The organism is Marinobacter sp. 1-4A, assembly GCF_016597725.1.
Classification (GTDB): Bacteria; Pseudomonadota; Gammaproteobacteria; order Pseudomonadales; family Oleiphilaceae; genus Marinobacter.
In genome coordinates this window covers 346,029-576,714 of the sequence record NZ_VCGY01000001.1, presented here as the reverse complement: position 1 = coordinate 576,714, position 230,686 = coordinate 346,029, and the positions used below count along the sequence as shown (strand labels likewise).

Below are 230,686 nucleotides of genomic sequence, written 5' to 3'. Positions count from 1 at the left end.
AACAGAACTGATCCATATAGGCGCGGGGTTGTCCGGCAACGGTAATGCGGCGCTTAAACACCGGTTGGGTGTGGTCGTGTCGGATGGCAGCAGTGGGCGTGATCGGCGTTAGCAGTACATCCACCGCCTCAAAGAGGGTTTCTATTTCTGCACGCATCTTTTCCCGCATTTCGCTCATGGCCATCCACTGGTAGGCGGGTTGGTTTGCTCCGCGGCCATACTCGCCAATGAAGGGTGTCATAGGGCCGAAGAAGGTTAGCCACTTTTCCAGCCGGGCAATCCATTTTAGTTGGCGGCGCTGGGCAGGCTTTAGGGAGGTGCTCAGAAGGCTACCCAAAAAATTGAAGTAGGCAGGCAATGTGTGTTCAAGGCTCAAAAGGGGATGCGTGGCATCGGCTACAAGAGCGCCATGATTCGCTAGCTGCTCGCCCAGTTCGCGGTAGCCGTCTGTCAGTTCCTTTTCCACCGGACACAGGGGGTCTTCCAGCCATAGCCCAACCCGTGTTTGTTTGAGGGTTTCCAGTCGTGAGGGGGCCATTTCTAGTTGCCAGCACCGGCTATCAACGGGTTTGGGGCCGGCAATGACTTTGAATAACAACGCCAGATCTTTTGCATTCCGGGTTAGAGGGCCACCTTCAGCCAAGTCTGGTTGTGATTGTGTGCCCGGTGGTCCGGGAATATGCCCGCGAAAAGACACAAGCGTTCGCGATGGTTTATGCCCGAAGACTCCGCAGAAATGTGCGGGAATACGAATTGAGCCCGCTAGGTCACTGCCCACCTCTAACGGCGTCATACCTGCCGCCAACGCTGCAGCCGCGCCTCCGGACGAGCCACCGGGGGTGTGGGCCAGATTATAGGGGTTGTTGGTTACGCCAAATAACTTGTTGTAGCTTTGCAGGTCTGTGGCGTACACAGGTACGTTGGTCTTGCCCAGAATAATCGCACCGGCATCTTCTAGGCGCTGCACCACGTCTGCATGGCGCTCAGGCTTATGGTTTCTCAGTGCACTGGCGCCAGCGGTGCATGTCATTCCTGCTACTTCCCAGGTGTCCTTTAACGTGATGGGCAGGCCGTGCAAAGGGCCCACTGCTTCGCCAGAGGTGCGTTTCTGATCCGCCTGCCGCGCCTGTTCCAACACGCGAACTTCGTCAAGAGTAACAACGGCATTCACTGCCGGGTTATGTTCGCGGATTCGTGCGAGTAGATCGGTTACCAGCTTTTCGCTGCTCAGGGTTCCAGCTTCAAGCTGGGCTAGTAGATTGTGGGCTGGCTGATAATGCAGAGGATCCATGTCACATCTCTTGTGGCTATCGTTTTTGTTGTAATGGGCGGGCTAGGGTAGTTGCTCCCGCCAGCGCTTGACGCGGACTTGGCCTTTAATGGCGTCAATAATCTCAATAATGAGCGCGATCAAAGCTTCGTTCCTTGCTTCGTGATTCCGTTCATCCGGCCCGCTTATAAACGCGTTTACTATGTCTTCAATAAACGCATGATTTGCAGAGGAGGCCAGATCTTCCAATATCTGTTGGATAACGTTGGCTACGATATCGCCCACCGCATCCTCTAGGGTTTCCTGAATGGTCGAACCCACCACGGGCAGGTATTTCAATCTCGACAATTCCACATTCTGCTTCAGTGCATGGTCTACACGGTCCTCAAGGTAGGTTCTCAGAGCGCCGCGATTGGGTACATAGCCTTCCTTCGCCGCTTGAGCAACCCGCTGGGATATCCAGCCGGATAACATCTCTCGACGCGGGTACAGAATATCGTTCTGTATTTTCTCGAAAAGCGGCGAACCCAGCGTTATCTCGTGCTGCACACCGCTCAACACCTTGGCCACAATGCGGTCTGATAACTCCTCCATAAAGGCTTCGTAGTAGAAGTTTATGAAGCGGTATATTCCGGTGTCGGTAACGTCAATGATTTTGTATTGGTGCAGGCGGTACACAATGGAAATAACCCGCAATATCCGAAGGAACCGCAAGCTTCCTACAGGTATACAGCCCACCAGATCATACCAGTGGATAAAGGGGTAAAAGTACCAGCGGTCGTATACTTTGGCCTTGATTGCATAGCCCCAACGCATAAAAAATTCAGCCAAAAAGACAGCAACGAACATGGCATCGTAAAAAATGAAGTTCTCATGGATTGGGTGATAGGCCGCCTGAAGCGCCGGAAACTGCTCCTTCATTACGTTCTGTATGGCAACGAAGTTGTAAACTGAATCCCAGATAATGAACGCGAGGTTGATGATGATCAGGCCCAGCATCAGGAAGTCGATAATCAGCCAGATAAGCTGGTGGCTGGATTTCAAATTCTCGCGGTTAATTTTCAGCATTCGCTGGTATCCATCCTCTGTGGTGTAATAGCCTGCGCAGGTCGTCCGACAGATTAGCGCATTTGAACCGGGCCGACGACTTGTCTGGCCGCAGATTAACTTGACCGGCCGCCGTTAAACTCTCACGCTTGAGCGATAATCACTTCTATTGCGACCAACACTGAAACAGCCGGATGCTATCACTTGATCACATTTTGAAATCGGGACGGATTCGGCTTCTGGGCCTGCTGCTTCTGCTGTGGTCTTCTACCGGCTTGGCGCAACAGGTTGAGGTTCATGTCAACGGCGACTACCCACGCCTGAAGGAAAACGCCGAAGCTTTTATTGGTGAGGTAGAAGGTCGCAGTGCCAGCAATCTTAGGCGCTACGCATCGACCGCTGTTAGCCAAGCTGGCAAGGGGCTGCGAGCGTTAGGCTACTACAGCCCAACTATAGATTGGGAGGTAGAAGACGGTGATTCAGAAGAAACGGCCCGCCTAATTTTGGATATAACCCCTGGTGATCCGGTGCGTGTGAAATCCCGCACGGTTGAAATTCGGGGGGCTGCTGCAACGGATTCGCACTTCACCGATAACCTGCCCGATCATCCCGCCGAAGGGGATATACTGAATCACGGCGATTACACCAGCCTTCGAAACGTACTACAAACTCGTGCTCGGCGCAGAGGCTATTTTGACGGTCGTCTTGTTACCCGCACCCTTAAAGTTGATCCGGAAGCTCTGGAGGCACACATTACTCTGGTTTTCGAGAGTGGTGATCGGTACCGGCTTGGCGCCGTAACCTTTGAAGAGGGGCATTGGTTCGAAAGCCGCCTTCTGCATGAATTTGTGACTTTTGAGCCGGGCATTCCCTATCACGCGGATGAAGTCGCAAAGCTCAACAGCGACCTGCTTGGCAGTGGGTATTTCTCGGGCGTGGATATTGATGCCGGGCCTTCGAATGCCGAGAACGGAGTTATTCCCGTGCAAGTAGGTTTGACCCGCCGGGATCCCCGTTCCATTTCGACAGGTCTTGGTTTTTCCACGGATGTGGGACCACGCTTTCGTGGCACTTGGCGGGAGCATTGGATTAACCAGATGGGCCACAAGCGGGGCGCAGAAACGGAACTCTCGGGGCCAAGGCAAAACCTGAGCACTTGGTATGAATTGCCGTTGGACCCTCCCATGACGGACTTAATCCGATTCACAGCGGGCTATCAGCGTGAGGATATAGAGAATGTTGAGTCTGACCTGCTAACGTTCGGGCAACAATGGCAGCACCAGCTCGACAACGAGTGGCTACAGGTGTTGTCTTTGCGCTGGGAGGGGGAGCGGTTTAACATCGGAGACGATGAAAAAGGCACAAGTACGCTTTTACTACCCGGGATAGGTTATTCCAAATTGCACGCCGACTCGCCGCTGGATCCCTCTCGTGGCTACCGCTTGCAGTTTAATGTTACCGGCTCTCACAGGGCGGCGCTTTCCAGCGTGGATATCCTGCATATAAATGCCGTTGCCAAAGGTTTGTTTACACTCGCGGGTAAGCATCGCTTTTTATCACGGGTTCAGATAGGCGGCGTCGGAACCAATCGGTTCGAGGATGTACCGCCGTCCTTGCGCTTCTTCGCCGGTGGTGACCAGAGTGTGCGTGGCTACGGGTATCAGACTCTCTCGCCTGAAAACGACAACGGGGTTGCGGTGGGCGGCCGTTACACAGTGGTCGGCAGCGCAGAATACCAGTACCAGTTTGCTGAAAAGTGGCGGGCGGCTCTCTTCGTTGACCATGGCAATGCCATTAACGATTTGTTTGACCCTCTGGCCACAGGTGCGGGTGCCGGCATTCGCTGGATTAGCCCGCTAGGTCCGTTGCGTCTGGACATCGCCAAGGGCTTAAATCCTGAATTTGGTGGCGAGTGGCGGGTTCACTTCTCCATGGGGCCAGAGTTGTGACGGAAGCAGATAAAAGTAATAACGATATAGATACCCCACAGCAGCCTAAACGCAAACCTATGGGGCGCGTTCGATTTTGGTTGCTGTTGCTTCTCGGTTTGCTTGTTCTTTTACCGATTGCTCTTGTCTCTGCGGTTTTGCTTGCCCTACGGTCAGAAACGGGCACCGCCTGGGTGATTGAGCAGGTGCCGGGGCTTGAGGCGGTAAACGATCATGGTTCGCTGTTTGGAACCTGGCAGGCAGATCGTATTAGGTGGCAAGGCTATGGGATAAGTGTAGCGATTGAAGCTCCGCTTATAGACTGGTCGCCCTCCTGCCTTTTTGATCTACAGCTCTGCCTTGAAACCCTACATTTGAAACAACTTGCCGTGAACATTCAGCCCTCGGAAGAAGAGGCGAGCGGTGGGGATATCAGCCTGCCGGGGTTTGAGTTACCGCTTGGATTGAGAATCAGCGATGTAAGGCTTGGCACGTTTACGTTTAATGGCAGCAAAGTGTGGGACAAGCTCGAGCTTGATGCAGACGGCTCCGGGGCCGATTGGCAGTTGGAGCGAGTCTATTATCAACTTGATGACTATACCCTAACCGCCTCTGGCCGCGTTGAGACGCGAAGAGACTGGCCAATTAACCTTGAAGTCAGTGCTTCTTTGCCGCCCCCCTATGGCAGTGACTGGGCTATTGATTTGGCGCTTTCCGGCAGTGTGCGAGACCTAACGCTTGCCGGCGAGAGCCGGGGTTATCTCAATGCCGCTCTGGAAGGCAAGGTGGAGCCTTTGGCCGCGAGTTTACCTGTGCGCATACGGGTTACGTCAAAATCTTTCCGTGCTGTGGAAACGCTGCCGGATACGCTGGTACTGAAAAACTGGTTTGCTGAGGCTGAAGGCAGCCTGCAGCGTGGGTTCAAAACCAAAGGTCGGGCTATCTTGCCGGGTACCGAAGGGCCGATCGAGCTCGCCTTAGAGGGTTTGGTTACAACCGCCGAGGCCCGGGGCATACGGTTGGAGCTCTCTGCAGAGGGCGAAGAAGACAAGAATCAGGCGGGCGGCTCAACCCGAAATGTCGTCGTAACCGGCACTACCCAATGGCAGGGCGGTCTGAGCGCGGAAGCGAACATACAGTTGAATCAATTTCCGTGGTATTCGTTAATTGCTGGTTTGGATGAACCGCCGGTTACCTTGCGTAGCCTGAATGGTGATGCCTCTTGGCGCGATGGGCGCTACCAAGCCAACCTGACCGCTGGCGTTGACTCCCCTCAGGGCAGTTCAGAATTGGCAGCATCGATTAACGGTGATGCCTCTCAGGCGCAGCTAACGAAGCTTTCAGCGGTAACCGATGCAGGCTCACTGACGGGGGATGGCGCTGTTAATTTCTCTGGGCCTTTGAGTTGGCAAGCCGCACTGGAGCTGGAGAACTTTAACCCGGGCTATTGGGTACCGGTTCTGGAGGCCAGCCTCAGCGGTGGCGTTACAACAAAAGGACAGCTCACCGATGGGCCGGTTCCCGCTATGGAGGCACGCTGGGACCTGAAGGGCCAGTGGCGCTCCAGCCCGACCACCATCGCTGGCCAGCTGGATACCGCAACCGGTGATTGGGTAGTTCCGGAATTAGAGTTGGTTATTGGTGACAACCGCGTTGAAGGCAGCGGCCAATGGGGCAAACAATTAAAAGCGGATCTCGACCTGAAGCTACCGGAGCCGGAAAAGATTTTACCGGGCCTTGGCGGGCAAGCTGACCTTCAACTTAGGCTCACGGGTACTCCCGAAGACCCACGTGGTGATCTCACTGCCCATACGACCGAGCTGCGCTGGCAGGATCTGTTGGTCGTTGAAACTCTGAATCTTGATGCTCAGCTGGAGTCCGGGTTCCGCCTCAACACTGAGGTGAACGGCAAAGGCATCACGGCAGCCGGACAGACTGTTGAATCGCTCACCGTTAAGGCTCAGGGTACTCAGGGTGATCACTCGGTGGCTATTGATGCCCAGCATCAAGACGCAAGGCTGCAGTTGGATTTCAAGGGGGCTGCGGGTGATGCCTGGGCGAGTTGGCGAGGTGAGCTTACACGAGGCGTTGTGGATGTGCCCGGCCAGGAGCAGAGTTGGGAGCTGGCATCACCTGCTGGGCTTGTTTATGGCGCAGACGGTGAACTCAGTTTTGCTGCCCACTGTTGGCGCTGGCAGCAAAGCTCAATCTGCGCTGATGATCAAACGCTGCTGCCAGTGCCGAGAATTGTTTACCGCATCGACAATTTTCCCACCACGGCTCTGGCACCGATACTGCCAGAGAACTTGCGCTGGCATTCCAGCATAAACGGCGAAATCGACTTCAGCTCTTCCGATGCGGGGCCGGATGGCCGCATAGCGCTTGATGCTGGCGAAGGACGTTTTGAGTTATTGCTGGATGGTGAATGGGAAACTTTGGGTTACGAGACGCTAACCACGGAACTGGATCTGAGGCCAGATCAGGCGGACCTCGCTGTGCGTTTGTCTGGGCCTGTACTTGGCGAGCTTTCGGTAGACATGAGTCTGGATCCGATGGCCGAAGATCGACCGGTTGAAGGCAAATTTAAGCTGGAAGGCTTGGATATTGCTCTGGCTGGCTTGTTTACCGGCCTTGAAGAAGTCGCTGGCGAAGTCAATGGCGAGGGCACCATTTCCGGGCCGCTAATGAAACCTGCGGTGAGAGGCGAGGTGGCTCTTACCAATGGGCGGGTGGTCGATCCGCGCTTACCTTTGCCCATGGAGGAAGTAACGGTCAGTGTTGAGCTTGACGGCTACTCCGCTGATATTCGCGGCCGCATCCGAAGCAATGCCCGCAGTGAAGCTGTTATTCGAGGTGAGGTTGATTGGCAAGGCGCTCCAGGCGGTGAGGTTCGCATTACCGGCGAACGGCTGCCTTTCAGTATCGAACCCTACGCACATTTGGAAGTGGCTCCAGACCTTACCATCGCATTCCGTGAAGGCGCGTTGAGTGTGGAAGGCAGGATTGAGGTACCCCGGGGTGATATTGAAATTGAAGGCTTGCCTGCGCAGGCGGTGTCGGTATCTGAGGATGAAGTGATTGTTGGTGTGGAGCAGCAGGAGCCACTTATACAGTCTCTGGAAATGGACGTTACCGTTGTAGTGGGCGAAGACCGGGTGAGCTTTGTGGCATTTGGTGTGACGGGCGATCTGGAGGGAACCTTGCGCATCCATAACGACATGGACACCAGAGGCACCCTGCAGTTGGTCAATGGCCAATACGAAGCTTACGGTCAGGAGCTGGAATTGCGGCGCGCGCGGTTGCTATTTGTTGGCAATCTGGTGCAGCCGTATTTGGATATCGAAGCCATCCGGCAGGTAGATACAGTGGTCGCGGGAATTCGCCTAAGCGGACCGGTTCAATCGCCTACAACCGAAGTGTTTTCCAGCCCGGACATGCCGCAGTCTGATGCCTTGTCTTATGTCATCCTTGGTCGCGCTCCCCGGGGCCAGAGTGATGATGGCCAGATGAGTCGCGCTGCTATTTCACTGGGCTTAACTCAGGTGAATAAGGTAACTGGCCAGATAGGAGAGGGCTTTGGTATTCGCCAGTTGACTCTAGAGGCCGAAGGTAGTGGCGATCAAACATCGGTGGTGGCCAGTGGCTACCTCACCGACGAGCTTAGTATTCGCTACGGGGTGGGAATTTTCGAGCCTATCAGCACGGTGGCACTGCGTTATGATTTGGGACGTTATTTCTATCTGGAAGCGGCCAGTGGCTTGGCCGCTTCTCTGGATATCTTCTACACGCGGGATTTTTAAATTAGTCGAGCTCGAACGTTGCGTTCACAGAGGCGTTGATTTCCCGCTCCCCCACGCTGGATATTGTATCTGAGCCGCCTCTGGCTTCAGCCGCCATCATCATCGGCACGGGGCGGTGGCCACCGTTAATGTTAAGCGACACAACATCGCCACAGCTCTGATCCACTTGTTTGGCTACAAACTCGCAACGGGATTTCGCATTGGCAATGGCCAGTGCCAAGGCTTCCTGTTCCATTCGTGTTTCCTCGGAATGGAAAAACTGATGGGGGCCGAGATTGTAATTCAGACCGAGCGATTGAGCTTGTTGCAGCAAAGGGTTGAGCAGTGAAAGATCCGAAATGCTGAAGCTAATGGTCTGTGAGGCAACGGCTCTTTTTTGCGGTTCTTTTCCTCTGGGTTCAGAGGGCAGGGTGCGGCTGTATAAGTTAACAGAGGCGTCGGAATATTCCTGAAGCTTGTGCCGGTACTCACTGATACCCTCGCGCCATTGATCCATCAGAGATGCAACTTGCTCGGTGGCTTTGCTGGGCTGTTCATGTTCTGCGCTGGCGGTAAATGTTAGGCGTGCGCTGTCGGGCTCATAGCGAACGGTGCCTTCGCCGGTCAAAGACACTTCGCCAGCCAACGCCAGACCTGGCACAAGAAGCGGTAATGCATAAAGGATATGGGTTTTCAGATGATTCTTTGCCATGCGATATTCCTCCCCTAAGCGGGTAAACGGTTAGGCCCTGCCGGGTAAAAACTCCAACCGGGCCAATTTGAATGAGAGGGCAGCCTCTAGAAACTGGCCGAAGATACGTCGATGCCCGCTATGGTAAAGCAGGTATTCGGGGTGCCATTGAAGCCCCATCAGCCACTGCCCACGGGTACTTTCAATGGCTTGAACAAACAGGTCGTTGTCCACCGCCGTTACTTTCAGGTTTTTACCTAGATTTTTGATTGTCTGGCTGTGTATCCGATTGGCACCGATTACCGGTGCTCCCATAAGTTTGCCAAGACGGCTTGTAGCGACCAGACGTACAGTCTGCATGGGTAACAACAAAGGGCGGTGTCGGGTATTAACCCGTAAAGGGGTCACGTTTTGGCACAGAGACCCTCCATGGAATATGTTGATGAACTGCGCGCCCCTACAAATGCCCAACACGGGAATACCTATAGCCTCTGCTTGTTTGAGCAGTAATTGATCAGTGGCGTCTCGTGCGCGGTCATAACGTGCGCTGACCTGCGGCTCCTGCCCATATAATTCCGGATGCACATGGGTGCCCCCGGAAAGCACTAAACCATCCAGCAATGATACATCCACACGCGCTCCGGGGCGGATGTAATAGGTGTGCGCACCTTTGAGCCGAAGTGCCAGCGCTATCAAGCGTTGCGCCACACGTTTTCGGGAAGGGCCACTAATGCCTATCGTTAGGCCGGGCAGACTGTCCTCGGGATTGCGTAGTTCAGACATAACCTTTGCTTTCGAGCCAGTTTTCCGAGGTTTCCTGCCAGCTATGGGTTAGATTGTGCAGGCTAATCTTCCGGCTTTCTCTGAATAAAGCGCGCAACTCCGAGAGATCCTCTGCATGGTTTGCGAGTTGCTCCACCACTACCCAGTCGTTCCAAACACTGGAAAAGTGCCATTTAGGATTATCAATGTCGCAATCCGGGAGCCGATAATGCAGCGTTGGCCTGCTTTTGATTCGCGGGTCTTCCACATATTGGTCGAGCAAGGGTTTGTCCAGATGGGCAAACAGCGGAAGAAGGTCCAAAGCGCGATTGCGAGTGGGGTTGTATTCAAGGTAATCAACCATCATCTGGCGTTGATCTGGTTCATAGCCATCCGCAACCAGCAAATCTGTATAACGGCTGCTCCAAGGCTCAATATAAGGTGTTAATTTTCTGCTGATATCCAGTTGATGGCGAGCCTTGAGCCAGTCGTACAGAACGGCAAATGCTTGGTAATAACGAATGAGCGTTGCGGGTTTTAGATCGGGTAATTCCGGATTAAGCTGTAAGCCGAACGCGAAATAAATCGCCTCCCTACTACCCAGCGCACCCGCTTTACGTAGCTCCTCAACCAGCGTTTCAATCTGATTCAGATCTGAAAACTTCACCGGCGGGCTGACAATCTCCAATGGCACAATCATCTCGGCGGCTGCGTCTATAACTTCCATCGCTTGCCCGCCAAGCTCTCGGATGGACTCGGGCAAACGTTCGTCCGCCAAATCAAGGTCTTTAATAGGGTCTGAATCAAGCTCGATAATAAAATCGCCTAAAGGCGTCTGAAGCTTGCTTACATAGCGGGACTCCGGTTTGGCCTCGCCTCCCAGCAACTTCCCAACCAGCTCAACGAGCTGCAGGTACCCCAGCCCGGATAACTCGATTTCCACCCCCACTCTGCGCTCGTTGCCGTCGGCGGTGTTCATTATGTCTGGCATTTTCAATGCGATAGCTTGGCTCATAAGACTCACTAATGCTGAATGTAAGATTTTTTTACTCTATCACACTACGTAAGTGCCAATAGTTAACGGCCCGCAAGAAAATAAGGCGCCTGTCTTTACACTGGATAAAACACTGTATATAGTCAAAACACTGTATAAACGAACAGGATGGCTCGTTTTACTGTATACGCCATCAGATATCAGTCCCGGCATGCACAAGCCCTGCATGCAGAAAGCGGAGCAGCGAAACAATGAAGCTGACAGCAAGACAAACTCAGGTACTGGACATTATTCGTCGATCGGTCGATGAAACCGGTTACCCACCTACACGTGCGGAAATCGCCACAGAAATGGGGTTCCGCTCGGCGAATGCAGCGGAAGAGCATTTGCGGGCATTGGCTCGGAAAGGCGCTATCGAAATGGTTCCGGGGGCCAGCCGGGGTATTCGTCTGCCAGATGTTGCTGAAGACCCCGGGTTGCCGGTGATTGGCCAAGTAGCTGCAGGCAGCCCGATTTTGGCTCAGGAGCATGTTGAAGACCACTGCACGTTGAAGCCCGAGTTTTTCTCCCCCTCCGCCGATTACCTGCTTCGTGTTAGAGGTATGAGCATGAAGGATATCGGTATTCTGGATGGCGACCTTCTCGCCGTGCACAGCACTCAAGATGTCCACAACGGCCAAGTAGTTGTGGCAAGAGTAGGGGATGAAGTCACAGTGAAACGGTTTAAAAAAGAAGGCTCGATGGTTTATCTGATTGCTGAGAACGAAGAGTTCGCGCCTATTGAAATCGACCTTAAAGAGCAGGAATTGTTTATAGAAGGGCTGGGTGTGGGTGTTATCCGACGGTCTGATCTGCACTGATCAGACCGGGATACCGACAAACACATTGAAAAACGGGTGACTTATGGAACAACTTAGCTTCAATCAGAACATGGCGTGGCAGCAAAGTGTTTTGCCCAGCCCGGTGCCGGAACATACAGCTCGAAAGCAGAGAACGGTCATTCGAGCTCGGCATACTTCTAATGTGGCAGACTCACAGCCGGCTGGCCCGGCTGGCAATGTTACGGAAATCATCTTGCCGGAAGGTCAGGTGGAAAATTTCCAGCTACTCTTGCCGATGTTGACCCAGCTCAATCAGGAGAAGCGTTGGCTGGCGTGGATCGATCCGCCCCAGGCACTCGTGAGCAAGTGGCAGAAAATGCACGGAATTGTGACTGGTGAACTTTTGGTTTTGCGCTCCACTGCGGAATACCCGGCGCGCCAGCTTGCAGAAATTGCCCTCAGTGCTGGAACCTGCCACGCAGTCGTCATGTGGACAGGTAAGCTGGGCAAAGCTGCGTTCTCCTCCTTGCAAAAAGCGGCTGCCGAAGGCAACAGCCACGGCGTAGTGCTCAGGCAGCGTTAAATGGCACTTTAGTGAAGTGTGTAAGCGGGCTGAGCGTCTGAAACGTCCAGCTCGTCATCTTCCCAGTCTATGTCGTGAGACACATTTCCAACCGCTTCAATGCCAGCAGCAATCATCGCCTTGGCAACAGCCATATCCCGGTTTTCCATCATTTCACGGGCTTCTGTTGAAAACGAAATGCGTACTAGAGGCGCGCTATCATCGTCAATGCGTCGCAGGGCGTAATCGCCGTTGTTCAATTGTACAATCTCGAAAAACGATGGTGACATTTCAATAACCTTTTAAGTTGAGAACCGAAAGCTGTGTACGTGAGGAATTACCACTCTCCGTGCTGTTCTTCCAAGTTGTCGGCAAACTGTTTCATGGCTTGCAGGGTTTCTCTGAGGGACTGGGCAGAGCGTTCAGGCCCTGCTTCTGCAGATACGGCAATAATATTCTCCGCGCTGACCGTCTTGCGCATGGCTGGCGGGTTGTTCTGCGCGGCCTCAAGTTGGTCAAGATGATTCCACCAGCTTCCGCTATTCTGCTCAAGCGCTAAAAGCATCTGTATTTCTGCGGTTTGGTCGCCAATCAAGTTTGCGAGCTCTGCTACAGAGGAAGGCGTCTCCGACCGCTTTTGATACAGTCTGGCAACCATTACGAGTAGCAACCGCCTTGCCCTTAGCAGTAACTCGATACAGCCTTGAGTTGCAGCCTCTTGCTGCAGCTTTTGTACCGGCGACGGGCTTGCATTAATGGGTGCCGGTGCGGGAGTATCTAGCAGTGTGCTGGCCAGAAACAGTTTTTGTGAAACCAGCGAATACCATTGAGAAGCCATCAAACGTCACCTTAAAGCAATCCGCTATCTTAACATTTTGGTTCGAAGATTTCTTTACCCCTTCAGTCTTGTCATTAGGTGACAATAAAACACAAACATTTTCTTGAAACGGGCGTTTGAATTTGGCAAAAAGTACATACTGATTATGGTTTCTTTGATTGTCTGGAGGATGTGAGGAATGCGGAGCCACTTTATCGCATGTATTGCACTGCTTTCGTTCGGATTTTCCGGGCAGGTTTTGTCAGCAGTGTCGGTTGCTGAGGCGCAGCGTCTAAAGCAGGACCTGACGCCGGTTGGTGCGGAGCGTGGAGCAAATGCTTCCGGCAGCATTCCCGAGTGGACAGGCGGGTTATCCGAGGCGCCTGCGAACTGGCGTAAAGGGCAGGTTGAAGTGAACCCCTTCCCGGATGACGAGCCACTGTTCGTGATCACTGCGGACAATATGCATCTCTATAAAGACAAACTGTCTGACGGCTCGCGCAAAATGTTGAGCCAATACGGTCCGAACTTCTTTATGCCGGTATACCAAACTCGACGCACAGCTGCGTTTCCGGAGCGTGTATATGAGAAGTTTTACGAAAACGCTCTAAGCGCGGAGGTATTGGATAACGGTAATGGTGTGCGCAAAACCATTACGACCAGTCCCTTCCCAATTCCGAAGAGTGGTCTTGAAGTCATTTGGAATCACATTTTGCGATACCGTGGTGAAGAGGTATCTTTTCGTAGCGGATCAGCGACACCTCAAGTAGACGGCTCTTACAACCCGGTTGTCACCCAGTACGATTATTACTTCGCCTACGGCAAACAAGGCGCTGAGCTTGAGGAAATCGATAACAAGATTTTCTATCTTAAAACCGATACGATTTCGCCATCTTCTATAGCTGGAACTATTACACTTGTGCACGAAACCTTGGATCAAGTGCGCTCACCGCGACTGGCGTGGCGCTATGATTCGGGCTCACGGCGTCTGAGGCGTTCACCGAATCTTGCCTATGAAACGGATCTGCCCAATTCTTCATCGCTGCGCTCGGTTGACCAGAAAGATATGTATAACGGCGCGCCGAACCAGTACGACTGGGAGTTAAAGGGCAAGCGTGAGCTTTACGTCCCTTATAACGCCTACATGCTGCACGATCAGTCGGTAAAGCCGAATGATGTTATCCGCGCAGGCCATATCAACCAGAAGCTGGCACGTTATGAGCTGCATAGGGTTTGGGTGGTTGAAGCAACCCGCCGTACTGGCATCAAGCACATCTACGACCGCCGGGTTTTTTATGTTGATGAAGACAGTTGGCAGATCCTGATGTCCGAAGAGTATGATGAGGCAGGCAATTTGTGGCGGGTATCAGAAGCCCACAACATCAGCTATTACAGCGTGCCAGCATTTTGGACTACCATGGAAATGACTTACGACCTTAAAGCGAAGCGCTATTACATAGATGGCTTGGACGATAACTACCCAGCCTATGATTTTGAGCCGGGCTACCGAGGCAATGAATTTTCGGCGTCCTCTGCGAGGCGCGCCGCCCGCCGCTGATACCGGTGTAATGGATGAGGTTGCCAGTGGTTGCTGGCAACCTATTAGGGTCGTCCGATTCTCAACACTTTCTGCAAGGACACTGCTTTATGGCCGACCCTCAAAACCCTTCCTCTTCTGAACTCCAAACCCATCTCGATAGTCTCGATGAGCTTATGGCAGAGCTAGGTGACGCCCTCCGCGATCAGGACTGGGATGCTTTGGTTCGCCTCAATGAGCAGATAAAGCCCCGAGTAGAACCCTTGATGACCTCGCTGGAAACTGGGCAGATTGATCCGGAGTTGGTGCGCACGCGGTTGGAAGAGTTGCGCCAGTTTATGGACGCAGCCGGTGAAGGCGCTACTCGCGCTAAGGCTGAAGCGGAACGGGCCTTAAAAGGGGTAAATCGCAATCGCAGTGCCGCCAAGGCATATCAGAACGTATCAACAACTCGACCAAAATAGCGTCATAAAATTGACTCTTTTGTGTTTACAGTCTTAAATACCGCTCACACACCCTAAAGAGATTCCTGTGAATGTCTAAAAACAACAAGGTGCTGGTGCTGAGTGAGGATGAATCTAGGCGCCGGGACATGGCGACCATTCTGGAGTTCATCGGCGAAGAGCAGGTCTTTGCTGGTAAGGAAGCTCTAGCGCTGCTCGAATCTGGCGATGAGGAAAGCCTCTCGGACATTTCCGTTGCTATCGTGAACGGTGAAGACTCGGGAGTCGCTGCCACTATCGAAACGGTTTGTAGAGCCGTCGAGGGCGTGCCCTTTCTATTGGTTGGTGACCCCGCGCTCAAAGGCCTGCCGGAGCAGTGTTCAGCCCGTATTATTGCCCGTATGGAATGGCCGCTCAACTATACCAAGTTTGTTGATTCCCTTTACCGTGCTCAGATATTTACCGATCAGTTCCGTCGCTCTAAAGAGCGTGGTCAGCAACGTGGCTTGCAGTTGTTCCGCAGTTTGGTGGGCACCAGTCGTAAAGTACAGCAGGTGCGGCAACTTATGGAACAAGTGGCCGATAAAGATGTAAGTGTGCTGGTTACCGGCCCATCCGGCACAGGTAAAGAAGTTGTTGCCAGAAACCTCCACTACCACTCTTCAAGACGTGAAAAGCCTTTTGTGCCGGTAAACTGTGGCGCGATTCCCGCAGAGTTGCTGGAGAGTGAGCTTTTTGGCCATGAGAAAGGTGCCTTTACCGGCGCGATAACGGCCAGGGTAGGGCGCTTTGAAATGGCTGAGGGCGGCACGCTGTTTCTGGATGAAATCGGCGATATGCCCCTCAACATGCAAGTAAAAATCCTGCGGGTATTGCAGGAGCGCACGTTCGAGCGGGTAGGCAGTAACCGGACAATTTCTGCAGATGTTCGTGTTATTGCTGCAACCCACAAAGACCTCGAGGAAATGATCGAAACCGGCGAATTCCGGGAGGATTTGTATTACCGGCTGAACGTCTTCCCCATTGAGGTTCCCTCGTTGCGGGACCGGGTAGAAGACATTCCGTTGCTGATTAATGAATTGATTTCCCGCATGGAAAAGGAAAAGCGGGGATCCTTACGAATGAATTCAGCAGCGATTATGAGCCTATGCAGGCATGACTGGCCGGGTAATGTGCGTGAGCTTGCGAACTTGGTGGAGAGGCTGGCGATTATGCACCCTTACGGCGTAATCGGCGTGCAGGAGTTGCCGAAGAAGTTTCGTTATGTAGACGATCTTGACGAGAACCGCCCGGTTGAGGATTCCGGGATGCCCTCTGGAATTCCGGGGTTGGTTGGGCTGGACGCGCCCGCTTTGCTGCCAGTTAACGGTATTGATTTGAAAGATTATTTGTCTGGCCTTGAACGACAATTGATTCAGCAGGCGCTGGACGAGGCTGGCGGGGTAGTGGCTCGGGCTGCGGAGAAGCTGCGGATTCGGCGGACGACTCTGGTTGAGAAGGTTCGGAAGTACGGGCTTCGGGAGGAAGAATCCGAGGGGTCCTGAGCGTTTGCGCGATGGCGTATTAAGCGCCTCTTTCTTGTGACAATAAGACGTCAAAGGTTTATAGCCTTTGGCGTTTTCTCGATTTTGGACGACGTAAAACCGTCGCCTACCTTTCTTTGTTTTTCTTAGTCATTGATTATAAATAACAATTCCTAGTTGGCACGGAGCTGGCTTAGTGACTTGCAAACGAATCATCCTAAGGGTGTAGCCCGCTGTTTTGGGTTAATCGGGAGTCAGGTTATGAGTCAGGCACAGTTTGTCATTCAGTCGGTGGAGCATGAGGCACAGGCCAATGCGGCAGCGGATGCTAACGATAAGGTTAGAGCGTTGTTTCCACAGCAGGATGATGAGGCGGTGGATTCTGCGTTGGAAATGTTCAACCAGATGTCGCGGCAGATTACCGATTCTTATCGCACGCTTGAGTCGCGGGTTAATCAGCTCTCTGGCGAATTGAGCCAGGAGTCTTTGCAGCGCCAACAAGAACTGGAAGAGAAAGAGCAACTGGCTGACCGGCTCTCTACTCTGCTAAAAGCGTTGCCCGCAGGCGTGGTTGTTCTGGATAGCCAAGGTGTGGTTACCCAGAGCAACCCGGCGGCCATCGCCTTGTTGGGAGAGCCGTTGGAAGGTGAGCGCTGGGTAGACGTAATTCGTCGTTGCTTCTCGCCGCGCCGGGATGATGGTCATGAGGTATCCCTGAAAGACGGCCGCCGAGTGAGTATTGAGATCCGGACCATGGAAAACCAGCCGGGGCAGCTGATTTTATTGACCGATCTAACGGAAACCCGTCACCTGCAGTCGCAGCTTGCACATGCTCAGCGGCTATCGGCCATGGGCAAGATGGTGGCCTCGCTTGCCCATCAGATCCGCACGCCTTTGTCTGCAGCCATCCTTTATGGCGGGCATTTAACGCAAGAAGACCTTGATGAGGAGATGCGCCAGCGTTGCGCCTCCCGATTGATGTCTCGCCTTACGCATCTGGAACAGCAAGTGCGGGACATGTTGATTTTTGCGCGGGGTGAAACTCGCCTGGCGGAAGAGTTGTCGGCAGATACCTTGGTTGTGGCTATTGAATCAGCGCTAGAAGGGATCAAACCAACCGCTGGCTCACATGTAATGTTAAAGAACGAGGTGTCAGCGGATTGCCGGTTGATGTGTAACCGGGATGCGTTGGTGGGAGCTTGTACCAATTTGGTGAATAACAGTCTTGAAGCCGGGGCTACGGCCGTGGCAATCCAAGCGACAGCGCAAGCGGGTGAGCTGTTTATTCGGGTAATGGATAACGGCCCGGGCTTCGCGAACGCGGAGGCAGGTCGGCTGTCAGAAGCTTTCTACACAACGAAATCCCACGGAACCGGGCTTGGGCTAGCGGTTGTGCAAGCTGTTGTGAAGGCCCATCAGGGACAGTTTTCTATTGAATCGCCAGAGCAGGGGGGCGCGGTTGCAACACTGCGTCTGCCGCTTATGCATAATAAAGTTTGATCGGAGGCAACCATGGCCAAGGCCCAGATTCTAATTGTTGAAGATGACCGTGACCTGCGCGAAGCGCTGGTAACCACCTTGGAGCTGGCTAAGTTTCGCGTAAGCGAAGCATCAAACGCTCACGAAGCTTTGGTGCGGCTGGCTGAGTCGCCGGTTGATATGGTTGTCAGTGATGTAAATATGCCCGGGCTTTCCGGTCATGAGCTGCTGGGAGAAGTGCAGCGCTTGTACCCCGGTTTGCCGATGATGCTCATTACAGCCTATGGGCAAATCAGCCACGCTGTTTCTGCCATGCAGTCCGGAGCTGTGGACTATCTTGTAAAGCCGTTTGAACCGAAAGTGTTGGTTGATGCGGTGACCAAAGTGGTGGGCGGTGGCCGCCAGAAATCCGACGATGAGCCTGTGGCTGAAGATCCGGCGAGCAAGCGGATCTTCCAGTTGGCAGCAAAAGTAGCTGGCAGTGATTCTACGGTGATGATTTCTGGTGAAAGCGGTACCGGTAAAGAGGTGCTGGCGCGGTATATCCACCAGCAATCTCCACGGGCGGATCAGCCATTTGTTGCCATAAACTGCGCGGCCATTCCGGAGAATATGCTTGAGGCCATTCTGTTCGGCCACGAAAAAGGTGCCTTTACCGGTGCGGTAGCATCCGCACCCGGTAAGTTTGAGCAGGCCAATGGTGGAACCATACTGCTAGACGAAATTTCGGAAATGGACCCAGGACTTCAATCCAAGCTACTCCGGGTTCTGCAAGAGCGGGAAGTGGAGCGAGTGGGTGGACGTAAAACCATCACATTGGATGTGCGTGTGATTGCCACCACCAACCGTGATCTGGCGGATTTCGTGCAGGAAGGGCGGTTCCGGGAGGATTTGTATTACCGGTTAAGTGTGTTCCCCATGCATTGGCAGCCCCTAAGGGAGCGTCCGCTGGATATTCTGCCCATGGCGAATTCGTTGCTTAAAAAACACTGCCGCAAGATGAAATTGACCGGCATAAGCTTTGCGGCCGATGCCCGCAACGCGCTTGTTCAGCACAGTTGGCCCGGTAACGTGCGGGAACTGGATAATGCTATCCAGCGTTCTCTGGTTTTGCATCAAGGTAATGTGATCCATGCGGCCGACCTGTGCCTCGATATCGGCACCAGCGGACGCTTCGACGGCCATGGCGCAGTGGCTACAAAAGCTATTGTGGAGCCAGTTGCCGCAAACGTGGAAGAACCCTTTACGGCCTATCAGGAGCAGTCTGGTATTGCAGATACGGCACCAGTTGAAGCCGGGTCGTTGGGAGATGATCTACGCCAGCAAGAGTTCCGTATTATTATCCAGACGTTGAAAAACGAACGCGGGCGTCGCAACCGGGCTGCAGAGCAGTTAGGTATAAGCCCGCGGACTTTGAGGTATAAGCTGGCACAGATGCGGGATGCCGGTATCGATTTGGATGCCGAGTTGGCATTGGCATAAGCCGTATTTGCAGTAGTCCTTCGTTAACATTCCCCTTATTAGGCACTCTTACGAGTGCCTTTTTTTGAGCAGTTCTTAGCCTTTCCTGCAGCCTGATCAATTTCGCACCAGTTGCCCGTAGAGCCCTTTCCATGGTGTTGTACGGAGCCTGTCCTAGCTCTGTTAACAATCTTATCCACAGCTATTGTGGGTAACTTCATCAATAGCTGTGTTTCACCATCCTTATCCAACGCTTGCCTTACAGGTTTACTCTGTCAAAACTCTGTCATTGCCACAGTTCAGTTGCCAGAATTAGTTTCTAACTAGTTGTAATTTAACGATAAAAACATTATGGCCTAACCATTGCTTAGTCTTAATGCATACAGTCATACCAGCAAGCCTGCCCTCTGCGGGGTGGTGTCAGGAGAAAGTTATGGTTCAGCGTGCCGACATCAACAGTGTTCTGTCCGATATTCGCTCACTGCGTTCGCAAATGAATCAAAACCAGCGTGTCGAGCAAGATCAATCGGTGCGTGGTCGTATTGACGGACCACGTCAAGTTGACCGGACCCAAGAAACAACCAGCTTTGGCGACATGCTGGGCAAAGCCGTAAACACGGTGAACGAGGTTCAGCAGAATGCCAGTGAGCTACGAACGGCCTACGATATGGGTGATCCCAACGTGGACATTACACGCGTAATGATTGCTGCCCAGAAGTCTTCAGTCTCGTTCGAAGCCTTGACACAGGTGCGTAACCGGGTGGTCAGGGCGTACGAAGACATCATGAATATGCCGATCTGATAACGGAGTCCAGACATGGCCAGCGTTCCTGCAGAAGCCAATACAAGCATGCCAACCACTCAAGGTGGCGACAGCTCCGAGAGCAAAAGCGATCTTTTTCTCGGGTTTAATCGCCTGAACCTGCTACGCCAAGTTGGCCTGATGGTCGGCCTTGCCGCGAGTGTCGCTTTGGGCGTTGCGGTTGTCCTTTGGGCGCAGGAGCCGAATTATCAGCCTGTTGTGGGGGATTTGTCCGCGTACAACCCGCAGGATGTAACCACAATTCTTGACAGCAATGGCATTGATTACAAGATGGATACGCGCACCGGTGCTCTGCTGGTGCCTTCCGATCAGGTTTACAACGCCCGACTTAAGCTGGCTGCAGAGGGTGTAACAGACCAAAAAACCATGGGTTACGAACTGCTGGACAAGGAACGGGGGCTCGGCACCTCTCAGTTCATGGAAACCGTTAGCTATCGTCGGGGCCTTGAGGGCGAACTGGCGCGTACGATTAGCAGCATGCGCGGCGTTCGCGGCGCTCGAGTTCACTTGGCCATTCCGGAGCGTTCCGTTTTCGTACGGGATGCCCGTGACCCCACCGCCTCGGTTTTTCTCGAAGTTTTTGCGGGTCGCCGCCCTGAGCAAGAACAAATTGCCGCCATTGTGAATTTGGTCGCTGGCAGCATCCCCATGATGAACAAAGACCATGTCACCGTTGTTGACCAAAACGGTAACCTGCTGACCGGCAAAGAAAGTCAGGGTGATGGCGAGCGCATGCAGGACCAGTATGAGTATACCTCTCGCTTGGAGGAGCGCCTCACCCGTCGCGTTGCCTCTCTGATTGCGCCCATTGTTGGTGAGGGCCGGTACCGCGCAGAAGTGTCTGCCGATTTGGATTTTTCCTCAGTGGAGCAGGCAGAAGAGCTGTTCAATCCTGAACAACAGGCAGTTCGCAGTGAGCGTGATCTAACAGAACAGCGTGTTGCAGGCTTTAATGGCGGAGTTCCCGGAGCCTTATCGAATCAACCTCCTGCCAATGCCACAGTGCCAGAACAAGTCGGTGCAAACGCGCAAGCGGATGGTGCCGAGGGCGCAACGCCAGCGCCACCGGTGAACGTGCGTAAAGAGTCCACCCGTAACTATGAAATGGATCGCACGGTTAGCTATACCCGTCAAGAGTTAGGGCGTGTACGGCGGGTGACGGTTGCACTTGCCGTTGACGATATGAAAGTTGTGAATCCCGATACCGGCGAAGTGACTTACGAGCCTTGGCCTGAGCAGGAACTGCAACGCCTGAGCATGCTCGTGAGGGATGCCGTAGGTTATTCCGCTTCACGGGGCGACAGCGTAACCGTGATGAATACCGCCTTTGCACCGGAGGAAGCCTATGAGTTTGAAACTCCGGGTTTCTGGGAGCAACCTTGGTTTTGGGATTTAATGAAACAGGTTCTGGCTGGGTTGGTGATTCTGGTTCTGGTGCTGGGTTTGCTGAGACCGACACTCAAAAGCTTGTCGGGCGGCGGTCGGCGAGATCGGGACGATGAAGCAGGTCCGAATGGTTACGGGGATTATGATGACGCTGGCAGTGACGATGCGTTGCGCCAAGCGATGACCGCTCAGGACGATCTACTTTTGCCCGGAGCCACAGACAGCTATGATAGACAGTTGAATGCTCTTAAAGGCCTGATTGCCGAAGACCCGGCGAGGGTTTCTCAGGTATTGCGCCAGTGGGTGAATGTTGATGACTGATCAATCTGGACCGTCAGGTAGCGATGCGCCGCAAGCACCGCAACGGAAAATTCCGCGAGTAGAGCAGGCAGCTATTCTGCTGATGTCTTTGGGTGAAGCAGACGCTGCCGAGGTGCTCAAGCACATGGGCCCAAAAGAGGTTCAGCGGGTGGGTGTTGCCATGGCCCAAATGAGAGACGTAAGCAAAGGCGACGTAAGCTACGTATTGAACCAGTTTGTGGACGCTGTGGGTGGCCAAACCGGCTTGGGCGTTGGCAATGATGATTATATTCGCGCCATGCTGACTCAAGCACTGGGCGACGATAAAGCAGCAAGCTTGATTGACCGCATTCTCATTGGTGGCAATACCACAGGCCTAGACACGCTTAAGTGGATGGAGCCTAGAGCCGTTGGCGACATTATCCGCTACGAGCACCCGCAAATTCAGGCCATTGTTATCTCCTATCTGGACCCCGATCAGGCTGCGGAAATTCTCGCCACACTGGATGATAAGGTGCGTCTGGATGTAATGATGCGGGTCGCTTCATTGGAAAGTATTCAGCCTCAGGCCCTGCAAGAGCTTAACGATATTCTGGAGAAACAGTTCTCTGGCGGTTCGGCGGCTCAAACTAGCCGAATCGGTGGCATAAAACGCGCTGCGGATATTATGAACTTTATGGATCGCAGCATTGAGGGCAATCTGCTCGACTCCATTAAAGATATGGACCCGGATCTTGCCACCACCATCGAAGACCTCATGTTTGTATTCGATAACCTCAAAGATATTGATGACCGTGGTATTCAGGCCTTGCTGCGTGAGGTGTCGTCGGAAGTTCTGGTTGTTGCTCTGAAGGGAGCTGATGACGCCGTGCAGGAGAAGATCTTCAAGAACATGTCCAAGCGAGCGGCGGAATTGCTGCAGGACGATTTGGAAGCCAAAGGCCCAGTGCGGGTGAGCGAAGTGGAATCTGCTCAGAAAGACATTATTACCATTGCCCGTCGCATGGCTGAGGCAGGTGAAATTACCCTCGGCGGTGCCGGTGAAGAAATGATGTGATGAAAGACTCCACCAAAGATCTCAGCCGCATTCCCAAAGAGGAACTGACCGCCTACGAGCGTTGGGAGCTTCCCCTACTGGATGCCCGTGGCAATGAGGTTGCACGTGAGGAAGAGCGCGATGTCAAACCTTTGACAGCCGCGGATATCGACGAAATTCGGCAGGCTGCCCACGAAGATGGCTTCAACGAGGGCAAAGATCAGGGGATAAAGGAAGGCCATGCGGAAGGCTACGAACAAGGCCATAAAGAAGGCTTGGAAGCTGGCCTCGCAGAGGGTAAAGAGCGCGGGCACAGTGAAGGATACGACGAGACCCGCACCGAAGTCAGTGCCAGCCTTGAGCGCTTGGAGCAGTTGTTAGGCGAGCTTCTGGCGCCGATTAGCCGCCATCAGGACGAGCTTGAAACCTCTCTGTTAAACCTTACGATGGTACTCGCCCGTGCCGTTGTATACCGCGAGCTCACTATTGACTCTTCCCAGATACGGCAGGTTGTGCGCCGAGCGGTGGAGGCCTTGCCCTCTACCGCAGAGAATACACGCATATATGTTCATCCCGATGACTACAGCTCGGTTCTTGAAGTGGCAGAGCGTTTCGAGGCAGCGGCCTCGGTTGTGGAAGACGACAAGGTGCTGCCCGGTGGCTGTCGGGTTGAAACTCGCAACAGCCTTGTAGATTTCACCGTTGAAAAGCGCTTCCAGCGCGCAGTTCAAAGTATGCTGGAACAACAGACAAACGATAGCGAAAGCAGCGAGCCGGAAGAGTTGGGCGCCCTAATGGACGACCTGACAGATTTTCAAAGGGACGTGCTGAGCTCACCGGAGCCCTCGGCACCTGAAGACTCTGTTGAAGAGGTGCCCAGCGACCACAGTCCCTCTGAAGCCAGGCCTCCTGAAGACCCTCCAGCCGAAGGAAAGCCCGATGACATCCTCCCTGGCTGACCGTCTCGATCGATATCAAACTTATCTTCGTGCCGACCCCGAGCCTGAGCTTTCAGGTCGTTTAACCAGAATGGTTGGGCTAACGCTGGAATGCGTTGGCTGCCCTATGGTGGTGGGCGACCGCTGCGTAATTAAAGGCGAGGGAGCAGGAACCGTAGAAGCCGAAGTGGTGGGGTTTGAGGACGATAAGGTCTATCTCATGCCCCTAACGGCTATCGAAGGCTTGAAGCCGGGTGCAAGAGTGGTTCCACTTTCCGCTGCCAGTCGCGTTCCCGTCGGGCCGCTAATGCTTGGTCGTGTGGTTGATGGCAGCGGTGAGCCTCTTGATGGTAAAGGGCCACTTCAAGCTGAGGCCCGGGTTCCCCTTACCGGCGAAATCATCAACCCGCTTAACAGGGCACCCGTGCGGCAGTCCATGGATGTGGGTATCCGCGCGATCAACGCTTTGCTAACCGTCGGTCAGGGCCAGCGTTTGGGCCTGTTTGCGGGCAGCGGCGTGGGTAAAAGTATGCTGCTGGGCATGATGACCCGGTTTACCGATGCCGATATTACTGTTGTGGGCCTGATTGGTGAGCGAGGCCGGGAAGTTAAAGAGTTTATTGAAGATATTCTGGGTGAGGAAGGTCTAGCGAGATCGGTGGTCGTGGCCTCACCGGCCGATGACTCGCCCTTGATGCGATTGCGAGCGGCCATGCTGACGACGCGGATTGCAGAATATTATCGCGACAAAGGCAAACGCGTGCTTTTGTTGATGGATTCGCTCACCCGATACGCCCAAGCCCAGCGCGAAATTGCGCTAGCCGTTGGTGAGCCCCCAGCGACCAAAGGTTACCCGCCCTCTGTCTTCGCCAAGCTGCCCCAATTGGTTGAGCGCACGGGCAATGGACTACCCGGGGGCGGCTCCATTACCGCGTTCTATACCGTGCTCACAGAGGGTGACGATCAGCAGGATCCCATCGCCGATGCCGCCAGAGCGATACTCGATGGCCACATTGTGCTGTCCCGGCGCCTGGCAGAAGAAGGGCACTACCCGGCCATCGACGTTGAAGCGTCCATCAGTCGGGTTATGCCGCAGGTAACACAAACCGAGCATTTTGCCCGGTCCCAGAGATTCAAGCAAGTTTACTCGCGTTATCAGCAAGCACGGGATTTGATTAGCGTTGGGGCTTACGTTAAGGGCTCCGATCCGGAAACCGACTTCGCTATTGCCCACATAAGCAACATGCGTCAGTTCTTGCAACAGGGATTGAACGAGCGAGCATCACTGAGTGATAGCATTGAGGGGCTGTTGGCGGTGGTGCCAGAGAGGCGCTCACCGGATCGCCGTAAATCCGCCGTTCCTGATCCTGCGGCTGCCAACGCCAACCGGAGTGGTAATTGATGTTACGTTCCCAACGCTTGGTAGTTGTGCTTGCTTTGGAAGAGCGAAAAGAGAAAGAAGCTCTGGAGAAGATGAGCAAAGCCCGGGAACTGGTGGAGCAACACAGCGAACAGGTTGCAAACCTCAATCGTTACCAGCAGGAATACCGGGATCAGATCCGCAACAGCCAGCAGGGCGTGGTACAGGTAAGTCGATTACAGGCTTGGCAGGCATTCATTGCCCAGCTGGATCAAGTTATTTTGCAGCAACAGAAGCAGCTTGATCAGGCCGAGGCGGTTTTTGAGGCTCGTCGGCAAGAGTGGCAGCAAGCTTGGGAGCGACGTCGAGGTATGGAAAAGTACATTGAAACCTGCCGTCAACAAGAGCTCAGAGAGCAGGATTCGCAAGAGCAAAAACTCGCCGACGAAGCTGCTGGCCGTGCCTTTGCGCGACGCCGTCGCTAAAGGATGAGCTGAATCAACTCTCACTCCATGCAATCTGGCTGCACTGGGCTATGATTATACAATCATAGGCCGCCAGAAACGCGGCGCTCGGATGTTTCAGAGAATATCACCGGAGGTTTTGCGGATGCCGATCCAGACCCGCCGCAGTCACGACGGTCAGTGCCTAATTATTGAAATAGAAGGGCGCTTTGACTTCAGCACCCATCAGGCTTTTCGAGACGCCTACGAACACAGCGGTGCAAATGTGAGCAACTACATTGTCGATTTATCGGAAGCGACCTATCTTGATAGCTCTGCGCTGGGCATGCTGCTTTTGCTCAGGGATCATGCTGGTGGCGACAATGCCAAAATTGCTATCGAAAACTGCAACAACGATGTCCGCAAGATTCTAACCATTTCCAATTTTGAGCAATTGTTCACCATTCGGTGATTGCCCGGGCCACTGGAACACCTCATGGATGAGTCTGCTGCCGAAAATGTCCCCCTCAACATTCTTATTGCAGACGACAGCGACAGTGACCGCCTCATATTAAAAGCCTTGCTGAAGCGCCTTGGCCATCAGGTGTTGGATGCCGCTAATGGCCATGAAGCAGTGCTGCACTTTCAACAGGGCGCCCCGGATATTGTTTTGCTGGACGCTCTCATGCCCGCAATGGACGGCATGGAGGCAGCCCGGCAAATCAAACGGCTTGCCGGTGAGCGTTTTGTGCCGGTGATCTTTGTGACCTCCCTGTCTGAACCCGAAGATTTAGCGGGATGTCTTGAAGCGGGAGGGGACGGCTTTCTAAGCAAACCCTACAACCGGTTGATGATCAAGGCCAAGATCAATGCCTTTAACCGAATGCGACTCATGCACCAAGCTCTGTCAGACCAACGGGACCTGACGCACGAGCGGAACAGGCAACTGCTGGAAGAGCAGCATGTTGCCCGGCGGGTGTTCGACAATGTCGCCCACACCGGGTGTTTGGACGCCGCCAATATTCGCTATCACGCTTCTCCTTTATCCATATTCAGTGGCGATGTGCTTTTTGCTTCCCCCCGACCTGCGGGCGGAATGCTTATCTTTACCGGAGATTTTACCGGCCATGGATTGCCCGCTGCGATCGGCGCTATGCCTATTGCCGAGAGCTTTTATGGTATGGCCAGCAAGGGTTTTGATGGCTCCGATATACTCAGAGAAATTAACCAGAAACTTGTGCGCATACTGCCAAAAGACATGTTCTGTTGCGGTGTTATGGTGGAGGTGGATTTTGCGCACAACCAGTTAAACATCTGGAATGGCGGGCTACCTGATATATGGCTGATACGCTCGACCATGGAGCAGTATGCTTTGCCTTCCCGGCACTTGCCGCTCGGAATTTTGAGCGCTAATCAGTTCAACGCTGAAATGGAAGCTGTTAGGTCTCGGCCCGGTGATCGCTTGTTGTTGATGACTGACGGTGTTCTGGAGTGTGCCAACCGCGAAGGCCAGCTCTTTGGTGAGCAAGGTGTTCGCCATGCTATTGAAAGCACAAGCGCCGACAGCCATCCCTTTGATGTCTTAATGGGTGCAATCAAACAGTTTACCGGTCAGCAAAAGTTTGGTGACGACCTTACACTTTGCTGTGTAGAAATGGTGGAAGAGGCTGGCCAAACAACGTTAACAGAGGAGGTCGGGCTTTCTACTCTCGCCGGGCCTTCGCAGTGGCATTGTGACTATGAAATCCGCGAGAACACGCTAGGGGAATTCAATCCTCTGCCTCTCTTGCTGCATATATGCATGGAAGTGCCGGGGCTGCGGCGCAAAAGCGGGGAAGTCTATACCCTACTGTCAGAGCTTTACAACAATGCGCTGGAGCATGGTGTGCTTCGACTGCCTTCAGATTGGAAATACACCCCGGAAGGTTTTGAGCGCTATTATTCCGAACGTTCCGAGCGGCTGAACAGAGTGAGCGGTCACTATATCCGGTTCAGTTTCCAGCACGATCTAATGCCTTCCGGCGGGCGCCTTCGCGTTGTTTGTGAAGATAGCGGTCAGGGATTCGATTTTCACAGCCATCCGGTTTTACAATCCACGGATATGGCCCAGAGCGGGCCCCGCTATGGTGGCCGGGGCTTGGCTTTGTTAATGCGACTGGCAGAATCTATACGGTTTCATGGGAAAGGGAACCGGGTAGAAGTTATTTACGATTGGTTTATTTAATCACCACGTTTTTATTGGAAACAAGGGAGTCGGTCATGGCTGATTTACCACACCTTGATGAAGAGGCTTTAGCAGAGCTTCAAGATGTAATGGAAGATGAGTTTGCAACCTTGATTCGCACTTATCTCAATGATTCGAAAGAGCGAATTACTAGCCTAAAATCTGCCATGAAGCACCGGGATGCGGATGCGTTCGCGAAGACGGCTCACAGCTTCAAAGGTAGCAGCATCAATATCGGAGCGCCGCACCTTGGGGAGCTATGCCGACAGATCGAGAAAGTAGGTCTGGAAGAGCGCTTAAGTGATGCACCGCCGTTGTTAAGCGCTATAGATGCAGAGTTCCAGCAGGTTACAGCTGCCCTGGAAACTTTGATGGCGGGAAGCGCTGAATAGGCATTAGAGGCAACGATGGGTTCTGGGATGTCTTGCTGGCATCGCTTTTGCTTCAGTTAGGAAAAGCGCCTGATGATCCACACAAAAATGGCTGAATCAGGCACCTACGGATTAAAAGCGGCAAGAGGTTGCCATGACTCAAATGGTTCTCCCCCAGACCCCCGCGCCGGGGATACAGAAAGATGCTGGCGCGCAGAAAGCCAGCTCGGATCGCGACAGTGGCGCCGGTGAAAGCCGATATGAATCCGTATCTCGTGCTGAACAAAGGCGCCTCGATCGCCAACAGTCCGGGCGGAGCGATGCGCCCGATAATGCTCGCAACAATAACGCAAAATCCTCTGGAAACGGCGAGGGCGCCCAGAAGGTAAGCAAGACCGATTCGAAAAAGGCAGTCGGCGAAAGCAAAGTAGCTGATAAAGAGAATTCGGAAGCGGTGCCAAACACATCGCCGGATATGGAAACGAACGCAGCAGCGCTGACATTTGCCGAACTACAAGCACTGCTACTTCCGGGTGGTGGGCTACCAGATAATGCTGCGGCGAGTGGACCGGCCTCTATAAAGGGGAGTGAGCTGTTTGCTGGTTTGGCAGGGGGGAAGTCAGGGCAGGCTGTGTCTGGCAGCAGCGGTAGTCTGGTGACTGCGCTGCAATTAACCGAAGCATTGATTCCTGCGGGCGGAGACAAAGCCAGTGCCATGGACCCGGCCAGCCTACTAACCGGCAATCGGTTTGAGTCTGCGATGGAACTGGTTGCCCAACAAAACGCCAATAACGCCACTGGCAAGTTGGCGGCAGAAGCACAGGCACCCCTGCGGAGTTATGCAACATCGGTTGATGTGCCCGTAAACCACGCAGAGTGGGGGGATAAACTGATGGGTAAGCTGAGTTGGCTCACAGCCAAAAACCTGTCGGTTGCCGAGATTCACTTAACACCGCCAGATATGGGGCCCATGGAGGTTCGTGTTCGGGTGCAAAATGACCAGGCGAATATTACCGTGCATTCGGCGAATCCCGTGGTAAGAGAACAGTTGGAACTGCACTCGCACAGGCTGCGCGACATGCTGGGTGAGCAGGGGCTTGATCTGGCACAATTCGACGTTTCGGATAATTCCCGAAACCAGTCCGGACAGCAGGATTCAGATGAAGGAGACGACTCATCTGCCGGCTCTGGTTCAGTGCTTTCAGCTGCGGAAGGCACCAGTGAAGACATGCAAACTGATAATCTGGACCTAAGCTGGAAAGGCGCCGTTGATATTTTTGCTTGAAAGCCCACCCCTTATACTCAGCGTGAGGCGTCAAACCACTTTGCCCATCTCTCCTTGCAAGGCTAAACTGCGGTTCTGAGTGGAGGGTTGGGGCTTATGGCCCGCCCTTTGCAGACCTTGTATAAAAGTCATCGAAACGAACGTTCATTGACGGATTTTTGGCGAAAAACACTATGGCAGAAAACAGCGCAGCTGCGGTACCACCGGCCAAAAAAGGCAAACTAAAACTCATCATACTGCTGGTTGTGGTGGTGATTCTTGCGATTGCCTTGTCGGTTGCAGGAACCTTGTGGTTCCTCGGCGGTGGCTTACCCGGTATGGGCGACGACACGAAAGCTGAAGCCAGTGTTGCAGAGGAAACCTTCAGCCCCAGTGTTTATCTTGCCATCGAGAAAGCACTCGTAACGACAGTGCAGGGCGAGGGGCGCCAACGCTACGCTCAGGCTTATGTGGCTCTGGAGGCAGACGACCCGCAGGCACTGACGGCAGCACAGCTGCACTTACCGCTGATTCGTAGCCAGCTTGTTATGGTGCTTGGCAACAGCAGTTTTACAGAGCTGCAAACGCCAGAAGGCAGGCAGAATTTGGCGGCGAATATGCTGGTTACGGTGAATGAGGTACTGAAGCAAGAAGGGGAGCCTGCTGTCAGCAAGGTACTGTTCAGGAACTTTGTCGTTCAATAGATGTTTCGTTTAGGAGCGCGACGGCCAGAGCGTTACAGAGCAGGCCAAGCCAGACCAAAAAAAGCATTTTAGGCTAGTGCAAACAGAGCAACAGAGCCCGCACGCGGGTAAGGCTTTTCAGCGGCAGGACATGGTATGCAGGATTTACTGTCACAGGATGAAATTGATGCGCTCCTTCATGGCGTAGATGATGGTGACATTGATACCCATGAAGAAACCGACGAGGTTGGCGTAAAGTCATACGATCTTGCCAGCCAAGACCGTATTGTACGGGGCCGGATGCCCACGCTGGAAATGATCAACGAACGCTTCGCCCGTTATACCCGAATCAGCTTGTTCAACCTCTTGCGCCGCAACGCAGACGTTTCTACCGGCGGCGTTCAAATCATGAAGTTTGGTGAATACATACACACACTTTATGTGCCAACCAGTTTGAACCTCTGCAAAGTGCGCCCCTTGCGGGGCACATCCTTGTTTGTTCTGGATGCCAAGTTGGTGTTCAAGTTGGTTGATAACTTTTTTGGCGGTGAGGGTCGGCACGCAAAAATCGAAGGCCGGGAGTTTACCCCCACGGAAAACCGCATTGTGCAGATGGTGCTCAATCAGGTTTTCACGGACATGCAGGAAGCCTGGCAGGCAGTTATCAAAATAAACTTTGAATACCTCAATTCCGAGGTGAACCCCGCCATGGCCAATATCGTGAGCCCGAGCGAAGTGGTGGTGGTCAGCACTTTCCACATTGAACTCGATGGCGGTGGTGGCGAGCTGCACTTTGCTTTGCCCTATTCCATGATTGAGCCCATCCGTGATGTATTGGACGCTGGCGTTCAAAGCGACGTTGACGATATCGATGAGCGCTGGGTTGGTGCCCTACAGGAAGACATTAAAGAAGTTGAGGTACCGGTAAATACGACGGTGTGTAGGCGTAGAATTTCATTGCGGGAAATCGCCAAGTTAAAAGCTGGCGATATTATTCCGGTGGAAGTGCCTGACTATTTGACGGTAACCGCCAATGGCATTCCTATTTATAAAGCAACCATGGGAACCCGAGACGGAAAACTGGCGCTGAGAATTCATGAGCGGGCAACACGCCCCAAGGTAAAAAAACAACTGAAGGTAGAACGCAATGGCTGACGACAAGAAAGACGGTCAGGAGCTGAGCGAGGACGAAAAGCTGGCAGCCGAATGGGAAGCGGCCATGGAAGAGTCCGGCGATGAAGGCTCTGAAAAGTCGCTGGATGATGAATGGTCTCAGGCTATGGAAGAGGCCGGTGAAACCGGTGACAGTGCGGATGAGAGCGAAGATAGTGGAGTGCGTGCTGCACCCATGGAAGAGTTTGACGAAGGCACCATGGCGGCTCATGGTAGCGGGACACCACCCGATCTGGATGTGATTCTGGACATTCCTGTTAGCATCTCCATGGAGGTCGGGAATACCCAAATACCCATCCGTAACCTGCTGCAATTGAACCAAGGCTCGGTCATTGAGCTGGACCGGCTTGCCGGCGAGCCATTGGATGTGTTGGTGAACGGCACACTCATAGCCCACGGCGAAGTTGTTATGGTTAACGAGAAGTTCGGTATCCGCCTGACCGACGTGATCAGCCCGGGCGAACGCATCAAGCGGCTGCAAAAATAATATGTGGATAAAAACGGCAGTTGTGCCGCTGTTCCTGTTGGCCGCACCTGCCACTGCAGAAGAAACTGCCAAGGCCGCACAGAGTGCACCGGCAAAAATGGCAGGCAACGCGCCGGATACCTTGGGCACACTGCTTAGCCTCGGCGTTGGTTTGCTGGCGGTTATTGCGATTATCTACGGCTGCGCCTGGATTATTCGGCGAATGAACGGCATGACCGGAATGAACAATAATGCCATCAAGGTAGTCTCCGTGATGGCCATTGGAGCCCGAGAACGTATTGCCTTGATTGAAGTGGGCGGTCAGCAAATTCTGTTGGGCATTACCCCCTCGGCCATACGTACGCTGCAAGTCTTTGAAGAGCCGGTGGTTAAAGCAGGTAACCCGAACTCCGGAGATTTTGCCAAACGCTTGCAAGGCATAATCGGTAAATCCTGGACGGCTCCGAATAAGGAATGATTAGCCCTATGATGGTGGCCACACTCAAACGACTCGCTCCGCCTTTTATCGTGCTCGCAGGCTTATTCTGGGCGCCGCTCGCGTTTGCAGACTTGCCCGGTATTCCGGCGTTTACAGTTCAGCCCGGTGAGGGCGAGGGTGTTGAGGAATACACGGTAACCCTGCAGATTTTGGCGTTGATGACCGCGCTGACCTTTCTGCCCGCTATGTTGATGATGATGACCTCCTTCACTCGCATCATCGTGGTATTTGCCATTCTGCGTCAGGCGCTGGGCTTGCAGGCCACGCCTTCAAACCAGATACTGCTTGGCTTGGCTTTGTTTCTCAGTATTTTCATCATGAAGCCGGTGCTGGAAGAAGCCAACCGCGTTGGTTTACAGCCGTATCTACAAGAAGAAGTCACGTCTTTGGAAGCTGTTGAGCTTGCCAGCGCCCCCTTCAAGGAATTTATGTTGGGGCAGACACGTGAAGACGATCTTGCCCTGTTCATGCGGATTGCAGACGTTGAGTACGATACTGCTCAGGATGTCTCTTTCTGGATATTGATGCCCGCCTTCGTAACCAGCGAGCTTAAAACCGCGTTTCAAATAGGGTTTATTCTGTTTATTCCGTTTTTGGTTCTCGACATGGTTGTTGCCAGTGTATTGATGGCGATGGGTATGATGATGCTGTCGCCTATTATTATCTCGTTGCCGTTTAAGATTATGCTGTTTGTGCTGGTAGATGGCTGGGCCTTAATCATGGGTACACTCGCTGCCAGTTATGGGATATAGGAGGAATATATGACTCCGGAAACCGTTATCGACATAGTGCGCGAAGCGCTGTGGATGATCGTGCTTTTTGCCTCCGTCATTATCGGGCCGGGGTTGGTGATTGGTTTGGTGGTGAGTACATTCCAAGCGGCCACCCAAATTAACGAGCAAACCTTGAGCTTTCTTCCAAGGCTACTGGTAACGCTTATCGTGATCATAGCTTTGGGGCCCTGGCTGCTGACCAAGTTGTTGGATCACGCACACCGGCTGATATCCAGCATTCCTTACCTGATTGGCTGAGCCATGACTCCCATGGAACTCAGCGCTGACTTGCTCGGCCAGTGGGTAGGGCAGCACCTTTGGCCGCTCTTCCGCTTGGCCAGCTTTTTGATGGTTATCCCCATTTTTGGTACCCAGCTGGTTCCCGCCAGAGTGCGGTTGGGGCTTGCGCTGTTAATGACTATTTTGATCGTGCCGATGATTCCGGAAGTGCCGCGGGTTGAAGCTCTCAGTGCGGATGCGGTCGTAATTACTCTTCAGCAAATCCTGATCGGCGTAGGTATGGGGTTTGCTTTAACTGCGCTCTGGCAACTGTTCGTAGTTGCTGGCCAAATGATTGCCATGCAGATGGGCTTGGGCTTCGCCTCGATGGTTGACCCCGCCAATGGCGTTAACGTGCCGGTATTAGCGCAGATCTACACTATTACTATTACTTTGCTGTTCCTCGCCATGAATGGGCACCTTGTGGCGTTCGAAGTCTTCATTGAGAGTTTCCGAACCATGCCTATAGGAATGGAAGGCCTTGGTCAGGTGGGTGTGTGGGAACTTGCTCACAGAATAAGTTGGATGTTCGCTTCTGCCATGCTGTTGGCATTGCCAGCGGTAACGGCGGTATTGATCGTAAGCATTTCCTTTGGCGTGATGACTCGCGCCGCACCCCAGATGAACATCTTTGCCCTTGGTTTTCCGATTGGCCTGATTTTTGGATTGTTTGCTATTTGGGTGCTGCACGCCAACTTTCTGCCGCACTTTCAAGAATACACCCAGCAAACGTTTGAATTTATGCGGGGCCTTCAAGGGCAACCCTAACGAAAAGGCCAAGAGCTAAAACATGGCTGAAGAAAACGACAACAGTCAGGAAAAAACCGAAGAGGCCACCCCCCGAAGGCTAGAAAAAGCCAAGGAGGATGGCCAGACTGCGCGCTCAAAAGAGCTGGCTACTATGGCTGTTTTGATTGCTGGCGCTGGCGGTTTGTTAATCTTCGGAACGCATCTGGGTGCCACGCTAGAAGCTATCATGCGCGACGCTTTCACGCTGGAGCGCTCTGCCATATTCGACACTCGGCACATGAGTGTGCAGTTGATAGCCTCCGCAAAAGCTGCCGCTTGGGCGCTTTCTCCCATTCTCCTGCTCCTACTCATCGCCGCGATTGCAGGCTCTATTGGCATTGGTGGTTTGCTATTCAGCGGTAAAGCCATAGCCCCCAAGCTAAACCGCATGGACCCTATCAAAGGCTTGGGTCGGATGTTCTCTGCGCGCTCTTTGATCGAGTTGGTTAAAGCCATTGCAAAAGTGGGTTTGGTGATGGCTCTGGCGGTTCTCATATTGGACGTTCGCACGGAAGATCTACTCTCCATCGCCAACGAGCCCGCCGTGCCAGCCATGGAGCACGTGCTATGGACCTTGGGCTGGAGCTTTTTCTTGCTTTCCTGTGCCACCATCATCATTGCCATTATCGATGTGCCGTTCCAGATTTTTGATCATCAGAAAAAGCTGAGAATGACCAAGCAGGAAGTCAAAGACGAATACAAGGATTCGGAAGGCAAGCCTGAGGTTAAGGGTAAAATCCGCCAGCTCCAACGCGAAATGGCCCAGCGCCGTATGATGCAGGATGTGCCAACGGCGGATGTGGTGATCACCAACCCGACTCACTATGCTGTGGCGTTAAAATACGATCCGGATTCTATGGGCGCGCCAATGGTTGTGGCAAAGGGCAATGACCAGACGGCTTTCAAAATCATGGAGATTGCCCGCGAGCACAAGGTCGAGATTCTGCGCACGCCGCCGTTAACCCGCGCGGTGTATCACAACAGCGACATAGGCGACGAAATCCCCGATGGCCTGTACATGGCCATCGCTCAGGTTCTGGCTTATGTGTTCCAGCTCCGGCAATTCCGTAAGGGACGTGGGCCTAAGCCTGGTATGCCTGACCTTCCGATTCCTTCTGATTTGCGGCGTGATATCTGAGTTGGGCTTCCAGCATTATAGTTTTGTGGCAGAGCAGCAGTGGTGGGGCTGTTCAGGACACGCTACTAGCCCATCCCTGGGCGCTTGACGGTGGCCGTCCTTGGCCACCGACAGTCCTGAACAGCCCCACCACTGCTGCTTCTTAAACATCGCGATATCGCTGGCAAGAAAACACATTAATATGATTTCGATTGTATTATTTCGATCGAGCTACGTTGAGGTATCCGAAAAGTTGGATAGCCTGCGGGTGAGTGCCCCTCCCAAAAATGTCGTAGGCCAAGGATGGCCGGAGACAAGCGCACATGGATGTGCTCGTAGCGGTTTTTGGGAGGGGCACTCACCCGTAGGCACACATTTAAGTCGGCAGGCTTAGTAAAAGAGGGGCAGTGCAAAGAAGAGATCACCACCAGTGCCAGAAGGCACCAGTGGCGCAATAACTAACGTTGAGATCAGTTCTCTTTGTGCTCGTAAATAGCCTTACCCCAGGCTTCGCGGCTACCCGGAAGAATCAGGTTCAGGATGATGGCCGCCACCGCACATAAGGCGATACCTTCAAGGTGGCCCAGCACCATGCCGCCGATGCCGAATACCAGTGTGACACCCACGATAACCAGATTCCGCGATTGGGAAAGATCAACCTGATGACGGATTAGCGTGCTCATACCCACCACCGCAATGGAGCCAAACAGCAGGCACAGAATGCCGCCCATCACCGGCACCGGAATCGTTTGCAGAACCGCACCAAACTTGCCTACAAACGCCAAAACGATGGCAGTGCAGGCCGCCCACCACATAACCTTCGGGTTAAAATTGCGGGTCAGCATCACCGCGCCGGTCACTTCGGAGTAAGTGGTGTTCGGTGGCCCGCCCAACAGAGCCGCGGCACTAGTGGCCAAGCCGTCGCCTAGCAGTGTGCGGTGCAAACCGGGCTTTTCGAGGTAGTTTTTTCGGGTCACATTGCCAATCGCCAGAATATCGCCAATGTGTTCAATGGCCGGGGCAATGGCAACCGGGATCATGAACAGAATGGCGCCCCAGCTGAACGCAGGTGCTACAAAGTTAGGAACCGCAAGCCAAGGTGCCTGCTGGATAGGTGTTGTATCAACTACGCCTGCAAACGCAGAAAGCACATACCCAACAATCACGCCAAACATGATAGGGATCAGCCGGAAGATGCCCTTGGACCATACCGATGCAACAATCGTCACAGCAAGCGAGATCATAGCAATCCAAAGAGCGGTAACCTGTGGGATCAGCTGAACGGCGCCATCGCCTGTGCGGCCAGAAGCCATGTGCACAGCAACCGGGGCCAACCCAAGACCGATCACCATAATGACCGGGCCAATGACCACGGGGGGCAGCAGGCGAGTTACAAAGCCGGTGCCACGGAGTTTTATCGCACCGCTGAGAAGAACATAAAGAATGCCCGCCGCCATCAGACCGCCTAGAGTTTCCTCAAGACCGAATTTGCCCTTGGAAGCAATTACCGGTGCGATAAATGCGAAAGACGAGGCGAGAAAGATCGGGATCTGGCCGCCGGTCACAATATGGAAAATAAGTGTGCCAAGGCCTGCGGTGAAGAGAGCAACGTTCGGATCAAGGCCGGTGATCAAGGGCATCAGCACCAAGGCGCCGAAGGCTACAAGTAGCATTTGGGAGCCGGCGATAGCCTGCTTCCAGATCGAATCTGTAGTGTGATCTTGCATGATCAGTTGTCCTTTTGCTTGGTGCCGAAGATTTTGTCACCGGCATCGCCAAGCCCGGGCAGGATGTAGCCCTTCTCGTTCAGGCCGTCGTCCACAGACGCAGTGTAAATGGAAACGTCCGGGTGCTTGTCCAGAACATTTTTAATACCTTCCGGTGCAGCAACCAGGACCAACGCGCGAATCTCGGTACTTCCGGCTTTCTTAAGCACATCGATAGTGGAAATCATTGAGCCGCCGGTCGCAACCATAGGGTCAACAATCAGAGCCATACGCTGATCCAGCTCACCCACCAGCTTTTCCAAATAGGTATTGGCTTCCAGCGTTTCTTCGTTTCGAATCTGGCCCACCACACTTACCCGTGCCACCGGGATTAGGCTAAGAACGCCATCCAGCATGCCGAGCCCGGCCCGTAAAATAGGGACGATAGTGATTTTCTTGCCTTGGATTTGCTCCACGCTGACCGGCCCTGCCCATCCCTCAATGGTTTTTTCCTGCAGGCTGAAATCCTTGGTGGCTTCATAGGTCAGCAAAGCACCGACTTCCTGTGCCAGCTCACGAAAATTTTTAGTGCTGATCTCGGCGCGACGCATCAAGCCGAGTTTGTGTCTGATCAGGGGGTGTCTTACCTCGTGGACTGGCATGGGCTCACCTGTTTTATGGGTCTGGGTTTGAGGGGCAATGTCGCGATTAAGTGGCGCAAGGATACCGCATCTTACAAGGTGAGTCAGGCACCTAAAGCCACCTGCCAAGTGAAAATTTGAACGCGCTGGTATGGATCTTGCGGTAACAGGGTTAAAGATACTTTGGCGTCAGAATCTCGACCCTGAAAACGCCTTCAGAAACAGTAAATCGGAGATGCTTAGGGCATGGACAGAGCTTTAGTCCTCAATAACGTCAAATCCCTGACGCAGGGCAACCTCGGCGTACCCATCATGCTGATGGGGCTGTTGGGTATGATGATTCTGCCCATGCCAGCGTTTTTGCTAGACGTTTTCTTCACCTTCAACATCACGCTTTCGATTGTCATTCTGCTGGTGTGCGTATACGCACTGCGGCCGATGGAGTTTGCGTCCTTCCCAACGGTATTGCTGGTGGCAACCCTGTTGCGCTTGGCGCTTAACGTGGCATCTACGCGAATTGTTTTGTTGGAAGGGCACGAAGGCGGTGATGCCGCAGGTAAAGTTATTGAGTCCTTTGGCGCGGTGTTGATCGGCGGTAACTATGCGGTTGGTCTGGTGGTGTTTGCCATTTTAATGATCATCAACTTTTTGGTGGTAACAAAAGGTGCGGGCCGGGTTTCGGAAGTAAGCGCACGTTTTACATTGGATGCCATGCCAGGCAAACAAATGGCAATCGATGCGGACCTGAACGCGGGGTTGGTTAATCAGGATGAGGCCAAGCACCGGCGGGAGGAGATTGCTCAGGAAGCGGATTTCTACGGCTCCATGGACGGTGCTTCAAAATTTGTGAAGGGCGATGCGGTTGCGGGCTTATTGATTCTGGCCATCAATATCATTGGTGGTGTTGCCATCGGTATGCTTCAGCATGGACTTGATTTTGGGTTGGCCATGGAGCGTTACGCGCTACTCACCATCGGTGATGGTTTGGTTGCACAGATTCCGTCGCTGCTGCTTTCCACCTCCGCTGCCATCATGGTTACCCGGGTTACCTCCAGTCAGGATATGGGTGGGCAGATTCTTCAGCAAATGTTCAGCGCGCCCAAAGCTCTGGGTATTGCCGCAGGCATTCTGATTCTGCTTGGGTTGATTCCGGGGATGCCCCATGTGGCTTTCCTCGGGCTGGGTGGGCTTGCGGCGGGAGCTGCCTGGTACATCTGGAACAAAGATCGGCAAACGGTTGAAGAGGGTAGCTCGTTTCCGGGCCGAGGTGGTGCGGGTGTTGTTTCGGGGAGTGGTGGGCGTGATATCCCCTTGAGCGGCGATGTAGGAGGTGATCAGGGCCGCCAGCTTCCCGCGCCGGGAGAAACCCGCGAGTTGGGTTGGGATGATGTGGCAACGGTGGATATTGTCGGACTGGAAGTGGGTTATCGCCTGATACCGCTGGTAGATAGGACCCAGGGCGGCCAGCTACTCAGCCGTATAAAAGGTGTTCGCAAGAAGCTGTCGCAGGATATGGGCTTCCTCATGCCTTCTGTGCATATTCGAGACAATCTGGACCTCATGCCCAATGTGTATCGCATCACTTTGATGGGTGTCACGTTAGCAGAGGCGGAAATCCACCCAGACCGTGAGCTGGCCATAGATCCCGGGCAAGTATTCGGAAAAGTAGAAGGTATAGAAGGCAAAGACCCGGCCTTCGGTTTGGATGCCAGCTGGATTGAGCCTGAAAAGAAAGATCAGGCTCAGACGCTGGGCTATACCGTGGTGGACGCAAGCACCGTTGTGGCTACGCACTTGAATCAGGTGTTGCAAAAACACGCTCACGAACTGCTTGGGCATGAAGAAGTTCAGAAATGGCTGGATCAGTTGGAGAAAGCGTCGCCCAAGTTGGCAGAAGAGTTGGTGCCAACCACTGTGTCTATCAGCCTCTTGCTAAAGGTACTGCAGAATCTGCTCAAAGAAGAAGTGCCTATCCGCGATATGCGCTCCATTGCTGAATCCATAGTGAACGTGCATCCGAAGAGCCAGGACCCCAAGCTGCTGACTACAGTAGCGCGTCAGTCTTTGCGGCGGATGATTGTTCAAAGCATCTGTGGCAATGATCAAGAGATCCCTGTGATTACTCTCGATCCGGATTTGGAACAGTTGTTGCTTAAGTCTGTTCAGCAGAGTCAACAATCTGGCGGCCAAGAAGATATAGGCATGGTGTTGGAGCCGAACATGGTGGAGAAACTGCAGCGTTCATTACAAGACAGCGTGCAGCGGCAGGAAATGCTGGGGAAACCAGCCATCTTGCTGGTGTCCGGGCCGCTGCGGCCGGTGCTCGCCAAGTTTGCCAGTTACGGTGTGGAGCGGCTGCATGTGCTCTCTTATCAAGAAATACCGGATAACAAGCAGATAACGATCGTGGCGTCTGTTGGTCAATAAGCCAGCGGATGAAAGAACGGACAACGCAGGAGATGCGTTGCCGGTGGAGGATGCAATATCATGAAAGTGAAACGTTTTTTTGCCAAAAGCATGGCTGAAGCCCTGAAGCAGGTCAGTGAGCAGATGGGGCCGGATGCTGTCATCCTTTCCAACCGCCGAGTAGATGGCGGCGTTGAAATTGTCACGGCTCTGGATTACGACGAAAACATGGCGCGCCAAAGCCTTGGCGAGCAAGCTAGTGAAGCCACCAACGGCGCACGTCTTGCTGAAATGCAGGCAGAGCGCCATCGTCGGCTGGAAGATGAACTAAGCCGGTCCCGCACTCGTATTCGTGACGTGCGGGAAAGCCGGGCCGCGCGCGGGCAGAGCTATGCCGAAGCCTCCTTTGTGGATTTGCATGAGGCCGCGAGCGACGAATACATAGAGCCGTCTTCACAAGGTGCCAGCACACCCAATTACTCCGATGAGCTTGCGCGCATGCGTGCGGAAATCAGCTCCTTGCGGGACCTAATGAACGGCCGGCGTGCTGAGCCTGAAAAGCCGGGCGTCAACGCGGTTCAGCAGCGGCTTGCAGAACGTTTACAGGAATTTGGCCTGAGCCAAAACCTTGCTGGTTCACTTTCCCGTCGGCACAAAGGCGGCAAGCTGGAAGATGGTTGGAAGCAGTCGCTAAAAATGCTCGTGGCGGGCCTGCGCACGCCGCACCAAGAATGGCTGGATGAGGGTGGGGTGTACGCATTGGTTGGCCCTACAGGCTCCGGCAAGACAACCACCATTGGCAAGCTCGCAGCGCGTTATGTGCTGAAACACGGAGCAGATTCTATCGCTCTGGTCACAACAGACCGTTACCGGGTGGCAGCACATGAGCAGCTTTTTGTGTTTGGTCGCATACTGAATGTTCCGGTTCGGGTTGTGGATGAAAGCAACACGCTTGATGATATTCTTGATGAGCTGTCAGACCGTCATCTGGTGCTGATCGACACTGCGGGTTTGACCAGTTCCGATAAGGGCTATCAGGAACAGTTGGCAGAGTTGGCGCGCAGCCACCATAAGGTTCGTACACATTTGGTTGTTTCAGCCACCAGCCAGCCACGCATTATGAAATCCGTCTGGCATTGCTATAAGATGGCAAGTCTTACGGGCTGCGTGATGACAAAAATTGACGAAGCCCTGACTCTGGGCGAATCTTTGGGCTTTGTGATGGAAACCGGTTTGCCGGTGGCCTACTACACAGACGGACAAAAAATCCCGGGAGATTTGCATCATGCTGAAGCGGTCCCGTTGGTACGTTTGGCCGTTGAGCGTCTGAAAATATCTCAGCAGCAAATGGCTGCGGAGCAAGTGCCCGGTACGGAGCGCCCGCGGGAAACTGCATGAGGTCGTGAGGGCCTGAGTTGTATCCGGCTATGAACCATGTCCGGTTAAATCTGGCGAGAGATAATAAACAGTATGAGCAAAGCACATCCGGTACAGGTGATAGCGGTTTCCGGCGGCAAAGGCGGGGTCGGCAAGAGTAATATTTCGGTTAACCTTGGCATTGCACTGGCACAGAAAGGCAGACGCGTGGTTCTGCTTGACGCCGACCTTGGTCTGGGAAATCTGGATGTGTTGCTCGGCGTTACCGCCAACCATACTTTGCAGGATGTTTTGGCAGGGGAGTGTGACCTCCGAGACGTTCTGGTGAACGGCCCCGGTGGTATCAAAATTGTTCCGGCTTCTTCCGGAACCCAGCGCATGACCCAGCTCAGCCCTATGGAACACGCAGGCCTGATCAACGCTTTTAGTGAGCTGGGCGATCAGATTGACGTGCTTATTGTGGATACAGCTGCCGGTATCTCCGAATCGGTTGTGAGCTTTTTGCGAGCCTCACAAGAGCTCCTTCTGGTGGTGTGCGATGAACCAACGTCCATCACAGACGCCTACGCATTGATTAAACTGATGAACCGTGATTACGGCACAAACCGCTTCCGAATTCTTGCAAACCAAGTGGGGAGTGAGCAAGAAGGCCGTCATTTGTTCGAAAAACTGACCCGTGTTACCGAGCGATTTCTCGATGTGGCACTACAATACGTAGGTATGGTGCCTTACGACGAGGCTGTTAAAAAAGCGGTTCAGCGCCAGAAGGCTGTGCTGGATGCTTATCCTAGGGCCAAAGCCTCGGTTGCGATCAGGGCGCTGGCAGAGAAAGTAGAAAGCTGGCCGCTACCAACTTCTCCCCGCGGTCACTTGGAGTTTTTTGTGGAGCGGCTCGTCGAAGTCTGAAACGGATCCCGTCTAACAACACCGGATGCATGACATTGGCGAAAAATCTGGGAATATACCACCAGACTGGCGTGAAAAGTCCCTCGGAACTCGTTGAGACTCACGCCCCTCTGGTTAAGAAAATTGCACTTCATCTTATGGCGCGCTTACCGGCCTCGGTGCAGCTCGACGACCTTATGCAGGCGGGCATGATCGGGTTGCTGGAAGCGGCTCAGCGCTACAGTTCAACCAAAGGCGCAACCTTTGAAACCTATGCAGGAATCCGCATTCGCGGATCGATGGTCGATGAGATCCGCAAAGGCGACTGGGTGCCGCGCTCTGTTCATCGGAACGCCCGCCGGGTTGCCCGGGCAATCAAGGCTGTAGAAGATCGCGAGGGCCGCGAGGCGCAAGACTTTGAGGTGGCGGAAGAACTCGACATGGAGCTTTCCGAATATCACGCCACTCTGGCCGATGCCAACAGCGGTCGACTTTTTAGTCTGGATGAGCTCAATGAATCCGGAGAGCTGCCGATAGAAGAAACAGAAGCCAGTGATAATCCGTTGGATGGTCTAACGTCTGACTCGTTTCGCAGCAATTTGGCTGCGGCTATCGAGCAGCTTCCCGAGCGGGAAAAGCTTGTGTTGAGCCTTTATTATCAGGAAGAGCTGAACCTAAAGGAAATCGGTGCTGTGCTGGGAGTCAGTGAAAGCCGGGTCAGCCAAATTCACAGTCAGGCAGCGTTGCGATTACGTGGCAGGCTTTCTGAATGGCGCCTTGAGGAACACAACTAGAGTGTAGTATTTGGTAACCGGCGCTTTACAAGCGCGATAAAGACCAGACAATACATAGTTAAACCAGCGGCCTGCTACACTTTGAGCACATAGGCTAAACGAATTCCGGGTCTTACTAACTGGAGGTCCCTTTGGACAAGAACATGAAAATTCTCATTGTGGATGACTTCTCCACAATGCGGCGGATTATCAAAAACCTGCTCCGTGATCTGGGCTTCACCAATACCGATGAAGCAGATGACGGCAATACCGCTCTACCCATGCTTAAAAGCGGCAAGTACGATTTTCTGGTGACAGATTGGAATATGCCCGGAATGTCCGGCTTTGACCTGCTCAAAGCGGTACGGGCTGATGAGAACTTGAAAACCCTTCCTGTTTTGATGGTTACAGCCGAAGCCAAGCGCGACCAAATTGTGGCAGCAGCTCAGGCCGGGGTGAACGGTTACGTGGTAAAGCCTTTCACGGCCGCCGTTCTCAAAGAAAAAATCGAGAAGATTTTTGAACGTATCCAGTAACTGAAAATCGGATGGGTCGTATGAGCGATGACAAAAAGATCCACCGGGATCTTGAGCCAGAAGTGACCGAAAAGCTCCGGCATCAGTCAGCAGAACTCGCCCAATGTGTTGAGAGCGGCGACTATGCCGGTGCCATGAATCTGATCAACCAGTTGAGCGAAGTCAGGGATCAGAGCCTTTATCGTGAAGTTGGACGGCTAACACGGTCGCTGCACGAGGCAATTCGTAATTTCCAGATAGATCCCCGTAGTCAGGAGCAGAAAGAAGTGCTGTCGCTGATGACAGATGCGTCCGACAGGCTGGCATACGTTGTTCAGATGACGAGTCAGGCTGCCAACCGCACCATGGATCTGGTGGAAGAAAGCATGCCAATCGCCAACACGCTGCGCGAAGACGCTTCATCATTAAGAGAAGAGTGGCAACGGTTAGGCCGTCGCGAAATGCAGCCTGCCGAATTTCGCGAACTGTATGGCCGGGTTGATGCTTTTTTCCTGAGTGTCACCAAGGACGCAGATACCATATACAACAGTTTTTCAGAGATTCTGCTGGCGCAGGATTTTCAGGATTTGACCGGGCAGGTGATTCAGCGTGTGACGGCCTTGGTTAAAGAGGTTGAAGAGCAAATGCTCAGCTTAGTGGTCATGGCCAGCCACGTTGATCAACTTACCGGCACAGTGCATCAAATTGATAGTGAGGAAGTCTCTGCCGAACAAGGCGTGGGGCCTCAGATGAAAGCTGAAGAGCGTGAAGATGTTGTCTCGGGACAAAACGACGTAGACGATTTGTTGTCGAGTCTCGGTTTCTGAATATGAGAGGTTAGCCCATGGCGTTCGATGCCGATGATGAGATCCTGCAGGACTTCCTCGTAGAGGCCGGGGAAATTCTCGAGAAGCTGTCTGAGCAGCTTGTAGATCTTGAGCAACATCCTGATGACAGTGATCTGCTCAACGCTATATTCCGTGGGTTCCATACCGTAAAAGGCGGTGCGGGCTTCCTGCAACTGGAGGCGCTGGTTAACTGCTGCCACTCTGCGGAAAACGTGTTTGACATACTGCGCAACCACAAGCGGTCCGTGGACTCCGAGCTAATGGACGTTGTTCTGGAGGCTCTGGACTACGTTAATGCCATGTTCGATCAGGTGCGTAACGGGGAAGAGCTAACCCCCGCGCCCGATGAGCTGATTGCTGCGTTGGATGCACTTGCACAGCCCCAAACCGAAGCTTCTTCGTCTGTCGCCGAAGAGCCTATTCCTGCTGAAGACTCTGTAGAAAGCGCTCAGGATGGCGGTGATATCACTGATGATGAATTCGAGCAGTTGCTCGATGCATTGCACGGCGATGCGCCTGTTTCGGCTCCGGACAACAGCCCGACGAGTGACGAGCAGGTGGCCTCTGCGAATGGTGACACTAACGGCAGCGCCTCCGGCGATGACATTACCGATGACGAATTTGAAGCTTTGCTGGATGAGCTACACGGCAAAGGCAAGTTTGCTGCAAAACCGGTTGAAAGCGACAACACCGAAGCCACAAGCGCTGATGCACCGGAAGCGGGTAATGCCGGTGAACTGATCACTGACGACGAGTTTGAAAATCTGTTGGATGAGCTACACGGCAAGGGCGGAAGCCCTACAGCCAGCGCCTCCGAGAAAGAACCAGTGAAGCCGCAGCCACCGCAGAAGAGTGCCGAGCCCGCGAAAGCCGCGCCCAAGCCTGAAAAGAAACCTGACGCCAAGCCAGCGGCTAAAGAGCCCGCCAAACAAGCCGCTCCTCCTAGAGAAGCACCCGCGGCGGAAACCACGGTTCGCGTCGATACCAAACGTCTGGATGACATCATGAACATGGTGGGCGAGTTGGTGCTGGTTAGAAACCGGCTTCAGAGATTGGGCTCTGAGAGCGAAGACGAGCACATGCACAAGGCCGTTTCCAGCCTCGATGTGGTTACAACCGATCTTCAGGCCGCGGTGATGCAAACTCGCATGCAGCCGATCAAGAAAGTGTTTGGCCGCTTCCCGCGTGTTGTCCGCGATCTTGCCCGTAGTATGAAAAAAGAAGTGAACTTGGTTATGCATGGCGAGGACACGGATCTCGACAAGAACCTTGTCGAAGCCCTTTCCGACCCGCTTGTGCATTTGGTTCGCAACTCTGTGGACCACGGAATCGAAGCGCCGGATGTGCGAGAGAAAGCTGGCAAGCCAAGGCAGGGGACGGTCACCCTCTCAGCGGAACAGGAAGGGGACCACATTCTTTTGTCCATCGATGATGATGGCGCTGGCATGGACCCGGAAGTGCTCCGCCGCAAAGCGGTAGAGAAAGGCATTTACGATCAAGATGCCGCTGATCGGCTAACCGATACTGAGTGTTTTAATCTGATTTTTGCCGCTGGTTTTTCAACCAAGGAACAAATTTCTGACGTTTCTGGCCGCGGCGTGGGCATGGATGTGGTGAAAACCAAAATCAACCAGCTCAACGGTCAACTCAGTATTGTTTCAGCGTTGGGTAAAGGCTCGCGCATCATCATAAAAGTGCCCCTGACTCTGGCAATCATGCCAACCTTGATGATTAAGCTTGATGACCAGTCTTTTGCTCTGCCACTGGTAAATGTGGTGGAGATATTCCATCTGGACTTGACCCGCACCAACATTGTGGATGGGCGTGAGTGTATTGTTGTACGAGACAATGTGTTCCCGCTATTCCACATAAAGCGCTGGCTGGTTAAAGGCTCTGTAGGCTCGGGTCGCCCGGAAAACGGGCACGTTGTTATTGTTGCCATGGGCACTCGCAAGGTTGGCTTTGTTGTAGACCAGCTAGTAGGTCAGGAAGAAGTGGTTATCAAACCGCTGGGGCGCGGGCTGCAGGGAACGCCCGGTATGGCTGGTGCGACGATTACCGGTGACGGTCGTATAGCGCTTATTATTGATGTGCCTAGCTTGCTGCAGCATTACAGTTAATGATGCTTTGTTGACTGCCGGCGCTTTCCACCGACTGGCTGAAGGCGCTTTCCACCGACAGGCTGAAGGCTCTATGGAACAAAGCACACGGCACACAGGTAGGAGAATTGGATGACGGTTTCTGTCCTGGTCGTTGACGACTCAGGGTTCTTCCGCAAACGGCTGACAGAGATACTGACCTCGTCGGGGCAGATCCGCGTTGTGGGTGTGGCGGCTAACGGCCGGGAAGGCGTTGAGCTGGCGGCATCCCTGCGCCCGGATGTTATCACCATGGACTACGAAATGCCGATTATGGACGGCATTTCGGCTGTGCGGGAAATTATGCAAAAGCATCCGACTCCCGTGCTGATGTTTTCGTCGCTCACTTACGAAGGCGCCAGAATAACACTGGATGCGCTGGAAGCCGGGGCCGTTGATTTTCTGCCGAAAAACTTCGAGGAAATTGCCAGAGACGGCAGCCAGCTGCAAAAAATCCTGATTGATCGCGTGCTGGATGTTGCCCGCAGCCGTCCGTCCGGTCGGTCGCAGCCTCCCGCACCACCGGCATCCCCAAGGCCTGCTTCGCCATCTGCGCGTGCACCCTTGGCTAAGCCTTCCACGGCGGGCCGCCCTTTGGCATCTGGTCGTCAGTCTGCGCAATCACTTCCGGAAGAGCCCCCCAAACGGCCTACGCGAAAAGGCCCCGCACGGCACTATGCCGTTGTAGCGATTGGCACCTCTACTGGTGGACCAGTGGCGCTCCAACGTGTGCTGAGTGTGTTACCTGCTAACTTTCCCTCGCCGATTGTGCTGGTTCAGCACATGCCTGCGAGCTTTACGCCAGCGTTTGCCGAACGCCTGAATAAACTTTGCAAGATAGAAGTCCGGCAAGCGGAAGACGGCGATAGTCTGCGCCCGGGTTTGGCGTTGCTTGCGCCCGGCGGCAAACAGATGATGATCGAAAACCGCAGTGGCCAGCCCAGAGTCCGGATTTTGCCCGGAGACGAGAGGCTCAATTACCGACCGTGTGTTGACGTTACCTTCGGCTCTCTCGCTCGGGCTTATCCTGGCAAAACCCTTGGTGTGATTCTTACCGGCATGGGCTCCGATGGCCGTGAGGGCTGTCGAATGATGAAACAAAGCGGTTCGCCTATCTGGTCGCAAGATGAAAAGTCGTCGGTCATTTATGGCATGCCTATGGCCGTTGCCAAAGCTGGCCTAAGTGATGAAGTGTTGTCGTTAGACGAAGTTGGCCCCCGACTGATTGAGGGCGTTTGTTAATGGATGTCCTAAGCCTGCTCGGAGTGGTTCTGGCATTTGCCGCCATCCTTGGCGGTAATTTGCTTGAAGGCGGCGCACTGAGCTCACTGTTTAATGGCCCTGCTGCGATTATCGTAATTGGTGGCACCTTGGCTGCAACGATTCTTCAAACCTCTTGGCCGGTATTAAAGCGGGCCTTTGCTCAGGTTCGTTGGGTGTTTGTTCCGCCGTATATCAGTATTGAAGATGGCATTGGCAAGGTGATCGACTGGAGCGTAAAGGCCCGCAAGCAGGGCTTGTTGGGGCTTGAGGGGCTGGCGGAAAACGAACCGGAAAATTTTGCGCGCAAAGGTCTTCAGCTGCTGGTGGATGGGGCCGAAACAGAAACCATCCGCAGCATTATGGAAATTGATTTGGATTGTCGGGAGCAGCACAACCTGGAGGCGGCGCGGGTGTTTGAGGCTATGGGTGGGTATTCACCCACAATTGGCATTATTGGCGCGGTCATGGGGCTGATCCAGGTAATGACCAATCTTGAAAACCCGGAGTCCCTCGGCAGCGGAATCGCGACGGCGTTTGTAGCAACTATCTACGGTGTGGCCTTGGCAAACCTGCTGTTTTTTCCGGTTGCCAATAAATTGCGCGGATTGGTGAAAGAGCGCTCACGATACGAAGATATGATGATCGATGGTCTAATCGCCATCGCGGAGGGCGAGAACCCTAAATCCATTGAATTGCGGCTGCGGGGCTTCCTGCAGTAGGCAAACCCGGTTCTTATTATGCGGCGTCGCAGGCAACCACAGGACGATTTGCACAACAAAGAGCGTTGGTTGATTTCCTATGCGGATTTCATAACTCTATTGTTTGCTTTTTTTGTGGTGATGTACTCTGTCTCTTCGGTAAATGAAGGTAAGTACAAGGTACTTTCCGAGACCCTTACCGGCGTTTTTAACGCGCCCCAGCGATCCTTTCAACCCATCGAAATCGGTGACCAACCTCCGCGCCCGGAGGTCACTGCCACGGAGGACGTTATTCCTCCTGAGGTAACCGAGGCGCCAAGAAATCCCGAGCAAGAATCGCAGGCACGGACTGAGGCTTTACGCACTATGGCAAACCAATTGGCCATGGAGTTTGACGAGCTCATTGATCGCGGTGTGGTTACGCTTGAAACCAATGACCGTTGGCTGTCACTCAACCTACCAGACAGCCTTCTTTTTGGCAGTGGCAATGCCGAACCACATTATGACGCGTTTGAGGTGATGGATAAGGTGGCGCGGGTTCTCAGAAACCGGGACAACGCAGTAAAGGTTGAAGGCTTCACCGATAACCAGCCCATTCGCACTCAGCGTTTTCCGTCCAACTGGGAGTTGTCAGCAGCCCGGGCGGCTGCCGTTGTACGTATGTTGGATATGGAAGGTATTGAGCCTGAACGCCTAGCAGCGGTCGGTTATGGCGAGCACCAGCCTCTGGCCCGCAACGACACAGAAGAAGGGCGACGTCGCAACCGGCGTGTGGTGCTCTTGATCTCCCGTGAGGCCAGCATCCGCGGCGTTATGCGCTAAGGTGTTTAACCGCATTGTAATGTCTGGCACGGTTTCTGTATTACTCCATCAATATTCATTCAAGCGGCAACAGGCTGCCGGTTCGTAACGCGTTCAAGTTGCGTGGGAACTGGCCGATAAATCTTGATACAAGGTGATTTTAGTGCGTCGCAACAACGTAGTTTCTGGAGTAAAAGCGTGCGAATCTGGGCAGTAGCCAATCAGAAAGGTGGAGTGGGTAAAACCACCTCTGTGGTCACTTTGGGTGGCCTGCTGGCGGAGCGTGGCAAACGCGTTCTGGTGGTTGATCTTGATCCTCATGGCTCTCTAACCAGTTGGTTTGGGTATGACCCAGACACACTCGCACACAGTGTTTTTGATCTGTTTCAGCATCAGGGCAAGGTACCAGAGGGGCTTCCTGCTCAGCTTATTACAGACACCGGCTCTCCCGGGCTAGCCCTGTTGCCAGCGAGCACGGCGCTCGCAACCTTGGAGCGTCGAATGGTTGGCGTTGAAGGCATGGGCCTGATTATCTCCCGGGCACTTACTCAGCTCTGGGACGATTTTGATTACGTTCTTCTTGATAACACGCCCTCGCTGGGTGTTCTGATGGTCAATGCCTTGGCAGCGGCACAGCATCTTGTTATTCCGGTGCAAACCGAGTTCCTCGCCATCAAAGGGCTTGAACGCATGCTGCACACCCTGCAGATGATCATGCGTTCCCAGAAGAACCCGTTGCCTTACACCATCGTGCCCACCATGTTTGACCGGCGCACTCAGGCTTCGGTGAAGAGCCTAAATCAGCTTCGTAAAACCTATCAGGACAATCTGTGGAAGTTTGCGGTGCCGGTGGATACGAAATTTCGTGACGCCAGTCAGGCCGGAATTATTCCCTCTCAGCTGGATGCGCAAACCCACGGTGTTCGGGCGTACCGGCACCTGTTGGATGATTTGTTGGCAAGAACAGGTGCGATGAAGGAGCGTCAGCATGGCTGACGAAAAATTGACAAAGCTGGCAGACCCGACCACGGCCATTGCCAGTTATCTGGACGAATTGCTACACACGGCAACGGACACGGCTTTGCGTGAGGAGCTTGAAGAACCCAAACCGGCTCCAGCTCGAAAACCCGTGGCTGCACCCAAGCCGGTAATTGCACCCAAGCCGGTGATGGCGCCTAAACCCGAGCCCGCGCCTCTGGTAAAGGTTGCACCACAACCCGTGCAGGTTCCAGAGTCCGTTGCTGTAGCGACGTCCACGCCGAAGCTGACGCCTGAGCCCGCGCGAGATGAGCCTGCACTGCGCCCGGAGTGGTCAGAGCGGCCGTTTGAGTGTTTGATTTTTACCGTCGCCGGTTTACAACTTGCGGTTCCTCTGGTGTTGTTGGGCGCTATTCACCGGATTGAAGAAGATATTCGGCCCATTCCCGGTAGTCCCCGATGGTACATGGGTATCCGTGTAGGCTCTGAACGGAACCTGAGGGTTGTAGATACCGCTGAATGGATAATGTCTGGAAGAGTGCCAACCAATGCTCGCGACAACTACCGGTTTGTTATTCGCTTGGATAACAGCGAATGGGGGCTAGCCTGTGATGACGTAGCCCAGTCGTTCACCCTAAGCCCAGACGATGTGCGCTGGCGCACGGCTCGCAGCAAGCGGCCCTGGTTGGCGGGAACAGTGATTGAGCAAATGTGTGCTCTGGTTGATGTGCGCACCATGGCGGATTTGCTAGTGCGTGCAGAACGGGAGCATCATCTAGATTTGAACTGACCGGCTGGCCCGGTTACGCAATGAAACCGTGCTGTACTGGCACGGTTTGTGCCCTTAACTATAGTATTGGGCACTGATGATGTTTTTTTGACGATCAGGTTGCCCGCCGGGCAGCCGAATAGGAGATACAGGCTATGGCAGCCCCAAGCGGACAGCAAAATCAGGCCCATGATGATCAGGTCTTGCAGTATGTGACCTTCCGGCTGGATAACGAGACTTATGGTCTGAACGTTATGCAGATTCAGGAAGTACTGAGGTACACGGAGATTGCACCCGTACCGGGGGCTCCGGATTACGTTCTCGGTATTATCAATTTGCGTGGCAATGTGGTGACGGTTATCGATACCCGCCGCAGGTTCGGATTGGCAGATGCTGATATTACAGATGCCACCCGAATTGTCGTGATGGAATCCGCCGACCAGGTGATGGGAATTCTGGTGGATTCCGTGGCCGAGGTCGTGTACCTCAAGGCCAGCGAGATTGAAACTGCGCCCAATGTGGGCAACGAAGAAAGCGCCAGGTTTATCCAAGGTGTGTGCAACAAGGATGGTGAACTGATCATATTGGTCGAGTTCGACAAAATGCTGACAGACCACGAGTGGGCTGAAATCGCAGGGCTGTAGACCGGAGCCATACCGGCCAAGCCTGATGATGGACGCCTCCCGTGGCAAATAACCGGAGACGTCCATTATGTTTACTGAAATTCCTTCCTACCTTCCCTGGGTACTGACTGCCGCAGCGATCTCGTTGGTCTTTGCACACGGCATTGTGCTCGGGCGCCAGAACAGACAACTGAAAGCCATGCTCAAGGATCGATGCGATACCCTTGGCAGGGAGTTGCATGCAACAGCCAGCGGCAGTATGGGCGTAGGCCAGCGGCTTGTGGTTTGCGAACGGCAACTGCACGAGCTGCGCACAACACTAGACGAGATGCGCCAGAATGACCCTTTGCGTATTTCTTACGATGAAGCCTCGCGGCTGGTTGATCTTGGCGCAGATATAGACGATCTTATGAATACGTGTGGAATATCCCGTCCCGAGGCCGAGCTGGTATCAGCGCTGAAAAAACGTCAGGCGGCCTAATATTACGCTGCTATGGACGTTAATGAATGAAGAAAGTTTACTCAAGGGGCCGCGAGGCCCTTCTTGCTGTATCCCGCAATGATTATGTGACCGGCTCGGATCTGATCCCCTCGATAACCGGACACTCTATCCCCCGCGAAGAAACCGTTGCCCACATCCTGTCAATCATGCCCGAGATTACGCCAGCGGATGTTGTGATGCATGTGGGAGGCGGCTCTGGCTACCTTGCTGCCGTGTTGTCTCAACTGGCCCAACGAGTTATCTATATCGAGAAAAACCCGAATGTTGCGGAGGCGGCAAGAGAGCGGTTTTTCCGGTTGGGGGTAAATAATGTAGATGTTCTGGCGCAATCGGCCGAAAGCCAGTTGGAACTCGATCAGCCGTGTGACGTTGTGTTGTGCACGACTTTTATGGCTGACCGCGATACGTTGAAACACTATCTTTGTGAAGGCGGCAGTTTGATTTGCCTAGAAGGCAAGGCCGGACCTGTGCCGAGCATGGCGATGTATGTGAAGCGTGCCGATAAACTCGAACGGGTGCGCACTTTGGGCTGGGTGGACTTTAATCGCAACTCGGAGCAAATCCTGATCGATTTGGGCATGATAGATGAACATGCTCTGGCTAAAGCCAAAGCCGAGGCGGCGCTAGAAAATTGCCGCGTGTTGGATGTTTTACGCCGTAGCCTAAACATTGAAGAAATCGAGCTCTATCGTTCACTGGCGCAACAGCGTGGAATGGTCTTTGCTGACGCTGATGAGCTGTTGCCTACCTTGAAAGATGAGTTATTTCGTCGCTTCTCGCGCACCTTTCTGGATTTGTCCCGAATCATTCCTGTGGCACAGACAAATGACACAGTGACGTTTGTTACCGATGACCCGGATGCGCGCACGGATCAGCTGGAGCGCATGAGTCCTAACCACACCATAGAGTGCTGGTTGTTGGGCCTACTGGTTCGGGCAAGTCCACTACGCTTTATGCCGGGCTGCAGACGCTTGCAGACGATGGCCGCCGTAAGGTTATTACAGTAGAAGATCCGATCGAATATTCCATCGATAATGTGCAGCAAACACCAGTACGAAGTGATATCGGGTTTAACTTTGCGGATGCCATGCGAGCGTTTGTGCGTCAGGACCCCGATATCATTATGGTCGGCGAAATTCGTGACAAAGAAACCGCTTTGGAAGCGATCCGCGCATCCCAGACTGGCCACGTTGTGCTTTCCACGTTGCACAGCAACGATGCGGTGGACTCCGATATCCGCAATGCGATTTCGAGCCAACCGCCGGTGGGAAGGTTGCGTTGGCGGGCGCTGGATTCTGGTTTGGTAACCATGCGCGACAGTGCGTTGGATCACGTGATTGAGGGTGTTGTTCCCATGTCTGAACTGCCCCGTATTCTGCCTCAGGAACGTATGGCACCTGACGACGATGGCGTAGTATTGGCCCGGGAGGGGTTTAATCTGGTTGCCACTTCCAACAGCGTGGACGCAGGTGTTAACGAGATGAGTGCCGCCCTGAAGCGACGTTTGGACTTCGAAGAAATTCGGCCGATTAAGAATTTGCCGGACGAGATAGGCGTGGTTCTAAGGGAAGTGAACAAAACGAACAAACGTGCAGGCATTAATGTGGATCTGGACGAGGCCGTGATAGAGGTTCTGGTAACCATGTTTCACGAGTTGCGCAACGGCCAGACTATGGATGGCCGAAGCACTGACCGTTTAGCAGGTGCTGCGCTTTCCACCGCCGAGGCTGTATCAGTAGCCCATGCAGCGAGCCTGAACGCCTGGTATTACTGCGATGGCAGAATGACCATTGAACAACTGATGCATCACATCGTTGGCTCAGCCCTAAAAGACCATCCAGAGGACCGCCGCCGTCTCAAACATTACTTTGAAACGGCAATCGCGCCCCGCAAGGGAGACATTTGGGCGCAAGTATGGGCGCAGCGTTCACTCATCCACTGAAGGCGCTGGCATGTCCCGGCCGGCGTCTTCGGGCGTGCGCCCGCGTATGTGGAAGGCGAAGGCAAGAATCTCCGCAATAACCCTGTAGAGGTTTTCTGGTATTTCGTCGTTTAGGGACAAACGCGCAAGAATGCCCGCTAACTCGGCATTCTCATACAGGGGGACATTGTGCTCTCTGGCGATTCGGATAATCTCGTCGGCCAGCTCATAAGTGCCTGTTGCCGTTATGGTGGGGGCTTTTTCGCCGTCGTATTTCAATGCAACGGCGGCACTGCTGGATGGTTGGCTTTGGTTTTTTTCTTTCATGCGCGGGTGTCCACCAGTCGGTGCTCCAGCTTCGTCGCAGGGTAAGATGGCGTGCCCCGTCTGCATTCCAGATCGGTTACTTCTAGACCTAACTCCACCAAGCTTCGTCTCAGAAGCGGTAGCTCCTCGTAAACCTGCTTCAAGGTTTCCTGTTTTTCCGCCCACACCCGGGCGCTAACTTCCTGCTGGCGCAGGGAAACCTCAAAGTTCAACGCTCCGGCCAACTCCAGATCAATGGCCAGATTCAGGCGCCATTCGCTGATGGCTGCCCGTTTTTCGTTACGGTCCTTGGCTGAAGACTCTTCTTTGTACTGTTCCATGCGCAGCTGTGCCAGCTTGGGCTCGTTTTGGGGTGTCACCCAAGGTAAGTCCATAATCATAGTTGAAGCCGGAGCTGGTGCGTCGCCGCCTGCGCCTCTCGCTGTGAGTATCTGGCTGTGGAGTTGGTTGACCGTAATCCGGTTCAACATACCCGCCAACATCCGCAGGGTCTGACCTACCGATGTGGGCTCGGAGCCGCTGCCAGTCGGCGGTGATGCCATCGTCTGTGGGAATTGCAAGGGTGCTTGCATCAGGCCCGGGCTTGCTAATGGTGTAAGACGGTTGAATAGGGTCGCCGGGTTGCCGCCTTGCTCAGCCAGAAGCCCGGTTACCATTCGGCCTAGGGCAAGCTTTAAATCGGGCAGTGTAGAAGAGGGCGTTTGAGTTAAGCGAGATTCGGCAAACACCCCGCTTTCGGCTATCCACTGGCGGATTTGCTGCACGCTGTTGTTTTGGGTGCCTGCGCCGGGCGTCAGGGTACTACTGGCCGGGAGCCTTGCCAGTAGGGTTTCTAGAGCTTGACGTGCCGCCTCTGGTAGCGGTTGTAAACCTCGGGCTGTGGGTAATTGGCCGGGTGTCAGTTCTGGAATCACGCCCTTATTGAGTGCCGTCATTAGCTTTGCCAAGCCGCTATCGATGCTCTGCTGCCAGGGCATACGCTGTGCTAACGCCTGAGAAATAGCAGCCTCCGGCGTTGCCGCCAGTTTACCCATGAGTTGCAGTTCGTTGCCCGCCCGCATTACCTTTACCCAGTCGCCGGGGGTCAGCTCCGTGGCGCCAATGGCGGCGTTTACTTGAAGCGGCTTTCCCCGTACATCCAATAACACTTCTGCATTACGGCTACCCTGTCGGTTAATGATTTCTGCCACGCGGGCCAGAATGGTCTCCCGGTTTGCAAGCTGGATTTGGTCCAGTTGCTGGCGGGCAGACAGGGCTGGGGTTTCGCGGCCCGGCTGATTGGCATCATTGATTTGTGGCGACCTGGGAGCAACCGGAGCCGGAGGATTAGGGGACTGTTGGCCGTTGGGTAGTTTCATCGCTGCTGACTTGATTCCAGACAAGAGTATTCTGTAAACGCTTTCGCTATAATACGCCGCGCTGGCAACTATTGTCGTGAATACACCCGATGCGATCTGCGCATCGTCCTGATTACGGGGCCCAGATGTCCGAGCCGTTACTACAGGCTGTTAACCTACAGTGTGAGCGGGACAAGCGGATACTTTTCCGCGAATTATCCTTCACCATACTGCCCGGTACGGTCACCCGTGTCGAGGGGCCAAATGGCTCGGGAAAAACCACTCTGCTGAGAATGTTGGCAGGCTTGAATGATGCCTGGGCAGGCGAGTTGAATTGGTGCGGCTCGCCAATTGCAAACCAGCGTGAAGTGTTTCTGCGAAACATGCTTTATCTCGGGCATCGCCCTGGAATCAAACCTCTTCTTACTCCTATGGAAAATCTTCGGGCGTTAATGGCGGGCAGAAGGCCTGTATCTGATGCGGTTTTGCGTCAGGCGCTTCAGGGAACCGGGCTTGCAGGCTTCGAAGATGTACCTTGCCGTAATTTGTCGGCCGGTCAACAGCGTAGAGTTGCGTTGGCAAGGCTGTTGATTGCAGACGAACCCCTTTGGTTGCTCGATGAAGTATTTACCGCCATTGATGCCGATGGCGTAGCAGCGCTAGAAGCGTTATTACAACAACGGGCCGCCGAAGGTGGTGCCGTATTGGTTACTACCCACCATGATCTGGCACTGCCGGGCATGCAGCGGCTGACCCTTGGCGCGGGAGGTGTAAGCGATGAACGCTGAAGTTCGCCCGGTGATTCCGCTTGCCAGGAGCAGTGTTGGTGCGTTAGCTGCCATGAAAGGTGTTTTTTCGCGGGATATGAAAGTGGCATTTCGGCAGCGTCAGGATCTGCTAAATCCGCTGTTGTTTTTTATTATGGTTGTTACCCTGTTCCCTCTCGGAGTCAGCCCGGAAGCATCCTTTTTGCGTGAAGCGGGAGCCGGAATTCTCTGGGTAGCGGCGTTGCTCTCGGTACTTTTGTCGCTGGATCACTTGTTCCGCCACGATTTTGACGACGGCACACTCGAGCAGCTTGTGCTCCAGCCGCAGCCCCTGTTTTTGTTGATTTTGGCAAAGACCATGGCGCACTGGATGCTAACAGGCTTGCCTTTGGTCATATTGACCCCCGTTCTTGGTGTAATGGTGCATCTGGACGGGAACTCTATCGCTGTTTTGTGTCTAACGCTGCTGATTGGTACACCGGTACTGAGTTTAATAGGTGCCATTGGTGCTGCATTGACCCTTGGATTGCGTTCGGCAGGTGTGCTCTTGTCCCTACTGATCATTCCACTGTACATTCCCGTGCTGATATTTGGCACAGGCACCGTTGCAGCAGCAGCGGAGGGTGCTTCTGTTGGGGCTTATCTGGCTTTGATGGGGGCTTTCCTGATGTTGGCGCTGACACTGGCGCCGTTTGCAGCGGCAGCAGCATTGAGAATCAGCTTGTCGAACGGTTAAAACAAGGTAAACGGTAAGGCGGTGACCATCTGATGTGGCAATTTTTTCATAAACTGGGCTCCCCAAAGTGGTTTTTCGGGATATCCACCCGGTTCATGCCTTGGCTATTGATGAGCGGCATAGTGCTGCTGATGGCTGGAGTTGTTTGGGGGCTGGCATTTGCACCCAAAGACTACCTGCAGGGCAATAGCTACCGGATTATTTTTATTCATGTTCCTACGGCGTTTATGGCGCAGTCGGTTTACATCATGATGGCGTCTGCGGCTCTGGTTACTCTGGTTTGGCGCATGAAGCTGGCCGATGTATTCGTTAAAGCGGTTACGCCAGTAGGGTTGGTTTTAACGTTTTTGGCACTTTTTACTGGCGCGGTTTGGGGCAAGCCAACCTGGGGTACTTGGTGGATCTGGGATGCCCGGCTTACCTCCATGCTGATACTTTTGTTTCTTTATGGTGGTGTTATCGCGTTGGATCGGGCCATTAATGACGAGAAGTCTGCCGCCCGCGCAGTCGCGGTGCTTGTGCTTGTTGGGGTGGTGAATATCCCGATTATCAAGTACTCCGTTGAGTGGTGGAATACATTGCATCAGCCCGCAACGTTCAAGCTTACAGAAAAACCGTCCATGCCAGCTGAAATGTGGGTGCCATTGTTGCTTTCAGTGCTGGGCCTTTACCTGATTTTTGGCTGGCTTGCATGTGTTCGTATGCAAACAGAGATTTTGTCCCGGGAGCAACGCACCCGCTGGGTAAAAGAATTCGTTCTGAAAGGAAAGGTGTAAACCATGGCATTTGATTCCTTTGCGGCATTTGTATCAATGGAAGGTCATGGCCCCTATGTGTGGGCTTGTTACGCTGTGTTTTTTGTACTGATGATTGTGCTGATGGCCGGATCGGTACGCAGCAGGAACGCAACTATTGAATCCTGCCGTCGCCGTTATGAGTTTCAGGCCGACAAGAGTACAGTGGCGGCGGCGCCTACAACTTCTGCGTCCTTTGCACGCGTAAATGTTTCCCAAGACTGACTGACAGGTAAACACATGCACCCAATCCGTAAAAAGCGGCTGACCATCGTTCTGTTTCTGCTGGTAGGCCTATCTGTTGCAGTGGGGCTTACAACTTACGCGCTGCGCCAGAATATCAACCTGTTTTACGACCCCAGCCAAATTTCCGCAGGTGAGGCCCCGGTTGACGTGCGAATTCGCGCAGGTGGTATGGTAGAAGAAGGTTCCGTGGTGCGTGATCCTGAAAGCCTAAAAGTCGAATTTATGGTTACCGACTATAGCGCCTCGGTACCGGTTGAGTACGTCGGTATCTTGCCGGATTTGTTTGCGGAAGGGCAGGGCATTGTCGCCATGGGAAGGCTCAACAACGAAGGGCGGTTCGTGGCCGATCAGGTTTTGGCCAAACATGATGAAAACTACATGCCTCCAGAAGTTGCCGGTGCCTTAGAGAAAGCATCACAAGCCGAGACGAAGTCTGCTGCTGAAAATGCCAAGCCTGCAACTTACTGAACACACAACACCCAATAGCCTGACTCCTGGAGAGCTTTGATGTATCCCGAACTCGGACAGCTTGCACTGATACTCGCGCTGTTGCTGGCAGTGCTTCTTTCGGTAGTGCCATTGGTTGGCTCACTCACTGGTCGGGACAACCTTCAGGCGTTTGCACGGCCTTTAACCACCGGCATGTTTGTGTTTGTCGGGCTGGCGTTTGCTGTGCTGACCCACGCGTTTTTAACGGACGATTTTTCGGTAGCCTACGTTGCCAACAACAGCAACAGCATGCTGCCTTGGTACTACAAGTTCAGTGCTGTGTGGGGCGGCCATGAAGGCTCCCTTTTGCTCTGGATTCTGATGCTCACCGGTTGGACCATGGCCGTTGCTATTTTCAGCCGTCGCTTGCCATCGGTCATGATTTCTCAGGTGTTGTCGGTTCTCGGCATGGTTAGCGTTGGCTTCATGCTCTTTATTGTTATTACCTCTAACCCCTTCGATCGCTTGCTGCCCAACGTACCGGCAGACGGGGCAGACTTGAATCCGCTGTTGCAGGATTTTGGGCTGATTGTGCACCCGCCTATGCTTTACATGGGCTATGTCGGGTTTGCCGTAGCTTTTGCGTTTGCCATTGCGGCCCTGATCAACGGTCGCCTTGATGCCGCATGGGCCAGATGGTCACGCCCCTGGACCACCGTCGCCTGGGCATTTCTTTCTATAGGTATCGCCCTTGGAAGCTGGTGGGCATACTACGAGCTTGGCTGGGGCGGCTGGTGGTTCTGGGATCCTGTAGAAAACGCATCTCTGCTCCCATGGTTGTCGGGTACCGCATTGATGCACTCGCTCGCAGTCACTGAAAAGCGCGGTGTTTTCAAAAGCTGGACGGTACTCTTGGCGATTGTCACCTTTTCCTTAAGCTTGCTGGGTACTTTTCTGGTTCGGTCCGGCGTGCTTACTTCGGTTCATGCTTTTGCGTCTGACCCGGAGCGGGGCACCTTTCTTCTGGCGTTGCTGGCAATAACCATTCTGGCCAGCCTGATGCTTTATGCGTTCAGGGCGCCTGTGGTCCACGTGCGCTCCCGTTACGGCTCTCTGTCGCGGGAGATATTCCTTCTGCTAAACAACGTTTTGCTGGTTTCCGCAACGCTACTGGTCGCAGTAGGTACTCTGTACCCGCTGGTTCTTGATTTCTTTGAACTGGGCAAAATCTCTATTGGCGAGCCGTTCTTCAATCTTACTTTCAGCCCGCTTGCCGTAGCGACCGGCCTTTTGCTTGGTGTTGGCACCTTCTCCCGTTGGAAGAAAACGGATGGCGGCTGGCTTGCTCGCAAGCTGCTGTGGCCATTGGCGGTTAGTCTATTGATCAGTACGGCAGTTATGGTTGCGTATGGTGGCTTCAAACCATGGGCTTTCCTTGGCGTGTTCACTGCTGTTTGGGTAACCACCGCAACGTTCTGGGATTTGTGGGATAAGTCTTCGTCCAAAAAGGGACGGGTTCACGGCTTAAAGCGCCAGTCTCGCAGTTACTACGGTATGGTTCTTGGCCATCTTGGTCTGGCTATTACCATGGCAGGCGCTACCGTTGTGTCGAACTATGGCATAGAGCGCGATGTGCGCATGGTTCCCGGCGATGTTGCAACGGTTGGTGACTACCAGTTCCGGTTTGTGGACATCGGCGAGCGCCGGGGGCAGAACTTTACCGCTCAATACGGCAGTTTTGATGTAATGCTCGATGGCAAACAAGTTGCCGAATTGCACCCTGAAAAGCGCCAGTATGCCGTTGGAATGAGTGTTATGACGGAAGCGGATATTGATGCAGGCCTGTTCCGGGACATCTTTGTTGCAGTTGGAGAGCGCATTTCGGATAACGCCTGGGCTATCCGCCTCCAGTATAAGCCTCTAATCCGTTGGCTCTGGCTGGGGGCGCTGTTTATGGCGGCCGGAGGCTTCTTGGCTATATCGGATCGCCGTTACCGCATTCGCGAGCGAGATACCGAGCGCTCGGAAGTATCGTCGCCGGGCCAAGCTAATACCCAGCGACCGGCCGGAGCAGTTTCATGAAGCGCTTTCTTTTGTTCCTGCCGTTGCTGGCTGCCATCATAGTGGGTGTTGTTCTATTCGCCGGTATTGGTAAAGACCCCACCAAGCTGGATTCCGCATTAATAGGGAAGCCGGTCCCGGCGTTCAGCCTGCGGGATCTGAAACAACCGGAAACCACGCTTGATGAAGCCGTGTTTCGCGGGGAAATCACCTTGCTGAACGTTTGGGGTACTTGGTGTCCGTCCTGCCGGGACGAACATGACGATCTTATGTGGCTGGCCCGGGAAAAGAAGGTATCGATTATCGGTCTGAACTATAAGGACAACCGCGATGATGCCTTGGTTTGGCTAGATCGCTTGGGTGACCCGTACAGCAAGGTGATATACGACCCCAAAGGCACACTAGGCTTCGATTTGGGTGTGTACGGTGCCCCGGAAACCTTTGTTATTGATGCCTCTGGCGTTGTGCGCTATCGCCACGTTGGCGTGGTCAACGGCGACGTTTGGGAACGGGTGCTAATGCCGGTGATCAATGACGCACGGGAGAATGGTTGATGTTGCGCATTCTATGTTTTGTTGTGGCAGCTGTGGTGTCCAGCATAACCTTTGCGGATGTATCTGCGGTTTATGGTTTTGATGATCGAAGCGAAGAGCAGCGCTACCAAAACTTAATTGCAGAATTGCGGTGTCCCAAATGCCAAAACCAGAACATTGCGGATTCAAACTCACCTATATCGAAAGATATGAGAAATGCTGTTTATCAAATGATGCTGGAAGGCGCCAGCGATCAAGAGATTGTCGATTCTCTGGTGGGGCGTTTCGGCGAGTTTGTGAAGTATAAGCCCGATTTGGACAGCCGCACCTTTATGCTCTGGGCAACACCTGCAATAGCAGTTCTTGGCGGCCTTATTGTAGTTGCAGGGATTGTTGTTCGCTCCCGCCGAACCGGCACGGCAGCGCCAACACTCAGTGCTGAGGAGCAGGCCCGGATAGATAAGATGCTTGCGGAAAAGAATCGTAACGGTAGCGCCTGATTTCTACACAGTGCCGCTTGACCTTTACATAGTGCGAACCGCTGGCTTCGTAGACATGCGCACCGCTTTATTCATTTTGAACCTGTGATGATATTTCCATGACCCAAACTTTCTGGATTGCCGCAACGGTATTGATCATTCTTGCCTTGGCATTTGTACTTTACCCTGTGATGTTCCACCGTCACGCCTCCCGGGAGCAAACGGATCTCAGAAACCAGAACTTGGTGGCCTATCGCAGCCGAATGGCCGAACTGGAAAAAGAGCACCAAGCCGGAATTATTGATGAAGAAACCTACCGGCAGCTGAGAGACGAACTTGCGGGAGCCATGCTCGATGACGTCCCCGAGAACGAAGCACCAGTAAAGAGCATCCCCGGGCGTAAAGCTGCTATGGCCGTGGGCCTGATATCAATACTTTTGCTTCCTGCCGCCACGGTTCTGCTCTATGAGGAGTGGGGCGCGATGGACAGTGTGGAATCTTTTGTCGCTATGCAGGAGCTGGGCAGCTCAGACGAAGCCCGTGCAGCACAGATGAACCAGCTCACGGAGCAATTGCGTGCACGGCTGGAGGCCAGCCCTGATAATCCGGACGGCTGGGCTATGCTGGGCCAGACTTACATGCGCTTGAAACGCTATGACGACGCAGCTTGGGCGTTCCGGCAGCTGGCGGATAGTGTTAAATCCGATGACGGTTCCCGGGCTGTCGCTCTGGGGCTATCTGCGCAGGCGCAGTTTTTCCGCACTCAGGGCGCCATGACTGAGAAAGTAACCTCTACCATTGAAGAAGCGCTCGCGCTGAACCCCGATGAGGTCAACTCGCTGGGGCTGTTGGGCATTCATGCGTTCAGTCAAGGCAACTATCGCGAAGCGATCCAATACTGGGAGCGCATCCAAACGGTTGCGCCAGATCATCCGCAACTGGCTTCTATTCAGGGAGGTATACAAGAAGCCTACACCCGCCTTGGGGAACAGCCGCCGGCTGAACAACCCGCTTTTGCCGCTCCGGATGATAGTGCAGGCAACGTGGGGGTATCTGTGCGAGTGAGTTTGGATGACGCATTCAAACAAGATATCCCTGAAGACACTACGCTGTTTATCTTCGCCCGCGCGGCCAATGTGCAAAGTGGGCCGCCTTTGGCCGTTGTCCGTTTGACCGCGGGCGCCTTGCCCATTGATATTCGCCTGAACGATAGCCATGCAATGGCACCGCAAGCGGTGATATCCGGAGCAGAGCAGGTGGTTGTAACGGCTCGCGTCACGCTGTCAGGCAACATCAATGCACAACCGGGGGACTGGCAGGGTAGTACAGACTTACCTATTTCAGTGTCTGAAGATCAGGGTTCACCGGTAGAGCTCGTAATTGACCAGCAATTGACTGGCAACTGAACCGGAAGGGCTTGATGAGCCGCTGGCTGTGGGCTCATCAAGCCAAACCGGATCTACTGAACTCGTCAAGTTTGCTTTGCCAACCCGGCACTTACACGGAAAGGTTGCTGGGGTAGAGGGGTGGCAGGCCAGCTTCTGAAGACATTTTGAGTGTCTGTTTACGGGTTTGCCTGAGAGCACTTGTCAGGCTTGTTCCATCCCAACACTTGCTGCTGTTGTTTCTATCCGATGGACCCCGGCTGAACAAGTGCGCTTGCAAGGCGCTGAGCTCCAACTCCAAATCCGGAGCCGGAACTGCCCGAAACACATCCCCTGTGGAACCGAAGTTATGGCCGGGCCATCGTAAATTAGACCAGCGTACAAATAATCCGGGCGTAGTGGCATCGCCGTTTTTGGCTGCGCTCAACAACTGCTCAAACACGCCTTGTTCGTTCGTACTTTCCGAAGAAACCGTTTGATCTGAGCGATCACCAGCCATTTTTCGGCTACGCCACCAAGCCAGCATGGTAAGAACCCATACGCCTGCCAGTGCAAAACTGGTCCATTGCCAGAATCGACGACTACTTGGAACCGGATTGTTGCCCGAGGCTACTTCGCTACTGGTTGCAGACGGAGTGTTTTGGTCATTGCTTGCGGTCCCTGTGGCTGCAGCTGAGCCTTCCGAGGCGGTAACGTTAAGAGTCTGTGCCGGGATAATCGCAACTTTCTGACTGTCGGATTCCGTATCCCACCAAGGGATTCGAATGGCCGGGAGTGTCAGCTTACCGGCATTCACCGGAACTAGCGCGCTGGTTTGTGTGAGTGTGGACGTGATGCCATCCGGGCCTACATTCGTGTTGCGCTGAGGCTCCTCAGGGTAACTGCGAAGCCCGTCGGGCACCGAATCTGGCAATGGCGGCAGCGCTTCCGAAGGCAGACCTGTTGCTTGCAGGCTAAGGGTGCGGGTGAGATTGTCGCCGGTGTTCAGGTTCAAGGTCGCGGGCATTCCAGCCTCCGCAAGAGTGAGGCTGCTTGCCGGCAGCCAAGTTTTGCCGGTGAACTCTGCAGGCACCTCTTTTATTGGCACCTCAAACAAGTCTGCACTGTCTCTGAGAAAACGGAGTGAGCCGTCAGTATTTCTGGCTTGCCCTTCAAAGCGGATGGGAGGAAGGTTCAAAACGCCGGACTTTTGGGGAAACAAGGCATAACGCCGTTCCACAACCCGGTAGCGCACGCCATCGCGTTCAGTGGCAAATTCGCGTTGTTTGCCAAGAGTTTCAATGATGGCGTTTGGGTGTTGCGGGTCGGATAGTTCACCGCGAATAAGGTTGCCCCGGAAGAACAACCGAACTGTCAGGATCAGTTGCTCCTGTACATAGACCTCGGCTTTGTCGGTCGTCAACTCAATGAAGCTGTCTCGATTGCTACCAGACTGGTCCGGAGGGGTGCCGTCAACAACCTCAATGGTCACCGGTTTGGACACAGAATCCTTGAAGGTCAGGGCGGGGATGGTCAGCTTCCCGGTTGATTTTGGCGCAAGCTGGTAGGTCCAGGTTATTTCTCCCACCATCTCGCCATTTACAGTGGTAATGCTGTAGCGCTGGTTGCGGGCCAGTATTTCAAAGTCAGGTTCTACTTTCTCAATGTCCGGGGATGGCAGGCTCGATAAATCAAAGTCGAATAGGTTACTCAGATTGATATCAATCTTGGTACTGCCTTTGACGGTAAAGGTGAGTACCTCGCCTTCATAAAGACGGTTTCTGTCTGGTTCCGCTGTGAGTTCCCCGGCCTGTGCAGACAGCCCTAGCACCATAAAAATCGCCAGCCATATTGTTGGAATGATCAGCCGTTTTACCATGGTGTATCGCCCTCATCGGATGGTGTCTGGCGCTCCTGATACTGTTGCAGGAACTTGCGCTGTAAAAGCCCGCCCGGATTATCTGGTATCCGTCGCAGCGATTGCTCCTGACTCTGGGTCAGGGGTGTTTCAGATACGGGAACTGGGGCTTGTGCCTGAGTCTCTTCATTGCTGGGTTCGTCTCCCATGGCTTGAGCACTTGTCTCACCGCTTTTCTGGGTGTCGCCCGGCTCCTGCTCACCGGACTGTTCCTGTGTACCGTTTTGCTCTTGTGTTGGGTCGCCGTTCCGGGACTGTTCAGACTCCTGATCTGGGTTTTGAGATTGATCTTGGTTTTGGCCTTCATCGTCACTCTCGCCGTCACTCTGTCCATCACTCTCGCCGTCATTCTCACCTTCACTACCGCTATCATTCTGGCTTGGATCTGAAGAGTTCTCGTTGCCTTCGCCCTGGCTAGATTGCGCCTGTTGCTTGAGCAGGTCTTCCACAAGCTTTCGGTTTACACGGGCATCTTCCAAGTCTGGATCTTGGTCCAGAGCGCTGTCGTATGCTTTGATCGCCTCTTCCAGCTTTCCGGCACGGGCTAGGGCATTACCTCGGTTGTAGTCCGCGAGAGGTGTATTTGCTTTGGAGAACGCCTTGGCGGCTTCTTCATAGCGCTCTGCTTTGTAAAGTGCCGAGCCTCGCCATTCCGGGGATTTCAGGGTGTTCGCTGCGGCTTCAGGGTCTTCACGGATTAACTGTGGTGCTCGTTGGTCCTCTCGTTGCCAGAGACTGTCCCAATCCATTGCCGCAGCCGGTTGTGGTAAGGCTGGCATCAGTATCAACGCCAATGCGGTAAAGGCTCCCCGGCGCCAACCTAGGAGTAGCAACGGAAGTGCCAGCCATAACAGCCAATAGCCGTCGTCTTGCCAACGATTTATGGTGAGCCCGGTATCGGTGTCCTGCCACTCGTCCGATTCGATGGGGCTTAGATGTAAAGCGGCTATGTCGCTGTCGTCCAGTGTTAATTCATGGCTGGTGCCGCCACTGGCTCGGGCAAGCTCCGCGAGCTTATCCGGGTCGGTGCGGGTAATGACCACATTGCCGTTCTCCCTAATAAATCCGCGCCGAGCAAGCGGAATAGGGCCGCCACCCGGCGTGCCTGCGGCGAGCGTACTAAGGCTAAATCCGGTGCCCTTGAGTGTGTTTTGGATAGGCTCCTGATATTGGTCTGCAACGCCATCGGTGATTAACAGAATGCGGCCTTGCCCGGGAGCGCCTTGTTCCAGAAGCGCACGGGCTCTGCTAATAGCGAGGTCTGCGCGGTTGCCTTGAACCGGCATGATGACTGGCTCGAGTACGTTAAGCATGCCGGTTAGGGTGTTGCTATCGTCGGTTAGGGGTGCCACAACGTGTGCATCCCCGGAGTACACCACCAATCCGGTAAGGCTGCCTTCGCGCACAGCCAGAATATCGCGAATTTTGCGTTTCGCACGAGTAAGACGATCTGGCTCCAAATCCGTTGCTAACATGGACAGCGACAGGTCTAGCACGATTACCAAGCCGTCCCCCGGCTTTTTAAGAGGCGTTGGTGCCTCGCGCCAGGCTGGCCCCGCGAGAGCCACCGCCAGAATCACCACTGCGCTGATTGCGGGTACAAGTTTTGATCCGCGCTTATCAGCAGCTCCGCCATAACGGCGAATGACCGGCGACAAAAATCGCTCAGGAATGAATCCGGACCAACCACTGTCGCCGGAGCTTTTGTGTTTTAACACTCGGTAAAGCACCGGTATAAGGAGCAGTAATAGAAGCCAAAGCGGGCGCATGAAGTGGAAGTCAGCCATGATTTACGCTTCCCCCCGGTCGTCGGCCGATTTGCTGTCAGTGCTTTGACGCACCGGTGTTAGCCTGCCAGCCAAATGTCTGAACATAAAAATGCTCAGCCAGAGTGCCACGGCTATGCCTGCCGGCCAGAAGAACAGGTCGGTAATCGGACGGTAGGTTTTTCCATCCAGTTCAATGGGCTCAAGCTGGTTGATGGTTTCGTATATCAACTCCAGCTCTGGCAAGCTGCGGGCGCGGAAATACTCGCCGCCAGTTTGCTGCGCCATGCGTGTGAGTAGGTTTTCATCCAGATCTCTGGAGGGGTTTACCCGGCGGGAGCCCAGCAGACCACGACGAACCATAGAGTCGGCGCCAATGCCGATGGTGTAGAGGCGTACACTGGCCGCGGCTGCTATTTCCGTCGCTTTGTCTGGCGATATTTCGCCAGCGGTGTTGGCTCCGTCTGTAAGCAGCACTACCACACGTTGCTGTTGGGGCCTCTCTCTTAAACGCTTGGTGGCCAAACCGACCGCATCACCAATGGCCGTTGCCCGCCCAGCCATGCCAATCCCCGATTCCTGAAGGAGCGTCTCTAGGGTTTGGAGATCAAAGGTTAAAGGAGCCTGAACATAGGGTTCCGTACCGAATAGAATGAGGCCGAGTCGGTCCCCCTCTCTGCGCGCAATGAATTCGTTGAGTACTTTTTTTACAGCCTGCAAACGATTAATGCTACGACCCTGAAGGATCATGTCTTGCTCTTCCATACTTGGGGAAATATCCACCACTAGCATGAGGTCGCGCCCGGACACCGGCATTTGAACTTGCTCCCCAATATGCTGTGGCCGTGCCAACGCCAATACCAGCAAACACCAGGCGAGCAAGAGCAACAGCGTTTGCCAGCGCGGCACGCCATTGCCCTGTCGAGTTACGCCGGGCAAATCCGAAAGCCAATGCCCAACCGGGAAAACCGGAGCGTCTACGGTGTGGGCGGCTGGCTTTTTCCACTGCAGAAGTAGAGGCACCAAAATCAGCAACAGTAGCCAGGGGTAAGCGAGGCTCAGCATTTTTGTGCCTCCAGCCAGATTCGGGCGAATTCTATAGCCTGAGCTGGCTCAGCTGTTGGGTGGGGCTGCCAGACACTATTTACCAAAGCATCTACAACAGGTTGCTGTGCAATCCGCCCATTCGGGAGATGCCGTAATAGGCATGCGGCCCACTGCTCACCGGATAGTGCCTCCGGGTTTTCATCCGGGTAGCGCTCCCGTGCGGCACGTTTAAGCAGGCCATTGATTTGCGCAAACCATTGGGTCTCTTTGGCCGCTGAGTGCTCTAGGATAGCCAGTTCGGCTGTGGCCTGCCTAAGCCAGCGATTTTTGAGGCGACGACGGCGAAGCGCCCAAATCAGGATGGCGATGGCAACAAGCAGGGCAAAAGCGAGAACCCACCAACCCGGAGCTGGCGGCCAGAAACCTCCGGTTTGCGGCAGGTGTATATCCCTAAGTTCGCTCAGTGGGTCGTTGGGCATCATCCGATTCGCCCTCCCGGCCCGAGTATGGCTTTTAGGCTTACCGCTGGTGCTTCTTGGGTTGAAACGTTTGTGGCCCATATGCCGGACAAGCGAAAGCACTCTGCAAGCCTGGTCTCATGTTGGTCGATTTTTATCTGCCAGGCTTTTTGAAAGCTGGTATTCGAGGCATCAAACCATACCGGGCCTTCGCTGCCCGCAATGGCAAAGCGGCCGCTGTGCGGCAGTTGCTGTTCTAAAGGATCAACAACCCGTAGAGCGCTCACGCTATTGTGTCGCGCCAGAGCGCCAAGCAACGACGGCGTGTTCTCCGAGATATTCAAAAAGTCGCTGATCACAAAAATCCGGCTACCGGTGTGGGCAACGCGCCGGGCTTCTGCCAAAGCTGTGTCTAGCGTGGTTTCGGATGCGGAACTGTCTGGCGAACTGCGCTGTTGGCTGGCGAGGGTATCTAGCAGCCGGAGCACGGATTTCTTCCGCCGCGCCGGGCGTTGCACGCTTAGTGTGCTGCCATTAAATACAATGCCGCCCACCTGGTCTCCGGCAGAGAGCGCAAGCCAAGCCAAAATGGAGGCTAGCTGTGCGCAGCGCACCTGTTTGAAGGCTCCGGTACTGGCAAAAAAGAGCGTGGGGCCGAGATCGCAAAGTAGTAAGACCGGGCGTTCGCGTTCTTCTTCGTAAAGCTTGGTGTGAGGCGCTTGTCGTCGGGCAGTAACTCGCCAGTCAATGCTGCGGATGTCATCCCCCGGCTGGTACAAACGTACCTCCGCAAACGCCATACCTCGCCCGCGCTGTGAAGAATGCTGCAGCCCCGCCTGCCTTGCCCGTGCCGGTCGTGCCGAGGGCAGTTTCAGAGCGCGGGCATCCGCCTGCAGGCGAATGAGGGCCTGCAGGCTGACGCGGGTAGTTGCATCACTGGCACTTACGTCCATGGCCAGCCTCAGGCGCTCACAGGCACGCGCTCAATCAAGCGCTGTATTACCGTGTCGGCCGTTATACCTTCCGCCTCGGCTTCGAAGGTCAGAAGGATTCGGTGCCTGAGCACATCGAAGGCGACCGCACGCACATCATCTGGGGTTACATAATCCCGGCCGCTGAGCCATGCAATGGCACGGGCACAGCGGTCAAGGGCAATCGTGCCTCGTGGACTGGCACCAAATGCTGTCCAGCGCGCTAGTTCAGGGTCGAGAGTGCTCGGATCTCTGGTTGCCAGCACCAGTGCAAGCAGATATTGCTCAACCGACTCCGCCATATAAATATCGGCAGCTTGAGCACGAGCTTCGAAAACCTGATCGGCAGTCAGTCGAACTTCAGCCGCTGGCTGGCCTTGGCGATAGTCATTTCTGGCTAAGTGAAGAATGGCCTGCTCCGCCTGAGCCGAAGGGTAGCCGATCACCACGTGCATCAGAAACCGATCAAGCTGGGCTTCCGGCAGAGGGTAGGTGCCCTCCTGCTCTATGGGATTTTGGGTGGCCATTACCATGAACAAGCGATCAAGCGGGAAGGTGCGCATACCAACACTGACCTGGCGTTCGCCCATGGCCTCAAGTAAGGCAGACTGTACCTTGGCCGGAGCGCGGTTGATTTCATCCGCCAGAACCAGATTGTGGAAAATCGGCCCGCGCTGGAACTCGAAGAGCCCGGTTTCCGCCCGGTAAATTTCGCTGCCCGTAACGTCTGATGGCAACAAATCCGGGGTGAACTGAATGCGATGGAAATCACCCGTTAAGTGATCCGCAAGAGCCTTGATGGCAGTGGTTTTGGCAAGACCCGGGGCCCCTTCTACTAGCAGATGTCCATCAGCCAGCAAAGCAATGAGAAGGCGATCAACCAGCTTTTCTTGCCCTATGATCCTTTTGGCTAACTGTGCCCGTAGTTCACCGAACGTATGCTGTAACGACATAGGAAGTGATTGCTCTCGTGCGTAAGTAGTTGCCGCAGTTTTGGTGTCTGACCGGCAAAAATCAAGGGTTTGACTATGCTTATCTCACGATATCCCTATTACGTTTATTTCACACTAACTGAGGTCGCCCATGAATGCGCTGACAATGGCTAGCAAAGATCAGTTTTTCGAGCGTTTGGCTGATGAGTTTTCCAGAAAGATAGCCAAAGCCGAAGCCGGAAAAATCAGCGAATTTGCAAAACAGCATTACGCGCACATTCCGTTAGAAGAACTGGTAAGTCGGCGGTTTTCCGATACTTACGGTGCTGTATTGGCTGCTTGGCAATTTATGCAAAAGCGCACCAGTGAAGAAACGCCTGTATCCGTGTTTAACCCGGAGTTGGAAAGTGATGGCTGGCAATCTACCCACACGGTAGTGTTTATTCTGCACCCGAACATCCCTTTCCTGATTGACTCACTGCGAATAGCGATCAACCAGCAGGAAATCGGCACCCACTCTATCCAGCACTCCATACTGCAAGTAGAGCGCGATAAACAAGGCAAACTGAAAAAGCTGCTGCCTACCAAGAAAGGCCAGTCCGCTTCCTCCTATGAAGCGTTCATTGTTTTGGAAATAGATAAACACAGCAACCCTGAAGACCTTCGCCGTATTGAGCAGACACTGCAAACGGTGTTGCACGAAGTGCGAATTGCTGTAGCTGACTTCCCAGTAGTTACCGATAAAGTCAACGAAATTATCAAAGAGTTGGATGCGAACACTGTGGGTGCCGACAGTGCGCAAAAGGAAGAGGCGAAGGCGTTCCTCAGCTGGTTGGTGCGCGATCACTTTACCTTTCTTGGTTATGACGAGTACGACTTCGTAAAAGACAAAGCGGGATTAACCGCCTGTAGGGTTGAGAATTCAGAGCTGGGCATATTGCGGGTAAACAACGAACGCCCTGACCGGGTTCGCTTGGATGAGTTGCCACAGCGCACGCGTAACGAGATGACTCGTGCCGACGATGTTTTAATCTTTGCGAAATCTGCCCAGCGTTCAAGAGTCCACCGGCCAGCGTACCCTGACTACATAGCCGTTAAAAAATTCAACAAAAAGGGCGAAGTGGTTGGTGAACGACGGTTTTTGGGTCTGTACACCGCCCGTGCCTATAACGAGCGTCCTGATGAGATTCCGCTGCTCCGGCGCAAGTTTGAAAATGTAATTACCCGCTCCGGGTTTTTGCGTGAAGATTATGCCGGTAAGGAGCTGGAGCAGATTCTGACCCTCTACCCCCGGGATGAGCTGTTCCAAATAGAAGAGGGCGAGTTGCTGAAAGTCGCCAAAAATATCCTGTACATTCAGGAGCGGCGCCGCATTGAACTGTTCATGCGCGAAGATGTTTACGGTCAGTTTGTTACGTGCCTCGCTTTCTTTCCGAGAGATATCTACAACACCGAGCTACGTCTGAAGGTTGAAAAGGTGCTCATGGAAAGCCTTGAAGCCGAGGACATTGAGTTTGTTACTCATTTCTCGGAATCTGTGCTGGCTCGGGTTCAGTTCACCATTCGTGTGCCGCAAGTTGAAAACCGCACTCTGCCAATTGCGGAGATCAGGCAAAAAGTCATCGAGATGGCCCAGTCCTGGCGTGACGGCCTCTCAGGCGCGCTCACCGAGGCCTGTGGCGAAGAGCAGGGTAATGAGTTGTACCGGAACTGGGCTGGTGGTTTTCCGGCTAGCTATTCAGAAGCCTTCTCCCCGCGCCGCGCTGCTATCGATTTAGAACACATCTCCGCAGCGGCCGTTAACAACGACTTGAAGATGAGCTTTTACCGGGCGTTAGAGGAAGATGAGAGCACGCTGCATTTCAAACTGTTCTATCCTGATCAGCCGTTGCCGTTGTCTGACGTTATGCCCATCTTCGATAACCTAGGATTCCGGGTATTGGGCGAGCACCCATTTGAAGTTATCGATCGCAATAGTAAAACCGTGTGGATACACGATTTCACGCTCTACGCCCATGGCGGGACGGTCATTGATATCCACCGCATCCGGCCAATATTCGAAGAGCTGTTCCACCGGGTTTGGTACGGCGAAGCAGAAAATGACGCGTTTAACCGGATGCTCATAACCTCATATATGAGCTGGCGGGAAATTGCCCTGCTGCGTACCTATGCACGCTACATGCGCCAAATTCGCTTCTCCAACAGCCAAACATTTATTTCAAACACGCTGGTGAATCATGTTGATCTCACCCGAATCCTGCTTGAGTACTTTGACGTGCGGTTCAACCCGGACCGTTTTCAAAGCAAGGGTAAGTGTGAGGCTGCACAGCAAAAGCTAGAGATTGAGTTCAATGCCGGGCTGGAAGAGGTTTCCAACCTCAGTGAAGACCGTGTTTTGCGCCTTTACTTGGAGTTGATGCAGGCTACATTGCGCACCAACTATTACCAACTGGACGAGGCCGGTGGGCCAAAACCTTATATCAGCGTGAAGTTCGATCCTTCCAGCATTCCGGACATGCCGCTTCCGCTGCCTGTTTACGAAATCTTCGTGTATTCACCGCGAGTAGAGGGTGTTCACTTGCGCGGCGGCAAAGTTGCGCGAGGCGGTCTGCGTTGGTCTGATCGGTTTGAGGATTATCGAACGGAAGTATTGGGGCTGGTAAAAGCCCAGCAAGTTAAGAACGCGGTCATTGTGCCGGTGGGGGCTAAGGGTGGCTTTGTTGCCAAGCGGCTGCCGGATTCTTCTGATCGTGAAGCCTTCCAAGCGGAGGGTGTTGCGGCCTACAAAACGTTTATCCGTGGCTTGCTCGATATTACCGATAACTTGGTGGATGCTGGCATTCAGCCGCCTGACCGTGTTGTGCGCCATGATTCGGATGATCATTACTTGGTGGTTGCGGCAGACAAAGGCACAGCTACATTTTCTGATATTGCCAATGGTCTGGCTGCGGAATATGGCTTCTGGATGGGGGATGCTTTTGCCTCTGGTGGCAGTAACGGCTACGACCACAAGAAGATGGGTATCACCGCCTCCGGTGCTTGGGTGTCTGTTGAGCGACACTTCCGTGAAGTGGGTATCAATCCGGCGGTTGATGAGTTTACCGCCATTGGCATCGGCGACATGGCTGGTGATGTTTTTGGCAACGGGCTATTGAGCTCGGAGAAAACCAAGCTGGTAGCTGCGTTTAACCACATTCATATCTTTGTAGATCCGTCGCCAGATGCAGCCAAGAGTTACAAAGAACGCAAGCGGCTGTTCGAAATGCCCCGCTCAGCCTGGACAGACTACGACGAGAAGCTGATCTCCAAAGGCGGCGGTGTATTCAGCCGCAGCGCAAAGTCCATACCCGTTAGCCCGGAAATGAAGAAACTGCTCGGTATCAACTCGGATCGGGTGCCCCCGAACATGCTGATCTCCCATATCCTGAAGGCTAAGGTCGATTTGCTTTGGGTGGGTGGTATAGGCACCTACATTAAAAGCAGTAGTGAGTCGCACAGTGATGTGGGCGACAAGGCCAACGATGGTGTGCGGATCAACGGTGGAGATTTGCGCTGCACCATCGTCGGTGAGGGTGGAAATCTGGGTATGACCCAGCTTGGCCGCATCGAATACGCACTAAAAGGCGGGCGCCTGAATACCGACTTTATTGATAACTCCGGTGGTGTCGATTGCTCGGACCACGAAGTTAACATGAAGATTCTGCTCAACCGCAGCGTTGCCATGGGCGATCTAACCGCCAAGCAGCGGAACGTTATGCTGGAAGACATGACCAGCGATGTATCTGCGCTTGTGCTCAAGAACAACTATCGGCAAACCCAAGCAATCAGTATTGCCAATGAGGACGCAGCTGCTCGCCTTGAAGAATATCGCCGATTGATGAATACCTTTGAAAGCGAAGGCAAACTAAACCGGGCGCTGGAATTCCTGCCGGACGACGAAGCGCTGAACGAGCGCAAGTTGAACAAGCAGGGGCTTACCCGGCCAGAGCTGGCGGTCATGATTGCCTACGTGAAAGGTGATTTGAAGCAAATACTCATAGACAGCAGCTTGCCGGACATTCCAATACTTGCCCGGGAGATGTACAAGGTATTCCCCCGCGAGTTAACCCAGAAGTTTTCGAAAGAGCTTGGAGAACACCAGTTACGGCGGGAGATTATTGCCACGCAGATTGCAAACGATATGGTCAACCACATGGGTATTACCTTTGTGGAACGCCTGAGCCAGTCTACCGGCGCCGATGCGGCAACCATAGCCTTGGCGTGGTTGATCGCCAGAGACGTGTTCCGGATCGACTGCTGGTGGGACAAGATCGAAGATCTGGATTTCCACATTCCAGCCCAGTTGCAAATAGAGCTGATGGGCGACCTGATGCGCCTGATGCGCAGATCTGTGCAATGGTTACTACGTAACCGCCGCGCGGAGCTGAGCATTGAAGGGCACATGGAACGCTTTGCCGACAGTGTATGGGCCATAACGTCTGGCCTGCCAGACTACCTAGAGGGCCAAGCACGGGCAGAATGGGAAGAGCGCAACAAGGAATTGGAAAAAGCCGGGCTGCCTGCGGAGTTGGCCTCCGTATTGGCTGGTACAGGGTATCTCTACTCCTCGCTGGGTATAACAGAGGCCCAGAAGGCCACAGGTATGCCTCTGAAAACCGTCGCAAACCTTTACTACCAATTGGGTGACCTGCTTGATCTCAACTGGTTTGGCTCTACGATCGCGAGCCTCACGCCTGCTTCCCATTGGCAGGCGCTGGCAAGGGAGAGCTTCCGTGAAGATCTAGGTTGGCAACAAAGGGCACTAACCACAGGCGTGCTGAATTTAGCGGAAAAGCCAGAGGATTTGCCGGAGTGCGTAGAAAGCTGGAAACAACGGCATGAACACATGATCCAACGCTGGAAATCCATGCTGGTTGAGCTTAAAGGCGTAGGGGAGCCGGAATATGCGATGTTCTCGGTGGCACTGCGCGAGTTGCTGGATCTAGCGCAAAGCACGTTGCATCAGCCTCATAGCGAGTAGCCAGATGCGGCTTTTGACTTGATTCAGACAAACTGAGTATTGCGCTGAGGCCGTGATTCCCGTTCAATTGCGATCGGGAATCACTAAATGGAGTCTGTGAATGGGGCAACTTGACCACGTTCTTGAGAAAAACCGAGCTTGGGCTGAAGGCATCAAGGCCGATGATCCACAGTTTTTTCAACGCCTGTCGAGCCAACAGGCGCCGGAATATCTTTGGATTGGCTGCGCCGATAGCCGAGTGCCCGCCAACCAAATTGTTGATATGCCTCCGGGCGAGCTTTTTGTGCACCGGAACGTGGCCAACGTTGTGGTACACACTGACTTCAACTGCCTTTCCGTTTTGCAGTTCGCCATAGAAGTGCTGAAGGTTAAGCATGTTCTTGTAGTTGGACATTATGGCTGCGGGGGCATCAGAACGGCTTTGCGCAACGAAGGTTTTGGTCTTATCGGAAACTGGCTGAGACATGTGCAGGATGTTCGAGACCGCCATCAGACCGTCCTCAGCAGCTGTGATAACGAACATGACCAAGCTGATCGATTGTGTGAACTGAATGTTATTGAGCAGGTTGGGCATGTGTGCCAGAACAGCATTGTGCAAGAAGCCTGGAAACGCGGCCAGCGGTTGAATGTTCACGGTTTTGTGTATGACTTGGCCGACGGCATACTGCGGGATATGGGGTTGTCTGCCTCCAGCGCCGAAAGCTGGGAGCAAGTAAAGCAGAACAGCATTGATGAGCTGATATTGCGCCCTGTGCGCTCTGGCCGTCAGAAAAAAGCATAGACTTCACTGCAAAACGGCATCATCCAATCCATGAGTATATCTGGCTCCGGCCTACCTAATTCCCATCAGGTGCTGCTTAAAAACCAGCACCTGTTATCCGGCTCACTGGCTCTATTGGGTGTGGCATCGGCACATCTGTTGTCTGAACTTTCTCACAGCGGCCTTGCCATGAGCGAACACGCAGGGGTTTTTCGTGCGTTGGAGGGCCATGGCAGTTGGCAGGCCTGCTTTGGTTATGATGACCCCGCACTTACCGACAACCGCTACGACACTCTGGTTGTTTTTTTACCCAAAGCCCGCGCGGAACTGGAAATGCGGCTTGCGCTGGCGCGTTCACTGGCAAAACCAAACGCCCGCCTACTTCTGATCGGCGAGAAAAAAGAGGGTATCGCGGGGGCCGTCAAACAATTGAAAGCAATTGCGCCGCAGGCATCAAAAGCAGACAGTGCGCGCCATTGTCAGGTTTGGTGTGCAGACGCGGTTGAGCCAGCCTCGGAGTTCCGGGTTCAGGATTGGCTGGGCTGGAGCCAGGTTGAGTGTGCGGGGATAGCTCTTGAGGTTGCCGGTTTACCCGGCATTTTTAGCCAGAATGATTTGGATAAGGGTACCCACATGTTGCTGGAGACTTTGGCAGAGTTCCCAGTTAAAGCTGACCGAGTACTCGATTTCGCCTGTGGTGCGGGTGTTATTGGTGCATGGGTACAAGCATGGCGGGCTGCGCGAGGGCTGCCGGTTGTAGGTGTTGATGGTGTAGACGTTCAATCTCAGGCGGTTATTTGCGCACGAGAAACCTATCGCAGTAACAAGGCTGCCGGCTCCATTTTCGCTTCTGATGGTCTTTCGGGAATCGAGGGCTATTGGTCCGCTGTTATCAGCAACCCTCCTTTTCATAGCGGTGTAAAAACCGATACATCAATGACCGAGACGTTCCTACAGGACGTGAAACGGCACTTGCTTCCGGGGGGAGAGTTACGGTTGGTGGCCAACAGTTTTCTGCCATACGAGGCGTTGATCAAACGCCATATAGGGCGGGTTGAACGCTTGCACGAAGACCGGCGCTTTACGGTTTATCGAGCTTTTCGGGGCCAATAACGAAAAAAGCCCCTGGGGTAGAGGGGCAAAGGTTGGCATCCGGAAAAAAACGGAGCTAACCGCAAAAGGATTTAAAGAAAACTCTCTTCCGAGAGAGCTTCTTTAGAGTGAACAAGACGAACAATAGGGTTATTTTCTAGAGTAATCAGCCTAAAATGGCATCTTTTTAACGAATGTTTTTCTGGATGCCTGATATGACAACCGCAGTGCTGGAGTATCCCGGTGGTAGCCTGACTCTGACTCGTCCCGGCACCAAGGATCCGAGCCTTCGCGCTTGGAATGCCGCCGATGAATTGCTGCTACAGGAAGCCTTCGAGTATTTAACGAGTGCACCCGATGCGCGTGTTTTGGTGGTAGATGATCAGTACGGCGCATTGACGCTGGGATTGTCCGCTTTTGCTCCCGACGTAGTAGCTGACAGTGCCCAGCTTCGTTCTGCACTCGCGCAAAATGCGGCCTTAAACCCCGACCACACAACGCCACAGCAAGTCTTTAGCTGGCTTAATCCTCCGGTTGACGCTTACGATCTGATCCTGCTGAAAATTCCCCGCGAAACCGACTACTTGGCATGGCTGCTGCGCTGGGCCAATGCGGCACTCAAGCCCGATGGAACGCTGATGGCTGCTGGCATGATCAAACACTTGCCTGATCGCGGCGTGGATGTGTTTGCCGGAGCGGTAAGGGTTCAGGCCGTAAGCCGGGCGGTAAAAAAGGCGCGTTTGATAACCTCTGGTCGCGGTGAAGTAAGGTTGGACACATGGCCCGGGGTGTGGAAGGGCTATGAGTTGGAGGCCGAGGGTACGCGTGTTGAAGCTATGCCTGCGGTGTTCGCCCGGGAGAAACTGGATATCGGTACGCGGCTGATGCTGCCCCATCTAAAGCCTGCGCTTGAATCTTGCCAACCCGGGGTGCGTGTATTGGATCTCGCCTGCGGTAACGGCGTTCTCGGTCTGCGAGCTTTGGCGCAGCGGCCTGACATCGAAATGACCTTCAGTGACGTGTCCAGTCAGGCTGTGTTAAGTGCTCGGCACAATACCGGCGTTGCCTTCCCGGCAACCCGGCCAGCTTTTCTGCATTCAGATGGTATTGCCGACGGTGAGGGTCCGTTCGAGCGTATTCTGCTAAACCCACCGTTCCACGAAGGTGGGGTGGTGGGAGATCATATCGCTTTGCGACTGTTTAAGCAGGCAGCTCAGAATTTATCGAACACCGGCCGCCTGATCATGGTGGGGAACCGGCATTTGGGTTACCACAAAAGTCTGCAGCGTTTTTTTTCGCAGGTCCGCCAGTTGGATGCCGATCCAAAATTTGTTGTTTTTGAAGCTGGGCCCTAGCAAATGCTAGCCCAGCTTAAAGTGCTGGGGCAGGGCGGTCGTAACCCAAGCGCGCCAAGGTGTCCACAATGGTTTGCGTTTGGCTGTCGATTTCAATGTTGACCTTCATGCCTTCAGCTATGTTGCCAAAGGTTGTGGCGCGCAGGGTTTCGGGAATCAAGTGAACGTTGAACCTGCTGCCCTCTACCTCGCCAATGGTTAAGCTGGCACCGTTAATGGCAATATAGCCTTTCGGAAAGATATACCGGGCCCATGCATCTGGAACGTCAAACCAGATAGTAACATTGTTCTCGGGGCGTAATATCTCAACCACCTTTGCGCTGGTGTGAATGTGCCCCGAGAGAAGATGGCCACCAATTTCATCGCCAATTCGTGCAGCTCTCTCAAAGTTAACAGCGTGCCCCGGCTCCAAATCACCCAGTGTTGTGAGGCGAAGTGTTTCCTGCATGGCATCAAAAAACAGCGTGTTGCCCGTTTGTTTGGTAACGGTTAGGCAGGTGCCATTGATCGCTACGGATGCACCAATGCTAACGCCCTCGGCGTTGTTATCAGGCAAGCGAATCGCGAAGGTACTTAGCCCGGTCGCTGCGGTAACCTCTTCTACAACAGCAATACCCTGAACAATACCTGTGAACATAAGCAGACCTCATTAGAGAGCGGAGTGCGGTATAGGAACGAAAGGATAGCGAGCGAGGTTGCCGTTGCCAAGCATGGGCGCTGGGTGGTGCAGGGAAAACCGGGCTCAAGATATGGGCAGTGCTGTCGATACCCTTTATACGTAAGGGCCTTGCGTATCCGAGGCTCTCTCCCGATTTGGATGAATGTTCATGGCTCAGAATCAGAGCGCCGCACAGACATTAACAGGAACGGCTCAGGGGGCGGTTTTAAGGCCCGGGCGCCCGGCCGACCCTGTGCCTGCGGAAGCTGTAAAAGCACCAAGCGACAATGACCCTCAGGCTCCTGTAGCAGCACCCCCAGCAGCATCCCCGAAAGATAGCGATGGCGGTACTGGTGAGAGTGCATCAGAAAGTGCCAGTGGGCCCAAGCAAGCATCAGACGCAAACGCGGAGGAGCACGAGTACTCAGAGCCGGTACAAGCGGAATCCCGCCAGCGCAAGTTAAGGTTGATGTTGCGTCAGTGCGACCGGGTATTGTTGATGGACTTCGAACTACTGGCCATGAATGACTGGCCGGATAACTTCAGCGTTGCGGCAGCCCGCAGAAGCCGGGATTTGTGGGTTTTTAGCGCACTTGTAGCCGCTGTCGTTTTTCTCAGTGGTTTAACGGGCTTTGTGCCCGCCTGGATTGCTGGCGGTGGTTTTGGGGCCTTTGTCATTATTCTGCTTCTGGGTGTGCCGGTGGTTCGCCGTGTTTATACTTCTACGCCGTCCTATCTGGATTTGCTGCTCAAACGCCAGCGCTTAATGCGTGATGCCAGAAAGCACGCAGAACATCTTGAGGGCAAAGAGGGGTTGATCTGGCAATGCGCCCGCATGGCCGATTTTAACCCTGCGTTGAAAAGTACACGGTTCAGTAGCCTCTTACGCTTGTCGGAGCAGAAATCCCTGCCTCAGGCATTGTCCCGCCGGGAGCATATAAGGCTTTATCTGATTTATTTGCTTGAAGCCGAAAAAGCCTATAGCAAGGTGCAAGCAGCGTTCTTCGAAGGCAATCAGGAGGCTATTGACCAAGGTTGGCAAACGGTTGCGGCGGAGCCGGAGGAGAGAACTTGACATAAATGTGCTTCAAACGTATGTTTCAAACAGACGTTTGTTAGAGGCACTGAAAATAAAATGGCCCAGCCAGACACTGTTGACCGAATCCTTGATGCGGCAGAAGAACTCTTCGCTGAGCGCGGTTTTTCCGAGACTTCGCTGCGTATGATTACCAGCAAGGCTAAAGTAAACCTTGCCGCTGTGAATTACCACTTTGGCTCTAAAAACGCACTGATCCATGCCGTTTTTGGCCGCTTTCTCACGCCTTTCTCAGCCACCCTTGAAAGCGCATTTGATGAGCTTGAAGCTCGCTGCGATGGCAGCCCTCCCACGCTGAACCAAACTCTTTGGGCGCTCACAGAAAGTGCAGTGCGCATGCCGCAGCGCAACGAAAAAGGTATTTCAATCTTCATGCGGTTGCTTGGTCTTGCGTACACCCAGTCGCAGGGGCATTTGCGCAAATTTTTGGAGCAGGAGTACAGTGAGCCTTTCGCGCGTTTTATGCGCCTTTTGAAGGAGGCGACGCCCCAGCTTTCGGCCGTTGATCGATACTGGCGCATTCAGTTTATGCTGGGAGCCACGGCTTTCACTATGTCCAGTAGTGATGCCTTGCAAGACATTCTGCGTAACAAGTTGGGCGTGGATACCACGGTTCAGGAAATCGCGGCACGTTTGGTGCCCTTCCTTGCGGCGGGGATGCAAGCTCAGGATACCTTGTTGGCTCCGCCCGCTGACATCCATATCCCGGTTGCCTGAGCGACACCCTCTCGGTTAGGCTTCCCTCTGAATCTGCGAGGGAGCCATAAGCTTTGTGAGCCATCACAACCGCACAGTTTGTTCGATTGATGTATGTCTGGATGACCAGAGCCTTGCGCTGCTTGACGACAAGGGTAGGGTCATTGAGCGCTATGCCATTTCTACTGGTCTCAATGGCGCCGGTGAGCGCGACGGTAGTGGCTGCACTCCCAGAGGCAGGCACTACATACGCGCCATGATTGGCGCCGGGCTGCCCGCTAATACCGTTTTTCGCGCTCGTCGCCCTACCGGCGAAGTATACTCTCCCGAACTGGCGGCCAATCACCCGAACCGAGACTGGATTCTGAGCCGTATTCTATGGCTTTGCGGGCTGGAATCTGGCAAGAATCGTGGTTCTGGTGTCGACACCTTTCGCCGTTTTATCTACATACACGGTACTCCGGATACCGAACCCATGGGGCTTGCGCTTTCCCATGGTTGTATTCGTATGCGCAATTCGGATGTTATTGAGGTATTCGACTGTGTCTGCGCGGGTATGCCGGTTACTATTCGCTGAAACCAAATTATTAAGATTGACTAGAGGGTTCCGATGATCGGAGAAATGATGTCCACGCTCAATGGCTGGATCGAGAACTTCGGTGTGCTTTCCGAGGCATGGCGCGTAAGTATCGTGGTGTTTGCCTTAGTGCTCGGCACCGCGACGGTTGCCTACATTGCCAGTCATATCATCGGTGCGTTGGAGCGCAAGTTTGCTGAAACCAACAACCTCTGGGACGACACTCTGCTGCATGCCACACGCGCTCCGGCTGTGGCCTTTGTATGGCTGCAAGGTATTTATTGGGCAGCTGAGGTGGCTCACCACTATTCGTCAGCAGAAATTTTCAAAGCGAATGGAACTCTACTGAAAGTCGGCTTTATTTTTATCTTCGTTTGGACCTTGCTCAGAATGGTCAAAGAAGTGGAGGGCATTCTTGTTTCTCCGGTAAAAATGAAAAAGCCCATGGATTACACCACTGTAAATGCGATCAGTAAGCTTTTAAGGGCTGTAGTGATCATTACTGCCGTGCTAATCAGCTTGCAATCATTGGGCTATAGCCTCTCTGGTGTGCTTGCCTTTGGTGGTGTGGGTGGTATTGCGGTGGGTTTTGCCGCCAAGGACCTATTGGCCAACTTTTTTGGTGGTTTCATCATTCATCTGGATCGGCCGTTCAAGGTCGGAGACTGGATTCGTTCACCGGATCGCAACATTGAAGGCACTGTGGAGCAAATCGGATGGCGCCTTACAACGATTCGGACATTTGATAAACGCCCTCTCTATGTGCCGAACGCAACCTTCACGACCATTGCGGTAGAGAACCCTTCGCGAATGACGAATCGGCGCATCTCCGAGACCATTGGCATCCGGTACGCTGATGTCTCGCAAATGCAGGCTATTGTTTCAGACATACGTTCGATGCTTGAAGGGCATGACGACATCGATAGCGATCAAACCCTGATTGTTAACTTTTTGGCGTTCAATCATTCGTCACTGGATATTATGGTTTACGCCTTCACCAAAACCACTCAGTGGGTTAGGTATCACGAAGTAAAACAGGATGTGCTTCTAAAAATCAGCGACGTTATCGTGGGGCACGGTGGTGAAGTGGCGTTCCCGACACAAACCATACATTTTGGCGACGAGAACCGCTCTTCGGATGATGACGAGGAGCGTGATGTGGAATCCGAGTCTGAGGCGGTTCGAGGTGAGAAAGCAGATGCCCCCCGAGGCTCACAGAGTAAACCTCGGGCGTCCCAAAATAAGGGCAGCGGTAGCAAGCGAGACCGCAGTCGCCGCCATGACACTCAGGCAGGTGATGAAGGCGAGCAATCACTGGACGCAGGAGATGGCGATTGATGTCTGACCTAAGCGGTGCTATCGGCATTATTGGCGGCACGGGCCTGACAACCCTCTCGGGCCTGAAAATAGCGGGAACCCGAACACTGGAAACTCCCTGGGGGGAGCCTTCCTCCGAGTTGGTCGAAGGCCACCTTGATGGGCAGGCGGTTGTGTTCCTTTCCAGACATGGCAATCCGCACAGGATTCCACCTCATGAGGTGAATTACCGGGCAAATATACAAGCGCTCTACGATGTAGGCGTGCGCACGGTGGTTGGCGTGAATGCGGTGGGCGGCATACATCCAGAGATGGGGCCAGCCCGTGTGGTGATTCCCGATCAGATTATTGATTATACCTGGGGCAGGGCTAGCACCTTCTTTGAAGGGGATCTGGAGCGAGTGACTCACATAGACTTCACTTGGCCATACGATCAGGCCGCCCGTGATGTGTTGATGCAAGCAGCAATGGCCCATGATGTGCCCTTTTCTGGGTTTGGCGTTTATGGCGCAACTCAAGGCCCGAGGCTTGAAACGGCAGCTGAAATACGGCGTATGGAGAGAGACGGGTGTGATCTGGTCGGCATGACCGGTATGCCCGAGGCGGCTCTGGCTGCAGAGCTGGGTATGCGATATGTATGCTTGGGACTGGTGGTGAACTGGGCTGCAGGTAAGTCAGACCACATTATCACCATGGAAGAAATAGAAGCGGCCATCGATCAAGGTATGTCTGGTGTAAGACGTATTCTTGAGGTTTCGATGGCCGGGCTCGGAGCGCTTAGGGTTTTGCCTCAATCTTCTTGAAGAACACAAGAACGCCGATGGTGGGAGAGTCGAGGAAGTGAATTTCCTCGCTCCGCATCCGGCGGGTTTCACGGATCCAGGTAAGTAGCTCCAGCGGTACTTCAGGCTTTAAAGTTGGTTCTGCACCTGCGGTATTTGCAGTCCCTGCTGCAGCTGCCGGGGCGGTTAGGCTGGCGGGTTCGCCGCTGGCGGTAACAGGGGGCAGCGCAACTTTTCCTTCCTGCCAATGATTCAAGTGAACCGCAACATGCAGGTAGCGTTGCCTGTCGACTGAGATATGCCCTTCAATTTCCCTTTGGCCTGCTTGGGCTAGCCAATCCCCTATTTCAACACGCAGTGGTTGGCCTTTGTAATCCGGCGGGAAAGCTTGGTACCAGCCTGCGGCCATAAGTACTCGGTAGTTGCCGCTGTTTTCGAGCCGGTTGGCCGCGTAGCCAAGGTGGAGTTGATTGCGGCTTTGAAGTTTCAAAGAGGAGTTTGCAGTGCCATCGCGGGCAATGCTGTACAGAGTCTCGCTGGTATCTAATGGCGCTTCCACTTTGCGCGTAACCATACGCTCGTTCACGGCGGCAGGGTCGATGATACGCTCTAAAATCACGAACTCGGCGCGGTAAAAGTCGTCTGGCGTTTGCTGGGCATGGCTCACTAACGAGGTGGCCGCCAGAAGGGCTGTCAATAGTGTGTGTGCCAGTAGCCGGGCTAGGCGATTACCATCAGTCTGCAAGAGAGTGCTCCAGTTTTTTCAAGCCCTTATATTTCAGGCGATAATCAGGCAGTGGCCGCGCTCTGTGCGGGTGAAAGTTCGCCCAGCATCGCGGAAATGCCGTCGAGTTTACCACTGGTTGAGGTGTCCTTCAGCCGAAAACGGAAGCTGTTGGCACCTTCCAGACGATAGGTGTCGGGTGCGGATTGCATTTTCTTAACCAGCACAAGCGGATCCACCGGCGTGGAATTGCCAAATTCAAGACGCCCCCACTCCTTGCCGGCGTCTACTTTTATGATTCCCAGAGCTTCTGCCTGCAGACGAAGCTCTGTTTGCCGGACTAGGTTTTTAGCTGGCTCTGGTAATAATCCGAAGCGATCAATCATTTCAACCTGAAGTTCTTTTAATCCTTCGCGGTCGCTGACACTGGCAATGCGTTTGTACAACATCAGCCGGTTGTGAACATCGGGCAAATAGTCTTCCGGAATCAGCGCGGGTATGCGCAAATTCATCTCGGTACCATGGCTCAAGGGCAACTCGGCATTGGGTGTGCGGCCCTCCCGAATGGCTTTTACCGCTTCATCTAGCAGTTGCATGTATAACGTGAAGCCTATGCTCTCGATCTGTCCGCTTTGCTCGTCGCCCAGCAGCTCGCCAGCGCCGCGAATCTCAAGGTCGTGGGTTGCCAGCATAAAGCCGGCGCCGAGGTCCTGAGCTTCGGAAATAGCTTCCAGCCGCTTTTTGGCATCCGCTGTTATGGCTTTTGGCGGAGGTGTCAGCAGGTAAGCGTAAGCCTGATGATGCGAGCGGCCTACCCGGCCACGGAGTTGATGCAGCTGCGCTAGGCCAAATTTGTCCGCGCGCTCGATAATAATGGTGTTGGCACTGGGGATGTCTATGCCGGTCTCGATGATGGTGGTGCACACCAACACATTGAAGCGCTTGTGGTAGAAGTCCGACATGATGTCTTCAAGCTGTCTCTCCCGCATTTGGCCATGGGCCACACCTACGCGGGCTTCCGGAACCAGTTGGCGAAGGTCCTCCGCCGTTTTCTCAATGCTGGCCACATCGTTATGCAAAACATACACCTGGCCGCCTCGCAGAACCTCACGCAATATGGCTTCTTTCACAAGCGCATCGTCGCGCTGGCGCACAAAGGTTTTCACCGAAAGTCTTCTGGCTGGAGGCGTGGCAATGATGGATAAGTCCCGAAGGTGGCCCATGGCCATATTGAGGGTTCTCGGGATAGGCGTTGCCGTGAGGTTGAGCATATCTACCTCGGCCCGCAAGGCTTTGAGTTTCTCTTTCTGCCCCACGCCAAACCGGTGCTCCTCATCAATAATGACCAAGCCAAGGTTTTTAAATTGGATATCGCCTTGCAGCAGTTTGTGGGTGCCAATCACAATGTCGGCTTTGCCACTTTCAATGGCTTCCAGAGCTTTATTGGTTTGGGTTGAACTACGGAAACGGCTCAATAGCTCGATATTAACCGGAGTATCCGAGAAGCGGTCCCGGAAGGATTCATAATGCTGTTGGGCCAAGAGCGTTGTTGGCACTAGTACGGCGACCTGTTTTCCCGACCAGGTTGCCATGAACGCAGCGCGCATAGCCACTTCTGTTTTACCAAAACCGACATCACCGCACACCAGCCTATCCATGGGCTTTTCGTTGGTCATATCCTCGAAAACAGCTTCAATGGCCGCTTGTTGATCCGGTGTCTCCTCAAAGGGGAACCCTGCGGCAAACGCGCGGTAAGCTTCTTTGGGGTCTTCAAAGGCAAACCCTTTGCGGGCCTCGCGGCGGGCGTACACGTCCAGAAGCTCGGCCGCTGTGTCACGTATTTTTTCCAGTGCCTTTTGCTTGGCAGTGCTCCAGCGTTCGGTGCCCAGTTTGTGCAAAGGAGCGTGCTCGGTATCAGAGCCTGCATAGCGCGAGATGAGGTGCAGGCTGGATACGGGCACATAGAGTTTTGAGCCACCCGCGTATTCGAGCATTAAAAACTCACTGGCTTCCCCTTCTACGGTAATGGTTTCCAAGCCCAGATAGCGGCCAACGCCGTGATCGATATGCACAACAGGAGAACCAGTGCGCAACTCGGATAGATCGCGGTAGCCGTCATCATTAATCTCAGTCGGTTTGTCCCGGCGGCGACGCTGCAAAACCCGCTCGCCAAATAGCGCTGTTTCGGTGATCAGGGCCAGATTATGCTCGGGCAGTACAAGGCCTTGCTCCATCGGTGCGATGGTGATGCCCAGAGGAGCCGATTTGTCGCCCAGAAAGTCGTGCCAGTTTTCAAAGCCTTGCAGCTTGAGCTGATGCTCTCCGAGATTTTCAACCAAAGCTTCACGCCGCCCGGACGATTCTGCGCAGATAAGCACACGCCCCGAGAAGTCACTGATGAAACGTTTCAATCGGCCAGCAGGATCAGCGGCCCGAGCGTTCATGGCTATATCCGGAAGGGCGTCGCTGGGGCAATTTATTGCGCCGCTGCCCTCGGCTGTATCGGGTGTTGTGGTCACCCGGGGGAAGCGCTTGAGGTGGCCAAACAACTCGTCCTGCTGCAAGAAAAGGCTTGCGGGCGGAAGAATAGGTCGATGCCGGTCGTGGCGACGGTCTTCGAAGCGGTTTCGGGTTTCAGTGTCAAAGTGCGTGATGGCTTCGTTCAGCCCAGCCGCCGTGAACACATGGGTTGTGCCGGGCAAATAATCGAACAGCGTGGCGGTGTGATCAAAAAAGAGAGGCAGGTAATACTCTATGCCCGGCGGGGTAATGCCGTTACTGACGTCCTGATAAATGGGTGCATTTTTATCCGCGTTTGGAAACTGCTCGAACCAGCGCCCGCGAAAGGCTGAGCGAGCTTCCTTATGCCACGGGAATTCATAGGCGGGAAGAAGCTCAATCCGTTCAATTCGATCAATGGAACGCTGGGTTTCGGGGTCGAAGGTGCGAAGCGTTTCAACTTCGTTATCAAACAAGTCAATTCGATAGGGCAGGTTTGAGCCCATGGGGTATATATCGAGAATGGAGCCGCGAACGGCGTATTCGCCATGCTCATATACGTTCTCGGCGTGCCGGTAGCCTGCAGTAGAGAGCTGCAAGCGCCAGCTATCCATATCAAGAGACTGACCGGTTTCCAGTAGCAAGGTGTTGCCTTGTAAATAGTTCACCGGAGGCAGTCGGTGCATCAGGGTTCGGGCTGGCACCACAATTACGCCGTGCTGGATACTCGGCAGGCGATGCAGGGTGCGAATGCGCCGTGAGGTTATGTCCTGATGTGGGGAAAACAGATCGTAGGGCAGGGTTTCCCAGTCTGGCAGGGATAACAGCTCCAAACCGTCTTCTGTGACGGTTGCCCCATCTTCTTCCGGAGGCAAGCCGAGAAAGAAGCGCATGGATTGCTCGAGACGAATCGCTTCGGCCGTGCTGCGGGTAATCACCAGCGTAAGGCCTTTGTGCGCCCGTGCACTCTCGCAAATGGCCAGCGCGTCACTGCTGCCATGCAACTGCCCCCAGGTGCGGTGATCGGCCGGTTTTTGAGGAAACTGTGGCGCAATCAGTGTTTGCGGCGAAGTGGAAGTCGGGGCACCTTGATTCATGGGCAGTCGTGTTCTCCTGCTGTGGGGTTGGGGAACCGGTGAGGCGGCTATTCTAACGCCGGGTGGCCTCAGTGTCATGGCGGCTAATCTACGATGTCCGTGCCAGTTCGTATTTGCCGTTAGCGGGTTTAAGTTGGATAATGCCCAACCTTAATTATTCCATGTGCGAAACAGGGGTCCCTACCGTGAGCCACGATCAGATGAACCAGTGCCTGTCCAATTGGATGGACAGAGAATCTACTGCGGAGGCTATGATTCCGCTAATCGGCCGTCTTTACCGTAAAAATAACATCGTTACCTCCGTTTACGGTCGCGCCATTATCAACCAGTCGGTTATCGATATCATTCGTGCGCACCGTTACGTGCGTCAGGTAGAGGGCGGTGAGCTGTCTGTCCACGACACCCTGCCGCTGTTGCAAGCTATGGACCAGATGGAACTTGGGCGCGCGCACGTCGATATTGGCAAGCTGGCGGTAAAGTTCAAGCAGGAAGGCGGTGACCTAACCGAGTTTCTTAAGAAAGAAATCGGGCCTGTGGTTGGCCAGTATCCTGCACAGTCTGAAGAAGACGCCAACAACGACACCAAAGACGTCGTGCTTTATGGTTTTGGCCGTATTGGTCGTTTGCTGGCCCGCATTCTCATCGAAAAGGCCGGTGGTGGTAACAACCTCCGCTTGAGAGCTATTGTGGTTCGTCAGGGCGGCGCTGAAAACGATCTGGAGAAACGTGCCAGCCTATTGCGTCGTGATTCCGTGCACGGTCCCTTTGACGGCACTATTCGCGTTGACGAGGAACAGTCTGCGTTGATTGCCAATGGTAACTTCATCAAGGTGATCTATTCAGACGGTCCGGATAAGGTGGATTACACCCAGTATGGAATCAATAACGCCATTGTTATCGATAATACAGGTAAGTGGCGTGATGAAGAGGGTCTTGGGCTGCACCTGAAATCCAAAGGCGTGAGCCGCGTTATTCTGACGGCACCGGGCAAGGGTGATATCAAGAATATTGTTTATGGCATTAATAACGACTGGATTACCGACGAAGACAAGATTCTGTCGGCAGCTTCCTGTACCACCAACGCCATTACCCCTGTGCTGAAAGCGATTTACGACGAGTATGGTATTGAAGACGGTCACGTTGAGACTGTGCACTCCTACACCAACGACCAAAACCTGATCGATAACTACCATAAAGGCAGTCGCCGTGGCCGAAGTGCTGCGCTGAACATGGTAATTACCGAGACAGGTGCGGCAAAAGCAGTATCCAAAGCTTTGCCTGAGCTGAAAGGTAAGCTCACCGGGAACGCCATTCGTGTTCCCACTCCGAACGTTTCTATGGCTATTTTGAACCTCAACCTGAAGAAAGAGGTGGATGTAGAAAGTGTTAATGATTATCTGCGCGAGATGGCTTTGCACTCCGAATTGCAGAAGCAGATTGATTTTGTGAACTCTCCTGAGGTGGTTTCCACAGACTTTGTTGGCTCGCGGCATGCCGGTATTGTTGATGCTCAGGCTACCATTGCGGCTGGTAAGCGTTTGATTCTATACGTTTGGTACGATAACGAGTTTGGTTATAGCGCTCAGGTGATTCGGGTGGTGAACCAGATGGCGGGTATTGATTATCCCATCTTCCCGAAGCGCTCGCGCGATTGAGGTTCGTGAACCAGAATTAGTATGGATCGCTCCACAAACCCGGTGTCGAAAGTCACCGGGTTTTTTGTAAGCAAGAGCTGGGCTCGCCGGGATTACGTTCAGGTACAAACCAGTTCTCGTTTCAGGTGGAAATAGCTCACCTTAAACTCTATAATTGGCGCGATTTTGGGTATGTCTGGCTCCCTGTTTCTCAAGTTGTTCTGGGCCGCCGGGGTCGGGCAATATCAATCCATAGAATAGTTTCTGATGATTGGATGAGGCTAATGATTAAGATCAAAAAAGGCCTGGATCTTCCCATCAGCGGCGCTCCTGAACAGACCATTACAGACGGCAAGCCAGTTCGCCACGTGGCGTTGATTGGTTTTGACTATATCGGCATGAAGCCGACGATGGCTGTTAAAGAAGGGGATCGTGTCAAGCGCGGTACGCTGCTGTTCACGGACAAGAAGACCGAAGGCGTTCGTTATACGTCACCCGCCGCTGGTGTGGTGAAAGAACTCAATCGCGGTGAGCGACGGGTATTCCAGTCAGTGGTCATCGAGATTGATGGTGACGAAGCTGAAACCTTTGCCCGCTACAATGCTTCGGATCTTGCGGGTCTTGAGCGTCAGCAGGTGGTCGACAATCTGGTTGAGTCTGGTTTGTGGACAGCGCTGAAAACGCGCCCCTACAGCAAGGTGCCGGCAATCGACACCGCTCCGCACTCTATTTTCGTTTCCGTTATGGACACCAATCCGCTGGCTGCAGATCCCACCGTGGTGATCGCAGAAAATGCGGCAGCCTTTGAAAACGGCTTGACCATTCTGAGCAGGCTTACATCAGGCAAGGTGTTTGTTACTGGTCGGCCCGGCTCTAATGTGTCGGTGCCCAAGGCGGATAATATCGACGTTCAGCAGTTTGACGGCATCCACCCTGCCGGAAATGTTGGCACCCATATTCATCACCTTGACCCGGTTTCCGCTGCCAAAAGCGTCTGGACCGTCAACTATCAAGACGTTATCGACTTCGGGCTTCTGTTTACCACCGGTGAACTGAACGTAAGCCGAATTGTTGCGCTTGGCGGGCCAAAAGCCCTGAAGCCGCGTTTGGTTCGTACCCGTTTGGGTGCCAGTCTCGCTGAGCTTCTTGATGGCGAAGTCGCTACCGACTGTGATGTACGCGCCATTTCCGGTTCAGTGTTTGGTGGTCGCCGTGGCGAAGGCCCTTGTGCCTACCTCGGCCGGTTTGCTAATCAGGTTTCGATTCTGGAAGAGGGCAATAAGCGCTACTTCATGGGATGGCTGACGCCGGGTGTTAATAAGTTCTCTGTTCTGAACATCTATCTGTCCAAGCTTTTTGCCGGCAAGAAATTCGATTTCACCACGACAACCAACGGCAGTGAACGCGCCATGGTGCCTGTAGGCGCCTACGAGAAGGTGATGCCTCTGGATATCCTGCCAACGCAGCTGCTTCGTGCGCTGATTGTGGGTGATACCGAAATGGCGCAAAAACTCGGCGCTTTGGAGTTAGATGAAGAAGATCTGGCGCTGTGCACCTTCGTGTGTCCGGGTAAATATGAATACGGTCCGATTCTCCGCGAGAACCTGACCCGAATCGAGATCGAGGGCTAATACGATGGCTATCAGACAGTTTCTCGATGGAATCGAGCATCATTTCGAAAAAGGTGGCAAGTACGAGCGCTGGTATGCGCTTTATGAAGCTGCCGATACCATTTTCTACACACCCAGTTCGGTAACATCCACAACCTCCCATGTACGTGATGGCGTTGATCTTAAGCGCATCATGATCACAGTGTGGCTGTGCACTTTCCCGGCAATGTTTTTTGGTATGTGGAATATCGGCTTTCAGGCCAACAGCTTTCTTGCCTCTAATCCGGATGCTCTGATTGCTGATGGAGGTCTGCGAACAGCCTTTATACAAGCGCTGGCGATAACGGGCGCCGGTGCGGGTGTATGGGATAATTTCGTTTACGGGATGGCTTATTTTATCCCCGTTTACGCGGTGACCTTTGTGGTTGGCGGTTTCTGGGAGGTTCTGTTCGCAACCGTGCGTCGTCACGAAGTGAACGAAGGCTTCTTTGTAACATCTATTCTATTCGCACTGATTTGCCCGCCCACCATTCCTTTGTGGCAGGTGGCTCTGGGCATTACCTTCGGCGTGGTTATTGGTAAAGAAGTCTTTGGCGGCACAGGGAAAAACTTCCTGAACCCGGCACTGACAGGTCGTGCATTCCTGTACTTTGCTTATCCGGCGCAGATCTCGGGTGATGCGGTTTGGACAGCCGTTGACGGCTTCAGTGGCGCAACCGCCCTGAGCATGGCCGCAAGCGGCGGCCTTGAAGCACTGGAGCAGAGCATTGGCTGGATGAACGCATTCATGGGCTCGGTTCAGGGCTCCATGGGCGAAACCTCCACTCTGGCTGTGCTGATTGGCGGTCTGATCCTGATCGGTATGAGAATCGCCAGCTACCGAATTGTGGGTGGTGTGCTCATTGGCATGATCGGTACGGCCTTGTTGATGAATCTGGTTGGTTCTGACACCAATCCGATGTTTTCTGTTCCTGCGCACTGGCATCTGGTTATGGGCGGCTTTGCGTTTGGCATGATGTTCATGGCTACTGACCCGGTTTCAGCGGCAATGACCAACACGGGTCGCTGGTGCTTCGGCATTTTGGTAGGCGTGATGACCATCCTGATTCGGGTTGTTAACCCGGCATTCCCGGAAGGCATTATGCTGGCGATTCTGTTCGCTAACCTTTTTGCTCCGCTTATGGATCACTATGTGGTTCAGGCAAACGTTAAACGGAGGCTCGCTCGTGGCTAAGGCTAAAGAAACTGTCTCCAGAACGCTGCTTGTTGCTCTGGTACTGAGTATCGTGTTTTCCGTAGTGGTATCAACCGCTGCGGTAGTGCTGCGTCCGGCCCAGATCAAGAACCAGAATCTGGACATCAAAACCAATATTCTGGCGGCAGCGGGCATGCTGCCGAACGGAGCAGGTGCCGAGGAAATCGAACGTATTTTTGCGCAGTTTGATGTACGTTTGGTGGACTTGGATACCGGCGACTATGTAGAGCCGTCTTTCGTGGAAGTAAGCGATCCCATGAAATACGATATGTACAAAGCTGCCTCAGATCCGAAGATGTCCACCAAGATCCCGTCGTCTGAAGATAAGGCCGGTATCAAGCGCCGCCCCAATATTGCCAAGGTTTATACCCTGAGCGAAAACGGAGAAATGAAGCGCGTTGTACTGCCTATTCATGGATACGGATTGTGGTCCACCCTTTACGGCTTCATGTCGCTTGAAGGAGATCTGAATACGATTGAAGGTCTTGGCTTCTATGCTCATGCTGAAACACCTGGGCTGGGCGGCGAAGTGGATAACCCGCGCTGGAAGTCCCAGTGGGTTGGCAAAGAACTTTACGGTGAGGATAAAACCGAACCGCAGATTCGCCTGATGAAAGGTGGTGTTGACGCTAACGCAGCCGATAAAGAGCACAAGGTTGATGCGCTTTCCGGTGCAACACTGACCAGTCGTGGCGTTCAGCAGTTAGTCAACTATTGGATGGGTGACCGGGGTTACGCACCGTTCCTCAAGAAACTTCGTGAAGGGGAGGCCTGATCATGTCTGAAGTAACTGCCAAACAGGTTCTTTTCGAACCCATATTCAGTAACAACCCGATCGGACTACAGATCCTCGGTATCTGTTCTGCACTGGCCGTAACCACCAGCATGAACGTTACCATTGTGATGTGTCTGTCGGTTATCGCGGTTACCGCGTTTTCCAACTTGGCTGTGTCGCTGGTTCGTACCCAGATTCCGGGCAGTATCCGAATCATCGTTCAAATGACCATTATTGCCTCGCTGGTTATTGTGGTTGACCAGATTCTCAAGGCCTATGCCTACGAGATCAGCAAACAACTATCGGTATTCGTTGGTCTGATCATTACCAACTGTATCGTTATGGGCCGCGCTGAAGGTTTTGCCATGAAAAACGGACCTTGGCTGAGTTTCTTGGACGGCGTCGGTAACGGTATGGGCTATTCAGTTATGCTGTTGTTTGTCGCATTTTTCCGGGAACTGCTGGGTGCTGGTTCGCTGTTTGGCGTAACCCTGCTGACACCGGTTAACGAAGGCGGGTGGTACATCACCAACGGCTTGCTTCTGTTGCCGCCTAGCGCGTTCTTCATTATTGGCTTGGCTATCTGGGGACTACGTGCTTGGATGCCAGAACAAGTAGAAGAAGAGGACTTCAAAATGTCCCGCCACACCCATAAGGAGGCCTTCTGATGGAGCACTATATCAGTCTGCTTCTGAAAGCAATTTTCATTGAGAACATGGCGCTCGCGTTCTTCCTGGGTATGTGCACGTTTCTCGCCATTTCCAAGAAGATTGAAGCGGCTACAGGTCTTGGCATTGCAGTTGTGGTGGTTCTCACGCTGACTGTGCCGGTCAACAACCTGATCTACAACAACATCCTTCGTGAGGGTGCATTGTCCTGGGCAGGCTTACCGGATGTGGATCTGAGCTTCCTTGGGTTGATCACCTACATCGGTGTTATCGCGGCCATCGTTCAGATCATGGAGATGATACTGGATAAATACATTCCGGCACTTTATTCCGCACTGGGTGTGTTTCTTCCATTGATTACAGTTAACTGCGCCATCATGGGTGCGGCACTGTTCATGGTTGAGCGTGATTACACCTTCGGTGAGAGTGTGGTCTATGGCTTTGGTGCTGGCGTGGGCTGGGCTTTGGCCATCGTTGCTCTGGCAGGTATCCGTGAAAAGCTGAAGTACAGCGACGTTCCAGACGGGCTCCGTGGCCTGGGCATCACCTTCATTACTGTTGGTTTGATGTCTCTTGGCTTTATGTCCTTCTCAGGGATTTCCCTGTAATTCACCCGGTGATTCGGTTTAACGAAAAGGCGAGACCATGTATACAGAAATAATACTCGGCGTGGTCATGTTCACCGTTATCGTTCTGGCGCTTGTGGCGATCATCCTCGCGGCGAGATCCAAACTGGTAAGCACCGGTGATGTGACCATCGAAATCAATGACGACCCGGAACACACCGTGAAAACGGAAGCCGGTGGAAAGCTGCTTGGCACTTTGGCAGGTAGCGGGATTTTCCTTTCCTCCGCCTGTGGAGGCGGCGGCACCTGTGCCCAGTGCAAGTGTAAAGTGCTTGAAGGTGGCGGTGCCATGCTGGCCACGGAAAAGACACACTTCACGAACCGTGAAGAGAAAGAAGGCTGGCGCTTGTCGTGTCAGGTTCCTGTTAAACAGGATATGAAGATCGAGGTGCCGGAAGAGTTCTTCGGCGTGAAGAAGTGGGAATGCGAGGTTGTTTCCAACCATAACGTGGCCACTTTCATCAAAGAACTGGTACTCAAGCTGCCCGAGGGCGAGGAAGTTGATTTCCGCGCTGGCGGCTATGTTCAGCTGGAGTGCCCGCCTTACGAAATCAACTTCAAAGATTTTGATATCGAGAAGGAATTCCACGGCGACTGGGACAAGCTTGATATTTGGCGCTACAAGGCGATTAACAAGGAAGAAACCATTCGCGCCTACTCCATGGCGAACTATCCGGAAGAGAAGGGCGTTCTCAAGTTCAACATCCGTATTGCCACACCGCCTCCGGGCACTGACCACCTGCCGGGCATCATGTCCAGCTACGTGTTTAATCTGAAGCCGGGCGATAAGGTTACGGTAATGGGGCCGTTCGGTGAGTTCTTCGCCAAGAAGACCGAGGCCGAAATGGTGTTTATCGGTGGTGGTGCCGGTATGGCGCCTATGCGCTCCCACATTTTCGACCAGCTCAAGCGCCTAAACTCCAAGCGTAAGATCAGCTTCTGGTACGGTGCACGAAGTGTCCGCGAGATGTTCTACGTGGAAGACTTTGACGGGCTTGCAGAAGAGAATGACAACTTCGAATGGCACGTTGCTCTTTCAGATGCGCAGCCAGAGGACAACTGGGAAGGCCCTACCGGTTTTATCCACAATGTGCTCTACGAGAACTACCTGAAAGATCATCCGGCCCCCGAAGACTGTGAGTACTATATGTGTGGGCCCCCAATCATGAACGCATCTGTTATCAAGATGCTGAAAGATATGGGTGTAGAAGACGAGAATATTATGTTGGATGACTTCGGAGGCTAAGCCTTTTAAATGACATCCCGCATCTTTCAACCCGTCAGGGTCACTTTTGCCAGCGCCTTCACGGCGCTGGTGTTGGTGACTCTGGCGGGTTGCTCGTTTCAGCCAGATGAACAAATCTGGGAAATCTCAGGGCCGGTGTTTGGCACCAGCTATCATATAAGTGTTGTGTTGCCTGAAGATCACGAACGGCTCGAGAAACTGGCCCAAGGCATCGAGGAAACACTCGAAGGTGTTGATGCATCCATGTCGACATGGCGGAAAGACTCCGAGCTTTCAAAGCTCAATCGCCTTGAAGATCAATCAGATTGGATTCCGGTCTCGGAACCGCTTTATGAAGTGCTCTCCAGATCAGTCGAAATTTCGCGTCTCACGGAGGGTGCATTCGATATAACCATAGGGCCGGTGGTCAACCTCTGGGGCTTTGGGCCGGAAGCTCGGCCTGAACAGGTTCCGTCGGACGACGAATTGGCCCAAGCACTGGCCTCAACCGGTTTTGAGCACCTCTCACTGAGGGCGCAACCGCCTGCTGTAAAAGCCTCCCAGCCTCAGTATATTGACTTATCCGCCATCGCCAAAGGGTATGGTGTAGACGTAGTGGCTCGCTATCTTGATAGTGAGGGTATAAAGGCTTATCTAGTGGAAATCGGCGGGGAGGTGCGCACAGAAGGCATAAAACCTGACGGTAGTGTGTGGCGACTTGCCATTGAACAGCCGTCTGAGGGCGGGCAGCATGCGGTAAACCGTATTGTTAATCTGCCCTCCAAGGCGATGGCCACCTCTGGTGACTATCGTAACTATTACGAATCGGAAGGGCGTCGTTTCTCCCATACAATAGATCCGAAAACTGGAAAGCCGATCGCGCACCGGTTGGCTTCAGTAACAGTTATTGCCAACGACAGCATGACCGCTGACGCACTGGCTACCGGTTTTACAGTGATGGGTTACAAGCGGGCTAGTGCGCTCGCTACGCGGGAGAATATTCCGGCCTATTTTATTATCCGGGCGGAAAACGGATTCGAGTCGCACCAGACTCCGGCGTTTTCCTCCTACGTTACTCAGTAAGGGGAGGACAATATGGGTACCTTTCTTCTGGTTTTATTGATCGTGGTTCTTCTGGTTGCGGGCATGTCTGTTGGTGTGATTTTTGGGCGAAAGCCCATCAGCGGCACCTGTGGCGGAATTGGTGCTTTGGGTATCAGCTCTTCCTGCGACATTTGCGGTGGCGACACCCAAAAGTGTGAAGAAGAAAACCAGCGTGTGGCTTCGGAAGCCGCAGCGCCTGAAGATTTAGCTTATGATGCAACCAAGGCTGGTCGTAAGCGGTAAAACGCTAGCAGATTTCAAATAATCACAATTACTTTTCACGACGTAGATAAGGAGTCACTGCGCGCATGGCAGAATATCATTACGACGTCGTCGTTATCGGTGCCGGACCCTCTGGTGAGGGTGCGGCAATGAATGCGACAAAGCACGGCAAGCGTGTTGCTATCGTTGAAGACAAACCCACGGTAGGGGGCAATTGCACCCACTGGGGAACGATTCCTTCCAAGGCTTTGCGTCACTCGGTTAAGCAAATCATAACCTTCAACACCAACCAGATGTTCCGGGATATTGGTGAGCCCCGCTGGTTCTCGTTTCCCCGGGTCTTGCAAAGTGCACAGAAGGTTATAGGCAAACAGGTAAAGCTCAGAACTCAGTTCTATTCTCGCAACCGTGTTGACCTAATCAACGGGCGTGCCTCGTTTCTTGACCAGAACCGGCTTGAAGTCCGTGGAAACAAGGCTGTAGAGACCCTGCATTTCAAACAAGCTGTCATCGCCACCGGCTCACGCCCGTATCTACCGCCTGATTTGGATTTCCGTCATCACAGGATTTACAACTCAGACACCATCCTCAACCTTTCCCATACACCGCGCACCCTGATCATCTATGGCGCTGGGGTTATTGGTTCGGAATACGCGTCTATTTTTGCAGGTCTTGGTGTGAAGGTAGACCTCATCAATCCGGGAAGTCGCTTGCTGTCGTTCCTTGACGACGAAATCTCTGATGCTCTGAGCTACCACTTACGTAATAACGGTGTGCTAGTGCGTCACAACGAAGAATACGAGTCTGTGGACGGTGACGACCACGGCGTGGTGCTATCACTGAAGTCAGGTAAAAAGATTCGAGCAGACGCGTTCCTCTGGTGTAATGGCCGAAGTGGTAACACAGATAGCCTAGGGCTTGAGAATGTTGGCTTAACGCCTAATGGTCGTGGACAGCTTGCAGTAGATGAACACTACCGCACCGAGATAGAAAACATCTATGCAGCCGGAGATGTTATCGGGTGGCCAAGTTTGGCGAGCGCCGCCTACGATCAAGGGCGCTCTGCGTCTTCCGATATCGTGAATGATGACTACTTCCGTTTCGTCACGGATGTGCCTACGGGTATCTATACGATTCCGGAGATCAGCTCAGTTGGTAAAACCGAGCGTGAGCTGACGGAAGCCAAAGTGCCCTACGAAGTGGGTCAAGCCTTTTTCAAAGATCTTGCCCGGGCACAGATTACCGGCGAAGCAGTGGGTATGCTGAAAATCCTGTTCCACCGGGAGACCAGAGCTATTCTGGGGATTCACTGTTTTGGTGACCAGGCTGCAGAAATCGTCCATATCGGTCAGGCGATTATGAATCAGGAAGGCGAGGCTAACTCACTGAACTACTTTATCAATACCACGTTCAACTACCCGACCATGGCTGAAGCTTATCGGGTAGCTGCATTGAATGGCCTGAACCGGATCTTCTAATCTGTTCAGTACTCAGCTGGCGGGCAATTTTTCATTGCCCGCCGCCATTTCATTTCGATCGGGCAGTGCCAGAGCCGTGCGTGCACGGTTATCGAAGAACATGCGTGTACTTGTGGGATAGTCTGTAATAACGCTGTCTACGCCCATAGCTTCTAGCCGAAGCATGTCCTGAATGCGGTTAACCGTCCAACAGGAAACGTGCATTTCCCTGCGCCGAGCGTTTTCTACAAGTTCTGGTGAACACAGTTTCCAGTTAATGCAAAGGTATTCACAGCCTAGCCTTGCCGCCTGCGCAATCGGCCTCGGGAAGCGTCTTTCTGCTACCAGCCCGGTGCGAATACGTTTATTTCTTCTGCGGATTTCTTTCAAAAACCATGTGTCTGAAGAGGTAATTGCGGCCGTTTGATACAGGTCCCGATGTTGGATAATTTCCGTTAACCGGTTGCAGAGGATATTCAGTCTAGCGCGGGAATCTTTTTTCACCTCAAGCTGGAAATGCTCGATATCGTTGAACTGATCCAGCAAATCCTCAAGCGAAGGAATTCCTGCTCTCTCCGGCCAAGGGCTTGTGTTTTTACGGGCGTCCATTGCAGCAAGCTCTGCGGCGGTGTAATTGCTTACCTCGCCTTTTTGGCCGGTGGTGCGGTCGGTTGTAAGGTCGTGCACCAGAACCGGTTTGCCATCTTTCGATAGCACCAGATCCAGCTCAAAATGCCTAATGCCCTGCCGGTAAGCGTGCTTGAATCCGGGTAGGGTGTTTTCGGGGGCTTCACCTTTAGCCCCCCGGTGTCCGTAGACAATCATTCCTGTATTTCACCTTTTAAGCGTTGGTAAATGGCCTGGCGCTTTTTCCAAGTGTCGTGGCACAACTGAATATCTTCCAGATAGGCCGGGAGCTCGTTCATCAGCAGCGCCTGGGGCCCGTCTACCAGTGCTTTTTCAGGTTTCGGGTGGAAGTCCACCAGCACCATGTTTGCCCCCGCAATCACGCCTTGTGCCGTTGCGTGCATCACGTCGAGAATGCCATCGGGGGATTTTTCACGGGTGCCAACAGAGTGCGACGGGTCTACGCAGACCGGCATGCGCGTCAGTCTCTTAACGGCGGGCACGTGGGCAAAGTCCACCATGTTACGGTGTGGCTGGCCAGCTTCGGTTTTCATGCCGCGTAAGCAGAAAATAACGTTTGCATTGCCTTCGCTGGCCAGATATTCCGCCGCATTCAGGGATTCGTTCAAGGTAATGCCGAACCCGCGTTTGAGCAGAACGGGATAGGTGCTCTGGCGGCCAATGGCTTTCAGCAGTTCAAAGTTTTGGGTGTTGCGGGTACCCACCTGAAGCATGACGCCGGTCGGCCGCCCAAGCTTTTCAAGGCAGGTATCGATTTCTTCAATGTGGCTTTCATGGGTGATTTCCATGGCCACTACTTTGATACCGTGCTTGCCTGCTTTTTCAAATACCCAAGGTAGGCAGCCTTTACCATGGCCCTGAAACGAATAGGGGTTGGTGCGGGGTTTGTAGGCGCCCATACGGGTACATACCTGACCGTTCTGCTCCAAAGCCTTCAACATCATTTCTACGTGCTCTGGAATATCGACGGCACAGAGCCCTGCAAATATATTGAGGTTAGATTGATTGAAATCCACCCCGTTATAACTAAAGCCGGTTTGCCGGTTATCATCCCGATGGCGGCCCAGAATCCGGTAGTCCTCGGATATGCGGATGGCCCGCTCGACCGCGGGTAGGGCTTCAATTTCCTCTTTGTCGAGAGGTTTTGTGTCGCCCAGCAGGTATATTTCGGTCAGCCGTTGGCTGACGCCCTGAATTTCGTGTACACGTACAGTTACGCCTGACAGGTTTTCCAGATAATGCATTGTCTGGCGATAGGCTTCGCTGTCGAGCGGTGTGTTGGGGTGAAGAATAGCTAGCATGCGATCTCCTTAATGATCTAAAGACTCGGAGCGGGCGCTCTCAGCCTTGTGCCGTGCCTGCATGAATTCCCTGTGGTTAAGATGCAATAAATCAGCGATACGGCGAATTAGGTGTTCTTCGTATTTGTCGATGCGATCATCTGCCAGAGCAACACGCCAGATGCTTTCCAGTAGTGCCTGCTTACCGTCTTGATCCAGCGCATCGTTTATTTGCCCGGTAAACTCGTAGAGTGAAGTGGCATCCTCGGCTTGGCTTAGCGCTGTGGCCAGTATTTCTTCCGCTTCCTCACGGGTTATCTGATGGGCCTTCACGGCGCAGTCCACGATAACTTGCAGCTCACGCTCATCCTGATCACTGTCTACTCGTGAAAGCTGGACCATCAAAGCAGTGGCAGCAATCGCAAGCTGGCGGTCATCGGGTTTATGATGCTCCGTTTCCGGCGCACTAAACAGTTTTTTCAGGCTCTCAATCATAATCTGTACGGCTGTTTAGGTGGATTAAAAGTACTCCGGGTTCGAGCCAAACATATATTGGCAGTCAGGCAGCTTTGTTGGCCAATTGGCGAACCCGGTTTTCCAATTCAATCTGGTCGGAAGTAAAGCGGCGAATGCCGTCTGCAAGCTTTTCGGTGGCCATAGCATCTTCGTTGGACTCCCAACGGAAGCGCTTTTCATCCAGAATTCCAAAGCCATCGGTTGAAGAAGCACCGGTAGCTGACAGTTGTTGCTCCAGCTTGCCGTTGTCGTCTTTGAGCTCCTGCAGCAATGCCGGGCTGATTGTAAGCCGGTCGCAGCCAGCCAGCATTTCGATTTCGCCGATGTTTCGAAAGCTTGCGCCCATAACCACGGTGCTGAAGCCATTTGCTTTGTAGTAGTTGTAGATTCGCGCTACCGACAGTACGCCGGGGTCTTCTGCAGCAGGGAAGTGGTCGCGGCCACTATTGGCGATATGCCAGTCCAGAATACGCCCCACGAAAGGTGAAATCAGAAAAGCGCCAGCCTGAGCGCAGGCTGCAGCCTGAACAAACGAGAAAAGAAGTGTGAGATTGCAACGTATGCCTTCTTGCTCAAGTATTTCCGCAGCGCGTATGCCTTCCCAAGTAGATGCAATCTTGATGAGGACCCGACTGGTATCCACGCCCTGCTGGTCATACAGTTCAATCAGGCGGCGTGCCCGCTTGAGTGTGGCCTCGGTATCAAAAGATAAACGCGCATCCACTTCGGTAGACACCACACCGGGAATCAGGCTGAGTATTTCCTGACCCGCCAGAACCGCAAGCATATCGGTAGCTAAGGTTAGTTGCTCTGCGTCTGAACCACCCTGTTTACGAGCCATAGCAACGGCTTTTTCAAGCATGGGCCTGTAGGCATCAGACGCGGACGCCTTCAATAAGAGCGAGGGATTTGTGGTGGCATCCTCAGGGCGCCATTGGGCAATAGCATCGATATCGCCGGTATCTGCCACTACGGTGGTCATGGTTTTCAGTTGGTCGAGCTTGTTGGTCATTCGTATAGTCGTCCCGATTGATATTTTTATCAGCACATCCGACTCCCGGATGCGGGTTGTGCTTCTACAATAACGGGCTGTAAAGACAGGAACAAGACAGCAAAACGTTAGGTTCTGGCAATAGAACGTTAAGGCTGTGACAGGGCGCTCGTTGTGGCTTCTGTTTGTGCAGGCTCTTTTGGCTCTTGAACCTTCTCCAGTGCCGCCTGAATCACTTCCAATCCCGCACCGGGTTTATGGGCATTTTCACTGATGTAGCGGCGGAATTGGCGACCACCGGGCATTCCGTGAAACAGCCCAAGCAGGTGCCTGGAAATGTGGCCAAGGAAAACACCACGCTCCAACTCACTTTGAATAAACGGATACATAGACTTGAGAGCTTCATGGCGCGAAGCAACAGGGGGCTCGCTATCAAAGAATTCTGAATCTACGCCCGCGAGCAACCAGGGGTTGTGATACGCCTCGCGGCCCAGCATTACGCCATCTGTATATTTCAGATGTTGGTGGCATTCCTCGAAGGTTTTGATGCCGCCGTTGATAATGATTTCAAGGTGCGGGTACGTCTGTTTCAGTCGGTAAACCCAGTCGTATTTCAGTGGCGGAACATCTCGGTTTTCCTTAGGGCTGAGCCCTTCAAGAACCGCAATGCGCGCGTGCACTATGAACGTGCGGCAGCCAGCGGCGGCAACTTTCTCAATGAACTCGCAAAGCTCTTCCCAAGATTCCCGGTCATTGATACCAATGCGATGCTTGACCGTAACCGGCAGGTGGGTAGCTTCAATCATAGCTGCAACGCCTTCCGCAACTTTATCCGGGTGACCCATCAGGCAGGCGCCAATCATATTATTCTGAACCCGGTCGCTGGGGCAGCCAACATTCAGATTTACTTCGCTGAAGCCAAACTGTTCAGCAAGCCGCGCACAATGGGCCAGTTCCGCAGCATCACTACCGCCAAGCTGGAGCGCCAGAGGGTACTCCGCAGGATCGTGGCGTAAAAACCGCTCAGTATCCCCGTGAATCAAGGCGCCTGTGGTGACCATTTCGGTGTAGAGGAGCGTGTGTCGGCTAAGCAGGCGAGCAAGATACCTGTAATGCGGGGTGGTCCAGTCCATCATCGGCGCCACCGAAAACCGTCTAGACGGCTCCAGCCCAGTGTTTGCAGTACCTGTAGCTGTATTTCCTGCCCTATTTGCTGTGCTATTTATAACCATTTATTGCCTGTTTTTACCCATTTTGTAGCTATTGTTGCTCCAAAAATAGCTTTGGAGCACCGTGGCTACTATTACTGCCAGAACTCGCACTGATGGAAGCGAATCGTACCGGGCTGCCATCCGATTAAAGCGTCAAGGAAAGGTAGTATACCGCGAAAGCCGCATCTTCGACCGTAAGGCTTCGGCGAAAGATGGGTCAAGCTGCCTTAAAACGGCAAAATCTCAAACAGCAAGCAACGATCTGATAATTTTGCTCGCAGGTAGAGGGCTTCGATCATTTCTTGATGGGTGAGGAGTGCCAGCTACCCCACCATGAACACGGCATCGATGATGGAAAGCTCAGCGCCTTTGGTAATTACCTAGCCGGTTGTTTCTGGCGGTTAACGTTTGTGCCCTGTTCATGGTTTATTTTTTGCTATTTTACTAGGCTTGCCGGTTCTCCCTTTTTTGCCGTGGTTGTATCTTTGTATCCAGATGGATACAGTTTGGGCATGAAGATATTTCACCGAACTGAAAAATTCTCGAAGTGGCTCAAAGGCCTTAAAGATCCTTTGGGTAAGGCCTCGGTGCTGCGACGAATTGAGCGGGCGGAGAGTCAGGGCAACTTCGGGGATCATCAGTCGGTGGGTGATAGCGTGTGTGAGATGCGCATTTTTGTGGGGCCGGGCTACACCCATGTGGGTGATGAGATTGTTTGGCTTTTGATGGGTGGTGATAAGTCTAGCCAGACGAAAGACATAGAGCTTGCCAAAGAGATGGCGGCTGACATTCACGGGCAGCCGTGAGGAGTGATTAAAATGGCTATCAGTCAGGAAATGATCGATAAGTACGGCATTCGCCCTTTCGATGTGGCGGAATATCTGGACAATGATGAGGTGATTGCCGCTTACCTGTCTGAGGTTCTTGCCGAAGGCGATATGGATGAGCTGCTGAAGGCGCTGAACAGTGTGGCTCGCGCCAAAGGCATGACCAAACTGGCGGAAGAATCCGGCCTTGGCCGTGAGAGCCTGTATAAGGCGCTGTCCAAAGGCGCAAAGCCTCGCTTTGATACCGTAAACCGGGTATTGAATGCCCTTGGGGTTTGCCTGCGGGCAGAACCCGCTAGTAAGGGTGAGGACGATGGTCATCAGGTGAGGCAGGCTTGAGGCTTGCTTCAGGGGCTAAAGTTTAAACCGGGCTACCAACACTTCCAAAGCCTACTCAGGTAACCCGCAATTCCAAAGGGCGCTCTGGCACCGTTGCCAGCATAAAGGTTGCGGGCTCAGGCCATTCTGCTAGCCGTCTACCCATTCTTCCATCCACTCTGCGAGCTGGCGGCTCGTAAAACTCAACATCCGTGCCCGTATCAAATTGGCCGCCAATGGCAGGAGCGGGCTTGTGATCGAGCTTCTTGGCATCGTCACCACAAGGGCTGTCAGAAAACACGGTCTGGCCGTTTGCTTTGCACTGGTAGACTGCTCCGTAACTGATAGCAGGCGCAGTAATCGCGATTACAAATAACATCCCTTTGAGCATGATAGCCTCCTTTGCTTAAGCCTACCCGAGTTCTCAATCTGTTTGTGTAAAACACTGTGAAAAGCGGAAGTGTTGTTGGCGCGTAGGTTTGGCGGTGCTCCTATATTGCTTCATCCAGCTTTCGCTTGCTCCCGATACAAGGCCACACCCAGCGAGGCAAAATAGTCTTGGAATGCTTCGTTGATACGCTGGCGATGCATGCCCTTTGGATAAAGGCCCGCATTAGCTTCGTCTGAATATACAGTACCGCGCACCAGAAAAGAGTTGTTGGGAGTGCTATCTTCTATGAAAGCCTCAAAAGCCCGGGCGCAAAGCTCTTCCGGCTTTGCGTAGTACAGCACCTTTAGTCGCTTGTCGGCTTCCTTGGATGCCTGAAACAGGGGACTCGGCGCTGTTCCGTCGTCAGTCAGCAAGATGGTTTTAAAACAGGCACTGAGCAGGTTGTTTAGAGGGTGCTCTTTCGGTTTGGCACTACCGAGCCAGCCGCTGGATGCAAAGCCAAACTTTCCCAGTCTCCGGAAGGCTCTATTCCCCATGTAATGATCAAACGCATGAAACCATTCATGAGCCAGGCTACCGGCCCCGGCGTTCTTTGCGAGTGCCAGTTGTCGGGTTGCGGGAATATAGTGGGCAGACACCCCGGGCCGACCACCAATGCCGTACTGCATGCCGAGAGTTCCACGAAGAGATATGAGGTTTTCTGGCCCCTGCAAAGTCGTCATCAGATCACACAGAGCCCTGTAAAACCGATCAGCCGCACGATCCCGCTCTGCTGGCGTCACCCAGCGGCCGACCTCGATGCCTCGGAAATCGAATCGGCGTCGTACCGTAATAAAAGAGATGGGGTGAGAGATCGTCATGAATATCCTCCACGTTCGAGCGATCAAAACGGAATGGCATTGGTGAGAGAACGGCTTATGGTCGCCAAGGAGTGTGACGGGCATATTACACACAAAAACTGTTTATATGTACAGTGTTTTGGTGCGCGACTCCAAAGGCATATCGTAGTTCCGGATTCTCCCTAGTCAGTCGATGATTTTGGAGAATGTCTATCCTCACCTAAACAAGCTCGCGCTCGCATATTGCGCTTGTGGCGCTTCTTGAAAGGCTTTATCTTCCGGATCAGGACTATCAGCGCTAAACAAAGGATTTGTTACATGGCCTGCAACAATAACGGCGATTTCCAGAAGTATTTCAACGAAAATATGGACGCTTTAGGGCTCCCATCCCCTTCTACTTTGTTTGACGCATCAACAACTTCCTTAGGTGCTGCTAGTGCATCGGTAGCTATCGGCCGATAGTTTATTAGGTTGCGGCCTTTAGATGTCAAAGTTAGACACCAGCACAAACTTTTCGAGTTCGCGTGATGGCTAAGGCTAAGATCAAAGACGATCTTGCTCTGCTAATGGTGGGCCTACTCGTCTCTATCATTGCTTGGGGTGTGTTTCAACTGGTGGGTATGTGGGCCTTTTATATCTATTTCGTTCTGGTGGTTTTGGTCTGGGCCCAGCGCTACCAGCGTAAGCGCAAGGCCCACAAGATTGAAGCTAAGGATAGGGACGGCTAATAGAGCGCTATCCGGTCAGTCTTTGTCTCCCTGAGATTCGGTTGGGAAATCCATGCTTACCTCGGTGGTTTCTGTAGCAGTTACTGAAACGCCGTTCAAATAACGGTCGGGAGCCTTGATGCCGTCAGGGCGTACCTGAATGCGATATTCGCCAACGGGAACGGTGTAGCTAACCACGCCCTCTTTGTTGGTGGAGCCCCGTGCGGTTTCTTTATGGTTGTCGGCACGCTGAAGGTAAGTGCGGGCTTTCAGTGGTTTGCCGTTGGTTGTGACGGTAATTTGTGCAGTGCCGCTCGGGATTTCAAGTGCGGTTTCGAAAGTCTCGTTAGCCGTGACAACTACGTTATCCACATAGTGATCCGGTGCGCTGATTCCGTCTGGTCTCACTTGGATGCGGTATTCGCCAACTGGCACGTTGTAACTGGCCACTCCGTTTTTGTCTGTGCCATCACGCGATGCCTCTTTGCGGGTATCGGCATGCTGGATATAGGTTCGGGCTTTTAGCGGCTTGCCATTTGTTGTGACGGTAATTTGGGCCTTGCCACTGCGGAAGTTGAAGTTTTTCTCAAGGGTTTCGCCAGCGCTAACAATTACGTTATCGATGTACTGGTCCGGCGCACTGATGCCGTCTGGCCGGATGTGAATGCGATACTCGCCTGCAGGGACCGTATAGTTGACGATACCCTCTTTGCTCGTGCCCCCACGGGAAACCTCTTTGCGGCTGTCTGCATTTTGAAGGTAGGTTCTGGCCTTCAGCGGCTTATCGTTCACGGTGACCGTAAGTTTGATGGCGCCGGTTACAACCGCAGGCGGTGGTTCAACCGTTACAGCTTGTTCAAGAGCGGTGGTAAGGTCGTCTGCATTGGCCGCTGTGAAGAACTGGCCGCCACCTGCATCGGCCATGCACTGTAACTGGCTGGTATCTGCATCACCCAAATCGAAGCCCACAACGTGCAAACGGAAGTCGACTCCGGATTGCTTGGCTACTTCGACCGCCTTGCACGGATCGCCGTCACAGGATTCAAGCCCATCCGAGACCAATACAATGTTGGCTGAATCTTCGATTTGACGCAGCTGTTCTACGGCTTGGGTTACGGCTTCGGTAATCGGTGTCTTGCCTAAGGCATTTAGCCCCTGAATACGCTTATTCATCGCGCTGCGATCAAGTGGCCCAAGCTCGACTAACGACTCAATGTCGGCGCAGTCGCCTTTACGGCGATGCCCGTAGGCCATCAAGCCAGTTCTGCTGTTATCAGGTAGGTCTGCGATCAGCTGGGACATGACATCTTTGGCAATAGCGATTTTGGGCGTGCCGTCGATTCGGCCCCACATGCTACCTGACGCATCAAGGATGAAAAGCAGGTTGCTCGCGGAATCACTCTGGCCTTCCGTTGTATTCGCCGCATTGACTTGGGCACACACTGAGAACATAAGTAGCAGGCCCAGAATCAGCAGTAGTCTTGTCACGGTATTGCCCTCTTGCTTTTGTAGTTAAACGGTCGAATTTTGTACCAGTTTAGCCCAAAAGCCACGGAAGGCAGCGAGCGCCGGTTTTCCCGCGCATTATCAATCCATTCGCTGAGCAAAAGCCCCCAAGCCCTGCCGTAGAAACAGCGCAGCGTCCTTTACTGTTTCCTCCGGCAATTCCTCCATCGGAATGTGTCCCGCTGTCGGGTATACAATAAGTTCCGTTTTCGGGATATCTGCCATCCACTTGTCGGCAAGCTCCAAAGGTACCCATGCGTCCTCTTCACCCCACATCAGAAGTGTTTTGGCGGTAATGCGGTTAAACGGTGCCGGCTCGAAGTTTCCAGCTCGGGCTTCGATCATTTTTAGGGTCTTAACGTACAGTGGTTTTGCGCCCGGGCGCTGGTTCATGTGAACGTAACGTATGTAATCTTCTTGAGCTACGCGGTCTGAGTCGCCGTAAACCCAGGCAACGTTTAGCGCTACCATCCAAGCCGGTTGAATGTAATTGCCAATAAACGCAACGGGCGGGAGAGTGCCAATGCTGAGTATCCAAGGTGTATCTTGCGGGTAACCGAAAGGGTCGAGGAGAATCAGCTTGTTCACGCGCCCGGGGTTTCGGGCTGCATACCTTGCGGCAATATAACCCCCCAAAGAATTCCCGGCGAGCGAAACGCTGTCCAAGTCCAGCTTATTCACAAACGTCTCGAAAGCATCGAGCGCGTGCTCTTCGTTGAAGTCATCCAGCTCGGTTGGCCCGCCGGTCAGGCCAAAGCCTGGCATATCCAGTGCAATTACCCGGTGATTTTTTGAAAGTTCGTCAATCCATGTGTCCCAGGTTTGCAGGGATGAAAAGATGCCATGCATAAGGATGACAACCTCGCCCTGACCGCGATCCTGATAGTGGATGTTGTAGCCGTTCACCTTCACGAATTTCGAGTATTCATTCGTGTACCTGCTTTCCAGATCCTCCATATCCATGCTGATCAAGCCACCCCAGTGACTCAGGGTGGGCGCCGCTTTCATAGATGCCCCGATGGCAGAACAGCCCGACAGCATAACAACGAAAAGCAACAGCGCTAGCAGCGACAGCAGGCGGGAATTTTTATAGTTGGCTGTGAACATTGGGTAATCCTGATTTGCTCGATCTTGCGGCTAACCTCGCAGCAAGACCGGTTTAAGCCATTGACGCAATTGCCTAAGGGTGTGTGGCCATTTAAGGTATGTTAGGTTTAATCGTTTGATTTAAAAGAAAAAAATATCTTTTAAATGGTTGTGTAATTTGCTGGGTCTGTGAAGAGGATCACAAGGTGTTGTTTTCATGTGTGAGGCGACTTGTGAGGAGCACGCAAAGGGCGAAGGCACCGAGGTTGATGGTAGCCGCAATATCGCTGACTCTGAGTGTTAGTTCAGTGGCACCCTGCACCCTAAATACCTGGACTTTTCACCCCGGCTGCCGTAAAATCCCCCGTCAAAGTCTCATGTTGTAGGTGTTGGTAAGTGAACCATATCGAGTTGTTTGCCGGTTGTGGCGGTTTGGGTCTCGGCCTTGAATCTGTTGAATTTGAACTCGTTATGGCTAACGAACTCTCGCCGATGGCTGCGGAAACCTTTGCGTACAATTTTTTGGATGAAAACCTCCGCGCCATGGCCGATGGAGAGGAAAGGTTCGGCTTACCAAAACGAACCAAGTGGTTAAGCAGCCAGTTTCCTAAATCGAATTTGCACAACCGCTTGCGTGAAAACCCGCACGAATTCCCACCTTTTCCTGAAGGTGAGAGCGATATAAACGGCCCTGCAGATTTAGATGGGGCATTGGTTGTTGGCAGTATTGTTGAGCTCAATCGGTTTCTTGAGACCTCACCAGAGTGCAGTGATGCCTTGCAAAGCAGTTTTGGCCGTGGTGGTTTGGATTTGGTGTCAGGCGGGCCGCCTTGCCAAAGTTTCAGCTTGGCCGGGCTGCGCCAGCGAACCAACCAACGCAATTCCCTTCCATGGGAGATGGCGAAATTTGTGGAGCTTACCCAGCCGAAATTTGCGTTGCTCGAAAACGTTACGGGCATTTTGCGGGCGTTCAAGGAAGAGGGGCAAGAATTTCACGCCTGGTTCGAAGTGGCAAAGGCGTTTGCGGTTGTAGGCTATGTTCCGCTTTGTCTTCATGTAAACGCCAAACTTGCCGGTGTGGCGCAGAATCGGCCAAGGTTCATTATGTTAGCCACCCGTGCAGATATATATGATGAGCTGGAGCCCACCTTCAGCGCCGTAGAGCGAGATCTTTTTTTACCCTCTCACCAGTTCTATCTCACTATTACGCAGGGCCAGCCTGTGGCATTCGGTGATATTTCCTATTTCGATGCTGATAAACCTCAGCACCATGAGCTATACGAGCAATCATTTCTCCGCCCGTTGGTTGCTTATCGAGATAGTGTGAGAACCGTGCGTGATGCTATTGACGATCTTAAAATCCACGCCCCGGAGTTGCCGTCTGAGTATGTACGGCAGATCAACCGGGTGTTTACTCCATTTATCCCGGAGCACGACATGGAAAACCATGAAATGCGCAACAATGGGGAGCATGTTAAGCGCCGGTTTCGGATCTATCAGATGCTACAGAAAGTGTCCCGATCGGATGAGCGCATCGTGAAAGCGCTGCTGAAAGGGGAAAGGGAAGAACTGCCTGCTGATGTTGCCGAGAGGGTCATGGGTTTTGATTTTCTCTCTGGTGAGGGCGAGTACGTTTTTTTCCAGAGCAAAACCGAGCTGGAAAACTATTTAAAGGCCCATGGTACGAAAAAACAAACGCAAAAAGCGCTAACGGCGGATTCACCTGCCCCTGCAGCATTGTCCATTCCGGATGATGCTTGCCATTATGATCACGACGAGCTCAGAACCCTGTCTGTTAGAGAAATGGCGCGAATCCAATCCTTTCCGGATGGCTTTGCTTTCAGGTCGAAGGTGACGACCGGAGGCCAAATGCGCAAGTACGAAGTGCCCCAATACACACAGGTTGGTAATGCTGTCCCGCCGCTACTGGGAAGAGCCCTTGGCGAGGCTGTTGGCAATCTTTTGAAAAGACTGAACGTAAAGGAACTACGTGATGGACGAAGTATGGCGGAACCGTTGGTACACGCGGATGCTAAGCATACCTGAATGGATATACTCAGAGGCGGAGCTTAGGGCATCGAGGTTACCGGTTTTTGATTATTCGAGAAGAAAAGAAGAAGCAAACGTTGTTGGTTGTTTGGGTGAGGTTATCGCTGAACATTGGATGAGAGCGAAAAACATAGGCTTTACGTCTCAGCTCAACGAAACCAAACATGATTACCTAATCAATAATAGCCTGACGATCGACGTTAAAACGAAAGATAGAACTGTAGTGCCCAAGATACACTATGAAGCCACAGTGCCGTTGTATAACCATTCCCACCAAATACCCGATTATTTTTTGTTTATATCGCTTCATCGAAAAAGTAACAAAGCGCCCGGAAGCATACGCCAGTACGAGCATGCGTATATTTTAGGCGCCATCAGCTATGGCGAGATAAGCGAAGCCGGAATCCAGTTTTACAAGGACGAAACAGACTGGCGTAACGGCACCAAATTCTGGACAGATTGCTTAAACGTGCAGGTTGGGCAGCTTATTCCAGTAAAAGAAACGATAGAGATTTTTAAGGGTGTGAAATCTTGCCCGAGCAAGGTCGTGACACAGGACCATGCTCTTATCAATAAAATTTCACGAATGCGGGCAGGTGGAAAGCTGATGAATTAATGCGCAGCTATAGGTTCTTTCAGATCGAATAATGACCATTTAAGCGTCCGGTGCCAGATTGCATAGCTCAGCCACTGTCGTGCGCAGTTCTAGACGGTCCACAGGTTTGGATAAATAAGCGCTGAAGCGTGTAGGTGAACTCTCTTCAGCGCGCAGACTACTATTTTGCACTGCCGATAGGAGTATTACGGGCACCATAGGCCACTGGGCGCGCGCGATCCTAAGAACCTCATCACCGGAAGCGCCCGGTAGTTGGTAGTCCGTAACAATGATTGCAGGGGCACTGCCGCTTGCCCTCTGGGCAAAAGCTTCTGTGGTTGCCGCAAGCTCAACATCAAACCCCATATCGGTGAGCTCATCGTCCAGCAATTCGCTGACCGGTTGAGAGTCTTCCACAATCCAGGCTTTTTGGCCTTTTGCATCAAACGTAGGGAGTAAATCCTGAACGGCGGCAAGGGATGGGGCTGCGAGGCGCTCATCTCCCACTATACAAGGAATCGTGCAGGTGGCTGTGGTTCCCTTGCCCGGCTCACTTTCCAGCTCAAGATGCCCCCCCAAGTTTTCCGCGAGTTCAAAACAGATGGCCAAACCAAGGCCCGCACCGGGATTGCTCTCGGAGCTTTGGTAAAACGGAGTGTATATTTCTTTGAGGTCGTCAGAAGAGATGCCGCATCCCGTGTCACTCACACGGAAAACCAGTGATGGCGGTTGGTTTGAGGTTTGGGCCACTGCAACCGCCAGAGAAAATTCGCCGCCCTGAGTGTACTTAGCGGCATTGTCCAGAAGGTTGAGCAAAATTCTCTGCAACTGTTTGCTACTACAACGAATTACTGTTGGCAAACCCGTCTCGATTTTAAACTGAAAACGGTTGGCTTGTTTGCTGGCGATGATGTGAGCATGGTTAACAAGGTTGTCGATAAAGGCTATTAGATAGATGTCTCGCGGCTCATCTGAAGCTGTTGAGATTCCATGCGCGTAATCAACCAGACCATCGATGAGATCCTTCATGTACATGCCTCTATCCAGAATCACCTGCGTGGCTTTCTGAGCATCGACCGTGTTAACAGATTGAAGTTGGGCATAGCCGAGAATGGCGGTTAGTGGCGACCTCAAATCGTGGGTTACTTGCCCCAGAAAATTCACCTTTGCCTGACTGGCCTTGCGTGCCGTTTCCAGAGCGTTTCTTAAGTCTTCCGTTCGTTGTTTGACGGTCTGCTCTAGGGATTTTCGGCTCTCTATTTCCTGAGCTTTTAGGGCTTTTTTAGCTGTCAGGATCTGACGTTTTTGTTGCCAGCTATAGGTTAGTATCAAAGCCAGCGCGGTTACAGTTTCGATACCAAGGCGATAAGGCGCAAAGTGGGCGGTGTAGTAGAAATTAAACGTGTAGCCCAGCAACAGAAACGATGTGATCAACCAATATACTGACAACAACAGCATCAATAGTATTGAGCTTTGACTAGCGGGACGAGTTTTCAGGGCAGCGGGAATGATAAGCGGCCAGGTGATCATGTAGCCGGTTAGGCACAGGATTCCCAGTTTTCGTATAGTGCTGCCGTCGACAATAAACGTAAGGCATGCCATGGCAGCTGCGGCAACTCCTGTCACAATCAGGTAGTTGCGCCAGCCACGTTGGTAGTTCAGCCCTAGGACGAAAACAGAGGTGGCCAGAAAGAGTTGTGTAGAAAGCATTGCTGCGCTTACTCTCAAGTTGACCGAATAACTTTCGAGTGATGGCAGTAGATAGTTGGTGAAAAAGCCGTTTTTCTCAGCTTCTCGAATAAATGCCACCAGTAACCATGTGCCCGTTACCAAAAGGCTAGCGTTAAGCTGGAAGGCAAGAACAAGTAGAAGCGTGAGGATGCCCGCGAAAAGAGCCGCCAGAAAGATCCGGTTTTCGGTGAGTCCTTCTGAGTAGGGCACTGGCTCCCAGCTTTCTATACTAATAAACGGAAGGTTGTCGCTATTTATTTTTAGAAACAGTTGCTGTGCTTGGCCTGCGTTGAGTCGTATCGGAATGATGGTTTTGCCATTGCTGACAGCACGATTTTGTAGCGGGATATCCAGACCTGTGGCTGTTTGATGTAGCGTTTTTCCGGTAGCTGGGTCAACAAAGTAGGCCTGAACCTTGTTTAAGCGCCAAGGCTCGATAGCCAGCCAGCGTATCAGTGCCTGGTTGCTGCTGTTGTGCAAGGTCGTTTTAAGCCAGGTGGTCGCATGGCGGCGTGTGGCGCTCAAGGTGCCTGCTTCAGGCTGGATCCAGTCTGCGGCACTTTGGGCGTCATTGAGGCTTTGAATGGCATTATTGCCGGAGATTGCCTGCATGAATTCAATCAGTTCACTACCATCTGGCTGTGTGGTCAGATCCAAGTAGGGATTCGAGTAGGTTTCGGTCTGTGCCTGTGAAATGGTCGATAAGGTTAATAAAAAAGCGGCGAAAATGGCGACGCATGTGGCAATCCAATTGCGTTTGGTCAAAATGTGTTCCCGGTCTCAACTATGTTGTTTTCGAAAGTCTCGCGGAGTTAGCCCAAAGCGCTCTTTGAACGCAGTGGAGAAGTTAGCGCTGTCTGCAAAGCCAACCTGATGAGACACATCCTGAACGGCGAGATGTGTTTGTTGAAGCAGGGTTTTGGCTTCCTTCATACGCTCCTCTCGAAGGTATTCATAAACTGTTGTTCCAGCGCATGCCTTGAATGCTGCGTTCAGGTGTTTGCTGTTCGTTCCAGTCAATTTCTCTAGCTCTTTCATCGACGGTGTAACGGATAGCGATTTTAGCAAATGGGTGCGAGTGGAGTGAAACACGATCATATGCCGGTTATTTGTTGCAGCCGTCTCGACCTCTAAGCTTTTTTTGCGGGCCTGTGCTGGTGGTTTGTGTCTCAGATGTATCGCGAGCCGCAATTTAACTTCATTAAAATCGAAGGGTTTATTTATGTAGTCAACGGCGCCCGCAAGTAACCCTCTAATGCGGTGTTCAGGCGCGGTCATACCTGAGATAAAAATAACTGGAATATCACGGGTTCTCGGGTCCTGGGTAATTATTTTGCAGGCGTCGTGGCCACTGCAACGGGGCATCTCTGAGTCCATTAATATTATATCTGGCTGCCAGGCCCGAGCTTTTTCGACACCTTCAAGGCCATCGTGAGCATAGCGTAACTGGCAACCGTGCCGTTGAAGATAAGCAGAAAGTAGCATGCGGTCGGCTTCGTCATCTTCAACAATCAAAACACGTCTGTTCTCCATACTCACCCTTTTTATAATGCACTAGCCCCACCCAAAGCTGCTATTGAGCTTTGAATGGTTGATAAAAAAATACCTTTGCGCACAGGTTTTGGCGCGCAATCAAAGGTTCTTTGCCTTGCGCAAGGTACGATCAGGCCAATAACTCGCTGCTTTGAGTTGGGTGCCGCCAAGCTCAGTTGTAGCTTCGAGCTACTATTTGCGCTAGTGCGAGCCAAATCATGCCCGGTATCCACTGAAGTCAGCCTACTGATCACACCCGTTTCAGGCCCAGAGCTTGTGCCGGTTGCCTTGAGGATATTATGGCTAGAGTTCCTTCCGTCGCAAAACTTGCCCTCGCGGTTTCTTTGAGCTTTTCCGCAACTATTAATGCTGCAACTACGCATCAAGATGATTTATTAAGCGTTGTAAAAGAGACGCTTGAAACTAATCCAGAATTACAAGTTCGTTTGAGTGCCTTTCAAGCCTCTACCTACGACCAAAGGGAAGCCTTTGGCGGATACTTGCCATCTCTTGATGTCAGCGCAGCTGGCGGCATGGGAGACCGTGACTACGATGGTCGCGGTAGTTATAACCGCAATTACGCCGAAGTGTCTCTCACGCAAATGCTGTTTGATGGATTTCGAGTGCGAAACGCCGTTGCCAGAGCCGAGCATAGCAGTCGGGCACGCTATTATGAACTCTTGGACGAAGCAGAAACCAAGGCGCTGGAAACGGGTGAGGTTTATCTAAGCGTTCTCCGGCACCGAGAGCTTGTAACCCTTGCACAGAAAAATGTGGCCAATCACCAGCGTGTGCAACGCCACGTTAGCGAACGCGCAGATCAGGGTGTAAGCAACCGTGCCGATTTGCAGCAAATTGATGGGCGCTTGTCTTTGGCGCGCTCTAACTTAATGACAGAAATCGCAAACCTGCAGAGCGTTACCGCGCGGTTCCAGCGCTTGGTTGGTCGATTTCCGGCAGAGCATTTGAGCCCCTATGAAGTGCAAGAGCAGGCGGTGCCAGCAGAACTACGTGAGGTACTTGAAGCGGTATACGCCAATAACCCGGCTTTGTTTGCAGCCTTTGAAGAAATTCAGGCGTCTGAAGCTTCTTACGGCGAGGCAAAAGCAGGCCGTTACCCGACAATTGAGCTAGGTGCTCGCCATGGCACCTATAAAAACAATAATAGCTTCGATAAGCGCACAAACCCGCACTCATACGGGGAAGATACGGTTATCGAGTTGCGTGCACGCTACAACCTCTACCGTGGCGGCAGCGACCGGGCAGCAGAGCGTGCGGCGGACCGCCGTATTAGTCAGGCAGAAAGCTTGCGGGATAAAACCTGTGTCGATCTGCGACAAACAGCGACGATTGCTCACGGCGATGTACGCAATTTGCAGGTGAAACTCGACTCTCTTGCGGCCCACCGTGAAAAAGCGTCGGGTGTATTGGGGGCTTATCGCGAACAGTTTGACATCGGTCGTCGCTCGTTGCTGGATGTGCTCGATTCTGAAAATGAGTTTTTCCAAGCTGAGCGTGCCTATACCAATGGCTTCTACGATCTGGAAATCAATCGCCTACAAACGCTTCATAGCATGGGGCGCTTACTGGATACCCTGAATGTGGGTAGTGAGCAGCTACCGAATTTGGGTGATATTAACCAGTCGGTCAAGCCGGGATCCAGTCGCTATTGCACAATTCCCGATGAGGGCGCCAGAAACTTCGATCGGTTTTTGAAAATATCTGAGACTGAAGAAATCGTGGCCCTTGGTAGCGACACTCTATTTGACGTTGGCAGCGCTGAGTTCAAGCCCGAGGCAATGGCTAACCTGCAGCAGTTCGCCCAACGTCTGCTGGAGCGGGGCACGGTGAAGTCAGTCAATATTGTCGGGCATACCGACAGCTCCGGTTCCGATGCGCTGAATCGCAAGCTATCCCTTGCCAGAGCGATTTCGGTACGTGATGCCTTGATCGACAGTGGCATTGCAAACACCGTTATGCTGATTTCGGGTGTGGCCGCCTCCCAACCCCGTGCAAACAATGACACTGCCCAAGGGCGTGCCATGAATCGTCGCGTTGAGGTACGTGTTACTCACGCCAAAAGGTGAGATTGACACGCTGCTATGGACCAGACGAACGACCCCCTGAGCGCCTGCCTTTTATGGGTTGCTGCTGAAAATGGCACCACGACCAGCCATGATGCGCTGGTCGCCGGCCTGCCATTGGTTGATGGCCGCTTGTCGCCTTCGGTGTTTGCGCGCGCAGCAGAAAGGGTCGATATGAAGGTGAAGCTGGTAAGGCAGCCTTTGGAGCGCCTGAACAGTTTGCTGCTCCCCTGCGTTGTTTTGCTTGATGGCAACCGTGCTTGTTTGCTCGAAAGTATCGACCTTCAGGAGCAGACAGTGCAAGTGCGGTTGCCAGAATTAGACATGGACATTCAGCAACTCGGGCTTGCCAACCTCCAAAAGACCTACAGTGGTATTGCACTCTACTGCCGCCCGGATTTCCGTTTGGATCAACGTAAAACCGGGGCTGGCACAACAGTTGATAACGGCCACTGGTTCTGGAGTGTGATAAAGGCAAACCGGCCGGTTTACCGGGATATCCTGATTGCGGCGTTCTTTATCAACCTGTTCGCTTTAACCATGCCCCTGTTCGTTATGAACGTGTACGACCGTGTGGTACCCAATCATGCAACAGATACTTTGTGGGTTCTTGCGCTTGGTGCCCTGATTATCATCTGCGCCGATCTTGCGCTGCGTCTGCTACGAAGCTGGTTTGTTGAGCTGGCGGCAAGTCGCGCTGATATCACATTATCCGCGCGCATTATGGAACGCATTCTGGGTACTCGGCTTGAACATGCTCCACAGTCTGTGGGCTCGTTCGCGGCGAATGTCCAGTCGTTTGAATCCGTTCGCTCATTCATTGGTTCCATGACCGTAACGGCGCTTATCGACCTGCCTTTTTTCCTACTCTTTGTGGTCATCATCGCATTAATTTCGCCGGTGATGATCATTCCTGTGCTGATCGGTGCAACGATAATTATTCTGTACGCCCTCTCGGTGCAGGCCACCATGCACCAGCTTTCAGAAACCATGAGCCAAGCCAGTGCGCAGCGTAACTCCGGTTTGGTAGAAAGTCTGGTAGCGGCGCCCACACTTAAAAGCTTCAACGCCAGTAGCCGTATGCAAAGTGAGTGGGAGCAAACCACACGGTTTTTGTCGGGCTGCTCCGGCAAGCAGCGCATGCTTGGTATGTCTGTAGGTGCAGGAGCTTCCTGGATACAGCAAGTTGTATCTGTGGTGATGATTATCACCGGTGTGTATCTCGTTATTAATGGCGACATGAGCCAAGGCGGGTTGATTGCTGCTTATATGCTGTCCTCACGGGCCATGGCGCCGGTTTCGCAAACGGCATCTTTGCTTACGCAGTACCACCAAGCGGCTACAGCCATAACATCAGTCGAACAGATTATGGATGCCGAGCAGGATCGCGAGCCGGGCAAACAGCTAATAAGCCGGGGTAAGCTGCGTGGCGAAATTGAGCTGAGGGATGTGTCATTCCAGTACCCCGGTGAAGAGCGCGATGCATTGAGTGGAGTGTCGTTACATATTCGGGCTGGTGAGCGGGTGGGCATTCTTGGCCGAGTGGGCTCGGGCAAGAGCACTTTGGAAAAACTCATACTGGGGCTTTACCGGCCAACGTCTGGCAGCCTTTTAGTGGATGGCGTAAACATTGGCCAGATCGACCCGAGTGAGCTGCGCCGCAATATTGGTTACATACCACAAGACGTTCAATTGCTCAGTGGCACGGTATACGACAACGTTACGCTGGGTATAGAACATCCTAATAATGAACGCTTGCTGCAGGCCATCAATATCTCAGGTTTGAAAGGCATGGTGGGTGATCATGCAGACGGTTTGTCGATGCCGGTCGGGGAGGGCGGTAACCGTTTATCCGGTGGGCAGCGCCAAACAATTGCAGTGGCCCGTGCGGTTATGGCGGACAGCAGTATTTTATTGCTGGATGAGCCAACCAGTGCCATGGACAGCATGTTGGAGAACCACGTCAGCAAAGGCTTGGGCCAGTTTAGCCAAGGCAAAACTCTGTTGTTGATAACCCACCGCACCAGCCTACTGGATCTGGTTGATCGCTTAATTGTAATGGATGCGGGAAAAATTGTTGCCGATGGCCCGAAGCAAAGCGTGCTACAGGCCCTTCAACAAGGAAGCATCCAGCGGGGTGCACAATGAGCAACGATGCGAAGATTGCAGAGAAGGCCGCCCAGAAAGAGCTTGAGCAACAGGCATTTGAACATTTGAGCAAGGCTGACGCCGTTGGAGCTCGGGGGAAAGGTTTTATCAATCGCTTGTTCCGGCCGTTTTTTTCCGCATTTCGCAGCAACTCACGGCACTGGCCTACGGATGCGGATCAGGCCATGGAGCAGCAAAGCACCCTGCGTGCCCGCAGCTTGCTGTACGGCATCGCACTGACGTTTATGGTTCTGATTGTCTGGGCTGCGTTTGCGCCGATCGATGAAGTGACACGGGGCGAGGGTAAGGTTATTCCCTCCCGACAGCTTCAGGTTATTCAGTCCGCCGATGGCGGTGTGATTGAGGAAGTGTTTGTAGATGAGGGTGCCAGCGTCAGCAAGGGCGACCTGCTGGTGCGCATAGACCCAACACGCTTTATGGCCAGTTTTCAGGAAGGCAGCGTGCGGGCATTTGCACTGGCCGCCAAAGTGAAACGGCTGCAAGCATTGATCCATAGCGAGCCACTTCAGTTGAATTACAGCGAGGCAGTAACACCCGTACAGCAACAGGTCTTGCAGCAGGAGGAAGGTTATTTCAAGGCCAGCCTCAAGGAACTGCAAGAGCGCTTGGCGGTTGCCCGGGAACAGATTGCTCAACGGGAGCAAGAATTAAGCGAAGTGCGGGCGAGGGAGTCTGCTGCGGAACAGTCCTACCGCATGTCGACACGGGAACTGCAGGCAACCCAACCCTTGCTAGCTTCTGGCGCCGTCTCGGAAATAGAAATTTTGCGTTTGCAGCGGGACCAAGCCGCAGCAGACGGTGAACGCCTTCAGGCGGCTGCCCGGGTTAGGCAGGTGAAGGCCAGTATTCAGGAGGCTGAGTCCCGATTGTTAGAGGTTGAGTCCTCTATCCGCAACCAATGGCGAGCAGAGCTTAGTGACGCAAGCTCACAGTTGAACAGCTTGGAAAAGAGTGTTGCCGGGCTGGCTGACAAGGTGAAGCTCTCTGAAATTCGCTCGCCTGTAAATGGCACGGTTCAGCGCGTGTTGCTAAACACGATTGGCGGTGTCGTTCAACCGGGGAATGCGGTTGTAGAGATTGTTCCGAGCGATGATCGCCTGCTGGTGGAAGCCAAAATAGCGCCTAAAGATATCGCCTTCTTGCGCCCCGGTTTGCCAGCGACCATCAAATTGCACGCCTACGACTTTTCTATTTATGGTGGCATCTCCGCAACGATTCAACACATCAGCGCCGACACCATCACCGACGATCGCGATAACACGTTTTACCTCGTGCGCGCCGTAACCACCGGAAAAGACTCGGCACAGCATTTATCTGTTATTCCGGGCATGACTGCACAACTGGACATCATGACCGGCAAAAAGAGCATTTTGTCTTATTTGCTCAAACCATTACTGCGTGCCAAAGCTAACGCTTTGAGCGAACGCTGAAATCGATCCGTTACCTGCATTGAAATTGAAACTGCATGAGTAACCACATTTTGAGGTCCTTATGACTACTCTGGCAACTGTTGTATCCCTAGTCGGACAAGCTTGGGCTGAAAACGCAAACGGCGAGCGCCGTGTACTTGAAGTGGGCGACCAGCTGGCTATTGATGAAACCTTGGTTTTAGAGAGGGGTGCGCGGGTTAATCTGGATTTTGGCGACAACCAGCAGCTAACGTTTTTAGGCGAACAACAGGTGACAGCCGAAGAGAGAGCAAACCTTGTTGAGCAGAGTGAAAGCCTTGCGCCTCTCGAGCCTAACGACCAACCGATAACGGACCCATCCACGCAGTCTAATCAAGGCACCTTTTCCGAAGGGCATGGTTTTGTGCAGTTGGTGCGCATTGGCGAAATAATTGAAGCGGATGGCTTCACCCCCGTAACCGTTGCGCGCATTCATGAAGTGCTGCGGCCGCTTGGATTGAGCCTGCCACAAAGGGAACTTGAGAACGGGTTTCGCGATGAGCACCTCGCTAATAGAAATGATGAGTACCTTGGTGAGGTTGATCTCTCTGGCGGCAATAACGACCAACCGGGAGATAGCGGGCAAGAGCCAGATGATGGTGGCGAACAGCCCGGAGGGGATGAGCAGCCGGGCGATGGAGATCAACCGGACAACGGTGATGAAGAGCCTGGCGATGGCGGTGATCGACCAGAGCTGAGTATTTCTATTGATGTGATTGCAGATGATGACATTATCAGCGCAGCTGAAGCCGAACAGACAGTTACTCTGACAGGCACCGTAGGTGGTGATGCCCAGCCCGGAGATAAAGTGACCATCACCGTAAACGGAAAAGTCTATGAGACAACGGTGAATCCGGACGGTAAAACTTGGCAGACGGAGGTTCCCGGAAGTGAGCTTGTACAAGACAGAACCGTTGAAGCAACCGTCACGAGGGACTATGACGAAGACGGCCCGCTTACCGCTGATGCAGAGCGGCCTTACGGTGTAGAAGTAACAAAGCCGATACTTAGCATTGAGCTCGAAGGTGCTGGCCCCGAGGGCATTTACAGCGAATCGGAAATTTCCAACGGCAAAGTGCCAGCGAAAGTTACCTTGGATAAAGACACGGTCAAGGTGGGCGACTTACTGCAGGTCAAGACTCCAAATGGTGGTGTGCTACTTGAGCGCCCTGTGACCCAAGAAGATATCGATAACGGCGTACGTGTGCAGGTTCCGGTTAGCCCGGGCCAGAGGGAAGTAACCGTTGAGGCCAGCATCACGGACCCGGTAGGCAACAGCAGTAATGATCGTGATGAAAAGCCGATAGATACTCTCCCACCTTTGCTTACAGGCGCGTTGGACCCCCAAAACGACCAAGATGCTGACCACATAAACCTTGATCTCAGTGGGAAGTTTAGCGACACCTACAGCGGAAGCAATTTGATCTACAGCGCGGCCAATCTGCCTGGCGGCTTAACGATAGACCCGGGCACGGGTGTTATCAGCGGAAGGATTCATAGCTCCGCCAGCCAGACCGGTAATGTAGGCAATGGGGAATATGAAGTAACGATCACTGTTTTCGACCCTGCCGGAAACAGCACTCAGCATAGTTTTACCTGGACAGTGACCAACCCGGCTCCAACGGCTGCAGACGACAGTGGCAGCACAGATGAAGATACCACTCTAGTCGTTAATCCGAGAAATGGGGTACTCAAAAATGATGTAGATCCGGATGGCGATCAACTTTTCGTTACCGGCATAGTTGCTGGTGGTAGCAAGCCCACCAGTGTAGGTGGGCTCGATACCGATATTATCGGTGACTACGGCACCTTAAAGCTGCAAGCAGACGGCAGCTATACCTATGTTCCTGATAAGACCAACCCAGATGTTCGCGCGCTGAAAGACGGCGAAACGTTAGAAGACATCTTCAGCTATACCATGACGGACCGAGAAGGTGGCGCTGATGACGCCACTTTGGTTATTACCATCAATGGTGTGAGTGATAGCGAGCCTACAATCATACCTAAAGACGAAAACGGTCCAGATGATCCAAACGATATTATTACCGCAGGCCATGCGACGGTTTATGAATCCGGATTAATAGCTGACACCCCTACTCAGAGCAAAACAGTAGAGGGCGAGATTACAGTTACAGCGCTAGATGGCCTGATAAGCGTCAAAGTGCATGGCCAAACCTTCGATTTAACTCAGTTGGCGGATTTGGAAAATACAGCCGTTGTTCTCGATACCGATTACGGAAAGTTGACTCTGAATGGCTTTACGCCGGACGAAGTTGACAGCACCATCGTTGGTGGCGAACTCAGCTATAGCTATGAGTTAGATATCCGCTTTGATAATGCGGCGCCCGGTTCGAATGGCGATCTGAACGGTTTTGATTCGATTGATTTGGAGGTGCTTGATGCGGGTAATACTAGTAAAAATGGCACACTCGAAATCAATATTATCGATGATGAGCCTGCTGTTTCCGAAAAGACTGTTACTCACTCTGTTGAAGTTGATGAAACGACGTTAGGCGTTCCGTCTACTGCGGTGAGCTTTGCCGATGCTTTTGACACTGCATACGGTGCCGACGGAGCTGCAAGCTCAAACGGGTTGGTGTATAGCTTCGAAATTGACACCACGCTAGCAACAGGTTTGATTGATACTGCAACGGGCGAAAATATTGAGCTGACAATCAGCGCGACGGGCGAGGCTGAAGGACGCACCGAAAGTGGTGACTTGGCCTTTACTGTAGGTGTCGATAGTACGAATGGCGAAGTAACCCTGACTCAGGCGCGAGCACTTAAACATCCCGATAAAGCCAATCCTGATGATGCAGTAAGCCTTGTAGAAAATACATTAAAGCTGAAAGCCACCGCAACGGATGGTGACGGTGATGAAAACAGTGCCAGTATCAGTCTGGGTGACAAACTGGTGTTTAAGGATGATGGCCCAGCGATTGAAGTGGAAGCAGGGTTCACCGCACCAGAGGTTATTGTCGATGAAACCTCTTTAGGTACTCCCTCGAGCGCAATCGCGTTTGCGGGCGCCTTTGTTGCCCCTGATTATGGAGAAGATGGCGCGGCAAGTACCGATGCTCTGGTTTACAGCTTGGATATTGATCCAGCGATAGTGACTGGCCTGACAGACACTGCCACCGGGCAGGCGATTGTTTTATCCATCAACAGCTCGGGTGAAGTGGAAGGCCGTACCGACACAGATGGAGAACTGGCGTTTACCGCCAGTGTGGATAGCAACACCGGCAAAGTAACCCTAACCCAATCGCGCGCGCTTAGTCATCCAGATACAAGTGATCATGATGATGCAGTCAGTCTGGCTGAAAACGCGCTAAGCCTAAAAGCTACCGCGACCGATGGCGACGGGGATGAAGCCAGTGCCAGTATCAGCTTGGGCGACAAACTGGTGTTTAAGGACGATGGCCCAGCGATTGAAGTGGAAGCAGGCTTCACCGCACCAGAGGTTATTGTTGATGAAACCTCTTTAGGTACGCCATCAGATGCAAAAGCGTTTGCAGGTGCTTTCAAAGCCCCGGATTACGGCGCAGATGGCGCGGCTAGTAGCGATGCACTGGTATATAGCTTGGATATTGATTCAACGACAAGCACTGGACTTATCGACACGGCGACCGGGCAAGCCATTGTTCTAAGTATCAATGGGTCGGGTGAAGTGGAGGGCCGAACCGATGTAGGCGGCAATCTGGCGTTTACGATTAGTGTGAACAGCGATGGTGAAGTAACCCTGACTCAAAGCCGTTCAATGCAGCACACGGACACGGACGACCCTGATGACGAAGTTACGATCGCTTCAGGAACCATCAAGCTTCACGCTACTGCCTTGGATGGTGACGGTGATACAGACAAATCTGATGGTGTTGACATAGGTGGCCAATTTACCTTCAAAGACGATGGCCCAACGATTGATGGCAGTGAGGTGGGCGGTGATGGTTATGTCAGTGATAACGCCATTGTTGATGAAAGATATCTAGCTTCAGGTAGTGAAAGTGATCCAAGCAAACTAATCGTTGGCAAAAACCTACCGATTGACTTCGGTGCGGATGGCGCGGTGAATGCTGTTGGTGATATAGGTCTCACGTTTAACAATAGCAATCTCCAAGCGCTAAGCGACTTAAATCTTAAATCTGGAACTACAGAGTTAGCTTATACAATTAGCGGAGATGGCCACACCGTTGAAGCTAAGGCAGGTAGCAAAGATATCTTCTCCATTGAGCTAAAAGTAGCTTCAGATGGTACACCTTCCTATGAGTTCATCTTAAAAGGCCCGCTGGATCACATTCTGAATGTTGATGGCGAAACAGCCGACAACATTATTTTGCCCTTTGATATTACCGCCACCGATGGTGACGGCGACTCGGTTGACCTGAAGTTTAAAGTAGAAGTAGTGGATGATACGCCCGCTGCGGGTGATCGTGATTTAGAGGTAAACGAAGACGGCTCTGTTAGCTTTAGCAATGCAGACGTTAATCAGGTCACTACGGAAATCAAATCTGGCGAAGGGCCGCAACACGGTACTGTCACCATTGGCAATGACGGTACCATCACTTATGAACCGCACGAAGACTACCGTGGAGATGACAGCTACACCTATACCGTCACCACTGCGAGTGGTAGTTACGAACGTACCGTGAATGTTACCGTTAAACCGGTGGCAGATAAGCCGTTATTTGCAGATAAAAGTGGAAACTATCCAGACGATTCAGCTATAGATTCCGACGGTTCCTTAAAAACCGGTGACTACAGCTACAGCGTGGAAACGCCAGAGGATGTGCCAATAGCTTTGGGGCTCCATGTACCAAAAGTAAAAGACGACGGCATAGACCCAGATAACAATGGTACCTCGGAACTACTGGGCGCTATTAACCTCGAGTTCAAAGAGCTGACGGGCGTCTCCACGCCTGAGCTACAGCTAACAGATGGTACCGTTTTATCGCCTAACGGCAGTGGTGGGTTTCAGTTTGTCATTGTCGATAATGAAACAGACAAGAAGCCACTGGATTGGCATTTGGATATTGGCCTGCCTGCAGAAGACACTTCGAACGGTGTTCACTACCTGACTGAAGCGCAGTACGAAGGATTACAGGTGCAACCACCTGCTGAGCGCCATGAAAACTTCAAAACTGAAGTGTCGGTTGCTAGTTATGAGGTGGATGAATTTGGTGAAAAGCTAGCCGGTGTTAATGCTGCAACAAGCACGCAAACTATCGACGTTAATGTAAAAGCTGTTACCGACCCAATAGAGCTGAAAGTTGACACCGACAAGGATGCTCAAAGCTATGAAATGAGCGAAGACAATACGTTTAATCTGAAAGACAAGCTAACGGTTAACTATCCAGACAATTATGTAGATGGTCGTTCAGGTGACGATGTGGCTGGCGGGGATATTGATGGCAGTGAAACGCGCTGGTTTGAAATTACTGGCTTGCCGAAAGATACAGTCGTTAATGGCACCACAGTAACTGGCCCAAGCCATGTGATAAGCATTGAGGCGCCGGGCTTAAGCACCTCGGATAACGGACTGCCGGATATCAATATCACCCCACCGAAAGACTTCAGTGGCGATCTCAAAGACATTACTGTCACTCTAAAAGCGCAGGATAAAGACTCTGATGCCGGAGATAGTGACGGTCTAATTGAAGTAGATAGCATCACACTTGAGCTGCAAGTAAATCCAGTTGCAGGCGATTTAGTGGTAGAAGGTACAGAAGGTCTTGAAGATGAAGCGGTTGCCTTCCTTGAAAACATCAGGGTCACTGATGACAGCACAGCATCAGGAACACTGGGTGAAGTTATTACGGAAGTGTCGTTCACTGTACCAACAGGCTGGACGCGTGATGCCGGGCAAAACACGTGGTCGAACACCGACGGCCAGACATGGACGATGGCACCATCAACGAGTGGCGGCTGGACAGGTAACTGGAATGGTGATGAGTACACAATCACCTTCACGGACTCTAATCTCACCACTTCACAGCGTGAAGATATCCTCAAACAATTCACCGTCACCTCACCTGCGCACAGCAGTACAGACATTGATCTAGAGGTTAAGGTCACCAGTGTGGATCACAGCATTAGTTCTACTGGTACATCAAGTGCCCCGGCAAGCCAGACAGGAACGCTAACTGTTGTGGTTAAGCCTGTTGCCGAAAGCATTGATACAGATTCAGACGGTGCTGGTGGCAATGATGTCACCATGGGTGGCAACCATGTTTACCAAACCTCAGGTGAAGAAGATGGGTGGCTTGTTCTGGGTGAGGAAGCATCTCAAAGCTTCAAGCTCGGCAATGGCTGGTCTAACGAAGACGGCAAATGGGTATATGAAGGTGGTAGCTGGAAAGATGTAAGTGTTTCTGGTGACGGTAGCGACAAAACCGGTCGCAGCGAAGACACGTTTGCCTTGTTAACGCCTTACACTACAGTAAATAACGACGCCCAAGCGGGAGCAGTTGTACAAGACAAGCTCGAAGGTAGCGTCTTCACTTATGAAGGGCCAAGTGGCACGGTCACACTGCCTTTTGCTGGCGAACCCGTAAAAATTCCCATGCAGTATCTGGACAGCGTTCAGTTCAAGGGGCCGGCAGACTGGTCCGGCGTCGTTAAGATTAAAGTACAGGCTGGCACCATTGACTATGACGAAGACGATGGTACCGCAACGGATCTGGCCGAGTCTGGCGAATCCTGGCTGACCAATTTGATTATCGAGCCCCGCGCTGATCAGGTTACCCTTCAGGTGGATACACCTTTGAAAACACAGGAGGATGAGGCAGTTACTCTCAGCATTCTGCCGACCAGCAGTGATAAGGATGAAACCTTTGATGTCACCATAAGCAAGATACCCAAGGGTGTGAAAATCACTTATGACGGTGTTGAATACGATACCTTGGCAGGCCCTCTGCCAGACGGGTTGACTGATAATGGTGATGGCACTTATACGTTAGAAATTGAAGGTTTCGACACGGCTAATCAGCCTGAGCTGACACCACCCAAAGACAGCAACGAAGAGATTAATCTGACTGTAAAAGCCGAGTCGGTAGATACCCTTGAGTACATAAATAACGATGGCTACTCAGTTGTTGTTGAGCATAAGGGCAACACTGTCACAACAAAGGTTTACGGTAACGGAACAGGAAGCGCCCCGACATCCGAAACAACTGAAACGGTAGCTTCTGATACCTCCCAAGAGCTACCGATTAGAGTTGAGGTGCAGGGTGTACCAGATGAGCCGAAGGTAACCATTGACAATACTACGGAGTATTGGGAAGACGGTGCTGAGGAATCCTCTGGGCAAGGTGCCGCTCCGGGATTAGAGGTTGATCTTAAAGACTTGGTTACTGGCATAGAGTCGGGTGAAACAGGAGTAGAGAATGCAGGGCCTGATGGCTCTGAAACTATCTCCCTTCGTATCAGCGACCTGCCGGAAGGCTTCACCCTTACTGGTGCAGGCCCACAATTAGGCGCAGGCAGTGGTCCAGATCGTCTTTGGGTGATTTCCAAGGATGACCTGAACAACGTAAAAATAGGAGTCCCCGAGCACTATAGCGGCACGGTCGAGTTTACCGTTCAGCCCGTAGTAACGGAAAACGACAACCCATCAAACACCTTCTTTGACAAAGAAAATGTCAGTTTTAAGGTTAAGCCGGTCGCTGAAGCCTCGCTGAGCCTCAACTCAGACTTGGTAGAAGACACTGTCGGTGAGCTTAACTTAACCGCCTTAGGTGCTGATGGTGATGAGTACATCAGTGAAGTTCGTATCAGTGAAGCTGATGTGACGAATAAAGAGCTCACCTTGTATGCAGATGCGGCTGGCACTACGGAGTTGTCGCCTGTGGGAGGTGTTTATACGGTTATCAATTCAGACCCTAACGGGGTGCCAAGTGTTTATGTTAAAGGCCCAGCTAACCACAGTGGTGATATTAGCCTGAGCATTGGCTACACAGTAGCCGACCCCGTTGGTGATGGTAGCACTGGTATTCCAAATGGCACCAAAACCGGCTCTGTTAATCACACCCTCAGCTTTGCAGCCGTAACCGATGAGATTGGAGCTGCACTCAATGGCATCTCTGATAACGCTACTGGCACCAGCTTTACTTATGATAGTGGTACGAAAACAGCCACCATTGAAGGTTCTGGCAAAGTCACCGTTACCGTGGATATTAGCCAGTTGGCAGACACTAACGCTGGTAATGAAACAGACACCGACGGCAGTGAGCAGTTAACCCATATCCAGATAGAAGGCGTACCTCAGGGCGTGAGTGTCGAGGGCGCAGAGAGCACCGGTGAAGGGAAATGGTTAATTGAAACCGCAGACAGCTTTAACAGTGACACGCTCATCAAAGAGATAGTGTTCAACGTAACCGGCCATGCCAGCAGTGACACCAGTGCCATTACCATTACTAGCTACACCAAAGATACGGGAGCAAAGATATCTGAGAAAGCTCAGATTGATTGGAATTTAGTAGTCAATCAAAGCGGGACGGGTGTGGGTGAATTGCCTCAAATCACATTGACTGACAAGCAAAAAGTACAAGACGAAGATAGTGAGTTTGCCTTATCAGATCAGGTAGATGCTGACCTGAGCGGTGGTGATCTCGATGAGTACAATATCACCGTCACATTACGCACCTCACCTGACGATGAGACAGAGTTTACAGATGGCAATGGCAGCCTAACCCGAACGGAAGTGACTGAAAACGGCGAGACGGTTGTCCTGTGGACTAAAACCACCAGCGTAGCCCAAGGTGATAATGCTGAAACGAAGCTAAACGATTTATTGGACAGTATTAAAGTACACACGCCAGAGCACGCGAATGCCAACAACTTATCTGGCAATTTACCGCTGGATGTCACCGTATCGGTACACGCCAATGGTGTGAGCAAAAAGAGTGAACTAAAGCCTGAGGTTGAACTCACACCGGTAACCGATGAAACCACCGTTACTGTTACTGCAGATGCTGTGGGAGAAGGCGAAGATATTCCCGTTACTATCGAGCTGGAAAATACCGCCGATGGCAGTTTTTCGAATGTTTCTGGTAACAACATTACGGTAACCCTCGGCAATACTGGGTTAGCAGGAGAGTTGTTATATGCAAATGGTGACCCGCTGACATTTACGGGCGCTAATACCTATGAAGTAGGACTGATTGGCGGGCAGCCTCCACAGCTGATTTTCAGGCCAGATAGTGGTCAACCTCACCAAACGGGTAGTCTGGAATTAACCGCATCTGTGACTACAACAGAGCAAGGTGCGTCTAACTCTGTTACGGCAACAGGCAATGGCAGTCTAGTTATAGGGGCGAGTAATAGCGGTTACAAAGCGGATATTACGGCTGAAGGCAATGAGTTAAATGAAGAAAACACCGATCTCATTCAACTGAATTTTACCAACGCAGGGCTGGTTGACGCTGGCGAGCAAATCGAATCAGCTTTTATCAGCGACCTACCAGTTGGGTTTACAGTTTGGGTGGGCGGCGATATGGCCAACAACGCCGGTGGCGGTATTTGGGCTATTCCACTGGCTGGAAACGACTTGCCAGCGAACATCAGCATCAAGCCACCTAAAAACTGGGCGGGCACTTTGGATGATCTTAAATTCACAGTGATGAGCGGCCACGCTGGGTTGGAGCCATCCGCTTCGGCGATTGATTTTGATTTGGTCGTCAACCCGACACCAAATGGAGTGGACATGAACCCAACCCTGAGTTTTGGTGATGCCGGTGACAAAATATCCCTGAACCTCAATGCCAGCATGAAGGACCCGTCAGCAGCCACGGGTGCCAAGGATGGTGCTGGCAACCCAACAGACCAATTCACTGAACTGACTGAGTTGAGCCTGAGTGGTTTCCCGGATGGAGAGAAAGTTCTGTTCTTCATTGGTAATGAAGAAGAACCACTTGGCGCTGCTCAAGCGACATTTGATAGCACTACTTCTACTTGGATAATCAATGGCTTAAGCCAAAGCGATCTGCAAAACCTTAAGTTCTTGCATGCAGAAGGAAGTGGCAGCCTTACAGTAAAGGGTAGAACCTACGAGGTGGACGTTAACGGTATCCCGTATCAAGAGGGTGGTGAGACGAAATATTCTAGTTGGTCTGGCGATAAGGCAGCAGAGATCAATATCTCGCAAACCGTGCCTACATCAGGTGATGACCACTTCTTGTGGGATGAGAGTGCCATTAACGGCTTTGGCGGAGAAGATACAGTTCAGTTGCGCTTTAGTGATGACCTTGGCTCTGGTGACTTCAGTAAACTTGAAAATATCGAAATGATTGATATGAAAGGCTCTGGCCCGAACCAGATAGGGGATTCAGGAGCAGGCCTAAATATTCAAGACGTTCTGGACATAACCGATAGCCGCAACGCACTGAAAATCGACGGAGACGGCGATGACTTTGTGTTCCTGAAAAACAGCGAATGGACGACTGATAACACGGTTACCAGTGGATATGTAACTTATACAAGCAGCGACACCAGCGCCACGCTGAATATTTCAGATCAGATTACCAGCGTAGTCATGGTTGAGTAGGCTAGGTGATGTCTACTTCGTCACTGGCAGACGGGATTCTTGGTGGAATTAGAAGGCCCTTAGAAAGGGCCTTAGGAGTGTGCATTTTCGTTTTGAAGCGGTTTAGAAAGCCAGCTCCAGTCCGGCGTACCAGATGCGCCCTGCAGCCGGCTCAAAGTACCGGTCGTTGCTGGCATTGATTCGGACATTTGCGAAGTGATCCTTGTCGCCCAGGTTGCGAACCCCCGCAAAGCCCTTCAAAAGAAGATTTCTACCGGTATAGAGTGTGTTTCCGCCCCGCAGGTTTACCAGCCAGTAATCGTCGACGTTTACCTCATTGGCGTCGTCAGCGACCATGTCTTCGATATAACGAGCCTCCAGTGCGGCAAAGGTGCCACCCAAGCCTTGCCATGTCAGTCGGTTGGACCAGGCTTGCTCAGGCATGCCCGGTAATCGGTTGCCGTCGTAACGGACGCCTCCTGTAAGGTAATCATCAAACGTGTAGCTGGCCAGAGTGAGAGCGGTTTCTACGCGCCAGCTCGGTGAAAAAAGCCAGCCTGCCGCAGCTTCGAAACCTTTGCGCGTTGTATCTCCAGCATTGCGATAGAAGGTCCTGTCATCAGGCCCCGGTAACTCATAGGGGATCAACTCATCACGAACATTTACCCAGAAGAGCGCAAGGTCATAATCAATGCCGTTGTTCAGTTCGCCGCGCAGCCCGAGTTCATGATTAAGAGATTTTTGTGGTTCGATTTCCGGATTAAGTCCACCCACGCCAGACGGATTGGCAAACTCCGAGAACGTCGGCGTTTCGAAGGCGGTACTGATGTTCGCGTATAGCTGATGAGATTCCAGATAACGATAGCTCAAGCCTGCCGAGCCGCTCCATTCCCTGAGGGTACGATCGCCACTCTGGTCCCCATCGGCGGAAAAAACATCATTGACCTTGAGGTGAACCCGATCGAAACGACCGCCAACGGAGAGGGTGATTTGATCGGTAAGGCTCAGATCGCCTTGCGCAAACGCACTCAGGCTGGTTGCCGTTTGCAGTTCATCTGCGGTCAGTCCTTGCAGGTCACCGCTGAAACTCATTTCACGGCGGATGCGGTCATCCCGTTGCTCGCGGGCTTCAACTCCTGCGACATAGCGAAACGGAAGGCCTGAGAGTTCAAAAGACTGACGGTAATCGGCGCTTGCGCCAAAATAATCCCGGTCGTAATCGATGCGGCTATCTCCGGGGTAGGGCAGCTGCTGCTCGAAGTTCCTGCACAGGTAGAACGTTTTGGCCCGGAACTCACCCGGCCCGGCAGACAGGTCTTGATATTGCAGGCCAAGCACTTGCTGATCGACGGTTTGCCCTGTGCCGTACTCTTCTGTAAAGCGCCCGGCTTGGGATCTGTCGGCTTCCACCTGCTCAGCGGTAAGTGCACCTGGATCTTCGGACCGAGGATTCTGTAGCAGGTTTATAATGGCAGTCAGTGAGCGATCGCTGCCCAACTCCCGGCGTAGCTTGGTATTGAGCAGGTATTTTTCGACCTTGGCATTGTCGCGATAGCCTTCATAGTTGAGCGCAGAAGCACTTATGCTGTGCGACCAAGGGCCGTTGTTCTGGCTGTTTTTTACTGAGATCTTGCCAAAGCTATCGCTTCCACCCGTGACGCGAACCGAAGTTTCATCGGGCTTACGGCGCCCGTCTGAGGTGGTTACGCTGATAACGCCACCCGCTGCATTACCATACAAAACCGAAACAGGCCCCCGGATAACCTCGATACGCTCGGCGCTGTCGAGGTCGATAGCGTCCAGCTGGGCCTGACCATCTGGCAGCGTGTAAGGAATACCATCAACAACAACCATAATGCCACGAACCCCGAAGGGTGCCCGCGCTCCAAATCCACGAATGGCTATGCGCTCACCCTGAGCGTAGTTCTCCTGATTTTGCACAAAAATGCCTGGAACCTGGCCTAGCGTCTCATCCAGTTTCAATCTGGGCTGACCTTTTTGAATAGCACTCTGCTGAATGACTGACATGGCAGCCGGTGTTTCATAGAGTTCACGCTCCATCAGTGGCGCTGTCACCACGATGTCGGCGCCAGGTTGCCCATGGGCAGTCAGTGTAAATGGGAGGGTTACGAGACCACTCAAAAGAAGAAATGTAGATTTATAGTTATTCATAGCTCTCATCTTGGGATGGGTGGTATTTAACGCCTCCCCCCCGGCTTCGAACGCCAGGGGGTAGGATCCTTTCCTAGAGGGCCATGAAAACCGACTTGGTTTCCAGATACGATTCAAGGGATTGCTTGCCCATGTCGCGGCCAACGCCTGAGAGTTTGTAGCCTCCGAATGGCACGTTTGAATCAAGCATGTTGTGTCCATTTACCCAGACAGTGCCTGCTTTCAATCTCGGGATTAAACGTTGCACCTGAGAGAGATTGTTTGACCAGATACTGGCCGCCAGACCATAGCAACTGTCGTTGGCGCGCTCCACAACATCGTCAACATCATCAAAGGGAATAGCCACCAGTACCGGGCCAAAAATCTCCTCTTTGGCGATCACCAGACTGTCATCCTCGCTGGCGAAGATGGTGGGCTTGACGTAATACCCTTTTCGGTCAGCCCTCTCGCCTCCGGTTATCAGGCGTGCACCTTCCTGACAGCCAGTCTCAATGTAGTGACAGACCCTGTCCAGCTGTACCTGAGATACAAGAGGCCCCATTTGCGCGGCCGGGTCCAGGCCTGGACCCATGGGTATGGCCTCAGCCAACTCCCCGAGTCGATTGACGACAGTTTCAAAAATGCTTCGGTGCACGTACAGGCGCGAGCCCGCGCTGCACGTCTGCCCATGATTGAAAAAGATCGCAACGGCCGCACCTTGTGCGGCTTTCTCGGGATCACAATCCTCCAGGACAATCATTGGCGACTTTCCACCTAGCTCCAGAGTTACACGGGCCATGTTATCCATGGCTGCGCGGCCGATGAGCTGCCCCACTTGGGTTGATCCTGTAAAGCTGATTTTGTTTATGTCGGGGTGTGCTATCAAAGCCGAACCCGTGCTCTGACCATCACCTGTAACGATGTTAACCACGCCGTCAGGGAAGTTTGCTTCCGCAATCAACTCACCTAAATACAGTGCAGAAAGCGACGTTTGCTCTGCAGGCTTCAAAACAACTGTACAGCCGGCTGCCAGTGCTGGCGCCAGCTTCCAGCAGGCCATCAGAAATGGAAAGTTCCACGGAATGATTGCGGCTACAACACCAACGGGCTCACGTCGGGTGTATGCAAAGAAGTCAGCTTCGGGCGGGGCGAAAGGCATGGACACGTCCAGAGTGGAGCCTTCGATCTTGGTTGCCCAGCCTGCCATATACCGGAAAAACTCCAACCCCAGACCTATATCAACCGCCTGAGCAATGGCTGCAGACTTACCATTGTCGATAGCCTCCAGCTCTGCAATTACTCGGGCATCCCGCTCAATCAGGTCGGCAAGCTTCAGCAGCAAATTTTGACGGCCCGAAGGTCTCATTTTGCCCCAGGCGCCTTGTTCCAGTGCAGTTTTCGCGCAACCAACCGCCTTGTTTACATCGTCTGAATGCGCAGAAGGTATGCTTCCTATTACCGTTTCTTCGGCCGGGTTTACTACCTGGATACGCTTGTTTTCCGCCGCATCAACCCATTGACCGCCAATCAGCATGCGGTGGTTTTGGCGATCCAGAAACGCTTGCGTCTTCTGCTCTATACCAGCAGGTTCATTTGTCATCTTGTTCATTGTTATTTCCTCAATTCACTGGTTTTTAGGGCGAATAGCGTCAGCGGTACCCTGAATAAAGGCCTTTATTTTTTCGACATCGCTTTCGCTCAGCATGCCGGTAAAATCAGGCATGCCTCTGGAGACAAATGGGCCGTTAAATACAAAGGTGTTCAGGTTTTCAATCACTGCGCTCTTGGAGTAACCCAGATTAGGGATATTGCCGCCCTTATCTACCCCGGGAACACCGTGGCAAAATACACAGTTACTGACGTAAAGCCCGGTGCCTTCCTCAATGAGTTCCGGATCGTACTTGACGCCCGAAACCAATGAGTTCAATTGATACTTTGTGAACTCCGGCATTTCGGCAGTAGCGTTCAGTGCAAAGGTATAGACGGTACCGGGAGTCTTCAGGTCAGAACCTCGCTGGGACTTTCCGTAAACCCCGCCCCAGCCTGCTGCAATTGACACGTATTGCGTGCCATCAACTTCATAAGTGACCGGAGCTGCAATAACGCCGGTGCCCATGGGTGATTCCCAAAGCTGCTTGCCTGTCTTTGCATCAAACGCCATAAAGCGTGCATCTGCCGTTCCCTGGAATACGAGGTTGCCCGCTGTAGAAAGCGTACCGCCATTCCACGGGGATACGTGCTCGTAACGCCAAGCTTCCTGCTGTTTAACCGGGTCCCAAGCGGTGAGGCGACCAAAGGGTCTGCTGGAAGGTGGTGCTACGTTTAGTTTGTAAGCGGTATTCCAACCAACTCCACTCATTGGTTGTCCCAGCTCATTACTGTCTATATCTGTCCAGTTCGGGTCTTCTACTAACGTTATAGGAATGTGCTGAGTTGGAAAGTAGGCGAGCCCAGTTTGCGAGTTAAAAGACATTGAATGCCAGTTGTGACCGCCAAATGGACCTGGCTTGATATCAAATGGCTCCTCCATGGTTCGCGCCGCGGGAATTTCAATCGGCCGCCCATTGCTGTCGTATCCTTTAGCCCAGTTCACATCGACAAAATTTTCGGCGGAAAGGAATTCTCCGGTTTTGCGGTCAATAACAAAGAAGAAACCGTTTTTGGGAGCTTGCATAATAACTTTGCGCAGCTCACCATCGATTTCGAGATCACTGAGAATCATGTCCTGTGTTGACGTGTAGTCCCAGTTGTCGCCGGGCGTCGCCTGATAATGCCACACGTATTCCCCAGTATCGGGGTTAAGAGCAACGATAGAGGCCAGATAAAGATTGTCTCCACCCTCTGGGCTGCGCTTCTTGTGTGACCACGGAGATCCGTTGCCCGTGCCGATATACATGAGGTTTAGGTCTGGATCAAAAACCATAGAGCTCCAGACAGTGCCACCTCCGCCGGCTTCCCAGTACTTCCCGTTTGGGTCCCAGGTTTTTGCTGCTTTGGCCATGGCCTCGTTTTCAAACGGCTCGTTCGGGTTTCCTGGCACGGTAAACCAACGCCATTTTTGCTCACCGGTTTTTGCATCGTACGCTGTGATGTAGCCTCTTACACCAAGGTCTGCGCCGCCATTCCCTATAATCACATTGCCGTTAAAGACGCGGGGTGCACCGGTAATCGTGTAACTCATTTCGCTGTTGGTCAGTGTGTTTTTTTCCCAGACTTTCTGCCCGGTTTTTGCATTGATGGCGATCAGTCGCCCATCGAAAGAAGCAACGTAGACATTGCCTTCATACAGTGCAACGCCCCGGTTAACAACATCGCAGCAGCCCTTAGAGCCTGTTTCAGGTGGTACTTCAGGGTCGTAAGTCCACAGCTTCTTGCCGGTTTTCGCATCGAGTGCATGCACGACGCTCCAGGACGCGGTGACGTACATCACGCCATCTACAATCAAAGGCGTGGCTTCAACACCACGACTCGATTCAAGGTTGTAGGACCAGGCGAGCCCGAGCTTGTCGACGTTATCGGATGAAACCTGAGACAGAGGGCTAAAGCGGGTTTCTGCGTGGTCGAAACCATGGGTAGGCCAGTCTTTACCTGTTTTGGCGTTTTCCTTTATGTAACGCTCGTTGACCTGATCAACACGGTTGGCTGCGATCGCATCAGCGCCCGCAAAGCCCAGGCATGCAATCAGTGCCACCGGGACTGCTCGCTGCTTGATTCGAATTCTTGAGTGGCTTTTTATCAATGTCATTTTAAGGTCCTTTTCATTGTTATTGCTGTTTTTGGCCGTTTAAAAAGCTTTGAGAATGCGCAGGTTTATACGGTGCTGTTCCTTGAATCCGTTTCTTATAGATAGGTCGGTCCCGTAATTTGCCAGTAACTGTAAAGACGGTGTTGCGAACCAGGCCGTTCCCAATGTCATTTTGGTATAGGACATCCGATTGTCCTGGTCGATACCGTTTACCTTTGTTTCACCCCCAAGAGTATGGGAAACGCCAGCCCGAAGATCCCATTGAGAGCTCATGTGGTAGCGAAGATAGCCTTGGAGCTGATAAGAAGGATCCTGTTTCAGCGTTGCGTTGCTGGCTCCAAATTCGTCATTTTCGCCGTAAAACGTAACGTCTCCGGCAAGATCCAAAGAAATGTTGGGCGTAAGTCCGGTGATAAAGCCTGCTTGCAACGCATACTTCCAGCGATTCTCACCAAGGTTCAGGGCGTCTTTTTTGTCATAACTCCCTGTAGGCGCGAAGACAAACGGTGTGATGCCAAAATAGGTGTTACTTTCCGGCTCATTCACAAGCCACACAGTGGCCGCTAATGTCAGGTCCCCAATGCCGCTGGCATCCCCAAGCCCCGATGTGTCGTCCTTGCCTTCGAGCTTGCCTACAGGTAGAAGGAATTGAGGGTCGACGATATAACCGGCAATTTCTGTGAAGTGCACGCCACGAAGAATTCCGATGTGTGAGTCCAGCCCTGCGTTAATCGGCGCTTTATTACCGTCGGAATAGAGTGCATCGCGTGTAGCGAATTGATAGTAGCCCATTGCTAGGTTAGTACCGGCCGGGAGTGCCGTGTAATCGCCCGCATCTACGTCGACAGCCATCGTAGGGCCTGAAGCCAATAATAGTGTGGCAAAGACAGCCGGAACAGTGCTCAGGCCTCGCTGTCTGGAGAGGGGTAAATTTCTTTTTTGATAGTCTAGTATAGATGGCATAGTGCAGATTCCTTATTGGTTTTGTTGGTATCGCACGTGTGTATAAGCAGAGCGCATGCCAGATTTTCGTTGTTTTAATAGTTTTTAAAAAACAAAGGCTTACGCGTTTGTGTGAAAATGGGGAAGCAGCTCTCGTTGAGAAGCTGGATCGTTTTGATACACCCATTTCAGCCAGACGGATAATAACAATACAGTTTGATGGGGGCGGTTATGCAGGCACATCGTTTCGATCCGGACATTCGGGTTCAGCAAGCGCGTGAATTATTTGATGAAGGGCGCGACGTGCCCTCGCAGTGGGTGCGGGATGAAGTGATGAGATCCTGGCTTCGTTCCAGAGAGTATGGCCTGTCACCCGTCGATCAGGTTCTGTCTAACGCCATGTCTTGCAGCGAATTACCGCATATCCGCGACCGTCATCAAGAGCTGATGAGATACGCTGAGCCGGAGATGCATCGTTTATTCCGTTCTTTGGGGTCCGCAGGCTGGGTATTGGCTTGTCTGGAGCGGGGAGGGCGGAGTATCCGTTACCTGGGTAACGACAGTCCCCATTATAAAGTTCTGGGCTCGGCACTGAGTGCCGGTGTGGACCTTTCAGAAGGCGTAGCGGGCACGAATGGACCGGGGTGTGCGTTACTGGAGCACCGGCCGACCGTTGTATGTGGGAATGAGCATTTTTTGCATGAATTGCGAGGGCTTTCCTGCGTTGCGGTACCCATTTTTGACCCATCCGGGAAGCTGATCGGAGCTTTGAACGCGTCCAAACCCTACGATGGTCGTCCGGTGGGGGTTCTTGAGTCCGTTGCGTTGACAACCAGAGCGGTTGAAAACCGCATGGTCGAAGATCTGTCGGGCGCGTTGGTTCTGGCGATACATTTCCGCCCGGAGCTGACTGACTCTCCAATGCGCGGGTTGATACATTTCTGTGAGGATGGCGAGGTGCTGGGTGCGAACCCCTCAGCCCGACAGATGCTGGATCTCGACGGTCTGGAACAGAGTCAGGGTAGCGTGTGTTTCGCTGATCTTTTTTCCTGTCATCCTGATGAAGTAAGGCGCTCGCAACATCATCCAGTCGAGGTGGAGTGTCATAATGGGTCGCGACTCTATCTGCGCGCGGAGTCCCGAGATCTTGCACCTGTTGCTGCCACTGCAATCCCCGAAATCAAACAGCCTTCTTTGCTTCCGCCTTTCTTTGCAGACGTCACGATGACGCCTCTTTTTGAGAAAGCAGGCCGTGCTTTTCAGCATGGTGTTCCGATACTCATCAATGGAGAGACCGGCACAGGCAAGGAAGTTCTTGCCCGCTGGTTACACGCAACAGGGCCCACTTCAAAAGGTGCCTTTGTTGCCGTCAATTGCTCCGCCATTCCTGCGGGGCTTATTGAATCCGAGTTGTTTGGCTACGCCGAAGGCGCCTTTACCGGAGCGCGCAGAGGGGGCGCTAAAGGAAAGTTTGAAGAAGCCAGCGGAGGCACGCTGTTCCTTGACGAAATCGGCGATATGCCTGTGGAGTTTCAGGCGCGTTTGTTGCGCGTGCTGCAGGAACGAACCGTGGTTCGGCTCGGGGAAGAAAGAGCTCGTCCGGTCTCCTTTTCTTTGATTTGTGCCACACACCGGAACCTGGATGATCTGATGGAAAAGGGCGACTTTCGTGACGATCTTTACTATCGGCTCAACGGCTTGAAAGTGCTCCTACCGGCTCTGCGAGAGCGTGCCGATCTTGATGCGATGATCGATCATTTGTTGGTTCTGGCCACGAAGCCCGAAGCGCCACCGGTATTGACGCATCAGGCCCGGAGTTTGCTGAAGAACCACCCCTGGAAAGGTAACATCCGCGAGCTGCAGCAGGCTCTGAACCTCGGAAAGGCGCTTTCAAGCGAGGGTGTTATCGACGTGGATCATTTACCCGATGAGATCAAAGCCAACAGCCTTCCGGCCGAGGCGAGTGCCGCCAACGCAGGAAGACTGGCTGCTGCAGAGCGCGAAGCTGTGCTGGCTGCGCTTGAAAAACACAATAATAATGTCAGTGCTTCAGCGCGTGAACTGGGTATAACGCGAGCCACCCTCTATCGCAAAATAAAACGGTTTGGCCTTTGAGGCTGCGGGTGCACCTGCGCGCCCTTTTCCAGATTCGCCACCCCAAGCGGAATATGCGCCATAGGAATATCCTCTGCGTCGGATTCCAGATGCGACCCTTGGTCATCAAAAAAACATGTGGGGCTTGAGTACGTTCAGAATGCGGTCTTTCTTCATCCCGCCCAGGAAGAAAACCTCATTGGCGTCCACGCCCCAGTGTTCCAGCGTTGTCATTACGCGCTCGTGGGAAGGGGCGTTGCGAGCTGTCACAATCGCGGTTTGCAGCACTCGCTTGTAATCCGGGTCGTCTGTTAATGCCTGGTCCTCAAGCTTTTGCAGGTGTGAAAGCTTGCGGAACAAATTAGCCAGACGGGACGCCAGCATCAGGATTTAACGTTTGTGGCGCTCTCATAGCCCGGCAGCACCGGCCCAAACACCTTCTCCCAAAGCACCTCGTACCGCTTTCTATGCCAACCAATATGGCCAATGCGCTTCTGGTTAATCTCTTCCGGCGTTACCCGAATATGCTGTTGCGGTGCGTTGGTAAAAAACTCGTGCAGCATCCTTACGTTGGTGGGCGACATCATATCGTCATCGGAAAACTCAATAGCGGTAATGGGTGTGCGTACACTGGCAAACCGTTCCCGCAGCCTACGGTAATCACTTGGTGTATATCGGGGTTGTGGCCCATAAAACCAATCATGTGGCCGCCCACGCTGTGGCCTACCCACACAACCTTCAAGCCTTGGAAGTTCTCCTTAACGAAAGCTAGAACAGCTGGGCAATCGTATTTTCCCCAGCTTAGCTTGTCACTTTTGCTGTCTTTCACATGACCATTGACCGATAGTCCCATGCCTTCATAATCAAATGTTAGGGCATGAAATCCTTGAGTATTCAGCCAGCGTGCGAAGTCATCGTACAAGTACTGGGCAACGCCGGTAGCAGGCGCAAGTACACAGATGCCACGCACTTCTTGGTGCAGTAGCGCGCCCATATTGGAGTGAATTAATCGATGTTTTGTGCCAGCGCAAACAGTGCCGCCTGAGTGCTCTGGTATTCCAGTAAAGAAGCATCCAATATAGAGTTTGGAAAGCCAACTATAATACGACCTACCAGCAACGGAGGCTTTACTATGGCAACCCTTAACCAAGTGCGTCACGATCACGCCAACATGGCTCGGCTTCTACACGTACTCTTGCTGCGGCATGAGTCTTTGACCCATGGCGAGCGCCCGGACTTTCACCTGATACGCGAGGTTGTGGACTATATTCTCGACTACATGAACAGCTTTGTTGGCCCTTTGGAGCGACTTTACAGCGAGCATCATGTGGCGAAGAAGTTCAAGGAAGGCGAGGTTGGACAACAGTTGGCCGAAGATTATCAAGCCTTGCGAGAGCGCCTGAATCTGCTTTCCGAGAATATTGACATGATTCTTCTGGATGCCGTGGTTCCCATGGATCGTTTTGCCGATGATCTCAAGGCGTATCTGGATGCTCACCTTGCCTATCTGCGTGCAGAGCGGGAGTTGTTGTTTCCCTTCTTCCGTGAAAAGCTCACAAAAGAAGAGCAAAAGAACCTGCTCAAGATGTTGCCGGAGGGCGCGCAGGCCAATTTGGCGAGACTCAAAGAGGACTACCCGGAGTTGTACGACGAATTCAAGTCTGCGCCTTCCCCCTTCGCCTGATCGGTTTTTGTCATGGCGCGGCGGGAGTAGTCTGGCCGCGCGTTCTGTCTAACCTCAATCTGTTGTCGACAAATGGCTTCTAATGAGCTCGGCCAATTGTTTGGCTGGCTCTGAAGGCCTGCCAGCAGGCCGGTGCAGTGCAATCTCAACCGATTGTAGGGCGGGCATGCCGCTGCGCTCGTCCAGCACTCGCAATTGTGGGGTGAGCATGTTTCGTGTAATCACCGCGACTGCCAGCCCGGCGGCGACAACCGGCATAAGCCCGGTCATGGACTGGCTTGAATAAGCCATTCGCCAATCGCGCCCGGCGTTCGTTAACGCCTGTTCGGCAACATCTCGGAATACATCAGCCCCCGGAGAGTAAAAGGCCAACGGTATTGGATCGGTCAGTGACGGCTGGGCATTGGCGCCTACGGCCCATAACAAAGGCTCGCGCCGGATGACCTCACCGCCCGGAGACCGCGCCTGGCGGGTTACCACAGCCAAGTCCATTGTGCCTGCCTGTACGTGTTTGACCAACTCCACGCTTGAGCGACAGGTAACCTGCAACTGCACGGCGGGGAACTGTCGGTTGAAGTGAGACAGTACAGAGGTCAACAGAAAGGCATAATCCTCCGGAATTCCAAGGTTTAGCTCTCCGGAAATTTGGCGCTGCTGCACGTCATCAATAGCTTCGTTATTAAGCTCCAGCATTTTTCTGGCGTAACCCACCAGCTTCTGACCTTCTGCGGTGAATCTTATACGCCGCCCGTCCCGTTCATGGAGCGGAACGCCAAGCGCTGTTTCCAGGCGGTTTAGCTGCATGCTCACAGTGGACTGGGTGTAGGCCAATCTTTCGGCTGCGGCGGTGACTGTGCCTGTGTCTGCAATGGTTACCAACGTAAGAAGCATGTTCAAATCGAGTATGCGGTTTCTCAATATATCAATCCTCGTGATGCTATATATCAAAATCGATTGATATTGTGATGAATGGTAAATGCTTATCCTGTCACTGTCGAACTCAATCCATTTTTTCAGTCCATCCTTCAATCCACCCATAGAAACAGGAGTCATGACGGTGCAACTTATCGCAAACCCTTCCCGCCCACTTTATGTCAGTATCACTGCCGCCCTTTTCGCCGTTGTGCTCTGGGCTGGCGCGCCTTTGCTTGTAGATTTGGCCAGCTCTGTCCCACCTTTTCAGCTCACGGCGATTGCGCTGATCAGTGGGGCGATCGTGGCCCTGCCAACGAGCCTTCGAAAGCGCGGAAGCCGAAACGTTCAGAGTGTTCAAGTACCGCTTTCTCCGCGATGGAAGCTGACTATTTATGGCTTGCTGCCAACCTTGATACTCGGTGCTATTGGCGGGTATCTCACGGGGGTTGGTATGGCACCGACCGCAGAGGCGGCGTTAATCACCTACACCTGGCCAATTATGTTCATTGTGATCAGTCAGTGGGTGTTTCATCGCCGGATTCCGCTTCCCGTGCTGTGCGGTGCGCTTATTGCATTTTCCGGAGCGGCGGTTTTGCTTTCGCCGGGAACCGGAACTGAGGGGTTTTCCCAGTACCTGCTCGGCTATGGGCTGGCGTTGATGGCGGCTTGCTGTTGGGCGTTGTATTCGTGGGTTTGCCAGGCAGCGCCGGTGGCTGTTGCGCCGATTATGCCGGGGCTTTTTTTACTGGCGGCCTTGGGCGCCACAATTGCAGATGTTCTCACAGGCGCAGCTTTCGGGCTGCCGTCGGGCCTCGCTCTTGTGGCAGGCATTGGTCTGGGTGTTGGGCCATACGGGCTCGCCATGGTGGCTTGGGATGTGGCTCTGCGCAGTGGGCCAGCAGCACTGGTTGGTAGTCTTGCCTATGGTGTGCCTGTTTTGGCGGCTGCGTTTTTGGTAGTTGCCGGGGTTGCGGCGCCGGACTGGCGGTTACCACTGGCGGCGTTGTTGGTTGTTGTGGGGTCGGTTGTGGCAACTAGCCTCCGGCCTGCCAGCTAACACAGGCCCGGTTACTGGCCTTTAATCACCACTGCCTACAGGAATCATCTGGGTGTTTTTGATTTCCCGTAAAACAAAGTTGGAATTTACCTGAGCTATACCTTGCAAGGTAAAGATTTTTTCGTTGAGAAAACGATCATAACTGGCCATATCCGGCACGATGATTCGCAAAACAAAATCGGCGTTTCCGGTAACCGCAAAACACTGCAGAACTTCGGGATAGCTGCTCACCTGTCGTTCGATTTCCGCCGTGCTGTCTATGGTGTGTCTTTGAAGTGACAGGTTTACCAACACGCAAAGGCCATGGCCGATGCGCTCCGGTGTTAGGTGCGCGCTATAGCCTTTAATGACACCGCTTTCCTCAAGGGCTCTTACACGCCGCCAACAGGCAGCCGGTGAGAGCCCCACCTGTTCCGCGAGTTGCTGGTTACTGATTCGGCCATCCCGTTGCAGAATCGCTAGGATTCGTTGGTCGAGTTTATCCAGCTCCACCTGTTTCATTTGGTAACACCTGTTTTTAATCAAAGGATCTTTGTTTTAATTGTCATATATCAAAGGATCTTGTGCAATCTATTAAAAGTCCCGCAAAATACGCAAGCACCTTTGGCGAACTTCCCTCTAGAATTTTGGTCATAAAATCGACAATAAAAGGAGGGCGCCATGTCCACCGACATCTCTCAACCCGATGTACCGCAAACCGATACACCCCAACTCGACAATTACAAACTCGAGGATCGCTATCTGAGAAGTTCCGGGCGGGTATTTCTCACCGGCACTCAGGCACTTGTTCGAATCCCGTTGATGCAGGCCGCACTGGACAGAAAGCTCGGGCTTAATACTGCCGGTATGGTGAGTGGTTACCGGGGCTCACCGCTGGGCGCCTACGATCAGGCTTTGTGGCAGGCCAAGACTCTGCTTGATGAAAACCGCATCGATTTCGTACCTGCGATTAACGAAGACCTCGCAGCAACCATCATGCTGGGCACCCAGCAGGTAGAAACCGACGACGACCGCCAGGTGGATGGCGTATTTGGTATCTGGTATGGCAAGGGGCCGGGAGTTGATCGTGCCGGCGACGCGCTGAAACACGGCACCACATACGGCAGTTCGCCCCACGGTGGCGTGCTGGTGGTTGCAGGGGACGATCACGGTTGCGTGTCCTCCTCCATGCCGCACCAGTCGGATGTGGCGTTTATGAGCTTTTTTATGCCCACGATTAACCCCGCCAACATTGCGGAGTATCTGGAGTTCGGTCTATGGGGCATAGCGTTGTCGCGTTATAGCGGCTGTTGGACAGGGTTCAAGGCGGTTTCGGAAACGGTTGAAAGTGCTGCCTCGGTAGAGTTGCCGCCGCTGCCGGAGTTTGAAACCCCTGACGACTTCACGCCGCCTGAAAGCGGCTTGCATTATCGCTGGCCGGACTTGCCGGGTCCGCAGCTCGAAACCCGTATTGAACACAAACTGGCGGCCGTGCAGGCGTTTGCGCGAGCCAACCCTATTGACCGTTGCCTGTTCAATAATGCCGAGGCGCGCTTTGGCATTGTTACCACCGGCAAGGGTCATTTGGACCTGCTGGAAGCGCTTGATTTGCTGGGCATTGATGAACAACGGGCCAGTGAGATGGGGCTGGACATCTACAAGGTGGGCTTGGTGTGGCCGATTGAGCGTCGCGGCATGCTCCAGTTTGTTCACAACAAGGAAGAAGTGCTGGTTATCGAGGAAAAGCGCGGCATTATCGAGAGCCAAATCAAAGAGGCGATGTCGGAGCCGGATCGCCCCGGTGAGGTTTTGATCACCGGTAAGCAGGATGAACTGGGGCGGCCTTTGATTCCCTATGTTGGTGAACTGAGCCCCAAACTGATAGCGGGTTTTCTGGCTGCCCGCCTTGGCCGTTTCTTCGGCGAGGATTACAACGAGCGCCTGATGGCCATCAACAGCATGAGTAATGCCCAAGATCCGGGTGGCGTAAAGCGCCTACCGTACTTCTGCTCCGGCTGCCCTCACAACACCTCCACCAAAGTACCCGAAGGCAGTAAAGCGCTGGCCGGAATCGGTTGTCATTTTATGGCCTCCTGGATGGGCCGTAATACCGAATCCTTGATTCAGATGGGTGGTGAAGGCGTCAACTGGATTGGCAAAAGCCGGTACACCGGCAACCCGCATATATTCCAGAATCTAGGCGAAGGCACGTATTTCCATTCCGGCTCCATGGCGATTCGTCAGGCCGTTGCGGCCGGTATCAATATTACCTACAAGATTCTGTTCAACGACGCAGTAGCCATGACCGGCGGCCAGCCTGTGGACGGCCAGATTACCGTACCGATGATTGCCCAACAGGTCGCAGCCGAGGGCGTGCGCCGGGTTGTGGTGCTCAGTGATGAACCGGAAAAGTATGACGAGCACAAAAAACTCTTCCCGGATGACGTCACCTTTCACGATCGCACTGAGCTGGACAAGGTTCAGCGAGAATTACGCGATATTCCCGGCTGCACGGTGCTGATTTATGACCAGACCTGTGCGGCGGAGAAGCGTCGTCGCCGTAAGCGCAATCTGTACCCGGACCCCGCCAAGCGGGCATTTATTAACCACCACGTCTGCGAAGGTTGTGGTGATTGTTCTGTTCAGTCGAACTGCCTTTCTGTGGTGCCACGCCAAACCGAGTTGGGCCGCAAGCGCAAAATTGACCAGTCTTCCTGCAACAAGGATTTCTCCTGCGTGAACGGCTTCTGCCCGAGCTTTGTGACTATTGAAGGTGGGCAGCTGCGCAAATCCCGCGGCATGGACACAGGCTCTGTGCTCACAGGCAAACTGGCCGATCTTCCAGACCCAGCCTTGCCTGAACTGGCTGGCTCATACGATGTATTGGTGGGTGGCGTTGGTGGCACTGGCGTTGTAACAGTGGGCCAACTTATTACCATGGCCGCGCACCTTGAGGCCAAGGGTACGTCGGTACTGGATTTCACCGGTTTTGCCCAGAAGGGTGGCACTGTTCTCAGTTTCGTTCGCATGGCACCGTCTCCGGATAAACTGCATCAGGTTCGTATCAGTAATGGCCAAGCCGATGCGGTGATCGCCTGTGATCTGGTGGTTGCCTCTTCACAGAAAGCGCTGGGCGTTCTGCGGCCGAATCATACCCGTGTTGTCGCCAATGAAGCCGAACTGCCTACCGGGGACTATGTGCTTTTCCGCGATGCGGATATGCAGTCTGAAAAACGTCTTGACCTGATCTGCAATGCTGTTGGTGATGAAAACTTTGCACGGCTGGATGCCAACGGTATCGCCGAGAAACTGATGGGCGATACGGTGTTTTCCAACGTGATGATGCTGGGCTTTGCTTGGCAGCGGGGCTTGCTGCCGCTGTCGCAGGCTGCGCTGATGAAAGCCATTGAGCTCAATGGTGTTGCGGTTGAGCGCAATAAGGAAGCCTTTGGTTGGGGGCGTATAGCAGCCACAGACGTAAAGGTGATCACCGATCTGCTGGATACCGGCGAGGCCAAAGTAGAAGAAGTAAAAGCCGAGCTAAGCCTGGACGATTTGATCAATAGCCGTTACAAGCACCTGGTGAGCTATCAAAACCGCCGCTGGGCAAACCGTTATACCCGGCTGGTACAGCAGGTGCGTGCGGCAGAGGAAAAGCTCGGCGAGACCAACAACTTGCTGACTCGTGCCGTGGCGCAGCAGTTATACCGGTTTATGGCGTTTAAAGATGAATACGAAGTGGCTCGTCTGTTCGCAGAAACCGATTTCATGAAAGAGGTGAACAACACCTTCGAGGGCGACTTCAAGGTTCACTTCCATCTGGCGCCGCCCATTATGAACCGCGGGACCGACGCTCAGGGCAGGCCAAAGAAGCGTCAGTTTGGCCCTTGGATGTTCCGGGTATTCAAAGTTCTGGCGAAGTTCCGGGTGCTGCGCGGTACGCCTATTGATCCGTTCAGCTATTCCGCCGACCGAAAGATGGATCGAGCCCAACTGAGAGAATATCAACAACTGGTGGAGCGGATTGTCAGCGAGCTGGATACCAGCAACTACGATACCTTCCTGCAACTGGCGGAACTTGGGGGTGAAGTGCGCGGCTATGGCCCTGTGCGGGAACAGGCAGCAGAGGCGGTTCAGGAGAAACAGACACAGCTGATGAAAGCTCTGGATACCGGCCGCCCGACACTGATTCGAACCAGTCAGATAGATAACAAGGAGGCAGATCATGTTTGAGGCGCTGAAGCAGCTACCCCCGGATCCGATACTGCAGTTGATGCAAGCGTTCCGGGAAGATACCCGGCCCAACAAGGTCGATCTGGGCATCGGAGTCTACAAGGATGATGCAGGTAAGACGCCCATCATGGCGTCGGTGCATGAAGCCGAGCGGCGCCTGTTGGAAGTAGAAACGACCAAAAGCTACGTAGGACCGGCGGGCGCTGCAGGCTTCAACGAGTCTATGGCGCGCCTGATTCTGAGTGAAAGCAGCGGTCTGATCCGTGATGGCTGTGTTTCAGTGATTCAGACGCCTGGCGGTTGCGGGGCCTTGCGGATGGCAGCGGAGTTTTTCCGCTTGTGCCAGCCGGATACCAAAGTTTGGGTCAGCACGCCCACTTGGGCAAACCACATACCTTTGCTGGGTGGTGCTGGCTTGGATATTTGCGAATATCCCTATCTAAACCGGCAGACATTAACGGTGGATTTTCAAGCCATGCTCGACACCCTTGAAGGTGCCGAAGCAGGTGATGTTGTGCTGCTTCATGGCTGCTGTCACAACCCTTCCGGTGCCGATCTCACGTTTGAGCAATGGCGAGCAGTAACCGAACTGATTCAGCGTAAAGGCCTTTTGCCTTTCGTGGATATGGCCTATCAAGGATTGGGCGAGGGCCTTGAAGAAGACGCAGCTGGCTTGCGTTATTTGGCGAGCCAAGTGCCGGAAATGGTTATAGCTGCCTCCTGTTCCAAGAACTTTGGTCTTTACCGGGAACGCACTGGCGCTCTGATGCTGATTTCGGCCACCGCAGCGATTAACCAGACGGCAACCAGTCAGTTGCTGAGCGTTGTGCGCTCGCATTACTCGATGCCCCCGGCCCATGGTGCCGCCATTGTAGAAACCATTCTGGGTGACGATGTTCTGCGCGCTAACTGGCTGGGCGAGTTGAATGCCATGTGTGAGCGCATTCTTGGCCTGCGGCATGCTTTTGCAGATGCCTTGGCGCCAGCAGGCGACTTCGGCTTTATTGCACGCCAGCGAGGTATGTTCTCGTTTCTGGGCATACCCCCGGAACAGGTTCGCCAGCTGCGGGAAGAGCATGGTATTTACATGCTTGAAAGCAGCCGAGTAAATGTGGCTGGCCTGAATGCGCGAGTATTGCCGCAAGTTGCCAGCGCGATACGCGGCCTTATCTAACCATCACTTATTCCTTGAATAGCAAGGTACCAGAGCCTCTCTCGCAGAGGCTTTGCGTTATTACGATTCGACAACAACAACTATTCGGAGAGCGCAATGAACGAGACGGTTCACCCCCACCAACAGGCTAATAACCTCTGGACCTCAAAAATGGCCTTTATTCTGGCCGCAGCAGGCTCCGCCGTCGGGCTTGGCAATATTTGGAAGTTTCCTTACATCACCGGTGAAAACGGTGGTGGTGCTTTTGTTTTGGTTTACCTCGCATGCATTTTCCTGATTGGCGTGCCGGTTCTTATTGCAGAAATTATGCTTGGCCGCCGCGGCGGGCAAAGCCCAATCGCAACCATGCGCACCCTTACAAAAGCCGAGGGTACGTCCAAAGGTTGGCGCATCATCGGATGGAATGGCGTGGTGGCGTCTTTTTTGGTGCTTTCTTTTTATGCCGTGATCGGCGGCTGGGCGCTGGTTTATATTGGTAAGGCGGCCATCGGGATGTTCGTTGGCGCGGACGCAGAAGCCATAGGTGGGCAGTTCAACAATCTGCTGTCCAATCCTTGGGAGCTGTTGCTATGGCACACGGTCTTTATGGCCATTGTTGTGTTTATAGTGGGGCGCGGTATTCGTTCAGGCTTGGAAAAAGCCGTCAACATGCTGATGCCACTGCTGTTTTTACTCCTGATTGTGATGGTTTTCTATGCCATGGGCAGCGGCAGTTTCGGTCGCGCTGTCAGATTCATGTTCTCGCCGGACTTCAGTCGTCTAACTACCGAGGGCGTTTTGGTTGCCCTTGGCCATGCGGCGTTTACGCTAAGTATTGGTATCGGTGTTTTGATGGCATACGGCTCTTATCTGCCCAAAAACATCAATATTGCCAAAACTGCCATGACCATCGCGGTTCTGGATACCAGTGTGGCTTTGCTTGCGGGGCTTGCCATCTTCCCGCTGGTGTTTGCCAATGGCCTTGAGGCGGGCGCCGGGCCGGGACTGATTTTTGTGACCTTGCCACTAGCCTTTGGTCAGATGGGCGGCGGCATTGTATTCGGTACTATCTTTTTTGCATTGCTGTTGGTGGCGGCCATTACTTCGGCTATTTCCATGCTGGAGCCGGTTGTTGAATGGCTTGAAGAGCACAAGGGGGTAACCAGAGTAAAAAGTGCAGTGGCTGGCGGTTTTGCTGTCTGGTTTATCGGCATAGGCACAGTGCTGTCGTTTAATCTGTGGGGCGATGTGCATCCTCTGGGCTTTATCGGCTTCTTTGAAGGCAAAACCGTATTCGATCTGCTCGACTTTCTGGTCTCTAACCTCATGATGCCGTTAGGCGGTTTGGCCATTGCGCTGTTTGCAGGCTGGATTATCCGGCGTGAGGGGCTTGCAGAAGATATCGGCCTGGAAGGCGGTGCGTTCAAAGCCTTCATGGTGGTACTGAAGTTTGTAACCCCGGCAGGTATCGCGATCGTGTTCCTCTATAACCTGATTTGAGGGAGCCAGACGGGACACTAGTCATCCATGCATTTACTGTAACTGTTCCGGTCATAGCAACCAATGTACGGTAGGGGTCTCCCATAAACCGGTATCGGGTCAGGAGATAGCCCGTAATGCGCATTGCTTGGAAACCACTTGGCTGGGGCCTGTTTGCAGTCGTTGCACTTGCCGTGCTGGTTGGCATTCTGACAGCTCGCCATTTATGGAGCCAGATGCTGGAGCAGAACGGCATTGAAACTCTGGAATGGCAAGGGCTGGATTTATCCTTCAGTGGTGTATCTGTGCGCGAACTGAAGTTGAACCAGTCCCTGCCGGCAAGAGATCTGGTCTTACACAGTCAGAACTTGTCACTGGGCTGGCGCTGGCCGGAATGGGGGAGCGGGTGGCAGCCCCAGCTCACCAGACTAACAGCCAGTTATTTGGAGCTAGATCTCGACGCTAAACCAGTGGAGCAGACGGAACCGCAACCGTCGAGCCAGTGGCAAGCAGAGCTGCTGGCATGGCTGCCTGCGGAAGTTGGTGTTCAAAAATTTGAAGTGACATTGCCCTGCGAGACAGGCCACTGTTCACTGGAAGGCGGCTTAACCATAACCAGTTCGCGATCGATTCCTGCTTCGGACGCTGGCCCAGATATCCCCTCGCTCGTGGCAGCAAGCGGACGGCTCCCGGTAAAAGCCAATGTGCAGCTTGACCATAAAGGTCATCAGTTGGGCGTGTCCGCAATTCTTGATAGCTCCGGGCGCGATAATCTGAATGTCTCCGCAGAGGTATCCATTGATGGCAAAGAGTATCTGACGGCTTTTTCAGACTACACTGCCCGGAATACTAAGGGTTTGGCATCCTGGAGCGGCTCTATTAAAGTCCCAGACTTACCGCAAACCGACTGGTTGCTGGCTTGGCTGCAAACCTGGCAAACCATACCTATAGAACAGTGGCCGGATCAGCCGGATACCGGCTCACTAGCAGCCAGCTGGAATTTGTTAGGCCCCGGAGATACCAGTTTTTTGTCCGGCGCAACAGGGAGCGTGAAAGTACATGCGTTGTTGCCACAACCCTGGCCGGCACCGGGGGTTGGAAGTATTAGCGGCAATGCTGAACTTGCCATGAAGTTAAACGAGGGCGACTGGCAGCCGGAAACCATGCAGGCCGATCTGGAATTGAGACACCCGGCCTCCTGGATCAAAAAGATACCGGAACTGATGCGTCCGGAATATCTCAAGTTGTCCGTTAGGCCTGCACAAGCTATCGCCGCTCGCCCCTCCTTGCCTCCTGCGGCCCAAATCGATCCGGAACAGCCCCTGCTGCCGTTGAAACTGGAGTTGACCAGCCGAGGCGGTGCAAACATCTCTATCCGCTCACACTTGGCTCTGGCCACAAGTCCTTCTTGGCGGGCGCTTTTGGGGAATACGCAGCTCACTGCGGCACTGCCCCAACTGGCGATGGCTGGCTGGCGGATGGCCAAGCCCACGGCGAAAGCTACATTCACTGGCTGGCTTGATACCAGTGCGGCGATGCTGAAATTCACTGAGCCGACACTGCTGGAAGCCGAGAAGCTTGAGCCGGTATCTGGCACTGCACCGGCGGATAGCCTGTTGCTTTCGGGGCTGAGCGTGAGTTTCTCGGGAGCAACCCTGAGTGCAGGGTACCGCCAGGAGCAAGGAAGGCTAAATCAGTTTTCGTTAACCGGGCCGGTTGGCCTCACGGCAAAACAGATTCGGCACACTCAGCTTCTGCCGCAGTCCTGGCAGTTCAATGGACATGTAAATGCCAACCTAGACCGGGCAGACGTTAAAGGGGTGCTAAAAGCCAAAGCTGGTACATCCATGAATTTCGACGTGGCTTTTCCCTACCGAGGCTTATTGGTGCTTGAGGCCAAGACGCGAGTCAGCGGCGAAAGTGAGGCTGAGGCGTTGTCTCGCATATTTACCGCATGGCCACCCTTACTTCTGGTCTCCGGCGGCAATGTCAGTGCCAATGCTACCCTTAAAAAGCCGCAAAAAGGTGCAATGCAGCTGGCTGGGAGGCTGGTGCTTGCCGATTGGAGTGGCACGTATGATCGCACCGTCTGGAGCAGGATGAACGGCGCCGCAGAGTTCTCCCTTGAAAGTGAGCGCATTAAAGTAGATGTGCCTGAACTGACTATTGAAGAGGTTAACCCGGGGCTGCCGGTTGGGCCGGTGCGTTTCGTGGGTGGCTACGAGGCTTCTATTGCGCAATTGGCGTCTGGAGAGTTGGCTCTGGAAACTGCCCATATAGGTGCGCTGGGTGGCGATGTAAACATTCAACCCGGAAGCTGGGATCTGGCGCAAGCGCCGGTGACCATTCCCGTTGAGCTTAACCAGCTTAGTCTGGCTCGGCTTTTACAGTTATACCCAGCAGAAGGTCTGGCGGGCACAGGCATTCTCAGTGGAACTGTGCCCGTTCTCTTTGATCCGGCTACCGGAATAAAGATAGAGCAAGGCCGTATTGATGCCGTCAAACCGGGCGGGCGCCTGCAAGTAACAGCAGAGCGGCTCAAAGCGCTTGCCAGCCAGAGCGAGTCTATGAAGCTGGTTGCGCGGGCACTGGAAGACTTCCGCTACTCCGTGCTCGATAGCGGTATTGACTATGATGAAGACGGCACCCTAATGCTGAAACTCCACCTTGAAGGCAACAGCCCGGAGGTTGGAAAAGGGCAGCCTGTGGTGCTGAATATTAATTTGGAGGAGAACATTCCAGCGCTGCTGACCAGTTTGCAGCTAAGCGGCAGGGTTAGTGATGCCGTCGCGGAAAGGGTCAAAAAATTATTGAAGAACCGCGAACGTGATTCGGGCGACCTGTTAGAGTAAAGGATAACAAAGGAGTACATCGATATGACGCAATATGGTTCGAGCTTTCCCCGGCGCTTGTCCGCTCTTTGTGCGGGCCTAGCTATGGGTGGTTTAGTCGTTGCGTGCACCCCGACCGTTCAGGTCGCTGCGCCTAAAGAGCCGATTACAGTAAACCTTAACGTGAAAATTCAGCACGAAATTTACGTGAAGGTCGATAAGGATGTAGATGAACTGTTTAGCGAGAAGGGTTTGTTCTGATTGCCTTGGTATTTTGTTCAAACGATTTTTTTAAGGAGTTAACCATGACATTAGTTGCCCGATTCAGCGCTCTGCTATTAGCGTTCAGCCTGGCCCTGCCTGCGATGGCTATGAGTTTGGATGAAGCAAAAAATGCCCTTGAGTCTGCAAAAAGCCAAGGTCTTGTAGGCGAGACACCATCAGGCTATCTCGCGGCTGTAGGTTCCGATCAAAAATCAAAAGACATCGCGGGCGCAATTAACGATGCACGGCGTGAAGCTTATAAAAAGATTGCTGAAAAGCATGGCATAGCCGTCACAAAGGTCGAAACCGTAGCGGGCCAGAAAGCGGTGGAGAAAACACCTTCCGGTCAGTACATTCAGGTAGATGGGCACTGGATAAAGAAGTAGGGGCTCCATAGCCTTTTAGATGCGTTATAACCAATAGTTCTTAATGTTGTGTGGCCATTTGCCGTTACCCGTTACATACAGAACCTTGCAGGAGGTAAAGGCTATGGTAGCGCCAATCATTGGTCGCGGGCCGGATATGACCGGTCGCGTGAATACGGGCCCCACAGATACTAAGCCCGTCAGTCGGGTAACGACTGAGGCGAGAGTTGAAAAGCAGGCGAGTATTCGTACACCAGCGGATGCCATCAATGTGATGCGCACACGCATGGAACAGCGGCTGCAGGAGGCCATGGGCGGCCAAAATAAAGCTGTTTCCGGAGCCGATAAATACGCTGCACAGGCTCAGCCACCCTCTGCCTCAGATGTTGCCAGCGTTATCCTCGGGTTTGTGCAAAACCGTCTGCAGGCAGAAGCGGACGGCGGTGCAGATATGGAAAAGCTGGCGGATCTGATGGCTCAGGCCAGAGCCGGCATTGAGCAAGGTTACTCAGAAGCCAGAGACCAAATCGTGGCGCTGGGAATGATGAATGAAACGCTTGGGGCAGAAATCGACAAAGGTTTCGATCTTATTCAGGACGGTCTTCTGAAGCTTGAAAAGCTGTTTTTAGACAAAGATCCGGAAGTGGATACTCCCACAGAAACGGGCTAAATTTTCCGGCGGTAAACCCAGTTTAAACTTGCTGGCGAAACAGCATGGCTTTGATGCGGCCAATCTGTTTCATAGGGTTCAGACCTTTCGGGCAATAGGCCGTGCAATTACCTATGCCTCGACAGCGGAACACACTGAAGGGATCCTCAAGCTTTGCCAGCCGTTCCGCGGTTGCTGTATCTCTGGAATCGAGTAAAAACCGGTGGGCTTGCAGCAAGCCTGCCGGCCCAACGTATTTTTCCGGGTTCCACCACCAAGACGGGCAGGCAGACGAACAGCAGGCGCACAGAATGCACTCGTACAGGCCATCCAGCTTTGCGCGATCTTCGGGGCTTTGGAGTCGTTCAATCGCTGGCCGGGGTGAGTCATTGATTAACCACGGCTGAATGCTTCTATATTGCTTGAAGAATAAAGACTGATCTACCACCAAGTCGCGGATGACCGGCATGCCGGGTAGTGGCCGGATAACCAGTTTGTTTGACTTGCCCAAGGCATCCGACACTCGTGTGATGCACCCCAGCCCGTTGCGACCGTTAATATTCAAACCGTCAGAGCCACAGACTCCCTCCCGGCAGGAACGGCGAAAGGAGAGTGTAGGGTCAATTATTTTTAGGTGTTCAAGAACGTCCAGCACCATGCGCTTGCGGTAGCTTGCATCTACTTCCACGTCTTGAATATAGGGAGTATTGTCGGTTTCCGGGTTGTACCGATAGAGCTGTACGGTGATGCTATCCATTGAACTATCCCTCGCAGCCACCTCAAAGTGTGTTGGCTGTATAAAGTTCTAGCAGAAGCTGGAAATCTTCACCTACGAATATGTCAATTTCATGGGCCAAAGAGGATTCACCGTAAATGCATCGCGCTGCTCTTTTAGAAAGCCTGTTGAAAAATGGGCTATAAATTAGGCTATGCTAAAGGCTGCGTTTATCAACGAATTACAGGCCCCAAACCATGTCTGATGACGACACTGCGGTTTTTGAAATTTTTCCGTGGAACCGGAATTTCGAAACGGGTATCGATGAGATTGACCAGCAACACAGGGTACTGGTTGAAATTCTAAACCGGCTTGCCTGGCACTTCGCCTCCAGCACTTCAGAGCTTGAATGCGGCCATATTCTGGATGAGCTGCTTGCTTATGCGGCCTATCACTTCAAAGCTGAAGAGAAACTATGGAAAGCCGCACTCGGTGAGCAAGAAATGGTGCGCAACCACCATGACAGCCATCAGCTTTTCTTTGTACAGATTCAGGTGTTCCGTTCCAGCAAAGAGCCTGAAGAAAAGGTTATGGCGGAACTGTTCAATTACCTGACGCGATGGCTGGTCTTTCATATTCTGGAATCAGACCGTCGAATGGCATTGACCATCAAGGCAGTTGAGCGTGGCCTTTCGATTCCTGAAGCGCGAAAGGAGGTCGACAGCCAGTTGAGCGGTGCTGTGTCGGTGATGGTTTCGGCGCTGTTGGAGATTTACGGCAAGCTTTCTGCGGGCACCATACAGTTGATGCGTGAAAAAATGGCGCGGCTACGTGCTGAAGATGAGTTGGCTCGGCTGCAGCACGATAAGTTGTCCGCTGCTCTGGCGCAGCAGGCGACGGACCACGAGGAGCAACTCCAGTTTTTGGCATATTCAGATCCGGTTACCGGCCTGATGAATCGCAATGGCATGCTCCGGGAAATCCGACACCTCATTCAGCAGGAACAATTACCCCGCGAGTCAGCAGCGCTGATTTCCATTGATTTGGACAACTTCCACAAGGTGAATGCCCGCTTTGGTGAAGAGTGCGCTGACCGCTTGCTCGGGGTGCTCGCAAGGCGCTGGAAAGACGCCTTGGTTCAAGGTGGCCAACTTGCGCGGATTAGCGGGGACGAGTTTGTTGTACTGCTATTGGACAGCGGCAAGGTGGAAGCCCAATTAACTGCGCTAAGGCTTACTGCAGAACAACCATTTGTTCTTAATGGCGGTACAATTTCCATGGCGTTTACGGCAGGGGTGGTTCGCTTCCCCCATGACGGTGCAGATGATGGGGACACGATTCTTCGGCAAGCGGACCACACGCTGTTTCGCGCCAAGCAAGAACAAAAAGGTAGCTGGCTGTTTTTGGACGCCGATGCACAGCGCCAGTCTGTGGTGCGCCAGCAGCTGCTGGCGGATGTGCGAGAAGGGTTAATGGAAAACCAGTTCCTGCTACTTTATCAGCCCAAAGTCTGCCTTCGTTCAGGCAGAGTCATTGGTGTAGAAGCGCTTATTCGATGGGATCACCCGGATAAGGGTATGTTAAGCCCCATCCACTTTTTACCGGCATTGGAGCACCACCCTCTGATGATTGATATTGGAGAGTGGGTTATTGATCAGGCGCTTCGACAGATGAGCGTTTGGAATAGCGAAGGTCTAACTCTGGATGTGGGTGTGAACATTGCTGCTGTACACCTTCAGCACCCGAATTTTGTATCGCGATTGGCCCGGGCACTGGACTGTTATCCGCAAGTGGCTCCACATCGGCTAGATCTGGAAATTTTGGAAACTGCAGCCCTTGGTGAACTTGATAAAGCAAGTGATATCATCCGGGACTGCCAAAGCTTGGGTGTAACCTTTTCTCTCGATGATTTTGGTACCGGGTACTCTTCGCTTTCCTATCTCAAACAATTGCCAGTAAACACCCTGAAAATAGATCAAGGGTTTGTAAACGGCGCACTCTCGAATGTCGACGACATTGCTATTCTCAAAGGCATAATTGGCCTCGCCAATGCTTTCGACAGAAACCTAGTAGCGGAGGGCGTAGAGACCAGGGAGCATGGCGAGCTCCTAATTCGCCTTGGCTGCTATGATGCGCAGGGTTACGCCATTGCCAGACCGATGAAACCGGAGAAAATTGCAGCTTGGAAAACACAATGGCGACCATTCCCTGAATGGTCTGCCGGAGAAACAATAAAACAATGATCACACCTGCAAACACAACGGATAACCGTAAAATCGCTAAAGCTCGACTGCCCCGGATGATGTTTGATTATTTTGATGGTGGCGCCTTTTCAGAGCAAACTCTCCGAGAGAACACCGAGGATTTCCAGCGCCTGCATTTTCGCCAGAGAGTAATGCGAGACGTGTCCAGCGGCTCTGCCGCCACACGAATACTGGGCCAAGACGCTGCTATGCCATTGGCCCTAGCGCCTGTAGGTCTCGCGGGCATGCTGGCCCGCAGAGGAGAAGTTCAAGCAGCCCGGGCAGCACAGAAAGGTGGTGTGCCCTTTTGCCTTAGCACTGTCTCGATTTGCTCGTTGGAAGAAGTTGCTGCAGCCACTGACTCGGCTAATTGGTTTCAACTTTATGTCCTGAAAGACCGGGGTTATTCAGAAGCCATACTTAACCGTGCACATAACGCCGGTTACTCCACGTTGGTGTTTACGGTAGATCTGCCTAAGTTGGGTATGCGCTACCGGGATGTGCGAAATGGCATGAATGGCGGGCTATCGCCCTGGGGGAAAATTCAAAAACTGTCTGACCTGCTTTCCCACCCATTATGGCTCTGGGATGTCGCCATCCAAGGTAAGCCTCTGACGTTCGGAAACCTCTCCGATGCTGTGCCTTCTGGTCGAAACCCTGACGATTTTAAGGCTTGGGTAGATCAGCAGTTTGACGCATCGGTCACCTGGAACGACCTTGATTGGGTGCGACAGCATTGGCCGGGCAAGCTTGTTATCAAAGGAATTATGGACCCCGACGATGCCCGTTCAGCAGTGGATGTTGGTGCCGACGGCATTGTTGTTTCCAATCACGGCGGACGGCAACTGGATGGCGCACCGTCAACCATCTCGGCTTTGCCTGCCATAGCGGAAGCCGTGTCCGGAAAAACCGAGATTCTTCTTGATGGTGGTATACAGTCTGGCCAAGACGTTATTCGGGCGCTCTGCCTTGGCGCAAACGCTTGTTTGGCGGGCCGTGCATGGGCCTATGCGTTGGCAGCGGGTGGTGACGCGGCGGTCTGCCGGATGCTGGAAAACTTCCGCTATGAAGTAGAACTGACCCTTGCACTATTGGGTAAAAATTCGATAGAACAGTTGAGCCCGGATGATCTTGTTTGAACGATAAACGGAGGCTTGAAGATGGATATTCGAATCAAGAGAGCTTACGAAGACGCCGCCCGCTCTGACGGCCCGCGTATTCTAGTCGACAGAATATGGCCTCGTGGTGTTGCGAAGGAAGATGCAGAGCTTGAAGCTTGGCTGAAAGGGTTGGCACCTTCTACCGACCTGCGAAAATGGTTTGGGCACGACCCTGAAAAATGGGAGGAATTTCGCCAGAGGTATCTGAAAGAACTCGAGAAAACCGAGGCTGCTGACGATCTGAAAGAGCTGCAGTCGATAGTGAAAGAACACAAACGCATAACCTTGGTGTTCGCTGCGAAGGACACAGAGCATAATAACGCTGCAGCCCTTCGCGACTTCCTCAATAGCGGCGATTTATAACTGGCTCAGCGCCTGTTCAAGATCGGCGATCAAATCTTGCGCATCTTCCAGCCCCACAGACAGTCGCAGCATGCTGTCGGTTATGCCACGGCGTTCACGCTCCTCTTGGCTGATGCCGTGGTGGCTGGTAGCGCAGGGCTGGGAAACGAGACTTTCTACTCCGCCCAGACTGGTGGCTAGTAGGAAAACCCTCAGGCTGTCGGCGACTTTAACGGCCTGTTCCCGTCCTCCTTTGAGCTCAATCGTCAACACTCCGCCGAATCCGTCCATTTGCTGCGCCGCTAGATTGTGGCCGTCAAAATCAGGCAGCCCCGGGTAAAGCACTCGTTTTATTGCCGGGTGGGCTTCCATAGCGCGGGCAACGGCCATGGCATTCTCGTTGTGTTGCCTTACCCGCAGAGGTAGCGTTCTCAAACTTCTAGAGAGAAGGGCGGCGGTTTCCGGCGCGATAATCTGGCCGAGGTTTTTTCGCCACAAGCCAATGGGCTTGATTCGGTCCGCGGACGCCATTACTGCGCCAGCCGTGATATCACTGTGGCCTCCAAGAAACTTGCTCGCACTGTGGAGGCTCAAGTCAGCACCCAATGCCAGTGGTCGCTGATTGATCGGCGAGGCAAAGGTGTTGTCAACGGCTAAAAGGGCGCCCTTGGCGTGGGCTTGCTGCGCCAATGTCTTGAGGTCCAGTACGCTCAACGTCGGGTTGGCAGGCGATTCGCAATACACCAGCATGCCGGGCTTATTCAGAGCCTTGGCAAGCTGCTCCGGCTCATGTTTCAAGAGGAAGGTTACCGGAATGCCAAGGGGCTCGAGATGTTTAGTCAGCAATTCCTGTGTGCCGCCGTAAAGATCTCCAACACACACAATGCCATGGCGGCCATGGGCGAAGAGCGTTGCGGAAATGGCTGCCATGCCCGAGGCAAAGGCAAGCGCATCTTCTGCACCCTCAAGGCTAGCTAAACCTTGCTCCAACTCCTGAATCGTGGGATTGCTGCCCCATCGGGTGTAAAGATTGCCTGGCGTGCGACCCTCAATCACCTCCTGCAAAGAAGCCGTATCTGCGAACCGGTAGGTGGTGGTGTTATAAACCGGTGAATAAGGGCTGCCAAAGCTGTCCTTATGGCGGCGGTTGTGAATGATTCGGGTTGCCTTACCTTGTTCGGATTTAGGCTCGGGTTGCATGGGCTCTCCTTGCGGCTGAGTGTGGTTTGAGACGGTAATCTGGCAGCAGTGCGGCAATTATTTTGGCAGGGTTGGTACGCCATGACCACTAGTGTTCCGTCTGATATGCTCCAAGACTATTCGGTTAAGCTTCGGGATAGCTGTCCGTTATAAGTAAACGATGCTGGAGTATTTGGTATGCCGGTTATGGTTCAGGCGCTGGTGCCTGTTTTTGCGCTGATTGTATTGGGGCACCTGTTCAGGCGTTGGGCTTTCCCTTCTGTTGAGTTTTGGCCCCAGGCCGAGCGGTTTACCTATTACGTGCTCTTTCCCGCTATGCTGGTTTTCAAGCTTGGGCAGGCCCGCTTGCCTGCTTCCGCCTACGGCGAAACGGCTCTGTTGATTGGCTCTATGCTGCTGGCGATGACACTGGTGCTGGCTGTTACGCAGTTTTTCTGGCGTTGGAGCGGGCCAGTATTCTCCTCTGTTTATCAGGGCGCTATCCGGTTTAACTCCTACGTGGGGCTTGCGGCAGGGGGTATGCTTCTTGGTGATGACGGGCTGTCACTCACCGCAATTGCGGTTGCCGTTATGGTGCCGCTGATAAATTTGCTGTGCATTCTCATGTTTTCTCTGGTGACCACAGACGGCCCTGCACGGTTGGGGCCTGTGCTGCGGGCCATTGCATCAAACCCACTGATTATAGGGTCGGTTCTCGGGGTAATTTGGAGCTATTTTGAGATTGGTTTTCACCCGCTTCTTGCGGGAACGCTTGAGCCACTGAGTAATCTGGCCTTGCCGATGGGGCTGATGACGGTTGGCGCTGGCCTGCAACTAAAAGCCTTGCGAGGCGGATCTGTACCGTTTGTGGTGTCGTCCGTATTGAAATTGCTATTGTTTCCACTGATGGCCACTGGGCTTGCGGTTCTTCTGGGCCTCAACGGCACATTGGTTCAGGTGGCGGTTGTGCTGGCCACCCTCCCAACCGCCACCTCTGCCTACATTTTAGCTAGGCAGTTAGGCGGCGATGCGCCGTTGATGGCGGGTATTATCAGTGGCCAGACGCTTCTGGCTATGGTGTCCATTCCGTTAATGCTGAGCATTCTCTGGTAGACACTTGAGCACAGCGTCCGCGATGCTTTGCTGAAAAGCCGCATAGCCGTCTGCCGATGCTTCAATACCGGTGGCCAGCGGGTCCCAGGTGCTGAAGGTCACGTCTAGCCCCTGAGTAATGGATCGCCACCATTGCCGGTTGAATTGTGGCTCTGTCAGCAAGCAAGGGTGATTCGCGCTGCGCAGGCTTGCTTGAACTTCTGCAATATGCCGGGCACCCGGTGAGCGCTCCGGGTTGAGTGTGAGCACGCCTTCAACCTTTAAGTTGTAGTGTTCGGCGAATCGAATGAAAGCACTGTGATACGCGAATAGGCTGATATCTTGCACCGGCTCCAATTGCTTGCGGATTTCCATTTCTTTCGCGGCAATGGAGGATTCAAAGGCTCTAAGGTTGCGATCCAGAGCCGGTTTGTCTGCTCCGTCTAGGCGCGCTAAAGCATCCCGAATGGCCTCTGCCATGGTAAGCGCCATGTGTGGGTCTACCCAGACGTGCGGGTCCTGTCCAGCACCTTCGCCATCACCGTGGTTGTGGTCGTGCTCGTGGTCTTGCCCCTGGGGTTCGTGAGCATGATGTGTGTCTTCGTGATCTTGAATCATGCTCACATTTTCACTAGCGCCCGTGTTGGTAGTTTCGCCCATGAGAGCAACGGAGCGCTCACCAAACTCACTGCCTGTTAAAAGGCGGGTTAAAAACGTTTCCATACCCGGCCCGACCCAGAAAATAACGTCAGAGTTTTCCAGCGCCCTGCGCTTGGATGGCGCCATTGAGTAATTGTGTGGGCTCGCGCCGGGAGGGACCAATGTGGTGGTTTGTGTGCCTTCGGTCGCAATGGCGCGCACCAAGAGTTCCAGTGGCTTGATGGAGGCCAGCACGCGTGTATCGGCAACGACGGTGCTGCCATACAGAAGGGCACTGGCGCCTAGGGTTAACGAAAGGGCTGTGTTGATAATACGCATAACTGGTTTAAGTCCTGATTACTGCTTGCAATGTTATAATGTAACACTAAAGGGCGAGTAATCGCAAAACCTAAAATGGGTTTAGAGAATTAGCATGATGATACGCGTGGTGCCCATGGGAAATAACGCTCGGGCCGGTATAATACCGGGTTAACTAAACGGCCACCGATTACAGGAAGGTTTCATGACTGTACGTACCCGAATTGCCCCATCACCCACCGGTGATCCACACGTTGGTACCGCCTACGTGGCACTATTCAACTTGTGTTTTGCCCGGCAGCACGGCGGGCAATTCATCCTGCGTATTGAAGATACCGACCAAGCCCGCAGTACCGCAGAATCCGAACAGGATATTCTCGGGGCGCTGCGTTGGCTTGGTCTTAATTGGGATGAAGGCCCAGATGTAGGTGGTCCCCATGGGCCGTATCGCCAGTCTGAACGCAAGCATTCCTATAGCCAGTATGCTGAAGATTTGGTGACAGCAGGCCATGCATTCTATTGCTTCCGCACCCCGGAAGAATTGGATGTTATCCGAGAGGAGCGCAAAGCGCAGGGCTTGAACCCCGGCATCAAAGGAAATTTGGAGCTTTCCCAAGAAGAAGTGAAGCGCCGCTTGGATGCGGGTGAGTCTTACGTGATTCGTATGAAGGTGCCGGATGAAGGCATTTGCGAAATTGACGACATGCTCCGGGGCACCATTGAAATCGACTGGGCTCAGGTAGATTGCCAGATATTGCTGAAATCCGATGGTATGCCGACTTACCATCTTGCCAATGTGGTCGACGACCATTTGATGGAAATCACCCACGTGTTGCGCGGTGAGGAGTGGATCAACTCTGCACCCAAGCATAAGCTGCTGTACGAGTACTTCGGTTGGGATATGCCGGTGCTATGCCATCTACCGCTGTTGCGTAATCCCGATAAAAGCAAGCTGTCGAAGCGCAAGAACCCCACCAGTATTAACTTTTACGAGCGCATGGGCTTTTTGCCGGAAGCTGTTACCAACTACCTTGGCCGTATGGGTTGGTCCATGCCCGATGAGCGTGAAAAGTTCACCTTGGATGAAATGATCGAGAACTTTGATATTCAGCGTGTGTCTCTTGGCGGTCCCGTTTTCGATGTGGAGAAGCTGCGCTGGCTTAACGGGCAGTGGCTGCGGGATGAGTTGACAGAAGATCAGTTTATCGAGCGTATGAGCCAATGGTGGTTCAACAAAGACGCCCTTAAGGCGCTGGTGCCTCACATAAAGGGTCGGGCAGACGTATTCTCCGACGTAGCACCCATGGCTCAGTTTATGTTCTCTGGCATGCTTGGGTTAAAGCCGGAAGACTTTGCACACAATAAGCTGGAAGAAGGGCAGATTAAGCGTGTGCTCCAGTTCACCTTGTGGAAGCTCGAAGCGCAGCGTCATTGGAGCAAGGAAACTATTTTCGCCGATATCAAGTTTTTGGCCAAAGCCATGGATTTGAAAATGGGTGATTTTATGTTCTCTGTATTTGTGGCCATCGCCGGTACGCCAAACTCCTGGTCGGTTATGGATTCCATGGAAATGCTCGGCCCAGATATGACCCGTGCCCGTTTGCGCCAGGCTTTGGAGGTGCTGGGAGGCTTCTCCAAGAAGGAAACCAAAAAGGTGGAGAAAGAGTACGCCGCGCTGGGTGCTTAATGATCACTTTGGCGAAGAAGTAAGCGGTCTGGACAGGGAAGTTCAGAAAACCGAAAAAAAGTACGGCAAAAGGTTGACGCCCATAGGGCGGATCCTTAATATACGCAGCCGTTGGGGGCCATAGCTCAGCTGGGAGAGCGCAACACTGGCAGTGTTGAGGTCGACGGTTCGATCCCGTCTGGCTCCACCAATTTCTAGTCCCCTTCGTCTAGTGGCCTAGGACTCCGCCCTTTCACGGCGGCAACAGGGGTTCGAACCCCCTAGGGGACGCCAATACGGCTTGACGGTTTAGTCCACCGGATAGCCATCAAAAAAACCGCCTTCGGGCGGTTTTTTTGTGTCTGGATAAAAGTTAAGTCTAGTTTTGTGCCTCGGACCGTGAGCAGGGCGCCACCTCCCAAAACACGCCGTGAACCCGTCCATGGGGGCTTGGTGTTGCCATCCATGGCAACACACAGTTTTGGGAGGTGGCGCCCTGCTCACTAAGCTTGGGAGTGGCCTGTTTCCTGAGCCTTTGTTTTAGCGAGAGGCTATGGCGCCTTTTCCTACGCCTTCGTAGGCTTTGACCAGAATTGTGTCTGAAGGAAGTTCCGATTTCAGCTGGCTGGCGATGTGTGCAGCGATTAATTCGACAGTGGTATCAGTGCTCATCATGTAAACCCGCTTCTCAGGCAGGGTAAGCGCAAACTCGCCTTGATTGGCCTCGTACTCGAAGGTTATGTAAGCCGTCCCATCTTCTTTAACATAGCGACGCACTACATCCTCTTCAGAACCGACGTAGATGTCCTCCCACAGCTTTGCCCAAGAACGCTCCAGCACTTCATCGCGTTTGCCATTGCGATCAATACGAATCGGCGAGCGGTGGCCGTGGGCTATGCGTTGACAGTTGCCCAAGTGCTTTTTAAGGCCGTGAACATAATGATAGTAAGCGCCCTCTATGGTGTCTTCTCGAAGGCTAATTTGTACCGACGTGACGTTTGCAGGTAGCACCGCCAAAAGCTCACGCTCAAGTAGGGTAGCCACGGCTGACGGTGTAACCCGGTCTGAAGAAAGCCAAACAACGGCTTCGTCGGGAGAGCGATGAATGATGTGGCTACCGTCGGTAAGGTTCCAGATAAAAGTGTCAGGCGTGTCCTGATTCCAGGATAAGCCCTCGTAGCCTCGGGGTATAACCAGCCGGTGATCCACGCGCTCGTCTATGATGCGCTTTATGGTGCGCTTCACATTGCTGAAATCGAATACCATACCCTGATCATCAAGCTCGCCTCCTAGCACCACGTCTGCAATCCAGCTTTCCCCGACTAATCCGCGGGTGGGATCCAGATAAGCAAAGTCAATAACAGTGAGGTTGTCTACAAACAGGTGGTTCATCAAATTTCCGGGCGGGTAGGGTTGAATGATGGGGAGATTCTAGCAAAAATCCATGGGCGAGTGTCTTGTCACGCAATTAGCACACGCCATTTCCTGCCACTCTTTTCATTTTCATCTTTATATCAGGAGAGACATCATAGCGGCCTCTTGCCATGACATCGATCAGGAGTTTCCGGCACTTATTCTTGCTGCCGGTGCATCCAGCCGGTTTGGGCGCCCTAAAGCTATGTTAAGCCTCAGTGGTCATGTTGGTGGGGGGCAAACTCTGCTGGATTGCGCCATTGGGCAGGGCAGGGTGCTTAGCCGAGATGTGCGCGTTGTTTGTGGCGCCTGGTACCCATTGATACGTTTTCGTTGCCGTGTGCAGCCGTCTCGTTGGGTGCCTGTGGCTGACTGGCGCGAAGGTATGTCGGCTTCGTTGGCGGCAGGTATCCGAAGCCTTGGCCCTCGGGTAAAAGGTGTCTTTGTGTTGGTTGCGGATCAACCATTGTTAGACCAAGACGCACTTCGGGCGTTTGGTGAAGCAGCGAGAGGTTTTCCCAAGTTGCCGGTTGCTGCTGATTACGGGCGGCGTCCAGGTGTGCCAGCGTATCTGCCCCGTTGGTTATGGCCTCAGGTGCTCGAGCTAGAGGGAGATCAGGGCGCTGGTCGCTTGTTGATGGAGGCGAATGCGACTCGGCTTATCATTCCGGGTGTCCATGATGACATAGACACACCGGAGGATTGGGTGAGGATTCGCGAGTTGCTTAACCAAACAAGCCTGCAAGCCAGGCGATTCCCAAACTGAATACCCCAAGGCTTACGGCAAGGCCAACGGTGTAGAGCTTGGAGGAAGCAGAACGCTGTTGGGATACGAACAAGTCGATCGTGCGTTGGGCAATATCTTCGGCAGTCTCCCGTGATATTTCGTGGGCTTGTTGAATAGCTTCCGATTGCAGGGTTTGCCAAAACTCGGTGTCGATTGTTTGTACGCTGGTAATGTGATCCTTCAACTCGGCCAAATGGTCGTTGGTAAAGCCGGAGCTGCGGGAAAGCTCCTTTTTCAGGTTCGCAAGTTCGCGCCCCAGATTAAGGTTTACTTCCGCTGCTACATCATCGCGTAGGTTCCGGGTGCGCTCTTCTATCACCCCGCTCATGGCGCCCAAGCGCTCTTCAATCATAGCTTCCTGCTTGCTTCGGGATTCTTCCAGCGCACGCTTCAGATGGTCGAATTGCTCATCAAACAAAGAACTGAGCAGTTCGTGGAGACGATTGTTCACGTGAGTTTTCACAGCAGATCGGGAAATTTGTTCGATTAGATCGCTGGTAAGCGGGACACTAGTAGCCGAGTTGCTATCACTAAGAGCTGGTTCGCTTTCTGTCTGGCGTGAAGGCATGTCCAGCGATGCGTCCTCTGGGATGCTTGTGAACAGGCTCTCCGCTTCAGGTTCGGAATCAACAAGAGGCGCGGTTGGTAGAGCGCCCTCGCTCACATCAATTGCCAGCTGCTCGAGAACCAAGCCAAGGCCATCAGGCTGGGTTGGCTTAGTCAGAATATTGTAAACCCCGAAATTCTTCGCTTCTTTAGTGAACGAAGAGGATTTTTGAGACGTGCACATAATGATGGGTATGCTGGCCGTGTCGGGATTGCTTTTGATGGCCTTGGTAGCTTCTACGCCGTTCATACCAGGCATCAGGTGATCCATGAAGATGACGTCTGGATGTTCGTTGCTATTGAGGAAATCCAAGGCTTCTTCCGCAGAGCCCGCCATATTGACGTTCATGTCGCGGCTTTCTAGCAGTTTGCTCAGCGCAAACCTGGCCACCTTAGAGTCATCCACCAGAAGAGCATTCTTGATCGCCATCTTACTACCTCAAGCTGTTACATCAATCGCGTTGGTTATCGGGCTGGTTTTACTGCTACAGCTACCAGCCTTCCAGTTTCGGGCACTGTGTCGCCCGGTAGCTTTTGTCCCGATAACAAACGCCGGGCTCTGTCGTGCGGGCGGTGAAAATTTCACCGGCCGCGGTGGTCAGGCGAACCTGGCCATAGGGTTCACCGTAGCGAAAAGTCGCCTCGATGGAGCTGCCATTCGGGTTGCGCAACAAGCCGTTTCCGTGAAACTTGCCGTCTACATACTCGCCTTCGTATTTCTTACCGTTGGCGAAAACTTCCGAGCCGCGGCCGTGGAAAACTCCGTTGGAAAAGCTGCCCTCATAGTGGCGGCCATCCGGGTAGGTTAGAGTGCCACGCCCATGAAAATCGCTGTTGCGAAAGCCGCCTACGTAAAGCATGCCGTCAGCGGTTGCCAGCGAGCCATGGCCGTTAAGCCGCCCCTGTGCCCACTCTCCGGTTAGGATATCACCATTGGCAAGCGTGAGAGTGCCCTGACCAAAAAAAGCATCGTCTTTGAATTGGCCGGTATAGCGCGAGCCATCTGCATCGCGCCAAACACCTTCGCCAGCGCGTTTGCCATTATCCCAATCACCTTCGTAACGGCTACCGTCCGCGTACCAAGCAGTGCCCGTTCCGTGAAAGGCGCCGTCTACGAACTGGCCTTCATATCTCAGGCCATCGCTATCTTCGTATGTTCCGTCACCGGTCTTTACGCCGCCTCGCCAGTTGCCGTTCTGGTAATTGACGGTGGTATAGGCTTCTAGCTTGCCTACCAGAGTCAGTTCATTACCGGCATCGAGAGCAACACTTTGCTGCCAGGGCTTAAAGCCGTCTTTGCTGATTGTTATATCGTAGTTGCCGGGTGCCAGTTCCAAGTCCAAGCGTGTTGCGCCGTAGTTCTTGCCGTTAATTTCAACCTGATCTCCCTCCACATTCGAGCGCAGGGTCAGAGAGCCTGTTTTCGGGGCTGGCTCAGGTTTTGGCTTGGGTTTTGGCTTAGCTTCGGCAATGGCCGTGTCTGTGGTTTGGGCAGTCATAGCCTCTGGCGGCTCTGCTGATGCCACTACCAGAGTTTCTTCCGGGAGTTCGGGAATACTAAAAGGTTCCGCGTTTACGGGCGGTTGAGCGGGGGAAACCTCAACCTCTTCTGGAGCCTCTGCAACTATTTCAGTTTCAGGTGCGGGTTCAGGCGTCTCAACAATTGTTTCAATGTTTGGCGCTGGCTTTGGTGCTTTCGCAACAGGTTCCGGCTTGTCTGCCTCAACCGGTTCGCTAACGACTTCCGGCGTTATGTCTTGCTCCACAGGCTCAGGTTCTTGTGTGGCCGGGGCATGCTGCGCGGTATTCTGGGTAACGTCTGAGACTGGCAGGTCGCTACGAACAGCAGCGAAACCGGCGGTTACCAGAAGCATAAGAGCCAGAGCATTCAAAAACAAAAGTGGTCTGAAATCGACCATGGCGGAACCTCTTAATCCTGCAATCTACGAATTCGGTAGCAGATTCATCTTACCCAGCGAGAGCGGAGATATGTAACTGAAAGTGCTTGAAGTTGGCGAGAATGCTGGCCAAATCACACTTTGTCCGGAAGTTGTTCATGATTAAGCTGCTCCCACGCCCTCATGTAGACGTCGGCTTCATATTCGTAAGGCGACCTGAACGGTGTAAGAACAAAATCAAAAATCAGAAAGAAAAAGCCGACCGACACCCAAGCAATGGCCACGGTGCTAAGTGTTGTGGCTTGAACCTCTGGGTTGGCGCTTACAAAATCCTGAAGCAGGGGGATCAAATCGGAAGCCAATACAACAGGGTTGAAACTGGACAGCACCAAAGGCACCCAAAAAGCCATGAAGATTGGAAAGAACCCGAAAGACCAAAGTAGGCGGCGCGCAAAATAGATAGCTACTTCCCGCCAAAAGCGCTGCCGCACCTCGGGGGATTTCCGGATGCGTTCAAGATACCGGCGGCGCTCTGCCCAGTAGGCGGCGACTTCGGGAGCCTGATTGGCATTTGCTGGGCCTGACGATGTGCTCATATTCCTGTTAGATGCCTTTATCGCTGGGGTGACGGATACAGGATAACTGATAGTACGTGTTACCCTGTCATTCTCCAATTATTTAAAGATAGGATAGTTTGAATGGCTGCAGTGATCGATAACGCAACCCATCCGGCTTTTGAGAAGCTTCGCAGTCACCGGATTGATACGCTTAATCTTAACGTAGAAGAGTATCGCCATAGAAAAACCGGTGCCCGCCATCTCCACCTCGCGGCGGATAACGATGAAAACGTGTTTTTTGTGGCGCTAAGAACCTTCCCCATGGATTCTACCGGCGTTGCCCATATTCTTGAACATACGGCGTTGTGTGGTAGTGAGCGTTACCCGGTTCGCGATCCTTTTTTTATGATGATCCGCCGCTCTTTGAACACCTTTATGAATGCGTTTACGAGCAGCGACTGGACGGCTTACCCCTTTGCCAGCATGAATCGAAAGGATTTTGATAACCTGTTATCGGTTTATCTGGATTCGGTGTTTTTCTCCAAACTAGACCCGCTAGACTTCGCTCAGGAAGGGCATCGGCTGGAGTTTGAGAAGCCGGATGATCCAAACACAGATCTGGTATACAAGGGCGTTGTTTACAACGAAATGAAAGGCGCCATGAGTTCGGCAACCTCTCAACTTTGGCAGAATCTGAGCAGCCACCTGTTCCCGACGACAACCTACCACTACAACAGTGGCGGAGAGCCGGATCATATTGTTGATTTGAGCTATGACGACCTTATTCGGTTCTATAAGCACCATTACCATCCAAGTAACGCCATCTTTGCCACTTACGGCAACATTCCAGCCCACGAACACCACGAACGGTTTGAAGAGTTGGCTCTCAAGCGCTTCGACAAACTGGACATTGAACTGCCCGTACGCGATGAAAAGCGCATGTTTGCGCCCCTGCGTGTGGAGCAGGGCTATGGCGTGAACGAGGGAGAAGGCACGGCCGATAAAACCCACATTGTTATGGGTTGGCTGCTGGGCCATAGTTTTGACCTGCAAGAGAATCTGGAAGGCCAATTGTTGTCGTCTGTACTGCTGGAAAACAGTGCATCACCTCTAATGCGCGCGCTGGAGACAACTGATATTGGTCGTGCGCCTTCGCCCATGTGTGGGCTGGAAGACTCCAACCGGGAAATGACGTTTGTTTGCGGCATTGAAGGGAGTGAGCCGGAGAAGCAGAGAGATCTTGAGGCCCTGATTGAGGGCACGCTTCAGAAAGTGGTTGAAGAAGGTGTCAGTGAAGAGCGTCTGGAAGCCATCCTTCACCAGCTTGAACTGCATCAGCGGGAGATCGCCGGGGACAGCTTCCCTTATGGCCTGCAACTGATCATGAGTGCCATAGCTCCCATGGTCCATGGTGGGGATCCGGTTGAACTTCTGGATCTAGAGCCGGTTCTTGCGTCTCTGCGCGAAAAAATTCGTGATCCGCAATACATTCCGGATCTGATTCGTCGCAAATTGCTGGATAACCCGCACCGGGTTACGCTCACTCTGCGCCCGGACGACAAGTTGGACGCGCGACGCCAGCAAGCTATTCGTGAAGCTCTTGCGAAACGCAAAGCTGAGCTTACAAGCGAAGAAGTCTCTCACATTGTTGAGCGTGCGAAAGCCTTGGAAGAGCGCCAGATGCGCAAGGATGACGATTCCATCTTGCCAAAAGTGGATCTGACGGACGTTCCATTGCAGATGCCAGAGCCGGATGCCCGCTTTGATGGTGACATTTCAGCAACGGTTTATGCTCGTGGCACCAACGGGCTGATTTATGAACAGATTGTACTGCCCCTGCCAGACTTGACTGAAGACGAGCTTTTGCTCCTGCCGTATTACGGCGCGCTGATCTCCGAAGTTGGCTGCGGTGACTTGGATTATCTACAGATGCAGGATCGGATCTCGGCAGAATCCGGCGGCATTGGCGCATCTTTTACCGCCAAAGGCCGTATTGACGATGTCCAGACCCTGTCTGGCTTTATGATCTTCAGCGGTAAAGCGCTAGCCCGTAACCGAACGGCTCTGACGACGTTGCTTCGTGACGTTTATACCAGTGCCCGTTTCGACGAACACGATCGCATTCGGGAAATTATTTCCCAAATTCGCGCTCGCAGGGAGCAGGCGGTAACGGGTAGCGGTCATGCTCTGGCCATGGGTGCTGCGGCTCAGGGCTCAAGCCCGGGGGCGTGGCTATCTTTCCGTCTGGGCGGTTTGGCCGGAATTCGTGGCACCAAAGAGCTGGATCAGTCCCTGAAAGACCCAGCTGCACTTGAAGCCTTCTGCCGCAAGCTGGCAAATCTGCACGACAGGATTCGTCAGCAGGCTCGCGAGTTTCTGGTTATTGGCGAAGAAGAGCAGCTTCCCGCATTGATCGACGACCTCAAATCATGCTGGCAAGGCGATGCAGGCGATGAATCATCCCGCTGGACGATGGAGCCGGTGAACTTTGAAACCCGCGAAGCATGGCTTACATCCACTCAGGTAAACTTTTGTGCGCGAGCCTACAGCACGGTTCCCGTTGATCACCCGGATGCGGCTGCACTTACCGTACTTGGTGGTTTTTTGCGCAATGGTTATTTGCATAGGGCAATCCGAGAGAAGGGCGGTGCTTATGGTGGCGGCGCGTCTCAGGACAGTGTGAATGGCAATTTCCGCTTTTTCTCTTATCGTGATCCGCGCCTGGCGGACACCCTTGATGATTTCGACAAGGCGCTGGTGTGGCTTCAGGAAACGGAGCATGAGTATCAAGAGCTGGAAGAGTCTATTCTGGGAGTAATCGGCCAGCTGGATCGGCCACGTTCGCCTGCTGGTGCTGCACGCCATGCTTTCCACAACAAGTTGTTTGGGCGCAGCCCGGAGCAGCGTGCGCGCTTCCGCGAGCGGGTGTTGTCAGTGACGCTTGACGATCTCAAGCGCGTAGCAGCAATTTGGCTTGTGCCTGAAAAGGCAAGCACAGCGGTGGTAACCGGCCCGGAAAACCGCGCTCTGGTTGAAGGGCTAGGGCTGGCTATTCAGGAGTTGTAAGTTGCAGTGCAGGCGGGCCGGTAAGGGCCTGCCTGCATGCCCAGCCGGTTACGCTTTAGCGGTTCCGCTTCAGGCCTGTGGAAACCATGATGCGTGTTGAAATTTCTTCAACAGAATACGCTGTGGTATTTAGAAACGGAATGCGCTCCCTCCGGTACATAAGCTCTATTTCTTCGATCTCGTGCATGCACTGCTGGATGGACGAATAACGTGAGTTGGGCCGCCGCTCGTTACGTATGGTAGCCAATCGTTCGGGCTCGATTGTTAGGCCGAAGATCTTTTCCTTATGGGGACGAAGCGCTTTGGGCATTTGCTGATCCAGAAGATCTTCTTCGGTAATCGGGTAATTGGCTGCTTTTACGCCATATTGAAGCGCTAGATACAGGCAAGTGGGGGTTTTACCACTTCGGGACGCGCCCACCAGAATCAGGTCTGCTTCATCATAGTGTCGTGTGCGTGCGCCATCATCGTTATCCAATGCAAAGTTCACGGCGTGTATGCGCCGTTCGTACACGCCTTCGTTATTGATAGCGTGGGATTTGCCAACAGAATATGACGAAGACGACTCCAGTTCCTGCTCAAGAGGGCTAAGGAACGTTCCGAAGATATCAACCATAAAGCCTTGCGCATCTGAAATGATTTCCCGAATCGTGCTGTCCACTATGGTGTCGAATACCAGAGGGCGGGCGCCATCATATTCAGCCGCACTGTTAATGCGTTTGACCATATTTCGGGCTTTTTCAACATCGTCAATATAGGGTACGGTAACTCTCTCGAATTCGATTTTTTCGAACTGGGCTAAAAGGCTGTGCCCAAGAGCCTCGGCGGTAAGGCCGGTGCCGTCGGAAATAAAGAAGGCTGTGCGTTTCATGGTGGTTTTCCGGTTCCGTATGGGGCGAATTTCAGGGCGTTTTTGTTTGGCCGACACGAGTAAGTAGAGTGTACTTTCTCGGAGGCTCCCTAGGTAAATTCCGAAGGTTACAGTATCATACACGCCAAGTTCGAGACTCCGCAGTGGTTGTTGTCCGCATTTAATACTTGATACCACTAGCCCGGTTTTATTCTTTGCCATACAGATTAGAGGGAGACACGCTTTGGAAGATTACATAATCTGGTTTGATCATCTGGGAATGTCCGATGTTGACCGGGTAGGTGGAAAAAACGCCTCCCTCGGTGAAATGATCAGTAATCTCGCCAACGCTGGTGTGACCGTTCCCGGTGGTTTCGCTACCACCGCCCATGCTTATCGTGAGTTTCTGGCCAAAGATGGCCTAAAGGATAAAATCGATAACCTCCTCGACAGTCTCGATATTAACGACGTGAACGAGCTTGCCCGTGTTGGCGCCAAAATACGTCAGTGGATTATCGACACACCCTTCCCGGATGCGCTGGAAGTTGCTCTTAAAGAAGCTTACAGCCAAATGCTCAACGGCAACGATAAAATGGCCGTGGCTGTGCGCTCCTCCGCAACCGCCGAAGATCTGCCGGATGCGTCCTTCGCAGGTCAGCAGGAAACCTTTCTGAATGTGGTTGGGCTTGAGCAGGTACGCACCTCGGTGAAAGAGGTTTTTGCCTCTCTGTTTAATGACCGCGCCATTTCTTACCGTGTTCATCACGGTTTCGATCACAAGCTTGTGGCTTTGTCTGCCGGCATCCAGAAAATGGTGCGCAGTGAAACCGCTTCCAGCGGTGTCATGTTCACGCTGGATACAGAGTCAGGTTTCCGCGATGTTGTGTTTATCACCGGCTCCTACGGACTTGGTGAAACAGTGGTTCAGGGAGCAGTTAACCCGGATGAATTCTATGTCCACAAGCCGACCCTAGCGGCGGGCCGACCCGCTGTATTGCGTCGTAACCTGGGTAGCAAAGCCATCAAAATGATTTACCACTCGGAGCCGAGCACCGGCCAGCTAGTGGAGACCGTTAAGGTAGACCCGGAAGAGCGCGGCCGGTTCTGCATTTCCGATGCAGAAGTGGAAGAGCTTGCCAAGCAAGCCATGATCATCGAGAAGCATTACAAAAGGCCGATGGACATCGAGTGGGCCAAAGATGGCGACGATGGCAAAATCTACATCGTGCAGGCCCGTCCGGAAACGGTTAAGAGCCGGGCGTCAGCCAATGTTATGGAGCGCTACTTACTCAATGAAACCGGCACAGTGCTGGTGGAAGGCCGTAGTATTGGTCACAAAATTGGTGCTGGCCCAGTCAAGATCATCACCAGCATTAAGGAAATGGACCGCGTACAAGATGGTGATGTACTGGTAACTGACATGACAGATCCGGATTGGGAACCTGTTATGAAGCGTGCATCCGCGATTATTACCGATAGAGGTGGCCGTACCTGCCACGCAGCGATCATTGCACGGGAGCTTGGAATCCCGGCGGTTGTGGGCTGTGGTGATGCGACAGAGATATTGAACGACGGCCAAGAGGTTACGGTGTCCTGTGCTGAAGGTGATACCGGCTTGATTTACGAGGGTGCGCTGGACTTTGAGCTGCGTGAAAACACTGTAGACTCCATGCCCAATATTCCGTTCAAGATTATGATGAACGTGGGTAACCCGGATCGCGCCTTTGATTTTCAGTCGCTGCCCAACGAAGGTGTTGGCTTGGCACGGCTTGAATTTATTATTAACCGCATGATTGGTGTGCACCCAAAGGCACTTTTGAATTTTGAGGGCCTTCCCCGCGACATCAAGCAAACGGTAGAAAAGCGCATCTCTGGTTACAGCTCACCGGTTGATTTCTATGTAGATAAGCTGGTTGAAGGGATTTCCACTCTGGCCGCCGCATTTTCGCCGAAGAAGGTCATAGTGCGCCTGTCTGACTTCAAATCCAACGAGTACGCCAACCTGATTGGTGGCACCCTATACGAGCCAGATGAAGAAAACCCGATGTTGGGCTTCCGTGGAGCCTCTCGCTATATCTCTGAAACTTTCCGTGACTGTTTCGAGCTTGAGTGTCGTGCTCTCAAGCGAGTGCGCAATGAAATGGGCCTGACCAACGTTGAGATTATGGTGCCCTTTGTACGCACCGTGGGCGAAGCAGAGCAAGTGGTCAACTTACTGGCTGAAAACGGCCTCAAACGTGGCGAAAATGGCCTGCGTGTGATCATGATGTGCGAGTTGCCGGGCAATGCTTTGCTGGCGGAGAAATTCCTTGAGCACTTTGATGGCTTCTCCATCGGCTCCAACGATCTGACCCAGCTAACCCTCGGCCTCGATCGCGATTCGGGCATCATTGCGCATTTGTTCGATGAGCGCGATGAGGCCGTAAAAATCCTTCTGTCTAACGCTATTCAGGCGTGCAAAAAGGCGGGTAAGTACATTGGTATTTGCGGTCAGGGGCCATCTGATCATCCGGATCTTGCAAAATGGTTGATGGATCAGGGTATTGATACCGTATCGCTCAACCCGGATTCGGTTCTGGATACCTGGTTCTTTTTGGCTGACGAAAAAATCGACTGAGTTCACTTCTGCACATAAGGAGAGCGATAAGGTGGCAACAATTATTACCCCGGATCTGTGTGACGAGTTTCCGGAAGTTGAGGTGGCTGCGCCCGGCTTCAATAACTACGGCGGGATAAAGGCGTTCGGTGGCGAAATCGTCACTGTGAAGTGCTTTGAAGACAACTCGGTGGTGAAGGAGCAAGTCGGTCTGCCGGGAAAAGGTCGCGTGATGGTGGTGGACGGAGGCGGTTCAATGCGCCACGCGCTATTGGGCGATATGCTAGCCGAGAAGGCTGCCAGTAACGGCTGGGCTGGCCTGATCATCTACGGCTGCGTGCGGGACGTCGACGAGATCGGGAAAACAGATCTTGGGGTTCAGGCGCTGGCGACCTATCCTCGCAAAAGCGAAAAGCGTGGCCTAGGCGATTTGGATGTGCCGGTAACCTTCCACGGAGTGACCTTCCGCCCGGGTCACTATGTATACGCTGACAATAACGGGATTCTGGTGTCAGAAAAGCCTTTGGTTTAGCTTTTATTAGATCCTGTTAAAGCAAGAAGCTAGCGGGTGACTTCGCTGATGTTGGTTCCCAACAAAAAGCCGTCACCCTCTGGTTCGCACCGTATTACCTCGCAGATCGTCTCAAGTGGAGGGAATTGATCGCTGCTCGGGTGAAGCACGGTTCTCAGCTCCTCTCCAACCATTACCGGTTGCTTTACAAGCAACTGCATTCCCGTCGCGCTTAGGTCTTTGCAGGTGCCTGAAAATGTTTTGCCTTTGCTGTCCGTGATTTCGATGTCTGACTCAACTTGCATGCGATGAAAATCGCGCTTTTCCGAATAGTCCTTCATAACATTCACGCCCAGTTATCGGTTTTTCTTGTAGGTTTGAGCATTGGAATCACCAGTGCTAGAAATACACCACCAAACACCAAAACGCCACCGAAAAGCATCATGTCAGAGTCATTGCTGGCCTCAAGCCGCTCGTTCTCTGCTGTCAATACTTCCAGATCATTGCGCAGTTTTTGGTTTTCTTCCAGTAATTCTCGGTTGCGGTTTACCAGATTTATTGAGTCTGCGGCTATGTTTTTGATGCGCCTGAGTTCTTTCTGCAACTCTTCGGAACGGGCAGAGAGTGATGACTCCGCGTTACTCAAAGTGTCTCTTTCGGTGGATACGTCTTGCAGTTTTTCCTTAACAGCGGACAACTCGGTTTGTGCCTGTTCGAGTTGCCGGCTAACAGTTTTCAGTCTGTCTGCGGCAATGGGTGTATCGCTCAGGTACTGGCTGGAAACCCAACCGTCATTGCCTTTCGGGGTGCGCACTCGCGTATAGCCGGAATCGGACGTTTCGATAACTTCCAGAGCTGTGCCGCTGGGGACGGCATTTTCAATAATGCGGTACTGGGAGCCAGCGCCGGAGCGGACCGGCAAGTAGAGTTGGTCATCTACCCAGACGGTTTTCGCCTGAACAGTTGCGATGGAGGAGATAATAAAAAGCGCACTGATGGCAAGGCGAAAAAGCGTCACTGGCAAGGTTCCCGAAGTATTCAGTTGAAAAAGCTCGTTTATGTCAAAGCCGCAATTCTGTCACAGATATGCGCTTGTTCAAGCGAGCTGTCATTACAATAAGCTCATCGAACTGTATCGGCAGCATTAGGGCAGAACCAATTTAAAAGGTTTAACCGTTACTTTACTGTAAACCCCAGCATCCATGTAGGGATCGCTGTCGGCCCAGCTCTGGGCTGCGGCAAGGGAATCGAATTCCGCCACTACAAGGCTGCCTGAAAAACCGGCATCGCCAGGGTCTGATGTATCGAGGGCCGGATGCGGCCCAGCTATCAGAAGTCTACCCTCCTTTTTTAGCGTCTGCAGCCGTTCAATATGTGCGGGTCTTGCGGTTTGGCGCAGCGGAAGGCTGTTGTCGACATCTTCACTGATAATGGCGTAGTACATACGGGGCTCCGGTTCCTTGGCAGTCTTGGAAATTAATGCATGGAGTGGTGGGGCTGGTACACTGTACGTTCTGGCTGGTTTGAATTGGCCGAGCCTGTCTTGCTATTCGCGCCGCCACTCATTTCAATTGGAAATTTTTTGTGACTATACCGCAAGACCCTGTTTTGTGCATTGATCTACACTGTCACAGCACTGCGTCGGATGGCGCCCTTTCTCCCACGGAACTGTTAGATCGTGCTGCGGAGAAAAAAGTGACGCATCTGGCTCTTACAGACCACGATACAATTAGCGGGCTTGCCGAAGCGCAGGTCGCGGCGAATGCCAACGGGGTCGTGCTTATTCCCGGTGTTGAGCTTTCCTGCTTATGGCGCAGCCGCACGATACACGTCGTCGGCGTGGATTTTGATGTCGACAACAGTGCATTTCACGCTGCATTGGAGCAGCAAAACCGTAATCGCTGGGCTCGCGCGGCTATGATTGCCGAGCGCCTAAGCAAGCTCAATATTCCGGACCTCCTGGAGCGAGCAACTGTACAGGCGAATGGGGACGTACCAGGGCGACCACACTTTGCACGGGTTATGGTTGAGTCTGGTATCGTCAAGAACGCTGCGCAGGCGTTTAAGCGTCATCTGGGGGCAGGGAAGGTTGGGGATGTGAAGGCGTATTGGCCGGAGCTACAGGAAGTTGTGCAATGGATCAATTCGGCCGGCGGTATTGCGGTGTTAGCCCACCCGCGAAAATACCAGCTTACCGCAACAAAGCTACGGGAGCTGACTGCGGATTTTCGCCGCGCTGGGGGGCAGGCCATTGAGGTGATTACCTCCGGGCAATCCAGTGGTGATCTCGGGTTTCTGACGGAATTGTGTATTCGAGAGAAGCTTCTCGCGTCTCAGGGCAGTGATTTCCACTTTCCCGGTGCGCCTTGGTGCGAGTTGGGGCGGGTAACAAAAATGCCAGACGGGCTAGAGCCGGTCTGGCATCATTTCAAGCAGGTGCCTGACATTAACGCGCTGGTTTAATCCGGTGCGTGAAACAGCAGGTACAGGTCAGTCAATGAGTCAGGGATGGCATCAGCCATTTGGCTCGACAGCTTTTCACTATTACGAACGTTCTGAAAATCCTCATCGTCGAACAGGCCTGACAACGTCAGCATCGGCACCATCAGATCGGCAGTTTCTTCTTCGCTCGCGGCATCCAGCCACTCGTCTTCATATTCCATGAAGGTATCCACAAAGCCCGCGCACCAATTTTCTAACGCGTTCATTGGGTCACCATCTTCCGGTTCGGGAAGCTCAATGGCCTGACCCATATCGAGAGCTTTGACCATGTCTCCCGCCAGTTGCGTAACGCACTGGCGGAACGTGTCCGGGATTCCGCCACCGGGTGTTTCATCGGTACCTGTTACAAGGCGGAACACCGTTTCCACGCTCAGTTTCGCAGGCCCGATGACGCTGGCACAGACAACCCCATGAAAGCCGAAGAAGTCCAGAGCATCGTCGCCCCAAGGGTCGGCAAACAGTATGTCTTCCAGCGCTTCAATATCGGAATTGGATAGCATGGATTAGTTGCCCTCTGATTTTTTAGCTGCTTCGGCTGCTCGCTGACGCTTGCGCACTTCGCGAGGGTCATTGTATGCGCGACCCGGAGTGACCGGAACCATCGTTTCAGTGGATGGCTTGTCAGCAGGCGTAGATGCAGAGTTGCTTTGCTGTGCCTCAGTTTTAATTTCAGCTGCCTTAGCCGTGGGCTCTTCTGCCGCTGCTTTGGCTCGGCTTCTCGCAGGTGCCGATCTCGGCTTGCGCGCAGGCGCAGCCTTGTTTTCACTCTCAGCTGAGCTCTCTTGGGCTTTGGCAGGGGGTGTTTCTTCGCCTTTAGCTGCTGAGGGCTTTCTATCTTCTTTGGCTGAAGGCTCTCTACCTTCTTTGGCTGAAGGCTCTTTACCTTCCTCGGCTGAGGGCTCTTTGCCTTCTTTAGCCGACGGCGCCTTAGCCTCTTGAGCTGATGGCTCCTTCGTTTCTTTGGCCGGGGCCTCTTTCGCCTCTTTGGTGCCGTCGTCTTTTGCAGCGGGCTTTAGAGCTTCTTTGCTTGCACCGGGCTTTTGCTCTGCCGCGACGTCTGGCTTCTGCTCAGCGTCTGCGGAAGGCGTGTTGTCAGGCTTGGCGGTGGGCTCTTGCTCGCTTTGGACCGAAGGCTCCTTCTCTTTGGGGGCAGAGGGTGCTTTAGTCTCTTCAGTCGGAGCTTTTGGTGCGACTGCTTCAGCGGACGCTTCGGCATTTACCTTTGCTTCACCGGCAACAGGGGCCTGTGAGCTTGGTGCCTGCAAAGACTTTTGCTCACTCTTTTCCGGCGCGGAGGTTTTATCTGTCTTATTTGCTATCGGATCTTTCTTCTCGGCTACTGATGGTTTTTGCTGAGTTGCCGGAGCCTTGCTCGTTGCTTGATCAGCGCTCTTTTCAGAGACGACAGCAGCTTTCACATTAGCGTTGTCGCTACTTGTTTCAGGCTGAGTGTCCTTCTGGTGCCTCTCGTTACGGGTATTCTTTCGTGCCGCAGGCGTAGACGCCGGGCTTTCGGAAGGCGAACCGTCCCGGTTACGGGGACGGCGTGGTTTGCGACGACTGTCATCAGACGTCGACTTGTCAGCAGTTGCCTTTTGAGGTGCGTCTTGCTGGGCAGTGTCTTTTTGATCACCGTTGTTTTTTGCGTCGCGCTGTGGGCGGTTACGACCCTGACCACGGCTCGATCCATCTTTGCGGTTATCCCGGCGGTTGTCCCCACCACGGCTGTCTGCATTTTTGCTATCAGAACCCTTGTTGTCCGTGCCTTTGTCGGCCGGGTGACGGTTCTGGTTAGGGCGATTCTGGTCGTCGTTGCGGTTGCGACCACGTGAGCGGTTATCATCGCCACGGTTCTGTTGGTTGTTGCCCTGTCGGCGTTCGTTGCCGTTACGCTTATTTCCACCGGAACTCTGATTGTCGCGGGCAACGCGCGTTTTACGGCGGTCCTGACGAGCCTGATTGCGCTGGTCTTCGCGATTGTTGCTGGCTTTCGAGCTTTCGCGGGTTTCGCCACTCTGCTCACCTTCGCCGCTGAAGAAGCATGCTATCTTGCGACCGATCCTGCGGAACAGGCCGTCGTCTTGTTCGGCAGCTTCTTGTGCTTCTGGAGCTGTGGCAGCCGGAGTCGGGGCGGGTGCGCTCGGGCGGATGGCTCTTACTGCAGCCTGTTCACGAACTGGCTTGTCAGCAGTTGGTGCCTCGAATACTTCCTCTTCGCGCTCGCTGTATTCCTGCGCTACCTGATGGCTTGAAATGTGCTCAGGCGAGGTTTCGTCGTCGCGCATGCGCAAGATTTCAAAGTGTGGCGTTTCCATGTGAGGAACTGGAACGACAACAATGCTAACTTCTTGGTTGGCCTCTATATCTGCAAGCTGCTTGCGCTTTTCGTTGAGCAGGAAAGTGGCAACAGATACCGGCACCACTGCACGGACTTCTCCGGTTTTATCCTTGGAGGACTCTTCGTAGATCAGGCGCATGATGCTCAGCGCCAGAGACTCGATGCCACGGATTGTGCCTTGGCCTTCACAGCGAGGGCAGACTTCACTGCGGGTCTCTCCAAGGGACGGGCGCAGCCGTTGACGGGACATTTCCAATAGGCCGAAGCGGGAAATTTTGCCCACCTGAACCCTTGCCCGGTCGATCTCCAAGGCTTCGCGCACTTTTTGCTCGACTTCGCGCTGGTGTCTGGCAGGTGTCATGTCGATGAAGTCGATGACGATCAAGCCGCCCATGTCCCGCAAGCGTAGCTGGCGAGCAATTTCCTCTGCAGCTTCCAGATTGGTCTGGAAGGCTGTTTCTTCGATATCTTGACCCTTTGTGGCGCGGGATGAGTTGATGTCGATGGACACCAGCGCCTCTGTTGGGTCGATAACGATCGAGCCACCCGAGGGGAGTTTTACTTCCCGCTGGAAGGCGGTTTCAATCTGACCTTCGATTTGGTACCTGGAGAACAAAGGGATTTCGTCTTTGTATAGCTTGATCTTGTTCTCGAACGTAGGCATTACGGCGCGAACGAAATTCAGCACGTCCTCGTAAACGCCCTCCGAGTCAATCAGAACCTCTCCGATATCCTGACGTAGATAATCCCTGACAGCGCGGATAATAACGTTGCTTTCCTGATGAATCAGAAAAGGCGCCTTGCGTTCGTCAGCGGCCTGAGTAATCGCTTCCCAAAACTGTACAAGGTAGTCGAGATCCCATTGCAGCTCTTCAGATGTGCGCCCAATGCCAGCGGTGCGTACGATAATGCCCATAGATTTTGGCACTTGCACCTGATTCATGGCTTCTTTCAGGTTCGCCCGCTCTTCGCCTTCGATGCGGCGGGAAATGCCGCCAGCCCGGGGGTTGTTGGGCATTAGAACGAGATAGCGACCGGCTAGAGAGATAAACGTTGTGAGGGCGGCGCCTTTATTTCCGCGCTCTTCCTTATCGACTTGAACGATAACTTCCTGGCCTTCCGCAACGACTTCCTTGATGTTTACCTTGCCTTCGATTTGGCCCGGTGACTTTTTGAAGTAGTCTCTGGAAATTTCCTTTAGAGGAAGAAAACCGTGGCGATCAGCGCCAAAATCAACAAATGCAGCTTCCAGGCTCGGCTCTACACGAGTGATGCGGCCTTTGTAGATGTTGGATTTTTTCTGCTCACGTGAGCTGGATTCGATATCTAGGTCAAACAGGCGTTGGCCGTCAACTAGGGCGACGCGCAACTCTTCTGGGTGAGTTGCATTGATGAGCATTCTTTTCATGGGAAAAGTGGATTTCCTGTCGTTAGATTTTGACAGAAAACCGATAGGCGTCGCATCTGCGAAGCAGGATGTGCGTGCCGCAAGCCCTGCAATGCAGGGGCGGAGCGGCGGACAGACGAATCACTCCCTGTCGGGGTGTGATCCTATTGGTCTGAGACCATCGACAACGTACCGCCTGCCTGATGGCAGCGAAGTGTCGTGTAGGGTTCTTGTCTGTTGACGCATATAATCCGTTTTCAGGTTCACACAAGCGCTTGGGTCTCACGTCGTATTCGTAAGCTGGACGGCCCGGCCTTGCGTGGCAGTGATTCTTCGCGATATCGCCCGGCGGTTTTCCGCGCGGTTTTAGTTATTTCCGGTGCCAGTTCGCCGTTCTTTTACGGGTATTCCTAGGCACTTCGGAAGCATTTCTTACGCCGTGCCCGATAGTGATTGGGCGCTCGGCGTTCAAACTCTTGAATAGTGTCGGTATACTTCTGCCGCTCCGGCTTCTGACTAGAGTTGGTCAGGCCGTAGACAAACGACAGATCACGCTGGAATATAACAGCAATCAGGTACTCGTTCAATCCTGCCCGTGCCGTCAGTTACGTCACCTTTTTAAAGGAATCTTATGTCCCGCAAACCAGCTACCGGAAAGCCAGCTAAAGCTCGGGCCGGAAAACCGACGCCTCACCCGGTGCACAGTGCCGGTGCGCGGAAAGCTGATCCCGCTCGGGAGCCGGTTAAGCAGGGTGTTTTGTGGGTGACGGTTGACGAAGACAACCACGGGCAACGGCTGGATAATTTTCTGTTGGCCCAGCTTCGTGGTGTGCCCAGAAGTATCATTTACCGCATCGTCCGAAAGGGTGAGGTGCGGGTAAATAAGGGTAGAGTAAAGCCTGATACGCGCCTTGCAACAGGTGATCAAGTGCGGATTCCGCCAGTGGTTCGAAAAGAAAAGGCCCCCCAAGCCGCCCCGGGAAGCCGTGTTCAGGGCGTTGTGGAAGCTGCAGTGGTATTCGAAAATGATCAGATGCTGGTGGTTAACAAGCCTTCCGGCATAGCAGTGCATGGTGGTAGCGGCCTCAGCTTCGGTCTGATTGAAGTGCTGCGGTCAGCTCGCCCGGAAGCGCACTTTCTTGAGCTGGTGCATCGCTTGGATAGGGATACATCCGGTTTGGTTATGGTGGCCAAGAAACGTTCTGCTTTGCGGTACCTGCAAGACGAACTCCGGCAGCGGCGAATTCGCAAGCAGTACCATGCTCTGGTGGCAGGAGATTGGCCCGACAAACTTGGCCGCGTTGATGAGCCTTTGTTGCGTTATGAAATGCCGAACGGAGAGCGCAGGGTGAAAGTTGATGAGGCAGGCAAGGTATCGCTTACAACGTTTCGCTGTCTCGCGCGCTTTAAAGGCTATAGCCTGGTGGAGGCGTCTCCGATTACTGGTCGAACCCACCAAATCCGTGTACACAGCCTTTGTGCCGGTCATCCAATAGCGGGGGATGACAAGTATATGGATGATGTAAGCCTCAAAGCTTTTCGGGCCGTTGGCGGTCAGCGCTTGATGCTGCATGCCCGGGTTCTCGAATTGGCCTTGCCTGTTACTGGTGAGGCGGTTCGGTTTGAGGCTCCTTATGACGACGTATTCAGTCACGTGCTGAGCAGGCTTGAAGTGCGTGCAACGGGAGCAGGTTAATGGATGTTAAAGCTGTTATTTTTGATTGGGACGGCACACTGGTGGATTCCGTAGACCATATTGCGGAAAGTCTCCATCAAGCGGCTACCGAGCTGGGGTACCCCGCACTGGAGAGAGAGGCCTATCGAGATATTATTGGTCTGGGCATGGTGGAGGCTTTAGGGAGACTGTATCCCGGTATCAGCCACGATGAGATGACGGCCATTCGAGAGGGTTACGCCAATTACTTCTTTCGTAAAGTAACAACGCCACAAAACTTGTTTGATGGTATGGCGGATGTGGTGCTGGATCTTCAGAGTTCGGGGCGCGGGTGTTCTGTGGCAACCGGAAAGAGTCGCAGGGGTTTGGATCCTGCACTGGTCTCCAGTGGGCTGGGTGCGCATTTTGATATTACCCGCTGTGCTGATGAAACCCGGTCCAAGCCCGATCCACGCATGCTTGAGGAGATTCTTCTGTTTTACGGCATTGAGCCTACACAAGCCGTTATGATTGGTGATACCCGTTACGATCTTGAGATGGCGCAGCGTATTGGGATGCCCTCTATTGGGGTTGAGTGGGGCGTGCATAAGCGTGATGTGCTTGGTAGCTATGGGCCTCACGCCATCGTGGATTCAGTTTCGGATCTTCGCAGTGTGCTTGGTTTGTAAGTAATTTTGGTGAATTTACGTCTAACAGGAAAAACGCATGAGTGACTGGGATTCTGAAAAAACTCCGGAATGGGGTGATAAACCTGTAGAGCCGCGTTCCGGACGAAACCAGCCGCGCCTGCCGCCCGAATCCGGCCGCGATTGGAAGTTGATTGAAAAACTTGTGATGTCGTTACAGTCCGAGCAGCGTCGTAGCCGACGTTGGGGGGTGTTTTTCAAGTTTCTCACCTTTGCCTATCTGTTTGCTTTGCTGGTTATTGTCTGGTCGCCGTTTGGCGGCAGTTTGGAAGCGACAACCGGCAAGCACACCGCAATTGTCGAGATTAATGGGCCCATATCAGCAGATGAGCTTGCCAGTGCTGACAATATTGTTGGGTCTCTGCGCTCTGCGTTTGAGCAGGATAACGCTGTAGCGGTGATCTTGCGCATAAACAGTCCGGGCGGCAGTCCGGTGCAGTCCGGTTATGTGTACGATGAAATCAAACGGTTGCGGGATGAGTATCCGGAAAAGAAAGTGTATGCGGTGATCTCGGATATCGGAGCGTCCGGTGCCTATTATATTGCTGCTGCAGCTGATGAAATATACGCAAACCGGGCCAGCCTTGTAGGGTCTATCGGTGTTGTGGCCGGTGGTTTCGGGTTTACCGGTGCTATGGATAAGTTGGGTGTAGAGCGCAGGCTATACACTGCAGGCGAAAACAAAGCGTTTCTGGACCCGTTCTCTCCCGAGCAGGAGGGGGAAGTGGATTTCTGGCAAAGCGTGCTTGAGAATACCCACAAGCAGTTTATCGAGGCCGTAAAGCAGGGACGCGGTGATCGACTGGCAAACGATGAGCGCTTGTTCAGTGGTCTGGTGTGGAGCGGAGAGCAGGCGCTTGAGCTTGGGCTTGTGGATGGGTTGGGCAGCGCATCCCATGTTGCTAGGCAGATCGTTGGTCAGGAGGAACTGATCGACTACAGCCGTCGCAAAGGTCCGTTGCGCGATCTTGTTGATCAGCTTGGCGTGTCTTTTGGTCAGGGTGTTGCCAGTCAGCTCGTTGAGTCGCGTCTGGAGCTGCGATAATAATCTGGGCGGGCTCGCTAGCTTTCCAGAAGCGGGTTTCTGCCCCAATCAATTAACATATTGTTGAGGGCGATCAAGGGAAGGCCAATAAGGCTGTTTGGGTCCTGTCCTTGCAGTTCTCGAAAGAGCGTTATGCCGAGGCCTTCCATTTTAAAGCTGCCTGCGCAGTCGTAGGGTTCTTCTTTGCGAAGGTATGCCTCGATTTCCTGAGAAGTCAGGTTTCGGAAGTGCACGGTAAAATTTTCGCAGCAGGTTTGCAGTTTTCCGGAGTCGGCGTCTAAAAGCGCCAGACCGGTTAGGAAGTTCACACTCTTGTTGCTGCTTTGCTCCAATTGCTGAATGGCTTTTGAATAGGTTCCCGGTTTGCTCAGCAAGGTGCCGTCGGGCAGTGTGGCCACCTGATCCGAGCCGATAACCCAGTGCCCCGGGTACTTGGGAGCCAGAACTTGGGCTTTACTTCGAGCCAGGCGAATGGCTAGCTCTTTTGGGGTCTCTCCTTTTATTGGGGATTCATCAATGCTTGGGCTGGCGCATGAGAAGGCGAGCCCAAGTCTTGCAAGAAGCTCTTTGCGGTAGGGCGAGGATGAAGCCAGTAGCAAATGTTTGTGGGGCATGGGCGATCCTTTAAGAATTTGCGCCAGTTCTTGAAGCGCATATCGTAGAATACACCTACGGAAACCGGAACCCTTGAGCAAAAGCCGACGAAGTCTTTGACAGCGGCGAGCTTCGCCCCTAGAATTGCGCGCCTATGTCAAATGCGTCTAGTGCCGAGTTGCCAAAAATAGTCGATCCGTACAAGTTGGCGGAACACGAAAGCTTACTGGAGGGAGAAATTCCTCTCGGTGCCTTGCCTCGTTTCCGTGAAGCTGTTTTGGGGTTCGATGATGGTGCTGTCTGTCGCGTAAAGCTGTCTTTTTATAAAGATAGCCAGCGTCGCCGCATTGTTACGGGTGAATTGGAGGCTCCGGTTAATCTGGAGTGTCAGCGCTGCATGGGGCCTATGAAGTCTGTTTTGGCTTCCCGGTTTACACTGGGGCTGGTGACCAGCGATGAACAGGCGCAAGGATTACCAAAAGATCTTGAGCCGTTTCTGACTGATGATTTCAGTGCGGATCTGTGGTCAATGACCGAAGACGAGTTGCTGCTGGTGTTGGCTCCTTATCCGCTTCATGACCGGGGTGACTGCCCTGCGAGTGAAGAGTTGGAAGCTTATGAGCCAGATGGTTCTTCTGAAGTGCCAGAGAAGAAGCAAGCCGACAACCCGTTCAGCGTGTTAGCAGGACTCAAGAATACAAAGCATTAATTAGGGCGTGGGCCTTCTGCTGAAGACCGGCGCAATCAACGAACACACGTTATTCGTAACCCTATTAAAGTAAAGTTTACGTTAACAGGTCAGGAGTAGAACCATGGCTGTACAGAAGAACCGTAAGACTCGTTCCAAGCGTGGCATGCGTCGTGCCCACGATGCTCTCAGCACTGCAGCTCTGAGCACTGATTCAACAACCGGCGAAGTTCATCGCCGTCATCACGTGTCTCCAGACGGATTTTACCGCGGTAAGCAGGTAATCGAGTCTAACGACGAGTAATCTCGTTGCATTACCGCACAACCCTCAGTCGAATGGCCAAACGGTGAAACCGGTTACCATAGCGATTGATGCCATGAGTGGTGATCGGGGTGCCGCAGTAGTCGTTGCTGCAGCTCTCGAAGCGGTGCGCGAAAATAAAGCCTTAAGTTTCATTCTGGTGGGAATCCGGAGTGAACTTGAGGCTTTTTTGCATGATGGGCATCCGCGAATCCGAATTGTTGAAGCCGCAGATGTTGTGCGTATGAATGAGCGCCCGTCCCATGCACTTCGGCATAAGAAAAATTCGTCTATGGCGATTGCTTTGAGTCTGGTTCGTGATGGCGAAGCTCAAGGGTGTGTCAGTGCGGGTAATACCGGTGCTTTGATGGCGTTTGGCCGTTCTATCATCCGTATGTACCCGGGTATTGAACGCCCGGCGATAGCCAAGTTGATACCTTCGTTAAGAGGGCGCTGCCACGTTCTTGATCTTGGTGCCAACGTGGATTCCAGCGCCGAGAACCTCTATCAGTATGCCTTGATGGGTTCTTTGATGGCCTCGGCAATCTGCAGTCAGGGCGAACCCCGCGTAGCTTTGCTGAATGTGGGAGAGGAAGAAATAAAAGGCAATGAGCAGGTTCGTTTAGCCTCCCATATGCTTGCCCAGTGTGATTCGATTAACTATATCGGCTATGTAGAGGGTAGTGATTTGTTCCGCGATGTCGCGGATGTGGTGGTGTGCGATGGCTTTGTGGGCAATATTGCATTGAAAACCGGAGAAGGTGTCGCCGGGCTATTGATTGAGCTTATGGAGCAAGCATTTACCCGCACGCTATATGGCCGCTTTGTGGGCCTGCTGGCTCGCCCCATCATTGGGCGTCTTCTGCGCTTGATGGACCCTTCCCGCCATAATGGCGCGAGTCTCCTAGGCCTTCAGGGCGTGGTTATTAAAAGCCATGGCAATGCCAATGAACGCGCTATGCTGGCCGCCATTCGTCAGGCGGTTCGTGAAGTTGAGCTTGAAGTGCCAAGGCGCATTAATGAGCGCCTTGATGATCTGATGCTTTGAAAGCCTAAAGCTTGGCCGTTTGGCCCGGCTTACTCGCGCAAACATCAGTCAGGTTGTACTATTGGCTAATCTCCTGAAACTTCCAATAACGATAAGATCCCGCTTATGAAATCAGCCTTTATATTTCCCGGACAGGGTTCCCAATCGGTTGGCATGCTATCCGGTGCTGCCGATTCTTGGCCCATGATCAACAAAACCTTCGCTGAAGCGTCTAACGTGCTTGGCTACGATCTGTGGCATCTATGCCAGAAAGGCCCGGCGGAAGAACTCAATCAGACTATGAATACCCAGCCAGCAATGCTGACGGCCAGTGTTGCACTATGGCGGGAATGGTTTGTGGCGGGTGGGCCGCGACCGGATTTTCTGGCGGGCCACAGCTTAGGCGAATACAGCGCGCTAGTGGCGGCTGAAAGCCTCGATTTTGTTGAAGCTGTCAAACTTGTGCGCTTGCGCGGCGAATTGATGCAAGAAGCCGTTCCTGCAGGCGAAGGCAAGATGGCGGCTATTCTTGGACTGGAAGATGCGGACGTTGTTGCGGCCTGTGAAGAGGCGGCCAACGGCGATGTGGTGTCCGCAGTGAACTTTAATGCGCCTGGACAGGTGGTGATTGCGGGGTCGGCTGCAGCAGTTGAGCGCGCCATTGAAGCCTGCAAGGCAAGAGGCGCCCGCAAAGCCATGCCTTTGCCAGTTAGTGTTCCCTCCCACTGCGCCCTAATGAAAGATGCCGCAGAAGAATTGGCTCAGGCTCTGGATGACGTTCGTTTTAACGATGCTGTCATTCCTGTAATACAGAATGTTAACGCTGCAGCTGTTACAGATTCGGCTACACTGAAGGCTAATCTCATAAAGCAGCTTTATTCGCCGGTGCTATGGACTGATTCGGTGCGCACTCTGGTTGGGAGCGATGTTAAGGTTGCTCTTGAGTGTGGCACTGGCAAAGTACTTGCCGGGCTGGCCAAGCGGATTGATCGAGGACTTGCCGTTCATGGCATGGAAGATCCTGAATCACTGAAGGCTGCGCTTGCTGCATTTGAACAGTCATAAGAATGTCTTGAGAGCATTCTGAAAACGTTTTGAAAAGTCGTGATAAAAGGGAGTCCTATAATGTCTCTGGAAGGCAAAACAGCACTGGTAACCGGTGCTACCCGTGGAATCGGAAAAGCCATCGCTCTGGCCCTTGCTAGTCAGGGTGCGGAGGTAGTGGGCACTGCCACCAGCGCCGATGGCGCAGCAACCATTACAGAGACACTGAAAGCCGCTGGCGCCAATGGCTATGGCATTGTAATGAACGTGGCTGATCCCGAAAGCATTGAAGCGGGTTTGAAAGAGATAGCCGAGAAGTCAGCAGCACCCCTGATTTTGGTCAATAACGCGGGTATCACCCGTGATAATCTGCTGATGCGGCTTAAGGACGACGATTGGGCATCGGTGCTCGAAACCAACCTCTCAAGCGTGTACCGTACGAGTAAAGCTGTTATTCGGGGTATGGCTAAAGCGCGCTGGGGTCGCATTATTAACGTCAGTTCCGTGGTGGCGAGTATGGGGAATGCCGGACAGGCCAATTACTGCGCCGCAAAGGCTGGTGTTGAGGGCTTTACTCGCAGTCTGGCTAAAGAAATGTCGAATCGAGGCATTACGGCAAACAGCGTTGCGCCCGGATTTATCGACACAGACATGACAAAAAAACTGGACGACAAGCAACGCGAGGCTATGCTGGAAATCATACCCGCGGGTCGTTTGGGGCAGCCGGAAGAAGTAGCGGCTATTGTTGCTTTTCTGGCATCGGATGCTGCCGGTTACGTGACTGGAGAGACCATTCATGTAAACGGTGGGATGTACATGGGATAAGCTCCAGTTTCGGGGCTCGTGCGCAACTCCTTGTCGCACAACATGTTTAACCGGATCCCTGCTTGTTTGCAGGTAGGGTTTACACTAAACTGGCAGCACTTGAGTTGCTTGGTAGATACACAAAGTGAGGACATTATGAGTACAGTTGAAGAGCGCGTTAAGAAGATTGTTTGTGAACAGCTGGGCGTTAAAGAGTCCGAAGTTCAGAACTCATCTTCTTTTGTTGAGGATCTTGGCGCTGACTCACTGGACACCGTTGAGCTGGTGATGGCACTGGAAGAGGAATTCGAAACTGAAATTCCTGACGAAGAAGCCGAGAAGCTAGCCAGTGTTCAGGACGCGATCGACTACATCGTCGCGCATACCTGATACTCTGCAGTTTAGTTAGCCAGGCGAAAAGCCGTCCTTGTCATTCAGTGAAGGACGGCTTTTTTATTGCCGAAAATCACCCGTACTTCGGGTCCCTTCAGTAATGCCGATAGATGAAACGATCAGGTGAGTGGAGTTATGAGTAAACGGCGGGTTGTTATCACTGGTATGGGAATGCTGTCTCCATTAGGAAACGATGTTGCGTCTTCTTGGGACGGCATTTTAGCTGGGCGCAGCGGAATCGGAATGATCGACCGTTTTGATGCGTCTGAGTACAACACTCGCATTGGTGGTGCAATCAAAGATCTGGATCTGGAGGCTTATCTCTCCTCCAAAGAAGCTAGAAAGCTGGATGCGTTTATTCACTATGGTTTGATCGCAGCCCAACAAGCCGTTGATGATAGTGGACTAGCGGATTACGAAGCTCTGGATCTCGATCGGGCGGGCATTGCTATCGGTTCCGGTATTGGCGGGCTGGAATACATCGAAAAAAGCGTGCTGACAATGGACAAGTCTGGCCCGCGCAAGGTGTCGCCGTTCTTTGTTCCAGCCTCCGTTATCAACATGATCTCAGGCAATGCAGCCATTCGTTTCGGATATCGTGGACCGAATATTGCCATCGTGACTGCCTGTACCACGGGTACACATAATATCGGTTACGCTGCCCGCACTATTGCCTATGGCGATGCGGATGTCATGTTGGCCGGTGGCTCTGAAATGGCAACCACTCGCACAGGCATTGCTGCATTTGCTTCAGCCCGCGCGCTTTCAACCCGGAATGACGAGCCCGAGAAAGCGAGCCGTCCATGGGATAAGGATCGCGACGGATTTGTGCTCAGCGACGGTGCTGGCGTCGTAGTCATGGAGGAGTTGGAGCATGCTAAAAAGCGTGGAGCCACTATTTATGGTGAGCTTGTTGGTTTTGGCATGAGTGATGATGCTCACCACATTACAGCGCCGCCGGAAGCCGGTGAGGGGGCGGCCCGGTCAATGCAGAATGCGCTGCGGGATGCGGGCCTGAAACCCGAAGATGTTGATTATATCAATGCCCATGGCACCTCAACACAGGTCGGCGATGTGGCCGAAATTGCCGCGGCCAAGCGTGTATTTGGCAGTCACGCGGCCCGACTGGCTATGAGTAGCACCAAATCCATGACCGGGCATTTGCTGGGTGCCGCCGGTGCCGTTGAAGCTATTTTTTCGCTGCTGGCCATACGCGATGGTGTGCTGCCGCCAACGATTAATCTCGACAACCCGGATGAAGGTTGCGATCTGGATCTTGTACCTAACACCTGTCGCAAATCCGACGTGCGTGTGGTTTTGTCTAACTCCTTTGGCTTTGGTGGAACCAACGGCACTTTGATTATGCGCCGCTTCGAAGGCTAAAGCGCTATGTTCAACCTGTATTGGGCTGATGAAAGTGGCTTTCCCGCAGGTGACCGAGGCGCTGCATACGGTGACGGCCTTTTCGAAACCATAAGAATGCACGGCCATCGAGGTGTGCTTTTATCGCGCCACCTCGACCGTCTGGTTCGGGATGCGGGAAGGTTAGGCATCCCCGTCGCACTCAGGGATCTAAGCAAAGCCTACAGCACCGCCGTCAGCCGTTATGCTGCTCGATACACTGGTAAAGCGGGTGACGATTGGATTCTTAAGTTGACCCTAACCAGAGGGGAGGGGGGGCGTGGGTACCAGCCCGGTGCCGGTATGCGGCCGAATTTAATCGTGTCCTCTAGCCCCATGCCTGCATTGCCGTCCCCCTCAGGTGTTGCGGTGGATTTCTCCCGAGTTCCGCTCACGGTGAACCCTCTGCTTACCGGCATCAAATCACTCAACCGGCTGGAACAAGTGATGGCTGCTAGAGAGATTGAAGGTGAGCTGTTTGAAGTCATTATGGCTGACAATGACGGGAATCTGGTTGAGGGTACCCGTACCAACTTACTTCTCAAGGTGCCTAATGGCTGGGTTACCCCGCCCACCAAAAGCCTTGCCGTCGCCGGTATACTGCGGCAGTGGTTGTTGGAACGACTCCGTGCAAAGGGGGAGCTTGTTATAGAGCGCGCCATGGGTATCGGGGATGTTATGGCTCCGGATTGTCAGGGGCTTTACCTTCTGAACAGCGTTTTGGGTGTTGTTCCCGTGCGTCAACTCGCTGGTCAGGATTTGCCTGCAGATGATGGAGTTGCGACAATCTTCAATCCTCTCGAACTGTTGGAATAATTCGTTTGTTCAAGAAACTTTTTATCGCGGTAATTTGTGCTGCCGTGCTCGTTGGTGCGGGCACGGGGCTATGGGTTTGGCGGGGGCTTGGGTCACTGTCAAAGCCGGTTACTTTAGTCGAGCCGGTGCTGTTTGATGTTCCTAGTGGCACAGCTTTTAACGATGTGGCCCGGCAGTTGCACACCCGCGAACTTGTGGAAGATAGCCTGTGGGTGCGAATTTACGGTCGTTTGTTTCCGGAGCAGGCCAGAATAAAGGCAGGAGAGTATGAGTTTACCGATGGCATGAGTGCTGAAGCCATGCTAGCGAAAATGGTCGCGGGCGATACCAAGCATTGGTCAGTGCAATTTATAGAGGGTTGGACCTTCCGTGACATGCGCTCAGCCCTCGCGGCCACTGAGCGCCTCGAGAAGCTTACGTCTGAATGGTCGGATGCTCAAATAATGGAAGCTGTCGGCGCTGAGGGAGAGCATCCCGAGGGGCGTTTTTTCCCCGACACTTACCTGTTTACCAGCAGCGAATCGGACCTTGATTTGCTCCGGCGTTCCTTTCGCCGCATGGAATCTGTGCTTGCCGAGGAGTGGGAGAGCCGGGCCGAGGGCCTGCCTTACAACAGTGCATACGAGGCTTTGATTATGGCCTCCATTGTAGAGCGCGAAACCGGTGCTCCCCACGAGCGGGATCAGGTAGCGGGCGTATTTGTCCGGCGGCTGCAAAAGGGCATGCGGTTGCAGACAGATCCCACCGTAATCTATGGCATGGGCGATAAGTACAAAGGCCGCATAGGCAGCAAAGACTTGCGCACCCACACGCCATATAACACCTACCGCATTAGCGGATTGCCCCCCACACCCATTGCGTTGCCGGGCCGTGAAGCCATACATGCATCCTTGCACCCGGGCTCTGGTAAGGCTTTGTATTTTGTTGCTCGCGGTGACGGTACCCATAAGTTTTCCAACACCTTAGCTGAGCACCAAAAAGCCGTTCGTGCGTTTCAGCTCAACCGCCGGTCGGATTACCGGTCTTCACCTGCTCCCGACAAGGATGAGAACAAATGACTGTCCGTGGCCGCTTTATTACCTTCGAGGGAACCGAGGGTGTGGGCAAGTCTACCCAGATCACGAACGCTGCTGAAACCCTTAAAGAACTGGGGGTTGACTGCATAGTGACCCGAGAGCCGGGTGGCACGCCCATGGCGGAAGCGATTCGAGAAGTGCTTTTGGCGCCCCGGGACGAGCCGGTGAACGATCTCACCGAACTGCTATTGATGTTTGCTGCCCGCGCACAGCACTTGCATACGCTTATTCTTCCAGCGTTGGAGAAGGGGCAATGGGTGCTTTGTGATCGCTTTACCGATGCCACATTTGCCTATCAGGGTGGTGGGCGTGGCGTGTCGAGCGAGCGTATTGCCCTATTGGAAACGTTTGTGCAGGGGGAGATACGCCCAGATCACGTGGTGTTATTGGATGCGCCGGTCGAAACCGGCATGATCCGGGCGAGGCATCGGGGGCAGTTGGATCGTTTCGAACAAGAGGCGGTTTCTTTTTTTCAGCGTATTCGCGATACCTATCTGGCCCGCGCTGGAGCTGAACCTTCCCGCTACAATGTCGTGGACGCAGCGGGCTCGATAGAGCAAGTCAGTGCCAGTATTCGCGAACTTATGTGCAAGTTCGGGTCAGATCTGCTTTAATTGAGTTACATTCTCACTCAAAGGTTCCGGTTGCGTCTATGCTGGATGCCCGTTTGCTCAAGCTCCCAATCGCATCTCACCAGCACCGTCATGAACATCACCAGATAGTCATCGGTGTTCAGGGTGAAGCAGATTTGAGTGTTGACGGAACTGGCTCTCATCTTGACACCTGGAAGGCCTGTTTGGTGCCCACGGAAGCCAAGCATGACTACTGCGGTGATCAGCAAAACCACGTGATGGTCATCAATCTTGACCCTTCCACTCCCGCTATGACTACTCCGAACCATGCCGACTATGAGCGCATGGTTCGTGTGTTCGAAAAGCCCCGAACGATCCAGATGGACAGCAGTTTGCAGGGGTTGGTTCAGTTTGCGGCTGGCGAGTTTGATCGGTCGCCCGGCAATCTTGCAATGCACGGTCATCTTGCCGCTAGTATCCTCTATTGCATGGCTGACAGAGTTGTAGACCCTAAGGTCGTGCCCAATCGCCACAGTCTCAGTCCAGACGCCATGCAGCGTTACATACGAGCCAATCTCCACCGTAAGATTAGCGTACAGGAATTAGCCAGTGAGGCCTGTTTGAGTGTAAGCCGCTTTCACGAGGTATTTCGTGAAGTGGTCGGAACTACGCCGCACCAATTCTTGTTACAAGCCCGGCTTAATCAGGCCATTAATCTTTTGGCCTCAACGTCGCTTTCGGTGTCGGAAATCAGTTATCGTGTCGGCTTCTCGTCTCAAAGTGCCCTGACCAATGCGTTGCGCAAACATAAGGGTACTACCCCCACGAGACTGCAAGCCCGTGACAGTGTCGCCTAGCCGAGTTTGAAATGAACCCATCCCGTAGAATTCTATAAAAGAATCGTAGGATTTTGTAAGCCGCAAATACGTAGTAATACTAGGCTTGTTGTGTCAAATCCCGTCCTGTCGATCTGTTGGTCGGGGCGGTCGCAAATTGGCAATACTTAACTATAGTTAAGGCTAAGAGTGCGACACGTTGCCTCGCTCGAGTTCGAAAGGCATCCCAGTAAACAAGAAGAATGACACAGTAAGCTGGCGCCCGCGCCAGATCTGTGCTTTGCGAGCGGATATAATCCGACTCATTAAACCGGAGGAGTTCCATGGCTATTGGTGTTTGGATTAGTCTATTTGCTTATTTTGCGGTGATGATTGGCATCGGCCTTTTTGCGATGCGCACATCGACTTCCTCATCCGAGGATTACATGCTTGGGGGCAGGGGGCTCAGCCCCAAGGTAGCAGCCTTGTCTGCAGGCGCTTCGGACATGAGTGGTTGGTTGCTTCTGGGTCTTCCGGGTGCGATGTACGTATCGGGTCTGGCTTCGGCCTGGATCGGTGTTGGTCTGTTTGTTGGTGCATTTATTAACTGGGTTCTCGTTGCACCCAGATTGCGTGCACAGACAGTCCATTATGGTAACGCACTGACTATCCCGGCCTTTCTGGCCAACCGCTTTCCCACCAAGGCACTACCACTTAGAACGGTAGCAGCCGTTGTTATTGTTGTGTTCTTCTCGGTGTACACAGCCTCGGGTCTGGTAGCAGGTGGCAAGCTGTTTGAAAGTGCATTTGCCGGAATTTTCAACTTCGGTGGTATGGGTGATTATGGCGTAGGTATCGTCATCACGCTGGGCGTCGTGCTTGCCTACACCGTAGTTGGCGGGTTCTTGGCTGTGAGCATGACCGACTTTGTTCAAGGTTGCATCATGATGGTTGCGCTGGTTCTTATGCCAGCGGTTGTTCTGTTTGGCGAAGGCGGTGGCGGCTTTGCTCAGGCGACAGCAACGTTGAATGAGGTGGATCCCACTCTGCTTTCCTGGACTGAAGGACTTACCTTTATTGGATGGCTCTCAGCAGTGACCTGGGGCTTGGGCTACTTTGGCCAGCCGCATATCATTGTTCGCTTCATGGCAATCCGTTCAGTAAAAGAAGTCCCGACTGCTCGCAACATCGGTATGTCCTGGATGGCAATTTCCCTGATTGGCGCGATTGGTCTGGGCATATTCGGCCGTGCTTACGCCGTGCGCAATGGCATGCAAATTGACGATCCCGAAACCATCTTCATCATTCTTGCAGACTTGCTGTTCCACCCGCTGATTACAGGCTTCCTGTATGCAGCCTTGTTGGCCGCCGTTATGAGTACTATCTCCAGCCAGCTTCTGGTGGCATCTTCGTCACTCACAGAAGACTTTTACCGCTTGTTCCTGCGTAAAGAAGCTGGTGACCGCGAGTGTGTAAACGTTGGTCGTATGTGTGTTGTCTTGGTTGGTCTTGTGGCTGCTGTTATCGCCTCTGATCCAAACTCAAACGTTTTGAGTTTGGTTGGCAATGCATGGGCGGGCTTTGGTTCGGCGTTTGGACCCCTGATTATTCTCGCACTCATGTGGCCGCGCACCAACGGTGCCGGTGCACTGGCGGGAATGGTCGCAGGTGCAGCTACCGCAATGATCTGGGTATCCTTGGGCTGGAACGGTGAGTTCATGGGTGGCCCCGGCGTTTATGAAATCATGCCTGGCTTCGTAGCCTCCTTCATTGCTATCGTGGTGGTGAGCCTTGCTACTTCTGATGCCAATGAGTATCAGGCAGTCGATCATAGCTAAGCAGTTGAACTAGAGAGCAAGACGTTAAAAATGAAAAAAGGGCTCCTGCGGGGGCCCTTTTTTTGCCTCGAGTGCGCAACTCTTAAAGTCTTCTGTGGTTCGGTAGATTAAGGAATTCGCCAGACGGGACACTAGGGACTATCTTTAATGGGCTAGATTCAGACGAATGTGCTAAAAACAACGAAAAATGGAGCGGTTTTATGAGAAAGAACAAGATGTTGAAGTGTGCATCGGGGCTGTTGGCAGCTGCGATGGTTACGTTGTCGGCCGGGGTTCAGGCCGAGGGCAACTACGTTATGGGTACAGCGACAACGGGTGGAACCTACTACCCCGTAGGCGTGGCTATTTCAACACTTATCAAGGTGAAGCTTGAGCCCTCAACCAATATTTCGGTGTCTGCAATCAGTTCTGCGGGTTCTGGCGAAAACCTGAAACTGATGGACGAAGACCAGATTCAATTCGGTATTCTCCAAGGGCTTTACGGTGCATACGCGTGGAATGGTTCTGGGCCTGTCCCCAAGGCCTATAAAAACCTGCGTTCCGTATCTATGCTTTGGCAGAACGTCGAGCATTTTGTAGTGACTAATAAGGTTACGAAAACAGGCACCATTGAAGATATGAAAAATCTCTATGGAGAGAGCTTTTCCATTGGCGCTAGAAACTCAGGTACCGAAGGTTCCGGCCGTTTCATTCTGGGTAAGGTCGGGGTTGATCTGGAGAAGGTCAACCTTGCTTATCAAGGCTACGGCCCCAGCGCGGATGCTCTACAGAATGGCAATATTGATGGGATGAACATACCGGCTGGAGTACCCGCAGCGGCAGTGACAAGAGCGTACGCCAACATGGGTGAGAAGATTACTACTCTGGATTTCACGCCGGAGCAGATTGCACAGGTCAACAGTGATTTCGAGTTATGGACAGCCTACACCATTCCTGCGGGCACCTACCCGAAGCAAGACGAAGACATCAACACCATCGCGCAGCCTAACATTCTGGCAGTCCGCGACGATGTGTCAGAAAACGATGTTTACGAAATCACCAAAACCATCTATGAAAACCTACCTTTCCTAAACAACATCCACCCGGCAACCAAGGCGATGGCTCTGGAAAAAGCGATTGCTGGCTTACCTATGCCACTCCATCCCGGCGCGGCGCGTTTCTATAAGGAACAAGGGTTGAAGATTCCTGATCGTCTGATTGCGCAGTAATGGTGGCAGATAATACACATAACGAGCCTGTCGTTGCGGTTCGTGACGAGAGCGCAAGCGAGGCGGCTGAGCGTTTAGAGCACCGGCTAATCGGGCCGGTGGTCTTCTGGCTTGCAATTGCAACGGCTCTCGTTCACCTCTACTTCAACACGCTCTCCACCCTGTCGGAGTTGTGGAGTTCTGCTCTACACTTCGGCCTCTTTGGACTGATTTGTACTCTGACCACGCCCATGCTTAAGGCCCGCTCCGCCAGCGGGCAGCGGTTTGTGCTTGGCATTGACCTTATGCTCGGGTTTACCGCGCTTGCCTGTGCTTTTTACCTGATCATCTTTGAGGATGATTTGTATCAGCGAGGGTTTAATTTTGACACCGGCGACTGGCTTGTATCCATCGTATCAGTCGCACTGATATTGGAGCTGGCGCGCCGCACCGTGGGCTGGTTTATCCCCGTTCTTTGTGTGGTGGCGTTAACCTATGTGGCTTGGTGGGGTCAGTATGTTGACGGTATTTTCAATTTCCCCGGCTTGTCTTGGGAAACGGTTTTGTATCGTTCCTATATCGGCGGCCAAGGAATGTTAGGCTCCATCGCCCGAATTTCCTGGACCTACGTGTTCATGTTCATCTTATTCGGTGCTTTTCTGGTTAAGTCTGGGGCAGGGGATTTCATCATAGAATTGGCGCGCTGCGCGGCGGGGCGTTTTGTGGGTGGCCCTGGGTTTGTCGCGGTATTTGCTTCCGGCCTTATGGGGTCAGTCTCTGGCTCCAGTGTTGCCAATACGGTTTCTACCGGCGTGATTACCATTCCGCTGATGCGGAAGGCGGGCTTTCCAGCGCGTTTTGCGGCCGGTGTAGAAGCGGCAGCCTCCACAGGTGGCCAGCTTATGCCTCCGGTGATGGGGGCAGGGGCATTTATCATGGCCTCGTATACTCAGGTGTCCTACCTCACCATTATTGGCGTTGCGGCTCTGCCTGCACTTCTGTATTTCATTTCCGTAGCCATGTTTGTTCGTATTGAGGCCAAGCGTAGCCATGCAGTCAAATTGGAAGACGACGCCGCACCGTCACTCAAAGACGTTCTCAAAGGTGGCTGGCATTTTCTCTTGCCCTTGATCGTTTTGGTTGCGGCCCTTGTGTATGGATTCACTCCAACTTACGCGGCGGGGATAGCCATTGTGTCGGTTATCGTTGCGTCTTGGCTTTCAAAGAACCCTATGGGGTTTAGGGATATCCTCGACGCTCTGGCGATGGGTACCCGAAATATCACCACTACTGCGATATTGTTGATCACAGTGGGCCTCATTGTGATGGTTGTGTCCACTACGGGTATAGGCAATACCTTTTCGCTGATGATTACCGACTGGGCCGGTGGAAGTTTGTTAATTACCATCCTTCTAGTGGCTTTGGCTTCGCTCATCTTGGGGATGGGGCTGCCTGTAACCGCTGCCTATATTGTGCTCGCGACACTTTCGGCACCGGCAATTTACAACCTCATCGCTCAAAGCCAGTTGGTGGAGCTCATGGTAAACGGCAATTTACCGGATCAGGCGAAAGCCATCTTTATGCTTGCCGCCCCTGAGCGCCTGCCGCTGTTAGACGCGCCTATGGATGTGGCAACCGCCCGCGAGATGCTCGCTCTGGTGCCAGACACCTTTAGTGGCCAACTTTTGGAACAGGCGTTATCTCCGGCAGCTCTTTCGATGTTGTTGGTGGCAGCCCACATGATTATTTTTTGGTTGTCGCAGGATTCCAACGTTACGCCACCGGTTTGTTTGACCGCCTTCGCTGCTGCCGCTATTGCGGGAACGCCACAGATGCGCACTGGGTTTACCGCCTGGAAGCTTGCCAAGGGTTTGTATATAGTGCCTTTGCTGTTTGCCTACTCACCTCTTATTACTGGCGATTTCACCGAAATGATTCAGGTGTTCTGTTTTGGGCTGTTTGGTATCTACGCCATTATTGCAGGCCTTGAAGGCTATCTTGAGCACAAGCTCAACCTGCTGGTGCGGGTTCTAATGTTTCCCCTCGGCGCCCTTATGCTATGGCCCCATGGCCAGATATTGGTTGATGGTGCGGGGCTGATTGTTTTTCTTGCAGTGTTGGTCTGGAGTAGTCGAGCGCAGCATGACAGCGCTTGATGTAATGGCACTGCTGGCGCTTGGCGGTATTGCAGGGTTCATTAACGTGCTTTCGGCTGGCGGCTCTATGCTAACTCTGCCGCTTTTAATGCTTCTGGGTTTGCCGCCACAGGTAGCCAACGGCACCAACAGGGTTGCAATCATTCTGCAGAGCACAACAGCGGTGGCGGGCTTCAAACGCCTCGGCCATGGCAATCTTCGGGTAAGCCTGCATCTGGCTGTGCCAGCTGTTCTAGGGTCGCTATTAGGGGCTTGGATAGCGACCTGGGTCGCTGATGCCGTATTTGAGGTGGTGCTGATCGCTGCCATGATTGGTGCGTCTGTGTTTATGCTGCTGCCCCAGCCCAAGCTGGATACCAATCCGCTAACACCAGAGCGGCTTGGACCGGTTATTTATGCCGCCATGTTTTTGATTGGCGTCTACGGCGGCTTTATTCAGGTGGGTGTAGGCGCTCTGTTTATCGTTGTTTTGTACCGCATGCTGCGCATAGATCTTCGGCAGGTCAATGTTTTCAAGGTGTCTATTATTTTGTTATACACCGTCCCAGCTTTGATGGTGTTTGCCATTAATGATCAAGTTCGGTGGGGCATGGGCTTGGTTCTCGCCGCTGGCAACATCACGGGCGCGTTTGTGGCCGTTAAAGTGAATTTGAGTGAGAAGGGCGCGCAATGGGTAAAGTGGATTACCTTGTTTATGGCGGGCGCAATACTGGTTCGGCTGGTGTTCTACTAACGAAACAGAGAGTGCGGCCACGAAAAACGCCAACCCGGAGGTTGGCGTTTTTCGTGGAGCTAACCCTTAAAGGTTATTGCTTATGCGATGTTCGCTTCAGCAGCCTTCTTGGTGTAGTTCTCCATCTGGTCGAAGTTCAGATACTTGTAGATCTCTGAAGACATACTGTTCAAATCCTTTGCGTACTCCATGTACTCCTGAGGAGTAGGGAGTTTGCCTAGAATTGCGCCTACAGCTGCCAGTTCCGCAGACGTCAGGTACACATTTGCGCCATCGCCCAGACGGTTCGGGAAGTTACGGGTAGATGTAGACAGAACGGTAGACTTGGGAGCTACACGCGCCTGGTTACCCATGCACAGGGAGCAACCCGGCATCTCGGTGCGAACACCGGCCGTGCCGTAGATGTTGAAGTAGCCTTCTTCCATCAACTGGGCCTGGTCCATCTTGGTGGGTGGTGACATCCACAGACGGGTGCTCAGGTTGCCCTTATGTTGCTCAAGCAACTTACCAGCGGCACGGAAGTGACCGATGTTGGTCATGCAGGAGCCGATAAATACCTCGTCTACCTTGTCGCCAGCCACTTCTGACAGGAAGCGTGCGTCGTCCGGATCGTTCGGGCAGCACACGATCGGCTCTTTGATATCCGCCAGGTCGATTTCTACAACGTGTGCGTACTCAGCGTCTTTGTCAGCACGCATAAGCTTCGGATCGGCCAGCCACTCTTCCATCTGCTGTGCACGGCGCTCCAGAGTGCGCGGGTCGCCGTAACCTTCAGCGATCATCCAGCGCAGCATAGTGATGTTGGAGCGCAGGTACTCTGCTACAGACTCTTCAGACAGGTTGATGGTACAACCCGCAGCGGAGCGCTCGGCAGACGCATCAGACAACTCGAATGCCTGCTCAACGGTCAGGTTCTCAAGGCCTTCGATTTCCAGAATGCGGCCGGAGAATTCGTTGATTTTGCCTTTCTTCTCAACGGTCAACATGCCTTGCTTGATACCGTAGAGAGGAATGGCGTGTACCAAGTCACGCAACGTGATACCCGGCTGCATTTCGCCTTTAAAGCGAACCAGTACGGACTCAGGCATGTCCAGAGGCATAACGCCGGTTGCTGCAGCAAAAGCGACCAAGCCAGAACCGGCCGGGAAAGAAATGCCCATTGGGAAGCGGGTGTGGGAGTCACCACCGGTACCAACAGTGTCTGGCAGTAGCATGCGGTTCAACCAGGAGTGGATGATGCCGTCGCCAGGACGAAGGGCAACACCGCCACGGGTTTGAATGAAGTCTGGCATGGTGTGCTGCATCTCAACGTCAACCGGCTTCGGGTAGGCCGCCGTGTGACAGAAAGACTGCATAACCAGATCTGCCTGGAAGCCCAGACACGCCAGATCTTTCAGTTCGTCGCGAGTCATCGGGCCAGTTGTGTCCTGAGAACCCACGGTGGTCATGTGTGGCTCGCAGTAGGTTCCGGGGCGAACGCCTTGGCCTTCTTCCAGACCACAAGCCTTGCCGACCATCTTCTGGCCTAGAGTAAAGCCTTTGGTTCCAGCTTCCGGATCTTTTGGAAGGCGGAAGAGGTCGGTTGCGCCCAGACCCAGCGCTGCGCGCGCCTTGGCGGTCAGGCCACGGCCGATGATCAGAGGAATACGGCCGCCAGCCTGAACTTCATCCAGAATAACGTCAGATTTGAAATCGAACTCGGAGATGGTTTCGCCGGCTTCGTTCAAAATCTTGCCTTCGTATGGGCGGATTTCAATAACATCGCCCATGTTCATGTTGTCTACAGGTGCTTCGAATACCAGCGCGCCCGCATCTTCCATTGTGTTGAAGAAGATCGGGGCAACCTTGTTACCAATACAAACACCACCGGCACGCTTGTTCGGCACACCTGGAATGTCTTCGCCGAAGAACCACAGCACCGAGTTGGTAGCAGATTTACGGGAAGAGCCAGTACCGACAACGTCGCCAACGAAAGCAACTGGCAGGCCTTTGGCTTTGATTTCATCAATCTGGCTCATAGGGCCAGTAACACCGGGCTCTTCCGGCTTCAGGCCATCGCGTTCCATTTTGTAAGCAGCGCGGGCGTGCAGCGGGATGTCCGGGCGGGACCAGGCGTCCGGAGCCGGAGACAGGTCGTCAGTGTTGGTTTCGCCGGTAACCTTGAATACCACCATCTTGGTGCTTTCAGAAACCTTGTTTTTGTTAGTGAACCACTCGGCGTTGGCCCAGGACTCAACAACAGATTTAGCAACAGCGTTGCCAGCATCCATTTTTTCTTTAACGTCGTTGAATGCGTCAAACATCAGCAGTGTGTGCTTTAGCTCTTCACCGGCCAACTCTGCCAGTTCGGCGTTGTCCAGTAGGTCAACCAACGTGGAAATGTTGTAGCCACCCTGCATCATGCCTAGCAGCTGTACCGCTTTTTTATTGTCGATCAGAGGGGAAGAGGCTTCGCCTTTAACAATCGCGCTCAGAAAAGCAGCTTTTACATAAGCGGCTTCATCTACACCTGGCGGAATACGATTTTCCAGCAGGTCTACCAGAGTTTCTTCTTCACCGGCTGGTGGGTTTTTCAAAAGTTCAACCAGAGCTGCAGTCTGCTCGGCGTTCAATGGCTTGGGGGGGATGCCCAGGGCAGCACGTTCTGCAACGTGTTCACGGTAAGCTTCTAACACGATATGAACCCTCATCAGTTGGTATGTCCCGCACATTTGGCAATACGCCTGGCGGGAGTTTTATGGCGGAAAGACCGTAAGTTGGCGCTGCATTCTATAGGAAAGCCCTTATAAAGTTAAGCTGGACAGAGGTCGGAGAAAGCTGATAGCTGCGCTATAATCGCCGGCCCTTTGAATTGACGTTGCCGCTTCTATGAACCAAAAAACCGATTCCATGACCCAAGCGCTCCAAGAAATCCATGAGTTTTTGCCGTGCGTTACGCCGCAGCAATGGATTGATAACGCGCTGGCCAATCAGGATTTGATGCTGATAGACCACGCCCATTGCGAGAAAAAAGCCGCCTCTACAGCGCTCAGCTTGATGTACCGCTATGTTGATAACAGCAATCTGCTCAATAAAATGTCCCGGTTGGCCCGGGAGGAATTGCGCCACTTCGAGCAGGTTTTGGCGATCATTGATAAGCGCGGCGTGGCCTATTGCCACCTGACTCCTGCGCGGTATGCCGCAGGCTTACGTAAGGAGGTGCGCACGGATGACCCCGGGCGGCTGGTGGATGTGATGATTGTGGGTGCTATCATCGAGGCCCGCTCATGTGAACGGTTTGCCGCTCTGGTTCCCTTTTTGGATGAGGAACTGGCGGCTTTCTACAGCAGCTTGCTCAAGTCCGAGGCGCGCCATTACCGGGACTATCTGGAGTTGGCTGTACAGGCCAATCAAGGCCCGGTAGATGAGCGGGTTGCAGAGTTCACGGCAATTGAACGGCAGCTCATTCTGGAACCGGATAGCGAGTTCCGCTTTCACAGCGGGCCGGTGAGCTGACATTTGGGAAGAGAGTCAGGCAAGCGCACGGCACAGCCCGATCCATGCATCAATGCCTGCACTCCGGTACTTCTGTTTGTGCAGTATGAAATAGAACTGGCGTTCAAAGTTCCGGCTTTCGGGCGTTTTCAGTGGCACCAAGCTGCCGCGCTTGAAAGCATCTTCAAGTACCACCTCCGACAAGCAGCCTATGCCCAGATTCGCTTCCACGGCCCGCTTGATGGCTTCTGTATGTTCCAGTTCCAGCAGTACGTTTAGGTTTGGAAGTAGGCCGTGCATGCCGCGATCAAAGCTCTGGCGAGTTCCGGAGCCTTCTTCCCTCATGATCCAGGTCGCATCGCGAAGATCCTCGTCTGTTAATGTTCCTTTTTTCGCCAATGGGTGCGAAGGTGAACAGAACACTACCAATTGATCGCCGCGCCAAGGCAAGACTTCAAGTTCTGATGATTGCAGTTCGCCTTCGATAAGGCCGATATCAAGTTCGAAGTCTTTGACGCGGCGCGCGATGGTGCTGGTATTGGCCACCTCCAACGACACTCTGGGCTGAGTAGGGGTATTCATGTATTGGGCCATAACGCCAACGGCCAGATAGTTACCTATTGTTAAGGTGGCGCCAACTTTCAATGCGCCAACTTCGGAATGTTTGCTAAAAGCCTGTTCCAGCTCCGTCGCTTGAGCCAGCACAGCTTCTACCTTGGGTCGGTATAGCCGCCCGAGCTCATTCAGCTGCAGGCGCTTGCCAACACGATCAAACAGTTGGATATCAAACTGGTTTTCCAGTTCTTTGAGTGCGCTGCTAGCAGCAGACTGAGACATAGCCAGCGATTCAGCCGCACGGGTAATATTTTGGAAGTGCGCTGCCGCTAAAAAGACTTCGAGTTGCCGGAAGCTGTATTTCATAACAAAATGCTCTAAATCGATGTAGCCGAATAAGGTTATGGGAATATCCCATTTCATCGATAGGTTAGAGATGGGATAGACTTTAGGCAATTCATATTTGCAACATTCGCCGTCAATAGCGAACCGGACAGGCAAGAGGTTTTCATGAGTAACTTGGCAAAAGAAACAGTGACCAGCGTTCATCACTGGAACGATACCCTGTTCAGCTTCAAGACCAGCCGTGACCCTGGATTCCGATTCAAAAACGGCCACTTTGTAATGATTGGTCTGGAGTCTGAAGGCAAGCCGCTGATGCGTGCTTACAGCATCGCCAGTGCAAATTACGAAGAAGAGCTAGAGTTCTTCTCAATCAAGGTGCAAGACGGCCCGTTAACGTCCCGTTTGCAGAAGATTCAGGTCGGTGATGAAATTCTGGTGAGTCGCAAGCCTACCGGAACTCTGATTTTGGATAACCTGCTGCCCGGGAAAAATCTCTGGTTGATCAGTACCGGTACCGGGCTGGCGCCGTTCATGAGCATCATCAAAGACCCTGAAGTGTACGAGGCCTTTGATAAAGTTATCCTCACCCACGGCGTGCGTTATGTTTCAGAGCTTGCCTATCAACAAGAAATTGAAGAATTACCTGAAAACGAGTTTTTCGGTGAGATGGTTAAAGGTAAGCTGGAATACTACCCAACCGTTACCCGTGAGCCTTTCCGCAACGAGGGCAGGCTTACTCGGGCCATGCAGAGTGGCAAGATAACCAGTGATTTTGGTTTGCCTAAGTTAAACCCTGAAGATGATCGATTCATGATCTGCGGAAGCCCGAGCATGCTGAAGGATACCTGCTCCATTCTTGATGAAATGGGCTTTAAAGAGGCCAGAGGCGGTGACATGGGGCACTACGTGATTGAGCGGGCGTTTGTGGAGAAATAGAGCGAAGCTCGCAGGCGTTTAGTTTGCCCTATGCCGGCTACTAAGAAGATTGAAATGAAAAACCCGAGGGCGAGCCTTCGGGTTTTTTTATGGGGTCTCGAACCCTGTATAGTAGTCGGTTTTAACAAACAGGAAAGACGGTATGTTTTACTACGAACTTCAGCCCCGTTTCAGCGATACAGATGCACTGGGTCACATCAGCAACACCACGCTGCCGGTCTGGTTTGAGCAAGCTAGAATGCCGCTGTTTAAAATCTTTCATCCAACACTGGATGTGAAAAGCTGGCCTCTGATTATAGCCCGGGTGGAAATCGATTTTGTTGCGCAGAGTTATTGGCACTTGCCTGTAGAGGTTCGTACAGGTGTTGGCAAAATAGGAAACAGCTCATTTCAGGCCGTTCAGGAAGCTTGGCAGGATGGAAAGCTGATTGCACGAGGCACGGCGGTGCTGATCCATTTCGATTACGCTTCAGAAAAGGCAGTTGCTATCCCCGATGACATTCGTGCCGAATTGTCGCGGCACCTTGCCGAATAAGTTTGACGCCAGCCCAATTGGCAAGCTTTGCCCATACATTCACCCATAGCCCACCGATATAACGAGGTGATCCAGTGATTAACCGAAGATTCGCATTGATTGTGTTATCGGCCGCTCTGTTCATTGGTGGTTGTAATCCCGCTTCGCAAACGGTGGATGCCGATGGGACCAAGTTAAAGGGAGCCGCGGAAGAGGGTGTGCAAAAGGATGTTTTACTGGCGCTTGAACCGGATGAAATGGACTGGGTGGGGCAACAGATTTTTCACAATGAGTGCGCCGGAGAGTTCCGTTGCCTTGTTCACTGGAACGATGGAGAGGCGTTTCCGTCGTTGGGCATCGGGCACTTTATATGGTACCCGAAAGGTGTAGACGAACCCTTTGTGGAGAGTTTTCCCAAGCTGATCCAATACATGGTTCAACGCCAGGCATCTGTGCCTGAATGGCTCAGGAAACTTGAGCCCTTTGATGCTCCCTGGCCCGACAAAGCCTCGTTCGAGGCTGTGGAAAATTCAGTCAGGGTTGCCGAGCTTCGGGAGTTTCTGGCAGGCACTCAGGGTATGCAGGCAGATTTTATTGTCCGGCGCGCACAGGCTTCGTTTGTGAAGATTGTCGAGTCGGTATCTGAAGACAGGAAAGCACAACTGAATGCCGATCTGGACGCCCTAAGCGCAACTCCGGGCGGTATCTATGCTTTGGTGGATTACGTTAATTTCAAGGGAGAAGGTCTTGCAGAGGCAGAGCGCTACAACGGAGAGGGTTGGGGGCTCACGCAGGTGCTTTTGGCCATGGAGCCTGATCCTGAAGTTACAACACTGCAGCGCTTCCGGGAAGCGGCCGCCAGAGTGCTGACTAAAAGGGCTGAAAATGCAGACAGCCCTATTGAGAGGACACGCTGGCTGAAAGGTTGGTTGAAGCGCCTCGAGACCTACAAGGAGCCGGACGGCGTTGCCAGCCCCGCAGCAGATACTGCCCATTAGCGAGCAAGCGCACTGGTAAGCAACTCTTTACCGGGCCTCTGGCAAGGTTCGAACATGAATATCCCGCTGCGGGAAGGGGATATTTATACCGGCTTCCATCAAGGCTCTTGTGATGGCAGCGTGTATTTCATGGGAAAGCGGCATGATGTCCAGCAGGTCTTTCACAAAAACCCGAACCTCAAAGTTGATGCTGCTATCTCCAAGGCCGACGCAGAAAACCGCAGGTGCAGGGTCATCCACAACTCGCTCATTATCGTGGGCAACTTGGGTCAGTATGTCCTGAACCTTATCTACGTCGGTGCCATAGGCAACGCCTACACGGAGGACGACACGGGTAATAGGGTCTGACAACGTCCAGTTGGTGAGGTCTTCGGTCACAAAGGTTTTGTTGGGAATAATCTGCTCTTTGCGGTCCCAGTCCACCAGCGTTGTAGCGCGAATGCGTATGCGCGAAACGGTGCCGGTAATGCCGTCAATCGTGACCGTATCGCCAACCCGGATAGGGCGCTCGAATAAAAGAATGATGCCCGATACAAAGTTGGCAACGATTTCTTGCAGCCCGAAACCAAGGCCCACCCCGAGGGCGGCAATCAGCCACTGCAATTTTGACCACTGCACGCCAATGACTCCAAGGCAGGTGATCACGCCCAAAAACACTAAAATGTAGGTGGTGATTGTGGTGATGGCGTAGCCAGAGCCGGGCTCCAGATTCATCCGGCTCAGTATTGTAACTTCCAGAGTTCCGGGCAGGTTTTTCGCTGCGAGCACTGTGCCAGCGGCTACCAAAACCGCGAGTAGGGCGTCGGCGAGTGTTATGGGCAGCGGGTCGCCACCTTGCAGGTCCGTCGCGATCGTCCACAGGGTAATCTCGTTAAACAACTGCAATGCAGGGATAACGCTGGCCCAGAGAAACAACAGGCCGGTCACAGACAAGCCAGACACAAGTATGCGCAGCAGGGAAGAGCTCTGCTGGCTGATATCTTTTAGATCCATTTCGGGCATGTCCAGATTGGGGAGAGTGCCGTCTCCGGTGGAATCCGATGCCTCCCGGGCTTCGGCCAATCTGCGCTCTGCCGCTCGCTGCTCCTTCAAACGCTCAAGAGTAAGCCTGCGCTCACGCACAGACAATGCGCGCAAGCCGGTGTAGTAGAGCAGTGAATTAAAAGCTAGCCAGCAAATTGTGATGAACAAATTGCGCTCAAGTTGCAGGGCTGTGTAGTGGTACCCAATCAGTGATGCGGATGCCAGCACTAGAGGCGCCGCAACTGCAATAACATGCAAGAAAAGCAGAAAGCGCCCGTGGGATTTGTAGGCTCTTACGCTCGTCATTATACGCTGAGCAAAGACAGCGAGCGCGATGGAAACCAGAGTGAAGAGAAGCCTGCCTAGGCTGTCATCAAATCTTGCGCCTTCTGGTGTTGAGCTGGCGGAGGTTGTGATAACCACAACGGGGATTACAAAGGCCATTAGTAGAGGCAATTCTCGGCGGATAACCAGCAGGGAGTTGGTGTTCCAGTGAAAGTGGCTTTCTCCCAGTCCCTGTTTTCGGGCAATATTGCGGATGAACGCGAGCAAAAACATGACAAAGCTGGCTGCTGTGAAGCCTTTAGAAAGTGCCGAGAAAAATGCGTTTCCTTCCATGAGAAGCAGCGCTGCAAGTGCGAAGGTCAGAACGCCGGGTAGAGCCAGAAGAATCGTGTTCACCAGCGCCAGAAGCGTAAACGCCGTTCGGTCATGGCCAACGTTTCCGATATGGCTGCTGTTGGATAGTAGATTGTCGATAATGGCCCTGCGCTTTGCCAGAAGCACTGTTAAGAGCAAAAGCAGCAGCGCAATGCGGCCTCCGCGGACGCTTACCGATTGCGTAATGGCTTCGCCCAATGCATTGAAGCGGAGTTGTGCAACAAACCATTTTGCGGACTGATAAAGCTCGCCCGCTGTGTTTGCGTTGATAACCTCGGCACTCGGAAGCCAAAACAAGCGTTGCTGCAATAGCTTTTGGTAGTCCTGTACCTGATCCTGAAGCGTTGTCACTGTGCTGTAGTAGTCATTGAGCACGTCTATATGCTCAGTGACTGCTTTATGAAGCGCGCGCAGCAGCTTGGAGCGGCGGCTTCTCAGTTGCCCTCCGGCCCCCTCATCCGGCTCTGCCAGAGCTTCAAATTCTTCCAGCCTTAATTGCTCTTCCCGGGCTGTGGAGAGTTTGTCTTCTATTCCTTCAATTAAGTCGCCTGCAATGCTTTGCCTTTGCAAGCGCTCCAGTCGCTGCTTTAAAAGTTCCGCATAGTTAGCCGTTAGGTTCAGTCCAGCTTTTTCAAGCCTCAGCTCAAAGCTCTCGTACTCGTCCTTCAGTCGAGTCAGAATGGATTCGGCGTAGGATAGCCGTCCCCGGCTTTCCCTGACTGCCGCCTGACGCTGTTCGAGCGAGGCCTGTAGTGCCCGAACCTGCTCCTGTATGTCGGCATCAACGGTGTCTGGTAGTTTTATTTCCGGTGGGGTGTCCGTGCTGGCTTCCAGCTCCGGTTGAACGGCTGGGCGAGCTTCTTCCGGTTTTTCTTCTTTGTTATCGTTTTGCTCCTGCACTTCACCTGATTGCTTGGCGGCGTCACCAGATTCTTCGGCTTGCGCAGAAAATGCCAGCATGCAGATTAGGAGCAAACGGGTCAGGAAGGTTGTCAGGATAGTATAGCGGGGCGGGCGCTGCTTCATGTTTTGCAATCCTCGTAGGTTGCGCCTCCGAACCTCTAAGCAGGCGGGTTTCAGAAACTTGAGATCGCGGCCTTTTTCAGCTCAGGCTCTTGCCCGGGGGTTGCCTCCAGCCACCAAACGTTTTTGTCCCAGTCTCCCAGAACAATCCGCTTAGCGGTTTCGCCGTTTACTTCTAAGCTGTGTACGGCAGGCCTGTGGGTATGGCCATGAATCAACTGCGGCACCTTGTAAACTTCCATGGTGCGCACAACGTCATCAGGCGTAACGTCCATAATGTCTTCTGCTTTGCCTTGGTTCGTTGCCATGCTCATTTCCCGCAGTTGCCGCGCCATTTGCTGGCGATCTTCGAGGGGGCGGGCCAAAAGCATCTTTTGCATCTGGGGGTTGCGCATTTTTGCGCGAAATTTTTGGTACTCTACATCAGCCGTGCAAAGGCTATCGCCGTGCATGAGCAAGGTAGGTGTGCCGTATAAATCGATAAGCGTGGGGTCGTCAAGTAAGGCAGCGCCCGCGCGGGCGCAAAACTCCTCGCCCAGCAGGAAATCCCGGTTGCCATGCATTAGGAAGATGCGTGTGCCACTGTCGCTAAGAGCACGCAGTGCTTCTGCAGTTTGATCTTGCAGCGGGGTGCGCTCGTCGTCTCCGATCCAGGCTTCAAAGAAATCGCCAAGTATGTATAGCTGCTCGGCGCCTTGAGCCTTACTTTCAAGAAAACGAAGAAACGCCCCGGTGATGTCGGGGCGCGTCTCTTCCAAATGCAGATCGGAAATAAACAGCGTGGTCACGCCGCGCCTCCGTCCTCTACAACACTGGCTTTCTCAATCACTACGTCTTCGTAGGGTACATCTTGATGACCCGCGTTCATGGTTGTGCGCACGGCCCGGATTGCGTTAACCGTTTCCATGCCTTCTACGACCTTGCCGAACACGCAGTAGCCCCAGCCTTCTGCATTTTTTGCGGTGTGATCCAGAAATCCATTGTTCTCCACGTTAATAAAGAACTGCGCCGAGGCTGAGTGAGGGTCCATGGTGCGCGCCATGGCAACGGTGCCTTTCATATTGCTCAGGCCGTTATCGGCTTCGTTCTTGATAGGCTCACGGGTTTTGCGTGCGGTCATGCCGGGCTCAAAGCCACCGCCCTGAATCATGAAGTTGCTGATAACTCGGTGGAAAATTAGGCCGTCATAAAATCCGTCACGGACGTACTGCTCAAAATTCTTGGCGGTTTCGGGTGCTTTTTCGTAGTCCAGTTCCAGCTTGATATCGCCGTGATTGGTTGTCAGCAGAATCATCAGGGTTTCCTGTTCGTAGGGTTAGAATCGGTTAAAGCCGGTATTGTACTCAAGAGTTTCCGGTGATGCATGAGTCCGGCCCGAATTTGTGAGTATAATAGCCGGTTTACGACCCACTTCTTTTAACAGAGATTGTATGAGCGCCGAGCCGAAGAAAGCCCATAACTTTATTCAGAGCCTGATTGAAGACGCCGTTACCAAAGGCGAGCATACCGGTCAGGTTGTGACCCGCTTCCCGCCTGAGCCCAATGGTTACCTGCACGTTGGCCATGCGAAATCCATCTGCCTTAACTTTGGTATTGCCCAGACGTTTTCCGGTGTGTGCAATCTGCGGTTTGACGACACCAATCCGGAGAAGGAGAGTCAGGAGTATATCGATGCCATCAAGCAGGACGTTGAATGGTTGGGTTATACCTGGAATGGAGATGTGCGTTATGCCTCTGATTACTTTGATTCCATTTATTACTTTGCCGAAGAATTGATTGAAAAGGGCAAAGCTTATGTGTGCGCGTTATCTGCGGAAGAAATGGCGGAGTACCGTGGCACTCTAACAGAGCCGGGCAAAAACAGCCCTTACCGCGATCGCCCTGTTGAGGAAAGCCTGACGCTTTTCCGTGACATGCGTGACGGAAAATTCCGTAACGGCGAGCTGGTGTTGCGGGCGAAAATTGATATGGCGTCCCCCAACATTAATCTGCGCGACCCCATTCTTTATCGTATTCGCTATGCCGAGCATCATCAGACGGGCGATAAGTGGTGCATCTACCCGATGTACGATTTTACCCACCCCATTTCCGATGCCATGGAGGGAATTACTCACTCCCTGTGCACGCTGGAGTTTGAAGACCATCGCCCCCTCTATGACTGGGTGCTGGAAAATATTACCGCGCCTTGCCAGCCGCGGCAGATAGAGTTTGCTCGCCTGAATCTGAACTACACCATTACCAGTAAGCGTAAACTCAAGCGTCTGGTGGATGAGCGTTTGGTTGATGGCTGGAACGACCCGCGCATGCCTACGATTTCCGGTATGCGCCGCCGGGGCTACACGCCGGAATCCCTGCGTACCTTCTGTGACATGATCGGCGTTAACAAGGCCGGCGGCACCGTGGATATGGGTATGCTGGAGTTCGCTATCCGGGAAGATCTGAACACCCGTGCTCCCCGCGCTATGTGTGTTATGCGCCCGTTAAAAGTAACACTGACCAATTATCCGGCTGACAAAACAGAAACCTTGGTGCTGCCGGTGCACCCGCAGAATCCGGACATGGGGCAGAGGGAAGTTATCTGGAGCCAGACTCTGTTTATCGACCGGGAAGATTTCGTTGAAGAAGCGCCGCGCAAGTGGAAGCGTCTGGCCCCGGAACAAGCGGTTCGCCTGCGCGGTGGCTATGTGATGACCTGCAAAGAAGTGGTGAGAGATGCCAGCGGCGAGATTGTTGAGCTGCGTTGTGAATACGATCCGGCCACTCTGGGTGTGAACCCGGAGGGTTATAAGCCTAATGGCGTTATTCATTGGGTGTCCGAAAGCAACAGCGTGGATTGCGATATCAATCTTTACGATCGTCTGTTCAACCACGAATCACCGGACAGCGATAAGGAAGGCGATTTTCTGGATCATGTCAATCCACAGTCACTGGTGGTTCTCAAGGGCGCGCGGGCAGAGCAAAATTTGGCAAAGCCGCTTGCAGATCTGCCGTACCAGTTCGAGCGCGAAGGGTACTTCTTTTGCGATCAGGAACTGACTGCCAAAGCCGGCAAGCCGGTATTCAATCGCACCGTTACCTTGCGGGATTCCTGGGGTAAGTAAGGGATAGCATTCGGGAGACCAGCTTTGATCAAGATTTATAATACGCTCACTCAGCAAAAAGAAACCTTCACGCCCATCGAGTCTGGCAAGGTTCGCATGTATATGTGCGGGATGACGGTTTACGATTACTGCCATCTGGGCCACGCCCGGGTGCTAGTGGCGTTTGACGTGGTATCACGCTACTTGCGTAGCCGCGGGTACGATGTGACCTATGTTCGCAATATCACCGATATTGATGACAAGATTCTTCGCAGAGCTGAGGAAAACGGCGAGCCGTTCACTGAGCTGACCGAGCGCATGATTGTCGCGATGCACGAAGATGAAGCTAAACTCGGTGTGCTACCCCCTAGCAAAGAACCCCGTGCTACGGATTACATCGCTGAGATGATTGCGATGATTAAAACTCTGATTGATACCGATCATGCCTACGTGGCTGATAATCGAGATGTGTACTTTTCCGTAGAATCTTTTGAAGATTACGGAAAACTCAGCAAGAAAAAACTCGAAGACCTGCTGGCAGGCGCGCGCATTGATGTTCAAGAAGCCAAGCGCAGCCCGGCGGATTTTGCGTTGTGGAAAGCAGCCGGTGAAGGCGAAGTGAGCTGGCCTTCGCCTTGGGGTAATGGTCGGCCTGGTTGGCATATTGAGTGCTCTGCCATGTCGACACACTGCCTCGGTGATACCTTTGATATTCATGGTGGCGGGCCGGACTTGATGTTTCCCCACCATGAAAATGAAATAGCCCAGTCCGAGTGTGCCACCGGGCACAGGTTTGTGAATACTTGGATGCACGCGGGCGCCATCCGTGTGAACAAGGAAAAGATGTCCAAGTCCCTTGGCAACTTTTTCACCATTCGGGAAATACTGGAAACTTATCCGTCTGAGGTAGTCCGCTTCTTTTTGGTTTCCAGCCACTACCGTAGTCAGGTCGACTATTCCGAAGACAATCTTGCAGAAGCGGGGCGTTCTTTGGCCCGGCTTTACCATGCGTTGCGTGGCATAGAACCGATGAGCTCAGAAGATGTGCCGAAAACAGAGCATGACCAGCGCTTTGTTGAGTTAATGAACGATGACTTTAACTGCCCGGGTGCCATTTCCGTTTTGCACGGGCTTGCCAATGACATAAATCAACACCGCCGTGAAGGTCGTGAAGATGAAGCAAGGCAAGCGGCCAGGGTAATGATCAGGCTTGGCGATGTTCTCGGGATTTTGCAGCAAAATCCTGATGCGTTTTTCCAGGCGGATACCGTTGGCGAGCTGACTGCAGAAGACATTGAGGCGAAAATCCAGGCCCGTGCGGATGCTCGGAAAGCCAAAGACTTTGCAGGCGCTGATCGCATTCGTGATGAGCTGGCAGAGCAGGGCATTATTCTGGATGACTCCCGTGAGGGGACAAGTTGGCGGCGTAGCTAACGCCGATACCAAGGTCGTGTTGTGCTCAGGGAAATGACCTTGTAGGGAAGTTCCCGTATAATGCGGCCTTCGATTTTTCGAGCCCGACTGCTAAATAACTGTTGGGACAGGGCTAACCCACTGAGGCTAAAAACGATGACAGAGCGCGTACAACTCGGCGGCATTCAGGTCGCAAAGAATTTGTATGACTTCGTTAATAACGAAGCAATTCCGGGCACCGGACTGGATGCCGATAAATTCTGGGCGGAATTCGACAAGATCGTTAACGATCTGGCGCCCCGTAATCGTGAATTGCTGGCCAAGCGTGAGTCCATCCAGAAACAAATGGATAGCTGGAATCGCGACCACAAGGGCCAGAAGCTGGATATGGCTGCCTACAAAAGCTTCTTGAAAGAAATCGGCTATTTGGTTGACGAGCCAGCGGATTTCCGTATCTCTACGGCCAATGTTGACCCGGAAGTTGCCACCATGGCAGGGCCTCAGTTGGTAGTGCCCATCATGAATGCCCGTTTTGCACTTAACGCGGCAAACGCTCGCTGGGGCAGTCTCTACGATGCACTTTACGGTACGGATGCCATTTCGGAAGACGGCGGCGCAGAAAAAGGTCGTGGCTATAACCCGGTCCGAGGTGCCAAGGTCATTGAATTTGCCCGCAACCTGCTGGACAACTCTGCACCTTTGGCGGCAGGTAGCCATAAAGATGCGGCCTTGTACCAAATTGTTGATGGCAAACTGGCTATTAAATTGCAGAACGGTGACGTGACTGGCCTCAAAGATGAGTCTGGTTTTGTGGGCTACACCGGGGCGGCTGACGCACCTAACGGTATTCTGCTGGTCAAAAACGGCATGCACTTCGAAATCCAGATCGACGCCACTCACCCGATTGGCAAAGACGATGGTGCTCACGTTAAAGATGTACTGATGGAGTCTGCACTGACTACCATCATGGATTGCGAAGACTCGGTTGCCGCTGTGGACGCTGACGACAAAACCCTGGCCTACAGCAACTGGCTCGGCCTTATGAAGGGCGATCTGGAAGAAACCTTCGAGAAGGGCGGTGAGCGCCTGACCCGTAAAATGAACCCGGATCGTGAATACACAGCAGCCGATGGTAGCGAGATCAAACTGAAGGGTCGCAGCCTGATGTTTGTTCGTAACGTGGGCCACTTGATGACCAATCCGGCCATTCTGCTTAAAGACGGCAGCGAAGTACCTGAAGGTTTGATGGACGGCCTGCTTACCTCCTTGATTGCCATTCACGACCTGAAAGGCAAGGGGAAGTTCCAGAACACCGCAACCGGCTCTGTGTACATTGTTAAGCCTAAAATGCACGGCCCCGAAGAAGTGGCGTTTACCAACGAATTTTTTGGTCGTGTTGAAGATGCCCTTGGTCTGCCGCGCTTTACCCTGAAAGTCGGCATTATGGACGAAGAGCGCCGCACCACCGTCAACCTGAAGGCTTGTATTCACGCTGCTAAGGATCGTGCTGTATTCATCAATACCGGCTTCTTGGATCGTACCGGTGATGAAATGCACACGTCCATGGAGCTTGGTCCCTTCATTCGCAAAGGTGAAATGAAGCAGGCGGCCTGGATTGGCGCCTACGAGCAGTGGAATGTGGATATTGGTCTGGAAACCGGCTTCCGTGGCGTTGCCCAGATTGGTAAAGGTATGTGGGCTATGCCGGATTTAATGGCGGGAATGCTTGAGCAAAAAATTGGTCATCCGAAAGCAGGTGCCAATACGGCGTGGGTACCCTCTCCAACGGCAGCTACTCTGCATGCTACCCATTATCACCAAGTGTCTGTAGCCGATATTCAGAAAGATCTGGAAAGCCGCGCCCGCGCCAGTCTGGACGACATTCTCACCGTGCCGGTGATGGAAGATCCGTCCAAGCTGACAGAAGCAGATATTCAGCAGGAGCTGGATAACAACGCTCAGGGTATTCTGGGTTACGTTGTGCGCTGGATTGATAGTGGTGTGGGTTGTTCCAAGGTGCCCGATATCAACGATATTGGCCTAATGGAAGACCGCGCAACCCTGCGTATTTCCTCGCAGCATCTGGCTAACTGGCTGTACCACGGTATCTGCACCGAAGCGCAGGTTGAAGAGACCATGAAGCGCATGGCGCAGGTCGTGGATAAGCAGAATGCCAACGATCCGACATACCGTGCTATGGCGCCAAACTACGCGGACAGCATTGCGTTTCAGGCTGCCATGGATCTGGTTTTGAAAGGTCGCGAGCAACCAAGTGGCTACACTGAGCCGCTGCTGCACGCTTATCGCCTCAAAGCGAAAGAGAAGTTCGGCCAGTAGTATTGGCTGACACTAAAAAACCCGCTTCGGCGGGTTTTTTAGTGTCTGTTCAGGGAGTGAAGATTATGGGCGCCGAACAATTACTCGCTGTGCAGTTCGTTTGCTGCGTAGAGGGTGTTTTGAAGGAGGGTGGCAATCGTCATGGGGCCCACGCCACCCGGCACTGGTGTGATGTAGGCTGCGCGGGTCGAGGCAGCTTCGAAGTCCACGTCGCCTTGCAGTTTGCCGTTTTCCATACGATTTATACCCACATCAATCACGGTTGCGCCAGGCTTAACCCAGTCGCCTTTAATTAGGCCGGGTTTGCCTACCGCAGCAATCAAAATATCGGCTTCACGGACAAACTTTTCTAAATCCGGTGTGAAGCGGTGGCACACTGTGGTGGTTGCGCCTTTGAGCAGTAACTCCATGGTCATAGGGCGGCCGACAATATTGGATGCGCCTACAATCACTGCGTGCTGCCCTTTGTAGGGGGTATCGATGCTATCGAGTAGGGTAATCACGCCAGCCGGTGTGCATGGCCTGAGTGCAGGCTTACGCTGCACTAGGCGCCCTATGTTATAGGGATGAAAGCCATCTACATCTTTATCCGGTCGAATTTTCAGTAAGATCGGGTCTGCATCCAGATGGCCGGGCAGTGGAAGCTGAACCAGTATTCCGTCTACTGCAGGATTGTCGTTAAGCTCATCGACCAGAGCTTCTAATGCTTGCTGTGAGGTGTCTGCAGGTAGGTCGTAGGACAGCGAAAGAATGCCTGCGGCATCACACGCTTTGCGTTTATTGCCTACATAAACTTCGGAAGCCGGATCGTTTCCCACTAGCACCACAGCTAGGCCGGGCGCGCGCAGGCCCTTGAGGGTGCGGGCTTCTACGCCAGCAGCGACTTGCTGTCGCACTGCGGCGGCAATTTCTTTTCCATTGATCAGTTTGGCGCTCATGTTTCGTCTTGTCGGTTGGCATGGGTAAATAAAAGGGGCAGTATTGTCTCACGCTTGTCGCCTAACTCCAATGAGTGGGGCGCTGGGTATAGCTGCGGTTTGCGGGGCAGCCGAGTTTGAAAATAACTGATTTAAGAGAGAATTTGATTTTCTTTGTTGACGGATCGATTTGGCGACGGTAATATGCGCGCCAACTTTGCTGATGCAGATGTTGTTCAGTTTAAACGGGGTATAGCGCAGTCTGGTAGCGCGCCTGCTTTGGGAGCAGGATGTCGGGAGTTCGAATCTCTCTACCCCGACCATTTTCTGAATGTTCAGCTAGGCCAACGGTCAAGCGCCCGTAGCTCAGCTGGATAGAGCATCGGCCTTCTAAGCCGAGGGTCGCAGGTTCGAGTCCTGCCGGGCGCGCCATTAAAGCGTCGGCTTGATCGAAGCTGATTTAGCACTCATGTTTCGGTGCTAGGTAAGTTGAACAGCAGCTTTAGAAAGCTGTCGGAATATACCGAAAGGTATGTCTCTATGTGGTGGACGTAGCTCAGTTGGTAGAGCTCAGGATTGTGACTCCTGCGGTCGAGGGTTCGATCCCCTTCGTCCACCCCACTTTTTGTTTAAAATCCGGGTTGTGGCGAAATTGGTAGACGCGCCAGATTTAGGTTCTGGTTCCGAGAGGAGTGGGAGTTCGATTCTCCCCAACCCGACCATTTTAAAAGGCTCTTAGAGATGATCTAAGAGCCTTTTTTCTTTTCAGTTTGCCCCGATACCCCTTTGTTTTTCAGTTTTTGCCCCAAACTCCTATTCACAGAGTGTGTCGCTGTTATCACGAACTCTGAAACTACCTTGGTAGGTGATTCTCTCGCTGGGGTAAACCGTGATAAACTGTCGGCTTTTAATTTTGGGTCCTTTCCGGGAAAGTCTCCCAGAAATGGACTTTTGGTTTTAATTTCATCCACATACCGAACCCGAAATTTGAGGATCTTCCATGCAAGTGTCTGTTGAAACGACCTCCAACATCGAGCGTCGCATGACGATTGGTGTGCCCGCCCAGGAAATTGAACAGGCGGTTCAGAAACGCCTGCAGGAAACTGCGCGCACTGTGCGTCTGAATGGTTTCCGCCCTGGTAAGGTGCCCATGAGCGTGGTCAAGCGTCGTTTCGGTGACAGTGTTCGCCAGGAAATTGTCGGCGAAATTATGCGCGACAATTACATTAAGGCACTGCAGGAGCAGGATATTAATCCGGCGGGTTGGCCAAAGCTTGAGCCCAAAACAATGGAAGCTGGCAAAGATCTGGAATTCGTTGCCATCTTCGAAGTGCTTCCTGAAATTGAATTGGGCGACCTGAGCAAAGTCTCTATCGAGAAGCTGACTTCTGAGATCACCGACAAGGATATCGACACCATGATCGATAATCTGCGTCGCCAGCAGGCCACCATGAAGTCTGTGAAGCGCAAGTCCAAGAACAAGGACGTGCTGACCATCGATTTTAAAGGCTTCATCGATGGTGAAGAATTCGAAGGCGGCGCCGCAGAAGGCCACAAGTTGACTTTGGGCTCGGATCAAATGATTCCGGGTTTTGAAAAAGCGATTGTTGGTGGCAAGGCCGGTGAAGAGCTGGAAATCGAAGTGACCTTCCCAGAGGACTATCACAACGAAGACCTCAAAGGTAAGCCAGCAAAGTTTGAAATCAAAATTCACGAAGTTGAAGAGCCTCAGCTTCCTGAATTAAATGCCGAGTTCTTCACCAAGTTCGGTATTGAGGCAGAAGACGAAGCTGCGTTCCGTGAAGAAGTGAAAAAGAACATGGAGCGCGAGCTCAAGCAGGCTGTGTCTAACAAGGTTAAAAATGACGTTGTAGACGGTCTTCTTGAATCAACTGAGTTCGAGGTTCCTGCTGCACTAACAGATCAGGAAATTGACCGCCTTCGTCAGGACGCAGTTCAGCGCTTTGGCGGGCAGGTAGACTTTCAGCAGTTGCCCAAAGAGATTTTTCAGGAGCAAGCTGAGCGTCGCGTGAAGACCGGCCTCTTGTTCCAGGAAGTTGTTAAGGCAAACGATCTGAAAGTTGACGCTGCCAAGGTCGATGAAAAGATCCAAGAAATTGCGTCAACGTATGAACAACCTGACGAGGTTATTGCTCACTTCAACGGTAATCCGGAGCAAAAGAGTCAGATTGAGTCTTCTGTACTGGAAGATCAAGTTGTTGACTATGTTCTCTCTCAGGCTAAGGTCAAAGAGAAGAAAGTTAAGTACGAAGAAGCCATTCAGGCAGGACAGCCCCAGCGCTGATAAGGCGGGGCATTGGTGTCAGGGCCAGATATACTTCTGGTCCGGGCTGGCCGAACAGAGCTAACAGCCGGCATGTCCGGCTGTTTTCATCTTGGCTTGCGACTGGCACAGTAGAAGATACAAGAATACTGAAGTAGCCGTGGTGTAAAACCACGTTCCATCTGTCCATAAGGAGTTCAGGCGCATCATGATGCAGAAACCGATTGATGATCCCTCAATGCTTACCAGGTCCGCTCTGGTGCCGATGGTTATCGAGCAGACCGCTCGTGGAGAGCGTTCGTTTGATATTTATTCCCGTCTGCTCAAGGAGCGGGTGATCTTCATGGTTGGGCAGGTGGAAGATCACATGGCGAACCTGATCGTGGCTCAGCTTCTGTTTTTGGAGTCTGAAAATCCGGACAAAGATATCCACCTCTACATCAATAGCCCGGGTGGGTCCGTAACAGCTGGTATGTCCATTTACGACACTATGCAGTTCATCAAGCCGGACGTCTCAACTCTGTGTGTTGGCCAAGCTGCTAGCATGGGTGCCTTCCTTTTGGCTGGCGGCGCGCCTGGTAAGCGTGCTTGTTTGCCTAACTCGCGGGTTATGATTCACCAGCCTTTGGGCGGTTATCAGGGGCAGGCAACTGATATTGAAATTCATACCCGTGAAATCCTTAAAATTCGACATACGCTGAATTCCATACTGGCCCACCACACCGGTCAGGATTTGGAAACGCTTGCAAAAGATACGGATCGCGACAATTTTATGGATCCGACGCAGGCTAAAGAGTACGGGCTTATTGACTCGATACTTGATAAGCGCGTACCGAATAAATAATACTGGTAGTAATAGCATCACCCCTGGCCAGCGCCCGACTATCTGAAGCGCTGGCAAAACGAGATCAGAGGTATTTCAATGGCAGATGAAAGAAACGGCAGAGGCGACGATAACGGCAAGTTGCTCTACTGCTCGTTTTGTGGAAAGAGCCAGCATGAAGTCCGTAAGCTCATTGCAGGGCCTTCGGTGTTCATCTGCGACGAGTGTGTCGACCTGTGCAACGATATCATCCGTGAAGAAATTCAGGAGAATGCACAGGAGGAGCCGAGTGATCGCCTTCCGACGCCGGCTGAAATCCGCAATACGCTGGATGAATATGTCATTGGTCAGGATCGTGCCAAAGTTGTACTCGCAGTAGCGGTTTATAACCACTACAAGCGCCTCCGTTATGGTGAAGGCAAGGGCGATGTCGAGCTTGGCAAGAGTAATATCCTGCTGATTGGGCCGACTGGTAGCGGTAAAACACTGCTTGCCGAAACACTCGCGCGTATGCTCAATGTACCCTTCACTATCGCGGATGCCACAACGCTTACCGAAGCAGGCTATGTGGGTGAGGATGTTGAGAATATCATCCAGAAGCTACTCCAGAAATGCGACTACGATGTGGACAAAGCCCAGCGCGGTATTGTGTACATTGACGAGATCGATAAGATTTCTCGCAAATCTGATAACCCGTCCATCACCCGGGATGTGTCGGGTGAGGGTGTACAGCAGGCGCTGCTGAAGCTGATCGAAGGTACGGTTGCGTCAGTGCCGCCTCAGGGCGGGCGCAAGCATCCGCAGCAAGAGTTTCTGCAGGTTGATACCAGCAATATGCTATTCATCTGTGGCGGTGCGTTTGCAGGGCTCGACAAGGTTATCCGTGACCGCACCGAAAAGAGCAGTATTGGCTTCTCGGCAGCAGTCGCCAGTCGGGAAGAAAGCAAAAATACTGGTGATGTTATCAAGGATGTCGAGACCGAAGATTTGGTTAAGTACGGTCTGATTCCTGAATTCGTCGGGCGTTTGCCGGTCGTTGCCACTCTGATGGAGTTGGATGAAGATGCTTTGGTGCAAATTCTGACAGAGCCGAAAAACTCCTTAACCAAGCAGTATCAGAAACTGTTTGATATGGAAGGTGTAGAGCTGGACTTCCGGGACGACGCACTGCGCGCAGTTGCTGGCAAGGCACTGGAACGCAAAACCGGCGCCCGTGGCCTTCGTTCCATCATGGAAGCCACGCTGCTGGATACGATGTATCAGATTCCTTCTGAGCACGACATCTCCAAGGTGGTGATTGACGAAAGCGTGATCAAGGGCGATTCAGAGCCGTTCAAGATATACGCTAACAACGATCACGCTAAAGCAGTGCCGGATGATTGATCCGGCCCCACTGAAAAGTGGTTAGCGACTTAGAGATATAAAAAAGGGGCGGGAACGCCCCTTTTTTAATGGTTTGTATCAACAGCGCTTTACGCTGTGTCGTTTGGTAAAAAGATTGCAATTTCAGAGGTCGCCCCAATGAAGGGTGGTATGCTGAAAGAAACATCGTCAGAGGATTCCTTATGACCCGGATACCCCAAGATATCGTGCAAGAATACCCGCTACTCCCGCTTCGGGATGTGGTGGTGTTTCCGCACATGGTGGTCCCCCTGTTTGTGGGCCGCGAGAAATCCATTCAGGCTCTTGAAGCTGCAATGGAAGGAAGCAAGGAAATCCTTCTAGTGGCACAGCGAGACGCCTCTACGGATGAGCCTGGCCCGGGTGACGTTTTTGAAATGGGTACGCTGGCAACCGTGCTGCAAATGCTACGGCTCCCTGACGGCACCGTTAAGGTGTTGGTTGAGGGTAATGCCCGGGCTGCGATCAGTAATATTACAGAAGCGGAGTACCTGTCCGGCGGGGCTACCCTGATGGACGAAGAGACCCTTCCTGAGCGCGAAGAAGATGTGCTTATGAAGACCCTTACGGACGAATTTGAAAAGTATGTGAAGCTGTCTCGAAAAGTTCCTTCGGAAGTCTCCAATGCCCTGACAGGAATCGAAGAGCTGGAGCGCCTTGCCGATACCATGGCTGCCCATCTTGAGATGCGCATTCCAGAAAAGCAGGAACTTCTGGAGGCACTGGATATCAATGTCCGCGTTGAGCTTCTACTCGGAAAACTGGATGGTGAGATCGACCTTATTGAAGTTGAGAAGCGCATCCGTGGGCGAGTTAAGAAGCAAATGGAGCGCAGCCAGCGCGAGTATTATCTGAACGAGCAAATGAAGGCTATCCAGAAAGAAATGGGTAACCTGGGTGAAGGTAATAACGATTTTGAGGAGCTGGAACAAAAGCTCGAAGAGGCTGGCCTGCCCGAAGAAGCCCGAAAAAAGACAGAATCTGAACTGAACAAGCTCAAGATGATGTCGCCCATGTCTGCCGAGGCTACGGTTGTTCGTGGCTATATTGATTGGATGCTGGCTGTCCCCTGGAAAAAGCGCAGCCGGGTGCGCCACGATATCGAAAAGGCACGGGAGATTCTCGATCAGGATCACTACGGCCTTGATGAGGTCAAGAAGCGTATTCTCGAATACCTCGCGGTGCAGAGCCGTGTCAAAAAAGTGAAAGGCCCTGTGCTGTGTCTAGTAGGGCCCCCTGGTGTTGGTAAAACATCTCTCGGGCAGTCTATCGCCAGAGCGACAAACCGCAAGTACACGCGAATGGCTCTTGGTGGAGTGCGGGACGAAGCCGAAATTCGTGGCCATCGTAAAACCTATATTGGTGCGTTGCCGGGTAAGCTGTTGCAAAAGCTGGCTAAAGTCGGTGTGAAAAACCCTCTGTTCCTGTTCGACGAGATCGACAAAATGGGTATGGACCACCGGGGTGATCCTGCTTCGGCACTACTCGAGGTTTTGGATCCAGAGCAGAACCACACGTTCAACGATCACTATCTGGAAGTGGATTACGATCTTTCCGACGTTATGTTCGTGTGTACTTCTAACTCTATGGATATCCCGGCAGCACTGCTGGATCGCATGGAGATTATCCGGATCCCGGGTTACACCGAAGATGAAAAAGTAAATATTGCATTGCGCTATCTATTGCCGAAGCAGATCAAGGCCAATGGCTTGCGCAAAGATGAGCTTACCCTAAGCGAAGCCGCGTTGCGCGATATTGTGCGTTATTACACTCGCGAAGCCGGTGTGCGTGGTCTGGAACGGGAAATTGCCAAGATATGCCGCAAAGTGGTGCGCGAGCATGTGGAGGTCAACGAGAAAGCTGTGATCACTATCGAGCCCGACATGCTCGAGCACTATTCCGGAGTGCGCAAGTTCAATTACGGGTTGGCGGAGGAAACCAATCAGATTGGGCAGGTAACGGGTCTTGCTTGGACTCAGGTGGGAGGTGAGCTGCTGACCATAGAGTGTGCACTTACGCCGGGGAAGGGCAGAGTGGTTAAGACAGGCTCGCTTGGTGATGTGATGCAGGAGTCTATCCAGACCGCGCTTACCGTAGTTAGAAGCCGTGCGCCGGGTCTGGGTATCGCCGACGATTTCCACGAAAAACACGATCTTCACGTGCACGTACCCGAGGGTGCTACGCCAAAAGACGGCCCAAGTGCCGGTATTGGCATGTGTACAGCGCTTGTTTCTGCATTGACCAAAATTCCGGTTCGGGCAGACGTCGCGATGACCGGTGAGATCACACTCCGGGGACGAGTGCTGCCTATTGGAGGGCTTAAAGAAAAGCTCCTTGCAGCTCATAGGGGCGGCATCAAAACGATTGTGATACCTGATGAGAATGTTAGGGATCTCAAAGAGATACCGGATAATATCAAAGAATCACTCGAGATAATTCCGGTCAAGTGGATTGATGAAGTGCTGGATATTGCGCTTGCGTATGCGCCCGAGCCACACAAGGACAGTTCTTCGTCTGATACCGGGTCAAGCAAGCCCCGTGACGATGAAAATGACAGTGCAGAACGCATAAATACACATTAAACCCAACATGAGTTGTTGACATGCCGGAGAGCCCATTGGTATAACTGTTTCGCCGTGAAGCAGCCAATACCAAGGGCTCCCGCGCCATATGTACCTATTCCGAACACCGGTTGAACGCCGAAAGGAATAAGAAAACCGAAGAATGGAATTCTCCGACCGCTTATGCGATAGTCGAGAGCATCCGAGAAAAAAACAATCCGACCTAGAACATCTTCAACCTGAAAGCGAAGGGGTTTAGTGTGAACAAGTCCGAACTTATCGATGCAATTGCAGAATCAGCAGATATCTCCAAAGCCGCCGCTGGCCGTGCTCTGGACGCAATGACTAACTCTATTACCGGTGCCCTCAAAAAAGGCGATCAGGTGACCCTGATCGGTTTTGGTACTTTCTCCGTGAAAGACCGTGCCGCGCGCACGGGCCGTAACCCGCAAACGGGTGCCGAGATCAAGATTGCGGCTTCCAAAGTGCCCGGGTTCAAAGCAGGTAAGGCCCTGAAAGACGCCGTTAAGTAACGGTTCTTTCTCCGGCGGCTCCCGTTAGAAAGGAGCCGCCAAGAAGAATTCAAGGCGCATTCCTACAGGGTGCGCCTTTTTACGTTTAGTTAATCGGTATAGGGGTTCGGGAGAAACATGCTTCAAGATATACGGGAAAACTCCCAGGGAACGATTGCCAAGATCATCATCGGTCTGTTGGTCGTGTCCCTCTCCATTTGGGGAATGGATGCCATTGTTGGCGGCTTCTCGGGCGAGCCGGAAGTGGCAACAGTTAACGGTGAAGATATTACCGAGCGGGATTTCTTGCGGGTTGTCCAGCTCGAAAGCCAGCGCCGCTTGGGCGAAATGGAGCGTCCCGATCCTGCTTTGCTGAATGAAGACCAGATTCGTAAGGACGTTCTTGATCAGCTGATTCAGGAACAGGTCTTGATTCAGGATGCCAATGCCCAAGGCCTTTCCCTCAATGATGCGGATATTGATGCTCTGATTACGCAAATGCCGCAATTTCAGGTGGATGGGCAATTCAACCGCGATCGGTTTGTCGCATCAGTGCGCAATTTAGGCATGGGTGTGGGTGAGTTCCGGGAGGCCATGCGCAAGCAATATGTGGTCAACCAGATTCGCGCAGGTATCATGCAAAGCGGCCTTGTTGCCGACGAGAATGCCGCACAGCTTTTACGAATCCAGAACCAGACCCGGAGTTTCCGAGTTCTTCAGGTTCCAGCGAGTGCCGTTTCCGGTGACGTAGAAGTCACAGATGCAGACATCGAGGCGTTTTACAAAGAGAACAGCTCGGCATTTAGACAGCAGGAGCAGGTTGATGCCGCCTACATTACTTTGTCTTTGGGTTCTCTCGCAGAGAATATCGAGGTCAGTCAGGATGAGCTTGAAGCATACTACGAGCAGCGTGCTGGCGATCTTGCCCGGGAAGAGCGTCGCGCCTCCCATATTTTGGTGGAAGCGGGTGATGCAGAACAGTCCATTAGCTCGATTCAGGAGCGTCTAAAAGCCGGCGAGAGCTTTGAGGATTTAGCAAAAGAATTCTCCGTGGATACTGTGTCGGCAAAAGAGGGCGGCGACCTCGGTTTTGCTGGCCGTGGTGTTTACGACGAAGCCTTTGAAGAAGCCTTGTTTGCGCTAGAGGAAGGGCAGGTGTCTGACCCGGTATCAACCAGCTTTGGTGTTCACCTGATTCGTCTGGATGAGGTTCGTCGTTCCGACGTGCCGCCGTTGGCTGACTTGGAGCAAAAGCTCCGTGAGGAGCTTGCTCGTGAGCGCGCCGCGAAAGAGTTTGCGGAGGTGCGTGCAGAGTTGGCGGATTCCGCATATGAGGCAGACGATCTTGCTGGCCCGGCGAAAGAGCTGGGGCTGGAAATTCGCGAGGCTAATGGCATCACCAAAGATGGTGGTCGCGCGCCGTTTGATCACGCAGGTCTGGTGCGCCAATTGTTCTCCGAAGATGTGCTTGAGGATGGCTACAACACCGAACTGATAGATGTTGGTGATAATGTTTCCGTAGTTGCGCGTGTTCGTGAATATCGCGAAGCTCAGCAGCTTGCGTTGGAAGATGTGCGCGATGATATTCGCAGAACTCTTGAAGCACGTAAGACTGAAGAGCTTCTGAATGAGCGAGCAGGTGCAATTATTGCGGGTCTAGAGGAAGGTGAACCATTGACCTCTCTGAGCTCTGGTGATTGGGAATCGTTTGAAGATCAGGCGCGTAATGCCTCTGGGGTAGATCCACGGATTGTTCAGACGGCCTTTTCTCTGAAACGTCCCGCCGAAGGCAAGCCGAGCTATGGTTCTGCAATGACGCATAATGGCATTGAAGTGGTTGCGCTTGATGCTGTGATCGAAGGCGATGTGAAAACCAATGCCGAAACTAACGATAGTGATCTAGACCAGTTGCGAAGCTTTCTGGCATCACTTGAAGGTCAGCGTGAATATGCCGCTTATCAGCAGTTCCTAAGGAGTACAGCTGAGGTGTCACGCCCGTAAGCTAAGGCAGAAGTAAAAAACCCGAACAGAAGAGTTGTTCGGGTTTTTTTTGCCTTGAATAACCTCGGGCGACAATTCTATCACCCGGGCGCAGAGGGAATACGTGTAGGCATGAGGCTGTCTTTGATCTTTTTGAGGTGGCTTAAAAAGTCTGCGCCGCGCTTTAGCGTAACGCCGGTAGCCAAAATATCGATGACCGTTAGATGAATAATTCGGGACGACATCGGCATATACACCTCGATGTCCTCTGGCGCAGTAATTTCCAAAGCAGTGGTGCAAACGTCTGCAAGTGGCGAGTTTGGGGTTGTAATGCCAATAACCGTGGCTCCGTTATCCCGTGCAATGCGAGCAATTTCAACGGTCTCTTTGGTTCGCCCGGTGTAAGAAATCATCACGATGACATCGCCGACACTCGCGCCTGCCGCGACCATTCTTTGCATAAGCGCATCATCGTAGGACATCACGGGGATGTTAAAGCGGAAAAACTTGTGCTGTGCATCCAGTGCCACAGAAGCGGAGCCGCCCATGCCAAAGAAATTGATTTGTTTGGCCTGAATTAGATAGTCGATTGCGGTTGCCAAAGCGTTCGGGTCCAGCGCCTGGCGCGCTTTGTCCAAGTTGGCGATGGTGCTTAGCATGATTTTGTCTGCAAACTCAGCAACCGTATCGTCAGGTTCAATGTTTTGGCCGATATAGGGTGTGCCGGTGGCAATGCTCTGTGCGAGACGGATCTTGAAGTCCGGGAAGCCTGTTGCCGAGAAGCCCCTGCAAAACCGGTTAACGGTGGGCTCGCTGACATTTGAGGCTCTTGCCAGAGCAGCAATGCTGTAACGCGTAGCGGCGCTTGGGTCGCGCAGGATAGCCTCTGCGACTTTGCGCTCCGATTTGTTCAGAGTGTCCAACCGGGACTGGATGTCCTCCAGCAGATTATCGTCACGATGTGCCTGTTTCGGGGCCATCAAAGCTACTCCCTGAAATCTGGATGGAACTTTTGTTAAGTGTTCGATGATTATAGCGGGATTTTAACGCATTTTGGGTAGTAAACGTATCAATGCAACGGTCTTGCCCTTGGAATAATTCAGCCCAAGTGCCATTATTTGGATAAAATTACTACATTTATTTTCGAGTGCGGGCTTCAAGTCTAGCCTGACTCACCGGAGAGAAGCGTGCAATGGCCAATAAAATAGCAACCCGCTGCGACATCATGTTATTTGGTGCTTTGGGTGATCTGGCGCAGCGTAAGCTGTTTCCCGCTTTATACCAACTCGAACGAGCTGGTTTATTGGCCCATGGCAGCAGAATACTGGGGCTTGCTCGCAGGGAACTCAGTACAGATGACGTGCGCAAGGCATTGCGCGAAAGGCTAAAGCAGCATGTTAAACCTGAAGAGTTTGACTCTTCAGTTGTCGAAGCCTTTTTGCAGCGGGTTGAGTACCAGATTCTGGATTTCAACGATGAGGCTGGATTTGGCGTGTTGAACAGCTGGCGGGACGAAGAGAACAGCGAGCTTATTGTGTATTTAGCTAGCCCGCCTGCCATGTACGGTGTGATTGCCCGTAACCTTCGTTCTGCCAGTTGCTGTACCGAAAAAACCCGGGTTGTCGTGGAAAAACCGATTGGTCACGATTTGGAGTCGTCCCGTGTTATCAACGATGAACTAGGCGAGGTTTATAGAGAAAGCCAACTGTTCCGAATTGACCATTATTTAGGTAAGGAAACAGTTCAGAATCTGATTGCTTTGCGTTTTGCCAATAACCTGTTCGCATCCCAATGGGATCAAAACCATATATCCCATGTGGAAATAACGGTTGCCGAGAGCGTGGGAATTGAAGGGCGCTGGGGTTATTTCGACAAAGCGGGTCAGATTCGCGACATGATCCAGAACCATATGCTGCAGCTTTTATGTCTGATTGCCATGGATCCTCCCTCGGATTTGTCAGCAGACAGTATTCGTGATGAAAAGGTAAAAGTACTAAAAGCACTGCGTAGGATTACGCCGGATATGATGGAAACCTATGTGGTGCGTGGCCAATACACAGCGGGAACCAGCACAGGAAAGCCGGTTCCGGGGTATCTGGAAGAAGAGGGTGCCAACAAAAGAAGCGAAACGGAAACCTTTGTGGCCTTGAAGGTGGAAATAGACAACTGGCGCTGGTCAGGCGTGCCTTTTTATATCCGTACCGGCAAGCGCCTCCCGGAAAAGTTGTCGCAGATTATTATCCACTTCAAGCCGGCCCCCCATTACATCTTTGATCCGGATCAGAAGCATTTGGCGAATAACAAGCTGATTATCAGGTTGCAGCCGGACGAGGGTATGTCACTGAAAATACTCACCAAGGACCAAGGTTTGCATAAAGGCATGCGCCTACGGCAGGGGCCATTGGAGCTTACTTTCTCAGAAGCATTTGAATCCGAGCGAATCCCGGACGCTTATGAACGCCTGCTTTGGGAAATTATGAAAGGAAACCAATACCTGTTCGTGCGCCGTGACGAAGTTGAACATGCTTGGCATTGGGTTGACCGGATTATTCAAAACTGGAGTGATGGTGGTGATCCGCCTAAGCGATACGCGGCAGGAACCTGGGGGCCGGTGGCGTCCATAGCAATGATCACCCGTGATGGAAGGAGTTGGTATGAAGACGCCTAAACTGGATTTGCCGTCTGGTATAGAGACCCACTTTTCAGAAACGCCACAGGAGGTTGCGCAGCAGCTTGCTGATACGGTCGCCGAGTTCCTGAGAGGTCGTCTTCATGGTGCAGAACGCGCGAGCCTTGCAGTGTCTGGTGGCTCCACGCCCTTGCCGTTTTTTCAGGCATTGTCCCGTAAAACA

Annotated in this window: 193 protein-coding genes, 6 tRNA genes and 1 pseudogene (2 of these 200 only partly in view); 139 read left to right on the top strand and 61 right to left on the bottom strand. The window is 53.0% G+C overall.

All coding sequences use genetic code 11. The features are described from left to right. On the bottom strand, positions 1 to 1,291 hold the 5' portion of the coding sequence (locus FE845_RS02515; RefSeq protein WP_200361598.1) for an amidase family protein. It extends 185 nt beyond the left edge of the window; 1,291 of the gene's 1,476 nt are visible here — the first part of the coding sequence; it begins with the start codon at positions 1,289 to 1,291; its stop codon lies off the left edge, out of view. Positions 1,292 to 1,333: 42 nt separating this feature from the next. After that, positions 1,334 to 2,338: a hypothetical protein gene (locus tag FE845_RS02510; protein ID WP_200361597.1), complete on the bottom strand. Its 1,005-nt coding sequence runs from the start codon at positions 2,336 to 2,338 to the stop codon at positions 1,334 to 1,336. 173 nt (positions 2,339 to 2,511) lie between these two features. Between FE845_RS02510 and FE845_RS02505 the strand changes: the two genes are divergently transcribed. Then, positions 2,512 to 4,266: an autotransporter assembly complex protein TamA gene (locus FE845_RS02505; protein WP_200361596.1), complete on the top strand. Its 1,755-nt coding sequence runs from the start codon at positions 2,512 to 2,514 to the stop codon at positions 4,264 to 4,266. A gap of 59 nt (positions 4,267 to 4,325) precedes the next feature. After that, on the top strand, positions 4,326 to 8,045 hold the full coding sequence (locus tag FE845_RS18765) for a translocation/assembly module TamB domain-containing protein (protein ID WP_265091976.1): 3,720 nt from the start codon (positions 4,326 to 4,328) through the stop codon (positions 8,043 to 8,045). Position 8,046: 1 nt separating this feature from the next. On the opposite strand, the gene FE845_RS02495 is transcribed toward FE845_RS18765, so the two are convergent. The 3 genes from FE845_RS02495 to FE845_RS02485 are packed head-to-tail and all read right to left on the bottom strand — an operon-like array spanning position 8,047 to position 10,492. After that, positions 8,047 to 8,736, bottom strand: coding sequence for an SIMPL domain-containing protein (locus FE845_RS02495; protein ID WP_200361595.1), 690 nt, complete (start codon positions 8,734 to 8,736; stop codon positions 8,047 to 8,049). Between the two features lie 30 nt (positions 8,737 to 8,766). After that, on the bottom strand, positions 8,767 to 9,498 hold the full coding sequence (locus FE845_RS02490) for a gamma-glutamyl-gamma-aminobutyrate hydrolase family protein (RefSeq protein WP_200361594.1): 732 nt from the start codon (positions 9,496 to 9,498) through the stop codon (positions 8,767 to 8,769). Then, complete coding sequence (locus FE845_RS02485; protein WP_200361593.1) at positions 9,491 to 10,492, bottom strand: amidoligase family protein; 1,002 nt, start codon at positions 10,490 to 10,492, stop codon at positions 9,491 to 9,493. Before FE845_RS02485 ends, FE845_RS02490 begins: the two co-directional genes overlap by 8 nt. A gap of 230 nt (positions 10,493 to 10,722) precedes the next feature. On the opposite strand from FE845_RS02485, the gene lexA reads away from it, so the two are divergent. Together lexA and FE845_RS02475 are read left to right on the top strand one after the other, a co-directional pair. Continuing rightward, complete coding sequence (gene lexA, locus FE845_RS02480) at positions 10,723 to 11,331, top strand: transcriptional repressor LexA (protein WP_200361592.1); 609 nt, start codon at positions 10,723 to 10,725, stop codon at positions 11,329 to 11,331. A gap of 43 nt (positions 11,332 to 11,374) precedes the next feature. Continuing rightward, positions 11,375 to 11,875 (top strand): cell division inhibitor SulA, encoded by a 501-nt coding sequence (locus FE845_RS02475; protein ID WP_200361591.1) that lies wholly within the window; start codon positions 11,375 to 11,377, stop codon positions 11,873 to 11,875. Positions 11,876 to 11,883: 8 nt separating this feature from the next. On the opposite strand, the gene FE845_RS02470 is transcribed toward FE845_RS02475, so the two are convergent. Together FE845_RS02470 and FE845_RS02465 are read right to left on the bottom strand one after the other, a co-directional pair. After that, positions 11,884 to 12,144: a hypothetical protein gene (locus FE845_RS02470; RefSeq protein WP_200361590.1), complete on the bottom strand. Its 261-nt coding sequence runs from the start codon at positions 12,142 to 12,144 to the stop codon at positions 11,884 to 11,886. 47 nt (positions 12,145 to 12,191) lie between these two features. After that, positions 12,192 to 12,692, bottom strand: a complete 501-nt coding sequence (locus FE845_RS02465) for a DUF6586 family protein (RefSeq protein WP_200361589.1) — start codon at positions 12,690 to 12,692, stop codon at positions 12,192 to 12,194. Positions 12,693 to 12,870: 178 nt separating this feature from the next. Here FE845_RS02465 and FE845_RS02460 point away from each other — a divergent pair, with 178 nt between their 5' ends. From FE845_RS02460 to flhB, 23 genes are all read left to right on the top strand, one after another. After that, the gene (locus tag FE845_RS02460) at positions 12,871 to 14,229 is read left to right on the top strand and encodes a DUF1329 domain-containing protein (protein ID WP_200361588.1); all 1,359 of its coding nucleotides are present in this window, start codon (positions 12,871 to 12,873) and stop codon (positions 14,227 to 14,229) included. Between the two features lie 89 nt (positions 14,230 to 14,318). Then, positions 14,319 to 14,672, top strand: coding sequence for an SOS cell division inhibitor (locus tag FE845_RS02455; protein ID WP_200361587.1), 354 nt, complete (start codon positions 14,319 to 14,321; stop codon positions 14,670 to 14,672). 71 nt (positions 14,673 to 14,743) lie between these two features. Further along, positions 14,744 to 16,195: a sigma-54 dependent transcriptional regulator gene (locus FE845_RS02450; protein ID WP_200361586.1), complete on the top strand. Its 1,452-nt coding sequence runs from the start codon at positions 14,744 to 14,746 to the stop codon at positions 16,193 to 16,195. A gap of 240 nt (positions 16,196 to 16,435) precedes the next feature. Then, positions 16,436 to 17,674 (top strand): sensor histidine kinase, encoded by a 1,239-nt coding sequence (locus tag FE845_RS02445; RefSeq protein WP_200361585.1) that lies wholly within the window; start codon positions 16,436 to 16,438, stop codon positions 17,672 to 17,674. 12 nt (positions 17,675 to 17,686) lie between these two features. Beyond that, entirely contained in the window at positions 17,687 to 19,135 is a 1,449-nt protein-coding gene (locus tag FE845_RS02440; RefSeq protein ID WP_200361584.1) for a sigma-54-dependent transcriptional regulator, read from the top strand. 412 nt (positions 19,136 to 19,547) lie between these two features. Beyond that, positions 19,548 to 19,916, top strand: coding sequence for a flagellar hook-basal body complex protein FliE (gene fliE, locus FE845_RS02435; protein WP_200361583.1), 369 nt, complete (start codon positions 19,548 to 19,550; stop codon positions 19,914 to 19,916). A 15-nt stretch (positions 19,917 to 19,931) separates the two neighbouring features. Next, on the top strand, positions 19,932 to 21,644 hold the full coding sequence (fliF, locus tag FE845_RS02430) for a flagellar basal-body MS-ring/collar protein FliF (protein ID WP_200361582.1): 1,713 nt from the start codon (positions 19,932 to 19,934) through the stop codon (positions 21,642 to 21,644). After that, positions 21,637 to 22,680, top strand: coding sequence for a flagellar motor switch protein FliG (gene fliG / locus FE845_RS02425; RefSeq protein ID WP_200361581.1), 1,044 nt, complete (start codon positions 21,637 to 21,639; stop codon positions 22,678 to 22,680). The genes fliF and fliG overlap by 8 nt, the downstream gene beginning before the upstream one ends. After that, entirely contained in the window at positions 22,680 to 23,618 is a 939-nt protein-coding gene (locus FE845_RS02420) for a flagellar assembly protein FliH (RefSeq protein ID WP_200361580.1), read from the top strand. Before fliG ends, FE845_RS02420 begins: the two co-directional genes overlap by 1 nt. Further along, positions 23,599 to 24,999: a flagellar protein export ATPase FliI gene (fliI, locus tag FE845_RS02415; RefSeq protein WP_200361579.1), complete on the top strand. Its 1,401-nt coding sequence runs from the start codon at positions 23,599 to 23,601 to the stop codon at positions 24,997 to 24,999. The genes FE845_RS02420 and fliI overlap by 20 nt, the downstream gene beginning before the upstream one ends. After that, entirely contained in the window at positions 24,999 to 25,442 is a 444-nt protein-coding gene (gene fliJ, locus FE845_RS02410; protein WP_200361578.1) for a flagellar export protein FliJ, read from the top strand. Before fliI ends, fliJ begins: the two co-directional genes overlap by 1 nt. A gap of 124 nt (positions 25,443 to 25,566) precedes the next feature. After that, positions 25,567 to 25,872, top strand: coding sequence for an STAS domain-containing protein (locus FE845_RS02405; protein WP_200361577.1), 306 nt, complete (start codon positions 25,567 to 25,569; stop codon positions 25,870 to 25,872). Between the two features lie 24 nt (positions 25,873 to 25,896). Beyond that, on the top strand, positions 25,897 to 27,624 hold the full coding sequence (locus tag FE845_RS02400) for a fused response regulator/phosphatase (protein ID WP_200361576.1): 1,728 nt from the start codon (positions 25,897 to 25,899) through the stop codon (positions 27,622 to 27,624). Positions 27,625 to 27,659: 35 nt separating this feature from the next. Beyond that, positions 27,660 to 28,016: an Hpt domain-containing protein gene (locus FE845_RS02395; RefSeq protein ID WP_200361575.1), complete on the top strand. Its 357-nt coding sequence runs from the start codon at positions 27,660 to 27,662 to the stop codon at positions 28,014 to 28,016. 133 nt (positions 28,017 to 28,149) lie between these two features. Then, positions 28,150 to 29,280, top strand: coding sequence for a flagellar hook-length control protein FliK (locus FE845_RS02390; protein WP_200361574.1), 1,131 nt, complete (start codon positions 28,150 to 28,152; stop codon positions 29,278 to 29,280). A 173-nt stretch (positions 29,281 to 29,453) separates the two neighbouring features. After that, a complete protein-coding gene (fliL, locus tag FE845_RS02385; protein WP_200361573.1) occupies positions 29,454 to 29,963 on the top strand; it encodes a flagellar basal body-associated protein FliL in 510 nt (169 codons plus the stop codon). Between the two features lie 135 nt (positions 29,964 to 30,098). Next, positions 30,099 to 31,097, top strand: a complete 999-nt coding sequence (gene fliM / locus FE845_RS02380; protein WP_200361572.1) for a flagellar motor switch protein FliM — start codon at positions 30,099 to 30,101, stop codon at positions 31,095 to 31,097. Then, on the top strand, positions 31,090 to 31,602 hold the full coding sequence (gene fliN / locus FE845_RS02375; RefSeq protein WP_200361571.1) for a flagellar motor switch protein FliN: 513 nt from the start codon (positions 31,090 to 31,092) through the stop codon (positions 31,600 to 31,602). The genes fliM and fliN overlap by 8 nt, the downstream gene beginning before the upstream one ends. Before the next feature lies 1 nt (position 31,603). Continuing rightward, positions 31,604 to 32,059, top strand: coding sequence for a flagellar biosynthetic protein FliO (fliO, locus tag FE845_RS02370; RefSeq protein WP_200361570.1), 456 nt, complete (start codon positions 31,604 to 31,606; stop codon positions 32,057 to 32,059). An 8-nt stretch (positions 32,060 to 32,067) separates the two neighbouring features. Beyond that, positions 32,068 to 32,832, top strand: coding sequence for a flagellar type III secretion system pore protein FliP (gene fliP, locus FE845_RS02365; RefSeq protein WP_200361856.1), 765 nt, complete (start codon positions 32,068 to 32,070; stop codon positions 32,830 to 32,832). 9 nt (positions 32,833 to 32,841) lie between these two features. Further along, a complete protein-coding gene (fliQ, locus tag FE845_RS02360) occupies positions 32,842 to 33,111 on the top strand; it encodes a flagellar biosynthesis protein FliQ (RefSeq protein WP_200361569.1) in 270 nt (89 codons plus the stop codon). 3 nt (positions 33,112 to 33,114) lie between these two features. Next, positions 33,115 to 33,900: a flagellar biosynthetic protein FliR gene (gene fliR / locus FE845_RS02355; RefSeq protein ID WP_200361568.1), complete on the top strand. Its 786-nt coding sequence runs from the start codon at positions 33,115 to 33,117 to the stop codon at positions 33,898 to 33,900. A gap of 22 nt (positions 33,901 to 33,922) precedes the next feature. Beyond that, positions 33,923 to 35,059 carry a flagellar biosynthesis protein FlhB gene (gene flhB, locus FE845_RS02350; protein ID WP_200361567.1) on the top strand — a complete coding sequence of 379 codons (1,137 nt, stop codon included), beginning with the start codon at positions 33,923 to 33,925 and terminating at the stop codon, positions 35,057 to 35,059. A 449-nt stretch (positions 35,060 to 35,508) separates the two neighbouring features. Here the strand turns inward: flhB and FE845_RS02345 are convergent, their stop codons facing one another. Continuing rightward, positions 35,509 to 36,765 carry a uracil-xanthine permease family protein gene (locus FE845_RS02345; RefSeq protein WP_200361566.1) on the bottom strand — a complete coding sequence of 419 codons (1,257 nt, stop codon included), beginning with the start codon at positions 36,763 to 36,765 and terminating at the stop codon, positions 35,509 to 35,511. A gap of 2 nt (positions 36,766 to 36,767) precedes the next feature. After that, positions 36,768 to 37,406: a uracil phosphoribosyltransferase gene (gene upp, locus FE845_RS02340; RefSeq protein ID WP_200361565.1), complete on the bottom strand. Its 639-nt coding sequence runs from the start codon at positions 37,404 to 37,406 to the stop codon at positions 36,768 to 36,770. 225 nt (positions 37,407 to 37,631) lie between these two features. Between upp and flhA the strand changes: the two genes are divergently transcribed. From flhA to FE845_RS02260, 16 genes are all read left to right on the top strand, one after another. Further along, positions 37,632 to 39,812, top strand: a complete 2,181-nt coding sequence (gene flhA / locus FE845_RS02335) for a flagellar biosynthesis protein FlhA (protein ID WP_200361564.1) — start codon at positions 37,632 to 37,634, stop codon at positions 39,810 to 39,812. Between the two features lie 60 nt (positions 39,813 to 39,872). Next, positions 39,873 to 41,189, top strand: coding sequence for a flagellar biosynthesis protein FlhF (gene flhF, locus FE845_RS02330; protein WP_200361563.1), 1,317 nt, complete (start codon positions 39,873 to 39,875; stop codon positions 41,187 to 41,189). A gap of 72 nt (positions 41,190 to 41,261) precedes the next feature. Beyond that, the gene (locus FE845_RS02325) at positions 41,262 to 42,074 is read left to right on the top strand and encodes a MinD/ParA family protein (RefSeq protein WP_200361562.1); all 813 of its coding nucleotides are present in this window, start codon (positions 41,262 to 41,264) and stop codon (positions 42,072 to 42,074) included. Positions 42,075 to 42,103: 29 nt separating this feature from the next. Beyond that, on the top strand, positions 42,104 to 42,847 hold the full coding sequence (locus tag FE845_RS02320; RefSeq protein WP_200361561.1) for an RNA polymerase sigma factor FliA: 744 nt from the start codon (positions 42,104 to 42,106) through the stop codon (positions 42,845 to 42,847). A 131-nt stretch (positions 42,848 to 42,978) separates the two neighbouring features. Beyond that, positions 42,979 to 43,362 (top strand): chemotaxis response regulator CheY, encoded by a 384-nt coding sequence (gene cheY / locus FE845_RS02315; RefSeq protein ID WP_008173086.1) that lies wholly within the window; start codon positions 42,979 to 42,981, stop codon positions 43,360 to 43,362. Positions 43,363 to 43,382: 20 nt separating this feature from the next. Further along, positions 43,383 to 44,168 (top strand): protein phosphatase CheZ, encoded by a 786-nt coding sequence (locus FE845_RS02310; RefSeq protein ID WP_200361560.1) that lies wholly within the window; start codon positions 43,383 to 43,385, stop codon positions 44,166 to 44,168. 17 nt (positions 44,169 to 44,185) lie between these two features. Then, positions 44,186 to 46,309, top strand: coding sequence for a chemotaxis protein CheA (locus tag FE845_RS02305; protein WP_200361559.1), 2,124 nt, complete (start codon positions 44,186 to 44,188; stop codon positions 46,307 to 46,309). Between the two features lie 111 nt (positions 46,310 to 46,420). After that, positions 46,421 to 47,569 carry a protein-glutamate methylesterase/protein-glutamine glutaminase gene (locus FE845_RS02300; protein ID WP_200361558.1) on the top strand — a complete coding sequence of 383 codons (1,149 nt, stop codon included), beginning with the start codon at positions 46,421 to 46,423 and terminating at the stop codon, positions 47,567 to 47,569. Next, positions 47,569 to 48,309 carry a flagellar motor protein gene (locus FE845_RS02295; protein ID WP_200361557.1) on the top strand — a complete coding sequence of 247 codons (741 nt, stop codon included), beginning with the start codon at positions 47,569 to 47,571 and terminating at the stop codon, positions 48,307 to 48,309. Before FE845_RS02300 ends, FE845_RS02295 begins: the two co-directional genes overlap by 1 nt. An 18-nt stretch (positions 48,310 to 48,327) precedes the next feature. Beyond that, positions 48,328 to 49,110 (top strand): flagellar motor protein MotD, encoded by a 783-nt coding sequence (gene motD / locus FE845_RS02290; RefSeq protein WP_200361556.1) that lies wholly within the window; start codon positions 48,328 to 48,330, stop codon positions 49,108 to 49,110. Between the two features lie 177 nt (positions 49,111 to 49,287). Next, complete coding sequence (locus FE845_RS02285) at positions 49,288 to 50,085, top strand: ParA family protein (protein ID WP_200361555.1); 798 nt, start codon at positions 49,288 to 49,290, stop codon at positions 50,083 to 50,085. Next, a complete protein-coding gene (locus FE845_RS02280) occupies positions 50,078 to 50,857 on the top strand; it encodes a chemotaxis protein CheW (RefSeq protein ID WP_200361554.1) in 780 nt (259 codons plus the stop codon). Before FE845_RS02285 ends, FE845_RS02280 begins: the two co-directional genes overlap by 8 nt. 134 nt (positions 50,858 to 50,991) lie before the next feature. Beyond that, the gene (locus FE845_RS02275) at positions 50,992 to 51,480 is read left to right on the top strand and encodes a chemotaxis protein CheW (RefSeq protein WP_200361553.1); all 489 of its coding nucleotides are present in this window, start codon (positions 50,992 to 50,994) and stop codon (positions 51,478 to 51,480) included. Positions 51,481 to 51,547: 67 nt separating this feature from the next. Then, on the top strand, positions 51,548 to 51,940 hold the full coding sequence (locus FE845_RS02270) for a DUF2802 domain-containing protein (protein ID WP_200361552.1): 393 nt from the start codon (positions 51,548 to 51,550) through the stop codon (positions 51,938 to 51,940). A 26-nt stretch (positions 51,941 to 51,966) separates the two neighbouring features. Next, positions 51,967 to 52,968 carry a methyltransferase domain-containing protein gene (locus FE845_RS02265; protein WP_200361551.1) on the top strand — a complete coding sequence of 334 codons (1,002 nt, stop codon included), beginning with the start codon at positions 51,967 to 51,969 and terminating at the stop codon, positions 52,966 to 52,968. Continuing rightward, positions 52,869 to 53,903 (top strand): ATPase, T2SS/T4P/T4SS family, encoded by a 1,035-nt coding sequence (locus FE845_RS02260; protein ID WP_200361550.1) that lies wholly within the window; start codon positions 52,869 to 52,871, stop codon positions 53,901 to 53,903. The genes FE845_RS02265 and FE845_RS02260 overlap by 100 nt, the downstream gene beginning before the upstream one ends. Here FE845_RS02260 and FE845_RS02255 read toward each other — a convergent pair. After that, a complete protein-coding gene (locus tag FE845_RS02255; protein WP_200361549.1) occupies positions 53,889 to 54,209 on the bottom strand; it encodes an EscU/YscU/HrcU family type III secretion system export apparatus switch protein in 321 nt (106 codons plus the stop codon). The two genes, FE845_RS02260 and FE845_RS02255, sit on opposite strands and share 15 nt — an antisense overlap. Further along, positions 54,206 to 55,567 carry a flagellar hook-length control protein FliK gene (locus tag FE845_RS02250; protein WP_200361548.1) on the bottom strand — a complete coding sequence of 454 codons (1,362 nt, stop codon included), beginning with the start codon at positions 55,565 to 55,567 and terminating at the stop codon, positions 54,206 to 54,208. Before FE845_RS02250 ends, FE845_RS02255 begins: the two co-directional genes overlap by 4 nt. A gap of 125 nt (positions 55,568 to 55,692) precedes the next feature. Between FE845_RS02250 and ccmA the strand changes: the two genes are divergently transcribed. The 9 genes from ccmA to ccmI all read left to right on the top strand — a co-directional run bounded on the left by ccmA (position 55,693) and on the right by ccmI (position 62,997). Further along, the gene (gene ccmA / locus FE845_RS02245) at positions 55,693 to 56,334 is read left to right on the top strand and encodes a cytochrome c biogenesis heme-transporting ATPase CcmA (protein ID WP_200361547.1); all 642 of its coding nucleotides are present in this window, start codon (positions 55,693 to 55,695) and stop codon (positions 56,332 to 56,334) included. Next, a complete protein-coding gene (gene ccmB, locus FE845_RS02240) occupies positions 56,324 to 57,049 on the top strand; it encodes a heme exporter protein CcmB (RefSeq protein ID WP_265091969.1) in 726 nt (241 codons plus the stop codon). Before ccmA ends, ccmB begins: the two co-directional genes overlap by 11 nt. 32 nt (positions 57,050 to 57,081) lie before the next feature. Continuing rightward, entirely contained in the window at positions 57,082 to 57,825 is a 744-nt protein-coding gene (ccmC, locus tag FE845_RS02235) for a heme ABC transporter permease CcmC (RefSeq protein WP_200361546.1), read from the top strand. Between the two features lie 3 nt (positions 57,826 to 57,828). Continuing rightward, a complete protein-coding gene (gene ccmD / locus FE845_RS02230; protein WP_200361545.1) occupies positions 57,829 to 58,068 on the top strand; it encodes a heme exporter protein CcmD in 240 nt (79 codons plus the stop codon). Between the two features lie 15 nt (positions 58,069 to 58,083). Then, entirely contained in the window at positions 58,084 to 58,557 is a 474-nt protein-coding gene (ccmE, locus tag FE845_RS02225; RefSeq protein ID WP_200361544.1) for a cytochrome c maturation protein CcmE, read from the top strand. 39 nt (positions 58,558 to 58,596) lie between these two features. Continuing rightward, complete coding sequence (locus FE845_RS02220) at positions 58,597 to 60,600, top strand: heme lyase CcmF/NrfE family subunit (RefSeq protein WP_200361543.1); 2,004 nt, start codon at positions 58,597 to 58,599, stop codon at positions 60,598 to 60,600. Further along, entirely contained in the window at positions 60,597 to 61,133 is a 537-nt protein-coding gene (locus FE845_RS02215) for a DsbE family thiol:disulfide interchange protein (protein ID WP_200361542.1), read from the top strand. Before FE845_RS02220 ends, FE845_RS02215 begins: the two co-directional genes overlap by 4 nt. After that, positions 61,133 to 61,612, top strand: coding sequence for a cytochrome c-type biogenesis protein (locus FE845_RS02210; protein ID WP_200361541.1), 480 nt, complete (start codon positions 61,133 to 61,135; stop codon positions 61,610 to 61,612). The genes FE845_RS02215 and FE845_RS02210 overlap by 1 nt, the downstream gene beginning before the upstream one ends. Positions 61,613 to 61,710: 98 nt before the next feature. Further along, positions 61,711 to 62,997 (top strand): c-type cytochrome biogenesis protein CcmI, encoded by a 1,287-nt coding sequence (ccmI, locus tag FE845_RS02205; RefSeq protein WP_200361540.1) that lies wholly within the window; start codon positions 61,711 to 61,713, stop codon positions 62,995 to 62,997. A 91-nt stretch (positions 62,998 to 63,088) separates the two neighbouring features. Here the strand turns inward: ccmI and FE845_RS02200 are convergent, their stop codons facing one another. The 6 genes from FE845_RS02200 to FE845_RS02175 are packed head-to-tail and all read right to left on the bottom strand — an operon-like array spanning position 63,089 to position 70,068. After that, complete coding sequence (locus FE845_RS02200) at positions 63,089 to 64,834, bottom strand: BatD family protein (RefSeq protein WP_200361539.1); 1,746 nt, start codon at positions 64,832 to 64,834, stop codon at positions 63,089 to 63,091. Further along, positions 64,828 to 66,660 carry a VWA domain-containing protein gene (locus FE845_RS02195; RefSeq protein ID WP_200361538.1) on the bottom strand — a complete coding sequence of 611 codons (1,833 nt, stop codon included), beginning with the start codon at positions 66,658 to 66,660 and terminating at the stop codon, positions 64,828 to 64,830. Before FE845_RS02195 ends, FE845_RS02200 begins: the two co-directional genes overlap by 7 nt. Positions 66,661 to 66,663: 3 nt before the next feature. Next, positions 66,664 to 67,704, bottom strand: coding sequence for a vWA domain-containing protein (locus tag FE845_RS02190; RefSeq protein WP_200361537.1), 1,041 nt, complete (start codon positions 67,702 to 67,704; stop codon positions 66,664 to 66,666). Next, positions 67,698 to 68,168 (bottom strand): DUF4381 domain-containing protein, encoded by a 471-nt coding sequence (locus tag FE845_RS02185; protein WP_200361536.1) that lies wholly within the window; start codon positions 68,166 to 68,168, stop codon positions 67,698 to 67,700. The genes FE845_RS02190 and FE845_RS02185 overlap by 7 nt, the downstream gene beginning before the upstream one ends. Continuing rightward, positions 68,165 to 69,097, bottom strand: coding sequence for a DUF58 domain-containing protein (locus FE845_RS02180; RefSeq protein ID WP_200361535.1), 933 nt, complete (start codon positions 69,095 to 69,097; stop codon positions 68,165 to 68,167). The genes FE845_RS02185 and FE845_RS02180 overlap by 4 nt, the downstream gene beginning before the upstream one ends. Before the next feature lie 8 nt (positions 69,098 to 69,105). Further along, entirely contained in the window at positions 69,106 to 70,068 is a 963-nt protein-coding gene (locus FE845_RS02175) for an AAA family ATPase (protein WP_200361534.1), read from the bottom strand. A 130-nt stretch (positions 70,069 to 70,198) separates the two neighbouring features. Here FE845_RS02175 and FE845_RS02170 point away from each other — a divergent pair, with 130 nt between their 5' ends. The 4 genes from FE845_RS02170 (at position 70,199) to FE845_RS02155 (ending at position 78,274) form a co-directional block, all read left to right on the top strand. Next, on the top strand, positions 70,199 to 75,067 hold the full coding sequence (locus tag FE845_RS02170) for an NAD-glutamate dehydrogenase (RefSeq protein ID WP_200361533.1): 4,869 nt from the start codon (positions 70,199 to 70,201) through the stop codon (positions 75,065 to 75,067). A gap of 100 nt (positions 75,068 to 75,167) precedes the next feature. Then, the gene (gene can, locus FE845_RS02165; RefSeq protein ID WP_200361532.1) at positions 75,168 to 75,848 is read left to right on the top strand and encodes a carbonate dehydratase; all 681 of its coding nucleotides are present in this window, start codon (positions 75,168 to 75,170) and stop codon (positions 75,846 to 75,848) included. 30 nt (positions 75,849 to 75,878) lie between these two features. Then, a complete protein-coding gene (locus FE845_RS02160) occupies positions 75,879 to 76,940 on the top strand; it encodes a class I SAM-dependent methyltransferase (RefSeq protein ID WP_200361531.1) in 1,062 nt (353 codons plus the stop codon). Between the two features lie 194 nt (positions 76,941 to 77,134). Next, positions 77,135 to 78,274, top strand: coding sequence for a class I SAM-dependent methyltransferase (locus FE845_RS02155; RefSeq protein WP_200361530.1), 1,140 nt, complete (start codon positions 77,135 to 77,137; stop codon positions 78,272 to 78,274). A gap of 16 nt (positions 78,275 to 78,290) precedes the next feature. Here FE845_RS02155 and FE845_RS02150 read toward each other — a convergent pair whose 3' ends face one another. Then, a complete protein-coding gene (locus tag FE845_RS02150; protein WP_200361529.1) occupies positions 78,291 to 78,911 on the bottom strand; it encodes a riboflavin synthase subunit alpha in 621 nt (206 codons plus the stop codon). Positions 78,912 to 79,101: 190 nt separating this feature from the next. Here FE845_RS02150 and FE845_RS02145 point away from each other — a divergent pair, with 190 nt between their 5' ends. The 5 genes from FE845_RS02145 (at position 79,102) to FE845_RS02125 (ending at position 83,421) form a co-directional block, all read left to right on the top strand. Then, entirely contained in the window at positions 79,102 to 80,007 is a 906-nt protein-coding gene (locus FE845_RS02145; protein WP_200361528.1) for a hypothetical protein, read from the top strand. A gap of 60 nt (positions 80,008 to 80,067) precedes the next feature. After that, entirely contained in the window at positions 80,068 to 80,745 is a 678-nt protein-coding gene (locus FE845_RS02140) for a TetR/AcrR family transcriptional regulator (RefSeq protein WP_200361527.1), read from the top strand. A gap of 97 nt (positions 80,746 to 80,842) precedes the next feature. Next, complete coding sequence (locus tag FE845_RS02135; RefSeq protein WP_227714059.1) at positions 80,843 to 81,301, top strand: L,D-transpeptidase family protein; 459 nt, start codon at positions 80,843 to 80,845, stop codon at positions 81,299 to 81,301. Positions 81,302 to 81,334: 33 nt separating this feature from the next. Further along, on the top strand, positions 81,335 to 82,639 hold the full coding sequence (locus tag FE845_RS02130; protein WP_227713998.1) for a mechanosensitive ion channel family protein: 1,305 nt from the start codon (positions 81,335 to 81,337) through the stop codon (positions 82,637 to 82,639). Continuing rightward, positions 82,639 to 83,421: an S-methyl-5'-thioinosine phosphorylase gene (locus tag FE845_RS02125; protein WP_200361525.1), complete on the top strand. Its 783-nt coding sequence runs from the start codon at positions 82,639 to 82,641 to the stop codon at positions 83,419 to 83,421. Before FE845_RS02130 ends, FE845_RS02125 begins: the two co-directional genes overlap by 1 nt. Here FE845_RS02125 and FE845_RS02120 read toward each other — a convergent pair. After that, complete coding sequence (locus FE845_RS02120) at positions 83,396 to 84,145, bottom strand: CsiV family protein (RefSeq protein ID WP_200361524.1); 750 nt, start codon at positions 84,143 to 84,145, stop codon at positions 83,396 to 83,398. The genes FE845_RS02125 and FE845_RS02120 overlap by 26 nt on opposite strands. A gap of 44 nt (positions 84,146 to 84,189) precedes the next feature. Then, entirely contained in the window at positions 84,190 to 87,720 is a 3,531-nt protein-coding gene (gene mfd / locus FE845_RS02115; RefSeq protein ID WP_200361523.1) for a transcription-repair coupling factor, read from the bottom strand. Between the two features lie 161 nt (positions 87,721 to 87,881). Here mfd and FE845_RS02110 point away from each other — a divergent pair, with 161 nt between their 5' ends. The 10 genes from FE845_RS02110 (at position 87,882) to sthA (ending at position 98,317) form a co-directional block, all read left to right on the top strand. After that, positions 87,882 to 89,375, top strand: a complete 1,494-nt coding sequence (locus FE845_RS02110; protein WP_227714058.1) for a glyceraldehyde-3-phosphate dehydrogenase — start codon at positions 87,882 to 87,884, stop codon at positions 89,373 to 89,375. 263 nt (positions 89,376 to 89,638) lie between these two features. Then, complete coding sequence (locus FE845_RS02105; RefSeq protein ID WP_200361521.1) at positions 89,639 to 90,985, top strand: Na(+)-translocating NADH-quinone reductase subunit A; 1,347 nt, start codon at positions 89,639 to 89,641, stop codon at positions 90,983 to 90,985. Between the two features lie 4 nt (positions 90,986 to 90,989). Next, positions 90,990 to 92,198, top strand: coding sequence for an NADH:ubiquinone reductase (Na(+)-transporting) subunit B (locus FE845_RS02100; protein WP_200361520.1), 1,209 nt, complete (start codon positions 90,990 to 90,992; stop codon positions 92,196 to 92,198). Continuing rightward, positions 92,191 to 92,994 carry a Na(+)-translocating NADH-quinone reductase subunit C gene (locus FE845_RS02095; RefSeq protein ID WP_200361519.1) on the top strand — a complete coding sequence of 268 codons (804 nt, stop codon included), beginning with the start codon at positions 92,191 to 92,193 and terminating at the stop codon, positions 92,992 to 92,994. The genes FE845_RS02100 and FE845_RS02095 overlap by 8 nt, the downstream gene beginning before the upstream one ends. Positions 92,995 to 92,996: 2 nt before the next feature. Beyond that, positions 92,997 to 93,662, top strand: coding sequence for an NADH:ubiquinone reductase (Na(+)-transporting) subunit D (locus FE845_RS02090; RefSeq protein ID WP_200361518.1), 666 nt, complete (start codon positions 92,997 to 92,999; stop codon positions 93,660 to 93,662). Further along, positions 93,662 to 94,270, top strand: coding sequence for an NADH:ubiquinone reductase (Na(+)-transporting) subunit E (nqrE, locus tag FE845_RS02085; protein WP_200201103.1), 609 nt, complete (start codon positions 93,662 to 93,664; stop codon positions 94,268 to 94,270). The genes FE845_RS02090 and nqrE overlap by 1 nt, the downstream gene beginning before the upstream one ends. Before the next feature lie 37 nt (positions 94,271 to 94,307). Beyond that, positions 94,308 to 95,534, top strand: coding sequence for an NADH:ubiquinone reductase (Na(+)-transporting) subunit F (gene nqrF / locus FE845_RS02080; RefSeq protein WP_200361517.1), 1,227 nt, complete (start codon positions 94,308 to 94,310; stop codon positions 95,532 to 95,534). Between the two features lie 9 nt (positions 95,535 to 95,543). After that, positions 95,544 to 96,596: an FAD:protein FMN transferase gene (locus FE845_RS02075; protein ID WP_200361516.1), complete on the top strand. Its 1,053-nt coding sequence runs from the start codon at positions 95,544 to 95,546 to the stop codon at positions 96,594 to 96,596. Between the two features lie 12 nt (positions 96,597 to 96,608). Continuing rightward, positions 96,609 to 96,860: a (Na+)-NQR maturation NqrM gene (gene nqrM / locus FE845_RS02070; protein ID WP_200361515.1), complete on the top strand. Its 252-nt coding sequence runs from the start codon at positions 96,609 to 96,611 to the stop codon at positions 96,858 to 96,860. A 65-nt stretch (positions 96,861 to 96,925) separates the two neighbouring features. Next, the gene (sthA, locus tag FE845_RS02065) at positions 96,926 to 98,317 is read left to right on the top strand and encodes a Si-specific NAD(P)(+) transhydrogenase (RefSeq protein ID WP_200361514.1); all 1,392 of its coding nucleotides are present in this window, start codon (positions 96,926 to 96,928) and stop codon (positions 98,315 to 98,317) included. A gap of 12 nt (positions 98,318 to 98,329) precedes the next feature. Here the strand turns inward: sthA and FE845_RS02060 are convergent, their stop codons facing one another. The 5 genes from FE845_RS02060 to dusA form a co-directional block, all read right to left on the bottom strand. Continuing rightward, positions 98,330 to 99,121: a glycerophosphodiester phosphodiesterase gene (locus FE845_RS02060; RefSeq protein ID WP_200361513.1), complete on the bottom strand. Its 792-nt coding sequence runs from the start codon at positions 99,119 to 99,121 to the stop codon at positions 98,330 to 98,332. Continuing rightward, complete coding sequence (locus FE845_RS02055) at positions 99,118 to 100,245, bottom strand: 3-deoxy-7-phosphoheptulonate synthase (protein ID WP_200361512.1); 1,128 nt, start codon at positions 100,243 to 100,245, stop codon at positions 99,118 to 99,120. Before FE845_RS02055 ends, FE845_RS02060 begins: the two co-directional genes overlap by 4 nt. Before the next feature lie 9 nt (positions 100,246 to 100,254). Next, entirely contained in the window at positions 100,255 to 100,719 is a 465-nt protein-coding gene (locus FE845_RS02050; protein WP_200361511.1) for a TerB family tellurite resistance protein, read from the bottom strand. A gap of 64 nt (positions 100,720 to 100,783) precedes the next feature. After that, positions 100,784 to 101,752: a transaldolase gene (gene tal / locus FE845_RS02045; protein WP_200361510.1), complete on the bottom strand. Its 969-nt coding sequence runs from the start codon at positions 101,750 to 101,752 to the stop codon at positions 100,784 to 100,786. A gap of 128 nt (positions 101,753 to 101,880) precedes the next feature. Next, a complete protein-coding gene (gene dusA / locus FE845_RS02040) occupies positions 101,881 to 102,963 on the bottom strand; it encodes a tRNA dihydrouridine(20/20a) synthase DusA (protein WP_200361509.1) in 1,083 nt (360 codons plus the stop codon). Between the two features lie 491 nt (positions 102,964 to 103,454). On the opposite strand from dusA, the gene FE845_RS02035 reads away from it, so the two are divergent. Beyond that, positions 103,455 to 103,748: a type II toxin-antitoxin system RelE/ParE family toxin gene (locus FE845_RS02035; RefSeq protein ID WP_200361508.1), complete on the top strand. Its 294-nt coding sequence runs from the start codon at positions 103,455 to 103,457 to the stop codon at positions 103,746 to 103,748. 12 nt (positions 103,749 to 103,760) lie between these two features. After that, positions 103,761 to 104,108 carry an addiction module antidote protein gene (locus tag FE845_RS02030; protein ID WP_227713997.1) on the top strand — a complete coding sequence of 116 codons (348 nt, stop codon included), beginning with the start codon at positions 103,761 to 103,763 and terminating at the stop codon, positions 104,106 to 104,108. Positions 104,109 to 104,163: 55 nt separating this feature from the next. Here FE845_RS02030 and FE845_RS02025 read toward each other — a convergent pair whose 3' ends face one another. Both FE845_RS02025 and FE845_RS02020 read right to left on the bottom strand, forming a co-directional pair. Beyond that, positions 104,164 to 104,478, bottom strand: coding sequence for a DUF4124 domain-containing protein (locus FE845_RS02025; RefSeq protein WP_200361507.1), 315 nt, complete (start codon positions 104,476 to 104,478; stop codon positions 104,164 to 104,166). A 110-nt stretch (positions 104,479 to 104,588) separates the two neighbouring features. Beyond that, positions 104,589 to 105,338, bottom strand: a complete 750-nt coding sequence (locus tag FE845_RS02020; RefSeq protein WP_200361506.1) for a CLCA_X family protein — start codon at positions 105,336 to 105,338, stop codon at positions 104,589 to 104,591. A gap of 506 nt (positions 105,339 to 105,844) precedes the next feature. Between FE845_RS02020 and FE845_RS02015 the strand changes: the two genes are divergently transcribed. Next, positions 105,845 to 106,045, top strand: coding sequence for a hypothetical protein (locus FE845_RS02015; RefSeq protein ID WP_200361505.1), 201 nt, complete (start codon positions 105,845 to 105,847; stop codon positions 106,043 to 106,045). 15 nt (positions 106,046 to 106,060) lie between these two features. On the opposite strand, the gene FE845_RS02010 is transcribed toward FE845_RS02015, so the two are convergent. Then, complete coding sequence (locus FE845_RS02010; protein ID WP_200361504.1) at positions 106,061 to 107,512, bottom strand: vWA domain-containing protein; 1,452 nt, start codon at positions 107,510 to 107,512, stop codon at positions 106,061 to 106,063. 99 nt (positions 107,513 to 107,611) lie between these two features. After that, on the bottom strand, positions 107,612 to 108,637 hold the full coding sequence (locus tag FE845_RS02005; RefSeq protein WP_200361503.1) for an alpha/beta fold hydrolase: 1,026 nt from the start codon (positions 108,635 to 108,637) through the stop codon (positions 107,612 to 107,614). Between the two features lie 375 nt (positions 108,638 to 109,012). On the opposite strand from FE845_RS02005, the gene FE845_RS02000 reads away from it, so the two are divergent. Together FE845_RS02000 and FE845_RS01995 are read left to right on the top strand one after the other, a co-directional pair. Then, positions 109,013 to 110,662, top strand: coding sequence for a DNA cytosine methyltransferase (locus FE845_RS02000; RefSeq protein ID WP_200361502.1), 1,650 nt, complete (start codon positions 109,013 to 109,015; stop codon positions 110,660 to 110,662). Beyond that, positions 110,610 to 111,281: a hypothetical protein gene (locus tag FE845_RS01995; protein WP_200361501.1), complete on the top strand. Its 672-nt coding sequence runs from the start codon at positions 110,610 to 110,612 to the stop codon at positions 111,279 to 111,281. The genes FE845_RS02000 and FE845_RS01995 overlap by 53 nt, the downstream gene beginning before the upstream one ends. A gap of 39 nt (positions 111,282 to 111,320) precedes the next feature. Here FE845_RS01995 and FE845_RS01990 read toward each other — a convergent pair whose 3' ends face one another. Continuing rightward, positions 111,321 to 113,756: an ATP-binding protein gene (locus FE845_RS01990; RefSeq protein WP_200361500.1), complete on the bottom strand. Its 2,436-nt coding sequence runs from the start codon at positions 113,754 to 113,756 to the stop codon at positions 111,321 to 111,323. Between the two features lie 15 nt (positions 113,757 to 113,771). Next, positions 113,772 to 114,524 carry a response regulator gene (locus tag FE845_RS01985; protein WP_200361499.1) on the bottom strand — a complete coding sequence of 251 codons (753 nt, stop codon included), beginning with the start codon at positions 114,522 to 114,524 and terminating at the stop codon, positions 113,772 to 113,774. Positions 114,525 to 114,823: 299 nt separating this feature from the next. On the opposite strand from FE845_RS01985, the gene FE845_RS01980 reads away from it, so the two are divergent. The 4 genes from FE845_RS01980 (at position 114,824) to FE845_RS01965 (ending at position 130,762) form a co-directional block, all read left to right on the top strand. Further along, positions 114,824 to 116,611, top strand: a complete 1,788-nt coding sequence (locus FE845_RS01980; protein ID WP_200361498.1) for a TolC family outer membrane protein — start codon at positions 114,824 to 114,826, stop codon at positions 116,609 to 116,611. 15 nt (positions 116,612 to 116,626) lie between these two features. Then, positions 116,627 to 118,756 (top strand): type I secretion system permease/ATPase, encoded by a 2,130-nt coding sequence (locus FE845_RS01975; protein ID WP_200361497.1) that lies wholly within the window; start codon positions 116,627 to 116,629, stop codon positions 118,754 to 118,756. Beyond that, the gene (locus FE845_RS01970; RefSeq protein ID WP_200361496.1) at positions 118,753 to 120,207 is read left to right on the top strand and encodes an HlyD family type I secretion periplasmic adaptor subunit; all 1,455 of its coding nucleotides are present in this window, start codon (positions 118,753 to 118,755) and stop codon (positions 120,205 to 120,207) included. Before FE845_RS01975 ends, FE845_RS01970 begins: the two co-directional genes overlap by 4 nt. Before the next feature lie 61 nt (positions 120,208 to 120,268). Further along, positions 120,269 to 130,762 (top strand): DUF5801 repeats-in-toxin domain-containing protein, encoded by a 10,494-nt coding sequence (locus FE845_RS01965; RefSeq protein WP_200361495.1) that lies wholly within the window; start codon positions 120,269 to 120,271, stop codon positions 130,760 to 130,762. Between the two features lie 102 nt (positions 130,763 to 130,864). On the opposite strand, the gene FE845_RS01960 is transcribed toward FE845_RS01965, so the two are convergent. The 4 genes from FE845_RS01960 to FE845_RS01945 all read right to left on the bottom strand — a co-directional run bounded on the left by FE845_RS01960 (position 130,865) and on the right by FE845_RS01945 (position 137,600). Continuing rightward, on the bottom strand, positions 130,865 to 132,913 hold the full coding sequence (locus FE845_RS01960; protein ID WP_200361494.1) for a TonB-dependent receptor family protein: 2,049 nt from the start codon (positions 132,911 to 132,913) through the stop codon (positions 130,865 to 130,867). Positions 132,914 to 132,986: 73 nt separating this feature from the next. Beyond that, positions 132,987 to 134,501: an aldehyde dehydrogenase family protein gene (locus FE845_RS01955; protein ID WP_200361493.1), complete on the bottom strand. Its 1,515-nt coding sequence runs from the start codon at positions 134,499 to 134,501 to the stop codon at positions 132,987 to 132,989. Positions 134,502 to 134,516: 15 nt separating this feature from the next. After that, positions 134,517 to 136,637: a PQQ-dependent dehydrogenase, methanol/ethanol family gene (locus FE845_RS01950; RefSeq protein WP_200361492.1), complete on the bottom strand. Its 2,121-nt coding sequence runs from the start codon at positions 136,635 to 136,637 to the stop codon at positions 134,517 to 134,519. 39 nt (positions 136,638 to 136,676) lie between these two features. Beyond that, positions 136,677 to 137,600, bottom strand: coding sequence for a transporter (locus tag FE845_RS01945; protein ID WP_200361491.1), 924 nt, complete (start codon positions 137,598 to 137,600; stop codon positions 136,677 to 136,679). Between the two features lie 210 nt (positions 137,601 to 137,810). Between FE845_RS01945 and FE845_RS01940 the strand changes: the two genes are divergently transcribed. Next, positions 137,811 to 139,694 carry a sigma-54-dependent Fis family transcriptional regulator gene (locus FE845_RS01940; protein ID WP_200361490.1) on the top strand — a complete coding sequence of 628 codons (1,884 nt, stop codon included), beginning with the start codon at positions 137,811 to 137,813 and terminating at the stop codon, positions 139,692 to 139,694. On the opposite strand, the pseudogene FE845_RS01935 reads toward FE845_RS01940, so the two are convergent. From FE845_RS01935 to FE845_RS01925, 3 genes and pseudogenes are all read right to left on the bottom strand, one after another. Further along, positions 139,664 to 140,042: pseudogene (locus tag FE845_RS01935) on the bottom strand (5'-nucleotidase); the annotation flags it as partial. The gene FE845_RS01940 and the pseudogene FE845_RS01935 sit on opposite strands and share 31 nt — an antisense overlap. Before the next feature lie 14 nt (positions 140,043 to 140,056). After that, complete coding sequence (locus FE845_RS01930; protein WP_200361489.1) at positions 140,057 to 140,260, bottom strand: hypothetical protein; 204 nt, start codon at positions 140,258 to 140,260, stop codon at positions 140,057 to 140,059. Beyond that, entirely contained in the window at positions 140,257 to 140,667 is a 411-nt protein-coding gene (locus tag FE845_RS01925; RefSeq protein WP_200361488.1) for a serine aminopeptidase domain-containing protein, read from the bottom strand. The genes FE845_RS01930 and FE845_RS01925 overlap by 4 nt, the downstream gene beginning before the upstream one ends. Before the next feature lie 138 nt (positions 140,668 to 140,805). Here FE845_RS01925 and FE845_RS01920 point away from each other — a divergent pair, with 138 nt between their 5' ends. Continuing rightward, positions 140,806 to 141,357 (top strand): hemerythrin domain-containing protein, encoded by a 552-nt coding sequence (locus FE845_RS01920; protein WP_200361487.1) that lies wholly within the window; start codon positions 140,806 to 140,808, stop codon positions 141,355 to 141,357. 54 nt (positions 141,358 to 141,411) lie between these two features. Here FE845_RS01920 and FE845_RS01915 read toward each other — a convergent pair whose 3' ends face one another. Beyond that, positions 141,412 to 142,275 carry a LysR substrate-binding domain-containing protein gene (locus tag FE845_RS01915; RefSeq protein WP_200361486.1) on the bottom strand — a complete coding sequence of 288 codons (864 nt, stop codon included), beginning with the start codon at positions 142,273 to 142,275 and terminating at the stop codon, positions 141,412 to 141,414. Positions 142,276 to 142,414: 139 nt separating this feature from the next. Between FE845_RS01915 and FE845_RS01910 the strand changes: the two genes are divergently transcribed. Continuing rightward, positions 142,415 to 143,329, top strand: a complete 915-nt coding sequence (locus FE845_RS01910) for a DMT family transporter (protein WP_200361485.1) — start codon at positions 142,415 to 142,417, stop codon at positions 143,327 to 143,329. 21 nt (positions 143,330 to 143,350) lie between these two features. Here FE845_RS01910 and FE845_RS01905 read toward each other — a convergent pair whose 3' ends face one another. Further along, positions 143,351 to 143,830 (bottom strand): Lrp/AsnC family transcriptional regulator, encoded by a 480-nt coding sequence (locus tag FE845_RS01905; protein WP_200361484.1) that lies wholly within the window; start codon positions 143,828 to 143,830, stop codon positions 143,351 to 143,353. A 159-nt stretch (positions 143,831 to 143,989) separates the two neighbouring features. On the opposite strand from FE845_RS01905, the gene FE845_RS01900 reads away from it, so the two are divergent. The 7 genes from FE845_RS01900 (at position 143,990) to FE845_RS01870 (ending at position 154,303) form a co-directional block, all read left to right on the top strand. Continuing rightward, positions 143,990 to 147,541 carry an indolepyruvate ferredoxin oxidoreductase family protein gene (locus tag FE845_RS01900; RefSeq protein ID WP_200361483.1) on the top strand — a complete coding sequence of 1,184 codons (3,552 nt, stop codon included), beginning with the start codon at positions 143,990 to 143,992 and terminating at the stop codon, positions 147,539 to 147,541. Further along, positions 147,534 to 148,715: an aromatic amino acid transaminase gene (locus FE845_RS01895; RefSeq protein WP_200361482.1), complete on the top strand. Its 1,182-nt coding sequence runs from the start codon at positions 147,534 to 147,536 to the stop codon at positions 148,713 to 148,715. The genes FE845_RS01900 and FE845_RS01895 overlap by 8 nt, the downstream gene beginning before the upstream one ends. A gap of 96 nt (positions 148,716 to 148,811) precedes the next feature. Continuing rightward, positions 148,812 to 150,194, top strand: coding sequence for a sodium-dependent transporter (locus tag FE845_RS01890; RefSeq protein ID WP_200361481.1), 1,383 nt, complete (start codon positions 148,812 to 148,814; stop codon positions 150,192 to 150,194). Positions 150,195 to 150,310: 116 nt separating this feature from the next. Continuing rightward, positions 150,311 to 153,025 carry a YdbH domain-containing protein gene (locus FE845_RS01885; RefSeq protein WP_200361480.1) on the top strand — a complete coding sequence of 905 codons (2,715 nt, stop codon included), beginning with the start codon at positions 150,311 to 150,313 and terminating at the stop codon, positions 153,023 to 153,025. A gap of 24 nt (positions 153,026 to 153,049) precedes the next feature. Further along, the gene (locus FE845_RS01880; RefSeq protein ID WP_413785068.1) at positions 153,050 to 153,265 is read left to right on the top strand and encodes a YnbE family lipoprotein; all 216 of its coding nucleotides are present in this window, start codon (positions 153,050 to 153,052) and stop codon (positions 153,263 to 153,265) included. Positions 153,266 to 153,309: 44 nt separating this feature from the next. Beyond that, complete coding sequence (locus FE845_RS01875; protein ID WP_200361479.1) at positions 153,310 to 153,654, top strand: YdbL family protein; 345 nt, start codon at positions 153,310 to 153,312, stop codon at positions 153,652 to 153,654. 103 nt (positions 153,655 to 153,757) lie between these two features. Next, positions 153,758 to 154,303 carry a DUF5610 domain-containing protein gene (locus FE845_RS01870; RefSeq protein ID WP_200361478.1) on the top strand — a complete coding sequence of 182 codons (546 nt, stop codon included), beginning with the start codon at positions 153,758 to 153,760 and terminating at the stop codon, positions 154,301 to 154,303. A 22-nt stretch (positions 154,304 to 154,325) separates the two neighbouring features. Here FE845_RS01870 and FE845_RS01865 read toward each other — a convergent pair whose 3' ends face one another. Then, on the bottom strand, positions 154,326 to 155,039 hold the full coding sequence (locus tag FE845_RS01865; RefSeq protein WP_200361477.1) for a succinate dehydrogenase iron-sulfur subunit: 714 nt from the start codon (positions 155,037 to 155,039) through the stop codon (positions 154,326 to 154,328). 215 nt (positions 155,040 to 155,254) lie between these two features. Here FE845_RS01865 and FE845_RS01860 point away from each other — a divergent pair, with 215 nt between their 5' ends. The 3 genes from FE845_RS01860 to FE845_RS01850 are packed head-to-tail and all read left to right on the top strand — an operon-like array spanning position 155,255 to position 158,763. Then, entirely contained in the window at positions 155,255 to 157,240 is a 1,986-nt protein-coding gene (locus tag FE845_RS01860) for a putative bifunctional diguanylate cyclase/phosphodiesterase (RefSeq protein WP_200361476.1), read from the top strand. Next, entirely contained in the window at positions 157,237 to 158,379 is a 1,143-nt protein-coding gene (locus FE845_RS01855) for an L-lactate dehydrogenase (RefSeq protein WP_200361472.1), read from the top strand. Before FE845_RS01860 ends, FE845_RS01855 begins: the two co-directional genes overlap by 4 nt. A gap of 21 nt (positions 158,380 to 158,400) precedes the next feature. Next, entirely contained in the window at positions 158,401 to 158,763 is a 363-nt protein-coding gene (locus tag FE845_RS01850) for a DUF488 domain-containing protein (protein WP_200361470.1), read from the top strand. Here the strand turns inward: FE845_RS01850 and FE845_RS01845 are convergent. Beyond that, positions 158,758 to 159,942 carry a trans-sulfuration enzyme family protein gene (locus FE845_RS01845; protein WP_200361461.1) on the bottom strand — a complete coding sequence of 395 codons (1,185 nt, stop codon included), beginning with the start codon at positions 159,940 to 159,942 and terminating at the stop codon, positions 158,758 to 158,760. The two genes, FE845_RS01850 and FE845_RS01845, sit on opposite strands and share 6 nt — an antisense overlap. A gap of 177 nt (positions 159,943 to 160,119) precedes the next feature. On the opposite strand from FE845_RS01845, the gene FE845_RS01840 reads away from it, so the two are divergent. Further along, positions 160,120 to 161,034 carry an AEC family transporter gene (locus FE845_RS01840; protein ID WP_200361459.1) on the top strand — a complete coding sequence of 305 codons (915 nt, stop codon included), beginning with the start codon at positions 160,120 to 160,122 and terminating at the stop codon, positions 161,032 to 161,034. On the opposite strand, the gene FE845_RS01835 is transcribed toward FE845_RS01840, so the two are convergent. Next, complete coding sequence (locus FE845_RS01835; protein ID WP_200361457.1) at positions 161,011 to 161,991, bottom strand: zinc ABC transporter substrate-binding protein; 981 nt, start codon at positions 161,989 to 161,991, stop codon at positions 161,011 to 161,013. The genes FE845_RS01840 and FE845_RS01835 overlap by 24 nt on opposite strands. A gap of 184 nt (positions 161,992 to 162,175) precedes the next feature. On the opposite strand from FE845_RS01835, the gene gltX reads away from it, so the two are divergent. The 3 genes from gltX (at position 162,176) to FE845_RS01820 (ending at position 163,930) form a co-directional block, all read left to right on the top strand. Next, the gene (gltX, locus tag FE845_RS01830) at positions 162,176 to 163,657 is read left to right on the top strand and encodes a glutamate--tRNA ligase (RefSeq protein ID WP_200361449.1); all 1,482 of its coding nucleotides are present in this window, start codon (positions 162,176 to 162,178) and stop codon (positions 163,655 to 163,657) included. Positions 163,658 to 163,771: 114 nt separating this feature from the next. Then, positions 163,772 to 163,847 (top strand) — tRNA-Ala (locus tag FE845_RS01825). Positions 163,848 to 163,854: 7 nt separating this feature from the next. Then, a tRNA-Glu gene (locus tag FE845_RS01820) sits at positions 163,855 to 163,930 on the top strand. A 246-nt stretch (positions 163,931 to 164,176) separates the two neighbouring features. Here FE845_RS01820 and FE845_RS01815 read toward each other — a convergent pair. Next, a complete protein-coding gene (locus tag FE845_RS01815) occupies positions 164,177 to 165,028 on the bottom strand; it encodes a 6-carboxytetrahydropterin synthase (protein WP_200361446.1) in 852 nt (283 codons plus the stop codon). A 52-nt stretch (positions 165,029 to 165,080) separates the two neighbouring features. Between FE845_RS01815 and FE845_RS01810 the strand changes: the two genes are divergently transcribed. Further along, positions 165,081 to 165,815, top strand: coding sequence for an NTP transferase domain-containing protein (locus tag FE845_RS01810; RefSeq protein WP_200361444.1), 735 nt, complete (start codon positions 165,081 to 165,083; stop codon positions 165,813 to 165,815). On the opposite strand, the gene FE845_RS01805 is transcribed toward FE845_RS01810, so the two are convergent. The 3 genes from FE845_RS01805 to FE845_RS01795 form a co-directional block, all read right to left on the bottom strand. Then, positions 165,775 to 166,872, bottom strand: coding sequence for a response regulator (locus tag FE845_RS01805; protein WP_200361442.1), 1,098 nt, complete (start codon positions 166,870 to 166,872; stop codon positions 165,775 to 165,777). The two genes, FE845_RS01810 and FE845_RS01805, sit on opposite strands and share 41 nt — an antisense overlap. Before the next feature lie 61 nt (positions 166,873 to 166,933). Beyond that, positions 166,934 to 168,361 carry a PEGA domain-containing protein gene (locus FE845_RS01800; RefSeq protein ID WP_200361440.1) on the bottom strand — a complete coding sequence of 476 codons (1,428 nt, stop codon included), beginning with the start codon at positions 168,359 to 168,361 and terminating at the stop codon, positions 166,934 to 166,936. Between the two features lie 113 nt (positions 168,362 to 168,474). Further along, positions 168,475 to 168,936, bottom strand: coding sequence for a hypothetical protein (locus FE845_RS01795; protein WP_200361438.1), 462 nt, complete (start codon positions 168,934 to 168,936; stop codon positions 168,475 to 168,477). 102 nt (positions 168,937 to 169,038) lie between these two features. Between FE845_RS01795 and FE845_RS01790 the strand changes: the two genes are divergently transcribed. Continuing rightward, on the top strand, positions 169,039 to 171,963 hold the full coding sequence (locus tag FE845_RS01790) for an insulinase family protein (RefSeq protein ID WP_200361436.1): 2,925 nt from the start codon (positions 169,039 to 169,041) through the stop codon (positions 171,961 to 171,963). A gap of 55 nt (positions 171,964 to 172,018) precedes the next feature. On the opposite strand, the gene FE845_RS01785 is transcribed toward FE845_RS01790, so the two are convergent. Further along, entirely contained in the window at positions 172,019 to 172,834 is an 816-nt protein-coding gene (locus FE845_RS01785; protein ID WP_200361434.1) for a pyruvate, water dikinase regulatory protein, read from the bottom strand. Positions 172,835 to 173,057: 223 nt separating this feature from the next. Between FE845_RS01785 and ppsA the strand changes: the two genes are divergently transcribed. Next, positions 173,058 to 175,430 (top strand): phosphoenolpyruvate synthase, encoded by a 2,373-nt coding sequence (ppsA, locus tag FE845_RS01780; protein ID WP_200361432.1) that lies wholly within the window; start codon positions 173,058 to 173,060, stop codon positions 175,428 to 175,430. 31 nt (positions 175,431 to 175,461) lie between these two features. Further along, a complete protein-coding gene (gene rraA, locus FE845_RS01775) occupies positions 175,462 to 175,941 on the top strand; it encodes a ribonuclease E activity regulator RraA (RefSeq protein ID WP_200361430.1) in 480 nt (159 codons plus the stop codon). Positions 175,942 to 175,970: 29 nt separating this feature from the next. Here rraA and FE845_RS01770 read toward each other — a convergent pair whose 3' ends face one another. The 3 genes from FE845_RS01770 to FE845_RS01760 all read right to left on the bottom strand — a co-directional run bounded on the left by FE845_RS01770 (position 175,971) and on the right by FE845_RS01760 (position 177,364). Continuing rightward, positions 175,971 to 176,261: a PilZ domain-containing protein gene (locus FE845_RS01770; protein WP_200361428.1), complete on the bottom strand. Its 291-nt coding sequence runs from the start codon at positions 176,259 to 176,261 to the stop codon at positions 175,971 to 175,973. Positions 176,262 to 176,266: 5 nt separating this feature from the next. Continuing rightward, positions 176,267 to 176,938 carry a TIGR04211 family SH3 domain-containing protein gene (locus tag FE845_RS01765; protein ID WP_200361426.1) on the bottom strand — a complete coding sequence of 224 codons (672 nt, stop codon included), beginning with the start codon at positions 176,936 to 176,938 and terminating at the stop codon, positions 176,267 to 176,269. Positions 176,939 to 177,064: 126 nt separating this feature from the next. Then, positions 177,065 to 177,364, bottom strand: a complete 300-nt coding sequence (locus FE845_RS01760) for a YciI family protein (protein WP_200361424.1) — start codon at positions 177,362 to 177,364, stop codon at positions 177,065 to 177,067. A gap of 140 nt (positions 177,365 to 177,504) precedes the next feature. Here FE845_RS01760 and FE845_RS01755 point away from each other — a divergent pair, with 140 nt between their 5' ends. Beyond that, positions 177,505 to 178,383: a PHP domain-containing protein gene (locus FE845_RS01755; protein ID WP_200361422.1), complete on the top strand. Its 879-nt coding sequence runs from the start codon at positions 177,505 to 177,507 to the stop codon at positions 178,381 to 178,383. Here FE845_RS01755 and FE845_RS01750 read toward each other — a convergent pair. Together FE845_RS01750 and rne are read right to left on the bottom strand one after the other, a co-directional pair. Beyond that, complete coding sequence (locus FE845_RS01750; RefSeq protein WP_200361420.1) at positions 178,380 to 178,922, bottom strand: YecA family protein; 543 nt, start codon at positions 178,920 to 178,922, stop codon at positions 178,380 to 178,382. The genes FE845_RS01755 and FE845_RS01750 overlap by 4 nt on opposite strands. A 3-nt stretch (positions 178,923 to 178,925) precedes the next feature. Further along, positions 178,926 to 182,168 carry a ribonuclease E gene (gene rne, locus FE845_RS01745; protein ID WP_200361418.1) on the bottom strand — a complete coding sequence of 1,081 codons (3,243 nt, stop codon included), beginning with the start codon at positions 182,166 to 182,168 and terminating at the stop codon, positions 178,926 to 178,928. Between the two features lie 610 nt (positions 182,169 to 182,778). Here rne and rluC point away from each other — a divergent pair. Genes rluC through FE845_RS01730 form a run of 3 tightly spaced genes read left to right on the top strand, consistent with a single transcriptional unit; the run spans position 182,779 to position 185,553 of the window. Next, complete coding sequence (rluC, locus tag FE845_RS01740; protein WP_200361416.1) at positions 182,779 to 183,843, top strand: 23S rRNA pseudouridine(955/2504/2580) synthase RluC; 1,065 nt, start codon at positions 182,779 to 182,781, stop codon at positions 183,841 to 183,843. After that, positions 183,843 to 184,490 (top strand): HAD family hydrolase, encoded by a 648-nt coding sequence (locus FE845_RS01735; RefSeq protein ID WP_200361414.1) that lies wholly within the window; start codon positions 183,843 to 183,845, stop codon positions 184,488 to 184,490. Before rluC ends, FE845_RS01735 begins: the two co-directional genes overlap by 1 nt. A 37-nt stretch (positions 184,491 to 184,527) precedes the next feature. Then, positions 184,528 to 185,553, top strand: coding sequence for a S49 family peptidase (locus FE845_RS01730; protein WP_200361412.1), 1,026 nt, complete (start codon positions 184,528 to 184,530; stop codon positions 185,551 to 185,553). A gap of 17 nt (positions 185,554 to 185,570) precedes the next feature. On the opposite strand, the gene FE845_RS01725 is transcribed toward FE845_RS01730, so the two are convergent. Continuing rightward, positions 185,571 to 186,167, bottom strand: a complete 597-nt coding sequence (locus FE845_RS01725) for a Maf family protein (RefSeq protein ID WP_200361410.1) — start codon at positions 186,165 to 186,167, stop codon at positions 185,571 to 185,573. 134 nt (positions 186,168 to 186,301) lie between these two features. Between FE845_RS01725 and FE845_RS01720 the strand changes: the two genes are divergently transcribed. The 15 genes from FE845_RS01720 to FE845_RS01650 all read left to right on the top strand — a co-directional run bounded on the left by FE845_RS01720 (position 186,302) and on the right by FE845_RS01650 (position 200,998). Continuing rightward, the gene (locus tag FE845_RS01720) at positions 186,302 to 186,856 is read left to right on the top strand and encodes a YceD family protein (RefSeq protein WP_200361408.1); all 555 of its coding nucleotides are present in this window, start codon (positions 186,302 to 186,304) and stop codon (positions 186,854 to 186,856) included. A 103-nt stretch (positions 186,857 to 186,959) separates the two neighbouring features. Then, positions 186,960 to 187,139, top strand: a complete 180-nt coding sequence (gene rpmF / locus FE845_RS01715) for a 50S ribosomal protein L32 (RefSeq protein WP_200361407.1) — start codon at positions 186,960 to 186,962, stop codon at positions 187,137 to 187,139. Between the two features lie 43 nt (positions 187,140 to 187,182). Continuing rightward, positions 187,183 to 188,184 (top strand): phosphate acyltransferase PlsX, encoded by a 1,002-nt coding sequence (gene plsX / locus FE845_RS01710; protein WP_200361405.1) that lies wholly within the window; start codon positions 187,183 to 187,185, stop codon positions 188,182 to 188,184. A gap of 105 nt (positions 188,185 to 188,289) precedes the next feature. After that, a complete protein-coding gene (gene fabD / locus FE845_RS01705; protein ID WP_200361403.1) occupies positions 188,290 to 189,228 on the top strand; it encodes an ACP S-malonyltransferase in 939 nt (312 codons plus the stop codon). 60 nt (positions 189,229 to 189,288) lie between these two features. Continuing rightward, positions 189,289 to 190,032: a 3-oxoacyl-ACP reductase FabG gene (gene fabG / locus FE845_RS01700; RefSeq protein WP_200361401.1), complete on the top strand. Its 744-nt coding sequence runs from the start codon at positions 189,289 to 189,291 to the stop codon at positions 190,030 to 190,032. Positions 190,033 to 190,167: 135 nt separating this feature from the next. Beyond that, positions 190,168 to 190,401 carry an acyl carrier protein gene (acpP, locus tag FE845_RS01695; RefSeq protein WP_012136033.1) on the top strand — a complete coding sequence of 78 codons (234 nt, stop codon included), beginning with the start codon at positions 190,168 to 190,170 and terminating at the stop codon, positions 190,399 to 190,401. Between the two features lie 138 nt (positions 190,402 to 190,539). Beyond that, positions 190,540 to 191,787, top strand: a complete 1,248-nt coding sequence (gene fabF, locus FE845_RS01690) for a beta-ketoacyl-ACP synthase II (RefSeq protein ID WP_200361399.1) — start codon at positions 190,540 to 190,542, stop codon at positions 191,785 to 191,787. A 6-nt stretch (positions 191,788 to 191,793) separates the two neighbouring features. Then, positions 191,794 to 192,621 (top strand): aminotransferase class IV, encoded by an 828-nt coding sequence (locus FE845_RS01685; RefSeq protein WP_200361392.1) that lies wholly within the window; start codon positions 191,794 to 191,796, stop codon positions 192,619 to 192,621. A 5-nt stretch (positions 192,622 to 192,626) separates the two neighbouring features. Then, positions 192,627 to 193,679, top strand: a complete 1,053-nt coding sequence (gene mltG / locus FE845_RS01680; RefSeq protein ID WP_200361383.1) for an endolytic transglycosylase MltG — start codon at positions 192,627 to 192,629, stop codon at positions 193,677 to 193,679. Next, positions 193,676 to 194,311, top strand: a complete 636-nt coding sequence (tmk, locus tag FE845_RS01675) for a dTMP kinase (RefSeq protein WP_200361381.1) — start codon at positions 193,676 to 193,678, stop codon at positions 194,309 to 194,311. Before mltG ends, tmk begins: the two co-directional genes overlap by 4 nt. A gap of 38 nt (positions 194,312 to 194,349) precedes the next feature. Then, a complete protein-coding gene (locus tag FE845_RS01670; protein WP_200361379.1) occupies positions 194,350 to 195,126 on the top strand; it encodes a helix-turn-helix domain-containing protein in 777 nt (258 codons plus the stop codon). Between the two features lie 302 nt (positions 195,127 to 195,428). Continuing rightward, positions 195,429 to 196,922 (top strand): sodium/proline symporter PutP, encoded by a 1,494-nt coding sequence (putP, locus tag FE845_RS01665; RefSeq protein WP_200361377.1) that lies wholly within the window; start codon positions 195,429 to 195,431, stop codon positions 196,920 to 196,922. 200 nt (positions 196,923 to 197,122) lie between these two features. After that, on the top strand, positions 197,123 to 198,130 hold the full coding sequence (locus FE845_RS01660; protein WP_200361375.1) for a TAXI family TRAP transporter solute-binding subunit: 1,008 nt from the start codon (positions 197,123 to 197,125) through the stop codon (positions 198,128 to 198,130). Next, entirely contained in the window at positions 198,130 to 200,265 is a 2,136-nt protein-coding gene (locus FE845_RS01655; RefSeq protein WP_200361373.1) for a TRAP transporter permease, read from the top strand. The genes FE845_RS01660 and FE845_RS01655 overlap by 1 nt, the downstream gene beginning before the upstream one ends. Beyond that, the gene (locus FE845_RS01650) at positions 200,252 to 200,998 is read left to right on the top strand and encodes a sulfite exporter TauE/SafE family protein (RefSeq protein ID WP_200361370.1); all 747 of its coding nucleotides are present in this window, start codon (positions 200,252 to 200,254) and stop codon (positions 200,996 to 200,998) included. Before FE845_RS01655 ends, FE845_RS01650 begins: the two co-directional genes overlap by 14 nt. 80 nt (positions 200,999 to 201,078) lie before the next feature. Here FE845_RS01650 and FE845_RS01645 read toward each other — a convergent pair whose 3' ends face one another. Continuing rightward, positions 201,079 to 203,673, bottom strand: coding sequence for a bifunctional aconitate hydratase 2/2-methylisocitrate dehydratase (locus tag FE845_RS01645; protein ID WP_200361852.1), 2,595 nt, complete (start codon positions 203,671 to 203,673; stop codon positions 201,079 to 201,081). A gap of 214 nt (positions 203,674 to 203,887) precedes the next feature. Between FE845_RS01645 and FE845_RS01640 the strand changes: the two genes are divergently transcribed. Then, positions 203,888 to 204,493 carry a tRNA-(ms[2]io[6]A)-hydroxylase gene (locus FE845_RS01640; RefSeq protein ID WP_200361851.1) on the top strand — a complete coding sequence of 202 codons (606 nt, stop codon included), beginning with the start codon at positions 203,888 to 203,890 and terminating at the stop codon, positions 204,491 to 204,493. Positions 204,494 to 204,508: 15 nt separating this feature from the next. Here FE845_RS01640 and FE845_RS01635 read toward each other — a convergent pair whose 3' ends face one another. After that, positions 204,509 to 205,393, bottom strand: a complete 885-nt coding sequence (locus FE845_RS01635; protein WP_200361368.1) for a LysR family transcriptional regulator — start codon at positions 205,391 to 205,393, stop codon at positions 204,509 to 204,511. Positions 205,394 to 205,537: 144 nt separating this feature from the next. Here FE845_RS01635 and FE845_RS01630 point away from each other — a divergent pair, with 144 nt between their 5' ends. From FE845_RS01630 to FE845_RS01620, 3 genes are all read left to right on the top strand, one after another. Beyond that, the gene (locus FE845_RS01630; protein WP_200361366.1) at positions 205,538 to 206,308 is read left to right on the top strand and encodes a ferredoxin--NADP reductase; all 771 of its coding nucleotides are present in this window, start codon (positions 205,538 to 205,540) and stop codon (positions 206,306 to 206,308) included. A 142-nt stretch (positions 206,309 to 206,450) separates the two neighbouring features. Next, the gene (locus tag FE845_RS01625) at positions 206,451 to 206,843 is read left to right on the top strand and encodes an acyl-CoA thioesterase (RefSeq protein ID WP_200361364.1); all 393 of its coding nucleotides are present in this window, start codon (positions 206,451 to 206,453) and stop codon (positions 206,841 to 206,843) included. Between the two features lie 74 nt (positions 206,844 to 206,917). Further along, a complete protein-coding gene (locus tag FE845_RS01620; RefSeq protein WP_200361362.1) occupies positions 206,918 to 207,820 on the top strand; it encodes a hypothetical protein in 903 nt (300 codons plus the stop codon). Positions 207,821 to 207,847: 27 nt separating this feature from the next. On the opposite strand, the gene FE845_RS01615 is transcribed toward FE845_RS01620, so the two are convergent. The 3 genes from FE845_RS01615 to FE845_RS01605 are packed head-to-tail and all read right to left on the bottom strand — an operon-like array spanning position 207,848 to position 211,820. After that, entirely contained in the window at positions 207,848 to 210,529 is a 2,682-nt protein-coding gene (locus FE845_RS01615; protein WP_200361360.1) for a mechanosensitive ion channel domain-containing protein, read from the bottom strand. Positions 210,530 to 210,579: 50 nt separating this feature from the next. After that, complete coding sequence (gene lpxH / locus FE845_RS01610; RefSeq protein WP_200361352.1) at positions 210,580 to 211,314, bottom strand: UDP-2,3-diacylglucosamine diphosphatase; 735 nt, start codon at positions 211,312 to 211,314, stop codon at positions 210,580 to 210,582. Next, a complete protein-coding gene (locus FE845_RS01605; RefSeq protein ID WP_200361350.1) occupies positions 211,311 to 211,820 on the bottom strand; it encodes a peptidylprolyl isomerase in 510 nt (169 codons plus the stop codon). Before FE845_RS01605 ends, lpxH begins: the two co-directional genes overlap by 4 nt. A 136-nt stretch (positions 211,821 to 211,956) precedes the next feature. Between FE845_RS01605 and FE845_RS01600 the strand changes: the two genes are divergently transcribed. The 3 genes from FE845_RS01600 to FE845_RS01590 all read left to right on the top strand — a co-directional run bounded on the left by FE845_RS01600 (position 211,957) and on the right by FE845_RS01590 (position 217,356). Next, on the top strand, positions 211,957 to 213,627 hold the full coding sequence (locus FE845_RS01600; RefSeq protein WP_200361348.1) for a glutamine--tRNA ligase/YqeY domain fusion protein: 1,671 nt from the start codon (positions 211,957 to 211,959) through the stop codon (positions 213,625 to 213,627). 24 nt (positions 213,628 to 213,651) lie between these two features. Further along, positions 213,652 to 215,040, top strand: coding sequence for a cysteine--tRNA ligase (gene cysS, locus FE845_RS01595; RefSeq protein ID WP_200361346.1), 1,389 nt, complete (start codon positions 213,652 to 213,654; stop codon positions 215,038 to 215,040). A 135-nt stretch (positions 215,041 to 215,175) separates the two neighbouring features. Then, positions 215,176 to 217,356: a malate synthase G gene (locus tag FE845_RS01590; protein WP_200361344.1), complete on the top strand. Its 2,181-nt coding sequence runs from the start codon at positions 215,176 to 215,178 to the stop codon at positions 217,354 to 217,356. A gap of 80 nt (positions 217,357 to 217,436) precedes the next feature. On the opposite strand, the gene folD is transcribed toward FE845_RS01590, so the two are convergent. Then, a complete protein-coding gene (folD, locus tag FE845_RS01585; RefSeq protein WP_200361342.1) occupies positions 217,437 to 218,294 on the bottom strand; it encodes a bifunctional methylenetetrahydrofolate dehydrogenase/methenyltetrahydrofolate cyclohydrolase FolD in 858 nt (285 codons plus the stop codon). Positions 218,295 to 218,519: 225 nt separating this feature from the next. On the opposite strand from folD, the gene FE845_RS01580 reads away from it, so the two are divergent. The 10 genes from FE845_RS01580 to FE845_RS01535 all read left to right on the top strand — a co-directional run bounded on the left by FE845_RS01580 (position 218,520) and on the right by FE845_RS01535 (position 227,855). Continuing rightward, positions 218,520 to 218,596: transfer RNA gene (locus tag FE845_RS01580), tRNA-Pro, on the top strand. Between the two features lie 32 nt (positions 218,597 to 218,628). After that, positions 218,629 to 218,705, top strand: a tRNA-Arg gene (locus tag FE845_RS01575). 113 nt (positions 218,706 to 218,818) lie between these two features. Next, positions 218,819 to 218,894 (top strand) — tRNA-His (locus FE845_RS01570). Positions 218,895 to 218,910: 16 nt separating this feature from the next. Continuing rightward, positions 218,911 to 218,995, top strand: a tRNA-Leu gene (locus FE845_RS01565). A gap of 278 nt (positions 218,996 to 219,273) precedes the next feature. After that, entirely contained in the window at positions 219,274 to 220,578 is a 1,305-nt protein-coding gene (gene tig / locus FE845_RS01560; protein WP_200361340.1) for a trigger factor, read from the top strand. Positions 220,579 to 220,765: 187 nt separating this feature from the next. Continuing rightward, entirely contained in the window at positions 220,766 to 221,401 is a 636-nt protein-coding gene (clpP, locus tag FE845_RS01555; protein ID WP_200361338.1) for an ATP-dependent Clp endopeptidase proteolytic subunit ClpP, read from the top strand. Positions 221,402 to 221,479: 78 nt separating this feature from the next. Beyond that, positions 221,480 to 222,763, top strand: coding sequence for an ATP-dependent Clp protease ATP-binding subunit ClpX (gene clpX, locus FE845_RS01550; protein ID WP_200361337.1), 1,284 nt, complete (start codon positions 221,480 to 221,482; stop codon positions 222,761 to 222,763). A gap of 182 nt (positions 222,764 to 222,945) precedes the next feature. Further along, positions 222,946 to 225,363 (top strand): endopeptidase La, encoded by a 2,418-nt coding sequence (gene lon / locus FE845_RS01545; protein ID WP_200361334.1) that lies wholly within the window; start codon positions 222,946 to 222,948, stop codon positions 225,361 to 225,363. A gap of 239 nt (positions 225,364 to 225,602) precedes the next feature. Continuing rightward, on the top strand, positions 225,603 to 225,875 hold the full coding sequence (locus FE845_RS01540) for an HU family DNA-binding protein (protein WP_044386154.1): 273 nt from the start codon (positions 225,603 to 225,605) through the stop codon (positions 225,873 to 225,875). Positions 225,876 to 225,992: 117 nt separating this feature from the next. Further along, positions 225,993 to 227,855 carry a SurA N-terminal domain-containing protein gene (locus FE845_RS01535; RefSeq protein WP_200361332.1) on the top strand — a complete coding sequence of 621 codons (1,863 nt, stop codon included), beginning with the start codon at positions 225,993 to 225,995 and terminating at the stop codon, positions 227,853 to 227,855. An 80-nt stretch (positions 227,856 to 227,935) separates the two neighbouring features. Here FE845_RS01535 and hexR read toward each other — a convergent pair whose 3' ends face one another. Next, positions 227,936 to 228,814, bottom strand: a complete 879-nt coding sequence (gene hexR, locus FE845_RS01530; protein ID WP_200361330.1) for a transcriptional regulator HexR — start codon at positions 228,812 to 228,814, stop codon at positions 227,936 to 227,938. Positions 228,815 to 229,026: 212 nt separating this feature from the next. Between hexR and zwf the strand changes: the two genes are divergently transcribed. Both zwf and pgl read left to right on the top strand, forming a co-directional pair. Further along, complete coding sequence (zwf, locus tag FE845_RS01525; protein ID WP_200361328.1) at positions 229,027 to 230,502, top strand: glucose-6-phosphate dehydrogenase; 1,476 nt, start codon at positions 229,027 to 229,029, stop codon at positions 230,500 to 230,502. After that, positions 230,489 to 230,686, top strand: the 5' end (the start) of a protein-coding gene (gene pgl / locus FE845_RS01520) for a 6-phosphogluconolactonase (protein ID WP_200361326.1). The gene runs 522 nt beyond the window's last position; 198 of the gene's 720 nt are visible here — the first part of the coding sequence; its start codon is at positions 230,489 to 230,491; its stop codon lies beyond the right edge, outside the window. Before zwf ends, pgl begins: the two co-directional genes overlap by 14 nt.

Bases quoted from the DNA above. Each gene is read 5' to 3' on its own strand.
- FE845_RS02510 (WP_200361597.1), bottom strand. From the start codon at position 2,338: ATGCTGAAAATTAACCGCGAGAATTTGAAATCCAGCCACCAGCTTATC.
- FE845_RS02505 (WP_200361596.1), top strand. From the start codon at position 2,512: ATGCTATCACTTGATCACATTTTGAAATCGGGACGGATTCGGCTTCTG.
- FE845_RS18765 (WP_265091976.1), top strand. From the start codon at position 4,326: ATGGGGCGCGTTCGATTTTGGTTGCTGTTGCTTCTCGGTTTGCTTGTT.
- FE845_RS02495 (WP_200361595.1), bottom strand. From the start codon at position 8,736: ATGGCAAAGAATCATCTGAAAACCCATATCCTTTATGCATTACCGCTT.
- FE845_RS02490 (WP_200361594.1), bottom strand. From the start codon at position 9,498: ATGTCTGAACTACGCAATCCCGAGGACAGTCTGCCCGGCCTAACGATA.
- FE845_RS02485 (WP_200361593.1), bottom strand. From the start codon at position 10,492: ATGAGCCAAGCTATCGCATTGAAAATGCCAGACATAATGAACACCGCC.
- lexA (WP_200361592.1), top strand. From the start codon at position 10,723: ATGAAGCTGACAGCAAGACAAACTCAGGTACTGGACATTATTCGTCGA.
- FE845_RS02475 (WP_200361591.1), top strand. From the start codon at position 11,375: ATGGAACAACTTAGCTTCAATCAGAACATGGCGTGGCAGCAAAGTGTT.
- FE845_RS02470 (WP_200361590.1), bottom strand. From the start codon at position 12,144: ATGTCACCATCGTTTTTCGAGATTGTACAATTGAACAACGGCGATTAC.
- FE845_RS02465 (WP_200361589.1), bottom strand. From the start codon at position 12,692: ATGGCTTCTCAATGGTATTCGCTGGTTTCACAAAAACTGTTTCTGGCC.
- FE845_RS02460 (WP_200361588.1), top strand. From the start codon at position 12,871: ATGCGGAGCCACTTTATCGCATGTATTGCACTGCTTTCGTTCGGATTT.
- FE845_RS02455 (WP_200361587.1), top strand. From the start codon at position 14,319: ATGGCCGACCCTCAAAACCCTTCCTCTTCTGAACTCCAAACCCATCTC.
- FE845_RS02450 (WP_200361586.1), top strand. From the start codon at position 14,744: ATGTCTAAAAACAACAAGGTGCTGGTGCTGAGTGAGGATGAATCTAGG.
- FE845_RS02445 (WP_200361585.1), top strand. From the start codon at position 16,436: ATGAGTCAGGCACAGTTTGTCATTCAGTCGGTGGAGCATGAGGCACAG.
- FE845_RS02440 (WP_200361584.1), top strand. From the start codon at position 17,687: ATGGCCAAGGCCCAGATTCTAATTGTTGAAGATGACCGTGACCTGCGC.
- fliE (WP_200361583.1), top strand. From the start codon at position 19,548: ATGGTTCAGCGTGCCGACATCAACAGTGTTCTGTCCGATATTCGCTCA.
- fliF (WP_200361582.1), top strand. From the start codon at position 19,932: ATGGCCAGCGTTCCTGCAGAAGCCAATACAAGCATGCCAACCACTCAA.
- fliG (WP_200361581.1), top strand. From the start codon at position 21,637: ATGACTGATCAATCTGGACCGTCAGGTAGCGATGCGCCGCAAGCACCG.
- FE845_RS02420 (WP_200361580.1), top strand. From the start codon at position 22,680: ATGAAAGACTCCACCAAAGATCTCAGCCGCATTCCCAAAGAGGAACTG.
- fliI (WP_200361579.1), top strand. From the start codon at position 23,599: ATGACATCCTCCCTGGCTGACCGTCTCGATCGATATCAAACTTATCTT.
- fliJ (WP_200361578.1), top strand. From the start codon at position 24,999: ATGTTACGTTCCCAACGCTTGGTAGTTGTGCTTGCTTTGGAAGAGCGA.
- FE845_RS02405 (WP_200361577.1), top strand. From the start codon at position 25,567: ATGCCGATCCAGACCCGCCGCAGTCACGACGGTCAGTGCCTAATTATT.
- FE845_RS02400 (WP_200361576.1), top strand. From the start codon at position 25,897: ATGGATGAGTCTGCTGCCGAAAATGTCCCCCTCAACATTCTTATTGCA.
- FE845_RS02395 (WP_200361575.1), top strand. From the start codon at position 27,660: ATGGCTGATTTACCACACCTTGATGAAGAGGCTTTAGCAGAGCTTCAA.
- FE845_RS02390 (WP_200361574.1), top strand. From the start codon at position 28,150: ATGACTCAAATGGTTCTCCCCCAGACCCCCGCGCCGGGGATACAGAAA.
- fliL (WP_200361573.1), top strand. From the start codon at position 29,454: ATGGCAGAAAACAGCGCAGCTGCGGTACCACCGGCCAAAAAAGGCAAA.
- fliM (WP_200361572.1), top strand. From the start codon at position 30,099: ATGCAGGATTTACTGTCACAGGATGAAATTGATGCGCTCCTTCATGGC.
- fliN (WP_200361571.1), top strand. From the start codon at position 31,090: ATGGCTGACGACAAGAAAGACGGTCAGGAGCTGAGCGAGGACGAAAAG.
- fliO (WP_200361570.1), top strand. From the start codon at position 31,604: ATGTGGATAAAAACGGCAGTTGTGCCGCTGTTCCTGTTGGCCGCACCT.
- fliP (WP_200361856.1), top strand. From the start codon at position 32,068: ATGATGGTGGCCACACTCAAACGACTCGCTCCGCCTTTTATCGTGCTC.
- fliQ (WP_200361569.1), top strand. From the start codon at position 32,842: ATGACTCCGGAAACCGTTATCGACATAGTGCGCGAAGCGCTGTGGATG.
- fliR (WP_200361568.1), top strand. From the start codon at position 33,115: ATGACTCCCATGGAACTCAGCGCTGACTTGCTCGGCCAGTGGGTAGGG.
- flhB (WP_200361567.1), top strand. From the start codon at position 33,923: ATGGCTGAAGAAAACGACAACAGTCAGGAAAAAACCGAAGAGGCCACC.
- FE845_RS02345 (WP_200361566.1), bottom strand. From the start codon at position 36,765: ATGCAAGATCACACTACAGATTCGATCTGGAAGCAGGCTATCGCCGGC.
- upp (WP_200361565.1), bottom strand. From the start codon at position 37,406: ATGCCAGTCCACGAGGTAAGACACCCCCTGATCAGACACAAACTCGGC.
- flhA (WP_200361564.1), top strand. From the start codon at position 37,632: ATGGACAGAGCTTTAGTCCTCAATAACGTCAAATCCCTGACGCAGGGC.
- flhF (WP_200361563.1), top strand. From the start codon at position 39,873: ATGAAAGTGAAACGTTTTTTTGCCAAAAGCATGGCTGAAGCCCTGAAG.
- FE845_RS02325 (WP_200361562.1), top strand. From the start codon at position 41,262: ATGAGCAAAGCACATCCGGTACAGGTGATAGCGGTTTCCGGCGGCAAA.
- FE845_RS02320 (WP_200361561.1), top strand. From the start codon at position 42,104: ATGACATTGGCGAAAAATCTGGGAATATACCACCAGACTGGCGTGAAA.
- FE845_RS02310 (WP_200361560.1), top strand. From the start codon at position 43,383: ATGAGCGATGACAAAAAGATCCACCGGGATCTTGAGCCAGAAGTGACC.
- FE845_RS02305 (WP_200361559.1), top strand. From the start codon at position 44,186: ATGGCGTTCGATGCCGATGATGAGATCCTGCAGGACTTCCTCGTAGAG.
- FE845_RS02300 (WP_200361558.1), top strand. From the start codon at position 46,421: ATGACGGTTTCTGTCCTGGTCGTTGACGACTCAGGGTTCTTCCGCAAA.
- FE845_RS02295 (WP_200361557.1), top strand. From the start codon at position 47,569: ATGGATGTCCTAAGCCTGCTCGGAGTGGTTCTGGCATTTGCCGCCATC.
- motD (WP_200361556.1), top strand. From the start codon at position 48,328: ATGCGGCGTCGCAGGCAACCACAGGACGATTTGCACAACAAAGAGCGT.
- FE845_RS02280 (WP_200361554.1), top strand. From the start codon at position 50,078: ATGGCTGACGAAAAATTGACAAAGCTGGCAGACCCGACCACGGCCATT.
- FE845_RS02275 (WP_200361553.1), top strand. From the start codon at position 50,992: ATGGCAGCCCCAAGCGGACAGCAAAATCAGGCCCATGATGATCAGGTC.
- FE845_RS02270 (WP_200361552.1), top strand. From the start codon at position 51,548: ATGTTTACTGAAATTCCTTCCTACCTTCCCTGGGTACTGACTGCCGCA.
- FE845_RS02265 (WP_200361551.1), top strand. From the start codon at position 51,967: ATGAAGAAAGTTTACTCAAGGGGCCGCGAGGCCCTTCTTGCTGTATCC.
- FE845_RS02255 (WP_200361549.1), bottom strand. From the start codon at position 54,209: ATGAAAGAAAAAAACCAAAGCCAACCATCCAGCAGTGCCGCCGTTGCA.
- FE845_RS02250 (WP_200361548.1), bottom strand. From the start codon at position 55,567: ATGAAACTACCCAACGGCCAACAGTCCCCTAATCCTCCGGCTCCGGTT.
- ccmA (WP_200361547.1), top strand. From the start codon at position 55,693: ATGTCCGAGCCGTTACTACAGGCTGTTAACCTACAGTGTGAGCGGGAC.
- ccmB (WP_265091969.1), top strand. From the start codon at position 56,324: ATGAACGCTGAAGTTCGCCCGGTGATTCCGCTTGCCAGGAGCAGTGTT.
- ccmC (WP_200361546.1), top strand. From the start codon at position 57,082: ATGTGGCAATTTTTTCATAAACTGGGCTCCCCAAAGTGGTTTTTCGGG.
- ccmD (WP_200361545.1), top strand. From the start codon at position 57,829: ATGGCATTTGATTCCTTTGCGGCATTTGTATCAATGGAAGGTCATGGC.
- ccmE (WP_200361544.1), top strand. From the start codon at position 58,084: ATGCACCCAATCCGTAAAAAGCGGCTGACCATCGTTCTGTTTCTGCTG.
- FE845_RS02220 (WP_200361543.1), top strand. From the start codon at position 58,597: ATGTATCCCGAACTCGGACAGCTTGCACTGATACTCGCGCTGTTGCTG.
- FE845_RS02215 (WP_200361542.1), top strand. From the start codon at position 60,597: ATGAAGCGCTTTCTTTTGTTCCTGCCGTTGCTGGCTGCCATCATAGTG.
- FE845_RS02210 (WP_200361541.1), top strand. From the start codon at position 61,133: ATGTTGCGCATTCTATGTTTTGTTGTGGCAGCTGTGGTGTCCAGCATA.
- ccmI (WP_200361540.1), top strand. From the start codon at position 61,711: ATGACCCAAACTTTCTGGATTGCCGCAACGGTATTGATCATTCTTGCC.
- FE845_RS02200 (WP_200361539.1), bottom strand. From the start codon at position 64,834: ATGGTAAAACGGCTGATCATTCCAACAATATGGCTGGCGATTTTTATG.
- FE845_RS02195 (WP_200361538.1), bottom strand. From the start codon at position 66,660: ATGGCTGACTTCCACTTCATGCGCCCGCTTTGGCTTCTATTACTGCTC.
- FE845_RS02190 (WP_200361537.1), bottom strand. From the start codon at position 67,704: ATGCTGAGCCTCGCTTACCCCTGGCTACTGTTGCTGATTTTGGTGCCT.
- FE845_RS02185 (WP_200361536.1), bottom strand. From the start codon at position 68,168: ATGATGCCCAACGACCCACTGAGCGAACTTAGGGATATACACCTGCCG.
- FE845_RS02180 (WP_200361535.1), bottom strand. From the start codon at position 69,097: ATGGACGTAAGTGCCAGTGATGCAACTACCCGCGTCAGCCTGCAGGCC.
- FE845_RS02175 (WP_200361534.1), bottom strand. From the start codon at position 70,068: ATGTCGTTACAGCATACGTTCGGTGAACTACGGGCACAGTTAGCCAAA.
- FE845_RS02170 (WP_200361533.1), top strand. From the start codon at position 70,199: ATGAATGCGCTGACAATGGCTAGCAAAGATCAGTTTTTCGAGCGTTTG.
- can (WP_200361532.1), top strand. From the start codon at position 75,168: ATGGGGCAACTTGACCACGTTCTTGAGAAAAACCGAGCTTGGGCTGAA.
- FE845_RS02160 (WP_200361531.1), top strand. From the start codon at position 75,879: ATGAGTATATCTGGCTCCGGCCTACCTAATTCCCATCAGGTGCTGCTT.
- FE845_RS02155 (WP_200361530.1), top strand. From the start codon at position 77,135: ATGACAACCGCAGTGCTGGAGTATCCCGGTGGTAGCCTGACTCTGACT.
- FE845_RS02150 (WP_200361529.1), bottom strand. From the start codon at position 78,911: ATGTTCACAGGTATTGTTCAGGGTATTGCTGTTGTAGAAGAGGTTACC.
- FE845_RS02145 (WP_200361528.1), top strand. From the start codon at position 79,102: ATGGCTCAGAATCAGAGCGCCGCACAGACATTAACAGGAACGGCTCAG.
- FE845_RS02140 (WP_200361527.1), top strand. From the start codon at position 80,068: ATGGCCCAGCCAGACACTGTTGACCGAATCCTTGATGCGGCAGAAGAA.
- FE845_RS02130 (WP_227713998.1), top strand. From the start codon at position 81,335: ATGATCGGAGAAATGATGTCCACGCTCAATGGCTGGATCGAGAACTTC.
- FE845_RS02125 (WP_200361525.1), top strand. From the start codon at position 82,639: ATGTCTGACCTAAGCGGTGCTATCGGCATTATTGGCGGCACGGGCCTG.
- mfd (WP_200361523.1), bottom strand. From the start codon at position 87,720: ATGAATCAAGGTGCCCCGACTTCCACTTCGCCGCAAACACTGATTGCG.
- FE845_RS02110 (WP_227714058.1), top strand. From the start codon at position 87,882: ATGTGCGAAACAGGGGTCCCTACCGTGAGCCACGATCAGATGAACCAG.
- FE845_RS02105 (WP_200361521.1), top strand. From the start codon at position 89,639: ATGATTAAGATCAAAAAAGGCCTGGATCTTCCCATCAGCGGCGCTCCT.
- FE845_RS02100 (WP_200361520.1), top strand. From the start codon at position 90,990: ATGGCTATCAGACAGTTTCTCGATGGAATCGAGCATCATTTCGAAAAA.
- FE845_RS02090 (WP_200361518.1), top strand. From the start codon at position 92,997: ATGTCTGAAGTAACTGCCAAACAGGTTCTTTTCGAACCCATATTCAGT.
- nqrE (WP_200201103.1), top strand. From the start codon at position 93,662: ATGGAGCACTATATCAGTCTGCTTCTGAAAGCAATTTTCATTGAGAAC.
- nqrF (WP_200361517.1), top strand. From the start codon at position 94,308: ATGTATACAGAAATAATACTCGGCGTGGTCATGTTCACCGTTATCGTT.
- FE845_RS02075 (WP_200361516.1), top strand. From the start codon at position 95,544: ATGACATCCCGCATCTTTCAACCCGTCAGGGTCACTTTTGCCAGCGCC.
- nqrM (WP_200361515.1), top strand. From the start codon at position 96,609: ATGGGTACCTTTCTTCTGGTTTTATTGATCGTGGTTCTTCTGGTTGCG.
- sthA (WP_200361514.1), top strand. From the start codon at position 96,926: ATGGCAGAATATCATTACGACGTCGTCGTTATCGGTGCCGGACCCTCT.
- FE845_RS02060 (WP_200361513.1), bottom strand. From the start codon at position 99,121: ATGATTGTCTACGGACACCGGGGGGCTAAAGGTGAAGCCCCCGAAAAC.
- FE845_RS02055 (WP_200361512.1), bottom strand. From the start codon at position 100,245: ATGCTAGCTATTCTTCACCCCAACACACCGCTCGACAGCGAAGCCTAT.
- FE845_RS02050 (WP_200361511.1), bottom strand. From the start codon at position 100,719: ATGATTGAGAGCCTGAAAAAACTGTTTAGTGCGCCGGAAACGGAGCAT.
- tal (WP_200361510.1), bottom strand. From the start codon at position 101,752: ATGACCAACAAGCTCGACCAACTGAAAACCATGACCACCGTAGTGGCA.
- dusA (WP_200361509.1), bottom strand. From the start codon at position 102,963: ATGGTTATAAATAGCACAGCAAATAGGGCAGGAAATACAGCTACAGGT.
- FE845_RS02035 (WP_200361508.1), top strand. From the start codon at position 103,455: ATGAAGATATTTCACCGAACTGAAAAATTCTCGAAGTGGCTCAAAGGC.
- FE845_RS02030 (WP_227713997.1), top strand. From the start codon at position 103,761: ATGGCTATCAGTCAGGAAATGATCGATAAGTACGGCATTCGCCCTTTC.
- FE845_RS02025 (WP_200361507.1), bottom strand. From the start codon at position 104,478: ATGCTCAAAGGGATGTTATTTGTAATCGCGATTACTGCGCCTGCTATC.
- FE845_RS02020 (WP_200361506.1), bottom strand. From the start codon at position 105,338: ATGACGATCTCTCACCCCATCTCTTTTATTACGGTACGACGCCGATTC.
- FE845_RS02015 (WP_200361505.1), top strand. From the start codon at position 105,845: ATGGCTAAGGCTAAGATCAAAGACGATCTTGCTCTGCTAATGGTGGGC.
- FE845_RS02005 (WP_200361503.1), bottom strand. From the start codon at position 108,637: ATGTTCACAGCCAACTATAAAAATTCCCGCCTGCTGTCGCTGCTAGCG.
- FE845_RS01995 (WP_200361501.1), top strand. From the start codon at position 110,610: ATGGACGAAGTATGGCGGAACCGTTGGTACACGCGGATGCTAAGCATA.
- FE845_RS01985 (WP_200361499.1), bottom strand. From the start codon at position 114,524: ATGGAGAACAGACGTGTTTTGATTGTTGAAGATGACGAAGCCGACCGC.
- FE845_RS01980 (WP_200361498.1), top strand. From the start codon at position 114,824: ATGGCTAGAGTTCCTTCCGTCGCAAAACTTGCCCTCGCGGTTTCTTTG.
- FE845_RS01975 (WP_200361497.1), top strand. From the start codon at position 116,627: ATGGACCAGACGAACGACCCCCTGAGCGCCTGCCTTTTATGGGTTGCT.
- FE845_RS01970 (WP_200361496.1), top strand. From the start codon at position 118,753: ATGAGCAACGATGCGAAGATTGCAGAGAAGGCCGCCCAGAAAGAGCTT.
- FE845_RS01965 (WP_200361495.1), top strand. From the start codon at position 120,269: ATGACTACTCTGGCAACTGTTGTATCCCTAGTCGGACAAGCTTGGGCT.
- FE845_RS01960 (WP_200361494.1), bottom strand. From the start codon at position 132,913: ATGAATAACTATAAATCTACATTTCTTCTTTTGAGTGGTCTCGTAACC.
- FE845_RS01955 (WP_200361493.1), bottom strand. From the start codon at position 134,501: ATGAACAAGATGACAAATGAACCTGCTGGTATAGAGCAGAAGACGCAA.
- FE845_RS01950 (WP_200361492.1), bottom strand. From the start codon at position 136,637: ATGACATTGATAAAAAGCCACTCAAGAATTCGAATCAAGCAGCGAGCA.
- FE845_RS01945 (WP_200361491.1), bottom strand. From the start codon at position 137,600: ATGCCATCTATACTAGACTATCAAAAAAGAAATTTACCCCTCTCCAGA.
- FE845_RS01940 (WP_200361490.1), top strand. From the start codon at position 137,811: ATGCAGGCACATCGTTTCGATCCGGACATTCGGGTTCAGCAAGCGCGT.
- FE845_RS01930 (WP_200361489.1), bottom strand. From the start codon at position 140,260: ATGATGTCGCCCACCAACGTAAGGATGCTGCACGAGTTTTTTACCAAC.
- FE845_RS01925 (WP_200361488.1), bottom strand. From the start codon at position 140,667: ATGGGCGCGCTACTGCACCAAGAAGTGCGTGGCATCTGTGTACTTGCG.
- FE845_RS01920 (WP_200361487.1), top strand. From the start codon at position 140,806: ATGGCAACCCTTAACCAAGTGCGTCACGATCACGCCAACATGGCTCGG.
- FE845_RS01905 (WP_200361484.1), bottom strand. From the start codon at position 143,830: ATGAAACAGGTGGAGCTGGATAAACTCGACCAACGAATCCTAGCGATT.
- FE845_RS01900 (WP_200361483.1), top strand. From the start codon at position 143,990: ATGTCCACCGACATCTCTCAACCCGATGTACCGCAAACCGATACACCC.
- FE845_RS01895 (WP_200361482.1), top strand. From the start codon at position 147,534: ATGTTTGAGGCGCTGAAGCAGCTACCCCCGGATCCGATACTGCAGTTG.
- FE845_RS01890 (WP_200361481.1), top strand. From the start codon at position 148,812: ATGAACGAGACGGTTCACCCCCACCAACAGGCTAATAACCTCTGGACC.
- FE845_RS01885 (WP_200361480.1), top strand. From the start codon at position 150,311: ATGCGCATTGCTTGGAAACCACTTGGCTGGGGCCTGTTTGCAGTCGTT.
- FE845_RS01880 (WP_413785068.1), top strand. From the start codon at position 153,050: ATGACGCAATATGGTTCGAGCTTTCCCCGGCGCTTGTCCGCTCTTTGT.
- FE845_RS01875 (WP_200361479.1), top strand. From the start codon at position 153,310: ATGACATTAGTTGCCCGATTCAGCGCTCTGCTATTAGCGTTCAGCCTG.
- FE845_RS01870 (WP_200361478.1), top strand. From the start codon at position 153,758: ATGGTAGCGCCAATCATTGGTCGCGGGCCGGATATGACCGGTCGCGTG.
- FE845_RS01865 (WP_200361477.1), bottom strand. From the start codon at position 155,039: ATGGATAGCATCACCGTACAGCTCTATCGGTACAACCCGGAAACCGAC.
- FE845_RS01860 (WP_200361476.1), top strand. From the start codon at position 155,255: ATGTCTGATGACGACACTGCGGTTTTTGAAATTTTTCCGTGGAACCGG.
- FE845_RS01855 (WP_200361472.1), top strand. From the start codon at position 157,237: ATGATCACACCTGCAAACACAACGGATAACCGTAAAATCGCTAAAGCT.
- FE845_RS01850 (WP_200361470.1), top strand. From the start codon at position 158,401: ATGGATATTCGAATCAAGAGAGCTTACGAAGACGCCGCCCGCTCTGAC.
- FE845_RS01845 (WP_200361461.1), bottom strand. From the start codon at position 159,942: ATGCAACCCGAGCCTAAATCCGAACAAGGTAAGGCAACCCGAATCATT.
- FE845_RS01840 (WP_200361459.1), top strand. From the start codon at position 160,120: ATGCCGGTTATGGTTCAGGCGCTGGTGCCTGTTTTTGCGCTGATTGTA.
- FE845_RS01835 (WP_200361457.1), bottom strand. From the start codon at position 161,991: ATGCGTATTATCAACACAGCCCTTTCGTTAACCCTAGGCGCCAGTGCC.
- gltX (WP_200361449.1), top strand. From the start codon at position 162,176: ATGACTGTACGTACCCGAATTGCCCCATCACCCACCGGTGATCCACAC.
- FE845_RS01815 (WP_200361446.1), bottom strand. From the start codon at position 165,028: ATGAACCACCTGTTTGTAGACAACCTCACTGTTATTGACTTTGCTTAT.
- FE845_RS01810 (WP_200361444.1), top strand. From the start codon at position 165,081: ATGGGCGAGTGTCTTGTCACGCAATTAGCACACGCCATTTCCTGCCAC.
- FE845_RS01805 (WP_200361442.1), bottom strand. From the start codon at position 166,872: ATGGCGATCAAGAATGCTCTTCTGGTGGATGACTCTAAGGTGGCCAGG.
- FE845_RS01800 (WP_200361440.1), bottom strand. From the start codon at position 168,361: ATGGTCGATTTCAGACCACTTTTGTTTTTGAATGCTCTGGCTCTTATG.
- FE845_RS01795 (WP_200361438.1), bottom strand. From the start codon at position 168,936: ATGAGCACATCGTCAGGCCCAGCAAATGCCAATCAGGCTCCCGAAGTC.
- FE845_RS01790 (WP_200361436.1), top strand. From the start codon at position 169,039: ATGGCTGCAGTGATCGATAACGCAACCCATCCGGCTTTTGAGAAGCTT.
- FE845_RS01785 (WP_200361434.1), bottom strand. From the start codon at position 172,834: ATGAAACGCACAGCCTTCTTTATTTCCGACGGCACCGGCCTTACCGCC.
- FE845_RS01770 (WP_200361428.1), bottom strand. From the start codon at position 176,261: ATGAAGGACTATTCGGAAAAGCGCGATTTTCATCGCATGCAAGTTGAG.
- FE845_RS01760 (WP_200361424.1), bottom strand. From the start codon at position 177,364: ATGTACTACGCCATTATCAGTGAAGATGTCGACAACAGCCTTCCGCTG.
- FE845_RS01750 (WP_200361420.1), bottom strand. From the start codon at position 178,922: ATGCTATCCAATTCCGATATTGAAGCGCTGGAAGACATACTGTTTGCC.
- rne (WP_200361418.1), bottom strand. From the start codon at position 182,168: ATGAAAAGAATGCTCATCAATGCAACTCACCCAGAAGAGTTGCGCGTC.
- rluC (WP_200361416.1), top strand. From the start codon at position 182,779: ATGTCCCGCAAACCAGCTACCGGAAAGCCAGCTAAAGCTCGGGCCGGA.
- FE845_RS01735 (WP_200361414.1), top strand. From the start codon at position 183,843: ATGGATGTTAAAGCTGTTATTTTTGATTGGGACGGCACACTGGTGGAT.
- FE845_RS01730 (WP_200361412.1), top strand. From the start codon at position 184,528: ATGAGTGACTGGGATTCTGAAAAAACTCCGGAATGGGGTGATAAACCT.
- FE845_RS01725 (WP_200361410.1), bottom strand. From the start codon at position 186,167: ATGCCCCACAAACATTTGCTACTGGCTTCATCCTCGCCCTACCGCAAA.
- FE845_RS01720 (WP_200361408.1), top strand. From the start codon at position 186,302: ATGTCAAATGCGTCTAGTGCCGAGTTGCCAAAAATAGTCGATCCGTAC.
- rpmF (WP_200361407.1), top strand. From the start codon at position 186,960: ATGGCTGTACAGAAGAACCGTAAGACTCGTTCCAAGCGTGGCATGCGT.
- fabD (WP_200361403.1), top strand. From the start codon at position 188,290: ATGAAATCAGCCTTTATATTTCCCGGACAGGGTTCCCAATCGGTTGGC.
- fabG (WP_200361401.1), top strand. From the start codon at position 189,289: ATGTCTCTGGAAGGCAAAACAGCACTGGTAACCGGTGCTACCCGTGGA.
- acpP (WP_012136033.1), top strand. From the start codon at position 190,168: ATGAGTACAGTTGAAGAGCGCGTTAAGAAGATTGTTTGTGAACAGCTG.
- fabF (WP_200361399.1), top strand. From the start codon at position 190,540: ATGAGTAAACGGCGGGTTGTTATCACTGGTATGGGAATGCTGTCTCCA.
- FE845_RS01685 (WP_200361392.1), top strand. From the start codon at position 191,794: ATGTTCAACCTGTATTGGGCTGATGAAAGTGGCTTTCCCGCAGGTGAC.
- tmk (WP_200361381.1), top strand. From the start codon at position 193,676: ATGACTGTCCGTGGCCGCTTTATTACCTTCGAGGGAACCGAGGGTGTG.
- FE845_RS01670 (WP_200361379.1), top strand. From the start codon at position 194,350: ATGCTGGATGCCCGTTTGCTCAAGCTCCCAATCGCATCTCACCAGCAC.
- putP (WP_200361377.1), top strand. From the start codon at position 195,429: ATGGCTATTGGTGTTTGGATTAGTCTATTTGCTTATTTTGCGGTGATG.
- FE845_RS01660 (WP_200361375.1), top strand. From the start codon at position 197,123: ATGAGAAAGAACAAGATGTTGAAGTGTGCATCGGGGCTGTTGGCAGCT.
- FE845_RS01655 (WP_200361373.1), top strand. From the start codon at position 198,130: ATGGTGGCAGATAATACACATAACGAGCCTGTCGTTGCGGTTCGTGAC.
- FE845_RS01650 (WP_200361370.1), top strand. From the start codon at position 200,252: ATGACAGCGCTTGATGTAATGGCACTGCTGGCGCTTGGCGGTATTGCA.
- FE845_RS01640 (WP_200361851.1), top strand. From the start codon at position 203,888: ATGACCCAAGCGCTCCAAGAAATCCATGAGTTTTTGCCGTGCGTTACG.
- FE845_RS01635 (WP_200361368.1), bottom strand. From the start codon at position 205,393: ATGAAATACAGCTTCCGGCAACTCGAAGTCTTTTTAGCGGCAGCGCAC.
- FE845_RS01630 (WP_200361366.1), top strand. From the start codon at position 205,538: ATGAGTAACTTGGCAAAAGAAACAGTGACCAGCGTTCATCACTGGAAC.
- FE845_RS01625 (WP_200361364.1), top strand. From the start codon at position 206,451: ATGTTTTACTACGAACTTCAGCCCCGTTTCAGCGATACAGATGCACTG.
- FE845_RS01615 (WP_200361360.1), bottom strand. From the start codon at position 210,529: ATGAAGCAGCGCCCGCCCCGCTATACTATCCTGACAACCTTCCTGACC.
- FE845_RS01605 (WP_200361350.1), bottom strand. From the start codon at position 211,820: ATGATTCTGCTGACAACCAATCACGGCGATATCAAGCTGGAACTGGAC.
- FE845_RS01600 (WP_200361348.1), top strand. From the start codon at position 211,957: ATGAGCGCCGAGCCGAAGAAAGCCCATAACTTTATTCAGAGCCTGATT.
- FE845_RS01590 (WP_200361344.1), top strand. From the start codon at position 215,176: ATGACAGAGCGCGTACAACTCGGCGGCATTCAGGTCGCAAAGAATTTG.
- folD (WP_200361342.1), bottom strand. From the start codon at position 218,294: ATGAGCGCCAAACTGATCAATGGAAAAGAAATTGCCGCCGCAGTGCGA.
- tig (WP_200361340.1), top strand. From the start codon at position 219,274: ATGCAAGTGTCTGTTGAAACGACCTCCAACATCGAGCGTCGCATGACG.
- clpP (WP_200361338.1), top strand. From the start codon at position 220,766: ATGATGCAGAAACCGATTGATGATCCCTCAATGCTTACCAGGTCCGCT.
- clpX (WP_200361337.1), top strand. From the start codon at position 221,480: ATGGCAGATGAAAGAAACGGCAGAGGCGACGATAACGGCAAGTTGCTC.
- lon (WP_200361334.1), top strand. From the start codon at position 222,946: ATGACCCGGATACCCCAAGATATCGTGCAAGAATACCCGCTACTCCCG.
- FE845_RS01535 (WP_200361332.1), top strand. From the start codon at position 225,993: ATGCTTCAAGATATACGGGAAAACTCCCAGGGAACGATTGCCAAGATC.
- hexR (WP_200361330.1), bottom strand. From the start codon at position 228,814: ATGGCCCCGAAACAGGCACATCGTGACGATAATCTGCTGGAGGACATC.
- zwf (WP_200361328.1), top strand. From the start codon at position 229,027: ATGGCCAATAAAATAGCAACCCGCTGCGACATCATGTTATTTGGTGCT.